Below are 230,686 nucleotides of genomic sequence, written 5' to 3' on the forward strand. Positions count from 1 at the left end.
CTATCAGCTTCATCATAGTCAGACTTAGCATCTAGCCCTTTTTTAACTCCGTAACCACCAGCTATAATAGCTGCACCTGCTAAAAATAAAGGTAATGGCATAGTTATTCCTCCATGAACATAACTGAGTCGTTCACCAAATCGAGTTGACGTCTAACCCAATTTTCCAACTCATTTAAATTAGCTTCATTTATGTTTAGTACTGAAGCTATTTCATTGATAAAAACCTTTTCTTCTTGACCGTAATCACCATCAGCGTGAGCTAGTCCAATAAGCTCAAGTAACATCGAGACTTTGGCTTTTTTACTGTCAAAGACATCTTTGATTTCGCTTAGATTGAAGATTTCTAATTCAGATACATCTTCAGTACACTGAGATTTAATAAAGCTAATCAATTCTTCTTCGCTCTGATCTATGACACCATCAGAGATCATTAAATCATTTGCTAACTTAAGAAGTATTTCTTGCTGAGCTTTATTGAGGTTTTGTATAAACATCGAATTATTCCTTTATAAATTATGATGTTTTCAGGCATGAATAAGCCCACCATTAAAATTAATTAATAACTATGGATAAGGGCAAAACACTGAAAATGTTGATTTGTAAGCTAATACACTTTTAAAACGAGCAGGTTGCTCTGCAGTTATTACATTTTTAGGGGGTATAAATAAAGTGTTCATCAATGAACATCCTTGTAAAATCCTTTTTCTAAACTCAGTCTATGTCGCGATAAAAATTATGTCTAGCAATAAATTACAAACCGTGTGCCAACTAACATCATTTAAATTTCGAGAAACAACTGTTGTTTAGCTAAATGAGTTATGTCTATTAACCTACCTTCGATAGATGCTTTGTAAACGATACAGATAAAGACCCTAGAGATGCTTTGTCTATATGGTCGCTCCACCAATTCATTAGCTCTCTCCGTTTTTCTATATATTCAGCTCTATTATAAGCAGAACGAACCTGGTTTTTATCTACATGTGCCAGTGCGGCTTCTATTATATCGGGATTAAACTCATGCTCGTTTAATGTTGTACTTCCAAGCGAACGTAAGCCATGGCTTACTAAACGGCCCTCAAACCCCATGCGTTTTAGAGCCATATTAGCTGTCTCATTGTTGATATGAGTTCTCGGGTTTCTGTCTGACGGAAAAACAAAGTCTCGATGCCCTGAAATTGGTTTTATAGCTTCTAATAACTCTATAGCTTGCTTTGATAGAGGAATGGCATGCTCTCTGCGCTTTTTCATACGTTCAGCTGGAATAATCCAAAGTTTATTCTCAAAATCAACTTCATCCCAACGAGTACCTGCCGCTTCACCTGGGCGGGTAAGAGTATGTAACTGCCATTCAATCAAAAAACGAGTTACTCGTTTAATTGACGCCGTTGCAAGCGTTTGCATCAATTCAGGCAGCTCTTCTGGTTTTAACGAAGGCATGTTTTGCTTTTGTGGCTTTTTAAATGTTTCTTTTATTCCAGCAAGGGGATTCGCTTGAATATAACCACTATTAACTGCATAGGTCATCACTTGGTTTAATCGTTGGCTCAAACGCTTAACTGTTTCTAGAGTACCTTTAGCCTCTATAGGCCTTAAAATTTTTATGACTTGTGGTGCATTAATTTTGCCAATTGGATATTTACCAATAACCGGCAGTATATGGTTATTTAACGATCGCCAAATATCTTCACCATGGGCTTTGGTAAAATCTGGCTTTTTCACTTCAAACCACTCTAAAGCTACTTTATTGAGTGTTAACTCTTCCTCTGCTCGTTTGTGAGCAAGGGTTGCATCTCGGCATTCTTTAGGATCAGTGCCTAAAGCAACTAGTTCTCGAGCTTCCTGCGCGAGCTTCCTAGCATTAACAATAGAAATATCAGGGTACTTACCAAGCCCCATGTTAATACGCTTACTTTTAATAATTGGATGATAATAATTAAAGTTCCACGTTTTAGCGCCTGTACTGCGCACCCTTAATTGCAGCCCATTACCATCAGAAAGAACATAGTCTTTTTCTTTTGGTTTGGACTTTTTAATTTCAGTATCAGTAAGTTGCTTTACACTTCTTGCCATTAGGTCACACTTTAACTATTTATAGTATACCTGAGTATGGCACATTTTAGCTGGGATACCAGAAGGTATACTAAAACTCTGCGCTTGGATGGGATGCCATAGGACCCGAAAAGACGCTAACATATTGATTTAACTTTACTGAAGGCACAAAAAAAGACGTCATGAGACGTCTTAATATTAAATAATGGCGGTGAGGGAGGGATTCGAACCCTCGTTAGGGATTAACCTAAACACACTTTCCAGGCGTGCGCCTTCAGCCACTCAGCCACCTCACCGCAGGCGTTAATGTATAACGCGGCGTAATAGTATGAAATCACGCCCTGTGGTGCAAGGTGTTTTTCCCTTTTGCCTGTTAACTGCCTAGTAAACAAACAAAAAAGGCCGCTGATAGCAGTATCAGCGGCCTTATCTTTATAACTTAGTTTAGCGTTGTAGTGACGCTGAGAAATCGAGCATACGATTAAGCGACTTGAGTGCGCCTTCACGAAGGTCCATATCTACAAACACTTCCTTGCCAGTTGCATCTAATAACGCTTCCTCAATCGCTTTGAGGCCGTTCATTGCCATCCACGGGCAGTGCGCGCAACTCTTACACGTTGCGCCTTCACCTGCAGTTGGTGCGGCAACAAATTCTTTATCAGGACAAAGCTGCTGCATTTTATAAAAAATGCCGCGATCGGTGGCAACAATAAACTTTTGATTAGCCATTGTTTGCGCTGCTTTGATCAATTGACTAGTTGACCCTACCGCATCCGCTAACGCAACAATCTCTGCTGGTGATTCTGGGTGTACTAATACGCCCGCATCTGGATACAGCGCTTTCATGTCTTTTAACGCTTTGGTTTTAAACTCGTCATGCACGATACATGCGCCATTCCACATGATCATGTCGGCGCCGGTATTCTTTTGAATATAGGCACCTAAGTGTTTGTCTGGGCCCCAAATGATTTTTTCGCCCATTTCATCAAGATGCTCAACAATCTCAAGCGCACACGATGAGGTTACGATCCAATCTGCGCGTGCTTTAACAGCAGTCGAGGTATTGGCATACACAACCACTTTACGATCAGGGTGCTGATCACAAAATGCTGAGAACTCTTCAATTGGGCAACCAATATCAAGCGAACAGGTTGCTTCAAGCGTTGGCATAACCACGGTTTTGTTCGGGGTTAATATTTTAGCTGTTTCACCCATAAAACGTACGCCCGCGACAATGATCATGTCAGCATCGTGCTTTGCGCCAAAGCGTGCCATTTCTAACGAGTCGGCAACGCAGCCGCCTGTTTCTTCAGCAAGCGCTTGAATTTCAGGATCAGTGTAATAATGGGCAACCAATACGGCATTTTTATCAATCAATAATTGTTTGATACGTGCTTTGTATTGCGCTTGCTCATCATTATTCAATGGAGCTGGTTTAGGAGGAAAGATATAACCTTCAGGCATAATAGTTTGAGCTAAACTCATTTCTCGACCACTTAATCTACAGTGCAATTATGGGGCGAATTATACGAGAATATAAAACTAAATAACAGTAGTGTGCATAAATACCAATCGACTTAAATATTAAACCATCCTAGCGGGCTAAATAAAGCGTTAGCTGCGTTAGTCACTTAACACGATTGATACATTACCAATTTGATTAACGTATTTATATTTTAGCTATTAGCTAATTGACTATGAAGAGTGAGAATTTCGAATATCAGGAGAGTAAGGTTTAACAAAACAAACGGTTAGATTTAATCTAATGCAAAGATACCAAAATGGTGGGTCATGATGGACTTGAACCATCGACCAATGGATTAAAAGTCCACTGCTCTACCAACTGAGCTAATGACCCGCTCTGGTGCTTATGAAAGCTGCGTAAATCCGCCGATTAAACCATTCGTTATTACTTGAATAAAGAATGGTGGGTCATGATGGACTTGAACCATCGACCAATGGATTAAAAGTCCACTGCTCTACCAACTGAGCTAATGACCCGCTCTAGTGCTTATAAAAGCGTTGCGTAAATCCGCCGATTGAAACCATTCATTACTCGAATAAAGAATGGTGGGTCATGATGGACTTGAACCATCGACCAATGGATTAAAAGTCCACTGCTCTACCAACTGAGCTAATGACCCGCTCTAGTGCTTATAAAAGCGTTGCGTAAATCCGCCGATTGAAACCATTCATTACTCGAATAAAGAATGGTGGGTCATGATGGACTTGAACCATCGACCAATGGATTAAAAGTCCACTGCTCTACCAACTGAGCTAATGACCCGCTCTAGTGCTTATAAAAGCGTTGCGTAAATCCGCCGATTGAAACCATTCATTACTCGAATAAAGAATGGTGGGTCATGATGGACTTGAACCATCGACCAATGGATTAAAAGTCCACTGCTCTACCAACTGAGCTAATGACCCGCTCTGGTGCTTACAACACGCTGCGTAAATCCGCCGATTAAACCATTCGTTATTACTTGAATAAAGAATGGTGGGTCATGATGGACTTGAACCATCGACCAATGGATTAAAAGTCCACTGCTCTACCAACTGAGCTAATGACCCGCTCTGGTGCTTATGAAAGCTGCGTAAATCCGCCGATTGAAACCATTCATTACTTGAATAAAGAATGGTGGGTCATGATGGACTTGAACCATCGACCAATGGATTAAAAGTCCACTGCTCTACCAACTGAGCTAATGACCCGCTCTGGTGCTTATAAAAGCGTTGCGTAAATCCGCCGATTGAAACCATTCATTACTTGATAAAGAATGGTGGGTCATGATGGACTTGAACCATCGACCAATGGATTAAAAGTCCACTGCTCTACCAACTGAGCTAATGACCCGCTCTGGTGTACCTAAGTACTTACGTAAATCCGTCGATAAAAGACCATTCAATTGTTAACATAAAGCCAAATAAAGAATGGTGGGTCATGATGGACTTGAACCATCGACCAATGGATTAAAAGTCCACTGCTCTACCAACTGAGCTAATGACCCGCTCTTTTTGCCGCAATTTGAGTGGTTGAACCATTCGTTTGCTGCGGGCGCTTATAATACTTATTTAAAAAATGAGTGCAACAGAAAATGTCTCTTTTTTTAAGTTTTTATGTCTAGTTGACCAATTTTAGACCGCTTATGACAAAAAGCAGTCTAATCAAGCTGATTCTACATTTTTGCAATGCGATCAGTGGCCAATTTTGCAGCAGTTGTACTTGGGTATTGATTGATCAAATCATTAAAGGTTTTTAACGCTTGTTCAGCTAAACCTTGTTCTTGTAACAAGGTACCCAGTTTTAACATTGCATCAGGGCGCTTATTTGAATTTGGAAATTCATTTACCACAACTTTAAAGTGATCCGACGCTTTCACGGGGTCATTTTTAATCGTTAGCAATTGCCCCAACCAATAATGAGCGTTCGATGCATACACAGAGTTTGGATACGTGGTTAAGAACGTTTGAAACTCTGGAATGGCCTGATCATAGCGCTTGTCTTTCATTATTAATGCCACTGCGCGCTCGTAAGCTTCATTCTCAGACAAGTCTGAACTAATAGCTTGTTGTGCAACAGGCTCAGCATACTGAGCAGCGCTTGATGCACTAGGCTGCGAATAAGCTTGGCTAACGCGATTTTCAATTTCTTGATAAAGCTCGCGCTGACGTTGTAGCACTTTTTCGAGTTTGTAGGTTTGTTCTTCGGTGATCCCGCGAACTTGACTCACTTCATCTTGCAGCCTATTTAACTGTTGCTGTAACTCAACTTGCAGTAAGTTGCGCGACTGCATCATGCTCTCAAGGGCAGCAAGGCGTTTTTCGATACTTGATTGTGAACTCGCAGCTTCTGAAACAGGAGCGGGAGCAGCCCAAATTTGGGTGCTCCCGCTCAATATCATGGCTGCCAAAATAATTTTCGGCTTCATAATGTCTCTAATCTTAGTAAACTAGTACCGCACGGCGGTTTTTAGCGAAAGCAGATTCAGTGCGTGATTTAACCATTGGCTTCTCTTCACCATAGCTCACTACTGACATTTGGCTTGCTGAAACACCTAAGCTTTGTAGGTATTTTTCAACTGCTTGGCCACGGTGCTCACCCAGTGCAATATTGTACTCAGGTGTGCCACGCTCATCGGCATGACCTTCAATTAATACTTTAACTGATGGGTTTTTAACTAAAAACTCAGCGTGTGCACGAAGTAATTCGCCGTACTGACCTTGAATAACCGCAGCGTCAAAACCAAAGTAAATAACTTGCTCTTGACGCAATTCGTCGTACTTCTGACGAAGCTCTTCTTGTGCTTGTTGCTCTGGTGTTAATGTTGTAACTTCAACTGCATCATTATCTGTTGTTTGCTCAACAGTTGCTTGATTTGATTGATTTGCTGCACCTTCATCGATATCCGAAGATGAGCTACAAGCTGCTAGTGTCATAACTGGCACAGCAATTAGCAGGCCTTTAAGTATTTTATTAAGTTGCATTTAGTAGATTCCTATATTGAGTAAACCAGCAAATATTACTGTAAATAAGGCGACCACGCGGGTGCCTTTACTTGTCCATTTAGCACAGGTAACCGTGCTTTAAAGCGACCGTCCATTGATACTAGCGCTAGTACCTGCTTATTATTATGAAGCGTGCTATAAATGATCATCGAGCCGTTTGGCGCTATGCTCGGTGATTCATCTAGGCGCGTTCGTGTTAATACTTGGAATGCGCCTGTAGCCAGCTCTTTCTTAGCGAGATGGTACTGCCCGTTGGTACGGTTAACCATCACTAATTCTTTGCCGTCAGGGGTAATTGAACCTGCAAGATTCATATCACCATCAAAGGTCATGCGTTGTGACCTACCTGTTTGTAAATTTAACTTATAAATCTGAGCATTACCACCCCTTTCAGAGGTAAACACGATATCCTGACCATTCGGATGCCATGACGGCTCAGTATCTATACTACGGTGGTTAGTTAAACGAGTTTCCTTACGTGTTGCTAAGTCTAGCATATACACTTCTGTTGCACCGTTTCTGTCTTTTGACAATACTAACAATAATTTTTTACCGTCTGGCGAAAATTGTGGCGCGCCATTAATACCCTGATGGCTAGTGATAAGCTCACGCTTACCAGTATATAAGTCTTGGATATAAATTTGGCTTTGACGATTTTCAAAGGTCACATACGCAAGCTTAGTTCCATCTGGTGACCATGCTGGTGACATAAGTGGTTCTTGTGAACGCAATAAAACCTGTTCATTAAACCCATCGTAATCAGCGACTACTAGCTGATAAGGCTTTGGTTCATCATCACGCACTATTACATAAGCAATTTTAGTTAAAAATGCGCCACGTTCACCGGTGAGTTTTTCATAAATAACATCACTGATGCGATGTGCATATCGTCTAAAACCAGTATCACTGATCACACTTTCGCGCGCTTCTTGGATATGATCTTGGTTTTTAATTAGTTTACCGTTGCTCATCATTTGCGTTTCACCACCAGTGATTTGACCGCGAATAACATCAACCAACTCATAACGAACTAAGTAACGGCCATCAGTTTGCTGCTCAACTTCACCCACTAAAATAGCTTCAACGCCTTTATTTACCCATGCAGCATAGTCTACGTCTGCATCTTTGCTAGGTAACTGCGGCATTTCATTAACGCCGATTGGTTTGAATTTACCGCTGCGCATTAAATCTGCTGCAATCACATCACTAAGCTTTTGTGGGATTGGCCCCACACCTTTATATTTAAATGGCACGATCGCAATTGGTCGCGCGCCATCAATGCCTTCGGTTATGACTATTTCAAGTGCTGCATTAGCAACACTGGTAAAGCCTAAAACGAAAATTAAACAAACTGTTTTCAACTTGTTGAACATACCATTCCTTTAAAATTGTGGCTTAATTGTTAAGTTAATATTTTTTAATTGCTCAAACACATCTTTATCTTTAGAAACCGGCAGTGTATCAGCCATACGAACCGCTCTAAGTGCCGCTTCACATACTAACTTATCTCCGCCTAAAGATTGCACCTGCGTTACCAAGCCATTAAAACCTAGACGTATATTGACACGACATTGTTGATTTTTCATTTTTTCATCAATTAATAAATTTTGCTGAATACGCGCCATTATTAATGCTTTGTATTTATCAACCTCAGTGCCTACCTGCTGTTGGCGAACTTTATTGCGTGCAGCTTGCTCTGAAGCTAGCTGCTCTTGCAGCATTTGTTCTTGCAATGCTTTTTGACGCGCTTCTTCCGCGGCTTCTGCACGCTTTTTAGCGGCTAATTCTTCACGTTTGCGCTCGTCTGCAGCTTTCTTTAAAGCCTCTTCTTCCGCTTTACGTTTTTCAGCCGCAGCTTTAGCAGCGAGTTCTGCTTGCTCTTTTTGCTTTTCAGCTTGCTGTGCTTTTTCACGTTCTTTTTGTTCAATTTCACGGGCTTTTTTAGCCTGTGCTTGGGCTTGTGCTGTTTCTTTCTCTTTCGCGCGACGCTCTTGCTCTAGCTTTTTAATGCGGCGGTCTTCTGCTTCACGTTGTTTACGTGCATCTGACGCACGACGCTCTAAATCCCGAATACGTTTATCTTCAGCACGTTTTTTGTCATCTTCTTTACGTTTTAACTCAGCAATTTTTTGTTCAACCATTTTTTGGTCAACAGTCACCGCTGAAACCGCATTTTCTGCCTCTGGCATGGCAGTATTTAACGTCACTTCCATCACTGTTGGCGAAGATGTGTGAAAATTTGCTGTACCAACCAACACGCCAATAATCGCAAGGTGCAACAACACTGATTTTATTATTGAAGCACGCATATTAACCTTTACTTCCTTCAAATGATTCAGTCATTAATCCCACCGAAGGCACACCCGCATTTTTCAAAAAGTCCATCAGTAACAATACTTCTTGGTACGATACTTTGCCTGAACCTTTGATCATCACTGGGGTTTCTGGGTTTTTCATTAGTTGCAATTTGATCACAGCTGCAACATCTAATGCTTCGATTGGCTCTTCAGGATCAGTACCAATACTGACATAGTACTTACCTTGTGCGTCGATAGAAGCAATAATTGGCGGCGTATCTTTTGTATCAACTAAATCTGATTCTTCCATTTTTGGTAAATCAACTTTAACACCATGTGTGATCAACGGCGCTGTCGCCATAAAGATGATCAACAATACCAACATTACATCTATATAAGGAACTACGTTAATCTCTGCAACAGGACGACGTTTCTTACGCTGATACATTCGCTTTTGCCTCTATTTGTGTAGCTGCTTGACGGTGTAAAATATTTGCAAACTCTTCCATAAAGTTAATGTAGTGTGATTCCAGCTTTTCAACTTTATTAGCAAAACGGTTATAGGCGATTACCGCTGGAATTGCTGCAAATAGACCCATTGCTGTTGCAATCAAGGCTTCTGCGATACCAGGTGCAACCATCTGTAATGTAGCTTGTTTTACTTCACCAAGCGCTATAAAGGCGTTCATGATCCCCCAAACAGTACCAAATAAGCCGATATAAGGACTAATAGAGCCAACGGTTGCTAAAAACGATAAACTCGATTCTAGTTTTTCAATTTCACGAGATAAAGCCACACGCATTGAACGATGTGTACCTTCCATAACAATACTCGCACTTTGAAACGACGTTTTTTTATGACGGGCAAATTCTTTAAAGCCAGCAATAAATAATGCTTCTATACCGCTTGAGTTACCACTGCGTGATGAAATTTCGTTGTAAAGTTTACTTAAATCAATACCAGACCAAAATTTTTGTTCAAAGCGCTTAGCATTTGTTAACGCCTCAGAAATCGCTTTCTTACGTTGAAAAATAATTGCCCATGACATAACTGACATAGCTACCAGCGCCAGCATTACCAACTGCACAAGAAAACTTGCTTCTAGAATTAAATCTAAAAAATTAAGCCCTGAACCCACATTAAACTCCTAATAAGATTTCTTGTAAAAATACCATTTCTTTTTACGCTAGGTATCTGACCAAAGGGTTGGCCAAAAGTTGCAACTAGTGTATCGATTCAGATCCTTGCTGACAACGCTATTGCTGTGAATTAGCAACAAAAAACGTTGAAAAGCAGGTCTGCAGCTTTTTTGTTAAGCTAAAAAACCAAGACACTTAAATCTCTATTCATAGCGGCTTATGTCAACATTATCGCCCAGTGCGTATTTATAAACAAAAACCATGTAAAACACCTTGTTTATTCACAATCAATGCATAACCAAGCAAAAGCAACATTTTAAACTACAGACAGGACAGTTTAACTAATCTGTTTAAAAACCAACCACACAAATAAAATTTCATAAATTCAACAAACTAATAACTTGTTGTGAATTTTATGAACAAAAAAAATACAATCATAAAAGCCTAGCTATTAGTTTTTTTAATCTGAAAATTAAATTTTTCTAGTTTGAACAAAAAACAACAATTGCGTATTATTCCCCCATACCGAGCTAGCGCAGTAATGAATACTTCATTAAGCCCAGTTCTTTGCAATATGATTCTGATTTTTCGTATTGCTAAGCTTAAAGTCCTCTTGATAAAACTCGAAGAATTTAAGCTGTGTTCCCTGGATTACTTCCTTCAACTTGTTGTTTGCCCGCATTCTTATGCGGGCTTTTTTTTGCCTAAAAATAAAGTAAAGCACCGCGATATGGGGCATACAATATCGTTTACAAACTTAACAGCATGTGAATTATAATAGCTAAACGCTTAGGTAGATAGGCGCTAAGTGGTTAAAAAAGAACTGTTGAGTTATTTGCAGAGGATAATTTGCAGCCATATTTGAGTATATAGCTGCAAAAAAATATACTTTATTGTTGTTTGGGTAACAAACCAAAGTGATGGTAGGCGTTATCAGAGACAATACGCCCGCGAGGAGTACGCTGGATAAAGCCTTGTTGAATTAAATAAGGCTCAATCACATCTTCAATCGTTTCTTTTTCTTCACCAATAGCAGCTGCAAGATTATCTAAACCAACCGGGCCACCCATAAATTTTTCTATGATTGCAAGCAAGTATTTACGGTCCATGTAATCAAAACCGCTTTTATCTACATCAATCATGTTAAGTGCCAGCTCTGCCACTTCGGCATTAACAGTACCATCTGATTTAACTTGCGTATAATCTCGCACTCGGCGCAATAAGCGATTTGCAATACGTGGAGTACCACGAGAGCGTTTAGCTATTTCAACGGCGCCATCATCACACATTTGTAAATTTAAATAATGCGCTGAGCGCCCTACTATGGTTGACAGATCAGCAACAGAGTAAAACTCTAAACGCTGCACAATACCAAAACGATCTCTAAGTGGTGACGTTAATGACCCTGCGCGGGTGGTTGCCCCAATTAGCGTAAAAGCCGGTAAATCGAGCTTAATCGAACGCGCAGCGGGGCCTTCTCCAATCATTAAATCGAGTTGGTAATCTTCCATTGCTGGATATAAGATTTCTTCTACTTGCGGGCTTAACCTGTGTATTTCGTCAATAAACAGTACATCACCTTCTTCAAGGTTAGTTAGCAGTGCCGCTAAGTCCCCTGCTTTTTCAAGCACTGGACCTGATGTGGTCTTGATACTTACATTTAGCTCGTTCGCGACAATATTGGCTAATGTGGTTTTACCCAAACCCGGCGGGCCAAATATTAATAGATGATCAAGTGCTTCACCGCGGGTGCGCGCCGCTTCTATAAATATTTCCATCTGTTGTTTAACATGGGGCTGACCGGTGTAATCGGCTAATAGTTTTGGTCTAATCGCACGATCAACAACATCTTCATTACTTTGCTCCGTCGCATCAATTAAACGATCCGCTTCAATCATGGTTTACTCACAACATTGATTTTAAAGATTCTTTTATAAGAACCTCTGTAGACATATCAGGCTTGGCCACTGATTTTACTGTTTTTTGTGCTTGCGCCAATTTATAACCTAACGACACCAACGCAGAGACAGCATCGTCCGCAGCATTATTTGCGATCAATGCGTCTGAGGCAGGCTCAATAACGGCATTATCACTAAATGGTGTGAATAAGTCATTACCCCAATCTTTTAATCGGTCTTTCATTTCTAGCACTAAACGCTCAGCGGTTTTTTTACCCACTCCCGGTAGTTTAACTAAACTGGTGGCATCTTCATTATTAACGCAGCTAACAAATTGCTTAGCCGACATCCCAGATAAGATAGCTAATCCGAGTTTAGGCCCTACACCATTGGCTTTGAGTAATTCTCTAAATAATGCCCGTTCAGTTTTATTATTAAAACCAAACAATAACTGTGCGTCTTCTCTTACCACAAAGTGCGTATATACAATGGCCTGTTCACCAATATTTGGCAAATCATAAAAGCAGGTCATTGGCATATTTACTTCATAGCCAACCCCACTTACTTCAAGCAAGATTTCAGGCGGTTGTTTTTCGACTAAAATGCCATTTAAGCGACCTATCATGTTATTTCCTTAATCGTCCTCTAACGGTTTTACTGGCACTGCCCGCTAGTTTTATTAAATTTTGATCTGAATGCGCATGGCATATTGCAATTGCGAGTGCATCGGCAGCATCCGCCTGTGGTGTGCCCGGTAATTTTAAAATATTTTTAACCATGTGCTGTACTTGTGTTTTATCTGCGCCACCGTTGCCAACTACAGCTTGTTTTATTTGCCGGGCGGAATATTCAAAAACAGGAATATCTGCCATTGCCGCACCAACAATTGCCGCGCCACGGGCTTGGCCTAGTTTTAATGCTGAATCGGGATTATGCGCCATAAACACTTTTTCAATGGCAAAATGATCGGGAGAGAATTGTTCGATTAGTTGACTGATCCCTTGGTAAATCATTTTTAATCGAATAGGAAACTCGTGATCGGCTAATTTAATACAGCCACTGCCTAAATAAGTAAATTTAGCCCCTTGATGGGTAATCACCCCATAACCCGTTAATCGTGAGCCAGGATCAATCCCTAAAATAATAGCCAATACTTGCCCAATCAGTGTAAATAGTTAATTGCAGTAATAATGCCAGAGCACTGTATAAATTACCAGTGCATTATTAGCATAAAAAAGCCCGTAACAACGGGCTTAGTTAATTATTAGAATTTTACGCTAAAGAGCGCAGCAATCCTTGGGTATTTTTGCGCATGGTTCTGGCTATCATAAAGTAACCGAGTGATGCCACAAACACGCCACCGACAATTGGCCCAATCAGCCAAATATGTGGGTGCAGCTTACCTGCTAAGTCAAACATCTCACGTTGCACTATTAATAACGCCACATCGCTGACCAGCGCAGCAACAAAACCCGCAGCGCTGCCAAGCAATAAAAATTCATACAAGGTCGCATTTTTTATTAATCGCCCTTTGGCACCTAAAGTACGCAATATCACAATTTCTTGCATCCGCTCGCCCAAGCTTGCTTGCACTTGGGAAATCAATACTAAGCCACCACACATCACCACTATCGCTAGTACAAAGCCAATAGCTAATGACACTTGCGAAATAGTCGAGCGAATTTGTTTTACAAAGCTCTCAACATCTATGGCATTAATGGTTGGGTAACTGCGTAATAACTGGCTAAAGTCGCGTTTTTGCTCATCATTAATTCGTACCGATGAAATATAAGTCGCCGGAAAATCAGCTAAAACATCAGGGCTTAAAATAATAAAGAAGTTAGGTTTTAAAGTTGCCCAATTCACTTTACGAACACTGGTAATTTTGGCATCAAACGATTGCGCACCAATTAAAAAGGTCAAGGTATCGCCCAGTTTTACATCTAAGCGTTCGAGCATTGACTCTTCCACTGACGCTTCAGCGGTCGCATTATCGCCAAACCACTCGCCAGCAATGATCTCATTTTGTGCAGGCGCTTGCTCAAGCCAAGTAAGGTTCAGCTCACGACCAATACCAGAGCGGGCTTCTTCGTCTTTCTTTTCATTATCTTGCAACGACACTTCACGGGCAACCAGCTCACCGTTTACCGCATTGACACGACCACGAACTGTCGGATAAAAATCAGACACTTGAATATTCTTTTGTTCTAAAAACGCATTAACATCGGGTAATTCAGTTTCTGTAATATTCACCAAAAAGGCATTTGGCGCATCACTTGGTAATTGCGATTGCCAATCAGCGATCATATCGTTTTTAAGTACCACTAAAAATAACAACAATTTTATAGCAAGTGAAAAGCTGATCAACTGCACCGCATTAGCATTAGCCCGTTTTTGAATAGAGGCAATCGCAAGCGACCAACTGCTACCAGGGCGCAGCCCTAACTTACGCCCGCCACCAAAGATGATTCGTGATAGCAAAAATAGTATGGCAATTAAAACCAGCGTTGAAACAAATAAAATAGCGGTGATTTTTAAGTTATTACTAAATAACCACATGAGTAAAAATACCGTCACAGCCGACATGCCTAAATGCACTTTACTCACCAACAGCTTATCGCCCAAATTACGGCGTAATACTCTAAGTGGCGGAATATCAAATAAATCTAATAACGGCTTGATTGAAAACATCACCGCACAAATCACACCGGTGCAGATCGCTACAAACCACGGTTTTAAACCCGCAGCAGGCAAAGTGTTATTCATTGATTTTGCCAAATAGCCAGTGGCAATTTCTTGTAAACCGTAACCAATGGCTAAGCCTAGGATCACCGATAAACCACATACCAATGATAAATGCAGTAAGTAAATTTTACGGATCATTGCGCGGCTGCCACCTAACGTTTTCATCATCGCAACGGGATCATACTGGCGTTCACAATAGCGTTTAGCAGAGACAGCAATTGCCACGGCAGCTAAAATAATCCCCAATAAACCAGCCAGTAATAAAAAGCTTTCGGCACGGTTTAAACTATTAGCTATCGGCGATTGTCGGTCTTTTACGCCATACCACTGCTGATTTTCTTTCATTTGAGGTTTTAGCCACGCATAAAAATCGCTGATCTCGCTCTCATCACCAGCATACAATTGACGGTAAAAAACACGGCTGCCAGGTTGAATAACTTCGGTTTTTGCTACATCTTGGTTATTTAAAAGTACACGGCGACTACTCGAAAAAATATTAAATGGTGCATCTGGCTCTTCAACCAGTACTTTTTCGATATGAAATTGCGCAGCACCGAGTTCAACCGTATCACCCACTTTGACATTTAATGCATAAAATACCGATTCACTAAACCACACATTACCAACCGATGGCCCCTGCGTGGCAACTTCAACCTCACCGGTTAAGCTACTTTTAACTTTTAATTCGCCCTTAAGTGGGTAATGATCCGATACCGCTTTAACTGAACTCAATTGCATTTCGTCATTAGCAAACAGCATAGTATCAAAGTAAGTGAGCTGTGCGGTTTCTAAGTTGTATTCGCTTGCTTTTGTTAAATACTCATCTGGTAATTCATGGTTACTTGCCAGCACGCGATCCGCGGCAATAAAGGCACTGCTTTTTTGCGCGATGCTTTGCCCTATACGATCCGTTACCATAGAAAGTGTTAAAACCGTTAATACCGCAAGCGATATTGCCGCACAGATCACCGTAAGTTCACCACGGCGAAACTCACGGCTAAATAATTTTAATGCTAATTTAGCCCACATTCGCCACAGCCTCATTGGTATTTTTAACTAATTGCCCCGCTTCAATTTGCAAAACGTGCTGACATTTCGCAGCCAGTGCTTCATCGTGCGTCACTAGTACTAATGTAGTGCCGTGCAGCTTATTAAGGTCAAATAACAGTGATTCTATTAACTTACCGTTTTTGCTATCAAGGTTAGCAGATGGCTCATCCGCGAATAATATTTTGGGCGTGCCAATAAATGCGCGGGCAATGGCAACACGTTGTTGCTCACCGCCAGAGAGCTGCGATGGGTAATGCTCAACACGATGACTCAAACCAACTTTTTCTAGTAGTTCAAGTGCCTGCTGCTTGGCATTTGATTCACCAGCAAGCTCGGCAGGTAGCATCACATTTTCAAGTGCCGTTAAACTTTGTACCAACATAAAGGATTGAAATACAAAACCGACTTTGGCGGCTCTGAGTGCTGCTCGGGCTTCTTCATCAAGTTCATGCAGTGGCTCACCATCTAAATAAATTGAGCCTTGAGTCGATTGGTCCAACCCTGCTAGTAAACTTAGTAAAGTTGACTTACCAGAACCAGACGTGCCAACCACAGCCACTGAGTCCCCAGACTTGACATTAAAGGTGATGTCGCTGAGGATGGGCAAATCCCCTTCAAGGGTAGTAACCGTTTTTGAAAGACCTTTAACCTGAATGATATTTAATTGAGATAGCGCTGACATATGATGAATTCAATCCTACGTTTTATATTCGTTTTACTATTAGTAATCAAACCACTTAGTGCGGCAGCTGACAACACAATTTTAATTTTAGGAGACAGTTTAAGTGCCGCCTACGGTTTAAAACAAGAACAAGGCTGGGTTAAATTGTTACAAGATAAATACGATACTGAGCAAGCACCAGTACAACTGATCAACGCCAGTATCAGTGGTGAAACCACCGGTGGTGCACTGCGCCGGTTAGATAGCCTGCTCAATGAATTTCAACCTAGCCATGTACTTATTGAGCTTGGTGGTAACGACGGCCTACGTGGCTTCCCTATTAAACGACTGAAAGAAAATCTAGCCAGTTTAGTAAGCAAGAGCAAACAAGCTGATGCCAAAGTGGCGATTATGGAAATACACATTCCGCCTAACTACGGGCCACGTTATACCGGACAATTTACCGCAAGTTTCGCCACCATTGCTGATGAAACCAACAGCCATTTAATGCCGTTTTTTGTGCTTGATATCGCATCTGATAAAAGCCTAATGCAAAACGACAACATACACCCTAACAAAACTGCTCAACCTATACTACGAGATACCATGTATAAATCGATCAATGACTGGATAAATAACTAAAAACCCATCTAAAATTTTTTATTTCACTCAGTACGTTTAATAAATGTTCAAATAAACAAAAGCTTATTGATTTTTGAAAAAATATACGTACTATTGCTTGCAACGTCGGTATGTAGCGCAGCTTGGTAGCGCACTGTCATGGGGTGGCAGGGGTCGAGAGTTCGAATCTCTCCATACCGACCAATTAATTCCTCTTTATTTCAACTCGTTATAAATTAAACTCTCTTCTTTATCGCACAATTAAATTAGTATTTTTAAATATATGTCGCACATTTATCGCACGATACTTGCCTTAAATTATTTTATAATTTTAAGGTATAAAAGGGGGGGATATATAGGAAGACAGCTAATGGCACCCTTCTAAACCGTCTTTATCATTATTTTAAAAAATAAACACATTTAACTTGTCTCCATGTTTTTCAAATTGTAATTTTAATCTAAAAGTACATTAGAGAATGTTATGCACATCAATCAAAAAAGAAAAACCACTTCACACTTATTATTTGATGAAATTATTTGTGCAATTGTGTTTGGCTCAATACCCTGTCTTTTAGTACTACAATTTTCAGGTGTAGAAGGCCTAGTTAGCTTTTTCGAAGGGATTACTCCCCCTGACTATCTAATATACTACTTTCTTCTACTGACTATTTTGCATAGTGTTGTTTGGGCTATTTCTAAATACAGCTTGTCTTTATCCGATTCTACTAGAACGTTTAAATACAGATTACATGCACTTTCATATCAAGTTGGTTTTAATCTAGTAGGTTTTTATCGAGCTATAGCAGGTTCACTCCCTTTCATTGCAATACCTATATTAATTTATGATTCGACAAGAGATAGCACCCTTAAAGCTATATTTATGCTTTTATTTTCAATTGCTAGTTTACTAGTCGCCTACTGGCTAACATATTGGCAGCAAAAGACCGCACCAAGAATTAAAGAGTTTTGATTTATGCTTAAGCGAACAAAAAGTTTGAAACTTAAGGCAACAACTAACTTGAAAAATGCCGGACACCTGTGAATTGGAAATTAAAAGAAGATAGGCAGCTTTGAGTGGTTGAACTCACAGCACTTAGCTGAACTTCGCCAAAGAGCTACAAGCAAACATTGAGTTAATCGATTTTAATAATTAGCTTTTAACTAAATTTAAATAAACTTTAAAGCTGGTAGTTTGATTATTTGAACTGACCTCTATATCTCCACCGTTTGCTTGCGCTAGAGCTTTAACTATTGCAAGCCCTAAACCTGCTCCGTCGCTGTGTCGTTGCCGCGACTTATCAGGTCGATAAAAGCGGTCAAATAAATAAGGTAAATGCTCAGAAGGTATTCTCTCCCCTGTATTAATCACTGAAATGCATATTTTTTCAGCGGTGGTCATTTCACTGTTTACAGTGATTGATGAGCCTTTTGGGGCGTATCTAATTGCATTGGATAGTAAGTTTGATAATAATTGGCGAAAGTGTAATTTGTCACAATAAAAACAAAGGTTTTGACCTTTTTTATTAAATGCAATCAATGAGTCTTCAGCCAATGCGTCAAAATACTCAAATAACACTTCAATTTCATCATGGCTTTTTAGAGTGTTTTGAACGGGTTTAATTAGCCCATTTTGAGTTTTTGCGAGCCAAAGCATATCACTAACCATTTTAGTTAATCGCTCAAGTTCTTCTAAGTTAGAAAACAATAATTCTTGATACTCTTCCAACTGCCTTTTTTTAGATAATCCAACCTGTGTTTGAGTAATTATATTTGTTAGTGGAGTTCGTAGTTCATGAGCAATATCACTAGAAAAATTTGATAAGCGAATAAATTCACCCTGGAGCCTGTCGAGCATTGAGTTAAACGACTGCACCATATTAACAAGCTCAATAGGCACTTTATTTTCATCGAGCCTTACATCCATTTTATTAGTTTGGATATCGTGTATTTTCTGACTTAAACCTCGTAAAGGGTTTAATCCTTGATGTATAGCAAACCAAGCCACCAATAAAATGAGTACCGCTGAGCCAAACATAATGGCCCAAAGGCTTTGCTGAAATTGATTGAGAAAGTGTAAATGAAAGCTCATGTCTATCGCTGTAGTAATTTTGTATTGCTGTTGCCCAGTACTTAAATTACTCACCAGAGCTCGGTAGGTGTGGGTATCATTTTGCCATGAGGTAATGTTGTTACGGTTAAAGCCAGTTGAAGCCTTAGCACTCATTACAAAATCACTAAAATCTCGTTCAGAGCTTTGAAAAATGAGATCTCCTTTTGCGGTATTTACCTGATAGTAAACACCGTGATGACCCGCTACAGCGTTAGATAATTCATTTTTAAGTTTCAGGTTTGATTTATAGTGTTGTGTTAAAACTAATTCAATAGATTGATTAATAACATGCAGTTCACTACTATCTTGCTGGAAAAAATGATGTTTTATCGAACTATTTATTAAGGTGGCAACTAAAGTTAAGCACGCAATAACGGTTACAGCCACAAACAACACAACACGCATCGTAAGTGATAAAGGCCGTGACTTAATAGCCATCAGTTTCAACCTCTAATTTATAGCCCATACCACGAACTGTATGAATTAATTTAACAGTAAAGTCATCATCAACTTTTGCTCTTAGCCTACGAATGGCAACATCAATCACATTGGTGTCGCTATCAAAATTCATATCCCATACTTGAGAAGCAATTAACGAACGTGGCAGTACTTCACCTTCGCGCCGTAACAATAGTTCAAGTAAGCTAAACTCTTTATTACTCAATAAAATACGCTTGCCTGCACGTTGTATTTTTCGCTTTGGAATATCCATTTCTAAATCAGCAACGATCAGTATATCGTCAACTGTTTGTACTGCACCACGGCGAATAAGAGTGCGTACTCTTGCTAAAACTTCAGCAAAAGCAAAAGGCTTTATTAAATAGTCATCAGCACCAAGTTCGAGCCCCTTTACTCTATCGTCTATGCTATCGCGAGCAGATAAAAATAGTACTGGGGTTTTGTTATCTGCTTCACGTAGCGACTGTAAAATTTTCCAACCGGATACGTCAGGTAACATGACATCAAGTATTATTACATCAAATAATTCGGTCATTGCTAGGTGATGGCCGTCAAGACCATTGCGCGCCAAAGAAACCTGAAAACCAGCTTCACTTAGTCCCTGTTTTAAATAATCTCCCGTTTTTGCTTCATCTTCAACAACTAATAAGCGCATACAATTCCTTCATTAAAGTCCTAACAACTACCTCTGCAAATATTATGCAGTATCTGTCACTACAGCAACATGACACCAAGATTACAACTTTGTAATGTTCGCGTCATGTTGAAGACAGGTCTATTTTCTATACTCAATACATATTCTGCTATGAAGGAGTAAGGAAATGGGGTTTAAAAAGTCATCACAACAGGTTAGCACACCACGAAGACGATTTGTTCAAGGCTTAATTGCAGGAGGTGTACTTGCTGCTTTTCCGAGTGTATTACATGCTGCATCATCTTTAGTAGCAGGAACAATAACAGGCACTGTACCCGAACTTAGCGGCGAAGTAATTGATCTGGTTATAGATGAATCGCCGGTTAACTTTACTGGCGTAGTACGTATGGCGACAACTATCAATGGATCTATACCCGCTCCTACCTTGCGCCTCAAAGAAGGCGATGACGTTACTATTAGAGTAACAAATAAGTTATCAGTACCGAGTTCAATTCATTGGCATGGCATTATTTTACCGTATCAAATGGATGGCGTACCAGGTATCAGCTTTAAAGGCATTATGCCGGGCGAAACCTTTGTTTATAAATTTAAACTGCAACAAAGCGGTACATATTGGTATCACTCACATAGTGGCTTTCAAGAAATGACAGGCATGTACGGTGCATTAATTATTGAACCGCGAGAAAACGATATTATTAGTGCAGATAACGAGCATGTTATTCAATTATCTGATTGGACTGATGATGACCCAATGGCGCTGTTCCGTAAATTAAAAGTACAGAGTGATGTATTTAACTTCAATCAACCCACTGTCCCAGAGTTTTTCGATGACGTTTCAAGCAGCAGTATTTCAAATGCTCTACAGCGCCGAAAAATGTGGAATCAGATGCGAATGAATCCTACAGATTTAGCTGATTTATCTGCATCAGCAATGACTTTTTTAATGAACGGTAGTACTCCAATGGCAAACTGGCGTGGATTATTTAAAGTCGGTGAAAAGCTTAGGTTAAGGTTTATTAATGGCTCTAGTAATAGCTTTTTTGACGTGCGTATCCCCGAGTTAAAACTAACGGTTGTACAAGCAGATGGGCAAAACGTTGAACCAGTGACAGTTGATGAATTTAGATTCGGCCCTGGTGAAACCTACGACGTAATTGTTGAGCCTAAAAATGATGCCTATACGATTTTTGCTCAAAGTATGGATCGCTCTGGTTACGCAAAAGGAACTTTATCAAGCTCGCCTAATATTGATGCGCCAGTACCTGCACTTGACCCTGTTGAATGGTTAACGATGACCGATATGATGGGCAATATGACCCACGGCGGTGAGCACTCTGCAATGGCTGGTATGGCAGGCATGTCAGGTATGAACTCTAAAGAAATGGATCATAGCGCTATGGACCACGGTGCAATGGCAATGGATCATAGCAAACATGGTATGTCTGAAAACCCATTAGCGGTTGCCAGCTCTAAAGTGCGTCATGCAAAAACGGAGTATGGAGCTTCAGTTGATATGCGCGTTGATATGCCTAGAACAAATCTTGATGATCCTGGTATTGGTTTACGTAAAAATGGTCGTCGTGTTTTAACACTTGCAGATTTACACTCACTTGAAGGGATCACTAACCAGCAACAGCCAGAAGCTGAAATTGAGCTGCATTTAACCGGAAACATGGAGCGTTATAGCTGGTCATTTGATGGCTTAGAATTTGGTAAAAGCACGCCAGTGCATATGAAGCATAACCAACGTTTAAGAGTTATTTTACAAAACGATACCATGATGACACACCCTATGCATTTGCATGGTATGTGGAGTGATTTAGAAAACGAGCAAGGTGATGTGCAAGTACGACGTCATACGATTCCTGTTCAACCCGCACAAAGAATCAGCTTTTTAACCACCCCTCATGATGTAGGTCGCTGGGCTTGGCATTGCCATTTATTATTCCATATGGATGCCGGTATGTTTAGAGAGGTAGTCGTATCATGAAACAATTAAAACTATCTAAATCATTCGGTTTATTAATGTTAACTGGGGCTTCATTAATTAGTTTCCCTTTATTAGCGCAAAGTGAAATGGCACAAATGAATAGCGCTAAGATGCAACCACAAGGAGGAAGTGCACCTAAAGATGCAAGAGACCCCCATGCTTACTCTGCGGGAACAACTTTAACAGAAGGCCCATATGCGCTTGAGGGCAATGAACGATTAACACTCGCTGATGAGCATCCATTTTATGCATTACTAGGCGATCGTCTTGAATATAACGAGCAAGCAAACGCAGGTGTATTTGACTTACAAGCATGGTACGGCACTACCTTTGATCGATTGGTAATTAAAACCGAGGGTGATTTCAGCGAAGGAAGTATTGAAGAAAACCAAACCGATATTTTATGGGGTCACGCCGTATCAGCATATTGGGATACTCAAGCAGGTGTTCGTCTTGATTACAATAAAGAAGGTGAAAATCGGCAATGGTTGGCTTTTGGCTTACAAGGTTTAGCCCCTTATTGGTTTGAACTTGATATGACAGCATACGTAGGTGAGCGAGGCAATACCGCATTTACGTTAGAGGCAGAGTACGAACTATTACTCACGCAAAAGCTAATTATACAACCGCGAGCCGAAATTACACTTTATGGCAAAAACGATAAACAAAACGAACTTGGAAGTGGCCTATCAAGCAGCGCGATTGGCTTTAGGGTTCGTTATGAATTTACACGCCAGTTTGCGCCCTATATTGGCGTTGAATGGAGCAATAAATTTGGCAATACCGCCGACTATGCCACATCAAGTGGACAAAGTAGCAACAACACCGCATTTGTTGCGGGTATTAAATTTTGGTTTTAATCATTTTAAATAAGAGGTAATTATGAAGTTTTTTAATTCTGCAGTAGCTATTTTAGGTTTAGTACTTACATTTTCCGCATCAGCGCATATATCACTCAAGCAATCAACACCTGCGCAAGAAGCCATGTTAATGAAAAGCCCAGAGCAATTTTCGTTAACTTTTGGTGGTGAAGTAAGGCTAGCAAAAGTCATCATCAAAGATGAAAAAAATAAAACAATAAACTTTGATTTCAAACCAAGCTCTACCCCAAGCACAGACTTTAGTTGGTCATTGCCGAGCTTAGTCCAAGGGACTTACACGGTTAAATGGACAGCACTGGGTGGTGATGGACATAAAATGACCGACACGTTTAGATTTATGGTACACAAAAGTGAATCGCATAAGATGATGCAAGAACAATCTAATACCCACAGCAAACATAATCATTAAGTAGCAACATAATGCAATTAAGTGAATGGTCAGTACTCTTACTATTATTAAAACTAGCAAGCTATATCGCAATTGCAGGGCTTGCGGGCACTTTATTAATGCGCTTTATGTGTGGCAACAGCAATGTTGCAGGGCATCACTTAATTAGCTTTTATCAGTTCTTAAAACGTTGGCAAATTACGTGTGTAGTTACAGGTAGTATTGCTGCACTTTTACAAGTACCAATAGAAGCTGGAGCAATGGCTGAATCAGGCTTTATGGGAATGTTTGACCCCTTTATGCTTGAAATTGTTTGGCAATCAGTCATAGGTGACCAAGCAACGTTTAGAATACCAGCGCTTATTATTGCTCTAATTAGCGCATGTATGTGGAGTGTGGAATCAGATGATAACGTAGCAGGTTATAAAAACGGTGCCGTTATACTAATCATGCTTGGGTTTATCGCTTATAGCTTCACTTTTACTGGGCACAGTGCAAATGAAAATGGGTTAGTGAAAAGTATTTTAACCTTTCACCTTATTGCCATTGCGAGCTGGTTAGGGTCATTGTGGCCGCTTTACAAAAGCTGCACTTTACTACCTACCAGTGAAGTAAAGCGGTTAATGCATTACTTTGGTCAACTCGCTATTGTTATTGTATTTGTACTACTTATTTCGGGCTTAACTCTGCTCCTGCAGTACCTAGAGTCATTTTCTGCATTGTTTACATCAAATTATGGGCAACTAATTTTATTAAAGCTGTTACTCGTCTGCGCGATGCTGTTACTAGGTGCATGGCATAAGCTTTTTTTAGTCCCGCAAATCACTCAACAACACCATATAAGTATATTAAAACGCTCGATCATTGTTGAAATATTAATTGCCCTATTTGTACTTATTACAACAAGTGTATTGACAACACTTGTTGGTCCGCCTATTTAACGATTAATAAAAAAGGAAAATGTATGTTAATTAAATCCTCTAATTTAAAAATTTTATTGCTACTAATTTTTAGCGCTGTTAGTTCTTTTGCTGTGAACGCACACACCCATGAAGAGCACACAAAAAAAGGCTGGGTCTTTGTTAATGTTGATAGCGAAGCTGCAAAGGCAGTTAGCTTATTTCATGCATCCCTAAAACAAGGCGATGCCAAAGGTGCCCGTAAATTACTGGCCGACGATGTCGTCATTTTTGAAGGCGGAATTGTTGAGCGTTCTGCAGATGAATACGCGAACCATCATATGATAGCGGATATGAAATTCTTAAGTGCAGTTGATAGTGAACTGCTAGAGCATCAAGTTCACACAAATGGAGACATAGCTTACTCAATTTCAAGAAGTAAAACTCAAGGAAAGTATAAAGGGACACGGCAAGATCATTATAAATTGAACTTATAGAATATGTAGTGATCAGATCAAGGCATAATAATCACCTTGGTCACGTAAAATATGAGCGCTACTTTTCTGAAACACTTTAATTCAATTACCGATCCTCGCATTGAACGCTGTAAAAAGCATGAGCTTATCGATATTCTCCTTTTAGCCATTAGTGCAGTAATCTCCGGTGCACAAGGATGGGAGGATATTGAAGACTTTGGGCATCTAAAACTTGATTGGTTAAAAAGATATGGCGCTTTCAACGCGGGTATTCCAAGACACGACACCATAGCCCGTGTCATTTGTCGGTTAAAATCAGATGAAATAGAGCATGCATTTCAATCTTGGATATCTTCACTTATTGAAACCACGGGTGCTGATATTATTGCTATGGATGGAAAAACTGCACGTCGTTCATTTACAACCAAAGATAGAAAAAGTGCTTTACATACCGTCAGTGCATGGAGCTGCCAACACCAGTTAGTTTTAGGGCAAACAGCCGTTGATAGCAAAACAAATGAAATCACAGCCATACCTGAGTTACTCACCATGCTAGATATTGAAAATAGCATCATTACACTTGATGCTATGGGCTGCCAGCAAGAAATAGCGAAACAAATAATTAAACAAAAAGCTGATTATATCCTAGCGCTCAAAGGTAACCATTCAGGTATGCAGAGTGAATTAGAAGCTTGGTGGCACAAGAGTGAGCGCGAAGGATTGACCAATAGCAACTATGATAAACATACCGAAATAAGCTCAGGGCATGGGCGCATTGAAACAAGGGTTTGTCAGCAATTGCTTATTGATAAAAGCTGGTTAGATAAAATCTACCAATGGTCTGGCTTAAAGAGTGTTATTCAAGTAACCGCTGAGGTTCACGATAAATCATCAGGTACAGACACGATAGAAACGCGTTGGTATATTAGTTCGTTAGCGTTAGGTGCGGAGCAAGCACTTAATGCGGTACGAAGCCACTGGCAGGTTGAAAGTATGCATTGGATGTTGGATATGAACTTTAGGGAAGATGAATCAAGAATCCGTAAGAAGCAAGGACCCCTTGTTTTTAACGTAATGAGAAAAATAGCCATGGCGTTATTTAAACAAGATACAACTAAAACAGCCAGTATGGCGAGAAAAAAGAAAATGGCAGGGCTAGACGATGATTATCGCTCAACCCTGTTAGAATCTGGGATTAAAATGCGCTAGCCGTGTATAAAGGGAAAGATATTAAGTCTACGGGAATGGAATCAATCACATTAAAAAACACCGATAAAGGTTGGAAAATCACTCATATTCACTGGTCTAATTAAGGAGTTAACAATGCGAGTAATCTACATTACCTCAGCGTTTTTTTTATCATTAACTATGTCATTTTCGGCAATGAGTATCGAAAAACAGCATAAAACATCAATAATCTATGAAAATTCAGAAAAACCTGAAATTGAGCTTACCGTTTATAAAAGTAAAAATTGTGGATGTTGTAATAAGTGGATTGCTCATTTGAGTGAAAACAATATTCAAACAAAAGCAATTAACGTTAATGACATGGGGTCGATTAAATCTCAGTATCAAATAAAACCTAATATGCGCTCATGCCATACAGCCGTGTCAGCCGATGGATTTGTATTTGAAGGTCATGTTCCCGCTAAACATATAAAACAGTTTTTATCTGGGCAACACGCTCCGCACATTACAGGCTTAAGTGTACCAGCCATGCCTATTGGCACTCCCGGAATGGAAATGGAGGGTATATTTCACAAATATAATATTGAACTACTCACTGACAACTCAAATGAAGAAACCTACAGATACATAAGTAAATCCAGCGAGCAATTTTAGCCTAACGGCATAATTCTTGAGTTAATTGTTAAATACCCATTTTACACAACAGGAAACACTGATTTGTGAGCTTGATAGTGTAAAGATTACTCATATGTAAAAACAAAATACAAAACTTTTAAGAATCAATACAATGTCACACTATTCAAAATTTTTTTTAATGATAGCAACATCTACAATAACCATGTTTGTATTGATGTATTTGAACACCTACCAACTTAGTCATGTTTATTTTAGTGAAACTCGTACTTATATGGCGCTTTATATGGGAGCCACGATGGCAGTGATAATGCTACTTTTCATGCTCAATATGTATAAAGATAAAAAGAAAAATATAACAGTACTCATTGCTAGTGTTGCCGTATTTGCAGGAAGTTTATTTTTAGTTCGCTCACAAGCGACTGTTGATGATAGCTCATGGATGTCGGCGATGATCCCACATCATTCAATTGCCATACTCACCAGTGACAGGGCAAAAATCAAAGATAAACGCGTTCAAAAGCTAGCTACAAATATAGTTGAAGCCCAAGAGCGAGAAATAAAAGAAATGCAATGGCTCCTAAAAGATATAGAGCAAAACGGCATTGCACAAACCAATGCTCAAGCACAATTAAGAGCTGTTCCAGATTTCAATTCAAATAAATAAACCGCATAACATAAGGAGTAAAGCATGAGTAAATCAGCCCAACTTTTTAGAATGGCAACAGATGAGCATATTTGTCCGTTTGGTTTAAAATCAAAAGACCTACTAGAGCGAGAGGGATATACAGTTGATGATCAGCTTTTAACTTCTCGAGAGCAAACAGATGAATTTAAAAAACAACACAGTGTAGAAACTACACCTCAAGCATTTATTGATAATAAACGTATAGGTGGCTACGACGATTTACGTGATTACTTTAATAAGCCACAAGCAGCCCAAGAAGGTACAACTTACACGCCCGTGATTGCGATTTTTTCGGTTAGTTTTTTGCTTAGTGTGGCATTTAGTTTTGCATCGGATAATAGCTTATTATCAATGCAAACCGCTGAACTGTTCGTAGCCCTAACAATGGCAGTGTTAGCAATACAAAAGCTTCAAGACTTATTTAGCTTTACTAATTCATTTATAACCTATGACTTAGTCGCTATGAAAGTAGTCAGGTACGCTTATGTTTACCCATTTTTAGAAGCATTTGTTGGCATTGGAATGATAGCCGGATTACCAGCCTATATTATTGCCCCTATTTCATTATTCATAGGTGGGGTTGGTGCTGTTTCAGTGATAAAAGCAGTCTATATAGATAAACGAGAGTTAAAATGTGCGTGTGTAGGCGGTGACAGTAACGTACCACTAGGGTTTATCTCTCTAACAGAAAACTTATTTATGATAGCTGCCGGTATTTGGATGTTTGTTAGGTAAATAACAGCTTTAATTTAAAAATATGATGACGAGCTTATTTATAGCACGAACCAGACTCAGTAGTTGAGTCTGGTTCTGCCTGAACTTAAAACGCCATCAATTTGCTCTGGCTTCTCTAAGGTATCTTGAAGTTACAATGAGACTAAAGTTTTTTATTAATTGCATGATTTAAAAAAGCACTAGCCCTCTAACTTTATTAAATAGATCTAATCTAAATTTGATTCCAGGATTCTTTTGGCAATAAATTTTGTGAAATTTTTTCTAGTCCGCTTAGAGCGATTAACGGTCATTGAAAAAGTTAAATTTATTCCTGCTTGTTTGAGTAGGGGCCTAATTTTGTCCGATAACATTATTAACCGCCGTTTTGGTGCAAAATAACGAGCTTAATTTTTAGCTGTTTTAATTACCTGTTTACAAAGGTAATTATTAGTGAAATTATCAATGGTATGTAATATACGCCGTTTTGGTATGTTATAAACCACCACAATGGTGTTCAATAAGCTGTTATATTGCTCTGTAAGGTCAAGTGTTGAATAAGAAAGAATGCAAGGAAAGCGGTATTTTATATGCGGTATTCACTACCGTTTTGTTGTATTTCTTTTTTAAAATTACACTAACTTTCTCTATGGTGTTAGATAGGAACTCCACTTGTCTAAGCTCTATTTGGAGTAACTCTGATACTGTAATAACACCTTTTTCAGCATTTTTGATTGTGGCGATATTGAGCTGTATTTGGTTTTTTTATTGCGGCATAAAGTACAAACAAAAAGTAGGTAAATCTGTATATTTATTATTAGCCGTTGGAGCTGTGTTCTATTACTTTTGGTTCAAAGGGTTTTACGGTTTTTGGCATCTAATGAGCTACGAGCAAAAAGAAATTACATTACAAAGTTTTTTTGAAAAAACAGGTGGTACAGAAAGGTTAAAGTTGTATGGTAATGGGCGTAGCCAAAATGTATTGTGTAAGTCGCAATATAACAAAGCAAATTAAAAGTGTGGACAAAAAACAGTTGGCTTTGTTCGTACCTCACAAATTATAGCCAACTATTTTTAGCCGTTTATTTGCGGCGTTATGAGTCAGGAATCTAGAATGAAGAAGCTCGCATTGCTTTTGCTTATGCTTTTGCCAATATGCTTACCTGTATTAGGTGTAGATGATGAATTCTTCTTGAAAGAAAGAGATGATCAAACCGTTATCAAAGCCTTTGAAAAGGCTAAACAGCATATCGACTTATTTTTAAACGCCTTGGAAGAAAGAAGTACAGAAAATTCCAGGTATGAGCACTATGGGGTATATCTCAAATTTATTGAGGGAGAAGTCGTTGAATATTTGTGGTTGGGTGATGTGCAGAAAAACGAAAATTTTTACATTGGCGTAATTATCAGCGAACCTCGACTATTAAAAGAAACCAAAAATGGAAAAACTATAGGGTTTCACGCTTCAGATATTTATGATTGGCAGGTTACCGAGAAGAAAACAGGTAAGTCATTGGGCGCTTTTTTAATTTGCGCTACATCTGACACTGAGTATCTAAATAGTAGTAGCTTTGCCTGTAATCTGTGAAACTCATAATCGGGTAGCCGGAGGTCTCTAACCTCCAGCCCCCACACCACCCATCATGCGGGTCCGCAATGGGCGGTTCATCTCCCGTAATGAATATTGATCCAAATATCTCTCAATGACACTAAACCTTGTGAAACTAAGTAGTTATTGCCTAGCGCAATGTTAATTCCCTAAGGGATCCCCAGAAATAATCATTAAGTTTCAATTACATCACTCACATCCATATTTTTCCAATCGAGTTGCACTACCACCTGTACGAAATAGGCTAGTCCTGCCAAATAATCTCGCCGTCGCAGTTTAATGGACTGTTTTTTGAAGTATCGCAGCCCAACAAATGCCCATGACACTACTCGTCTTTTTTTGGTTGAATTAGCTTGAAAAGCGCCTGTCTTTCCTGCTTTGTCTATCACTGCACCCAGCATCATTGAGAACCAATGAGCCAGTGTGGCAAGCAGCAACAGTATGTCTAATCGATAGAGTTTGTTTGTCCTGTGCAGATCTGAGCCTAAGCCGAACCTAACACTTTTTTGATCTCGAAATCCTGCTTCTATCTGCATTCTCATACCATATAATTTGAGTACTTTTTCGAGAAAGTGGTGCCTCTTTGGAAGAGAAGAAACGAGTAGCCAAGGCTCCTTATAACCACGTTTTTTATCTCTTTTTAATAACTTATGTCCCTTGCCAACCAGCACTGCATGAGTTTGATATTTTGCACTTTTGGTCAACTCGGTCGCGCCAAGATACTGGCTCTTACGTTGATTGCTCTTGAATAGTGACTGGCATGGAACAAACTCATCGCTGCCCTGCGTTTTCAAATGTGCCGTACCTCGAACACGGCTAATATAATGCCAGCCATTGTTTCGCACGGCTTTGAGCCAAGGAACTTTAAAGCCCGCATCCGTCACAATTACGGGCCGGCAGTCACCCGGCAAAATCAGTTTGAGCATCTTTAAGAACCGTTTTTGAACTTTTGGGCAATGATACTGAAAACTGAATGCACTTTCCTGATACAGGGTCAAAGAACGACCTTCACTGGCAATGCTGGCACGCAGAATACAGTATTTGGTTTGTGTATCTGCATGACTCCAATCAACCAAAATGACGGGATGCTTTTCAGTGACCACAAAACGGCTTAAGCGAACATAAACCGATGTCGACTCACGCAAAAGCTCGTGGTTATTGAGTAGTCGATCAATACGTTTAATATCATGTTTTTCAGTTGTTTTTGAATCCAAATTGCGACCAATAGATGTCAAGGTGCATTGCTGACAGTGCAAAAGAGATTTAACGGCAGCGACTAGAGTATTAAATCTGGCTTTATGAATAGAGTTAGGGGTGACAGCGCGGAGCATATTGTGCAAAATAGTAGACGCATTCATGGTGTTTAGTTCTGTTGTTTTTAAGCGATTCATAAGATCACAAAACACCATGAATGTTCCCTCACTACCCATATTTTTTAACACTATTAGTTCATTGATATATAAAGGCTAATTTTGGGGATACTTTAGGTTAATTCCTTTTGTTTTTGAGCTTCGACAAGGGCCTTCGCTTCCAAGCGCCTACTTTTGGTACTGGTGATACCGCATGCTTTGGCCAGTCGCTCACTGACCTCCAATTTCATTAAACTGCGCTATACATCATTATAAATAGCGCCATCGCCGCCCGTAGTAAATTCTTTATCCTTAAGCGTACCCAATGATCTAAATCCACAGTTAGCTGATAGGCGTTGGTTATTAGGTAGTAATGTCCTTAGCCGCGCAAATACTTTTGGGTCTAGAATCTGTATTACTCTTAAGCGCAGCGTCTCTTAATCTCTTTGTGAATAATTCACTAAATTTTTTTTGCACAAAGAGAAGGGAATGAGAAGTAAATGAGGGAAACTTAGCGCTTAGTATTGGCATGCTTACATAACCGACAATCTAACACGAATATTACTAAGCGATTGAATTAAATAGCAACTCAGCTAAGGTTAAACCATCAATAACAATAAATTAAAAACGAGTTATTCTACAGGCTCGTTGCTGGCTGTCCCCTTATGGCACAAAGCGGTCGGGGAAACTAGTCCAGAAAGTTCTAAGCTGTATTGCCACTGTTGCATATTTTGCTGTTTAATTTCAATCTAAGTGCCCTGTCACATTATGTTATCCAATATCTTTTAACTGTTCTTAAACTAAGATTGGTAATAAGTGCAACAGCCTGTTGAGTTGGTTTGTTGCCCGTTTCTTTGGTTATTTTTTTAACAGCTTTTTTAGCAAGCTGCTGCGAATTACTTCGCTTTTTAACCGCAGTGTCTGTAGCTGCTTTTTTCTGCCTCTCCTTAATTTCATCGCATGATAACTTCACTTTTGACTTAATATTTAAATATTCAGGGCAATAGCCGAACAAGTCTTCCAGGTAATCAGCTAGAGTCTCTTTTCTGTACTTGTAGTGTGTTGTTTTTGCCAGCAACTGCCGAATTAAACCACGAGTAATAACTGTTAACTTAGGTTAAAAAACTTTCTCTTTAATTTCGATATGACAATCAATACGATTAACCTTAAATAGCCTGAACTCGGGATAATGACCCTGCTATAACACTTCCGCAAGCCTTGCTAATGGCCGCTATCAACAGCAGTCAAAGAATACTTGCCCCTTTTGAGGGCTATCAGTTAAAAGTTTTCATTCAAGATAAAAACGCCGTGCTATTACTGTGTGAGGATGACGTGTTACTTATTGAAGATGCCGGTTGTACTGCGCAATCTGATATCCAACATTGGCAATCAACTGATCAGCAAGCCTGTGAAACAACTTTAGATACAAATCAAGTGTGTACAGTTAACTGAGCCAAATCTATTTGGCTGCCCAGTGCGTAATAGCTAAGCGTTTACGCACTGTTGCGGTGGCTTTACTGCAATGATTTTAATATGTTCTGCACCACAGCTGTTAGCCGTTGCGGGTAAACTTGAGTTAGTGACACTGAATTACATTGCTGGAATGCTATAAATTTAATGATTGCGTCGCCAAAGGCAGTGATTACGCGTGTAATATCCAATTCATTAGCATCTAAATGCAACGATTTGATCTCTAAATGGGCTGTTTTGCGATGGACTTTGCAATCCATACGACCAATAAATACATCACCAAACAATAGCGGTAAGCAAAAGTAGCCATATTGGCGTTTTGCCTCAGGAACATAACATTCTAGTTGGTAGTTAAACTGAAAAAGTGACTTTAAGCGCTCTCGCTGGATCACGCTATTGTCGAAAGGTGAAAGAATTTTTAGCTGCTCACTGACACGAACTCGAGGCTGCTCAAATGCTCCTGTTGGCAAAAAGTACGATTCCCCATTACTAAATTGCAGTTGTTCTAACAGGCCTTGCTGTGATCGGGTATTTACGAGTGTTTTGATTGCTTCTTTTAACTTGGTATTACGTCGTAAATAAGTTAATCCTTTTATTGAAACAAGCCCATGACACCGCAATTGTTGCTCTAAAATATGCGCTGCAAATTCCGCTAAACTTGGCATCTGTAAATTAACGTCCGCTGGTAGCACGCGCTCTGTGAGTTCATACACTTTTTCGAAGCCTTCACGGCTGCTCACCATTAAGTCCCCTTCCATATACAACTGTTCAAGCGCTTTTTTAGCCGGCTTCCAATCCCACCAACCATTACTTTTGCTCTTATTGCTTTTAATATCTCGCGAACGTAACGGGCCATCAATACGAATGCGTGTAAGCAGTTCATTCATCAGCTTGCGATCGCTGTTTTTATACCAGTGCGTTTGCCCGCTTTTTATTGCATGTTTATAGAGCAAAGAAAAACGAAAGTCTGCGATGGGCAAAAAAGCCGCTGCATGCGCCCAATACTCAAAGATGGCTTTGTTTTCTAACATACTTGCTAGCATATCAGGCGAGTAATTAGGAACTCTTGAATACAAACTATGGTGATGCGCCCGCTGCACAACTGAAATACTATCAAGTTGTACATAGCCGATATGGCTAATGGCTTTGTTTGCCCCCGTTAGCCCATCACCAAAAGGGCTATTTTTCAATAGCCCTTGAGCCGCAAGCGCTATACGACGTAAACGGATAAAGTCTTCTGAACTGTTAATTTGAATCATGAACGTTCATTTTAATTTAAACTCGTTATTATTTTTGCATCGCACACCAGAGAGTTTTCAAGCTTCGCGAGCATTTTTACTGTTGCACCATTCACTAAACATAAATTAGGTGCGACATGTCCGATATCAGCGTCGATAATAACCGGAAATAAGCATTCGCCAAGGGATAACTCAAGTGCTTGGTAATAATCACTTTGTTGCTCTGGGTTATTACTTGCGCCGTTTCTGCCAATAATTAGGCCATTTATATCACTAAAAATACCACTCAATTTCAGCGCAATTAAAAACCGCGTTAATGCATTGGCATTAAGCTCGGCATTTTCTAAGTATAAAACCAGCCCATGCGGCGCAAATTGCTTTTTAAATTCATTCAGCGCTACAAAGGGTGATGGCAGTAATAAACCAAGGGTGTCTAAGCAGCCGCCAAATAACCGCCCAGATAGCTCTACTTCGCGGCTATCTTTGACGTTTAAACAACGCCATTGGCTCGGTTGCGTGAGTGAAAATAGCGCATCAGGTACTTTGGCATAATTAATTGCATCAGCTTGATAACACGGCGCGGGTGTTTGCGTAAATTCACTACCCGCTTCGAGCTCAAGCGTTTTAAATACTTGTAAGCAGTGAGTATCTTGCTCGTTTGGATGCAGCTGCATTAAGTTGGTACAATGTAATGTTGCCCAGCCGCAACGTGCGGTTAATACACAAGCAAGCGTGCTAACGTCTGAAAAGCCAACGAGCCATTTCGGGCGAGCTTGTTTAATTGCATTAAAATCCAGGTATGGCAGCACTTCCATTGCAAGTTCCCCACCCCAAGGCGGCATAATTGCCGCAATGCTATCATCAACTAAAAAAGCCATCAGCTCATCGGCGCGTTGTTTTGCAGGGCTGCTTTGTTGCCTTAAACATTCGCCCTCCACTACTTGGTAACCACGGCGTGTTAAACCGCTAAGTACGCGCTCAAGGCGTGTCTGGAAGGCGCTATCAACACCGGATGAAAAGGCACAAATGGCGATTTTATCGCCGTTTTTTAATGCATCGGGAAAAGTAATGGCTGTCATCAACATCTACAAATTATCAATACGTTAGCTTAACGTACCCAATTTATTAAAGAATGTCGAGGTTGTTTGAGGCATAAAAAAACCGATGCTGGCATCGGTTTTTAAAAGCGTGAAAATGAGTAAAGTAATTAAATGTACTGCACTTCAATAACTTCGTATTCAACATCACCATTTGGCGTTTTAATGATCACAGCATCGTCTGCTTGTTTACCAATTAAACCGCGAGCGATTGGTGAGTTAACCGAAATACGGTGGTTTTTAATATCCGCTTCATCATCACCAACAATTTGGTAGGTTACTTCAGCATCGGTTTCAACATTTACAATTGTTACCGTAGTGCCAAAAATAACTTTACCGGTGTTTGGTAATTTAGTTACATCAATAATTTGTACATTTGAAAGCTTGGCTTCAATTTCTTGAATTCGGCCTTCACAAAAACCCTGTTGCTCACGCGCAGCATGATATTCAGCGTTTTCTTTTAAGTCACCGTGTTCACGTGCATCAGCTATATCTGCAACGATTTTTGGACGGGTAACTGTTTTTAATTCGTTAAGCTCTTTGCGCAGTAAATCAGCGCCACGAACTGTCATCGGAATTGATTGCATACTTTTCTCACTTAATCCCAAGGCCGCACATAACGGCCTTGGCACATTTCCTTAGTTCAATCTCAGGTGTAGTTCTTGAACTGACGTTACTTTGCTACGGTCGTCTGCTTGGTTAGCAGTACAGTTAGCAAATGCCGCATTAAGCGTCGTCGTATAGTTAGTCTTGTGTTGCAATGCACCACGACGTAACACCTTCGAATCTTCGATCGCTTGGCGACCTTCGGTGGTATTAACGATATAGCTATACTCGCCATTTTTGATTCTATCAAGAATATGCGGGCGACCTTCAAATACTTTGTTTACACGGCGTACCGCAATTCCAGCATCTTCAAGGGCTGCAGCTGTGCCACCTGTTGCATCTAGTTCAAAACCAAGATCAGTCATGGTTTTAGCTAGTTCAACAATACGTGGTTTATCGCTATTACGCACAGATAGTAACGCGCGGCCACCGCGTGGTAAAGTGTTGCTTGCACCTAATTGTGCTTTTGCAAAGGCTTCAGCGAATGTATCGCCTACACCCATTACTTCACCGGTTGAGCGCATTTCAGGGCCACGGATTGGATCCACGCCTTGGAACTTAGCAAACGGAAGTACCACTTCTTTCACGCTGTAGTAAGGAGGAATTACTTCTTTAGTAATGCCTTGACTTGCAAGCGATTGACCCGCCATACAGCGCGCCGCTACTTTAGCAAGTGCTACACCGGTTGCTTTTGATACAAACGGTACAGTACGCGCAGCGCGTGGGTTTACTTCGATTAAGTACACTTTGCCATCTTTAACAGCAAACTGAGTATTCATCAAACCAACTACGCCAAGCTCAAGTGCCATGTCAGTTACTTGCTTACGCATTACGTCTTGCACTTCTTGTGATAACGAATGTGCTGGTAATGAACAGGCAGAGTCACCAGAGTGAACACCGGCTTGCTCGATGTGTTCCATGATACCGCCGATGATCACTTGCTCGCCGTCGCATATTGCGTCAACGTCAACTTCAATCGCGTTATCTAAGAAACGGTCAAGTAATACTGGCGCTTCATTTGATGCTGATACTGCTTCGGTCATGTAACGACGTAAGTCTTGCTCGTCATAAACAATTTCCATTGCGCGACCACCTAGTACATACGACGGACGTACAACCAGTGGGAAACCGATTTCAGCTGATTTTAAAATCGCTTCTTCAGTTGATGTTACCGTTGCATTTTCAGGCTGAAGCAGGTTTAAACGCTCAACAAGTTGTTGGAAACGCTCACGGTCTTCTGCGCGATCAATGGCATCCGGTGAAGTACCAATGACTGGCACGCCGTTAGCTTCAAGTTCACGAGCAAGTTTCAGTGGTGTTTGACCACCGTACTGCACGATAACGCCTTTTGGCTTTTCAACACGTACGATTTCAAGTACGTCTTCAAGGGTAATTGGCTCGAAGTATAAACGGTCTGATGTATCGTAGTCAGTAGACACTGTCTCAGGGTTACAGTTAACCATGATAGTCTCGTAACCGTCTTCACGCAGTGCAAGCGCTGCGTGTACACAACAGTAATCAAATTCAATACCTTGGCCGATACGGTTAGGACCGCCACCGATAACCATGATTTTGTCACGATCTGATGGATTTGCTTCACATTCTTCATCGTAAGATGAGTACATGTAAGCGGTGTCTGAACTAAATTCAGCGGCGCAGGTATCAACGCGCTTGTAAACAGGCACGATGTTTAATTGGTGACGCTTTTTACGAATTTCAGCTTCAGAAACACCGGCAATTTCAGCGATACGCGGGTCAGCAAAACCTTTACGCTTTAATTTACGTAAGAAGTCTGCGTTTAAACCAGCCATGCCAACATCGCTAATTTTCGCTTCATCTTTTAAGATGTCTTCGATTTGAACAAGGTACCAAGGGTCAATCTTAGTTAGTTCAAAAACATCATCAACGCTCATACCATGGCGCATTGCGTCTGCAATGTACCAAATACGCTCCGCACCTGGTTCACGTAATTCACGGATGATTTTTTCTTTTGCTTTGGGGTCATCAAGTGCCACAATCGGGTTAAAGCCCGTTGCGCCAACTTCAAGGCCACGCAATGCTTTTTGTAGTGACTCTTGTTGATTACGACCAATCGCCATCACTTCGCCCACTGATTTCATTTGCGTGGTTAAACGGTCGTTTGCACCGGCAAATTTTTCAAAGTTAAAGCGAGGAATTTTTGTTACTACGTAATCGATTGACGGCTCAAAAGATGCTGGTGTTTTACCGCCAGTGATATCATTTTGTAGCTCGTCTAACGTGTAACCTACAGCAAGCTTAGCGGCGATTTTAGCAATCGGGAAGCCTGTTGCTTTAGATGCAAGTGCTGATGAACGTGATACACGAGGGTTCATCTCGATGATAACCATACGGCCATCAACTGGATTTACACCAAATTGTACGTTTGAACCACCGGTTTCAACACCAATTTCACGTAGTACTGCCATAGAGGCATTACGCATGATTTGGTATTCTTTGTCGGTTAGGGTTTGTGCTGGCGCCACAGTGATTGAATCCCCTGTGTGCACGCCCATTGGGTCAAAATTTTCAATAGAACAAACGATGATACAGTTGTCTTTTTTGTCGCGAACAACTTCCATCTCATATTCTTTCCAGCCAATTAGTGATTCATCAATCAATAATTCGCTAGTTGGAGAAAGGTCTAAACCGCGTTCACAAATCTCTTCAAACTCTTCTAAGTTATACGCAACACCACCACCGGTGCCGCCCATAGTGAAAGAAGGACGAATGATACATGGCAAGCCAATGCGCGTCATAGTGTCGCGGGCTTCTTCCATTGAGTGAGCAATTTCAGCACGTGGACATTCAAGACCGATGTTTTTCATCGCTTTATCGAAACGTTCACGGTTTTCTGCTTTGTCGATTGCATCTGCGGTTGCGCCAATGAGCTCAACGCCGTGCTTAGCCAATACACCGTGCTTATCAAGTTCTAAGGCACAGTTTAATGCAGTTTGACCACCCATAGTTGGCAGTACTGCATCTGGCTTTTCTTTTTCAATAATCTTTTCAACAACTTCCCAGTGAATTGGTTCGATGTACGTCGCATCGGCCATGTCAGGGTCAGTCATAATTGTTGCAGGGTTTGAGTTAACTAATATAACTCGATAGCCTTCTTCTCTTAGTGCTTTACACGCTTGAGCACCAGAGTAGTCAAATTCACAGGCTTGGCCGATTACAATCGGGCCTGCGCCTAGGATAAGAATGCTTTTTATGTCGGTACGTTTTGGCATTGTTACTCCGGTATAATTAGTTGTTACGTGCTTGCATCAAGTCGATGAAGTGATCAAATAATGGCGCTGCATCGTGCGGACCTGGGCTTGCTTCTGGGTGACCTTGGAAGCTAAACGCCGGCTTATCAGTACGATGAATACCTTGCAAGGTACCGTCGAATAACGATTTATGCGTTGCACGAAGGTTATCCGGTAGCGTTGCTTCATCCGCAGCAAAACCGTGGTTTTGTGCAGTGATCATGACTACATCGCGGTCTAAGTCTTTCACTGGGTGGTTACCACCGTGATGACCAAACTTCATTTTTACTGTTTTAGCACCTGAGGCAAGTGCTAACAATTGGTGACCTAAACAAATACCAAAAATTGGTGTCTCTGTTTCTAAAAAGGTTTTAATTGCTTCAATCGCGTATGTACACGGCTCTGGGTCACCTGGGCCATTTGATAAAAAGATACCATCTGGGTTAAGTGCTAACACGTCGGCTGCCGAGGTTTGTGCAGGAACAACGGTTAATTTACAACCACGGTCTACAAGCATACGTAAAATATTACGTTTTACACCGAAGTCATAAGCGACAACGTGAAATTTCTCATCTTCTGCGTTCAAGGTTTTAAACCCTTCACCCAGTGTCCAGCTTGATTCATTCCACTGGAAATTTTCCTTGGTTGAGACTACTTTTGCTAAATCCATGCCTTTTAAGCCTGGGAAGGCTTGCGCAGCTGCGAGCGCTTTGCTTTCGTCGATATCATCACCTGCAATAATACAGCCGTTTTGAGCGCCTTTATCGCGCAAAATACGAGTCAATTTACGGGTATCGATATCTGCAATACCTAAGATATTGCGTTGTTTTAAGTAATCATCTAACGATTGCTCGTTACGAAAATTACTTGCTAGCAGTGGCAAATCACGGATCACAAGGCCTTTCGCCCAAATGTGACTCGCTTCTTCGTCTTCGCTGTTAGTACCCGTATTACCGATATGTGGGTACGTCAAAGTTACGATTTGTTCCGCGTATGAAGGGTCGGTCAGGATTTCCTGATAACCAGTCATAGACGTATTGAATACTACTTCGCCGACTGACATGCCGTCAGCGCCGATTGCAGTACCGCGAAACACTGTGCCGTCTTCTAGAACTAACAGAGCGGATTTAGTCAAGTTAACCTCCTAACAGTAAAAAACGGGAGTAAAGTCATTTGCTTTACTACCCGTTTATAGCGATTGGAAACACGCAATTATGAATTTTTGGCAAATTGGCGCTATTCTATAGTAATTTCGTATTTAGGTCTAACCCTATTTCAACAATTACTAAAAATAAGCGCTATTAGCTAAAAAAACCACCAAAGCGCCAAAAAGGCAAGAAAACTACTTCAAGTCAAGCACATCTTGCATATCATAAAGTCCTACAGGCTTATTTTTCAACCAGCCTGCAGCTCTTACTGCGCCTAACGCAAAGGTCATTCGAGAACTTGCTTTATGAGTTAATTCAAGCCTTTCGCCAGAAGTTGCGAAATATGCGGTGTGTTCACCAACTATGTCGCCGCCTCTGAGCACCGAATAACCGATTTCATTTTGCGATTTTTCTGTTTCTACTTTGCTACGGTCAAACACCGCAACTTCATCGTGATCCCAGCCTTTTGCCTGTGCAATAGCTTCACCAATGGCTAAAGCTGTACCCGATGGCGCATCAATTTTATGACGGTGATGCGCTTCAAAAATTTCAATATCTAAATCATCACCAAACTTAGTGGCGGCAGTTTGTACTAAATTCAACAGCAGATTTACACCAACACTGTAATTACGCGCAAACACAATAGGAATTTGCTTAGCAGCCGTTTGTAATGCCTGCATATCGTCGTCATTTAAGCCCGTTGTACCAATGACCATGGGGATCTTTTGTGCCACAGCTGTTTTTAGATGCTCACGCATGCCTGCTGGCAATGTAAAATCAATCAATACGTCAATGTTCTCTACGCTGCGCTCATCACTGAAATTAACAGTCGGAGGGGCTGCACTATTCAATTGATTAACAGCAATATTTAATAAAGGTGAACTACTACGTACATAGGCTGCACCGAGCTCGGCATGATTATTCTTATGTGCGGCTTCAACTAGTGCTAACCCCATTCTTCCGTTCGCGCCAAATACGCCAATTCGATTCATTTTAATTAACCTTTGCTTTTATGTTGGCTAGATTTTATCTAAAACTCATGTAATAGTCAGGTACGCCTTTTAAAATAATAATAACAGATACCCATAGACTTTAGCCATCTATACATTTAAACTTCTTTCTTTGCGCCGATTTGGTCTTTGGCTTGCGGGCGCTGTTGAGTTACTTATCACTTTGATAAGCACACAACTAAATGCTGCTAAAAGAAGGATGTTTTTGCTGCACTAGTTGTCTATGAGTTATCTAACGAGGAATATGATGCAGCCATCATTTAATAAAACTAATGCAAAGTTATCTTTGCTGCCGCTACTTACGTTTGTCGCCTTATTTTTAGGCGCGGGTTTATACCTGCAATCTCAAGGGGTTGATTACGCTTTTTATCAGCTCCCTGCCCCAGTTGCGATTTTACCGGCGATCATGCTGGCGTTTATCCTTAATAAAAACACCATTAATCACAGTGTAGAAACCTTTATAAAAGGTGCTGGTCACAATAACATCATTACCATGTGTTTAATTTACTTACTTGCAGGTGCTTTCTCCGCCGTTGCCGGCGCTACAGGGGGTGTTGACGCTGTTGTAAATGCCGGTTTATCACTTATTCCTCCTGCTTTGCTGCTACCGGGTTTATTTTTAATTGCTGCAGTTGTATCAACCGCCATGGGTACCTCAATGGGGACTATCGGGGCCATCGGCCCGATTGCTTATGCGGTATCAATTAAAACAGGCATTGATCCTGCGTTGATGGCAGGTACGATTGTGTCTGGCGCCATGTTTGGTGATAACTTATCAATTATTTCTGATACCACTATTGCTGCAACCCGAACACAGGGCTGCGAAATGAAAGATAAATTCCGTGAGAATTTAAAAATCGCCTTGCCAGCAGCGGTGCTGACTATTGCTTTATTATTCTTTTTAACCCCAGCAGCGCAAGCGGTAGAAACCAAAGATTACGATATTCTATTAGTACTGCCTTATGCCTTTATTTTAGTGCTGGCGGTAATGGGCTTTAATGTATTTGTGGTGCTGTTCAGCGGTATAATATTTGCGGCACTGATGGGCTTTACTGGCAGCTATGAAGGCGCCAGCTTTGTAAAAGACATTTACAAAGGCTTTACTGATATGCAGGAAATCTTTTTACTGTCGATGTTTATCGGCGGCTTGTCTGAGTTTATCCGTATTAACGGCGGCTTAGATTACATAGCGCAAAAGATTCAAGCGATCACTAAAGTCATTGCCAAGTGGCACAGAAAAGTGGCCGATCAGCTCGGTATTGCCGCATTAGTAATGACCAGTAACTTGTGCATTGCCAATAATACCGTGTCTATCATCGTTGCAGGCCCTATTGCCAAAAAGCTAGCTGACGACGGTGAGATCAGTGGCAAGCGCTCTGCTAGCCTATTGGATATATTTGCCTGTGTTACTCAAGGTTCATTGCCTTATGGCGCGCAAGCGCTGTTACTGGGCGCGACATTTAAAATTAGCCCGTGGCAAGTGTCTACTTCATCGTACTACTGTTTTATATTAGCGTTTACTGCAATTGCGGTGATCTGCTTACGTCGTAATAAAGCATAATTTATTAAGCAGATACGCTAACTTTGCGCGTATCTGCTATAATCTTGTCTTGAACTAGAGCATGTTGCACCTTTAGGATTAAAGTTTAATTAGTCATAAAGTGAAGCATGTTTAGATAACAACCTTAGATTTGAGATAAGACATTGAAAAAAACCGTCATCTTCGCTGCCATTTGTTTGGCAAGCACCTCTAGCCAAGCGGCTAACTGGAGCAACACAGCATTACACCTTAACAATGGTGACTTTAAAAACCCATTCACAGGACAAGAATCAAACACTACTATCGCATCACTGCAACATGCATCAGCCTATGATTATGGCGATAACTTCTTCTTTATTGACTATATTAATGACGCCACTGATGACGGTTATCAAGATAAAGATTTTTACGGTGAATGGTATTCAACATTCAGCCTGTCGAAAATTTCAGGCACGGATATGTCTTATGGAGCCATTGCTGATATCGGCCTCACCGCGGGGTTTAACGCTGCCGGTGATTCAAAGGTATTAAAATATTTACCCGGTGTAAAAGTAAACTGGCAAGCGCCTGGTTTTACCTTTCTATCAACGTTAGTGACGGCCTATATTGATGATAACGATGGCGTGGCACGAGGTGGCGCACCGATTGAAACAAATAGTTGGATGCTAGATGTAGCATGGGGTTACCCGTTTTCGATTGGATCGCAAAAATTTAACGTAACGGGTCACGTTGAGTATATTGCTGAACGTGAAAATGAATTTGGTGAAGACGTAAAAGCGTGGATCTTAGCGCAACCTATTATTACTTGGGATTTAGGTCACGCCATCAGTATGAAAGAAAATACCCTGCTACTAGGCCTTGAGTGGCAATACTGGCATAACAAGCTAGGCACTGACACCACTGAGTCGGTACCGCAGTTTCACGTCGAGTGGACGTTTTAACGAGTTAGCGAGTTAGCGAGTTAGCGAGTTAGCGAGTTAGCGAGTTAGCGAGTTAGCGAGAATAATAAAGCGTAATATCAATTGTATTGCGCTTTTTTTATTACTTACCATCAACATTGATCACGTTAGCTTTATTTCATAAACACCTAAACGTTGCTGCTTATTAGCAAGAAAGTGTGATATCTCTTGATGATAATATTTGAACTTCGCACCGGCGCGCTGCACCACTTTGATACTGGCTAAGTTTCCCTCTAAACAACAAAACTCAATCGCTTTTGCGTGACGATTATTTTTTAAGTATGGCACCAGTTTTAAAAGCACTTGAGTCATGACTCCTTGCCCGCGTGCAAAATCAGCTAACCAATAACCACATTCAGCAACGTTTCTGTCTGGATCAATGTACTTAATACCAAATACACCACTTAAGCGCTCCTGAGTATATATCGCAAACCACTGAGCGCCCGCTTTATTGCTGTGTAGTCGCTCAGCTATATACTGCTTAGTAGTATTAACATCTATTATGCCATCAACCCAAGGTAAAAATTGACTCAGATTTTCCCTACTCTCGACGATAACTGAATAAAGTTCCTCAGCAAAACTAATAGCTAATGGCTTTAACGTTATTGAGTCTGAAATCACTAACTCCATTTAATCAACCTCAGCGACTTTTGCTAAACGCATATGTATCAGCGGAAACTGGTTTCCTTGACCATCTAATTCTGAGCGCCCTATTTGCTCAAACCCTTTACTTAAATAAAAACCATAGGCTTTGGGATTTTGCTCGTTAACATCAACATGCGTTGCCGCTACATTATCAATCGCGTAATTAATTAATAAAGTGCCCACCCCCTTCGCAAAGAAACTCGGCTTAACAAACAGCATTTCAATATTGCCGTTAGCAACGCCGATAAACCCGGCTATTTTATCATCGCGATTTTTACAGCAATATAATGTCACAGCATCAAAGTAATGCTCCAAAATCAATGATTTTAGTTCATTAATATAGTGTTGGCTTAAAAAATCGTGGGTTTGCGAAACAGCGTCTTGCCAAATTTCGATTAGCGTTGAATAGTCTTTTTTCTCGGCGGATGCAATATACATAATAAGTCCCTTTTAATATTGAAATCACAGTTGACGTACTAAAGTAAGCAAAAAGCAGCGAAACCGCTGCTTTTTCTAGTACTGACTGTATAGAATCTAACTTAGCGCTAAATAAAACGTTTAATAATAAAGTCGACTTTGACACGCTTTGCTTGGCCTAACAGCTTTTTAACTGCCGGCGGATAGTCATCCATGGTTTCTAAATCTTCTGCGCCATTTAAGCGGCGACAATGTTTTAATATTTCAGCTCTTTCGTTATCAATATCAGACATTAAGCTTTGCTCTGGGTCTTCTAATAAAATACCGTTTTCAATATCTAAACCCCATGCGCGCGGATTTAAATTATGACCACTTAATAAATGGTATTTGCGATCAGAACAAATGCCTTTTAAATGAAACGAATTAGATTCGTGCTGCCACAAATAAACATTTAAATTACCATTGTTGATATGGCGTTTTTGCGATTTTAAAAACTTATGCAAAATCGTTTCATATAGATACGGCAAAGCGCCAATTTTACTAAACGGCTCACTTGGCGGCAGGTAAAAATCATTGGCGGTTTTATCACCCACAACAATTGTTACTTGCTTGCCTTGTTTTAGTAAGCGTCGCAATGAGCGCATTAACGGTGCAGGGAAATTAAAGTATGGGGTGTAAAGTACTAATTCTTGCTCTGTGGTATCAAATAATGATTTGATCACCCTGTTGAGCTCATTACTACGACGCCCTAGCCCCAAAAATAACCTGACACCTAACGCTTGCTGATTCTGCACATTACTGTGTGCATAGCCCGCTTGTTTTAAAGTACGCATCAATTGTTTTTGCACAACTTTAATATCATTAAACTTTGTTAGCGGCCGCATATCAATACGCGGTACGGCCTCTGAGCTCAACAGTTCTTGCTCAATAAAGTTAATAATAGAATCACACAGCGCAGCCTGCTTGACCAAGAAGTAGCGGTCTAGTCGGTAGCGGTCTTGATACTGTAAATACACATTGTTTAAGCTGGCGCCGCTATAAAGCAGCGTGTCATCAATTACAAAGCCTTTTAAATGCAATACACCAAATAGTTCTTTGGCTTTTACTGGTACACCAAATATTTGTACATTGGATTGATACTTTTCTTGGTATTCACAATATAAGCTAGCGTTTCCGTCTGACTTTGCAGCACCAATTAAACCGCGTTGAGCACGATGAAAGTCAACCAACACTTTAACCTCTAACGCTGGATTTGCTACTGACGCCAAATGTAACGCTTCGAGCACTTCGCGCCCAGCTTCATCATCCTGTAGATAAAGCGTGGTTATATAAATGCGTGTTTTAGCCTGCGCAATTAGTGTTAATAAATGTGTGCGATATTCTTGTGCATTGGTTAAGACGTTAACGTCTTTTGAAGTCAACCCGTACGCGGGTTTTTCCTGCCAAAATAACATAGTTGCCTATTCACTTAGGTCACCCTTTTACAGGGTCACAAATCAAAATTAGTTAAAACATATCAAAAAAACACAGTTTGGTCATGAATTAACGTCATGCGCTTCGTTAATACTGAATTAATAGCTCAGATATCATACAAATCGTACACTTATCGCAATTCTAGTACACAATATTTGACAGCTTTGCGATTTAGAAAAAAAAATAATCGCCGCTTTTATTTACTTCCCCCTTGTTTCTCTTAAAATCGAGCGCATTAATACGCTATTGAAACGTTTAGGATAGAAATAACATGAGTGAAGTAAAACATTGTAAGTTACTAATTTTAGGATCTGGCCCTGCAGGTTACACCGCAGCAGTCTACGCAGCGCGTGCAAACTTAAACCCGGTATTGATCACCGGTATGCAACAAGGCGGTCAACTTACAACCACAACCGAAGTTGAAAACTGGCCGGGCGATGCTCATGGTTTAACAGGTCCTGCATTAATGGATCGTATGAAAGAGCATGCCGAGCGCTTTGAAACTGAAATTGTATTTGACCACATTCATACTGTTGATGTATCTAAACGTCCATTTACATTAACTGGCGATCAAGGCACATATACGTGTGATGCATTGATCATCGCAACGGGCGCTTCAGCTAAATACTTAGGTCTTGAGTCTGAAACTAACTTCCAAGGCCGAGGCGTATCAGCCTGTGCTACTTGTGATGGCTTTTTCTACAAAGGTCAAAAAGTAGCGGTTGTTGGCGGTGGTAATACCGCTGTTGAAGAAGCACTTTATTTATCAAATATTGCTGAAGAAGTTCACGTAATTCACCGTCGTGATAGTTTCCGCAGTGAAAAAATCCTCGCGGATCGCTTAGCTGAAAAAGCGGCAAACGGTAATGTAGTACTGCATTACAACCGCACGCTTGATGAAGTGCTTGGTGACCAAATGGGCGTTACCGGCATTCGTATTAAAGATGCAAATTCAGACGCCACTGAAGAACTTGATTTAGCTGGTGTATTTATTGCCATTGGCCATAAACCAAATACCGACATGTTTGTAGGCCAACTTGAGATGAAAGACGGCTACTTAGTGGTTGAGTCAGGCCTTCACGGTAACGCAACACAAACGAGTGTGCCAGGTGTATTTGCTGCAGGTGATGTGTCTGATCATATCTACCGTCAAGCAATCACTTCTGCGGGTACTGGCTGTATGGCTGCATTAGACGCTGAACGCTTTTTAGATAATCTATAAGCTTTCGTTTATTTGTTGTTTTAAGGGCTGAATTTTCAGCCCTTTTTTGTGCCCCAAAATTAGTTAAACGATACAAACCACATTCACCGTGCTTATAGTGAGAATTCATTATATATATACAATTAATGGCTTAGGTGCGATAGGATCTAAGGCCGTGCAATGAATATCGTCAAAGTATAGTAAGTAAAACTAGCTATAATTATAGCTGGGCACCAAAGCTTTATTCATTTAGGCATTACTAGATACTGTAAAATCAGTTAAAATGCTTAACTTCATATCAAGTAAAATACCGAGAGTTTTCTATGAGTTTGTATACAAAATATATGGAAGAAATCCAAACCCGTAAAACGGAGCTTGGATTAAACCCACAACCAATCGATAGCGCTGAGCTAGTATCAGAAATCATTAATCAAATTAAAGATACTAATAACGAGCATCGTCAAGATTCACTGCATTTCTTTATCTACAACACACTACCGGGAACAACCAGTGCTGCGGGCGTTAAAGCACAGTTTCTAAAAGAAATCATTCTTGGTGAAGAACAAGTTGCAGAGATCACTCCAGAATTCGCATTTGAGTTACTTTCACACATGAAAGGCGGCCCATCAATTGAAATGCTAATTGATTTAGCATTTGCTGATGACGCAGCAATCGCAGCACAAGCGGCTGAAGTACTTAAGACTCAAGTATTCTTATACGATGCAGATATGGCGCGCATAAAAGCGGCATACGAAGCAGGCAACGCGATTGCAAAAGAGTTATTAGAAAGTTTCGCAAAAGCTGAATTTTTTACAAAATTACCTGACATCGAAGAAAAAATCGATGTAGTAACCTACATTGCTGGTGAAGGTGATATTTCTACTGACTTACTTTCTCCAGGTAACCAAGCGCACTCGCGTGCTGACCGTGAATTACATGGTAAGTGCATGATCACTGAAGAAGCACAACAAGAAATTGTTGAACTTCAAAAGAAACACCCTAACGCTAAAGTCATGCTTATTGCTGAAAAAGGCACCATGGGCGTTGGTTCATCTCGTATGTCGGGTGTGAATAACGTTGCACTTTGGGCTGGTAAACAAGCAAGTCCATACGTTCCTTTCATCAACATTGCTCCTGTTGTTGCAGGTACTAATGGTATCGCACCAATCTTCTTAACAACGGTTGATGTAACCGGCGGTATCGGTCTTGACCTTAAAAACTGGGTTAAGAAAGTCGATGCAGACGGCAATACAGTCACTGATGAAAATGGCGATGCTGTGCTTGAAGAAGCTTATTCAGTTGCCACTGGTACTGTGTTAACAATCAATACAAAAGAGAAAAAGCTTTATAACGGCGATAAAGAATTGGTTGATATTTCATCAGCATTCACACCACAAAAAGTTGAATTTATGCGAGCTGGTGGTTCTTACGCCGTTGTATTTGGTAAAAAACTACAAACGTTTGCTGCTGAAACACTGGGTATTGACACTCCGCTTGTATATGCACCTTCAAAAGAAATTTCACATGCAGGACAAGGTTTAACAGCGGTTGAAAAAATCTTTAACCGTAATGCGGTAGGTGTACTATCAGATACGCCACTTCACGCAGGTTCAAATGTGCGCGTTAAAGTGAACATCGTTGGCTCGCAAGATACAACCGGTCCAATGACGGCGCAAGAATTAGAAGCAATGGCTGCTTCAACAATTTCACCACTTGTTGATGGTGCATATCAGTCTGGTTGTCACACTGCATCAGTATGGGATAGCAAAGCACAAGCTAATATTCCTAAACTAATGGCGTTTATGAATAAGTTTGGTCTTATCACTGCACGTGACCCGAAAGGCGTTTACCATGCAATGACAGACGTTATCCACAAAGTATTGAACGACATTACCATTGACGACCGCGCAATCATCATCGGTGGTGACTCGCATACTCGTATGTCGAAAGGTGTTGCCTTTGGTGCCGACTCAGGTACTGTTGCGGTTGCACTTGCTACTGGTGAATCAGCTATGCCAATTCCTGATTCTGTTAAAGTAACGTTTAAAGGCAGCATGGCTAAGCACATGGATTTCCGCGACGTTGTACATGCAACGCAAGCGCAAATGCTGAAGCAATTTGGTGGCGAAAACGTTTTCCAAGGCCGTATCATTGAAGTACACATTGGTACGCTTATGGCTGACCAAGCGTTTACCTTCACGGACTGGACTGCAGAAATGAAAGCGAAAGCTTCAATCTGTATTTCAAACGACGAAACGCTGATCAAGTCAATTGAGCTGGCTAAGAGCCGTATCCAGATCATGATCAACAAAGGTATGGATAACGAAGCGCAAACGTTGCAAGGTCTAATCGATTTAGCTGACAAACGTATTGCTGGTATCCAATCTGGTGAAGAGCCAGCACTTTCTCCAGATGACAACGCTAAATACCACGCAGAAGTAGTGGTTGATTTAGACCAAATCGTTGAGCCAATGATTGCCGATCCAGACGTAAATAACGACGATGTTTCTAAGCGTTATACTCACGATGTGATCCGCCCTGTTTCTTTTTACAACGACAAGCCTGTTGATTTAGGTTTTGTTGGTTCGTGTATGGTTCACAAAGGCGATATGAAAATTATTGCTCACATGCTACGTAACCTTGAGCAGAAAAACGGTTCTATCTCATTCAAAGCGCCACTTGTTGTTGCTCCACCAACATATAACATTGTTGATGAGCTTAAAGCTGAAGGCGATTGGGATATTCTTGCTAAATACGCTGGCTTTGAATTTGATGATGAAAAACCAAAAACAGCTGCACGTACTAAGTATGAAAATATCTTATACCTAGAACGCCCTGGTTGTAACCTATGTATGGGTAACCAAGAGAAAGCAGAACCTGGTGACACTGTAATCGCAACGTCAACACGTCTGTTCCAAGGCCGTGTAGTAGCCGATACAGCTGAGAAAAAAGGTGAGTCACTACTAGGTTCAACGCCGCTTGTAGTGCTTTCTACTGTGCTTGGTCGCTTCCCGACTATCGAAGAGTACAAGTCAGCGGTTGAAGGCATTGACCTTACATCGTTTACACCTGTTGAAGAAGCGATGACAACTAAGTTTAACGCTGGACAAGCAGTACCAGTAAAAGTTGTTAGTTAATTCGACAAGTTAACACTTATTAAAGCGCGTTTTTAACGCGCTTTTTTTTGCCTAGCGAAAATATGGCGCTAAAATGTAATTCCTTCCAATAATTTGTTGTTTATGAATTTAAAGCAACAGGTTACACTTTCTCTTGATCATTCAGTTATTCAATCGGTGCTATGACTAAACAACTTTATCAACTCTCTAAAAACCACTTTGCTTTTCCTGATCCCACCCACGCATTAGATGATCCAGATGGTTTACTTGCTATAGGCGGTTGCTTATCCATAACGCGCTTAAAAAACGCGTATGGGCAAGGGATTTTCCCTTGGTTTAGTGAATATGAGCCAATTATGTGGTGGTCGCCCAGTGAGCGAGGCATTATAGAACTGGATGAATTTCATGTCAGCCGAAGCCTGCGTAAACATTTAAAAAAACATCCTGTTAAAGTGACCATCAATACTGCGTTCACTGAGGTCATTGCTGCCTGTCGTCAGCAACGCTTAGCAACCGATGGTACTTGGATCACCAAAAAAATGCTCAATGCCTATAAGGATGCACATAAATCAGGCCTTGCTCATAGTGTAGAAGTTTGGTCAGACAATAAACTGGTCGGTGGTTTATACGGCATTATGCAACATGGTGTATTTTGTGGCGAATCAATGTTTCACCATCAAGCAAACTGTTCAAAATTAGCCATGTGGGCACTGGTTAATTGGTTAAAACGCCATCAAGCGCATTTTATAGACTGTCAGCTTGAAAACCCTTATTTAGTTACTTTAGGCGAAAAAGTACTACCACGCTCAGAATTTTTAACTAAGCTTAAAGCAGCAGAAGATTTTATTATTCCGGCAACAATGTGGCAACCTCAGGAGCTTATCGCTATTTATGACTGAACACTTACCTGCCCGTTTAGGATTAAGCCAACAATTTGATTGCAGCTACCTAGCTGATCGACAAGAGCAACTGTTAGTGATTTTAGATCACAGTTGTTATACCCCGAGTAAATTTGAAGCGTTACTGGCTTTGGGGTTTCGTCGCAGTGGTGACCAAATCTACCGACCTCACTGCCCCGCTTGCAGCGCATGTAAGTCTGTGCGTGTATTAGCTAAAGCATTTTTACCGACAAAATCGCAAAAACGTAAACTTAATAAAGCAAAAAATACCTTTACCGTGAAATACTCAGATCAACAACACCCCGAATACTTCCCGTTGTACAGTAAATACATTACCGAGCGTCATCAAGATGGCTCGATGTTCCCACCCGAGCAAAATCAGTTCAACAGTTTTATATTTTGTCATTGGTTACCTATCACTTTTATTGAGTTATGGGATCAAGAAAAATTGGTTGCCGTAGCGGTAACTGATTGTATGCACAACGCTGTTTCTGCTATTTACACATTTTTTGACCCTGACTACGAGCACTACAGTGTGGGCACTATTATGATTTTAGAGCAGCTCAAATTTGCCAAACAATACGATAAAGAATTTGTCTATTTAGGCTATCAAATAGATGAATGTGCAAAAATGCGTTACAAAACCCAATTTTTACCTGCTCAAAATAGGGTTGCAGACCAGTGGCTGGCTATTTAATTTGCAAAAATGCCTACTGCGGCTTTACTTATTGGTGTATTTTCGGCAGAATCTGCATCGTTTAACTATTAAAGAGGTGTTACGCTAAACATGGCGAAAGAAGACGTAATCGAAATGCAAGGGACGGTCCTTGATACTTTACCAAATACAATGTTCCGAGTTGAGCTTGAAAATGGTCACGTGGTTGTGGCTCACATTTCAGGTAAAATGCGTAAAAACTATATCCGCATTCTAACCGGCGATAAAGTTACCGTAGAAATGACCCCATACGATTTATCAAAAGGTCGCATCGTATTCCGTGCTCGCTAAGTTAGTGCGTTAACGAAATATCAAGTTTTTAGCTAAGTTGTCTGAGTAACTTAGTTACTTTCTGCACTAGCTTGAAGCGTTTATTAAATGTAATTGAAGGCAGTTGCTGACCATTACATTTAATAAACAAAAAGCCCAGCAATTGCTGGGCTTTTTGTTTTCTATTTAACGCTGCGATTATGCAGGTGTTAAATTCGTTTCATAATCAAAACGTAATTTTTTATCTTTGACAGACACTTTAACTGTGCCGCCATCGATAAGTTCACCGAATAAAATCTCGTTTGCTAACGGCTTTTTCAATTGCTCTTGGATCACGCGGCCCATTGGTCGTGCACCCATTGCTTTATCGTAGCCTTTATCTGCCAACCATTCCCGAGCCTTGTTAGTCAGCTCCAAGTTAACCGATTTTTTATCCAATTGCGCTTGTAACTCAACAATAAATTTATCAACAACCAGTAACGTGACATCACGATCAAGGTGGTTAAACCAAATGATGTTATCTAGGCGGTTTCTAAACTCTGGCGAAAATACTTTATTAATTTCACTCATCGCATCATGGGAGTGATCTTGATCAGTGAAACCAATCGACTTACGAACAGTCTCTTGAACACCGGCATTAGTGGTCATCACCACTACCACGTTTCTAAAGTCCGCTTTACGGCCGTTATTATCGGTCAGCGTGCCATGATCCATCACTTGCAGTAAGATATTGTAGATATCTGAGTGGGCTTTCTCAATCTCATCCAGTAATACAACTGAATGTGGATTTTTAATCACAGCCTCAGTTAACAAACCACCTTGTTCAAAACCAACATAGCCTGGAGGCGCACCAATTAAACGGCTCACTGCGTGGCGCTCAACGTACTCAGACATATCAAAACGAATAAACTCAACACCCATACATTTTGCAAGCTGTTTGGTCACCTCTGTTTTACCGACACCGGTTGGCCCTGCAAATAAGAACGAACCGACTGGTTTGTCTTCATTTGATAAGCCTGAGCGCGATAAGCGAATGGCCGAGGTTAGTGCATCGATTGATTGATCTTGGCCAAATACCAACATCTTCAAGTTACGATCAAGATTTTTAAGGGTCTCTTTATCGCTCGATGACACACTTTGCTGCGGAATACGCGCCATTTTTGCCACGATCAATTCGATATCTGCCACACCGATGGTTTTTTTACGTTTTGAAATCGGTTGAAGTCGTTGACTGGCACCCGCTTCGTCAATCACATCAATCGCTTTATCCGGTAAATGACGCTCGTTAATATACTTAGCACTGAGCTCCGCAGCCGCTTTTAGCGCTTTTTGCGTATAACGAATACCATGGTGCTCTTCGTAACGCTCTTTTAAGCCATTAAGAATTTTGGTGGTATCTGCCACACTGGGTTCAAGCACATCAATTTTTTGAAAACGACGAACTAAGGCACGGTCTTTTTCAAAGATATTTTTGTACTCGTTATAGGTAGTTGAACCCATACAACGTAACTTGCCACTTGATAATAGTGGTTTAAGTAAGTTAGAGGCATCCATAACGCCACCAGAGGCCGCTCCGGCACCAATTATGGTATGGATCTCATCAATAAATAAAATCGCGCCTGGTTTCGCCTGAAGCTCTTTTAGTAAGGCTTTAAAGCGTTTTTCAAAATCGCCACGGTACTTAGTGCCTGCAAGCAACGCGCCCATGTCTAACGAGTACACTACAGCATCGGCAATCACATCGGGGACTTGTTCATGCACAATACGATACGCTAAGCCTTCAGCAATGGCGGTTTTACCCACCCCTGCTTCGCCAACTAATAACGGATTATTCTTTTTACGCCGACACAATACTTGCACCGTACGCTCAACTTCACTATCACGGCCCACCAATGGGTCGATATTCCCTTCACGGGCGAGCACATTCAAATTAGAGGTAAAGTTTTCTAATTTACTTGGCTCTTCACCTTGTACAGCTTGTGCTTCTTCGTGAATGTCATCAGCATCTTCACCACCGATGTCATCATCCGCTTTAGAAATACCATGAGAAATAAAATTCACGATGTCTAAACGAGAAACATCGCTTTTCTTCAGTAAATACACCGCTTGGCTTTCTTGCTCAGAAAAAATCGCCACCAAGACATTAACACCTGTTACTTCATTTTTGCCCGATGATTGCACATGAAATACAGCACGTTGTAATACTCGCTGAAAACCAAGTGTTGGTTGTGTTTCGCGCTCTTCTTCTAAATCAGGAATGACTGGAGTCGTTTCATTTATAAATTCTGATAACTCAGCTTTCAGTGCTGACATATCAATCCCGCAGGCATGCAGCGCTTCTCCAGCCGATGGGTTGTCTAGTAGCGCAAGTAATAAGTGCTCTACAGTCATAAATTCATGGCGACGTGTACGCGCTTCACGAAACGCTGCGTTTAAAGTTAGTTCTAAATCTTTGTTTAGCATTAGCAACCCCTTACTGAGATAAAATATATATACCGTTGTGATGGGTATTTTGATCACCCTACCTTGGTATTATTCCTGCTCACAACTACATAGCAGTGGATGCTCGTTATCCCGTGCATAACGGTTAACTTGTTCAACTTTGGTATACGCTACATCGGCGCTATAAACGCCACATATCGCACGACCATTTTGATGAACTTGCAGCATCACATCTGTTGCTCTATCGCTATCCATATTAAAAAACGTCGTTAGTACTTCTATCACAAAGTCCATAGGCGTGTAATCATCATTATTTAAAATGACCTTGTATTTTCGCGGTGGTTGCAGTTTTTGCTTCTCACTATCGCGAACTGTGTCTATAACACCTGAATCTTTCATGCCACTCATAATTAAATATAGTCTTGTCTTTGGAACTCAAGCAAACTTGAATAAAAAAATAAATTAAATGTTAAAAAATAGTTTAAAACACTTGACTGACTGGTGAAATAAACTACAGTCAGTTGTAGATTGATTAAACCTTAGTCAGTCTATCAAACTATACGGTTTAGAATAACTAAATTAGTCAACTTATAGAAGGATGTAGAAGTATGGCTTGTGGTAAAGTCAAATGGTTCAATAATGCCAAAGGTTTTGGTTTCATCGTAGAAGACGGCTGCGAGAATGATATATTCGCCCATTACTCAACGATTGTGATGGACGGTTATAAAACACTTAAAGCTGGTCAAGATGTAACATTCGAATTGCAGCAAGGCCCAAAAGGCATGCACGCGACTAACATAGCTCCTAATGATGATTTAGTGTAGTTGTTTTAGAAGTTCGACTAAAGCGAGCGACCTGTAAAGATCCTCGCTTAATTCCTTTTTATTTTTTTGCATTTCATTTAAATAGCTCCCTTTATGTCACAATCAATTTATTGTTCAGTATGAACAAAAACTGTTCTTCCTCTTGAAATTCTTTTTTAATACCCCAATGTTATATTTGTTATTAGCCCTTTTGGGTCAAGCTTGTTACACTCTTTGTGCTTAAAATTAGCTAACTACGGCCCTTTAAGCGGTAAAAATTAGGCTAATGGCTAATTTACTTAGCCTGCAAATAACATAAAATTTATTACAGTTCGTCAGGTGTGATTATTGAATCAACAGTATTAACACCTAACAGACTGATCATTGCCACCTCATGCACTCATGATGGCGATGATATTCTTTGCATTGTTGAATATGGCTCTTAATGCCTACTATCTAGGAATGATGATGACATCAAAAATTATCTACACTAAAACAGACGAAGCTCCGGCACTAGCAACTTACTCTTTGCTGCCGATCATCCAAGCATACACCAATGCCGCTGGCGTTGAAGTTGAAACACGTGACATCTCTTTAGCTGGCCGTGTTATTGCTAACTTCCCAGAGTATTTAACCGAAGAGCAACGTATTGGTGATGCCCTTGCAGAATTAGGCGAGCTGGCTAAAACACCTGAAGCAAACATCATTAAATTGCCAAATATCAGCGCGTCAGTACCACAGTTACGTGCCGTGATTAAAGAATTACAAGCAAAAGGTTATGCACTACCAGAATACCCAGCAGAGCCTAAGACAGACGAAGAAAAAGCAATTAAAGCCACTTACGACAAAATCAAAGGTAGTGCTGTAAACCCAGTATTACGTGAAGGTAACTCTGACCGTCGTGCACCTGGCTCTGTGAAAGAATATGCACGTAATAACCCACACTCAATGGGTGCGTGGAGCAAAGATTCTGCTTCAAACGTTGCCAGCATGAGCGAAGGTGATTTCTTTGGCTCAGAGCAATCAGTGACGCTTGATGCTGCTACTGATGTACGTATCGAGCACGTTGCTGCAAACGGTGATGTTTCTGTACTTAAAGCAAGCACACCACTACTAGCTGGTGAAGTGATTGATGCATCTTCAATCAGTGTTACTAAACTACAAGCTTTCTTAGCCGCTGAAATTGAAGCAGCTAAAGAAAAAGGCATTTTGTTTTCATTACACATGAAAGCAACCATGATGAAAGTATCTGATCCAATCATCTTCGGTCATGCTGTTAAAGTATTCTATCAAGATGTTTTTGCTAAACACGGTGAATTATTCGCAGAGCTAGGTGTTGATGTAAATAATGGTCTTGGTGATGTTTACGCTAAGATTCAAACTTTAGATGACGCTAAACGCGCTGAAATCGAAGCTGATATCGACGCGGTATATGCAACACGCCCTGCTATTGCAATGGTTGATTCAGATCGTGGTATCACTAACTTACACGTACCAAGTGATGTGATCATCGACGCATCAATGCCTGCTGCAATTCGTTCAAGCGGTCAAATGTGGAACAGTGAAGGTAAATTACAAGATACTAGCTTTGTCATTCCTGACCGTTGTTACTCAGGTGTTTACCAAGCGACTATCGACTTCTGTAAAGAACACGGTGCATTTGATCCAACAACAATGGGTAGCGTACCTAACGTTGGCTTAATGGCACAAAAAGCTGAAGAATATGGTTCACACGATAAAACATTTGAAGCACCAGCAAACGGCGTGATCCGTGTTGTTGATAGCGTAGATAACGTATTATTACAGCACAGTGTTGAGCAAGGCGATATCTGGCGTATGTGTCAGGTTAAAGATGCACCAATCCAAGATTGGGTTAAATTAGCAGTGAACCGTGCACGCGCGACTGGCAACCCTGCTGTTTTCTGGCTTGACGAAAACCGTGCCCACGATGCACAGTTAATCAAAAAAGTGAATGCGTATTTACCAAACCACGATACAGATGGTCTTGATATCCAAATTTTAGCACCGCTTGAGGCAACACTGTTCTCACTTGCGCGTATTAAAGAAGGTAAAGACACGATTTCGGTAACAGGTAACGTATTACGTGATTACCTAACTGACTTATTCCCAATTCTTGAGCTTGGTACCAGTGCGAAAATGCTATCAATCGTACCGCTTATGAATGGCGGTGGTTTATTCGAAACTGGTGCTGGTGGTTCAGCGCCTAAGCACGTACAACAATTCGAAAAAGAAAACCATTTACGTTGGGATTCACTAGGTGAGTTTTTAGCACTAGCAGCTTCTTTAGAACACCTAGCTGTTAATACTGGTAACAACAAAGCACAAGTGCTTGCTGATACGCTTGATAAAGCAACCGGTACTTTCCTTACTGAAAACAAATCACCTTCACGTAAAGTGAAAGAGATTGATAACCGTGGCTCTCACTTCTTCTTATCTTTATTTTGGGCTCAAGAGCTTGCTAAGCAAAACGATGACAGTGAACTAAAAGCACAATTCACTCAAATCGCCAGCGATTTAGAAAGCAACAAAGATAAAATCGTTAGCGAGCTTAATGATGCGCAAGGTCCAGCTGTTAACATTGGTGGTTACTTCCAACCTAATGATGATGCAGCATTCAAAGCAATGCGTCCTAGCACTACATTTAACGATATTTTAGCTAAACTAGTTTAACTATCGCTTTAAATTTAAAAGGCGCTCACTGAGCGCCTTTTTTGTGTCTGGGATAAAAACAGGACTGTGCCTATTGCGCAGAATATCAATACTTTTTAATAAGACCTAAATTCGGATAATAAGTGCAATTTCTCAGATTAGATGGCCAGCTGTTATAATTCGGCCATTTTCTCGCCAAAGGAAATTGCTTTAATGAAATATAAACAGCTGACACAAGAAGAAAGATACCAGATTTACGCGTTAATAAAAGCAGGAAATAACCAAAAGCAGATAGCTGAAGAACTAACTCGTTCACCGTCATCTATTTCTAGAGAGCTAAAACGCAATAAAGGACTTAAAGGCTATCGGCCTAACCAAGCCAATAACTTTGCTGAACAAAGACGTAAGTCATCTTTCAAAGCAAGTAAGTTAACAGAGGACGTCACTCACTGGATTAATAAATTGTTGCATGACGGACTTTCCCCTGAGCAAGTGGCAGGCCGCTTAGCTTTAGAGAAACAGGTCGTTTTACATCATGAAACAATTTATCAATATATTTACAGAGACAAGGCTCGTGGTGGCAAGCTACATAAGACACTCACTCGTGCATGTAAAAAGTATAAAAAACGCTATGGAAGCTATGATAAACGTGGACAGATAGTTAATCGAGTCAGCATTGATGAACGCCCAAGTATTGTGGATTCAAAGTCTAGGATTGGTGATTGGGAGGGCGATACAGTGATAGGTAAAGGGCGTAAAAATGCGCTTGTCACAATGGTTGAACGTAAAACGTTATATACAGTCGTTCACAGAATTGAAAGCAAGCATGCGAAAATAACAGCCGATGCGCTGATCACGTGTATGACACCATATAAAGGTAAGGTTATTACCGTGACGTTAGATAATGGAAAAGAGTTTGCTCACCATGAGCATGTTGCACAAAAATTAGAAGCTGATGTGTATTTCGCTCATCCCTATTCATCATGGGAGCGGGGCATAAATGAGAATACCAACGGCTTACTTAGACGCTTCTTCCCCAAGGGAACTGACTTTATGGCGCTAAGTGAAGCAGAGATACAGGCGGCAGTTGATAAGCTCAACCATCGGCCAAGAAAAACAAGAGGGTATAAAACCCCTCATGAATTATTTACGGGGCAATCAGAAGTTCTGGTGGCTGCATAATGATTGCACTTAATACTTGAATTCAAGAGAGATAAAGTGTACTATCATTTGAAAAAATAACTTAGCTTGTCACATGTTGGTTGCTCTGTTGAATTCCCCCCTCATTTACTTCTCATTTTTTCTCTTTGTGTAATAAGATTTTAAGTGAATTATTCACAAAGAGGATAAGTGGCGCTTCGCTTAAAGAGCTACGGCATAAAGTTTTAAATTAATATTTGCTGCAAATGGGACGCGGGATTACAGTACCCAAAATATACCAAGCAATAAAATATGATTGGTATAAAAAAGCCGCTACAGCGGCTTTTTATAAACTCACTAGAGACTACTTAGTATATGCGCGCGGCATATCTGAGTCAGTAGTATAACGTTTGCGGAGTTTATCTTGGCGTGCTTCGGTTGAAACCTCTTCGCCGTTAATAAACATTTTAGTTACGTGACTAGTAAAATCAAACGGGTCATCATTCCACAACACTAAGTCAGCGGCTTTACCTACCGCCACACTGCCGGCATTGATACCAAATACATCGGCAACATTTGCTGTAATTGCTTTTAACGCGCCCTCTTGCGTCATGCCATAAGATACAGCATTCCCTGCATCAAAACGTAACTGGTAAACATTATGGCTGGCATCACCGGCAATTGATAGCAACACCTTCACGCCTGCTTTTTCAAGCTTGCCAGCATTGTCTAAACTCGCATGCAGCGAATCAAAACTACCAGGTAAGCTTTCCATTGCGCTGACAATCACAGGGACATTAGCTTGTGCTAACTGCTCTTTCACAACCACTGCATCTTGTGCACCTGCAATCACTAAATTAAGTGAAAACTGCTGCTTAAGTTTAATGAGCTCAATGATGTCAGATGCACGTGAGGCTGTAACTAGCAAAGGCATTTCACCCGCTAACACTTTGGTGAGCACGGTCTCTTCAGTACTTGGGCTGGCAGCGTCCTTTTTATCTTTCTTGTTACTGTTTTGTTGATGTGCAGTAAGCTTATCAACAAGGTTTTTCAGTGACATAGCACGAGAGCCTTTACTGTTCTCGCCTAAATGCACCACCAGCGCAACTTGCGTTTGTTTTACGCTGTCAAACTCGCCACTTAAATCAACAACGCTGGCAAGGCCCGCAAAAATACTGTCGCCGCCATGTGGGGTGATCACATCGCGGGTAATACCGCCTTTGCGTGCGTATGGGATCAAGCTTGAGTGAGCATTAAAGGCTAGGCTTGGATCAAAGTCGATCCCCGCTTTATCATCACCACCATCGCGAGAGCCTGCAACAGCGCCCACTTCAACTAAGCCTAATTGATTCATGGTGCCGATAAAGCCTGCTGTCACAATTTGGCCTTTAGCGTCTATAATCGTATCCGCTGCAACTTTCTCAGGGTTGATGGCAGTAATTTTGCCCTCATCCATAATAATGCTCGCACCTTGTAATATGCCTTGCTCTGTCGAGGTGTGTACTGTGGCATTAATAATTGCGATTGATTGTGCATCAACCGTTGTACTTGCTAATAAACCGGCAGCAACTAGCGAGAGCGAAAATGAATGTGTTAATTTTGTCATCCTAGTTACTCCTTATTTTTGACCTAACATAAAATCGCTTTGGGCTTGGAATGTATCATCATAACGATCATACACTTTGGCGCCATCTACAAATACTTGTTCAGCTTTTGCGTAAACACTGAATGGGCTTTGATTCCAAATGACCACATCGCCTTGTTTACCTGCTTCGAGTGAACCTGTTTTGTCAGCAATACCTAAAGCTTTTGCAGCATTTGAAGTGATCCATTTTATTGCATGCTGTTCAGAAATATTAAAACCATTATCGTTGGCGCGGTACATCACTTTGCCCGCTTCTTGGTTTAAGCGCTGGATCGTAGTATCAGAATCTGAATGAACAATTGCACATGAGTTTTTCACTGCATCAACAATCGCTACGTTTTCTTGCACCATATCGTAGGCTTCCATTTTAAAGCCCCACCAATCTGGCCAAAGTGCAGCACACGAACCATTATCTGCTAGTAAGTCAGCGATTTTGTATGCTTCTATACCGTGATGGAAAGTCCCTGCGTGATAGCCAAACTCTTTTGACAGGTCAATCATCATTGCCATTTCTTCGGCTTTATAGCAATGATTGTGGATCATTACTTCGCCTTCTAATACGCCACGTAATGTGTCGTACTTAATATCACGATGTGGTACTTCAGGATTTTTACCCGCGGCATAATCAGCGTCGTACTTATCCCATTCACGCTTATATTCTGCAGCGCCAATCCAAGCAGTACGATAGCCGGCCATATTACCCATACGCGTTGATGGTAATACACCTTTACGACCATAAACACGTTTTGGGTTTTCACCACAGGCCATTTTTAAGCCATAAGGCGCATCAGGAAATTTCATACCTTGCATGGTATGCGCGGGTACATTTTTTAACGTTACACCACGACCGCCAAATAAGTTAGCTGAACCGGGTAAAATCTGTAATGACGTAATACCGCCTTCACGCGCGCGGTTAAAACCTGGATCTTGTGGCCAGATTGAATGTTCAACCCATACTTCAGCAGTGTTCGGGCTGGTCATTTCATTGCCATCTTGGTGAGATTCAACTGACGGACTTGGATAAGCACCCAAATGTGAATGTACGTCGATTAATCCGGGGGTTACCCATTTGCCTTGCGCGTCTATGGTAAGCTCAGCTTGTGCAGTAAGGTCTTTACCCACTTGTTGCACTTTACCATCCACCAGCAGTACGTCAGCTTCTTCTAAACGCTCGCCACTACCCGTTAAAACAGTTGCGTTAGTGATCAACGTTGTTGTTGATTTAAGTGCTTTGTAGGTACTTGGGTATGGGTTTTTATTAATTGTTACTTTTTCGTCTTGTGGGCCATTATCTTGGCAACCCGCTAACGCGACGCCAAGAGCAACAACCAACAATGATGGAGCAAATTTTTGCATCATGTTAATCCCTGTTATTTTTTTGTTACTGTATATAAATACATTCTATAAAGCTAAAAAATAAGCCAAATCTGCATTTATACGAGATGAATGTAATTTACCATGTTATTTTTTAATATAATTGTTATATAGCTGCTCTAGTGCAGCTTCGGTAGTTAAACTGGGATCTTTAGTAATAAAATGCTTAACTGTGCGCGTCACAAAATCTGAATTTTGCTTGTGCAATTTTGAAAAGTCTTTAATTAAACAATTGCCGTCTTTCGCTGCTGTTACTTTATCGTGACGATGACGATATTGACTCAGCGCTTTATTAAAATCACCTTGGTAATCTTCTACGAGTATTTTGTAAAAATCACTTTTTTGAACTTTTAATGCACTAATACAATAGTTTAATGCTTCTTTAAAATCAGTAAAAATGACGCCTTCAACATCAAACTCCGCGGTTTTTTCACGTACTGTTACTTTCGCTTCTTCTGTAGCATAACTAAAACCACTAAATGCTAAACGCTCTGCCGCTTCTTTACCTAATATCATGCCTGCTTTGATACTGTGTGCAAACTCATCACTCATATCACTCAGTTCATTCTCGTGCCACATGTTGTAAACGCGTAATGGTTTTGCGTATTTCGTACCCAGCTTGGTTTTTAATTTGGTAAAGCGTTCGTCAATGGTCATTAAGCGCTCATTATGTAATATTGCATGGCACTCATAACAGGCTGGAATACTTATAAACTCAGCTTCTTCACCTAAATCAATAATGCTTTGTAGCATATGTAATGGCGGGCAATGATCGCGCTCCGTTGCTTCACAGCCACAATAAAAGCAACGATTAAAATTATGCTGTTCACAGGCGTAAGCTTGCTGATAATAACTCGCCAATGTTTTACTCACAGAGTCTCCTAATAGACTGGTATTTTTATAATCAAGGCGATCATAACAGGGTTAAAAAATATGTCAGCCCTACAGTGTTACAAAGTGCATTTACTCTAAAGTAAATAGCATGTAAAACCAATGAAAATAGATTGAAAAACAACCAAAATCAATAAAAAAAGTAAAAATAAACATCGTTAAATATGTCAAAATACACATATAAATTAATTTACAATCAGTATGTTACAATTATTTATACACATTCACATACAGTGTTACATCTTGTCGATTTTCATTTACAGCATTAATTAAAAATATGGCCAATAATACATTCGTCAACAGGACAACTTACCCAAACCACTGGAGAATGATGATGAATACTTTAACGACGACACTTTGCACAACGTTACTTTTAGGCACTGCAGCATTAACTACCACCAATACAACAGCAGCTGAATTTGTCGCGGCAGATAACAGCCCTGGCACACGAGTTTGTATGGCCGTGGTATCAAATAGACCAATCCAACTTTATTTAACTATGAAAGAGTTGCGTATTAATAAAAACATCACAGCCGAAAAGCTACAGTGTAATAATATGAACATGACCCAATTTGCTGGTACTTACGGTTTTAATAAAACTGCAAAGTATTTAGGTCTTGAAACAGCTACTGGCACATCAATTCAAGACTTAGCTAAGTTAAACCAGCAAACATTTTTGGTTGTTGCAGGTTCAAAATAGCATGCTAACAATGCACTTAATTTAAGCTGGCGAGTAGTTGGTCAGCTTAAATTAGCTACCTAAAAAATTAAATGATTGCTGCCACAAGGCCAAATAAACCACCAAACACACCACCCCATACGACAAGCCAACCTAAATGTTCTCTGATCATGGTTTGTATAATGTCCTTCACCATTTTCGGGGTCAGTTCATCTAACCTATCATCGACAAGGCCTGATACGGTTGTAAACAATGAATCACTAGCTAGACTCGTTTGGCTAAGCTTGGTATTAACCAAGGTTTTAAATTCGTCAGTTTGGCTCATGGTTATTAATGAACTACGCATTTTTTCTATAAAAGATTCACGCATTGGCTCTACCGCAGCGCTGCCACCAAACATGGTTAACATACTGCCAAATTGAGAGTGCTCGATAACATCTAAAAGCGTGTCGAATGCGGGGTTCAAATCCACTTCATTGATCACTGGTTGCAAATCAATATCCATGGTTTTATTGCCAAGTAGCTGTGATATTTTTTGCTCTGAAAAAAACTCCGTTAAAATAAGGTTTTTAATCGCGACTTTAAATCCTGCAAATTTCAGTTGGATCACACCCGAGCCATATAAAAACGGGACTTTTTCAAATAACATATGCACCGCGAGTAAGTTGGTCACCGCACCAGAAAGTGCAAATAAGCCGATTGACAGCACAATTGCTTGGTTAAATAAAAAACCAGTAATCACGAAAATTCCCGCAATCACATTCGTAATAAGGCTTTTATTCATTGTTCCTCCAGTTGGGTTATCGTATAACGCTGAGCATGCAGTTTTAAAATATGAATTTTACTCTCAAGAGTTTGTTTATTTAACTACTTTTTGCCATAGTTTAATTATCTGTATAAAAGGTGAGCAATGCTATGTGGAATACGGTTAACGAACAAATCAGCCAAGCTATGCATTTTGACTTTAAGCACACCAGTAAATGCCAACTGCAAAGTCCAAATAGTGATAAACTATTTCAAATAAGCGATGGTATTCATCAATACTTTGTTAAGGTCGCGCATCGTAATGACCTTGAGCGATTTGAAAACGAAGCCCACAATTTAAAGCTACTCACCCAAGAGAGCTTATTTATGGTGCCAGATTGTATCACTACTGGCTCTAGTATTGAGTTTTCATTTATTGTATTAGAATGGCTTGAACTAGATCCGCAGCCCCATACCAATTGGCATATTATGGGTAGCCACCTTGCCAGCTTACACTTAAAACATCGCCAAGCCATGTTTGGTTTTGATCACGATAACTTTATTGGCCCGACCGCTCAACCCAATCGCTGGCATAAAAAATGGAATATATTTTTTGCCGAAGAGCGCATTGGCTGGCAGCTGCAATTACTGCATGAAAAAGGCATTGAATTGGTCGATAAAGATTACTTTGTAGCTTTAATAAAAAACATGTTACACAGTCATAATGTGCAGCCATCGTTATTACACGGTGATTTTTGGCGTGGCAATATGGGCTTTATTCACAGCGTGCCAAGTATTTTTGATCCCAGTTGCTATTATGGTGATCGGGAAGTCGATATTGCTATGAGCGAACTATTTGCCCCGCTTCCAGATGCCTTCTACATTGCTTATAATAAACACTATCCGCTTAGCCAAGGCTATGAACAACGTAAATTAATTTACCAGCTCTACCCGATTTTAAATCACGCTAACATTTTTGCTGGCCACTATCTTACTGAAGCTAAACAACAAATAGAACTGCTACTGAAATAAGGCCATTTTTATTGTCAAATTGATGTCATAAATAGCTAAAGCAGACTATATTTAGGTAGCGCCTAACATTATACAAACCCAGTAATCGCGGGCGTTGTGTACAACTATGTGGAGCATAACAATTTATCCGACCCATAAATAGTCATGCTTTATTAGCTCTGCTTTGTAAGGTTGGATCATTTATGCAAAATCATCTCTCACAACGGATCAGCTGCCCACACTGTGGCCACCATATTCACATTACCCTAGATGCCAGAGATTACTTTGAAGACTGTAGCGCATGCTGTAACCCAATCCATTTTAATATGCATATTGACTATGCAAATAGTAAGGTTGAGTTACATATAGACAGCGATGATGAGCAGATATTCTAGCTAAAGATTACTGTGATGACTGTTGGCGTAAGTAATTTTCGACAGTATTAATAATGGTATAGGTTTGTTGATCAACCTCAATATTTAGCTCATCACCGAGTGATGCCTGACCAATATTGGTGATTGCTAACGTTTCTGGGATCAAATGTAACCAGAAACCTGACTCGTCAACTTCACCTACTGTTAAGCTGGCTCCATTAACACTGACAAACCCTTTATACAGCACATACTTTTGCCATTTAGTTGGTAGGCTTAGCTGTATTTTACAATTACCGTCTGTGTGAATAATATTTTTGACCTGCGCGACGCAGTGAATATGACCAGAGACGATATGCCCACCTAGCTCAGTACCAAATGTCATCGAGCGCTCAAAGTTAACGGTGCTGCCAGAGGTAAGCTTGCCTAAATTAGTCAATTGTAATGTTTCATCAATCACATCAAAATAAACCTCAGCTAAAGCTTGCTCGGTTGTATGCTGAACTTTAACAACCGTTAAACAGCAACCATTTATGGCAATACTGGCACCTAACTCTACTTTAGCAATGTATTGTGGTGCGACAGCAAGCACTAAACGCATCACACTGTGTTGATAATTATTTGAAATCACCGTTGCTTGTGTTTGCACAATTCCTGTAAACATAACTTAAACCGCCTTCTAAAACATGGATGTATTTTTACGCTTTAGTATACATTAGCACTGTAATGAATAGCCTCAACTCACCGCTATAATTTTTTATTCTACGCTTTATCGATTACAATAGTGGCCTCTTCGGTTTACGTAGCAAGTGATATGACTTTTTGTAGTTGGGAAGCCAAACGGCTAGTTTCTCTGGCAATTCCCGTTTTTTTAGCACAAGTAACTCTCGTTTTAATGTCAGTGGTTGACACCATCATGGCCGGGCAAGTCAGTCCGACCGATTTAGCAGCTCTGTCAATTGCAACAGGTGTTTGGAATCCAGCAATGCTTGCTCTGCAAGGTATCTTATTAGCCCTGACCGGCATTATCGCGCAATTTTCTGGTGCAAACGATAAAGCAGGTATCAGCCATTATTTTCAACAAGGCTTATATCTTGCGGGCGTATTAAGTGTGTTCGGCTTATCCATCGCCTACTTTGCCGACGTTATTATTTTAAAGCTTGATACCAGTCCTGCTATTGCCAATATGGCCTATGACTACATTCACTTTGTAAAGTGGGGGGTCATTGGCTTTTTAGTGTTCAGTGTATATCGCAATATCACCGAAGGCATGGGGATGACCAAGCCGGCTTTTTATATCAGCTTAATTGGCTTAGCGGTCAATATCCCTGCAAATTACATATTTATTTATGGCAAGCTAGGTATGCCAGCACTAGGCGGTGCGGGCTGTGGGATTGCCACGGCTTTGGTTTTCAGCGCAATGGCTATTGCACAAGTCATTTACTGCCAATTGAGTAAAAAAGTGGATGCCAAAACCCTGTTGGCCAACTTTAAAGCGCCGCAACTCAATACTATGTGGACCATTACTAAAATCGGCATTCCTATTTCTCTAGCGACTTTTTTTGAAGTCACTTTATTTGCCTGTATCCCATTATTTATTGCGCATTTAGGTGCCGTTGCGGTGGCCGGCCATCAGATTGCTGCCAGTGTTACAACCTTACTGTTTATGATGCCATTGAGCTTATCTATTGCGATCAGTATTCGGATTGGTAATTTATACGGCCAGCATCATTTTGAGCAATTAAAAAAAGCAATTTCAACAAGTTATATTCTTGCTATGATCATTGCGGCACTACTTGCGGCTATCACCTTCTTTGGTCGTGATATCATCAGCCAACTTTATACCGATGATGCTCAAGTCATCGCACTGGCAACATCCATTATGATCTTAGCCTGTATTTATCAACTCCCTGATGCTCTACAAGTAGCCGCCAACGGTATTTTAAGGGGTTTAAAACATACCGCTCCCATATCCTATATTACCTTTATATCTTACTGGTTAATTGGTTTTTCATTGGGGTTTGTTTTAGCACGTACCGATTTGATTGTGCCAGCGATGGGACCACATGGCTTTTGGGTAGGTATTATTGTTGGTTTAAGTGTTGCTGCTATTTTATTAATGCTAACCGTTGCAAATAGATTCAAACATGAACCACTTAAAAGCGCTTAATATAACTAACAGCAAAGGCAAGCAAAACAAACGATTTGCTTGCCTTGCTACTTTCTTAATGTATTTACTATTAAGTGCCTGTAGCGATAGAGCAACGGATATTAATGATCAGTATCAACAGCGACTCGCCACGGCACTTGATAAACCATTTCCAGAGACAGCAAAACTCACTAATCTTAAGTTAGCCCCTATTAGCAATAATGATGAGTCAATACAGTCACAACAATTAAGCATAATACAGCTAGCGCAACTATCTCATTGTAAACTTAATACCCTGATAGCAGAGCATAATAGTCAACTGGGAAAAGTTGCCACCGCAGCCGGTCAACTAGCTTATCAAATCCAGTTTATTCAACTGGCCCCCAGCTGCTTAGATAAATTAAGCCCTGAATCAAAAAGCTATCACGCAATAAAGCGGGAACTAGCCAACAAAAAACAGCAGCTATTAAAGCAGTTCAACCACTTACTTTATAAGGATCCAGAGTTAAAACGTACTTGGCAACTCACCAGCTATGCACTTGATACAAACTTAGCTGGCCTTGTAGAAACAGAGATTGCCCTGCAAAACTTGCTGACGTTAAAGCAGCAAATAATACAACAGCAATACGCACAAATAGATAGCAAAGCACTCTACCCGCTGCTATCGGTGCTACGCCAGTTTAACTTTAATCAAGCTTTGATAAGCGCCGTGCGTCAACAAACATACTTTAATCAAAGTACCAGTCGCTATTTAGCAAGCATTGAGCTTAATGAACTATGTAACCCACTAAAAAATAAACGCCAAGCGCAAATAGTCAGTAACGTATTTAAAAAGTATTACTTAGCACAATTACAACCCTATCAAGCACAGCTATCAGGCGCTTTAGAGCGATTGATGCCGCTATATCAACAGCTTTGGCTCGGTACGACTATAAATCAACCTAGGCTTGCTGCACTGCTTGAGCAAAATCAGCCAAATAACTTGCTCACTGCATTCAAAGATTCAGCAAAAACGCACGTCACTTGGTGGCAAACGTTTTATAAAACGTGTGAAATCAGCCCAATATGAATAAAAAAACGGCAAACAAACCAAAAATGCATAAACGAGCTTGATTCACTCAGGCGCACGCTATATATTAGCGTCCGTTGTTAAGTAATTAACACAACTTAAATTTATGATACGACCGTAGCTCAGTTGGTTAGAGCACTACCTTGACATGGTAGGGGTCGGTGGTTCGAATCCACTCGGTCGTACCAAATTTAAGTAAAAAATTAAATAAAAGTACCATCGAAGGAAAAAGCACTACCTACTCTTGATCACCCGGTCCAAAGGTCAGTGGTTCGAATCCACTCGGTCGTACCAAATTTATTCAAAATCATAAGAATAAATTATATTTAAGAACTCACTATTGTACGACTGTAGCTCAGTTGGTTAGAGCACTACCTTGACATGGTAGGGGTCGGTGGTTCGAATCCACTCAGTCGTACCAATCCTAAATATAAAACCTAAAGAAAAAGCACTACCTACTCTTGATCACCCGGTCCAAAGGTCAGTGGTTCGAATCCACTCAGTCGTACCAATTAATGAATAAAAAAACATTAAGAAGAAAGAGCACTACCCACTCTTGATCACCCGGTCCAAAGGTCGGTGGTTCGAATCCACTCAGTCGTACCAATCCTAAATATAAAAACCTAAAGAAAAAGCACTACCTACTCTTGATCACCCGGTCCAAAGGTCGGTGGTTCGAATCCACTCAGTCGTACCAATTAATGAATAAAAAAACATTAAGAAGAAAGAGCACTACCCACTCTTGATCACCCGGTCCAAAGGTCGGTGGTTCGAATCCACTCAGTCGTACCAATCCTAAATATAAAACCTAAAGAAAAAGCACTACCTACTCTTGATCACCCGGTCCAAAGGTCAGTGGTTCGAATCCACTCAGTCGTACCAATTAATGAATAAAAAAACATTAAGAAGAAAGAGCACTACCCACTCTTGATCACCCGGTCCAAAGGTCGGTGGTTCGAATCCACTCAGTCGTACCAATCCTAAATATAAAACCTAAAGAAAAAGCACTACCTACTCTTGATCACCCGGTCCAAAGGTCAGTGGTTCGAATCCACTCAGTCGTACCAATCCTAAATATAAAAACCTAAAGAAAAAGCACTACCTACTCTTGATCACCCGCTCCAAAGATTAATAGTTCAAATCATCGCTGTAGTTAATTATTAGCAATAGGCTTTTATGTTGCGACAGAATTAACAGCAAGGAAGTTGCACTGTTAATGTGCCTTTACTGCACCATCGTAACACATTCAATAAAGCTCACACCTCTCATAAAAAACAATTATTAATAAAAACAATTGGATAAAAACATGGCAATGATATTGCTTAGTTAGGTATATAAAAATAAAACTGCTTTTGCAGTAATGGCAACGAAGCCCGCACACACTAACCGAACGGTTTACTGTGGCGGGCTTTTTTATTGCCAAAATTTAAACCGTCAGCATGAAGGAAAAAACAAATGCCACAGAAAATTCTCGTTATTGGCAATGGCATGGTGGGGCACCATTTTGTTGAGCAAATGCGTGGTAGCGATCAGCATGCGCAGATCACGGTATTGTGTGGTGAAGCAAATCTTGCCTACGATCGGGTCTATTTATCAAGTGTGTTTAATGGTAAAACCGCTGCTGATCTAGCGTTAACGACACATGAAAACTACCAAAAACTCAATATTACTGTGCATACAAGTCAGTGGGTTGAGCATATTGACGCTACGCAAAAGCAGCTCACCACTGCTAATGGCACAATCTATGACTATGATAAATTAGTGTTAGCAACCGGCTCGTACCCTTTCGTACCACCCATTAAAGGCAATGATCAATCCCACTGCTTAGTCTATCGCACCCTAGAAGACTTAGAACAAATAAAAAAGTGTGCGAATGATAGTAAGGTAGGCGTTGTAATTGGTGGTGGTTTACTGGGCTTAGAAGCTGCGAACGCATTAAAACAACTCGGTTTAAATACCCATGTTGTCGAGTTTGCGCCACAGTTAATGGCGGTTCAACTTGATCAGCAAGGAGGGAAATTACTCAGAAATAAAATCGAAAACTTAGGTGTTAGCGTGCACACAGGTAAAGCAACTAGTGAGATAGTTGCTGGTGAGCAGTGTCGTTACCGCTTAAATTTTGCTGATGGTAGCCACTTAGAGACCGATTTAGTGTTGTTCTCAGCAGGTATTCGCCCATACGATACCCTAGGGAATAAAGCGGGGCTTACTTTAGGTGAGCGCGGTGGAATCGTGATCAATAACGCATGCCAAACGTCTAATAAAGATATTTTTGCGATTGGTGAATGCGCATTATGGGATAAAAAATTATTTGGTTTAGTCGCCCCTGGCTACAATATGGCACGGGTTGCAGCAAGTCAGTTGTCAGGTGGCGACCTTCAATTTAACGGCGCCGATATGAGCACCAAGCTTAAGTTATTAGGTGTTGAAGTAGGATCTATTGGCGATGCGCATGGAGCGACAGCCAATGCGAAGGAACTGATATATCAAGATCCAATTCGTGATTGCTATAAAAAAATCGTCCTCAACGAAAGCGGTGATAAGTTACTGGGCGCAGTGTTGGTTGGTGACACCAGCGACTATGACACACTGCTCCAGTATATGCTCAATGATATGGCGTTGCCCGAGCATCCTGAATGCCTGATTTTACCAGACAGCGCAGGCGGCGCGCCAACACTGTCAAGCAGTGCCCTACCCGATACAGCCACTATCTGCTCATGCCACAACGTCTGTAAAAGTGACATTATCAGCGCTATCGATAATGGCGCAAACGAACTTGGCGCAGTAAAAACCTGCACTAAAGCCAGCACCGGTTGTGGCGGCTGTACCGCATTACTTAAATCAGTGGTCGATGCTGAACTTGCCGAGCGTGGCGTTGAGGTAAATAACCATCTATGTGAACACTTCGCTTATTCTCGCCAAGAACTATTACACCTTGTTAAAGTAGAGAAAATCAAAACATTCGCTGAGCTGCTTAAAAGTCATGGTGAAGGCCATGGTTGTGAGATATGTAAACCGGCTGTGGGTTCAATTTTAGCTTCAACATGGAATGACTATATCCTGAGTGAGCAACATGTCAGCCTACAAGATACCAATGACAACTACTTAGCTAATATGCAAAAAGATGGTTCATATTCCGTGGTACCGCGTATTGCCGGTGGCGAGGTGACCGCTGAGAAGCTGATTGTACTGGGTGAAGTCGCCAAAGAATTTAATCTATATTGTAAAGTGACTGGCGGCCAACGCATTGATTTATTTGGCGCACGTCTTGAGCAACTGCCTGTTATTTGGCAAAAGCTGATAGCCGCAGGGTTTGAAACCGGCCACGCTTATGGAAAATCATTACGTACCGTTAAGTCTTGCGTTGGCAGCACATGGTGTCGTTATGGCGTTCAAGACAGTGTTGGTCAAGCCATTGCTATTGAAGATCGATACAAAGGCTTACGCTCCCCGCATAAAATAAAAATGGCCGTGTCAGGATGTACCCGTGAATGCGCTGAGGCGCAAAGTAAAGATATCGGCATTATTGCAACCGAAAGTGGTTGGAACCTGTATGTCTGCGGTAATGGTGGCATGCGTCCACGTCACGCAGACTTATTTGCAACTGACTTAGACACCACCACTTTAATCACCTATATCGACCGTATTTTAATGTTTTACGTTAATACTGCTGACAAGCTACAACGTACCTCGGTATGGCTTGAGAATCTTGAAGGCGGCTTAGAATATTTACGCCAAGTCGTGATTGATGACAGCTTAGGTATTTGTGCAGAGCTTGAACAACAAATGGCGCATATCACTAGCACCTACGCATGTGAGTGGCTGCGCACCATTGAAGATCCAAATGCAGTTAAGCGCTTCCGTCAATTTGTGAATAGCCCAGATACTGATGAAAACATTGTATTTGTACAGGAGCGAAATCAAATTCGCCCCGCGACTGAAGCTGAAAAAAGTGCCCTTAAATACGCACAGCAGCGCCCTATCGCAGTAACAGAAATTACACAGGAGCAAGAAGATGTCTTGGTATAAAATTGGTACATTAAATGATCTCGTTTTAAATAGTGGGATCTGCGCACAAGTTAATAATCAACAAGTTGCCGTGTTCTATGTTCCTAACGATAAACAGTCCGTATTTGCTATTAGTAACTTTGACCCAATCGGCAAAGCAAATGTGTTAGCCAGAGGGATTGTCGGCTCACTGCAAGCACAGTTAGTTGTCGCTTCGCCATTGTATAAACAGCATTTTTGCCTAAAAACCGGTCAATGCTTAGAAGCAGAAACAATTCGCGTACCTGTCTATAAAGCAAAAGTAGAACACGATCAGGTTTTTATTAGTAGCCAGCCAGTACTAGCAGCTAGCTCGGTCAGTTAAAAAGTGAGATAACTATGAGCGTATTTTCATATTTTTCAAGCATAGAGAATAACTGGCTTGATAACATTTTTACTCGATACGGTACTGGCCAAAGCCGCAATAATAAAACCGGTCAAGTGTATCTGATCGGCGCAGGCCCAGGCGATCCAGAACTTATTACAGTAAAAGCACAGCGTATATTAAACAGCGCAGATGTGGTTTTATATGATTGGCTGGTGGCAGATGAACTCATTACCTCACTACCAGCCAGCTGTAAACGCGTATTTGTTGGTAAACGCGCTGGCAAACACTCAATGACGCAACCGCAAATTTGCCAACAACTCGTTAAGTTTGCTCAGCAAGGCCTTACCGTGGTGCGTTTAAAAGGCGGTGATCCGAGTATTTTTGCACGTATTTGTGAAGAAGCTGAAGCACTCCAACAAGCTGCGATAAAGTTCGCCATTATACCCGGTGTAACAACCGCATGCGCCACGTCCGCTTATACCGGTATTCCACTCACTAAACGCCATGTAGCAGCAAGTATTACCTTTATGACGGCTCAATTTAGCGACCCTAAAAAGCAGCCTGACTGGCATAAATATCGTCACATGCCTAATGGTGATAATTCCACACTGGTGGTTTATATGGGATTAAATAGATTAGAGCAGTTGGTGTCGGGGCTGGTTTCGGTCGGTTGGCCGAAAAATACCCCCATCGCCCTGATTGAACAAGCCACCACCTTAGAGCAACGTGTTAATACATCAACCTTGGATAAAGTATCTAAAATCCCCTCATCAGAGGCGATACATGGCCCTACGCTGATTATTATCGGTGAGGTTATCAATCATACGATGCCAATTAGCCCCGAGTTATTAAATGTCACAGCCTATGGCGTTTAACGCCTATTAAAACAAATCATACGCGCGCTTGCTCTCACCTACAGGAGAAAAAAACTGAGCAAGCGCACTTTAAGCATCTTAGCAGTGCACTGCATGCACCAAAATACACCACTGCAGGCTATCCACTTGACTTGCAATAATTCACAAACGCTCACTTTGCTATCAAGTCACTGTAATTTAATGAATTTAATTTTATCTTTAATAAATTTGTGATTTATTTTTAACTGGAATGAAGGTTGCAGAGTTAGCATAAATAACAACACAAAAATAACTATCTATGGCTCACAATAATTCGCTCACTAAAAAATTTCTATTAGCCGCTAAATACGAAGAGATCCATGCGTTAGAACAATTACAAAAAAGTTGTTACAACCTGATTAAACTCGGCCAGTTTGTGCATCAACTACAAAAAGAGCGTGCGATGAGTAATATTTACCTCGCCTCAAACAGAACGCTTTTTGAACAGCAACTACAACAGCAAATAAAACATTCTGATGTGTTACAACAAGCCTTGTTTGAATCTCTGGCGCAAACTTATTTATGTACAAAACCAGGCGTTGGTAATAGCCGCTTATATAATTTAATAACTATCAGCCTACAATCCCTAGATACACTTTATTCATTACGTGAAAAGGTAGCCAAACAAGCACTCAATGCGAGTCAATCTACGCAGTCTTTTACGCAAATTATTACCAGTTTATTAAATGTATTTTTAGAAACCGCTGATGGTGCCAGTGATCCTGTGATCACCCGTCTGTTAGTTGCTTATTTTAACTTTATGCAAGGCAAAGAATACGCAGGGCAAGAACGTGCATGTGGTGCAATGGCTTTTGCCAGTAATAAGTTTGATAGCGAACAAAAAGCATTGTTAAGCCATTTTCAACACAACCAACAAACCAGCTTTGAATTTTTTAGCCAATATGCCGATGAGCAACTCATAGCAAGCTACAAGCTACTGTTACGGGATGAGTCAAACCAAGAAATAGACAAATTACGCGCTATGCTGCAGCAATTAGAGCCAAACAATAACCCAGAATTATCACAGCTAAGTGAAGTTTGGTTTGACGTAGCAACTGCCCGAATCGATATTATGCATCACATTGAGCAGCAAATTTCTAAGCGTTTGATAGCTGTTGCAAAAGAGCAAATTGTTGCAGCAAAACAAAGTTTAGACACTCATCAAGGCACACTGGCTATAATTACTAAAGACAGTCCTGATTTTAGTATATCAACCACCGCGACCCTTTTATCTGCAGAGCTAAATGGCTATACCAACACCAATATTGCCGCCGAAAAACTCGCTGCAAATAAAACCATGTATGATTTGATAGCCGAGCAAAGTCAGCATATAAAACTGATAAATAATGCGCTCAGTGAAGCTAGAAATGTCATTAATGAGCAAAAAATCATTAACCAAGCTAAGTTTATTTTGATTGAACAATTAAAGTTAACCGAAGCCCAAGCACATAAAAAGTTACAAAAACAAGCAATGGATAACCACATCAGTTTACATAAAGTAGCAGAGCAAATAATTATGTTGGTAGATTAACTATGATCTAAAACATTGAACACTGGCTGTTGCTAGAGGTATATGTTTTTGCTGATACATCCAGTGTACAAAAGTTGGGCTAAACTTTATCGCGCAATAAATGATTAACTATTTGAATATGCAATAAGCACAATTATTATCACGTAGAAACTAACTCCTAGAGCCGAGTTGCTATTTTGGGTCAATCTTCCATCCATTTTTGCTGGGCCTGTAAATCACTGGCTTTAAATTCAACCCACTGTGATGAATGGCTAAAATGTTCTTTTTTCCAAAATGTGGCTTGGGTTTTTAAGTAATCCATAATAAATTGCACACCATCAAAGGCACTTTGCCGGTGTTTGGCACTCACGCCAACAAAAACAATTTGCTCGCCAAGGGGCAGATAACCAATCCGATGATAGATGCTAATTCGGCCCAACTGCCAACGCTTTTGAGCTTGCTCTGCAATGCTTAACAGTAGTTGCTCGGTCATTTGTGGGTAATGTTCAAGCTCCAGTGCGACCACATTATCACCCTGACTGAATTCTCTCACTAAACCTGTAAAAGTAACCACTGCGCCTTGCTGCACATTACCTATTTGCAGTGCATCATGCAGTACTGCAATGTCAAAATCATCATGGCTGATGGTTATTTCAATACTCATTAGCCACCTGTTACGGGTGGGAAAAAAGCTACTTCATCACCCCCTTTAACAATCGCTTGCTGTTGCGCTATTTGCTGATTCACTGCCGCTATCAGTAAGTCATTATTAAGCGCTGCTTGCCAACTAGGCTGTAAGCTAATCAAATGCGATTTTAATTGTTTAATTGAAAGCGGTTGCTTAATAGCTATAGTATAGTTTGCACACTGTAAACGCTCTTTAAGTTGGCCAAAAAACAATAGCTTTACTTGCTCAGCGTCGTTGCCAGTCACCATGTTTACCTCCTGATTTTTTTATCACCCGAATAGAGTGAATTTCCATATCCGGATCAGCGGCTTTGCACATATCAAATAATGTCAGTGCGGCAACTGATACTGCGCTAAGCGCTTCCATTTCAACTCCAGTTTTGCCTGAGAGTTTACATAAGCTGGTTATTTTTATAATGCAGTTTTGCTCGTCTAGCTCAAAATCAACGGCCACTTTGGTCAACGCCAACGGATGGCACAGCGGGATAAGATCAGCGCATTTCTTTGCTGCTTGAATACCCGCAATACGTGCAACCCCGATGACATCACCTTTTTTATTCTCATTGGCCACTACCTGTGAAAAAGCTTCTTTCGACATCGATATCATCCCTTGCGCAATCGCTTCTCGGGTGGTGATTTGTTTTAGTGAAACATCAACCATATTCGCTTGGCCGTGTTCATCAATATGACTTAACATGTTTAACCCCTAGTTGCACAGCGACTGCCAACACTAATATGTGGCACAAAATTACATGGCTTAAATGTTGCGCTTAATTGCTGCTCAATAATGCCCGTCCACGCAGTTTTGCACGCTCCCGTTGAACCTGGCATGCAAAAAATAACGGTGTTGTTTGCAAGTCCCGCAAGCGCCCGAGATTGAATGGTCGAGCTGCCAATTTCACTGTATGAAATATGTCTAAATAGCTCGCCAAATCCGTCGACCGTTTTATCAAATAACGGCAGCATTGCTTCAGGCGTTGAGTCTCGCTCAGTAAACCCTGTGCCACCAGTCACTAAAATGGCTTGAATAGTTTCATCTGCAATCCATTGCGAGGCAATTGCCCGCATTTGATATACATCATCTTTAACGATTTTTTTATCAAGCAATTGATGCCCAGCATCTTGTAAAGCTTGCACTAGATAATGTCCTGAAGTATCAGTATTTTCATTGCGAGTATCACTGACGGTTAAAACCGCAATATTGACCACGCTGTTATCTGTTGTATTAGCCATAATTTTATTACTTCTTTTTAATAAATTAATTGATTCAATTCTTTAATACCGTGCGCCTTACATAATTGGTTGTATTGCACTGGGGTATTAATATTACTAAATGCGTCGGTTTGTGCGCTTTCAAGCGACTCACCTTGGCATGTTTTTATAAACTGTTTAATCGATAAGTTACTGTCAGTTACACTGAGCACAGAAAATAAATAGTCCTGTGTCACTTGATTATTTTTAATGTAAATGGGTAATGGAAAGTCACTAAAATGCACTAAATTCATGGTTTCAGTGTGCATTTTATGCTGATAAAAATTAACTAAGCGTGTTAATAACGCGCCATTGAGTAATGGCATATCAATCGCCACGACCAGTAAATCGTTCTTAGTGTGTTTGAGGGCGCTATAAATTCCCCCAAGAGGCCCTTTATTTGGATATATATCAGCTAGATAATTTGGGCAACCGTTACGACTGATCAAAACATCGAGCACCCCAACACTGTGCAATAAATCAACACTGTGTTGTTGCAAGGTTTTATCGCCAAACAGCAGCTCAGCCTTATTGGTTTTCATGCGTGAAGATTTACCACCAGCGAGCACTAACCCAGTCACAGCCATTGCTCTATCCCCCTAACATCGCTAAATGTTTGGTTGCGCCCGTTAAGCGCTTATCAAGCTCGTGACTAATGGTTTTGTTACTCATTGCGCTGCGGATCAGTTTAATCGTTTGCTCAGCCGCGTTTTCAGTGGTGCCACTATTTAATGCACTGCGTAAGTCGATACCTTGATCAGCAAATAAACATAAATGTAATTTACCCAGCGCAGAAACACGCAAACGATTACAGCTTTGGCAGAAATCTTTGCTGTAAGGCATTATCAAGCCAATACGGCCTTGATAATCGGGATGCCAAAATTCTTGCGCAGGACCATTCAACGTGCCCTTTACGACTTGTAACCAGCCTGCTGCTAGCAAACTATCTTTAACGCCTTGGCCACTTAAATGATTTTGTTCAAAAAATTGCGTGCCATTACCGGTTTCCATCAATTCAATAAAGCGCACTGTTACTCTCTGGTGCTTTATCCAAGCAAGGTAATCTTTTAGCTGGTTATGATTAAATGCTTTAGCTAATACGGCATTGACTTTAATGCGCTTAATGCCTATCTGCTGAGCTCGTGCAATGCCGTTTAAAATATGTTGTAGCTTGTCGTGGCCAGTTATTAGTTGAAACATTTTCGGATCTAAGCTGTCGATACTGACATTAATGGCATCAAGTCCAGCGGCTTTATATTCATCAACATTATTTAATAAGTTAAAACCGTTGGTTGTGAGCGCGACTTCGCTAATTCCGCTAGTCGCTTTACAGCGTTTAATGATCTCTGGCAAATCTTTACGTAGGCATGGCTCGCCGCCCGTTAAGCGAATTTTTTTAGTGCCTAGCTTGGCAAAAGCACTCACTACAGTGGTAATTTCTGCTTGTGTCAAGAACTCACGCGGCGTATCACACTGATAACCATTCGGTAAGCAATAACTACAACTAAAATTACAGACATCGGTGATCGAGAGTCTTAAATAATTAAAGCGACGTCCAAATTTATCTTCAAGTTGATAGTTGTCTTCACGCATAAATTGTTCTACTTATTATTTTTATATACATCTGCTTTGGCATAACAACTACACCGTGACCAGCACATCAATTTGCTGCCCTTGAGCAATCACAGCATGGCGCTTAATGAGCTGACTTAATTCAGTTTTACATGATCCACAATTAGTCCCGCACTGTAACTGCAAGCCCAGTTCATCAACCCGGTGAGTCCCCGCTTTTATGGCATCAACAATTGGCTTTTCTCTGACTTTAAAGCAGCTACAAATTTGTCGCCCTTGGCTAAACTCTTCGTCAGGTGTGGCCGTTAATAATGACTGCAGTTGTGCAAAGTTCAGTGCCGATTGGCTAAACAAGTGATTGTTCCACTCAATTGATGTGGTTACTTGCTCATTCGTTACCATCGCCACAAACACTAATCGACCATTGGCAATACATTGAATACGTTGCGTAGCGCCTTCATAAAAACCTGACCACTGCCCTTTTATGCCACTGCTTTGTTGGCACCAGTAAAGTGCATCTGCGATAACATCGTTAAATGCGAGCTGATATTGGCTGCAATTACTGGCATTAACTTTTAACCAATAATCACTTTGCGCCGTTAGATCAGCCTGGCAGTTACTTTGCTTATTAACAAATACATCCATATATTGGCTAAACTCTACCGGTTGCAGCTTTATGGCCGTAAACTTCGTTTCTGGTTGACCTGAAATAGGATCAGCAATGGACGAATATAATTTGCCAACATTAGGTGATGAGGCAAATTGCTGATTCCAATGGATCGGCATAAAACATTCACCCGCTCTGAGTGAGTCGGTAATTTTGGCATTCGCTATTACTTCGCCCACCTTTGACTGCGCTCGAACTAAATCATCATTGTTGATGCCAAGCCGACTAGCATCCTTCGGATGAAGCTCAATATAAGGACGCGTAATATGGGTTGAAAGCGTTGCAGATTTGCCCGTACGAGTCATGGTATGCCATTGGTCGCGAATACGCCCAGAATTCATCACTAACGGATATTCACTTGAGGTAACTTGCTTAGGGAGTTGCGGCGTAATGGCAATAAAACGCGCTTTTTTATTCGTTGTGCTGAATTGATTTTGGCTGAACACTTGCCCGTGTTGGTAGTTATCGCCTTTAATACAGGGCCATTGGATAGGCCTCAAGGCATTATATTCGCGACTGCTCATGCCCGCTAAAGCAGATAAATTAAGCTGTCGTGACCCGTTATTCTCAAAGCTTGTTAATCGCGCCCACTCATCAAAAATTTCACTTGGCTGGGTAAAATCAAATCCACTGAAACCCATTTTTTTTGCGACATCACAGAGTATTTGCCAATCGTTTTTTGCGCCAGCGAACGGCGCGATAATTGCTCTTTGGCGAGAAATACGGCGCTCTGAATTGGTCACGGTGCCTTCTTTTTCTCCCCAACCAGTGCTGGGTAGTTTGACATGGGCATAATCAAGGGTGTCGTTACTTGCCACGCAATCCGATACCACCACCAGTTCACAGGCTTTCAGTGCTTCAGCTATTGCATCGGTATTTGGTAGGCTAACCATCGGATTGGTCGCCATGATCCACACCGCTTTGATTTTACCAGCGCGGATCGCATCAAACATATCCAGCGCTTTCGCTCCTGCTTGAGTGGCGATAGTCGGTGATTGCCAAAAACGCTTTACTAATGATTGATGCTGCTCATTTTCAATGTCTAAGTGCGCAGCAAGCTGATTTGCCAACCCACCCACTTCGCGTCCGCCCATGGCATTGGGTTGACCTGTGATAGAAAACGGCCCAGAGCCCGTTTTTAATAACTTCCCTGACGCTAAATGGGCATTAATAATCGCATTACATTTATCAACCCCTGACGATGATTGATTAATGCCCATTGAGTAAAAGCTAATGGCTGAGGCGCTAGTGGCAAACTCGCTATAAAATTGGCTAACTTCGTGGCGACTTAGTTCACAATAGCTGGCAACCTCATCTATCGTCCATGACTGCGTTGCTGCTAATGCAGTTGCAAAATCATCGGTGTGCTTTGCAATAAAATCATCATCAAGCAGTTGGTTATCCGCTAAGTAACGTAATAAACCGTTATACAGTGCGGCATCTGTGCCTGGCTTTAGTTGTAAAAACCTATCGGCCAGCTCTGCGCTATCGGTGTGTCTTGGATCGATAACCACCACTTTCATGGTTGGGTTCATGCGCTTTGCTCGTGCGATGCGCTGATATAACACAGGATGTGTCCATGCCGCATTAGAGCCGATTAAAATAAGCAGTTCAGTGTGCTCTAAGTCTTCATAATCACAAGGCACTACATCTTCACCAAAAGCGCGTTTATAACCCGCCACCGCAGAAGACATACACAAGCGTGAATTGGTATCAATATTGGCCGAACCAATATAACCTTTCATGAATTTATTGGCGATGTAATAATCTTCGGTTAACAACTGCCCAGAAACATAAAAAGCCACCGCATCTGGGCCGTGCTCGGCAATTATTTTGCTGAATTCACTCGCCACGTAATCACTCGCCTCAGACCAGTTTACTTGTTTATTGTTAATTTCTGGTGCGCTAAGGCGATTCTCGTTGCTAATTGTATCTAATAAATGGGTGCCTTTTACGCATAACCGGCCGTAGTTTGCCGGATGCTCAGGCATCCCTTCTAGCTGTGTCGGTTGATTGCCCGCTAAGGCAACATCAACGCCACAGCCTACACCACAATACGCACATGTTGTTTGAATTAAACTCTCTTTTAAAGTGGTCATGGCGCTCTCTTATGCAAGTTCGGTTACGGGGATCAATGCGCTATCACTGAGTCGCTTAGGCTCTGCTTGAGTGACGGCTAAGCTGTGTTCGGTTACACAGTGTTCGATAATGCAATTTACTCGGCTTTCGCAGCTGCCACAGCCAGTGCAGGCTTTAGTGACTGTTTGTACACCCACTAAATCGATGGCGCCGGCTAACACGGCTTGTTCAATCGTGTGTTTAGTTACTTGGTGACAACTGCAGATCATTGCTTCAGCAGGTAAATCAGCAATTGAAATCGTATCTGCTGTCGGGGCCAGCGGGAAAATAAGTGATTCAGGGGCAACACTAAGTGCCAAATCGTTCAAGTGATATTGCAGTAAGTTGTCATAATCGCTGGTATCACCAACCAATACTGCACCAATCAAACGGGTACCGGCTGGATCAGTGACTATTTTTTTGTAAACACCGCTGAGTTGATCATCAAAAACATAACTACGAGCATCCTGCGTCCGCCCATGAGCGTCACCAATTGAGCCTACTTCAACGCCCATTAGTTTTAATTTGGTGCTCATATCAGCACCAGTAAATGCACAATCACTATGACTAGACAAAATATGTTTAGCAGCAATTTTCGCCATAGCGTAACCCGGTGCCACTAAACCAAAGATAAAGTTACTCCACAGCGCACATTCGCCAATAGCATAAATATTTTGATCTGATGTTTGGCAATGATCATTAATAACAATGCCACCACGCTCACCAACAGCTAAATCAAATTCTCGGGCTAAATTATCATAGGGACGGATACCCGCTGAAAATAAAATAAGATCGGTTTCTAGCGTTTCACCACCTTTAAAGCACATTTTGTAGCGACAGCTATCTCCATCGACAATTTCTTCTGTGGCCATCGAGGTATGAACCTGCACACCTAATGCGCTAATTTTATCTTTCAGTAATCGCCCGCCGCCGCCATCAACTTGCACGCCCATTAATTGCGGGGCAAACTCTACAACATGAGTTTCAAGACCCAACTGCTTCAGCGCATTCGCCGCTTCTAAACCGAGCAAACCACCACCAATCACCACCCCCACTTTACTGCTGCTGGCAGAGTGTTTAATCGCATTTAAATCAGCAATGGTGCGATACACTAAGCAATGTTCACGGTCTTTGCCTGGGATTGGCGGTACGAAAGGAAATGAGCCAGTTGCCAGTACCAGCTTGTCATAATCAAAGATTGCGCCTTCACTGGTCGTTACTTGCTGCTTTTCCCGGTTTATATGAGTGACTTTTGCATTGGTGTAAAAACGCACTTGCCAATCCGCATATATTTGCTCGTTTGTTAGCGCAAGGTCATCGGCTGTTTTGCCAGCAAAAAATTCTGATAAATGCACTCTATCGTAAGCTAAACGCTCTTCACCACTGAGTACTGTCACTTCAGCATCTGAACTAGGGTTTATAAGGCTGGTAATTTGCTCCACGAAATGATGCCCAACCATTCCATTACCGACGACAACGACTCGTTGTTTGTGGTTCATCAGTTCACCCTACTTGCTATATATTTATTGTTATTAGCAATTAAAGCAAGGGCCATACCAAACATTTAAATTCAATATATACAAGAACTTAAATTTTAAATAAATATTAAAAGCTAGGTACAGCACCACGACGATCCATTGCTTGCACCACAGTGATACTGCGTTGTTATTTAATGATAAGCACCGTGAGTAAGCAAAGGAATAAACAAATAGCGATCACTTGCCATACCATCACGGGATTACGCTGATAAAAACCAGGTTTATCTATTGGCGTGATACTCAGCTGTGAGTTTGGGGTATTGAGATCGTTAATAAACTCTGAAAATGAACTATAGCGATGCTCAGGCTTTACCGCTGTGGCTTTCATTAACGTTTGGTCAAACCAAAATGGGATATCACTACGATAGTCACGAATACTGCGATAATGCCAAAGAGTACTACCTGAAGGTGCTTGTTGAGCAGAAGATAACGATTTATACGGTAACTGCCCAGATAATAGCTCGTAGATAATCACTGCAAGTGAAAACAAGTCACTTTTAAAATCGGCGTTTAAAGTAACCAGTGTTTCTGGCGCTGTGTAACCAAGCGTACCTTGCGGACACTCATCCACTATTTGATTAATATCATCATGCATAGCGGCAATTTTTACGGTGCCGTAATCAATCAAGGTGACTTTACCATGCGCATCAATCATGACGTTATCTGGTTTTAAATCACGATGTACCATGTCAAGGCGCTGAAAAGCTCGCAAAGCTTGGACGATTTGCAAAGCGATATTACGCACTTGGCTCAATTGTGGATCGGGCGTGTCTGCTAGCCACTGTCTTAGAGTTTGGCCATCCATATATTCACAAATATGATATAAAAAATCACTGTCATCGGCAGTATTAAGGACTTTCATAACATTGGGATGGTTAATACGCTGGCCAACCCACCCTTCCCGCATAAATCCTTGCAAGTAATGAAGGTCGTCTGCGAAGTTTATCGAGGGCGTTTTTAATACTACCGGTGCGGCATACTCGTTACTTTGCACTAAGTAAATATGTGATCGCGTACTGGCGTATATTTGCCGAAGTACTGTGTACTGATCAAGTTGCTGACCAACCTGCAATACCGCTGGGATTTTACGTTTAGTGAGATCACGGTATCGTTCATCTAAACATTTTTTGGGGATCTGCTGCACTTTTACCAGTAAACAACTCACATTGTCATCACTGCCTTGGGCAATCGCGCGCTGCGTGATAGCTTTAGCCGCAGCTTCAAGATCATTATGACTATTAATACACTCAATAATCTGTGTTTGAGTGACAAAATCGTGCACACCATCACAGCTCAATACATAAATATCATGCTGTTTTATTTCAAACTGATAAACATCAACTTCTTGGTGTAACTCTGCCCCTAAGGCCTTGGTTAAATGTTGATTAACTTTATGATCACGGGTTAATTGAGTGAGTTCACCATCGCGTAATTGCGCAACACGCGTATCACCCAAATGGAAAATAAAGCCACTGGTTGATTTTAAAATCAGTGCAGTAAACGTAGTCATCCAGTGAGCTTGACGGTGCATTTGTTGACTATTAGTCGGTGTTTGCGAATAAAGCCACAAATTTAAACTCGCCAGCACTTTTGATACTGATTTTTTTACCGACCAACTAGGCTCGGTAGCTAAATATTCATTAATAAAGTGACTGACCGCTAAATTAGCCGCTTCTTTGGCGAATTTAGCGCTTGAACAGCCATCCGCAATACACGCAACAATACCTTTGTAATCACGGTCATGACCTTTGGTATGCAGGGCTGCAAAAGCGTCTTGATTATCGGCTTTATTGCCTGGCGCTGAATGACCACCAAATGACACCTGTAGCTCATTTTTAGCATGCATATTTGCAGTGCGTTTATTAACTTGGCTGCTCGCTTTGGCGGTTTCAGCTATCATCTAATTTGCCTTAAGTAACAGAAATTAATTCAACCGAGCCGTCTTCATTCACTTCTGTGATATGGCCCTTCGGTTCTTGCATAAACATTAACGCTATCAGTCCCACTAACGCACTGCCTGCGATAACAAAAAAGAAGGTTTGATAATCAACCATTGATAATACCGTTAAATACACCACCGCCCCTACGTTACCATAAGCCCCTGTCATACCGGCAATTTGCCCAGTTAAGCGACGCTTAATAAGTGGCACCGCCGCAAAAACAGCGCCTTCACCGGCTTGCACAAAGAACGAGCACGCCATTGCAGCCACAACCGCTAACCAAAGCGGCCAACTTGCATCAACTAGCCCCATAACAAAATAACCTACTGCTAGACCCATGGTTAGCACGATTAAGGTAATTCTACGTCCGAGTTTATCAGAGATCCAACCACCACCTGGGCGCGATGCGAGATTCATAAAAGCATACGCAGAGGCGAGTAATCCGGCATAAACCATATCCAGACCAAAAACCTCACTAAAAAATAACGGCAACATAGAAATAACCGCCAACTCTGAGCCAAACGTTGTAAAATATAAAATATTCAACACCGCTACTTGTTTAAACTCATAACGCTGTGACTCTGGGACAGGATGCTTAAAAATAGCTTTATTGATATCGTAGGTTTTATATACTTCATAAACATAAAGTGAAATAAGAACAACATATACGCCTAGCACAAAGTTAGCTGATATAAGATTGGCACCACTTGGCGAAAGTTTCCAACTTAGTAATGCCAATGCCGCATACATAGGAATTTTCATGATCAACAGTAAGACAAAATCGCCTTTACTGGTTACTTCCATTGCGCCAATTTTTTTCGGTTTAAAATAGGTTGCCCCTTTTGGGGTATCGCTGACATTAAAAAACCAAATAAGACCAAATAGGATGCTAATAACCCCGGTTACAGCAATCGCATAACGCCAGCCATCTTCGCCACCAAATAACAGCGCAATCGCAGGCAGTGACATTGCAGCGGCAGCTGAACCAAAGTTACCCCAACCACCATAAATACCTTCGGCTATGCCAAGTTCATTAGCAGGAAACCATTCACTAACCATGCGAATGCCGACCACAAAGCCAGCTCCTATAAAACCCAGCGCAAAACGGGCAATTGCAGCTTGTTCAAAGGTCGTAGCCGCAGCAAACATAAAACACGGAATACTACAGCTAATAAGTAATGCCGAATAAACAATGCGCGGGCCATATTTATCGGTGAGCATACCCACCACCACCCGTGCTGGTATCGTTAATGCGACATTCAAAATCAATAAGGTTTTAACTTCACTCATACTGATACCCAATGAACTGGCTATTGCACCTAACATCGGTGCATGATTAAACCAGACAAAGAATGACACGAAAAAAACCATCCAACTAAGATGGAGCACTTTCATCTTGCCCCGAAATGATAATAAATTGAATCCTGTAGTTTGCTGCATACGACACGCTCCTGACGCTATTTTTATTAGAATAAAATCTTAAAATACTTTTAATACTATTTTTTAGTTCTAAGTAAGTTAAAAGCAGGTAAGGGCGAGCAAATTATGAGCCACATAATTATTTTCAATTATTTCAATATGGTAGGGATTTAAAATTATCTAAAGCAGGCCTGTTGCACTATTAAGGGAATGTTAATGTGCTGTATCGGTGCAAAATAGCGTACTAAATTGCATGCAGTTGTGCATACAAGGTTTGTCCTGTCGTTATCGCCAACTGCTGCCATGCCAGCGGGTTGAGACTACACAATAATGTTTGCCCATCAACATCAAGATACAGTAGCGCTTCATGCTGCTGCAGCTGACAACCCACAAACGTACAGTGCAGAGTATTGATGCAGCTGCTATTTTTTTCAGGCGCTGTGCTAACACTGATGTCATTTGCGTTTATACAAATTTTATAGTTGTTTCGATCATCAAACTGATTGATATAAAGTACTTGTTGGCTTTGGCTAAGCGTGACTTTTGTTAAGTTATACTCAGGTAATGGGCTCGGTTGTTGAAAATTAATAAAGCTAAAATGTGTAGTGCCCTGTTCATTATTTATATGTTGGCTAATAACCTCGGTATCGCCAAATCGAATTATTTTTCCTCGGCTTAATTGCAGTAGTTTATCAGCGCAATAACTAAGCTCTTTCAGAGAGTGACTGACAATAATAAAGGTAATCTTTTTATTTTTTGCTAAGTATTTAATTGCCGAGAGTAACCGCTGTTTTTTTTGCCAATCTAGTGCAGAAAAAGGCTCATCTAACAAAATAATATTTTGGCCAAGCAATAAAGTTCTAGCAAAAACAATTCGTTGCTGCTCTCCACCGGATAAGCTGCCAACCTCACGGTTTAGCAAGTCTGCAACACCTAGTAACGAGACAATCTCGTCGATCATTAATTGATTATTATTTTTAGGGCGATGCTTATAGGCAAAATTTAAATTCCCCAGCACATTTAAATGAGGGAACAACGGGCACGCTTGCAACTGTAAACAAATACCCCGCTTATCTGGTGAAAGCGTTGCTAAATTTAGCTGGTTATTAATAATAGACTGCCCAGTACTAATACCACTAATTGCAGCTAATAAACTCGATTTTCCTGCACCAGATGGACCATAAACACCAACAATAATGCCCTGTTCAACTGCAAACTCTACATCTAAAACAAAGTTTTCAAGTGGCTGATTAATATTAACTTGTAGCATTAGCGCCTCTAAAGCCAAGGTTTGATCTATTAAACTTAAACAGTAAAACTAGGCAGATAAATGAAATTGCAAATAAAATCAGTGATAACTCATGGGCGGCTTGATAGTTAAGTGCTTCAACGTGATCATATAAAGCAATTGAAACGACTTGGGTTTCACCAGGTATATTGCCGCCGATCATAAGCACTAAACCAAACTCGCCAAGTGTATGGGCAAACCCCAGCGAAAAAGCACTTAAAATTGTACTTTTAAGTAACGGGATCAATAAATAGAAAAACCGCTTTGTCGCACTAAAACCAAGCGCAATCGCCGCGCTGTTATATTGACTATTTACTTGGCTAAAACCAACCAATAAAGGTTGCATAACAAAAGGCAGTGAGTAAATGAGTGAGCCAAGCACAATCCCTGAAAAGCTAAAAGCTAACTGATGACCCGTCAGGCTTTGCCAAAACTCCCCTAAAATTGTATTAGGTGAAAAAGCCACCAGCAAATAAAAGCCAAGCAATGTTGGCGGTAAAACTAAAGGTAGCGCAATAACCGCTTCGAAATAGGGTTTCAAGCGACCTTTATAGTTTGACAGCAACCAAGCGATTGGAAAGCAAATTATCAACAATAATAAAGACGTAATAATCGCTAATTTCACAGTCAAAAATAATGCTGTAAAGTCAGTATCTAGCATTGGCTACAGGCCTTTTGATAGCCGAGTTCTGTGATCTCACTTTGCACTGCGGGGGAGAGTAAATAACTCAGTACCTTATTAGCGGCAGCTAAATTGTCAGTTGATTTTAACACCACAACTTGTTGCGTTATGGCTGGGTACTGCTGATAAGGGAGCTGCGTATATGCTAAATATTTATCATTAGCGTGTTGCTGATACGCAGCTTTTAAACTAGCCAAAGCAACAATGCCCTGCCCCGCATTGCCGCTGTCTACAAACTGAAATGCCTGCGTAATATTATGCGCCAATACAAATGATAAGTTGGTTTTAAGATAACGGTCGTTATAATATTTTGCAGCTTCGCCATAAGGTGAAGAGCGAGGATTAGCTATCGCTATATAAGAGTTTGACGAATTTAATTCAGGTTGCCAAAGTGCCAATACTCCCGTTGCATAAGTATGAATACTCTCCTTAATAATTAGGTCTTGTTGCTTTAGTAATGCCGGCCTTTTAGCATCTGCTGAAAGAAACATATCAAAAGGCGCACCATGAATTATTTGCGAATACAATACACCACTTGCGCCAGCTGACAGGGTTATTTCAATTTCATCAGCAAAAGGGGCTTTATTTAAAAGTTGCTCTAAAGGGGCTTTAAAGTTACTGGCAACCGCAATATGCAGGTTTTCTGTTGCCGATACGCTATTAATATTGAGTAATAACACAAACCAAAAATAGTAACAGACTCTATTGTAAAGCATTGACATTATGAGTATTGTTTTAATTATCTAATGAATAAGAAGAATCAATATATATGAATGACTGCTTTAATGCATCCGCTTTATTATCGGTTGAAGACGCGATTGAAAATATCTTATCGACAATAAAACCCATTGCACAACATGAACAGATCAGTCTGTTCAATTCTTTAGATAGGGTTTTAGCCAAAGAGCTAGTCTCCAACATAAATGTGCCTATTCATGATAACTCTGCAATGGATGGCTACGCTATTTGTTATCAATCGTCAGCTAATAGCTATCAACTTATCGGAACCGTGCTTGCTGGCGAATACTTTGAGCAGCCGTTACGCCCAGGCGAGTGCGTTAGAATTATGACCGGTGCCCCCATACCTAAAGGCTGTGACGCAGTTATTATGCAAGAAAATGCCACTAAAGTAGGCAATCACGTCACTATAAATCAAAAAATCAAAATGGCCGATAACATCCGCCGCGCCGGTGAAGACATCACCAAAGGTGAAACCGTTTTAACCATTGGCCATAAGCTAACCCCAGTTGACCTAGGTTTACTTGCCTCGCTGGGCATTGAGCAATTAACAGTTTATAAAAAATTAACCGTCGCTGTATTTTCAACTGGTGATGAGTTAACGCTGCCTGGCCAGCCATTAAAAGCCGGTGCAATTTATGAAAGCAATCGCCCGGTACTTATTTCATCACTGCAAAAGCTTGCGTTTGACGTTATTGACTTAGGGATCATTAAAGATACTAAAACAGCGATAAAAGACGCATTTTTAAAAGCTGACCAAGCTGCTGATGTTATCATTAGTTCTGGTGGGGTCTCTGTTGGTGATGCTGATTATACTAAGGAAGTGCTGAACGATATTGGTGAGATCGGATTTTGGAAAATAGCCATGAAGCCAGGTAAACCTTTTGCGTTTGGTAAACTTCCTAACAGCTATTTTTTTGGTTTACCCGGCAACCCAGTCTCTGCAATGGTGACTTTTATGCAACTGGTATGCCCTGCACTTAATTACCTTTCAGCCCAACCTCGCGCAAAACAAACAAATAAACTCACTGCTATTACCACCACCGCAATTAAAAAACGCCCTGGACGCACTGATCTTCAAAGAGCGATTGCAACGATTGATAACGAAGGCTTTTACACGGTAAGCGCGCTGCCTTATCAAGGTTCTGGCGTGCTGACATCGATGAGTAAGGCAAACTGCTTTATCGTCCTCCCAGCGGATTCAGCAAATGTAGCTGAAGGCTCGCGGGTAGAAATTGAAATGTTTAAATAGATTGGCATTAGCAATTCATTCTTTTTATTAACTTTAGTTATCGTCTTTTTTAAGTTGTTAAATGTACATATGCGACTAAGCTGTAAGGATAATTACAAAAACTTATCAAATAAATGAGAAAGTACTTACTCTTTTTATTTTTGTTCAGTGGGTGCGGCTATGCGGATATTTTGTTTCCTGAGTATTTTATTGATGCTGAAGTTATGTCAGAAAATAGGCAAGGTAAAGCACGTAACGACTTAATGGCTTTATCCACGGAGATACCCGGTGGCAGCTTGTCACTGATCGGGCTAAGCGGCAGAGAATCAAACTATGACGGCAGTTTAGAGTCAATAAAAGGTCAAACTCTTGGTGTCGTTCGCTCGTATAAAAACACTCCAGAACTCGACAAACTGATTAACTCAAAACAAATTAGTACCATTGTTGCTAACAATGAGTTCCAGCAAATTCATTTACTCATGAACCTGCGGGTTGATTTGATTGTAGCTGATTTTGACGTGTTAATTGCAAGTATTGAAAAGTCTCAGCTCTTCGAAACAGAAAAACAGCAAATGAAAAATGCACTGGTGGCATTGTCCCCTGCACTTGCTTACAAGCCTTTATATTACTCGGTAAGTAAAGCAAACCAACAGTGGCAGGAAATTTTAGCCGATCTCAATAACGAGATAAATAAAATGAAAGAGCAAGGTGAACTTTTAAGCTATATTGAAGAAAAGAAACACCAGTGTAGCCGCAAATAACTGGGCGCTTAAATGTTCGCAAATAAGCGCCTTTATATTGTTAAAACAATGACTCAAATGTGCCATCAGGGAATAAAATACCCGGTACACCTCTTACCGCTGTTACATCTGCGATTTGCGTGTCGCCAAAATATAATCCGCCACTGTAATTACGGCCTTTTTGTTTAACGTCTAACCAACGCCCTTGCGCACCTTTGATCACTGCGTTGATATTATTTCCTAGCGCACATTTTATCCACAGTCCGGCACCCGCACTACACCTTCCATAAGTACCCGGGCGCTGCGGCTCATACTGGCTTTTGTAACCTGCCAATCACCATCAATCAGCTGTGCTTCTGCGCCAACTTTTAGCGTGCCAGAAGGATGACCAAAGTTCACTTCGTTTAGTTGACCGCCACCCGCAGCCAAGTTCACTAAAGTGCCATTGATAGCCGCTGCGGTACCAATTGCCACTGCGGCAGTGCCCATCATGGCATGATGCAGCTTACCCATCGACATAGCGCGAACCAGTAGATCAAAACTGTCTTGGCTGATCGCTTTGCCACTTGATGAGGTATAGCTCGTAGGTTTACTGACAAAAGCCACTTTTGGTGTATGTTGACGAGCTGCCGCTTCACTAATATGACCGATCAAGCCCATTTTTACGGCACCATGCGCACGAATAGACTCAAGCTTAGCTAACGCTTGTTCGTCATTATTTATATCATCTTGCAGCTCAGTGCCGGTGTAACCAATATCCTGCGCATTAACGAAAATGGTAGGAATGCCGGCGTTGATCATGGTCGCTTTTAGTACGCCAAACTCCGGCACTTCAAGCTCGTCAACAATATTGCCTGTAGGAAATAACGCGCCATCACCATCGGCAGGATCGATAAACTCAAGTTTTACCTCAGCGGCTGGAAATGTCACGCCGTCGAGTTCAAAGTCGCCAGTTTCTTGGACTTCTCCATTAGTTATAGGCACATGCACTAAAATACTTTTTTTGATATTTGCTTGCCAAACTCGCACAACCGCAACGCCATTTGCAGGAATACGACCAGCATCAACCAGACCATTACTAATTGCAAAGGCACCTACCGCAGAGGTTAAATTACCGCAGTTCCCGCTCCAATCAACAAACGCTTTATCAATAGCAACTTGGCCAAATAAGTAATCAACATCGTGATCAGCTTGCTCACTTTTACTTAAAATAACGGTTTTACTGGTGCTCGAAGTCGCCCCGCCCATACCATCAGTTTGTTTGCCATACGGATCTGGACTGCCAATCACACGTAATAACAAGTTATCGCGCGCAGAGCCCGCCACTTGGGCGGCCTCTGGCAAATCAGTTAAATTAAAAAACACCCCTTTACTGGTGCCACCGCGCATATAGGTGGCAGGCACTTTAATTTGTGGTTTAAATGTCATTAGGGTTCCTTAAGCGCTTTGCGTGGCTTCTAAAAAGTCTTGCGCAAAGCGTTGTAATACACCCCCTGCGGCATAGATAGATAATTCTTCTTGGGTATCGATTCGGCATTTAGTTGGTACCGTAAGTACTTCGCCATCGACTCGCGTGATGATTAAATTAACGTTTCCACCTGGAGTAAGCTCGCCTGCTACGTCGTAACTTTCACTGCCATCAAGCTTGAGTGTTTTACGGGTAGTGCCCGCTGTAAATTCCAGCGGTAATACCCCCATACCAATTAAGTTAGTACGGTGAATGCGTTCGAAGCCCTCTGCAGCAATCACTTGCACCCCCGCTAAACGCACGCCTTTGGCCGCCCAATCTCGTGATGAACCTTGGCCATAATCGGCACCGGCAACAATAATTAATGGCTGTTTACGTTGCATATAAGTTTCGATTGCTTCCCACATCCGAGTAACTGTGCCCTCTGGCTCAATTCGCGTATACGAGCCCTGTTTTACCTCGCCATTTTCAATCGCCATTTCATTGAATAGTTTAGGGTTAGCAAATGTTGCGCGCTGCGCAGTTAAATGGTCGCCACGGTGCGTGGCATAGGAATTAAAGTCTTCTTCTGGCACACCCATATGTGTTAAGTACTCACCTGCTGCGCTGTCGGCCATAATTGCATTCGAGGGCGATAAATGGTCCGTTGTTATGTTATCGCCAAGCACCGCTAATGCACGCATGCCTTTCATGGTGCGCTCACCAGCAAGCGCCCCTTCCCAATATGGTGGGCGACGAATATACGTACTTTGTGGGCGCCAATCGTAAAGTGGGTCGTTATCTTCACCGTAATCAACGGTTAAATTAAACATCGGCTCGTAAACCTTCTTATACTGCTCAGGTTTTACGCTTTGTTTAATAACCGCATCGATTTCTTCATCCGACGGCCAAATATCTTTTAGCGTAACATCGTTACCTTGCTGATCTTTACCCAGCACGTCTTTTTCAATATCAAAACGAATAGTTCCTGCAATGGCATAGGCAACTACTAATGGCGGAGACGCTAAAAATGCTTGCTTAGCGTACGGGTGAATACGGCCATCAAAATTACGATTACCCGAAAGCACTGCCGTGGCGTATAAATCACGATCTATCACTTCTTGTTGAATAACGGGATCCAGCGCGCCACTCATACCATTACAAGTGGTGCAGGCAAAGCCAACAATACCAAAACCAAGTTGCTCTAGTTCTGACAGTAATTTGGCATCTTCAAGATACGATTGCACTGTTTTTGAACCCGGTGCTAATGAGGTTTTAACCCATGGCTTGCGAGTTAAGCCCTTAGCGTTAGCATTACGCGCAATAAGACCAGCTGCAATGACGTTACGTGGATTACTAGTATTTGTACAACTAGTGATAGCAGCAATAATACACGCGCCGTCCGGCATTAAACCTGCTTCATTTTCAACCACCCCAGAGATCCCCTGCGCTGCCAAGTCACTGGTTGCAACACGACGATGCGGATTTGACGGTCCAGCAATGTTGCGGCCAACGCTTGATAGATCAAATTTTAATACCCGATCATACTGCGCTGTTTTTAAACTATCACTCCACAGACCGGTGGTTTTTGCGTAGTTTTCAACGAGCGCAATTTGCTGTTCTTCACGCCCTGTAAGGCGTAAGTAATCAATGGTCATCTGGTCGATATAAAACATCGCGGCAGTGGCACCAAATTCTGGGGTCATGTTTGAAATTGTGGCACGATCACCTAAAGTCAGTGCATCAGCCCCTTCACCATAAAATTCTAAATAGCTTGATACTACACGCTGGCCACGTAAAAACTCGGTGATCGCAAGCACAATATCTGTTGCCGTAATACCAGGCTGGCGCTTACCACTGAGTTCAACACCGATGATATCAGGCAAACGCATATAAGAGGCGCGGCCAAGCATCACGCTTTCGGCTTCAAGACCGCCCACACCAACTGCAATCACACCTAACGCATCAACATGCGGTGTGTGGCTATCAGTACCGACTAAGGTATCAGGAAAAGCAATGCCATCGCGGTTTTGGATCACCGGCGACATTTTCTCAAGGTTGATTTGATGCATAATGCCGTTACCCGGTGGGATCACATCAATATTTTTAAACGCAGTTTTGGTCCAATTAATAAAGTGGAAACGGTCATCGTTGCGTCTATCTTCAATAGCGCGGTTTTTTTCAAAAGCATCAGGATCAAACCCTGCGTATTCAACGGCTAATGAGTGATCAACAATCAGCTGTGTTGGTACCACAGGGTTAACTTTGGCCGGATCGCCGCCTTTGGCAGCAATGGCATCGCGCAGGCCAGCTAAATCAACTAAAGCGGTTTGCCCTAAAATATCGTGGCAGACGACCCGCGCTGGGTACCATGGGAAATCTAAGTCTTGCTTGCGCTCTATAATTTGTTTGAGCGCATCATTGAGCATATCGGGGTCGCAGCGACGTACTAAATTCTCGGCTAATACACGGGATGTATAAGGCAGTGTTGCGTATGCGCCCGGTTTGATAGCATCAACCGCGGCTTGGGTGTCAAAATAATCGACGTTGTTATTTGGTAACGGTTTTCGGTATTGGCTGTTATTAATAATAGTCATGGTAAGACTCGCTAAATTGGGTGACGGTGGCTGCACACAGGTAGCGTGGTTAAGGAAAGTTTGAGAAAAACTGTCAGCTCAAGGCTATGTGCAAAAAACGGTGGGCTCATATGCGCCCACCCTGTGTCTTAACGTGATTCAATCGGCGTATAGCTGCGTGCTTCCGGCCCGGTGTAATCAGCACTTGGACGAATAATGCGGTTGTTAGCACGTTGCTCTTTTACATGCGCAGTCCAACCGGTCACTCGGCTCATCACAAAAATAGGGGTAAATAATTTCGTTGGAATCCCCATAAAGTGATATGCCGAAGCATGGAAAAAATCGGCATTACAGAATAATTTTTTCTCACGCCACATAATTTCTTCACAGCGTACTGACACGGGATAAAGTACATCATCACCTACTTCTGCCGCGAGTTTTTCTGACCATTTTTTAATGATCACGTTACGCGGATCGGATTCACGGTAAATGGCATGGCCAAAGCCCATAATTTTATCTTTACGCTCTAACATACCCATGATTTCTTGCTCAGCATGATCGGCATCTTTAAAACCTTCAATCATGTCCATGGCAGCTTCATTTGCGCCGCCATGCAGTGGCCCACGTAAAGTACCAATAGCACCGGTTACACATGAGTGAATATCAGATAATGTTGATGCGCACACACGACCAGTAAAAGTTGAAGCATTAAACTCATGCTCTGCATAGAGAATAAGCGATACATTCATTACTTGTGCAAATAATTCAGACGGTGCTTTATCATGTAATAACGTTAAAAAGTGCGCACCAACTGAATCATCATCAGTTTGCGTTTCAATACGCACGCCATCATGAGTAAAGCGATACCAGTAACAAATAATACTTGGGAATACCGCAACCATACGATCAATGGCATCATTCGCTTGACTAAAATCATGCTCCATTTCAAGGTTGCCTAGCATAGAGCAACCAGTACGCATCACATCCATTGGATGCGCGTCTTTTGGAATATTCTCAAGCACTGTTTTCAATGCGGCTGGTAAACCACGTAGACTTTTTAGTTTTGCTTTATATTCTGCAAGTTCGGCTGCTGTGGGGAGTTCACCACGTGAAAGTAAAAATGACACTTCTTCAAACTGTGCTTTCTCAGCAAGTTCTGCAATATCATAACCGCAGTAAGTTAAACCCGAGCCCGTTTGCCCTACTGTACATAATGCTGTTTGACCGGCAACTTGACCACGTAAACCTGCGCCACCTAATGCTTTATCAACCATCTCTGTTCTCCTTAAATATTGTTATTATTGCGATTATTTATTTGCTGAAAAAAGGCTATCAAGGGTGTTTTCATAGCTGTGATAGTCTAAAAAGTCATACAGTTCAGCACGTGTTTGCATGTTTTCAATTTGGCTTTGTTGTGAGCCTTCATTTAAAATGGCTGAATACACATTTAATGCCGCTTTATTCATCGCTCTAAACGCACTTAACGGGTAAAGCACCAGTTGCACACCCACATCACTTAACTGCTCTTTGGTATAAATTGGCGTTTGCCCAAACTCTGTAATGTTGGCCAAAACAGGTACGCTAAGCGCTTTGGTAAATGCTTGATAATCAGCAAGGTCGTGTACGGCTTCTGCAAATATCGCATCGGCACCGGCTTCAACGCAGGCAGCAGCACGGTCAATCGCGGCATTTAAACCTTCTTTTTGAAACGCATCAGTACGCGCCATAATGTAAAAATCGCTATCCGTTTTTGCATCAACCGCCGCTTTAATACGATCAACCATTTCCGCTTGCGAGACTATTTCTTTATTAGGACGATGGCCACAACGCTTTTGTGCTACTTGATCTTCAATATGAAACCCTGCAGCCCCCGCTTTAGTCATTTCTTTTACTGTACGGGCAATATTAAACGCCCCGCCCCAACCGGTATCGGCATCCACTAACAGTGGCAAGTCACTGGCACCAGTAATACGGCGAATATCTTCCAGCACATTATCAAGACTAGTCATACCGAGATCCGGCATACCGAATGAGGCATTCGCCACTCCCGCACCTGATAAGTAAATAGCTTGATGGCCCATTTTTTCAGCCATCATCGCAGTGTATGCGTTGATTGTGCCCACCACTTGCAGTGGATGATTATTGGCAATCGCCTGTTTGAACTTTGATCCTGCTGACATTGCTGTCTCCTTTGAACGGGGTTGCTCTATAACAACTTGTATTTTTTAATGGTTTAATATGACGTTTTTACTGCTCTGCGCGCTCATTTTGCGCGGCATGTAAGTTAAATTTTGTTTGTATGTTGGCTTGCGATGCACTGATATGGCGCTTCATTAATAACTCAGCCAGCTCACCATCGTGATTTTCAATCGCATTGATAATCGCTAAATGCTCATCAAACGCTTTTGATACGCGCGGCCCAACCATGCCCATTTGCACCCGATACATACGAATTAACTGATAAAGCCCGTTACTCAATAAATGAATAAGGTGGTCATTTTTACTGCCTTTAATAATCCGGTAATGAAAATCTAAATCGCCCGCTTCTTGGTAGTAAGACTCACCTTCTTTGACTCGCTGAGTTTGTAAATGCTGATTAAGTAATTGTTTTAAACTTTGCACTTCATCGGGTGCCATATTGTCGGCAGCTAAACGACAGGCTAAGCCTTCAAGGGCGCTGCGTACTTGGTATACTTCGATTAACCGCTCAGCGGTCAAGGCAACAACCCGACATCCTACATTGGCTTTTCGCTCAACCAAGTAACAACTTTCAAGGCGGTTTAATGCTTCGCGTAATGTGGCACGGCTTACGCCATAACGCTTTGCCAGCTCCGGCTCAGAAATTTTGCTACCTTGCTCAATGCTACCCTCAACTATCTCACGGCGCATATCTACAAACACTTGATCTGAGGCTGTGGTAATGAGTGTTTCGCTAAAAGCATCTTGGGTCATTAATCACTTCTTTAAGATTGTCGACAATTCGTATTGACACTATGGTAGTTCGTGCTAACAGAGTCAAGCCTAATTCAGCAGAAAAATCACAAAAACACAATTATTGTCGACATAACTTAAATTTATAATGGTTAACTTGGCCGTTAAATACCGTAAACCAAGAAAACTGTCGACATAGCAAGCACTATTAAAATCTCTACTCAGGCGCTGCTCTTGTGCGTTAAAAGTGCTAAAATGCGCTTTTATTTTTATCTGTGAGCTTAGTCTTGGACGCCAACACGTATATTCCCCAGCATTTTATCGATGACGTAAACACCTATATACCTGAGCACTTGGATCTTGCTGATTTTATTAGTGCCTGTCGCAGGCCACTGCGTAAATCAATTCGTGTCAATACCTTAAAAATGTCGGTTGCTGAATTTAAACGTATTGCTGAACAAAAAGGCTGGCAGTTAACACCTGTGCCTTGGTGCGAAGAAGGTTTTTGGTTAGAGCGCCCAGCAGAGGAAGAACAAGCGCTGGCACTGGGTAATACCGATTTACATTTAAGTGGGGCTATGTATGTGCAAGAAGCAAGCTCCATGTTGCCACCTATGGCACTAAAAGAGTCATTAGCCCAGGCACAGCATGTACTTGATATGGCCTCGGCGCCAGGTTCTAAAACCTCACAGCTCGCTGCACTAATGGATAACCAAGGCGTACTGGTTGCCAATGAATTATCGTCATCACGGTTAAAAGTACTCAGTGCCACCTTAAAACGCATGGGGGTGGGTAATTGTGCCTTATCGCATTTTGATGGAGTGATTTTTGGCGACTACATGTTTGAATGCTTTGACAGTATTTTACTCGACGCCCCCTGCTCAGGCGAAGGTACCGTGCGCAAAGACGCAGATGCGTTAAAAAACTGGTCAATCGAATCAAATATTGATATCGCAAAAGTACAAAAGGATCTGATCAAAAGTGCCTTTTATGCATTAAAACCAGGTGGCACGTTAGTCTATTCAACCTGCACATTGACACCGCTTGAAAACCAACAAGTGTGTGAGTACCTTTTAAATGAGTTTCCTGAGCAATTGGCCGTGCAACCCTTAGATAACTTATTTGCAGGTGCTGAGCGTGCCACAACAGCTGAGGGTTATTTACATGTTTGGCCGCAAACATTCGACAGTGAAGGGTTTTTTATTGCTAAATTTAAAAAGCTTGCCAGCTGCGACAACCCCAATCAAAAAATTAAAAAAGGTGCATTTCCGTTTCAGCCGTTTGACAAAAAGCCCAGCCAGGCTTTTTACGCTGAATTAAAAAAGCAATTTGGCATCACGGCGCTGAGCGGTTCGTTAATGCAACGGGATAAAGAGCTGTGGTTGTTTCCAGAAGAGTTTGCTGCCATTGAAAATAAAATAAAGTACGCGCGTTTAGGGATCCAGCTTGGCATGCTCCATAAAAATGGCGTACGGCTAAATCACGAATTTGCCACTGTGTTTGGCGATCGTTGTAAACTTAATACCTTCGCACTGACTGATCAGCAAGCTAATGATTATTTTCAAGGCAAAGATATTCGCTTAGATAAACCCACCAACGCCTTAGGTGAAGTAGTTTTAACCTTATGTGGCTGCCCTATCGGGCTGGGTAAATGGCAAAAAAATAAAATTAAAAATTCCCTACCGCGGGATCTGGTACAAAATAATCAGTTAATAACTTGGTGAGAATAAGCTGTGCATAAGCTGCCTACAAATGATGGATAAAATTCATACTGCTCGGGAAATTTTGACGCAAATAGCTGTTTTATAAACAGTATAAAATTTCATCAATTATTGGGCATTTTTACATCTGTTAACTACACTTAATAATACTTTCTACTTCTCCCTTAATGAATTTAGAAGGTGTTTTTAAAGTTAGCGCAGGCTCACTAGAGCCATCCCCTAAGCCCAGAACAATGCGGATTCGTTCTGGGCGTTTTTTTGCCATTATCTAATAGTCGTAATTTATGATAATCAATTGCTTTTACACTCATTTATTGTTTCTATAATGCGTAAAAACAATAACGATGACCTGCTATGCTTAAACAACTTTCAATCATTACAATGGCTGCACTATTTGTCAGTAACGCAAGCTTTGCTAAAGATTCCAGCCTATACCTTGGTTTCCAGTATCCAGGTAAAGCACATAATGCGATCAGCATTACGTTTGATGATGCCCGCCACAGTCAGGTTGATGTGGGCACTGCAATTTTGGACAAACACCAAGTTAAAGCCACTTTTTATGTTTCCCCTTTTAACGTTAAAGAACGTCTAACTAAATGGCAAGACGCTGTAAAATCGGGCCATGAAATTGCAAACCATACCAGCAGTCATGTCTGTACTGGTAACTTTGAATGGTTACGTAAGCAAAACCTATCACTGGAAGAAACCACCCTAGCTTGGCTTGAAAATGATATTCTCACATAAAAGAGCAACTCTGCGTCACACGCGCGCTTTTGCCTACCCTTGCGGTAACACCTTTGTTGGCCGCGGGATTAATACTAAAAGTTATGTGCCAATTATTGCCAAGCATTTTGATAGTGGCCGCACTTGGTTAGATGAATCTGCAAATAACCCAAATTTTACCGATTTTGCACAGTTAACCGGGCTAAGAATTGACGGCTTGAGCTTTGCTGAGATCATCACTATGTTAGAACAACTTCGCGAAAATAATGCTTGGTTAATTTTAGCAGGCCATGAGATTGGTAAAGGAGATCAATACACCACAGATGCTAAAGTGCTCGAGCAGTTGCTTGTGTATCTACAAGACCCTGACAATGGATACTGGATTGATACCGTCAGTAATGTGGGTGATTACGTTAAAGCTAACCGTAAAAAATAACTTAATTATCGTTTAAATCAAACTCTGTGGTGCGGCTATCAGCATGAATAAGTTGATAGCGTGCCAACTTACCAGCTTTTAGATCAATCAAACTGATTGCTGCATCACTCACTAAATACTTTTGTCCATCGCCCTTCGTTTGATGTTTATCAACCTCCATGTGCCAACGCTTAGTAAAAAAGTTTAGCGGACTTTTCGGGGCATATAAAATCGAGTCGAGCTTATCAAGAATATTAATTAATTTACGAGGAAACTCGTTTTTGATGCCACTGGCAGTGAGCTGCCAAATGCGGTTTGAGTGTTTGCCAAAGCGTTTTTGTACTGAAAAACAAAATGAGTAATGGACATCGCCGGATAAAATCAGTGTTTCTTTTGGGGTATCATCGCGACGAAAAGTATCGAGTAATTTTTTTGCCGAACCTTCGTGAGCCATCCAGTTTTCTACATCGACCAGCAAAGGCTGGCCACACATATTAAATAACGCTTGGATAGCTTCTATTGATTTCACCCCGAATACTGGCGCAGGCGACACTATGATCACTTGCTCATGGGTTAGCAGACTATTTTCAAGCTCAGTGAGGCGTTCCCAATCCAGTAAGCCAGATGGCTCATTAAAATTTTGTTCATTACGCCAACGGTGCGTACGTGTATCCAGTACCACCACTTTAGGCACTGTATTGAGCTCATAGTGCCAATGATTAAAGTCCAATACGGTTTTATCAAATGTATTAAAGTGCCATTGCTGTTGACTGCTTAAACAGGCTTTAAAGTCATCAACTAATGCTGCTGTTTTAACCCCGGCGTCATTACCAAAACCTTGCATCAACCAATAGCTGATCAAACCATTATTAACAATACGCCGACTCACCGGATGTTGGTAAATTACTTGTTCCCAGCCTGCGGTTAAATTCCAATCATCGGTAACATCATGATCGTCAAACATCATCAATGTTGATACATTAGCAAATAATCGCTGTACCTCGTATAACCCTTCACTAAATTCAGTTAATGCCTGTTTTTCACTCTCAAACAGTTGTTGGCATTTAGCTGTTTTAGCCTGATAACTAATTGACTCTAAATCAATCAACGACCAAGCAATGGGGCTGAAATTAAGCAAGTACAGCGCGATAAATTCTTCAAATGAGACTAAGTGATTGACTGCTTTTAAACTAGAAAAATGCGGTTCATCTTTTTTTAACCAATACCCGACACCAATTTTGCTGCGCTGTTGCCATGGAACTTTAGGCAAAAATAGATGACGTTGATAAAGTTGCTCTGAGAGCTGCTCTGGCAGTGCAATATCCAGAGGCTGCTCTTTGTAAATGCCCAGTAATTCAATCAGCCGATATATGGCAATTAACATCGCGCCTGCAACATCATCGGCATACACTTGATCGCCCGACAACAGTAAAATATCAGCACCGGCTTTACCTTGCGTGCGCTGCGCTGCTTGCCAACGCTGTGCTGCAACTAGGCTATCTTGCGCTGGGTGATGCGGATTACGACACGAGCCGTGAAATATCTGCTCAAGTGTTTGCGGGATCACAAACTCTGGGGTTGCCTTGCCATCATAACAAAAATGGCTGAGATCAACTTGCTGCTTATCGTTATATAAGCGATAGCTAAGCAATTCATCCGTCGGTAGATTTTCATTAATCGATTTTAATACAATGAAATGCAAAAACAGTTTACTACCAAGCGCGATGCAGTGCTGTTCACTATAGGTATCAAAGTTATCCAGCTCAATGCGGTATTGTGAAGGGGTGCTAGTAGCAAATTGAAAACACACCCCTTTTGTATCAGCACGGCGCACCATCGGCCCCATTAATAGTTCTGGGAGTGATGCTGTACTCATACGCTAATTAGCCTTTAGCTGCTAAATTAAATAACGAATAAAAATTCGCAGTCGTCGCCTCGGCCAGCTCTTTATAACTAATCCCTTTTAGTTCGGCGATATAATAGGCAACATCTTGCACATAGGCTGGCTGATTGGTTTTACCACGATAAGGTACCGGCGCTAAATACGGTGAATCCGTTTCAATTAACAGCCTATCAAGGGGGATTTTCTTAACCACGTCTTTTAGTTCAACAGCATTTTTAAAAGTAACGATACCTGAAATAGAAATATAAAAACCTAAGTCAATGGCCTTTTTTGCCATCGCCCAATCTTCTGTAAAACAATGAAGCACACCACCGCAGTTTTCAGCGTTATGCTCACGCATTAAATTGATGGTATCTTCGCGGGCATCGCGAGTATGAATGATCAACGGCTTTTGTAACTCGTTAGCCACCTCAATATGGCCGACAAAACTGGCTTGCTGCACTGCATGGGTGTCTTTTGCATAATAATAATCAAGCCCCGTTTCACCGATAGCCACTACTTTTTCATGGCTGGCTAAATCAATTAAGCGTTGTTTATCAAGTGCGTCTTTTTGATCCAGCGGATGAACGCCACATGATGCAGAGACATCACTGTAGCCGTTAATTTTTTCCAGCATACTTGGGAATTGATCAAGAGTTACGCTCACACATAAAAAGTGCTCTACTTGCTTTGCTCTGGCATTATCAAGTACTTGGTCTAAGTTTAAATCGAGTTTATCAAAATCGAGACGGTCTAAATGGCAATGAGAATCTACAATCACGGTACTGCTTACTACATGGTATAAGTTGGATTACCAGAGTTTAACATAGTCCCTAGTAGTTTTTCGATCTTCGCATTCAGGTTTGTTTTATCATCAATAAAACTGATCCCGATACCTGGTGGGTTTGAGCTCTGTGCACCTTGCGGAGTGATCCAAGCAACTTTGCCTGTAATCACATCATCTTCAAGCGCATCAGGCAAAGTAACTTTGAGTGCGAGCGAATGCCCCATTTCATAACGCATATTAGTACGCACAAATAAGCCACCTGTTTTTAAATACGGCATATAACAGCGGTATAACTCATCTAAATCATCTATATCGACTAATAATTCTTGCACAATCAATCCTACTTAATGCTGTTACGTAAACGGTACCCTAAACGCGAAACTGCCAATGGCAGATTCAGTCCGAGTATCTCAGTGGTATTTTGCACAAACTCGGCTAATGCGTTTTGTGCATTTTGGTACGAGTCAAAATCCATCCCAGTGAGCAGTTGTTGTTTTAATTGCTCGCTTAAAAATAAGTTAAATACGCGAACACGTTCATTATCTTTACTAATAATATCGACTAACGCACTGAAATTATGGCCTTGTTTTAACTCAGTTGCAAATTTATAAAGTTGATCAATTACCTCAAGCTGCTCTTCCTGTTGCCAACGAGCAACTAGTAACGGCTGATGGCTAAACAAGTTTAACCATGGATAAGCAGGTACGTTTAATTGAGCAATCCACTGCATCGCAACATGACTATCTTGGACTTTCACTTCACTAAGCGCACAGCGACTTAAAATAGTGGCAGGTAATTGTGCAGTCGCATTGGTAGTTAATAATAAAAACCGTTGTGGGCTTGGCTCTTCTAAAGTCTTTAATAGTGCATTCGCAGCCGCTGTGGTCATTTTATGACAATCATTGATCACCACGACTTTATTCGCATTTTGCGCCGCAGATTGATGCATGAAGTCACTGACATTACGGATATCGTCAACCCCAATACTTTGTCCATCGGCTTGTACAGTATATTTATCAGGATGAGTAGCTGCTTGATTTAACTGGCAGCTTTTACAGTGTCCGCACGCCACTAAATTTTGCGCTGAAGCACACAGCAATGCATTGGCCAGTTGTTCAACTAAGGCGCGTTTACCCACACCTTGTTGGCCATTAAATAATTGCCCATGATGAAAGCGCCCAGCATTAAAGCTAGTATTTAGTTGCTGATGAACATCGTCAAGCCAAGGATAAATCATATTAAGGGTTACTTTTTACGAATTGCTCAAGCACTGCGATGATGTCTTGGTGGACTTGCTCCATACTCTGCCCTGCATTAACTGTTTTAATACGCTCATCATTATTGGCAATTTCTAAATAGCGCGCTCTGGTTCGCTCAAAGAAGCTTAATGCTTGCTTTTCGATTCTATCAAGTTCACCACGGCCTTTAGCACGGGCAAGGCCTTCTGCGGGGTCAATATCTAAATAAATTGTCAGATCAGGTTTTAAACCTTTTAATACAATATCGCCAAGAGCAGCTAACGTGCTTGCAGCAATTTCTCTACCGCCACCTTGATAAGCTTGTGATGAAAGATCGTGGCGATCTCCTAATACCCACTGCCCTTGTGCAAGCGCAGGGCGAATTACATTATGCAATAGTTGCGAGCGAGCAGCATACATTAGTAATAGCTCTGTTTCGCTGGCAATGTCTTCATCGTGGCTGTTTTTAACGATAGTACGCAGCGCTTCAGCAATCGGGGTGCCGCCAGGCTCACGCACATTAACAAAGTCAATATTGTGTTGTGCTAAAAATTGTTGGCAAATAGCAATTGCCGTTGATTTTCCAGCACCTTCAAGGCCTTCAATCACAATAAATTTTGCTGCTGTCATGATCTCTCTTTATAGTTTTAAATTCTTTAATCTAATTTACTTAACTGCTTTTGATAACGTAAATAATCTTGTACTGCTTTATTATGTTCTTTTAAGGTTTTCGAAAACTGATGGCTGCCATCACCTTTTGCAACAAAATACACATAGTCAGATTCAGGGGGATTAACAGCCGCTAAAATTGCCGCTTTTGATGGCATGGCAATCGGTGTTGGCGGTAAACCATTTATTCTGTATGTGTTATACGGCGTATAAGTTGTTAAATCTTTACGTTTAATGTCACCATCGAAATCTTCGCCTAAACCATAAATAACGGTAGGATCAGTTTGTAAACGCATATTAGCGTTTAAGCGATTACTAAATACTGACGCAATCAATGGTCGTTCACTAGCAAGGCCGGTTTCTTTTTCAATAATTGACGCTAAGATCAACGCCTGATATTGGTTTTCATACGGTAATACGTCTGCTCTTTGCGACCACGCATCATCAAGTACGCTCTGCATTTTTTGATAGGCACGCTTTAATACACTACTGGCAGAATCATTGGCATGATAATGATAGGTGTCAGGAAACAACCAGCCCTCTAAATGCTGTTCAACACCGGTAATTTGCACGCCAAGCTCCGTTGCCTGTAGATTTTGCTGCAGATGTGGGGCTAATTTTATATTGCTCAGCACATCACGCAAGGTTTGACCTTCAATAATAGTGAAACTAAAGCTCACTTGTTGGCCTTGATTAATACGACGAATATTATCAAGTACAGTGCCCTCATCAAGCTGATATAAACCTGCTTTTAAATCGGTCAAGCTAGGATCAAGCTTGGCAAGGACTTGATAACGAAAACACCCTTCTAGCCACTTTTTAGCCAGCCACTGTTGGCATAGTTGATTAAACCCCGTGCCTTTTTTAACTTCAAAGAACGTACTCGCTGGGGCAGTGAGTGTACTGTTGATAGTGCTTTGTAATTGCTGATAACCAATGCCTGTGACCAGCAACGCTAACAACACAATAGAGATAATCACTCTTAACACGCAGACTCCTTGGCTAATAAACCATGCAATAGTTTTAAACTCGTTGTTAAATCAAACTCAGTATCAGCAATGGCGATGACAGGCACAATTGCCATTAAACTGTTACACAGATACACCGCATCCATTTGCAGTAATTCGGGCAAGGTAATATCAATAAATTCAATCTCCAACTTACCACACAGTGATTGCAGATAAACCCCTTTGATACCACAGTTTTGTAAATTTGGGCTGACAACACGGCCATTGTCAATGGCAAAAATATTCGCAGCAGAGGCTTCAATCACATTATTCTGGTAATCGCAGACCAACACATCATCACATGTTTGCGCCTCCATCGCGCGTTTGATCATCACTTGCTCTAAGCGGTTTAAGGTTTTTAAACCCGCAAGTAACGGCTGTGAAGCGAGCTTTATAGGACTGACCGCAAGTTTAACCCCCTGCAGTGCTTGCTGATTATAATGCGCCGGAAAAGCTAACTGCGATAACAAAATAGTGGTCTGCGGTTGTTCAGGCAATGCATACCCTCGTCCGCCTTCACCACGAGTGACAACTATTTTTAACACACCAAGAGAGACTGATTGGATATAATCGTTAACGGCTTGCGTTAATGCAGTGATATCAAGCGCATCAAAACCCAACCGTGCGGCACACTCTTCTAAGCGTGCACAATGTAACGGCCAGTGTTCAACCTCGCCATTGTGCACTTTTGCGGTCGTAAAAAAACCATCGCCATAATTTAGGCCGCGGTCTTTATTACTAACGGTGCTCGTTGCATCTGTAAATATAATTGTTTGCATCGGTTTTTGTTTTTTTTGCATATAAAAAAGCCCAGTCACAACTGGGCTATTATTTTGTCTCGTTGTTAAAAAAGATTATACCTTTTTAAATAGCAACGAGCCATTAGTACCACCAAAACCAAACGAGTTACATAATGCGTAATCAAGTTTCGCATCACGAGCGGTGTGTGGAACATAGTCCAGATCACAACCTTCGTCAGGATTATCAAGGTTAATTGTTGGCGTTACCTTTTGTTCTTGTAATGACAAAATCGTGATTATTGATTCAACAGAACCTGCTGCCCCCAATAAGTGACCCATCATTGATTTAGATGAACTCACCATCACATCTTTTGCGGCATTACCAAAGATTGCTTTAACCGCTGAGGTTTCAGCTTTATCACCGGCGTTGGTTGATGTACCGTGAGCGTTGATATAACCCACTTGTTCAGCATTTACACCCGCATCATTGAGCGCATTTTCCATCGCAAGTGCGGCACCGGCACCATCTTCAGGCGGTGACGTCATGTGATACGCATCACCACTCATACCAAAACCAACTAACTCAGCGTAGATTTTAGCACCGCGAGCTTTGGCATGTTCATACTCTTCAAGTACGATCACACCTGCGCCATCTGCTAGTACAAAACCATCACGGTCTTTGTCCCATGGACGAGACGCTGCTTGTGGGTCATCGTTACGGGTTGATAAAGCACGAGCGGCATTAAAACCACCCATACCAATCGGTGTCGATGCTTTTTCAGCGCCACCGGCAACCATAGCATCTGCATCGCCATAGGCAATCATACGCGCCGCATGGCCGATATTGTGCAAACCTGTAGTACAAGCTGTCACAATTGAAATATTTGGACCACGAAGACCGTGCATAATCGATAAATGACCTGAGATCATATTGATAATGGTCGACGGCACGTAAAAAGGAGAAAGCTTACGTGGGCCACTGTTTAATAGTTTTATGTGGTTCTCTTCAATCAAAGTTAAACCACCAATGCCTGAACCCACAGCAACACCAACGCGCGGTGCGTTTTGCTCTGTGATCTCAAGGCCAGAATCTTGTAATGCCTGCACACCCGCTGCTATGCCATATTGGATAAACAAATCCATTTTTTTAGCATCTTTAGGTGACATATAGTTAGATGCATCAAAATCATTCAGCAAGCCTGCGAATTTGGTGCCAAAACTTGAAGTATCGAAATGCGTGATAGTCTGAATACCACTTTTGCCATTTAACAAGCCTTGCCAGGTTGATTCAACATCGTTACCTAGCGGTGTCAACATTCCTAAGCCAGTTACGACGACTCGACGTTTAGCCACGGGTTGCCTCCAATAAGGGAATTATTATTTTAGGTGGGTGTGTACTAAATTAATTAGTATCATATTATGGATAGATTAAGGGCAGCGAATGCTGCCCTTAATTTGCGATTGATTACTCAGCGTGAGCTGTTACGTAATCGATTGCAGCTTGTACTGTAGTGATCTTTTCAGCTTCTTCATCTGGGATCTCAGTGTCAAACTCTTCTTCAAGAGCCATTACTAATTCAACAGTATCAAGTGAATCGGCGCCTAAGTCATCAACGAAAGAAGCTTCATGCTTTACTTCTTCTTCTTTAACACCTAGTTGCTCAATGATGATTTTCTTTACGCGTTCTTGGATGTCGCTCATTCTTCTTTCCTTTATTAAAAACGCCAATGCGTTATTTTCAGATTGCGGCGTAGTTTACGGCGCATAATTCTGTGATTCAAGGATTTGCTGATAAATATTTATCTGGTCAAACCTCTTGAGGGTTATTTGTGTCTTTTATCGCTTATTTTCAATGCGAATTCAAGTATGTTTAAAGCAAGATCACAAAAAATTCAACATTTTTCGACAAACTTATTAAAAACAAAAAAGGAACAAAGTTCCTATACCATATACATAGCACCGTTTACATGCAGGGTTTCACCCGACACATACGCGGCTGCATCAGATGCTAAATAGCATACGGCTGCGGCAATTTCATCCGGTTGACCTAAACGCCCAACGGGCACATTAGCAAGCGTAGCTGCTTTTTGCTCATCTGTAAGCTCATCGGTCATATCTGTTTGGATAAAACCAGGCGCTACTACGTTCACAGTAATGCCACGAGAGGCAACTTCACGTGCCAGTGACTTAGAAAAACCAATTACGCCCGCTTTAGCTGCTGCATAGTTAGCTTGCCCTGCATTGCCCATTGTACCAACAACTGAACCGATATTAATAATACGGCCATTTTTCTTTTTCATCATCGGGCGTAACACAGCCTTCGATAAACGGAAAATAGAGCTTAAATTCGTATCAATAATATCATCCCATTCAGCGTCTTTCATGCGCATAAGTAAATTATCACGGGTAATACCGGCATTATTTACTAATACATCAATATCACCTAAATCCGCTTTTATCGCTGCAAGTGTCGCCTCAATCGATGCAGGATCAGTTACGTTAAGCGCATAACCTTTACCATTCTCAGCTAAATACTCACTGATATTTGCAGCGCCTGACTCGCTTGTTGCCGTACCGGCTACTTTAGCACCTTGCGCCACCAGCATAGTTGCGATTGCTTTACCAATACCGCGACTTGCACCAGTAATAAGGACAACCTTGCCCTCTAATGAAAATAAATTTGCCATTGTTTCCTACTCTTATTTTGCTGCATCAATGCTGGCTTGATCATTTACCGAGCCACACACCATTGCTTTATCAATACGTTTAGCAAGGCCAGTTAGCACTTTACCTGGGCCAAACTCGTAGCTTTGCGTAATACCTTGTGCCACCAATGCTTGTACTGTTTCAGTCCAACGTACTGGGCTGTATAATTGACGAACCAAAGCATCTTTAATTGCATCCGCTGAATTTGCAGCAGTTACATCAACATTATTAATTACATCACACTTAGGTGTACTAAATGTTAAAGCGGCTAAATCAGCAGCTAATTTTTCTGCCGCTGGTTTCATTAACTCACAATGTGAAGGCACGCTTACCGATAAAGGCAATGCACGCTTTGCACCGGCTTCTTTACACGCTTCTGATGCTCTGTCTACTGCGGCTTTATGTCCTGCGATCACAACTTGACCTGGAGAATTATAATTTACTGGTGCAACAACTTCGCCCTGTGCTGAAGCGTCGCATGCAGCTTTGATCTCGTCATCACCTAAACCAATGATTGCAGCCATAGAGCCAATGCCTGCAGGCACAGCTTCTTGCATGTATAAACCACGGTTTTCTACCAGCTTTACTGCTTGAGATAAGCTTAGTACATCTGCACAAACCAGCGCTGAATATTCGCCTAGACTATGACCTGCCATCGTTACATCTGCATCTGGATTTGCAGCAAGCCATTGGCGGTAAATTGCAACTGATGCTGTTAATAATGCCGGTTGCGTTCGATGGGTTTGATTTAATTCTTGTTCTGGACCATTAAGTACTAATGCAGCCAAATCATAACCAAGTGCTTCTGATGCTTCTGCAAACGTTGCTTTAACAACGTCAGATTGCTCTAAAAGCTCACTTAACATACCCACTGACTGGGAACCCTGACCTGGAAAAACAAGTGCAATTTTTTGTGCCATACTTTGCTCTTTTAATTAAACAAATAAATAAATGTTTAAGTACACATCTGACAAAGTTATTAATCGTCAGTTGCGACTTTTTTAGTTGAATGTGTTTGCTCGAAGATAGCTGCTATTTTTTCAGGAAGTTGACGTTCTACTTCCCTGACAGCTTCATCGATAGCAGCATGAAATGCTTTAGCTGAGGCATTTCCATGGCTTTTTACGACAATACCGCGCAATCCTACCAGAGAAGCGCCGTTATACTGGTCGGGGTTCACCCGTTTATAGAGTTTTTTTATGACTGGCTGTAACATAAACGCCAAACATTTATAGAAAAAATGCTTCTGCAGGGCTTTGCTAAGCTTAAACATAATAAGTTTGGCAATGCCTTCGCAGGTTTTTAACGCCACATTACCGACAAACCCTTCGCAGACGATCACATCTGACTTACCAGTGAAAATATCGCTGCCTTCACTGTAACCAATATAATTGAGATGCTCACATTGCTGCATTAGTTGCGCAGCTTGTTTGATATCTTCATGGCCTTTAATGTCTTCTGAGCCAATATTTAATAAGCTTACTTTCGGATTATCGCAACCCAGCGCTTGTCCGGCCACCACGGAACCCATAATGCCAAATTGATATAAGGTTTGCGCATCACAATGCACGTTAGCACCTAAATCAAGTAAGTAAACCGGGTTTTTTCGCTCGGTTGGCACCGCCGATATTAATGCAGGGCGTTTTACGCCTGGCAGCATTTTCAATACGTAATGGGCCATGAACAACAATGCACCGGTATTTCCGGCACTCACGCACGCTTGTGCTTCGCCTGATTTAACTAAATCAAGGGCAACGCGCATGGAAGAATCTTTTTTTGATCGCACAGCAGTAGACGGCTCACAGCCATTTGTTACAACTTCACTGCAATGACGAATAATGAGACGAGGATGAGAAAGAGAATCGAGGGACTCGAGTTCTTTAGATATTACTTTTTCATTGCCACATAAGATGAGTCTTAAGTTGGCATTGGCATTTACCGCGTTAACGGCTGCGGGGAGAGATGAACGGGGGCCATAATCGCCCCCCATCATATCTAACGCAATGGTTAGATTGGTCAGCATAAAAGCAATCTCTTATTTAGAAATTACTTGAACGCCTTTGTAGTAACCATCTGCAGTCACGTGATGACGACGATGAGTCTCACCAGATGTTTGGTCTACAGTTAAAGTTGGACCACTGATCGCATCGTGTGAACGGCGCATGCCGCGTCTTGCACGAGACTTTTTGCTCTTTTGTACAGCCATAGTCTTCTCCTAAGAATCTTTCTTAAGTTGTTTCAAAATATCAAATGGATTTGGTTTATCCTCTTCCGCTTTTAATACACCAAAGCTGGCAGGCTTTGCTGAATAACTGCATGAAGCTTCGTTGTGGGTAGCTACTAATGGCACTGCTAAAATTAGTTCGTCTTCGATTAAATCGAACACGTTAATTTCACCATTTTCATCAACTGCTACTTCATCGTAGTCTTCTGGAAAATTATCTAACTCTGTATCCTCAGCTACTGGGGAATAAACAAAGTCTTGAACCAAATCCAACCCTAAATCACCATTACAACGTTGACAAGTGACAGTTACGTGTGTGGACAAATTGCCTCTAATCACAGCGAAACCTTGCTCATCGTTTTTGCAATGAATTGTTACCGCTATTTCACCTACTTCTTCCTGCACAACTTCCCGTAAACGGACAAGTTTTTCAAGCGGGACAATGCCGTCATACTTTAAACGGTGTTGCGCTGCTTTGCCTGGATGAAGAGTGATGGGAATTTTCACCTTTTGCATAGGGGCTGCATCATATAGATAGTTACTTGGTTAGTCAAAGTAAAAAACCATTTTTAGCTGGTTTTTCGCGATTCATTCCTTTGTTTTGCCGACGGATCTGATTTATCCTAACTCAATCTGATTTTCATTAGGAAAGCCATCCATGCAGCACCCACTTATTTTAGCCTCAAGTTCACCCTTTCGTCAGTCTTTATTGCAAAAATTTAATCTACCTTTTAGCACTTTTTCACCTGATGTTGACGAAACAGCAGATCCAGAAGAAACCCCACCAGCGCTTGTAGCACGTCTCAGTGAGCTTAAAGCCCGTGCCGCTGTGCAACATTTTAGCCAAGGTTTAGTGATCGGCTCTGATCAAGTCGCGGTGTTCAACCAGCAAATTTTAGGTAAACCGCACAATAAAGAAAATGCCATAAAGCAACTTAGTTTATTTAGTGGCAATACCGTGACATTTTTAACTGGCTTATGTGTGTATGACATTCAAAGCAATCAAACAAAAACCCTTGTTGAGCCGTTTAATGTCACCTTTAGAACACTCTCACAGGGGCAAATAAGTGCCTATTGCGATGCAGAGCAACCTTACAATTGCGCGGGTAGCTTTAAAAGTGAAGGCCTTGGTATTTGTTTATTTGAAAAGCTCAGCGGCGATGACCCTAACAGCTTAATCGGCTTACCACTTATCAAACTCAACCAGTTATTGGCTGAGTTTGGCTTAGATGTACTTAATCAACAAGCTCAGCTGCGTTAGTTAACAGCCCATGTAATTGTTGATACGAGTCAACCGTTGCAATAGGCGCAAACCCGCTAAGTTGTAGCGCGTTATGCACCCCCATTGTTACACCCAAGCGGTCAAGGTTGGCCGCTTTAGCCATTGCCATATCTATTTTAGTGTCACCAATCATTAGCGCATCTGCATGGCTAACATTAAGCTCTAAAAGTAATTGCAACAACATGTCAGGAGCGGGTTTTGATAACGCATCATCACTGGTGCGCGTTGCGACAAAATACTTTCTAAGCTTGGTTTCGTCTAACAAACGTTCTAACCCTGCCCTGCCTTTACCTGTTGCCACCGCTAATAGTGTGCCCTGCGCGTGCAACGCAGCTAAGGTCTGTTCAACATCTGCAAAAAGCGGTGTTGGCGTTACATCTAAGTGTTTATATTGGTGTTTATAGCCTGCAATTAACTCGCTATGAAGCGTTTTATGCTCAGTAAACAACGTTGCCACCGCACACTCTAATGACAACCCAATAATATTTTTTTATTGCCTCATCACTTGGCGGTGCTACGCCACACGCTAAGGCCGATTGGTGCATACAGTTAACAATTTTAGGCACTGAATCCATCACAGTGCCATCCCAATCAAATATTACTAATTTATACGATTTCACGATTTAGCAGCGCGTAATGTTTTAATACAATTAACTAAAGCTTTATCCAGTGGCGCTTCTACGCGCATGGTGGTTTCATTTTTTGGATGATAGAAACTCAAGTCATGAGCGTGTAAAAATAAGCGACTCAAACCAATGTTACGCATTGCAGCATCAAACGCTTGGTTGCCGTATTTATCATCACACGCAATTGCATGACCACGGCACTGAGTATGAACACGAATTTGGTGCGTACGACCAGTAACCGGTGATGCTTGTACCAATGAGCATTCATCAAAACGCTCAAGCACTTTAAAGCGGGTATGAGATGGCTTACCTTCGGTGTTATTAACACGCACAATGCGCTCACCTGATTGTAAGGTGTTTTTTAACAGCCCTTCGGTGACGTTTTTATCTTTTGAATCCCATTGTCCGTCAACCAATGCCCAGTAATTTTTTTCCATGGTTTTTTCACGTAATTGTTCGTGTAAGCTGGTTAACACTGACCGGCGTTTCGCAATCAACAAACAGCCAGAGGTGTCACGGTCTAAACGGTGCACTAACTCTAAACTACGCTCTTCAGGGCGCAGTACGCGTAATGCTTCAATTAAGCCATAGCTTAAGCCACTGCCGCCATGAACCGCCATACCTGACGGTTTATTAATGACCATTAGGTATTTATCTTCAAATAAAATAGCGTCTTCAAGCTTGGTGACTACATCAAGGTTTTTTGGCACAAACTCTTCACGCTCAGCCACTTTAATTGGCGGAATGCGCACTATGTCATCTAGTTGCAATTTATACACAGGTTTGATGCGTTTTTTATTAACACGCACCTCACCTTTGCGAAGAATTCGATATACAGCGCTTTTAGGCACCCCTTTTAAATGGGTAATAAGAAAGTTATCAATCCGTTGACCTAAATGGTCTTCGGTAATCGTGACGAAAGATACTTGTAAGCCGGTTTTTTCTGACATTGCCTAATCACTGATTTAAGTAAAATAATTTTAGTTGCTAACACAGTTATAATAGTGGGATAATCACCGACGCAAATATGTATTTGCAAATAACAACGGTGCTTTTTAACACATTAAAACATTCGTGATGCACATTCTGGGTAATTGATCATACAGATCCGAGATAAGTTTTCCAAAGCTTTTATACATACCCAGTTTACACGTGCGTTCAAGTAACTCCGATGCGTGTAATATATCGCCAGTTAAGTTTGAGCATGAAGTGTTATTTAATGTTGATGAAAAAAGCAATTTGAACAGATAATTTGTCTGATAGTGACGGCGTACGATACGCCGTTCAGCAGATGTACTGTAAAACACCTAAGTTAATTTAATAAATGGTCGACTCTGGACAGAACTCGAATACGTCACTGTAAAAAAACAGCCGATAGTTTTGGCACCATAATAGAATTTAATAACGTGACAACACGTTATTGTCAGCCAGCACCATAAAGATACTTAGTGTACGAATACAGTACCAAGCTCCCCACAGATCCAGTCGTGAGACTGTACAAAAAGAAGCGATGGAGCAACTGAACAGGCGAAAAGTTTCGTCATGTCAGCGACATAACACAGTAGAGTAACAATATGAAACGTATGCTAATCAATGCGACGCAGCAAGAAGAAATGCGCGTAGCACTGGTTGATGGCCAGCGCCTGTATGATTTAGATATCGAAAGCCCGGGTCACGAACAAAAAAAAGCCAATATTTATAAAGGCAAAATCACACGTATCGAACCGTCATTAGAAGCAGCCTTTGTTGATTATGGTGCTGATCGTCACGGATTCCTTCCTTTAAAAGAAATCGCCCGTACTTACTTCCCACAAGGTTATACTTTCCATGGTCGCCCGAATATTCGTGACGTGATCAAAGAAGGTCAAGAAGTGATTGTCCAAGTTGACAAAGAAGAACGTGGCCAAAAAGGCGCGGCGCTTACCACTTTTATCAGTGTTGCCGGTAGCTACCTTGTTTTAATGCCTAATAACCCACGTGCAGGCGGGATCTCTCGTCGTATCGAAGGTGATGAGCGTACAGAACTTAAAGAAGCATTAAGCCGTTTAGAACTGCCTAAAGGCATGGGTTTAATCGTACGTACTGCCGGTGTTGGTAAATCGTTTGAAGAACTAAACTACGATTTAAAAGCACTATTAGTACATTGGGATGCCATTCAACAAGCATCAGACAGCGGTAAAGCCCCCTTTTTGATTCACCAAGAAAGTAACGTAATTTTCCGCGCTATCCGCGATTATTTACGTCGTGATATCGGTGAAATTCTGATTGATAAAGCCCGTGTATTTGAAGAAGCAAAAGCGCACATTGAGCGTTTTCGTCCTGACTTCATGAGCCGTGTAAAACTTTACCAAGGTGAAGTACCGCTGTTCACGCATTATCAAATCGAAAGCCAAATTGAATCTGCATTCCAACGTGAAGTGCGCTTGCCTTCTGGTGGTTCAATTGTAATCGACCCAACTGAAGCGTTAACCTCTATCGATATCAACTCATCTAAAGCCACTAAAGGCGGCGATATCGAAGAAACAGCACTGAATACCAACTTAGAAGCTGCAGACGAAATTGCTCGCCAATTACGTTTACGCGACTTAGGTGGCTTAATCGTTATCGACTTTATTGATATGACGCCACCGCGCCATCAACGTGAAGTAGAAAACCGCTTAAAAGATGCGGTTCGCCCTGATCGTGCTCGTGTACAAATTGGCAAAATTTCACGTTTTGGTTTACTTGAAATGTCACGTCAGCGCCTACGTCCTTCACTTGGTGAAGCAAGCCAAGGCCCATGCCCACGTTGTAGCGGCCAAGGCACAATTCGTTCAAACGAATCGATTGCATTATCAATCCTACGTTTAATCGAAGAAGAAGCGATTAAAGACAATACCTCACAGGTTAATGCACAAGTGCCTGTTGCAGTGGCTTCATACCTGTTAAATGAGCAACGTCGTAGCGTACACCGTATTGAAAAACGTCACAGCTGTGATGTGGTGATCATTCCTAATAAACATATGGATACACCACACTATGAAGTGATGCGTTTGCGTAAAGATGAAACCATTGAAGCGGCAAGCTACGAGCAGATCACTGCGCCAGAGCCTGAAGTGTATGAAACATCAAAAACACCTACGGTTGCAGTACGTGAAGAGCCGGTGCTAAAAGGCGTTGTAATGCCTTCAACACCAGCGCCACAACAAGCTCAAGTAACACCAGCAGCGCCACAAAGTGCTGCAGCACAGCCGCAAGTAAGCTTGTTCACTGCTATTGGTAATTGGTTTAAGGCTTTATTTGCAACACCTGCTGAGCAGACTGAAAGCAAACAACAGCAACAAAAACCAGCGAGCGAATCTCGCAATAATCAACGTCGTAATAACGAGGGTGATACGCGTCGTCGTAATAACCAACGTCGTCGTAATAATAATTCGCGCGGCAAACCACAAAATGAGCGTACCGAGCGCGTAGCTGAAGAAACACCAGCAGCTACAACAGCAAATAACGAGCAACAGGAAAGAAACGAAAATCGCAATAAGCGTCGTCGTAATCCTAACTCTCGTAAACGCAACGACACGCGAAACGATGACAGCAAAGTTGTAGCAGAGAAAACAGAAGCAAAAGCTGACGTTAAAGACACTGCAGCAGCTAAAGATGTCGCTGTTGAAGCAACTGAGCAAAAGCCTAAAGTACGTCGTCAACGCCGTAACTTACGTAAAAAAGTTCGCTTGCAAGATGAAAACGCCCAACAAGCAGTTGCAACAAACAATGACGCTGAACAGCAAGCTACGCCAGTTGTTGATGAAAAACCAGCTAAGCCAGCTGTAACACAACGCGAAGAAGTGAAAGCAGCTGCTGAAACTGCGCCTGTAGATGCACCTGAGCAAAAAGTTGCACAATCAGCAACTCCTAGTGAGCAAGTGGCACCTAGCGAGCAAGACGCTGTACAAACTGATGAAGAGCAAGGCCAAACACGTACACGTTCACGCCGCTCACCACGTCATTTACGTGCAGCAGGCCAACGCCGTCGTCGCCCTGAAGGTGAAGAAGCTACGCCAACACAAGGTACGCAACCGCCAGCGTTTATTCCTGTGGCCGACCAAGCCGCTGCTGAATATGAAGCCGAGTTAAAAGCGAAGCAAGATGCGCAAACAGCTGAAGCTGTAGAAACACCAGCAGCTAAAGAGCCTACTCAAGAAGTAGTTGCAGAAGCACCTGTTGTTGAACCTTCTCCAGAAGTAGTTGCAGAAGCACCTGTTGTTGAACCTACTCCAGAAGTAGTTGCAGAAGCACCTGTTGTTGAACCTACTCCAGAAGTAGTTGCAGAAGCACCTGTTGAACCTACTCCAGAAGTAGTTGAAGAAGCACCTGTTGTTGAAGCTACTCCAGAAGTAGTTGAAGAAGCACCTGTTGTTGAAGCTACTCCAGAAGTAGTTGCAGAAGCACCTGTTGTTGAACCTACTCCAGAAGTAGTTGCAGAAACGCCTGTTGTTGCTGAACCTGCTCCAGAAGTCGTTGAACAAGCACCTGTTGTTGAAGATACTCCAGAAGTAGTTGAAGAAACGCCTGTTGTTGCTGAACCTACTCCAGAAGTAGTTGAAGCTGCACCAATGGCAGAGACTAAGCCTACTACAAAACCTGTCGCGCACACTAAAACAGTGATCACCTCAGGTAAAGCAAGTGCACCAATGGCACAACCTACTGCCGTTGCAGATAGTGAAGTTGCCCACATGCCTAAAGCGATGGCACACGACAAACGTGAAGCTATTCCTGATAGTGGCTTACGTGCCGGCTCTATCAAGCCAGCTGGTCGTGCAAATGCCGCAATGACTAAAACTATGAGTGTTGATTAACACCTTTGGTTTAGCTTAAAAGCACAGTAAAAAGCCGCGCTAATGAAAATTAACGCGGCTTTTTTAATAGCAATCACAGGCTTAGGGAATTCCATCTAGCTTATTTATCAACAATTTTTAAGGAGCTATTATTCAGGTTATATTAGTTTTCCGAAGTGAAAATTTCCAAAATTTAAAACCAATAATCTTTTTACACCACTCTTCAAAAAGGTAGCTGTGTCCTTAAGGTGATCATTTTAACTTTATGAATTTTAATCTAAAACAAACCTACAATCGCAAGTAAGCAAACAAAAAAAGCGCGGTGTGAACACCACACGCTTTCAACTAACTCAAATCTGCTTAAAACTTACCGCTTATGGCTTAAAGCTGACGGCTAAAGCTCTAGTCTTCACTTTCCATAAACCGTTGTAGTTGGTCTTTAAGATTAGGTGGTATGCCTTTAATGACTAAGGTATCAGTGGCTTCGTTGTACATTACCCGTTCGCCTAGATGTTTGCGTTCAAAGCTGATGCTCACGCCGCCGCCAAGGCCGGAGAATTTAACCATGCTAGTGACGGTTTTTTTATCAACTGGGAATGACTCTTCTAAATCATAGCTTTGCTCTTTGCAAAAGCTTTCGAACGGGTTGTCGTCGCCTTTGGTGAGCGTTGCGGATAATTCACTAACGTTGGCATCTTCGCCGGTGGTGACGCAGTCATTACAGTAATCAAACACTTGCTTACGTAGGTCGTCTTTTTCTGATTTATCGAATTGTTGCTCTGATAAATAATCTTCCACGGCATTAAGCATCACTTGGCTTTGCTGTTTTGGATCAATCCCTTCTTCACATCCTAAAAAGTCTAAGAAGAAGTCGGCGACTTTGCGCCCTGCTCGGCCTTTTATAAAGGAGATATAGCGATTGTCTTCTGCTTGCGTATCCCAACCGGTTAAATCGATGCGGGCCGCCAGTTGCATGCGCGAAATATCTAAATGACGCGACGACGCTAAATCAAGATCAGAAGTAATTGAGTAATGCTCTTTGATGTTGATCATAGCAATCAGCATGTAGTCAGTGGCTACATATTGGTAATGACAAAAAATTAAATAACCGGTTTCGTTAAACGCGTATTTATTTAACTCTTCTTTTAAAACCGTGGTAGCTTGCTCGGTCATGTGCCAAAAACCAAGTTCGTGATTACGGTAGCTTTGCATCGCTGAGGCAACCACAGAGTTTTTATCACCACTGAAAGCACAAAACCCTTTACCTGGTTTGCCGTTGTATGCGTGATGAAGTTGCTCGATGAATACGGCAACTTTTTCATTCACTGCCATTTCGTCATTGCGCAAATGAATTTGCGTATCGTCGTCTTTTTTGTCTACATAATGAACGACTAACTTTTTAACATCTATTGCCATCTTTGTTTTTCACGCCTCTGGTGTTAAAATGTGAGAATATAACTCTTTTATTGAACCAACTGATGCCAATCTTATCAAAATATTCTAATGATGAAGTAGAACAAATCGTCGATCAGCTCATTGATGTGTTAACTAAGCACAATGCGCCGGTTGATTTAAGTCTTATGTGTTTAGGAAATTCTATCACGCATATCTTAAAAGAGCATGTACCAACAGGGAAAAGACAAGCGGTTGCAGACAATTTTGCTAAAGCACTTGCGCAATCGGTTAAATAGACTTTATGAATTTATCGCAGCACAATCAATTTTCGTCTAAAGCAAGTCAATTATTAAGTTGGGGGCATTGGTTCACATTCGCCAATATCGGCTTAGTGTTGCTTATAAGTTTAAGCTACTTATTTGCTGACTCTCCGCCAACTAGCTTTATGGGTATTCTTTATATGCTAGTGACTTGGCTTAGCCACACTAGTTTTATTACCTTTATTGCTTTTGTGCTGACGGTATTTCCGCTGAGTTTGATATTTCCTTATCCGCGACATATTCGCGGTATGGCGGCGATCCTCGCCACCTGTGGAGCATCTTTACTGACTCTCGATGCCTATGTCTATTTTAACTTAGGGTATCACTTAAGTAGCTCTGCACTACCTGAAATTATCAGTTTATTGTGGCACCGGTTAACTAGTTCCCCAGCCCTAACCACCTTACTTGCTGGCGGTATTGTCATGCTCATTTTTGCATTTCAATTACTCGCAAGTAACTATACATGGCACCATTTAGCGCGTTTAAAACAGTATAAGTTTGCCCGTTATGCCAGTTCGTTTTTATTAGTGTGTTTTGCACTGAGCCACAGTATTCATATTTGGGCTGATGCTAATTTAAAATTTGATATCACCAAGCAAGATAATGTATTACCGCTGTCTTACCCAACAACGGCTAAAAGTTTGTTGGCAAAAAATGATTTATTAGACATCGAAAGTTATAAGCAAGCTCACAATGTGAAACTTAATACACAAAACATGAATTACCTTGCCCCGGCTCCCCTTGCTCGGTGCGATAACTTTAGTGCTGCAACTATTGATATTTTAGTGTTTAACACTGATGAGGCATTAACAAGTTTTGCTGAACAACATACTAATTTGCATAAAACAGAGCGCTTTTTACAACCGAGTGCTCATCAAGATGCTTTATTTAGCTTAATTTACGGTTTACCTGCGTATTACAAACCAGCATTAATGACAGAGCAAACATTGCCTGTTTGGCAAAGTAATCGTCGCAGTATGAGTATCAATGGCTTTGCTGATTACGACTACATTAATAACGATACAGCCAACAATGCAGCCATTCGTATTATAGAGGCTGATGAAAATACCACGCTTCGTGCAGATGTTACGCAAGTATTTGCATTTAGTTTAGCCAGTACTGAGCAAGGTATTGTTTCAGCCTCGTCATTATATAGCACTGATAAAAAAGTAACCCGGATTGAAGGTTTGATCCAACCAAGTGATTTAATTGCTACCAGTGTCGGGCAATATCTAGGCTGTAAAACTATCGCCCAACAAACGATGTTAGGCGTTAATTTATATGGCAAAAAAGATGATATGGGGGTTAACTATTCGCAAGGCGTTTTTATTGCTTATAAGAAAGACCGTATCACGTTAATTGATTCCGACGGTAATTATAAGAATATTTCTGCTGCACAGGGATTTTCTATCGAGCAAGGTTTAGATATTCCATTTTTAGTGCAGAGTATTAAAAAACTAAAAACCTTTACCCAATAACGCCACTGGCGATTTGCCCTAGTTAGGTTATAGTTTTATATTCAACTATGACCTAACTAGGGAAGGCTGTGTAATGAAACTGTGTGCTCTGTACGTTATTTTTATCAGTTTGCTCCTCGTTGCTGAGCCGGCTGCTTGCGCCGATAAATATTACAAATGCGTTACCGACAAAGGCACTACATTTAGCCAGTTTCCTTGTGGCGGTCAAGCCACAGAGCATAAATTGACCGTATCACCAAATGTTACGCCCTCCAGTGGTAATCATGTCAAACTTCTTAATTCACTTGAACGTGAACAAATTGTTCGCAATCTCAATGCTGAAATTCGTAGCGTAAAACACAAGCTAGCCATTCTAAGCCGCGACCGTGATCGTGCTGAATATATGCAGCAACAACGGCTTAATCGTTTAATGAGTGATGATGAGAGAAAAAGCCTTACAAAAGATATAAAAAAACAAATAAAAGTACTTAATAAAACCTATGCCAAAAATACTAAAGCCGTTAACAAGCAACTCTCCGAATTAGAAAAAAAACTAAAACATTATGATTAAGCTATTGGGTTTTACCAATATTTAGCATACTCTTAACAATTGTAGAGTATATGCTCTATCGTCATTTTGGAGTACCCGTTCATGCAGCCACAAAACATTGCCGAGCTAATTTTAAATGGCTTTAAAAAACATTATAAATTATTTCAGCAGATCACTGCACAAGCCCCTCTCGCATTTGCCAAGCGAGACTGGGCAAAAATGCATGATATTAGCCGCCTGCGAATAACCTATTATGATGAACGGGTAAACGAAACAACCCAGCAATTGCAACAGCACGCCAAGCAACTTGATGAGTCTTTGTGGTTACAAACAAAACAGACCTATCAGCATTTTTTAACCTTTCACCCACAGGCAGAATTGGCTGAAACGTTTTATAATTCAGTATTTTGTCGGTTGTTTCATCGGCGTTATTTTAATAATGATTTTATTTTTGTTAAAGCCACCTTAGCCGATGCGCCTGCGCTTCCTGTTGAAGCCGAATACCGTAGTTATTTTCCTGTTGTAGACGGCTTAAAACCAACAATTCGTAAAATGATTAATCAGTTTGACTTTAAAGCCGATTTTGTGAATTTAGAGCGCGATATACGACTGCTTGTAAAAGCGTTTTACAAACAAGCGCCCGATACACACCACCGTGCATGGCAAATGCGTTTTGATATTTTGCAAACACCTTTTTATCGTAATAAAGCCGCGTATATTGTTGGTCGTGTAGTGTCGCAAAGTGGCGTGCAACCCTTTATTATTGCCGTATTACATCATCAAGATGAAGGTCTTTATTTAGATGCGCTACTGACTAACTCATCACAAATGCGGGTTATTTTTGGTTTTGCCCGCGCCTATTTTATGGTTGAAACTCATGCACCTTCAGCTTTAGTGCGATTCTTAAATCAACTAATGCCCAACAAAACCTTAGCCGAGCTTTACAATGCCATCGGTTTTCATAAACAGGGCAAAACAGAATTCTATCGTGAGTTTTTAACCCATTTACAACGCTCTACTGATGACTTTGTGATTGCCCCTGGCACACCTGGTATGGTGATGATGGTATTTACCCTGCCTTCTTTTGATTATGTGTTTAAAATAATTAAAGATAAGTTTGGTGAGAGCAAACCGTTTGGTCGCGATACAGTACTTAAACGCTACCAATTAGTAAAAAGCCACGACCGTGTTGGCCGTATGGCCGATACTATAGAGTATTCTAACGTCGTATTCCCACTCGCACGTTTTAACGCTACATTACTTGCGCAGCTTAAGGAAACCATTGGCTCATCGATGATCATTGAAGGAGACTTATTGATCATCAAACATATGTATATTGAACGACGGATGACACCGCTCAATTTATACTTAGAGAACGCCAACTACGAGGATGCTGCCGTTGCAATAACAGAATACGGCCAAGCCCTTAAAGAGATGATCGCGGTTAATATATTTCCTGGCGACATGCTGCTTAAAAACTTTGGCGTGAGTAAACATAAGCGCATTATTTTTTACGATTATGATGAAGTGCAATATTTAACAGATATGAACTTCAGAGCGCTGCCTAAAGCAAAAAGCTATGACGACTACTTAACCAATGAGCAAAGCTACTCTGTAGCACCACAGGATGTATTTCCTGAACAATTATGCACTTTTGTAATGCCTAACCAGCGTTATAAGGAAATTTTTACTCAGGCACATCCTGAGTTACTCGATGTAATATTTTGGCAGCAAGCACAACAAAATGTAAGAAAAGGCATTGTTAGTCATATATACCCCTATCCGGCAGCACAGCGATTTATCCACCAGTGGTAAACGAAAGGACACACAATGAATATCAGTAAAATAGATTTAAACTTACTCGTTTATCTCGATACCTTATTACGCGAATGCAATGTTACTCGCGCCGCACATCAACTCAGTATTACACAACCGGCCATGAGTAATGGTTTAAAGCGTTTACGTAATTTATTTAATGATCCAATTTTGGTGCGAACAAGCGACGGAATGGTGCCAACCGAGCGAGCAATTGAATTACAGCCGGTGATCCGCGGTATATTAATGACCCTAGAAGAAACCCTTGCGCCTAATCGCGAGTTTGAAGCTGGTCAAAGTAAGCGAGTATTTCGTATTATGGCCAGCGATTATGCCGCCAGCACGTTAGCGCCTAAACTATTAAGTAAGCTTCATGCAGAAGCGCCCGATACCACTTTAGATATCCTAACTCCTAGTGACGTAACCTTTCATGATGTTGAAAATGGCAAAGTTGATATGGCGATTAACCGCTTTGAAAATTTACCGCAATCGTTCCATCATAAGCGAATTTGGAAAGACAGCTTTTGCTGCTTACTCAAAGCCGACAATCCAATAATCGAAAACTTCAGCTTAGATAGTTATTTAAAAGCCCGTCACATTTGGGTCAGTAAAACAGGTTTTGGGGTAGGTGTTGGCATGGATCCCAAAGATGTGCAAAAGCTAGGCTGGGTAGATGAAGCCCTCGCCCACTTTGGCAAACACCGTAACATTGCTACTTTCACCCGTAATTACCATGTTGCTATTCACTTAGCGAAAGAACAAAATTTAGTTGCGACGTTACCTTCAAAAGCAGCAAACATTTATTTAGACGATGCCGGTTTAAAAATACTTGAGCCACCTTTTCCTATTCCGCCATTTGAACTCGATATGATCTGGAGCCCATTATTACACCGTGACGCAAGTCATATTTGGTTACGGCAGAAAGTGGCTGAAGTAGCCGATGAGTTAAAATAACACTCTTACAAAGTCTGTGTAAAATTTGCTTACTGAGTTTAGCTTAGTAAGCAACCTCCCCCTCAAAAATATATTTTAACCATTAAAATACAACTGGTTATATAAAACCCTCACACTGGAACATAGCTTGCTTTAGTTAATATGAATTTCATTAAACTTAAAGAGGTCATAATTATGAATACCCATCAAGGACAAGACGTTAATCATATCACTGACATTATCCAAGTAATGAACAGCGGCATCGACTTTTATGAAAAAGCCCAAGAGAAAGTCAAAGATCCAGCAATTGGCGCACTTTTTCAACGTATGATAGATGCGCGCAAAGTGAGTGTTGAAAACCTTCAACCCTATGCAATCAATGAGCAAGGAGAACGCGAAGATGGCTCATCATTTGCTGTTGAAGCTCGCCGAGCCTACACTGCACTGATCACTAAATTTAGCTCAGATAACGATCAAACATATGTTAAAGAGCTTGAAGAAGTGGAAGATAAAACACTCTCAGAAATCAAAACAGCGATGAAAAAACCACAGCCCCATGACTGTGAAGCTGCACTGGCTAAAGTATTATTAACCATGCAAAGCTGCCATACCGAGATGAGCCGTATGCAAAAGCATTGATCACTATGCTTAAATCAAAGCCCAGCCAGATGCTGGGCTTTTTTATATCCATAACTATAGTCAAATGATTTTTATAACAAAATAATGCAAAAAATTAATAAAAATAGAATATTTATTTAACCACGGCATAAATTTTATCGTCTAGGCTTATTAATAGGTACCTACTACACCGCTGTGGCGCCGCAGCATTTTATCAAAAAAATAAGGTTCCATTATGAGAAATAAACAACATGTACAACAAGATAACGCAGATGTAGATATGACCCCGATGCTTGATATCGTGTTCATATTATTAATTTTCTTTATAGTTACAACATCGTTTGTAAAACCCGTTGCCATCGAGTTACAACGACCTTTAGATAAACCTAATATTGATAAACTAACTAAAAGCGCGCATTTTAGTATCGACCAAAATAATGCCGTACATTTTGGCGAACGGTTAATTGCGTTAGACCAAGTAGCCACTAACCTCGCCATGTTTGCAGCGAAGTATAAAATATCCGCAGTGCAAATTTCAGCGAACGAAAACAGTACCCATCAAACGTTGATGACAGTAATGAACAACATTAAAGGTTATGAAAACTACCCAATCACTCTAAAATCACTCTAAAATCACTCTAAAACAAAAAAAGGGCCTAACGGCCCTTTAAAGCTAAATAACGTAGGAGAAGTTATTTTAGAATCGGTATTCAGCACCTACATAATAGTAAGCACCGTTAAAGCCAAATGGCGCAGAGCGACGTGAATACTCAAATACCCCAGTAGAACTTACAATGGTATTACCTGCAGCATCCACTATAGTGCCTGCGCGTGAATTACCAATGGTGTTTTTATCTGGGTATACGTCAAATAAGTTGTTAGCACCAATATTCAGTGACAGATTATCAGTAACAAAGTAGTTCACTTTAACATCAGTTAGGATCTCAGCCCCGTAGGTTTGGCGACCACCGTCTTCAACTGTGTATTCACCGTAACGGTTAAGGGATAAGTTCACCGTCCAATCTTCTAAACGATATAGCGCACTTAAGTTAACTCTGTCTTGTGGTTGCCACTCTTCGATGATTGAGGTTTCTTGCGAAGAAAATACATCTTCAACAGGAATTGTCTCAAGGCCGCTGCCTTGTGGGGTAAATAAATCCACGACATCGGTTTCAGTAAAGTTAGCTGCTAAGGTAAAATCAAGCGTGCCGCCTAACCCTTCAGTATTCCAGGTTGCAACAAAATCAATACCTTGCGTTTCAGTGTCGGCCCCATTTAAGAAAAACTGCCCAGCACCTGCACCTGAGCTAACCAGCGCAGCATCTAAGGTGTCTGATAAGCCTTTGCCTAAACGATTACTGATCACAATGCGGTCATCAATATCAATTGAGTAGTAATCTAACGTCACATTAATGTTATCAGTCACGTTATATACAATACCCATACTTAGATTTTGTGATTTCTCTTCTTTGAGTTTTGGAATACCAATACTTTGTGCAAGCGTACTGTCGTTTCTAAACGTACCAACTTCTTCAGCCACTAAAGTCCCATTAGGACCAACCACAAATTGGGTGCTTATATTATTAAAATATAACTGCTGCATCGAAGGTGCTCTAAAGCCGGTACTCACCGCACCACGTAACGATACGTCATCAGTCACAGACCAGTTACCAGCTAACTTAAAGTTTACCGTGTCGCCAAACCCTTTGTAGTTATCATAGCGAAGCGCGCCTGAAATAATAACATCATCAATAATATAGGTTTCAGCATCTAAGTAAAAAGAGATCACATCGCGAGATTCATCCACCGATGACGCTGGTGCAGAGCCACCAAAACCTTGCGTACCACCAGCGGCATTTTCGCTGCCAATGCCACCACTCATACCATCATAAATGTTAACGCCGTTGTTGGTATCGTAATCACGGTATGCGTATTCACTGCCTTCTAAAATACGGTATTCATCAGTACGTAATTCCGCGCCCATAGCAAGCGAGAAATCATCATAATCTTGCGTAAAATCAAGGTTAATGGTTTGCAGTGATAACTCCATGCCATAGGCATACGCTTGGCGAGGAATTGTGGCGCGAATGTCGTCAGCACTTAAACCTTGATCATAACGTAATAGATTAGCGTATGAGCCATTGATAGTGTCACTGGTGGTGTAATCGATGCTGTTTTCACCATAGGTGTATGACAAATCAAGGCTTGAGCTGTTATCAAACTCTTTTTTAAAGCCAAAGTTATAAGAAACATCATCAATGGTGGTATTAATTTTTGGTAAGAATCCCATTGGGATCACAGCATCACCGTCTTGTAATACTGGGTTACCGCCGCCATTGGCATTTTCACGGAAAAACGCGGCTGACTCATTATCTCGAGTTGAGTAAGTAATAAAACCATATAACTCGCCACCTGCTAGTTCATATCCCGAATTCACAGTTAAAGCAAATTGTTGCGAGTCTGCATCGCCAATTCTAAATGTATCACGTGGTGCAGTCAGCTCACGAGGATCGCCCGCTAATAGCGTACCATCAGAAAGCTCTGTACAGCCATAAAATTGGCAAGAGCCATGTAAACCTGCGCGATTTGTTGGCGCACGGTCGCGGTAATTGATTGTGGTATTTAAATAACCGTCATCACCTAACGCAAAGCCTTTATTAAAATCAACAGTAACGGTTTCGCCATCACCTTCAGAATATTGACCATAATTAACCGCGGCTTTCCCACCTTCATCAGCGTCTTTTAAAACAATGTTGATAACGCCCGCAATCGCATCCGAGCCATATTGCGCAGCCGCACCATCACGTAGCACTTCGATACGCTTGATTGCAGCAGCTGGGATCGCATTCATATCTGTACCTGCAGTACCACGCCCTACAGATGTGTTGATATGGATAATACTGGCTTGGTGACGGCGCTTACCATTAATAAGTACTAAGGTTTGATCGGGACCTAACCCACGCAACGTAGCTGGACGCAGTGCATCGGTGCCATCACTGATCGCTGAGCTTGAAAAGTTAAAAGAAGGTGCAATAGCTTGTAGCATACGACCCACTTCTGTTTGCCCGGTATTTTCCAGTGCTTCTGCACTTAAAATATCAACAGGCACAGGTAAATCTTCAACTGACCGCCCTGCTACGCGGCTACCGACGATGGCAATTTTTTCAATGTTTTCCTGCGCGGCTTGTTCTTGTGCGTTTGCCACTTGACTGTTAGTTGCCATTAAAAGTGGTAAAACAGCGGCACTGACCCCTGAAAGCTTTCTCATGTTGTTATCATTCCTATTGATTTGTTTGAGTTTTATACTCAGTAAACCATTTTGATCAACAACCGCATCGAGTTCAGTCTGTTTTAGCATATTGCTAAGCGCTTCTAACTGAGTGTAATAACCATACACTGATTGAGCTTGGTATTGCTTGGCTAAATCAAACGAAAAAACCACCGTTTGTTCTGTTTGTTTGGCAAATTCAATCAGTGCTAGGTCTGCTCGCTGCGCTTTTATGTCAAATTGTATCATTTGTGATTCAGCCGCTGCACTTTGTACATTAAAACTTAATGCAAGCGGTGCGACGGCTAAACAGCCACAAAGTGAATACGTTTGGTTACTGCGCAACTTATATAAACAGTTGAGAAAGAATAATCCGCTATGTAATTTTATCTTTTTATTAATTATTTTATTACTTTTTGCTTTTACCATTGTAACTTCTGACACTTTTAATCAAAGAGTAAGCCAAAAAGATCAGCTATTATCGGACTGTTTTAGACTCACAATATGCTCACCTAACCGTTCATGCTCAATGGCTAAATTTAATCGTAAACTATCAAGCAACCCGACAATATCCCCAGCCTTAAAAACACCCGCTACCTTTAGTGAAGCTAAACTAGGATCTGCTAATTCAAAGCGTGTTGCGGTATAACGACTCACTTCTTGTAAAGCGTCGCTAAGCGGTTCACCATTAAAAATTAACATCCCTTGTTGCCATGCTAAATCGCGTTGTACATCGTCTTGCGTCAAACGCGTAATTGGTTTTGTTATACTTTCTTTTATCAATGCTTTTTCACCAGAGATGACAATACTGGCATTAATATTTTTAACTTTTGCGGTATCGTTACTGGCGTTTTGCAATTGTACAAAATCATCCGCATTTACAGCGACAGAAGGGTCAGTGATCATTACTTTACCTTCTGTGACTACTAATTCTAAATCAGATGCCGCATTACGTTGTACATTAAATACTGTGCCTAACGCTGTGAATGACTTATCTCCTGCCATCACAGTAAAAGGGCGAGCGGCATCTTTGGCAACGTTAAAACGTCCTTCACCACGACTTAAAATTAATTGGCGACGGTTATTTGTATACGCCACTTCTAATAAACTATTAGTATTAAGTTGCACTATTGTACTGTCAGGTAATACAAACGTGGCTTGCTCACCCACTTTAGTACGATAAATCTTGCTGTATTTTGCTTGTTCATGAGGTGCACTTGGCCAATGCTCAATAGCAATAAACATAAAGCTGGCAATCAGTAAGGCTGCAAATACACTTGCCGCAATAGAGAAATTAGCTGTTCTTTGCACAGGCTTGTTTATGCCATGCTTATTGGGGAATAAACTGCTTAGCTCATTTAATACGCTCAATTCGTCCCATATTTGGGCTAATTCGAATACCGCATCTTGATGGGCTTTATTTTCTTGCACCCAAAGCTGAAACTCGTGGCGCTCTTGCGCTGATAAGCCTCGATCCATGGCACTGATCCAACGACTCGCTTTTGCTTGAATGGCGTCTTTAGACGAAAACTGATGAATATTAGTCATTTTCCCACCCTCCTGGCAGGTTTGATTGTGTGATTGTGCTGCTCATCCAACTGTTCATGCTGCTGCATATAGTGCATCGACTGTAACAAACCTTTAGCGATATGTTTTTCAACCGTACTTTCACTTAACTTCATATGCGCTGCAATTTCTTTTTGGCTCATGCAATACACTTTCTTTAATATAAAACATTTTCGTACTGGCTGACTTAATTGCTCAGTGGCACGACAAAATAATAAGAAACGCTCTTTTGAGGTTACTTCATCCTCTAATTGCATTGATTTCAACAACTGTTGATAATCATCCGAGGTGTCTAATGAGTCACAATGTTGATTATCCCATTTTGCAATATGATTAAGCGCTAAATGCTTAGCGGTTTTTAACATATAGCTACGAGCATACTTAATATCTTGTTTTAAATCAGCCTGATAGCTTTTAACAAAAGTTTCTTGTACGATATCTTCTACATCATCTGGTTGTACAATACGCGAAACAAATCGACGTAACTGCGAAGACAATTCTAGAAATGTAGTGGATAATGCAAGCTTTCGCGTCATTACTGACTGTACCTTTGTTATTATTATTACGCTAAGAGTACGAGTTTTGACGACAATTACAAGCGCGATTGTTAATTTTGTGGTTATTAGCGCTGTTTCACTCACAAAACACTTACACTATTTTCTTTTTAAGCTGTAGGTAGGTTAAATAACGACTTCATAAACTCATAAAAGACTTCCGTTTTTCGTGTGGGTAAACTGTTTTGCGGTTTTAAAAACCAAACTGGCGCATCATTATCAGCTAATACCCCTGGTAACACTTCGATTAACTGCCCAGTCGCCAACTCTTCAGAAATCGCTAATTTAGATTTAATTGCAATACCATGACCTGCAATAGCTGCTTGAGTCATATTATCTGAATTTGAAATAGTAAAACGCGTTTTCGCATTAAAGTTAACCAAGGTTTGATTATCAGCTTTTAATTTTAGCTGGCGCTGCCAAGGTAAACATACCCAATAATGTTGTGCTAACTCAGCTAGGTTATTCGGCATACCGTATTTTGCTACGTAGCTTGGCGCAACACATAAAATACGATAATTATTCACGACCTTACGAGAAAGCAGTGCTGAGTCATTCAGTTTACCTACGCGAATAGCCACATCCTGTGCATCATCGACTACATTGACAAAATTATCTGAAATCAAAAAATCTAATTTTAAATCAGGATATTGCTCCTCAAACGCAATCAGTTTAGGCATCACGTATTTTGAAAACAGCCAAGGTACTATGGTGCCCATGTCGGCGTTTACTAACATAGAATACAGCCGCGGACCAGAAAGCCTGAACCGTTATAACAACCTGCCAGCGGTTAAATTGCTCGGTAACGCCGCACCGGGTTACAGCTCTGGTCAAGCAATTGCTGAGGTAGAGCGTATTGCGAAAGCCGTCTTACCACCGGATATGACTTATGATTGGACCGGCTCTGCGTATCAAGAAAAGCGCAGCTCAGGCACCACAGGCATTGCCTTAGGCCTTGCGGTGATCATGGTATTTTTGATCCTTGCAGCACTTTACGAGCGTTGGTCTTTACCATTATCGGTGATGTTGGCCCTGCCATTTGGTACCTTTGGCGCGTTGGTGTCAATCTGGTTAGTCGGCATGACCAATGATGTCTACTTCCAAATCGGCTTAGTGACTTTACTTGGCTTAGCCAGTAAGAACGCCATCTTGATTGTTGAATACGCCTTGATGAAACACCAGCAAGGTTGGAGCGCAAGCGCTGCAGCACTTGAAGCTGCCCGCCTACGGTTTAGACCAATTATTATGACCTCGTTGGCGTTTATTTTAGGTGTAGTGCCTTTGGTTATCAGTTCTGGCGCCGGTGCTGGCGCACGTCATAGTGTTGGTACTGGGGTTATGGGCGGGATGATGGCTGCAACATTCCTAGCAGTATTTTTTGTGCCTCTGTTCTTTTACTGGCTGACAGAGCGTAAATTAACAGAGCAACGCTCCCGTGCAGATTTAGCGGATGAAATCGCAGCTCACCATAAACGAGAGCATGTCGATACTCAAGAAGGTAATGTTTAATTACTTACAACAAAAATATAAGGGCAAACAGTAGTTTGCCCTTTTTTATGGCAACTTGATAACTAGCAATTTTATGTTGTCAGCGCTACTATATTAATTCGTGCGTCGAGGAGCCTAATTATGAACAGTGAAAAATTAACCGAGTTTGAGCAGTACTTTCAAATAGATGAAAGTAACCGAGTCAATTTATTTGCCGTAGATGATAACAAGGTGCCGACAACGTTAGCGCAATTAGAAGCCGATATTCCCCCGTTATTTAAACTCGCCAATGAAGTGAGTGAACTCGAACAAAGCTCTCTCAGACCACTGCGTAACTTAGGTGATGTGGCACAAGAACTCGCGGTGTTTTTACAAGCACAATCGCGCAAAATTGACTTGATAATGAGCCATATTTTAGCTTCAGAACAACCTGAAGATAACGCTATGTATTGTGATAGCTACGGCGGTGGCGGTGTAAAATTAACCGATACAAAAGCTTACTCAATTGGCCAAGCATTTCGCACAAAACTGTTTTTACAACACGAAGCGTCTGCAATTTATTGTTATACCGAAGTGGTGGCTGTTAATAAAATTGACGATGAACATTACCAATACACCTTACTATTTAAAGCTATTCGCGACACTGATCAAGAACTTGTCGTGCGTGCCAGTTTGCATGCACAAACTCGACAGCTTAAGAAGCGCCAACAACAGCAAGCTGATGAACAATCTTTTGAACAATTGAAAACCGACGAAGAAACACCGACAAAGCCTGAACAATAACCATGAAAAAGCTGACATATGCGGCTGAAATGCTAAACTAGCCACACCTTTGTTTGTTTATTAAATTCATGAACTTTAGACTATTACCCGAATGGGCTGAGCAAGACGCTGTTATGCTCACTTGGCCTCACCAAGCCACTGATTGGTGCGACAACTTAACCGCTGTAGAGCCGGTCTATGTGCAACTATGTCAACACATCTGCGACGTTCAGCAATTAGTGATCATCGCTCATGATGAAGCATTAAAAACCTACATAAGCCAGTTGTTAACTCAAAATAAAGTTGATTTAAGCCGTGTGCATTTTGTGGTGACACCGTGTAACGATACATGGGCCCGCGATCATGGGCCACTGACCTGTGCTGCATTAGAAGATAGCAAGCAACTAAAAATCGTTGATTTTACCTTTAATGGCTGGGGTAATAAATTTACCAGTGATTTAGATAACCAGATCAATGCAGTACTGGTTGAGCAACTTGCCGATCCTGCTAATCAATATCAAGCCCTCAACTTAGTGTTAGAAGGCGGTGGCGTTGAGATTGATCAACACGGTGTATTATTGACCACCAGTGAATGTTTACTCAATCCAAATCGTAATCCTGATCTAAGCCAGCAAGACATTGAACAGTGCCTGCGTGACCACCTTGGCGCAAGCGACTTTTTATGGGTTGATCACGGCTATTTAGCCGGTGACGATACCGATAGTCATATCGACACTTTAGTGCGCTTTGCTCCCAACGATACCTTAGTGTATGTAAAATGTGATGACAAAAGTGATGAGCACTTCAGTGCTCTCAATGCTATGGAAAAACAGTTACAAGGTTTTAAAACAACTACAGGTAAACCATATACCTTAATTGCTTTACCTTGGCCTAAAGCCGTCTTTAATGATGATGGCGACAGATTACCTGCTACCTACGCAAACTATTTAATCATCAATGGTGCAGTGCTAGTCCCAACTTATGCGGATGAGAACGATAGTTTAGCGCTTGCGCAAATTCAGTTAGCATACCCTGAACATCAAATTATAGGCGTTAACTGCCTACCTATTATTCATCAATTTGGTAGTTTACACTGCATTACTATGCAATTACCCCGTGGATTTTTAGCTGGAGCATCATTATGAGCAGCCCTGCAAATTTAACCGTTGCCTTAGTGCAGCAAAGTAACACTGATAATGCCGAGCAAAACATGGCGAAATCAATTGCCGGTATTCGCGATGCGGCAAGCCAAGGTGCGCAACTTGTGGTGTTACAAGAGTTACATCGCAGCCTTTACTTTTGCCAAACCGAAGACGTGGATGTATTTGATTTAGCGGAAACCATCCCAGGACCAAGTAGTGATGTACTTGGTGAATTAGCGAAAGAGTTAGGCATTGTTATTGTCGCCTCGTTATTTGAAAAACGTGCCACAGGCCTGTATCACAATACTGCGGTAGTACTTGAAAAAGACGGCACTATTGCTGGTAAATACCGTAAAATGCATATCCCTGACGATCCAGGTTTTTATGAAAAATTTTACTTCACACCAGGTGATTTGGGTTTTGAACCTATTCAGACCTCGGTAGGCAAACTGGGTGTACTGGTTTGTTGGGATCAATGGTTTCCAGAAGCTGCACGTCTTATGGCGATGGCGGGTGCTGAATTATTAATTTACCCAACTGCTATTGGTTGGGATCCCCGAGATGATGAAGGTGAGCAAACTCGCCAAAAAGATGCCTGGGTGATTTCACAACGTGCGCACGCAGTTGCCAATGGTGTACCTGTTATTAGCTGTAATCGTGTTGGTCATGAAAGTGATCCAAGTGGTCAAAGTGACGGTATTCAATTTTGGGGGAACTCATTTATTGCCGGTCCCCAAGGTGAGCTGCTAGCAGAAGCGAATAACACTGATGAGCAATTGTTACTGGTTGAACTTGATCAAAAGCGCTCTGAAAATGTTAGACGAATTTGGCCGTATTTACGCGACCGTCGTATTGATCATTACCAAGATTTAACCAAAATATATCGCGATTAAGAATAAATTAGCGCCTCTGTTGAGGCGCATTAAAGGAGTAGTAAATGGCGTTTGCGCAATGGGCAGCCTTGCCTTGGGTAAAATCTCAAAAAGATAAAATTCAATGGGGGCAATTAACCGGCAGTGGCTTAAGTATTGCCATTGCTCAAGGGGTGAAACAACAAGCTGGCTTAGTGCTGATCGTTACTCCTGATACCCCGAGTGCGCTGCGCTTAGAAACCGAGTTAGAGTGCTTATTGCCAGATCATCCAGTGATGATTTTTCCTGACTGGGAAACACTGCCATACGATCACTTCTCACCACACCAAGATATTATTTCATCACGTTTAGCCACTTTAAATACGCTAAAAAAAGAACAACAAAGTGTATTGATTGTACCTGTATCAACCCTGATGTTACGCACCGCCCCGGCTTCGTTTATTTATGGCTCAACCATTAATTTTAAAGTTGGCGATATTCTTGATACTCATCAACTTCGTGATAACTTAGAGCAAGCGGGCTACTTACACGTACAACAAGTGATGGAGCATGGTGAGTACGCTATTCGCGGCTCAATTGTTGATTTATACCCTATGGGTAGCCCACACCCATTTAGGCTTGATTTCCTTGATGACGAGCTCGACACCATTCGTTTATTTGATGTTGAGAGTCAACGCTCAGATGAAAAAGTCGACAAAATTGAATTACTGCCTGCGCATGAGTTCCCTACCAACGAAGCGGATATTGAGCGCTTTAGGATCAACTACCGCGAAAAATTTGGCGCCAGCTCGTCGCAAGACTCCGTATATATGCAAGTAACCAAAGGCAATTGGCCGGCAGGTATCGAATATTACATGCCACTGTTTTTTGACCAGTTAGCCACTATCTTTGATTACCTACCAGAGCACGCTACAGTAATGCAATTAGGTGACTTAGAAGATGCCGCTGAGCATTTTTGGCATGATGTGAATGTTCGCTATGAGAACCGCCGCGTTGATCCACTGCGTCCATTGCTTGAACCGGTTGCACTGTACCAGCCTATAAATGAACTATTTTCTAATTTAGGCAATTTTGCCCGCATTCGCCTCTCGCAAGCAAAGCTGCCTACCAAAGCAGGCAATAAAAACTTAACCACCAGTGAATTACCTACTATTCGCATTGATCATAAACTGCATGAACCGTATCAAGCTTTTATAAATTATGTCGCAGCTCAAAAGAAACAAAAAGGCCGAATTTTATTATCGGTTGAATCCGATGGCCGCCGTGAATCACTGCTCGCCATACTTAAACCCAGTGGTCTAAAATTTAAAGAATACCCTACCTTTGACCAGTTTGTGCAAAGCAGCAGTGATGTTGGCTTAATTGTCAGCCCGCTGGAGCAAAGTGTGGTGCTTGGCAGTAAACCAGCGTTATCTATTATTACCGAACAAGAACTACTCGGCATTAAAGTATCGCAGCGACGTCGTCGCAAGCATAAATACGAAGCCAGCCAAGATGCGTTAATTCGTAACCTGGCTGAGCTAAAAGTTGGCCAACCGATTGTCCATCTTGATCATGGTGTTGGCCGTTACCAAGGCTTGCAAACAATTGATGCCGCAGGCCTGATCACCGAATTTGTCACTATCACCTACGCCAATGAGGCTAAATTGTACGTGCCTGTTTCTGCACTGCATATGTTGAGCCGCTACTCCGGAGGGGAAGAAGCCAGTGCCCCGCTACATAAACTAGGCTCTGACGCGTGGGAAAAAGCGAAAAAACGCGCCGCTGAGAAAGTCCGTGATGTGGCGGCTGAATTACTTGATATCTATGCGCAGCGTCAAGCAAAACCAGGAAATGCCTTTAAACTTGACGGAGCCGCTTATCGGGTATTTAGTGATGGTTTTCCATTTGAAGAAACCGACGACCAGCGCAACGCCATCGAAGCCGTACTCGGTGATATGCAAAGTAAACAAGCCATGGACCGACTGGTCTGTGGTGATGTTGGCTTTGGTAAAACAGAAGTGGCAATGCGCGCCGCCTTTGTTGCCGTTAACGATAACAAACAGGTCGCAGTATTAGTACCTACCACGTTACTTGCGCAACAACACTTTGAAAACTTTAAAGACCGCTTTGCCGATTTACCCATCGAAGTAGGTATGCTATCTCGCTTTAATTCACCCAAAGAGCAAAAAGACACACTTGAAAAAATGGCCAAAGGCACCTTAGATATTGTTATTGGTACACATAAGCTGATCCAAGCCGATATTATATTTAAAGATCTTGGCTTACTGATTGTTGACGAAGAGCATCGCTTTGGGGTTCGCCAAAAAGAAAAAATCAAATCCTTGCGTGCAGATGTCGATATATTAACCCTTACCGCAACACCTATCCCGCGTACTTTAAACATGGCGATGAGTGGCATGCGCGACTTATCCATCATCGCCACACCGCCTGCAAAGCGGTTAGCTGTGAAGACTTTTGTTCGCCAGCGTGATGCTGACTTGATCAGAGAAGCCGTTCTTCGTGAAATTAAACGCGGCGGCCAAGTTTACTTTTTACATAACAATGTTGAAACCATTGACCGAGTTGCTGAAGAAATTAGCGAATGGGTGCCAGAAGCAAGTGTTGCTTCTGCTCATGGGCAAATGCGCGAGCGCGATTTAGAACAATTGATGAGTGAATTTTATCATCAAAAATATAACGTACTCGTATGTACCACCATCATCGAAACGGGTATTGATATCCCAACGGCGAATACCATTATTATGGATAGAGCCGACAAACTCGGGTTAGCACAATTACACCAACTTCGCGGCCGTGTTGGCCGTAGCCACCACCAAGCCTATGCTTACTTATTAACGGGTAATCCAAAAGCACTCTCAAAAGATGCGGTTAAACGCCTTGAAGCGATTGAATCATTGGAAGATTTAGGCGCTGGTTTTGCACTAGCGACCCATGATCTAGAAATTCGTGGCGCTGGTGAATTATTGGGTGACGACCAATCAGGACAAATGCAAACCATCGGCTTTAGTTTATACATGGAAATGCTAGAGCAAGCGGTGAAATCCTTACGTGAAGGTAAAGAACCCACCCTTGAAAACTTACTCCATCAACAAAGTGAAGTCGATTTAAAACTCGCAGCATTATTACCCGATGACTATATTCACGATGTTAATGCGCGATTGGGAATTTACAAACGGGTTGCTAGCTGTGCTAATCTTGATGACATGGATGAATTACAAGTTGAACTCATTGATCGCTTTGGCTTATTACCTGATGCCACTAAAAACTTATTTAGTTTGCAGCAGCTGAAACTTAAAGCCAGCGAATTAGGCATCAAAAAAATTGAAGCAAATCCAAAGGGGGGCTATTTTGAGTTTAGCCAACATACTAAGGTTAACCCTAGCTTCATTATAGGTTTGATACAAAGTGCGCCTAAGGTGTACAAAATGGATGGTGCAAATAAGTTGCGCTTTGCGATCAATGAGGCCAATGCCCGTGAACGCTTAAAAATGGTCACTGCAATGATTGCAGATTTCGAAAAAAAGGTTAGCCATTAAATGTTGCTTAAAAAATCTCTGATCCTATTGTGCTGTGTATTTAGCAGTACAGCATTTGCCGAACGCTGGTTTGAAGTAGAAGTACTTATTTTCAAACAGCGCCCTGCTCCCTATTTACAAGAAGATTTTAGTTTAGAGCGAGAGCCTATCAAAGCAAAGCGAAGCCTCGATTTACTTACACCGCTTTATAGTGAGCAAGCCAAACAGGATTGTATTAATGGTGATAGTCGCTTTAATTCACAATCATTAACTGACTCAGTAATTGGTGCGTCTCGCTCTAATTTATGCGATGACAGTATTGATTACTTGCATAGTTACTCTGAATTGCCACTAAGTCCATTAGCGCCTGCTAAAGACGATATGCAGCAAACCTATTTACTTGCTCCCGAGCAGCTACAATTTAAATCACAGCAACAACAGTTAGTGCGTAAAGGTCTAACACCGCTATTACACACTGGCTGGCGTTTTGAAGGTGCGAGCCAATCACGCTCTGAGCACATTAAACTATTTGGCGGTAAATTATTACGCGCCCCCGTGGTTGCCACCCCATCGCAATACCCGAGTAATGACTTTATAAGTCTAGTTAGTCCTGAGCAAAACTTGGCTCCCGTGATTGAGCAAGAAGCCGATCAATGGGAGCTAGACGGTAGCTTTAATATTTACTTACGTCATTACTTATTTATTAACGCCAGTTTCGATGTTAATGAAAGACAAGTCACCGGTGAAATTCAACACGCTCGATTTTCACAATTCAAACGGGTTATAAGTGGTGATATTCATTATTTTGATCACCCTAAAATGGGCATGATTGTACAAATTAGAAAATTCAAACACTAAAATAAAGGAAGATAAGCAAATGAAAAAGCTTTTAATCATTGCGGCGGCACTTAGCCTTGCAGCCTGTTCAAAAGTAAGTTTAGAGAATTACGAAAAAATTGAAATTGGCATGGACAAAACCGACGTTGAAGCTATATTGGGCAGCGCTGATAGTTGTGTTGAAAAAACCTTACATACTAATTGCACCTGGGGTGACGAAACTAAAAACATCGAAATCACCTTAGTGTCCGGCAAAGTCTCTTTATACAGTAAAAATGGTTTAGAAAAATAGACTAATCCAGCTCAGTCAGTGATTAAATCACTGCCTGAGCTAGTCCCAATGCTACCACCAATAAACCGGATAATGACGCTTAGGGTTACGAGACAAATTATTAACTAACAACCCCACTAATAACATAATGCTTGCACCTAACAGTACAGGGCTAATTACATAATAATAACCAAGTTGTTGGATACTGTCGCCACCTATCACTGCAATCAATGCTGTAGCACCACCAGGCGGGTGCAAGGTACGAGTTAAATGCATGACTGCTATTGATACTGAAACCGCAAGCGCACAAGCTAACATTAAGTCTGCACTTAAAAATTTCGCAACTGTAACCCCCACTATGGCACTAAAAACATGACCTCCAATAAGGTTACGAGGCTGAGAGAATTCAGCTAATGGTGCACCATAGATAAGCACCGCTGTGGCACCAAATGAGCCAATTAAAAATAAATTAGTTAACGGATCAAACTGAATACTTTTGCTAATCATAGCAACCAAGTAAATGCCTAAGAAAGAACCAAGTAAAGACCATAGAATTTTTCTCATCGGTTTACGTGGTGGGCATTGACTAGTTGCGGTCATTCTAGAGATAAGTAGACGCATTACGCTCCCATTAAAGCAGGATAAAGAGGGAGATAATACCTGAAGGGCCCTGAAAATCGACCACAATATTTATTCCATTTCGCTATAAATAAGTTCTATATTAACTATTTTACTTCTATTTAAAGTGATCTTATAACGCTGGTATTTTATTTCCTCATCATTTTGATAAGTTAGCACCATATTTATTTGATATCGTCGCTCTACACTCTGTTTAGATATTTTATTATTATCAATATGATATAGCTTACCTTCGCCTTTTTTTAAGTTCCGCGCAAATGCCGCTAAACTAAACTGTAAGTTCTGCTGAAGGCTGTCGTAACCGGGTAGAAACTCTTTAGCACTGACCCGTATTTCACTGGCAAAGTGTAACCACTGCGCGGCTTGCTTGTTCTGCTGACGTCGTTTAGAAAATATTTTTCGCACATCTTCTGGAATATGCTTAAAGCGAGTATATTCAAGCCATATATATTGTGTCGCTATTTTGTCTTTGGTAACACTATTGCGAAATTGAAAACGCCATTTTGGCCGCCCTTTTACAATCGCGCGCCAAATGACTCGGGTGATATCTTCTTTGAAGATTTCTCGCATGCCATATATAGCACCTAAAATAATCACCAAGGTCGCTGTCACTTCTGTAAAAGTGATACGCGCATTTAATACCACCACCATCACAAATGCCATAATAATTGCAGTTACAGTGCCTTTAACTAGGCGTTTTAAATAACTATTAAGATGACGAGTGGTACGATTGAGCACTACCCCATGCTCAATCAAACGTTGTAATAAACTCATTTTATTAGTGAGCCGATTGGCATCTATCAGCGTCGATTCTGAGTTATATTGCTGCTCATTACGATAGTTTTGCTCTGATCTGCAAAAGTTCATCAGATCAGTGCGCTCTTTGGCATAATCACTACTGCGCGGCCCTTCATCAAGCAACTTTAAAAATGATTGCTCGATATGCCAACTTAAATAGTTGTCAGCATTGGTGTAAAACGAAATCAGCTTTTCATCATCAGGAGTATAACGTCTTAATTTTTTTAATAAGCTAATACTCTGCTCGCACAACTCTGTGGCGCGTTGATAAAATTCAGCGTGATCTTCAATTTTTTGCGTGTCTTTAATATCGGTATCAATCGCTAAGCGAACTTGGTAACAATAGAGATTGAGATTTTGTCGGTAATCTTGCTGCTCGCCTTTGTTTTTACTTACAAAGCGACTGCGCACTAACGGTAAGTGAATATTATTGGCGTTATAGGCTAAATGCGATTTAAAGTGATGATTAAAATATGCTTCTTCGGTTAACGTTTGCGGGTTAATACCCATTTCATTCGGGATGGAAAAATACAGGTCAATACGCTGCTCAGAGCGTGGGCTCAGTTCTGGTTCAATAATAAAGGATAGATTTTCATCCTGTTTTAACAATCAACTCTCCTAAAAAATATAGATACTTTTAGTTTACTGTGACACCTGTATTTGTTCAATAAAAAAGGCCTAGTAAACTAGGCCTTAGATAGAATCAATGTTATTTACTGATTAAAGTTTAACATTCACACCAGCAAAGAAACGACGACCTAATACATCATATGTGAACGGATCAGTATTTGAATCGTAGTTACCTGAGTAATAAGGTGGTTGTTTATCAAATAAGTTATTTACACCAGCTGAAACACTCACGATATCATTTATCATATATGAGCCACTTATATCATGGTATACAATAGATGGAGTCGTTGGTGCAATACATTCACCTGGTTCATTACGACATGTAAAGCTATCCATTCCGGCAATATAACGGGCTTCATACGTTGCATCCCAGCTATCACTGCTTGCTGTAAGGTGGAAATTTGACTTAAGATCTGCATAACCACCGCTACCATTTGTAACGTAGCCTTGGTAATCTATCACTGCACCAGTGTCTACTACATACTCGTCTAAATATGTTGTATCTAAGCCTGCTTTCCAAGCTACACCCAATGCATCAAATGAATACGCTAAGTTTAAATCAATACCTGATGTTTTTTCAGAACCGATATTACGTAACTGGTTATTAAATACTATACGGCCATCTGGGCGTATAAACGCACCGGTATTTTCACACAGTGTAGTACCTGTGCCGCTAGGATTAATACATTGATCAACAACGAATTGACTAGTGTAAGTACTGATCGCATTTTCAATTTCAATATCGTAGTAATCTACTGTCATTGAAAAGCCGCTAATCCACTCAGGCTCATACACGATACCGAATGTTAATGTATCAGCTTCTTCTGGAGTTAGAGCTGTATTACCACCAACAGTAACTTCAGCTTGATCGTCTGCGCCAGGGTAAGTTACACCATCATAAGATATTGCTTTACCTGAATACAACTCATCAACAGTAGGGGCACGGAAAGCCGTTGAACGCACAGCACGCATCATTAGCTCGTCTGTTGCTCTCCAAGTTAAACCTAACTTCCAAGTATTATCTGAACCAAATGTGCTGTAATCAAAAGCACGAATTGCCGCACTTAATTCAACACTTTGCGCTAGAGGTGCATCTGCTAATAATGGAATTGCAAATTCCACATAAGCTTCATCAACATCAAAGCCGCCACTTGTTGGATCGATACGAGGATCATTACCTAGACCTTGCGCAGCAATTGAGTCAGGATCTTGCCATGCTTTTTCTTGACGATGCTCTACGCCAGCAGCAAATGCAGCATAACCTGCAGGTAGTTCAAACATCTCACCAGAAAGCGAACCTGCGACGATAAATAACTGGCTACCACCTGATTCTTGTTCTTTGTAAATATAAGGATTTACATTTGCTTGAGCCCAATCAGCTTCATTTAAAGGATTAAATGTGCCAGCATCTACGGCCGCTTTTAACGCCGAAACATTGTGAAGATTGCTGGTTTTACTTACTGAATCGTTACGGCCAAAGTTTGCAGAAAGATCCCAAGAGTAATCATTAATTACACCTTCAGCACCAACAACTATGCGCACGGTATCTACAGTTTGAGTGTAGTTACGAGTACCACTTTCGCTCATACGACGACGGTAGCTTATTGGGTCACCTGCAGCGTAGTTGGTTGGCGTTGTAACATAATCACCATTTGCATCTTCTACAAACGCATTATTAACAACTTGACGTTTATCATACGTTTGGCCTAATAGGCTATTGCCCATAGTGCTTGGATCATAGTTAAATGCAAAGTTAATTGGTTGTGGAGCTAGCTGCTGCTCTGACCAACGTTTAGTATAAGTGAATTCACTGAAGAAACTTGTATCGTCAGAAAGTTCATACGTACCAAGACCCGTAATATTTAAACGATTCATTGGTGTATATAAATAGCTACTTTTTGAGTAGTTGTATGCATCAGCTGCTGTTGTGTAGCGGTGTAAAGTACCGCCTAGTCCACTTAAACCACTGTCGTTAGCAACACCCGTTTTCTCTAATTCACCATCTTTATTTAAGATATCAGCCGTAACATTACTTTGAATGTGTCCACCTTCGCTAAATGAAGAACCACCACAATATAGGCCATTTGCGCCTTCTAGTAGTGGGCAGCTTGAGAAGTCACGGTCACTTTGGCTTGCTTGGCCACGATTAGTGTACTGAGCACCAAAAACAATGTTACCTTTATCAAAAGAAGTACCAACTGTAAAATCAATTGAATTTTCAGTTGCATCATGCTTTGAAGTCATTGCAGTGTTTACATTTAAATCTAAACCTTCAAAGTCATTTTTAAGGATGATGTTTACAACACCTGCCACAGCATCAGTACCGTAAACAGCAGAAGCACCATCTTTAAGTACTTCAATTTGCTTGATCATTGATACTGGAATAGTGTTTAAATCAACGGTAGACGCTGCACCAGTACCTGAGTTGATCATACGGCGACCATTAACAAGCACTAAAGTACGTTGAGAACCTAAACCACGAAGGTTAATCGATGCGTTACCGCCAGATCCATTATTAACACCCGGGTTTGTCATTGCGCCGCCTGTAGCGGTCATCTTTTGTAATACACTATCGATGCTTGTTGCACCCATTGCTTTAATATCATCGGCGCCAATTAATGTTACTGGGCTAGCGGTTTCCATATCTGAACGCTTAATGCGAGAACCCGTTACTTGAATTTTTTCGATAGTTTGCGCAGCATTTTCTGCTGCAGCTACTTGCATCGTTGAAAACATAGGAATAGCTGTGACAACAGCTAAGCCAATCATAGATTTTTTCATGTGAAACCCTACTTGTTGGAAAAATACCTTGCTCAGGTAGTGCTCGTTATTATTAGAATCACGAGTCAACGGAGGGCAACTTAGGTAGGTTTAACTGAATGAAAACTGAATGAAAGATCAATAATTAACATAGCAATAATCACAAAACACCAAATAGGTACAAAGGTTAATGAATGTTTCATTGTTAACGACTTAATACCTTTAAAATTCATATGCATAACTTGAATTTAGAACATTAAAAACACGTATGAAATCAAACCGACTGAGTTTGTAATTTTATGTAACTGATGCAAACAAATACCTAAATTAGAAAATTTTACAACTTAATCACATCATTTTAGTATAACTGCAAAACTGAGTAATAAATGCTAACCATAGTTATGCAATAATTTTGCGTATTTAAGCTAATTACCCCCTTATCTATAGGTGTATATATATATTTAGTGCTGTTCATTGCAGCTTAAGATATAAATGAGGTTGCTTTATGCAGTAGGAAAATTAACTGTAAATTATAAGGAGATGTACTTTCACAAGCATAGGATAGTGCGAATTAACGTTCAATTTGATTTAACTGTCATAAAATAGTCATTGAAAAATGGCTATAACGTGCAAGGTATAGTTGATTGTGAGCGGATGTGGGAGGTATTGGGAAGTATAAAGCTATGATCAATAAAAATCTTAAAGTAGCTATTAATAAGTCACATCAAAGTAATACAACACATGCTCAGCGTGTCCCTGCTGATTGTTAAGCTCTAGGACTAATTTCCAGGTCATGTTTCGCTCTGAGCAAATGCCGACCATAGTGTGTGCAACAAGCAAACCATCACGAGCTTCGAACAAAACGGGAATAAAGCCCATATACATAGTAACACCTTCAAGCTTTGCGCTTTGCACTGTATAACCACTCGGTAAAGACAAATAAATTTCAAAAGGCGTTTCTGGGGTTATTTTTTGCTCAGCCAACCAAATTTTTACTTGGTTATTATATTGGCATAATTGATTCGGTTGGCAACTTGCAGCTTGAGCCTGCTCTTCTATACTTATCGTTTGTGAATCACATGCAATTAAAAGCTTTAATGCGCTTAAAAACACGATTAAAAATTTAATTGGCATAGCGTTCCTTGGATAAAATAAAGTCGGATACTAATCAGCGAACTGTTAAAATACAACCGCTGAGCAGAATTATTACGCAAAAGTACAAAAAGTGTCTCAAAAATAGTCAACTCAATGAGAAAAATTGATTGATGTCATAATTTTATGCAATTGACCTATCTTTTTTAGGCCAAAAATTTTATCATTTCCCCGCAAAAATAAGGGTTTCTCGAGTTTGTTTTCTGAAGCAGTCAAGGCATTGAGGGTTTTTGATAACATACTTGTGAAAAAATAGTAGGCCCCACTTTAACAAAGTGGGTAATTCATTTCTAAACGCATATATTGCAGCGGAAGCCAGAAAATGAGCCAAACAGTAGCATCACAAACTGAGTACAACTATAAGGTTGTACGCCAATTCGCTATTATGACAGTGATTTGGGGCATCGTTGGCATGAGTATTGGGGTTCTGATTGCTGCCCAATTAGCTTGGCCAGCACTTAACTTTGATACACCATGGTTAACATACTCTCGACTTCGTCCGTTACACACGAACGCAGTTATTTTCGCATTTGGTACCAGTGCACTTTTTGCGACGTCGTATTACGTCGTACAACGTACCTGTCAAACGCGCCTTCTTTCCGACAAATTAGCCGCCTTTACATTTTGGGGCTGGCAGTTAGTTATCGTACTTGCGGTTATCACTCTACCTTTAGGTATAACAAGTTCAAAAGAATATGCTGAGCTTGAGTGGCCAATCGATATTCTAATCGCTATTGTCTGGGTTACCTATGCAGTTGTATTTATGGGCACTATTGCTAAACGTAAAGTGTCTCATATTTATGTTGCTAACTGGTTCTATGCTGGCTTTATTATTACTGTTGCAGTACTTCATATTGTTAACAGCATGGCAGTACCAGTATCACTGACTAAATCATATTCAATCTACGCCGGTGCTGTAGATGCAATGGTTCAGTGGTGGTATGGTCATAATGCTGTTGGCTTCTTATTAACGGCTGGTTTCTTAGGTATGATGTATTACTTTGTACCAAAACAAGCAGGTCGCCCTGTTTACTCTTACCGTTTATCAGTTGTTCACTTTTGGGCGCTTATCTCGCTTTATATCTGGGCTGGTCCTCACCACTTGCACTACACGGCACTGCCAGATTGGACACAAAGCTTAGGCATGGTTATGTCTATTATCCTATTCGTTCCATCTTGGGGTGGCATGATCAACGGTATCATGACGTTATCAGGTGCATGGCACAAACTACGTACTGATCCAGTGCTGCGTTTCTTAGTTGTTTCATTATCTTTCTATGGTATGTCTACCTTTGAGGGACCGATGATGGCAATTAAATCTGTAAACGCATTGTCTCACTACACTGATTGGACCGTTGGTCACGTTCACTCAGGTGCGCTTGGTTGGGTTGCGATGATTTCAATTGGTGCAATTTACCACCTTATCCCTGCATTATTCTCGCAAGGTCGTATGTACAACGTAAAACTCGTTAATACACACTTCTGGTTACATACCGTAGGTGTTGTACTTTACATAGTTGCAATGTGGATCTCAGGTGTTATGCAAGGTCTAATGTGGCGCGCGGTTAACGCTGACGGTACATTAATGTATAGCTTCGTACAGTCGCTACAAGCATCACATCCGTTTTATGTAATGCGCTTCTTAGGTGGTGTGTTCATCGTCGTTGGTATGCTAGTTATGGCTTATAACGTTTACCGTACAATTGCAGCGAAGAATGATTCGCTAAAATTAGACGCGCAAGCACAATTAGCATAACGGAGTGAGATAATGAGCAATAAAAATTCACAAAACAAACATGAAATAGTCGAAAAGAATATCGGCCTTATGGCTATTTTGACTGTTTTTGCTATCAGCTTTGGTGCATTGGTTGAGATCACTCCGTTAATGTTCCAAGACGATACAACAAAGCCTGTAGATGGTTTACGCCCACTAAACGCGCTTGAAATGGAAGGTCGTGATATCTATGTACGTGAAGGCTGTTCTAACTGCCATTCACAGATGATCCGCCCTTTTCGTGATGAAGTTGAACGTTACGGTCATTACTCGGTCGCCGGTGAGTCAGTATGGGATCACCCTTTCTTATGGGGTTCTAAGCGTACTGGTCCTGATCTTGCCCGTGTTGGTAAACGATACTCGGACGACTGGCATTACGCTCACTTAGTTGACCCACGCGCTGTGGTTCCTGAGTCAAACATGCCAGGCTTTCCTTGGTTAGCAGAGAATCGCGTTGATACTAGCCTTACTCTGAAAAAGCTTAAAATTTTCCGTGATACATTTGCTATTAATCCAGAAAACCCAGCACACCCAGGTTTAGGATATGGTAGCGATGAAGAACTAATCGCTGACGTTGCTAAAGTTGATGCAATGAATGAGGGTAAAGGTGCAACAGAAATGCAAGCCCTTATCGCTTATTTGCAACAACTTGGCACACACTTGAAGTAATTAATTATGGATTACGGAACATACAGAGGCATTTTAACTCTGGTAATTTTAGTACTATTTATTGTCATTGTTGTGTGGGCGTACAGCAAACGTAGTAAAACACGTTTTAAAGATGCTGCTAATGCCATTTTTGAAGATGAAAAAACACATAGCGATACAATCTCTAACGAGGAAAAGGGGTCTGAGAAATGACTAGCTTTTGGAGTATATGGGTTATCGTATTAACCCTATCGTGTCTTTTCATTTTGTTTGGTTTACTCGTGTGGAATTTAAAAAACTACGCTGGTGTACCTGAAGGTGAAAGCTGCGGACATGAATATGATGGAATTGAAGAGCTAAATAATCCACTACCAAAGTGGTGGACTTACATGTTCTTTGCAACATTCGCATGGTCAGTTTATTACTTAGCCGCATTCCCAGGTTTAGGTAACTGGGAAGGTTTAGGTAAATGGACCAGTTCTAATCAAGGTATTACTTCTTTAGCAGAATCTAAACAAGCTGTTGAAGACGCGCAAGCCGATGGCCGCTTTGTTAAGCTCGATGCGGAATACCGTGCAGCAGATGAACGTTTTGGCCCTATTTTTGATGCTTTTGCACAGCAAGATGTTGAAACGCTTGCTAAAGATGAAAAAGCGCTTGAAATTGGTCAACGTTTGTTCGCACAAAACTGTTCGCAATGTCATGGCTCAGATGCACGTGGTGGTCAAGGCTTTCCTAACCTAACTGATAAAGATTGGTTATACGGCGGTACGCCTGACAAGATCAAAGAAACCTTATTACACGGTCGTATTGCAGCAATGCCACCTTGGGGTGCTGCATTAGGTGAGCAAGGCGTTAAAGAAATGACCGCTCATGTACTAAGCTTGTCTGGCCGTACAGTCAACCAAAAAGACGCAAGCGCCGGTGCAGCTAAGTTTGCCATGTGTGCCGCGTGTCATGGTGCAGATGGTAAAGGGTCAGTTGCTCATAACCTACCGTTTGGTGCTCCTGACTTAACGGATAACATCTGGCTCTATGGTGGCTCACAACGCGCTGTTGAAGAAACTATCATTAATGGCCGTGCCGGTGTAATGCCAGCATGGAAAGACATTTTAGGTGAAGAAAAAATCCACCTATTAACGGCTTATGTATATAGTTTATCGCAAGATAATTAATTAAAACGTTAATGAAATGTTTATAAATTAATCTTTTAATTTAATAGATTAATTAAGATCAAAAAAGCCTCCATCTGGAGGCTTTTTTTTAGTCTTTTCAATTTAAATCCTATAAAATGCGCTTATCGTAAACAAATTAAGTGTATTTATGACTGCTACTCCTTGGTATAAAAATTTCTGGCCTTGGTTCTTAATCTTTTTTCCGCTAGTTGCCATTATTGGTTGTATTTCTTTATTTATCACAGCAATCGGCAATGGCCCTGATATGGTTGTTGATGATTACTATAAAAAAGGTAAAGCGATTAACTTAGAATTAAGTAAGTTCGATAAAGCTAAAGCGTTATATTTACACGGTGAATTGCATGTTGATAGCGACAAAGTAAGCTTTAAATTCAATAAAGGTGATACCAGTAATATTCACTCGCTAAAGCTGTCTTTTTATCATCGCACAATTCAGGATCATGATTTTAGTACCCATTTAACACCTAATGCGAATGGTGAATTTACTGCGATTATCAAACCATTTATTAATGGCACTTATACTGTATTTATTGAGCCAACCGACGGTAGTTGGAAGCTCAAAGAGAACATCACTTTGCCAAGTGGGCAAAGTATTGCCATAAGCCCTGAATATAAGTAGCCGCCCTATCATGTCAAAGCATTGCTTTCATTGCCTTGAAAGTGTACCTAGCGGCTTTACCGCTAGCGTAGTGATCGACGGAAGCGCACAGCCAATGTGCTGTATTGGCTGTGAAACTGTCGCTGAAACAATTGTCGCCCAAGGCATGACCGATTATTATAAATTCAGAACTGTAACCGCTGGTAAAGTTGAGCAGCTTGTCCCTGCGCAGCTTGAGCTTATCAAAAGTTACGATAATGAAGATATTCAAGATGAGTTTATCGCCACAAACGCTGATGTAAGTGAAGTGCTCCTTACTGTTGAGGGCATCACCTGCGCTGCGTGCGCATGGCTCATTGAAAAACAACTGCTGAATATGCCAGCAGTAAAACGCGTAGATGTAAACACATCAACCAACCGTGCAATGATCCAGTGGCATAAAGCGCTCTTGCCACTGAGCGACATAATCAAATCATTACATGAAATTGGTTACAAGGCATACCCGTTTCAAGCCGATCTTGAAGCAAGCCAAAAACAATTGGTTGCCAAAGCCTACATACGCAGACTAGGTGTAGCTGGTTTAATGACCATGCAAGTGATGATGTTCGCATTTGCCATGTATTTTGGTATGTTCTCTGGTATGGAAGATAACTTTGAACAGTATTTTCGCTGGATCAGTCTAATACTTGCCTCACCGGTTATTCTTTACAGCGCGATGCCCTTTTTAACCAACGCAATTAATGGTTTAAAAGCAAAACAACTTAATATGGATTTACCCGTTTCATTGGCTATTTTTGGCGCATATGCCGCCAGTAGCTATGCAACCGTTATGGCCGTTGGCGAGGTCTATTTCGAATCGATTTGTATGTTTACTTTTTTACTATTACTAGGTAAATATTTAGAGTTTCGTGCCCGCCTTAAAGCCAGCGAATTTACTGCTAACTTGCAAAAACTTCTCCCACTTACAGCTCGTAAATTAGATGCTGACGGCCAAGAACGTATTATTGCAGCTAAAAAGCTGCAACTTGATGATCGAGTCTTAATTAAAGCTGGTGAAACCATTCCTGCAGATGGCATTATCTGTGCGGGCAGTACCACGGTTGACGAGTCAATGATGACTGGTGAACATTTGCCTGTAAATAAATACATTGACCATCAAGTTTTTGCAGGAACGGTCAATCATGATGGCGTGATTGAAATTCACATCAACAAAATTGGCCAAAACACACTTTTAAATCAGATAATAAAACTACAGCACAACGCACTTGCCACTCGTCCAAAGTTAGTAGAAATTACTGATAAAGTTGCACAATGGTTTGTAGCTTGTTTACTAATATTTGCTTCTATCACTGCTATAGGCTGGTACCAGGTCGACCCTGAACATGCATTTTGGATCACCATTGCAGTGCTTGTAGCAACCTGCCCTTGTGCACTAAGTTTAGCTATTCCAACCGCACTTACCTGCGCTGTGGCAACCTTGACTCGTAAAGGAATACTCATTAAGCAATCACATGTCCTCGAAACTCTGCCGCAATTAACCCGCGTTGCATTTGATAAAACCGGCACGTTAACGCAAGGACGGTTTACACTCGATGCCGTTGATTTATTATCAGGCTCTCTATCTAAAAAGCAAATTTTAGCTTTAGCAGCTCAGCTCGAAAGCTACTCTGAGCACCCTATCGCCACAGCCTTTACTGAGTTTACCTCGGGACAACGTCATTTAACCAACATTAAAATTCATCCGGGTCTTGGCATCACCGGTGAAGATGACACTCATCATTATGCAATAGGTAAAAGCGGCTGGTTTAACAGTAAAAAAGGGAATGCCCAAGCCACTTTTTATATTGATCAACAACCAGTTGCTAACTTTTATTTTGTAGATGAAGTAAAAAGCAATGCAGCACAATTAATCACCTCTTTACAACAGCAAGGCTTAAGCTGTCATATGCTAACGGGGGATGCCTCTACTGCTGGCCAACAAATTGCTAAAAAGCTCAAACTTGATAGTTATAAAGTCGGCTGCTTGCCTGAAGATAAACAAAGTGAAGTACAACGCTGGTCCAGCCAAGGTGAGATTGTTGCAATGGTCGGCGATGGTGTGAACGACAGCCCTGTTTTTAACAGTGCACATTTATCTATTGCAATGGAAACTGGTGCCGATATTTCCAAAAATACCGCCGATGTGGTATTACTCAATAGTGATTTAGCCGCTATCGAGCATTTATTAACGGTATCGAAAAAAACACGCCGAATAATAAAACAAAATTTAGCACTGTCATTACTCTATAATGGCTCAATCTTACCGCTTGCGGCACTAGGTCTTGTGGCGCCTTGGATGGCGGTCATTGGGATGTCGGCAAGTTCCATTATTGTGATCAGTAACTCACTGAGGTTATTAAAGTTATGAGTATCATTTATATCCTAGTCCCCATTGCTATTTTATTTGTATTGATTGCAATTGGGGTGTTCTTTTGGGCTGTTCGCGGTGAGCAGTTTTCTGATTTGAACAAGCAAGGTCACAGTATTTTGTTTGAAGACGATAAAGAGCAGCACAAAAAAAGCAATGATTGATCCGTTATTCGTCAGCGCATTCATTATGGGGTTGATTGGCAGTGGTCACTGTATCGCGATGTGTGGCGGTATTGCCAGCTCCTTACAATTAGCCACTGATAAAACCCGTCCCTTACAGTACTCTATTGCGTATAACGTCGGACGCGCTGGTAGTTATATGTTAGCGGGAGCACTGGTTGCTGGGATCAGCAGCCATTTTGCCACACAAAGTCATTGGGTCGCGTTAACGTTAGCATTATTAAGTGGCCTATTTATGATCTTAGTTGGCTTGTACATCATGCGTTTAGGCGTAAGCTTACAATGGCTTGAGTCGCTAGGAAAAACCTTAGTGTGGCAGCACTTAGTGAAGCTAAACCGCTTTATAATGCCAATCAACTCAGTACCTAAAGCAATTGCTTATGGCGCATTATGGGGCTGGTTGCCATGTGGTTTAGTCTATTCAGCGCTAACGTGGGCTATGACTAGTAAAACAGCCTCTGATGGCGCTTTGGTCATGTTATTTTTTGCTCTTGGTACATTTCCGGCCATGTTTAGTATAGGCATGGGCGCACAAATATTACATAAAGTATTAAACCACCCATGGGCGCGCATAGCATTGGGCAGTATGCTTATTTGGTATGGGGTTTACTTACTTATTATTGCAACTGATCGGCTGCTGCATTAATCTTAGCAGATTAATGTGACATCATTTTATGGACTGAACTAATGGATTTATCACACAACACAGCTAAAAACAATTGCACTATCAGCTGCAACGACTGCAGTATTAGCCAATTATGTTTGCCCTTCACCCTCAATGGTCAAGAAATGGATAAACTCGATGAAATCATCGAGCGTAAAAAGCCATTACATAAAGGTGATTTCCTGTTTGAGTCGGGTGCGCCATTAAACGCTATTTTTGCAGTTCGTTCTGGTTCATTTAAATCATACACTCTCTCTGAACAAGGTGACGAGCAAATCACTGGCTTTCACTTAGCAGGTGATTTAATTGGTTTTGATGCAATAAATAAGATGACTCATCAAAGCTTTTCTCAAGCACTTGAAACATCAATGGTGTGTGAAATCCCATTTGACACATTAGATGAATTGTCTGGCAAATTACCCAAGCTACGCCAACAAATTATGCGTTTGATGAGCAGTGAAATTAACAATGATCAAGAAATGTTACTGTCACTGAATAAGAAATCCGCTGAAGAACGTTTAGCCAGTTTTATTTTTAATTTATCTAATCGCTTTGGTGAGCGTGGCTTTTCCCGTAAAGAATTTCGCTTTACCATGACGCGTGGTGAAATTGGTAATTACCTTGGCTTAACAGTTGAAACAATTAGTCGTTTATTAAGTCGCTTTCAAAAAGCGAATTTAATAAAAGTCGAAGGTAAATTTATTACTATTTTAGATAGTGACGGTTTATCTGCCGCCGCGGCCATTCACCCAAAATAACTTGATCTAGCGCAACATCTGCTTTGCTGTTACTTTAACTACTGATGAAATACGTTACACTGTAAGTATTATCTAGACATAGAATGTAGTTAAAGGAGCAGCTTATGAACAGTATCAAACAGATCCTCGCTATTATCGATCCAACTGCTGACTCGCAGCATGGTTTATCCCGCTCTATTGAACTTGCTAAAAAATCCGGTGCCAGTATCACCGCTTTCATGAGCATTTATGATTTTTCCTATGAAATGACCACAATGCTCTCTGGTGATGAGCGTGAAGCAATGCGTAACGCCGTCGTGAAAGACCGTCAATTATGGCTTGATGACATTTTGGCACTATACCCAGAGATCAAAATTCAAAGTCAAGTAGTGTGGCACAATCGTGCCTACGAGGCGATCATCGATACCGTCATCAACAATCAGTTTGATTTAGTCGTCAAAGGCACCCACCAGCACGACACTCTGAAATCAGTCATTTTTACGCCAACAGACTGGCACTTAATTCGCAAATGTCCAGCGCCTGTCTTGTTAGTCAAAGATCAAGCATGGCCTGCACAAGGAAATATATTAGCGGCTGTTAATGCCGTTAGTGAGAACCAACAACACCTTGATTTAAATCATCGTATTATTAAAGACGCGCAGTTTTTATGTGAACTTGCCAACGCCAGTTTAAGTCTGGTCAACGCCTACCCTGCAACACCGGTAAATATTGCAATTGAAATTCCAGAGTTTAATCCGAGTGTTTACAATGAATCGGTTAAAAAACACCATATTGAATCAACCCAAGAGTTAGCCGCGAAACATAAAATTAGTCAGCAAAACTGTGTTATTGAAGAGGGGCTACCGGAGGATGTGATACCGGATGTCGCTAAACGCCTTAACAGTGAACTTGTTGTCATTGGTACCGTTGGCCGTACCGGCTTAAGCGCTGCATTAGTGGGGAACACTGCTGAGCATGTTATCGACAGTTTAGACTGCGATGTATTAGCACTAAAACCCGATGGCTACGTCAGTCCACTTGCGAAAAACTAAATAAGCTTTGTTGATTAGATTTTTCAGCATATAATACGCCCCTTTATTTTACGCATAGTATTCAAGGGGCCGTAATGTCGCATTCTGTTCAAGCCAAAGCTCAATTTAACTTCAATAAGTTACAAAAGCGCTTACGTCGCCAAACTGGTCAAGCAGTGATGGACTTCAATATGATTGAAGAAGGCGATCGCATCATGGTCTGCTTATCCGGTGGCAAAGACAGTTATACTCTATTAGATATGCTGCAACATTTACAACGTGTTGCCCCCATCAAGTTTGAGCTTTTTGCTGTTAACCTAGATCAAAAACAACCTGGCTTTCCTGAGCATGTGTTACCTGAATATTTAGACACACAGAATATTGAATACAAAATTGTCGAAGAAGATACCTACAGTATTGTTACCGATATCATCCCTGAAGGTAAAACCACTTGTTCGCTCTGTTCACGATTACGTCGCGGCATTCTATACCGTACCGCAAATGAAATGGGTGCAACCAAAATTGCCTTAGGCCATCATCGTGACGATATGATTGAAACACTGTTCCTAAACATGTTTTACGGTGGCAAACTAAAAAGCATGCCCGCTAAATTAATGAGTGATAACGGTGAGCACATGGTCATTCGTCCATTAGCTTACTGTAAAGAAACTGATATTGCGCAATACGCTATTAGTCAAGCCTACCCTATCATTCCGTGTAACCTGTGTGGCTCACAAGAAAATTTACAGCGAAAACATACCAAAGCGATGCTTGCTCAGTGGGATATTGACCACCCAGGTCGTATTGAGAGTATTTTTACAGCAATGCAAAATGTGGTGCCATCACACTTAGCAGATAATGAATTGTTTGATTTCGCCAACTTAACAACCGGTGCAGTGATAGATGGTGGTGATATTGCGCTTGATAAACCAGATATCCCAAAACAACCTGTGCTTAGCGACGATGAAATAGCTGAAGTAGTGACGATTAATTTAAGTTAACAAATTAACTTATACAATAAAATGCCGCGACTATCGCGGCATTTTTGTTTTATTGTCAGTTACGGCATATCCATTAACGCTTGACTCTGTTCATCAATTTTAATGTGATAGTTCTCATGTCTTAAACCCAGTAGTTGCGGTAACGTTGCAGCAATACAAATTGATGACAAAGTACCCACCACGATCCCCACAAATAAAGCGATCGCAAAGCCCTGTAATGGCGCACCTGCCAATAACCAAACGCTTGCGACCGTCGCAAGTGTAGTTCCAGAGGTGATCAAAGTACGGGTCAAGGTGCTTTTAATCGATTCGTCTATCACTGTATTGACACTGGCTTGTTGTTTTTTAGTATCTAAACGTAGTAGCTCACGCACTCTGTCACCAACAATAATTGAATCATTCAAGGAATAACCAATAATTGCTAACAAACTCGCTAACACCGTTAAGTTAAAATCAAGCTGAAGCCATGCAAATAAACCAACCACAACAATCACGTCATGCATTAAAGCAATAACAGCACCCAATGCTAAACGCCATTCAAACCGCAAGGCTAAGTAAATCATCACAGCAATCATTGCCGCAAATAATGCTAAGCACCCTTGCTCAAATAACTCATCCCCCACTTGTGAGCCTAGATAAGAAGATGACACAACGTCAGCACCTAGCGTTTCATCTTGCGTAAGTGCAGATAACCAATCAGAATTATTCGCTTGCTCTGCTTCTCTTAGCTGAAAATGTTGGCTAGATTGTGCACTCAAGATAAAATGACCAGCATGATAGTCACTAATTTTAGCGGCTAGTTCAACCTTACTGATCGGCACTGAGGTAGTAAACTCGGTTAAATATCCGCCAGTAAAATCAAGGCCAAAATTTAATCCTTTGGTAGCAATCCCTATGACAGAGAAAGCCACTAATAAAATAGACAATACCAAGCCTGATAAACGTAACCGCGTTGCTGTGCTCATTTTCTCAGTTGCTTTATTCATGCGGTTACTCCTCGTTTATTTGCCAATTTTAAGTACAACGTTTGGCTCAATGCCTTCGATACATAAACACCGGTAAACACACTGGTTATCAGTCCCAAAGCAAGCGTAATTGCAAAACCTTTAATTGGCCCATAACCAATACCGTATAAAATAATAGCGGTGATCATAGTGGTAATATTGGCATCAAATATAGTGCTGAAAGCTTGTTGATAGCCCTGCTCTATTGCTTGATATGGCGCGCGACCTTTACGTCGCTCCTCTTTGATACGTTCGAAAATAATAACATTGGTATCAACAGCCATACCAATCGTCAGTACCAAACCTGCTATTCCTGGCAAAGTGAGGACCACACCAGGCAACAGCGACATTAACCCAACCAAAGCGGTCAAATTCAGTAATAAGGCAATATTCGCCACTAAGCCTAAACGGCGATACCACAAAGCCATAAACGCTAATGTGATCCCCATACCTAACATTAAAGCAGCTAAGCCATTATTAATATTATCGGCCCCTAAGCTTGGCCCAATGGTTTGCTCTTGCACTATGATTACCGGCGCAGTTAGTGACCCTGCACGCAATAATAGCGCTAAATCTTGCGCCGCTTGCGGACTTTGCATATTAGTAATACTAAATTGACTGCTCAAGTGTTGGGCAATATTAGCCACATTGATCACTTCACTTTTTTTAACCACATTCCCTTGGCTATTTTTGTAATACTCAGAATACACCGTGGCCATTGGTTTACCGATATTACGTTTTGAGAACGCCGACATGGCTTCGCCACCTTGGCTATCAAGACTGAGCTGTACTAATGGTTTACCCCACTCATCCCGCCCTGAGTGAGCATTATTAATGTGTTGGCCTGAAAAAATAGCGATTGGATCTAGGTTGATTGTTCCGCCATTTTGCAGCGTAAACGCTTTACCGCCATATTCTTTGAGTTGATAAAAATCAAGTGATGCCGTTGCACCAATGATCCGTTTTGCTTCACTAGGATCTTGTACTCCGGGCAATTCAATCCGAATACGTTGCTTACCTTGGCGCTGGGTTACCGCTTCCGTGATACCTAATTCTTCAATACGGCCACGCAGAGTCGTCAAGGTTTGGCTCATCAGTTCTTTATCAAATTCGCTGCTGCCGTGTTCACTAAAACTAAATGCCACTGTTGTTAATTTACCTTGCGAATGCTCAGTCGCGCTTAAACGTTCAAAACGCGTTAATACCTGCGCTTGTACTGCAAGCAGTTCATCTTTAGCAGCTGGTAATGCATGTAATTCGAACCCCTGTGCATTTTGCTGTAGACGAACTCCTCTGGCTTTCTCATCACGAATTATCGTTTTTGTTTGCTCATAAGCACTATTAAGTTGCTCTTGTTGTGCTTTAACTAAATCAACATCCAATACAAACAGCACGCCACCATTAAGATCTAACCCCAGCTTTATAGGCGCAAGCCCTAGATTTTGTAGCCAGTCAGGACTTGTCTGATGAGTCACTATTTTTACATTCAGCTGGGTAAACTCATTTTTTAATGCTTGTTGAGCTGCAGCGCTTTTGGTGGGCTCCTGTAATAACACATTTAATGAAGATAGCGATTGAGACGCTTGCATAGATTGCTCAACACTAAAACCGTGTTGATTTAAAAAATCAATGACATTTTTTTGCGTATCAATTGCTAATAACTCAGCGTGTGATGGCTGTTGCGGTGTAACATGCAACCACGATTTTGCAGGATATAAATTTGGTAAGGCACTGATAGCCAATAATATCAGCGCTACAAGCATCGCCATATAGCTTATTTTAAAACGCTGCAACAGCGGTTTTTTTGATGATTTTTTTAACATACTTCTTCCTTAAGCCTAGCAAAGCATAGGCTTCACGCCAGATAGGCGCAGTTATTTACTGCTTTAGCGAAATCACTAAAACACCGAAAAATTAACTGGAAGAATTAACTGTGGTAGGTAAGGACTGCCCGATACTGCAAATTAGCGTCTTTCCACCCACTCAAACGTGACTTTTTCCCATCATAAGACACAAACCAAGGTAATCGTGTTGGTGGTTCAAGAGGTTGCAAAAAGAGTTGCCGCGCGAGGCTTGGCACAAAAAACTCAAATATAGCCGCATAATTTGGCTCTACTTGACTATGATACAAAAATAATGAGGAGTTGCTTGCCGTTAAACGTGGCTGCAATGATTCAAAACCAGCACCTTGCGGTTGTTGATCTGCAGCTAACATAGCGACTTGTTTACTCACAGATAAGTGAGTCGATACAGGTGTATGAATGACTTTTGAATTTAAATCAATTAACTGCGAAAAAACCTCAGCTCCAACCAATACGCTCGACTGTGACTGAATCGTCTGCTTGCTACTAGCAGCCGTTGCCTGCACACTAAAAAGTGCAGCAAACATCAGTAATACGGTAAGGACTAAGCGAAAGCGAATCATTTTATTATCAAAAAAGTGAACTAACTTATTAATGAGGCTGAATCATACTATTTCAATAGCTAATTTACGATAAAAAAAAGCCGCAAGCTTATTACCTGCGGCTAAACAAGCACGGATTTAAATTAATCAACTGTCAATGATGACATGTCAATCACATAGCGGTGAGATAAATCGCCTTCTTTTAGGCGCTCAAACGCTTGATTAATTCCATCCATTTTAATCATTTCAACTTCTGGGAGAATATTATGCAGCGCACAAAAATCGAGGATTTCTTGTGTTTGCGCAATACCACCAATTAACGAGCCCGCGACGCGACGACGACCCAATAATAATGGCACTGAATTTGACTCTGCCATTTCACCCACTTGGCCAACCAACACTTGCGTACCATCAATATCTAAAAGCGGTAAGTATGGCGTAAAGTCATGCTTAACTGGAATGGTATTAATGATTACATCAAGTTGATTACTATAATCTCGCATCGCCTTTTCATCTTTAGAAACCAAAAAGTTTTCCGCGCCGTATTCAAATGCTTGATCTTTCTTATCTGCACTTCGACTTATAGCCGTCACACGAGCTCCCATTGCCGCAGCTATCTTAATCGCCATATGACCTAAACCACCTAACCCTATAACACCCACTCGACTTCCAGGTCCAACATTAAAAGTACGAAGCGGTGAATACGTTGTAATACCCGCACAGAGAATTGGCGCACACGCGGCTGTATCTAAAGAATCTGGTACATTTAAAACAAACTCTTCACGAACCACTATGTGTTTTGCATAACCACCTTTGGTTGCCTCGCCCGTCACTCTGTCTTTTCCTGAGTAGGTACCAACCATCCCTTCTCTGCAAAACTGTTCTTCACCTTTATGGCATTGATCGCAATTTAAACAACTGTCTACCATACAGCCGACGGCAACTGTGTCACCTATTTTATATTTACTTACTCCCTTACCGACTTCAATCACGCGACCAACAATTTCATGACCAGGTAAAATTGGGTAACTAGTGCCGCCCCAATCATTATTGACTGTATGAAGATCTGAGTGACAAACACCGCAATATAATATTTCAATCGCAACATCTACATCGCGTAAATCGCGTCTTTCAAAATGGAATGGCTCTAATGGCGTATTAGCTTGGTGTGCTGCGTATCCGATAGTTTTCATCTGCTTTCCCTTCTGTGTTAAAAACTGAGTTTAATTAACCACTGTAAAACATTGTCTTAAGCTGCCTAAACTGTACTATGTGCTGTTACTAGTATAGCCCTAGATACACACTGTTAAAGTTTATACTCTAGGCTACTAAAAAAAGTTTAATACAGACTTAATAGAGTTAGAGAAAATATGCGCGGTATGGGTAAACAAGAAGCAATAAAACATCATGATGCCATGAACTTAAAACAAAGTGTTAAAACACTTTGGCCATATTTAATGGTATTTAAAGGTCGGGTCTTATTAGCCGTACTTGCACTTATTGCCGCAAAAGGTGCAACCTTGCTGATGCCCTGGGCACTGAAAGAAATTATTGATGCCGTTGATGGCAATCTCCAGACAATATTGATCGTCCCGGTCGCGCTGTTACTTTTATATGGGGGACTGCGCTTTGCTGGAGTGTTTTTTGGCGAACTACGTGATGCTTTATTTGGCCGGGTAACAGAGCATGCCATGCGCCATATTGGCCTAAAAGTATTTAAACATTTGCATGCACTTGAGCTGAGCTTTCATTTAGATAGACAAACTGGCGGCATTAGCCGTGATATTGAACGCGGTACCCAAGGTTTAAGTTTTTTAATGCGCTTTTTAATGTTTAATATTATCCCAACGTTATTTGAAATTTTAATTGTCGCAGTCATATTCGCTACGCTTTTTTCGCCTTGGTTTGCCTTGGTCACGCTTATTGCTGTGATTCTTTATATCGCCTTTACGGTTATTGTCACGCAATGGCGTAATCGCTTCATTCGTGAAGCAAATCAAGCTGACAACAACAGCAATAGCCGTGCAATTGACAGCTTACTAAACTACGAAACCGTTAAATATTTTAATAATGAAATGTATGAAGCTAACAGTTACGATTCATTTTTAGCCACCTGGGAGCAAGCACGACTAAAAAATCGGCTATCTTTATTAGCACTCAACTCCGGTCAAGCCTTGATCATTGCCACAGCGATCACCGCATTAATGTGGTTAGCGACCTTAGATGTCGTCTCCGGTGAACTCAGCATTGGTGAACTGGTGATGATCAACGCTTACATGATCCAGCTATTTTTGCCGCTTAACTTTTTAGGCTTTGTGTATCGAGAAATTCGCCGCGCCCTCACTGATCTGGAAAATATGCTTGGTCTATTAACCCGCAAGCCACTCATTACAGATAAAGAAAATGCGCAGCAGCTCACTATACAAAACGCGAATATAGAATTTAAAAACGTTAATTTTGGCTATCACAGCTCGCGGGCTATTCTCAAACAACTGAGCTTTACCATTAAAGCCGGTAGCAAAGTAGCCGTTGTAGGTGCCAGTGGTGCCGGTAAAAGCACCCTAGCCCGCTTGTTATATCGTTTTTATGATATTAACAGTGGGGCAATTTGTATTGACGGCCAAGATATACGCAATATCACTTTACACAGCTTGCGCCAAGCAATTGCCATTGTCCCTCAAGACACCGTGCTTTTTAATACCAGCATACGGGAAAATATTGCCTATGGTCGCCCTGACGCAACCGCCGCAGAAATTGATCACGCGATTGAAATGGCCCATTTAACCCCTTTTATTAGCAGTCTTGATAAAGGCGATCAAACCCTTGTTGGTGAACGCGGCTTAAAAGTCTCTGGTGGTGAAAAACAGCGTATTGCCATCGCTCGCGCTATCTTGAAAAAGTCACCTATTTTAATTTTTGATGAAGCAACCTCTGCACTCGACTCTCACTCCGAGCAGGCAATTTTAAACGCCATGCGCGAAGTTGCCAATAACCATACCAGCCTTGTGATTGCGCACCGCTTATCAACCATTACCGATGCCGATACTATCCTTGTTATGCAAGCCGGAGAGCTTGTTGAACAAGGTAGCCATACGCAACTTTTAGCCTTAGATGGCGAATATGCACGGATGTGGCAGTTACAACAAACGCAAGCAAAAAATTGATAACTATCGCGTACTCCGTTACTTTAATTGTTAACACAGCTTTATCGGGTGGTTAGGTTATTCACCTCAAAAAGTTTGTCTCGCTTTGCGTTATCTATAACAATCAAAGTGAGAATTATAAAAACGTATGATAAAAATAACATTCAGGGTAATCCAATGAAAAAAACACTGATTGCAGCCACACTCGCTGCCACATTTTTAGCAGGCTGTTCAAAGCCTGAAACAACCGAAACAACCGCACCTAAAACAGCCGTTGAAGCAACAACTGCACCCGCAGAAAAACCTGAGCTAGGTAGCTTTGGCGTAGATTTAACGGCCCGTAATGAAGCAGTAAAACCCGGCGATGACTTTTTTATGTACGCCAGTGGTACTTGGTATGATAACTACGTGATGCCAGCTGACAAAACCCGCTATGGTGCATTTTCTGGATTAGCTGAGCGCAGTGAAGAGCGCGTTAAAGAAATTATTGAAGAAATTGCTGCACGTGATGATTTAAATGCAGAAGAGCAACTGATTGCTGATTTTTACAACGCCTACATGGACACCGAAACACTCAATAAGCTAGGTGTAGCACCGATCAAACCATTATTGACTGAGATCAATGACGTGTCATCAACCGATGACCTCACTAAATTGTTTGGTCAAGCCTGGCTTAACGGTGTTAATTCACCGATTGGCGGCGGCATGTGGTTTAATCGCCTTGACCCCAATAAATATGAAATGTCTTTAGGCGCAGGGGGGTTAGGTTTACCCGATCGTTCATACTACCTTGAAGATTCAGAGCGCTTTGAAAAAACCCGTAACGCATACGTTGCACATATCGCTCAAATGCTTGAACTAGCAGGTGTAGACAACACCACTAAACGTGCACAAGCAATTTTAGCCCTTGAGACTAAAATTGCACAAGGTCATTGGCCTCGCGAAAAACGCCGTAACCGCGACCTAACCTTAAACCAAATTAAACGCAGTGAATTAAACAGCACTTACCCAGGTTTTAACTGGGATCTATACTTTGCGCAAACAGGTTATAAAGTACCGCAGCTCAACGTTTCTCAGCCTGAGCCGATCAAAGCAATGATTGAGCTTATCAATCAAGAAGACCTAGCAGTTTGGAAAGACTACTTAACCTATCACGCACTAAGCTCTAATGCAGAGCTACTCTCTGAAGATGTATTTAATACTAATTTCGCGTTTTACGGTAAAGAGCTTAATGGTCAACAAGAGCCACGCCCTCGTTGGAAGCGTGCAATTAGCCAAATGTCGAGCACCGATTCATTGGGTTTCGCGATTGGTAAAGTGTATGTAGCACGCTACTTCCCTGAATCATCAAAACAACAAATGTCAGAATTGGTTGAAAACCTGCGCACCGCGCTTGGTGAACGTATTGATAATCTAGATTGGATGGGCGCTGAAACTAAAGTCAACGCCCGTGCTAAATTAGCCGCGTTTGTGCCAAAAATTGGCTACCCAGATGTATGGCAATCATTTGATGGTTTAACAATTAGCAAAAACGATTTGATGGCTAATATTAGAAATACCCGCGAATTCTTCCAAGCCGACAGTGTTGCTAAAGAGCTTGAAAAAACAGATCGCAACCGATGGGGTATGACACCACAGCGCGTTAATGCTTACTACAACAGTTCGTTTAACGAAATTGTGTTTCCTGCCGCTATTTTACAACCACCGTTTTTCGATCCTAATGCAGATGCAGCTGTAAACTACGGCGGTATAGGTGCAGTAATAGGTCATGAAATGGGTCACGGTTTTGATGACCAAGGTTCTAAATCAGATGCCAACGGTGTACAGCGCAACTGGTGGACTGACTCAGATCGCGCTGCCTTTGATGCTAAAGCCGGCCAACTTGCTGAGCAATACAGTAAATATGAACCAATTGAAGGTAACTTCGTTAATGGCCGTAATAGCTTAGGCGAAAACATCGGTGATGTAGGTGGCTTATCTATGGCTTATCATGCTTATAAGCTAAGCCTAAATGACAAAGAAGCCCCTATTATTGATGGCCTGACTGGCGATCAACGCTTCTTCTTAGCATGGGCACAAGTGTGGAAAGAAAAACGCACTGAACAAAGTATGCTAAATCAGCTGCGCGGCGGCACCCATGCGCCAGGTCGTTTTAGAGCGCAAGCACCACGTAACCACGATGCCTGGTACAAAGCATTCAATGTTCAACCAGGTGACGCTTTGTATCTACCAGAAGATCAACGCGTACGAATTTGGTAATAGCCCTATACATCCCGATTTAAAATATAACCCGCAACTGCGGGTTATATTTTTTGCGCTACTTGCTCACTCAAAACAACTTTAATCCCACTGAATTCTGTATTTCCAAGCGACTTGGGTATAGAATACGGCACTACAAAATTTACACTTTTAAAAATATTTAAGGCGAAACGCAGATGGGAAGAGCTTACCAAAACAAAAAAGATTCAATGGCTAAAACTGCGGGTGCTAAAACTAAAGTTTACTCAAAGTACGGTAAAGAAATTTATATTTGCGCTAAAAATGGCGGTGTTGATCCTGATGGAAACCTATCACTACGTCGCTTAATTGAGCGTGCAAAGAAAGACCAAGTACCTGCACACGTTATTGACCGCGCAATCGATAAAGCCAAAGGCGGCGGTGGTGAAGATTATTCAGCAACACGTTACGAAGGCTATGGCCCTGGTAACTGTATGATTATTGTTGATTGCTTAACCGATAACAACAAACGTACCTTTGCGGATGTTCGTGTTTGTTTTACCAAAGCAAATGCTAAAATTGGTGCGCAAAACTCGGTCTCTCATTTATTTGATCACCTTGCAATTTTTGTATTTGATGGTGACGATGACGAAGCGGTACTCGAAGCCCTAATGATGGCTGACGTAGATGTAACTGACGTAGAAGTAGAAGCAGGTAAAGTAACCGTATTTGCACCACACACTGAATACAACAACACCCGTACCGCACTTGAGGAAATGGGTATCACTGAATTCGATGAAGATTTGATCTCATTTGTGCCACAAATTGCAGCCCCTATTGCAGGCGAAGACGTTGAAGTGATGGAACGCTTTTTAGCCATGCTAGAAGATTGTGACGACGTACAAAACGTGTACCATAACGCACAGTTTTAATTGTATTTATTAATACTTGAAAAAGGCCAACTCGATTGGCCTTTTTAATTTTTAAAACATAAAAAAACGGAATTGAATTTTGAATACCCTTGAACAGCTTCGCAGTGGCCAATTAATCGGGGCGAAACGCCTACAACTTGTTGAACATCTCAGCACCTTTCCTGACGAAATTTTTACCCTGGCAGATACCCTTGAAGTACTCGATTTATCAAATAATAACTTATCTGATTTGCCCGACGAATTTGCCTGTTTAACAAAGTTAAAGCGGGTGTTTTTATCATTCAATCAGTTTGTGCATATTCCACCTGTATTAGCAAAATGCCCCGCCCTTATTATGATTGCTTTTAAAGGCAATCAAATCAGCAAATTTGCCGAGCATTGTTTACCCATCACAACACAATGGTTGATCTTAACCGACAACCAACTTGAACAATTGCCAGAGTCCTTCGGTGAGCTTACCCAACTGCGTAAACTGGCCCTTGCTGGTAACCAGCTCACAACATTGCCAAACAGCATGCAGCAGTGCCAAGCGCTTGAACTCGTGCGTTTATCTGCAAATAACTTAACTCATATTGATGATTGGTTGTTTGAGTTACCAAAGCTCAGCTGGCTGGCCTTTGCGGGCAATGACTTTAATAGAGCACAGAGCTTACATAATGTAGCATTAGCGAAAGTACAACTCGGTGAATTTTCTCTTATTGAGCAAATTGGTGAAGGTGCCTCAGGGATTATTCATTTAGCGAACTGGCAAGGGCAAGAAGTAGCGTTAAAACTTTTTAAAGGCGCGATCACCAGTGATGGTTATCCGCTTGATGAAGTAAACTGCTGCTTGCAAGCAGGCGTTCATAGTAACCTTATCAAGGTACTTGCTTACATCGATAACCCAGCCCAACTTGGCCTTGTAATGGAGCTTATTAACAAAGACTATCAGAATCTTGGCTTACCGCCATCACTTGAAACCTGCACTCGCGATACCTTTGCCGAGCATACCCAGTTTACTGCTCAGGCCATTAAACACATTGCTAAGCAGATGGTGAGCACCCTTGCCCACTTACATGCCAATAATGTCAGTCATGGCGATGTATATGCACACAACACCATGATAAACAATGCATGCACAGTTCTGTTTGGTGACTTTGGTGCAGCGACAAACTTAGACTCACTGACTGACTATCAGCGCCTGCAAATGCAACGCATTGAAGTTAGAGCAATAGGCTGTTTAATTGATGATTTATTGAGTGTGTGCGCTGATGATACCAGCGATAAAACACAGTTAATAACACTTGCGCGCCAGTGTATGAATGCAAATATAACACAACGTCCCACGTTTGCTAGTTTAAAGCACGACCTTACCCTTTAGGTCGTACTTTGGGCTAAAGCCCAACCTACAACTAAACACCGAGCCAACTGTAGGTCGTGATTTATCACGAAAATGGGACTTAAAATAAGCTACTTTTGTTTTTTAAACGGAAATAGTTGCTGCTTTAACATACCCGTTGGTACGTAGTCTCCCACTACGCCGTAGGCTTCAGGCCACTCTTTTTGGCCTTTAACAGCAGTGCCAAATACGTAATCTAAAAATGAGAAATGCGCAGCATAGTTTCGGTCAATGGCGGCTTTATCTGATGAATGATGCCAATGATGAAACTGCGGCGTCACTAATAAATACTTCAACCAGCCAAATCTCACCTGTACATTGGCATGGTTAAATACCGCCTGAAAACCCACGATGATCACATATAAGCTGATCACTTGCTGCGAAAAGCCCAATACAAAAATAGGTGTTAACACTAAGCTACGCGTAACTAATATTTCTAAAATATGCTGGCGCGATCCAGCTAACCAGTCCATTTCTTTGGCACTGTGGTGTATGCCATGAAAACGCCATAAAAAAGGCACCTCATGGTAAGCCCGATGCACAAAATACTGCATCAAATCAGCCACTAAAATAATTAACAGCACTTGCAAAATAAACGGCAATTGATTGATATAGCCTTGTACGGTGCTCGATACCGCCCAACCAAAACCATAGTGTACAAAATGATTGGTTACTAACAGCACAAAGCCAATAATCAAATGGTTAACGAAAAAGTGGTTTAAATCACCGCGCCATTCACTGCGTAATATTTTTTGCTGTTTGCGGTGCGGTAACAGCTTTTCAATGAGGATAAATATCAAGGTTGAGCCTAATAAATCTAAGATAAACCAGTCTAAGCCGATATAAGGCGTGTTATCGGCAAAGTCATTGACCTCAACATTTGGGCCACCAAATACAATAGCAAGCACAATAAAAAACCATGCCGTCGCACCTAAGCGTTTATTTTTATTACGCACAAAGTTAAGTAACCCCAAACTACCTGCTAATAACAATGCAGCAAACATCAGTTGCCGTAAAAACTCGACGCTATAATTTTGTCTTAATTCTGGGGTGGTAAGGTACTCTGGGAAATGAAAAGCAAGTACACCTAAACAAGACAGTATGGCTAAAAAGCAGGCAATATAACCGCTAATATTTCCTTCACCAATTTGCAAGTGATTGGTGCGAAATACGCGACGGGGTAAATGACTAAGCATTGAATTATCCTTTTTCAATTTTTCGCTAGAATAGCATATTCATTACTAAATGCTAAAAACCCTAAGATTATTTTCCCTTGCAAATCGAAACTACTCTTTAATTCCTACCCTTCGGATATTTTGTACAAAAAGTAGAGCCATTGTTTTAAAATTGAATTTGGCTATTGACCCAACATGCATTATTAAGTACCATTTTTATCTTAAATTTTTAAAGGAATAAAAATGTCTTCATCATTTTCTATTAATAATCTTCCATACGATTTACCAAACAACTTAAATGAGCAACTCAGAATACTGTCAAATATAATTAAAATACCTTTCTCCTTAGTCAAAGATGGTGGTCAAAATGAAGTTGAAGCTATATGTGGTGCAATTCTTTATAGGCACTTAGATCGCCATCAAAAAATAGAAGCAATGACTTTAATTAGGTCCGTACCAAATGGGCGTTAAAAGCGAAGCTAATATCAATAGCTGTTGAGCCTACATTCGTTAATAAAGATTGGGGCATATGGTCTTTTACAACTGAAGAACTTATAGCTGATCAGTATTTTCATAGCCAAGTTGATAACTTTGCATCATATATTGGTGTTGGCGCCTCAGCTTTAAGTGGGAAGGATTTATTAACAAAGCTTTGGAGTAATAGAAAAGTGACCAAAGGTGGAGTCGTTACTCTCGTCATTTGGGGTACTGTATTATTTAATAAATCAGAGTTATCAAAAGTAAATAATGAAATTCAACGTCGAAGTTCAATCAGAACAATAACTATTCAACCTTAATTATGAAAGTTTTTACTGTTCACATACTCTTAACACTTTGTATAACCTTATTGATGCTTCTAGGGTGGAACTTTACAATGAATAAGCTCCAAGAAGACATTGTATTTTTTAGTTCGTTAGTGGTTATTTTTATTTACTTAAATTATCTGTCTTGTTTAAAGGCAGAAGAGAAAAATCCAGTAAAATGAATGTAAGAATCCTAATAGCTTTATTTCTTAGCATTTTTTATCTCGATAATGTATATGCTAAATGCAATTACACATCTCACAAAGCACCTTTATATTCTGAACAAATAACTTCAGAAAATACATCCTATAATTTGAGCATTTGGCTATTAAGAGAAAATAGGCTTTTGGAAAGTGATATTGATCTTAGTAATAAGCCAGTATCAATCTACAAAAGCATCTTAAATTCATATCAAAAAAACACGTTAGAGGATATGCTTTTTTATCAGACTGAAGTTATGACTGATATAAAAACATTACATGGACACCAAAGGATAATAAAAGCGGTATTTCAGCAAAGCGATACTTTCGATTTATTTTTAATCGAAATCAATAGCAACTTGAATAATTATTTTTTGAAAACAATTATATCGACAAATATCGAACCTGCGAATACATCAAAAGTTATAAAAGAGTTAACCAAAATTTCAGCACAAATTAAAAATGTTTGCGATAATAAAAATGAATAAACTCGTTAATTTACTTATCTATCTATTTATATTTATTGCTATGACCTATCACTGGCTTTCATCTTCAGCTGATACTAGGCAAGCTATGTTTTATGGACTCGTAAGTGTATTTCCAGTTTTAGTATGTCGAATTCTTTTTAAGTTATGGAAAAAATAGCCTTATAGATTTTTTAGGGTTGAGAATTCCCCCCTCCTAGCTCACATTTCAATTAACTGAAAACAAAAAAGCCGCGATAGTCGCGGCTTTGTTGGATAAAGCTAAACTTTTACATGCTTAATTATAAATACTGACCGAGTGTCTTAACTTGGTCTAACAAGCGGTTTGAGAAACCCCATTCGTTATCATACCAAGCCATTACTTTAACAAGTTTGCCATTAGCTTTAGTTTGCGTGCCATCAAAGATTGACGACGCTGGGTTATGATTGAAGTCGATAGAAACAAGCGGTAGCTCGTTGTATTCTAAGATTTCTTTCATTGAGCCAACTGATGCAGCTTTCATTATTTCGTTGATTTCTTCAGTTGTTGTATCACGCTTAGTGATAAAGGTAAAATCAACTAACGATACGTTAATTGTCGGTACACGCACTGACATACCGTCAAGTTTACCCGCAAGCTCTGGTAATACTAAACCAACGGCTGCTGCAGCACCTGTTTTAGTTGGGATCATAGACTGTGTTGCACTACGCGCACGGTATAGATCTGGGTGATACACATCTGACAAGTTTTGGTCATTTGTGTAAGCATGAATAGTCGTCATGCTACCTTGCTCGATACCAACTGTATCGTTAATTGCCTTTGCAATTGGGGCTAAACAGTTAGTCGTACATGACGCATTTGAAATAATGTTACTGTCTGCATTGATCACGCCGTCATTTACGCCATGTACAACCGTTGCATCTAAATCAGTACCAGGGGCTGATACGATTACTTTTTTCGCGCCTGCTGTAATGTGCTTAGCTGCATCTTCGCGCTTTGTGAAAAAACCCGTACATTCTAAAACGATATCAACGTTTAATGCTTTCCATGGTAGGTTAGCAGGATCACGCTCTTGGGTAAGAGTAATAACGTCGTCACCAATCAACATAGTGTTATCAGCAAGCGTTACTTTATGAGAAAATTGACCATGCACTGAATCATATTGTGTTAAATGAGCATTAACATTAGCGGGTGCTAAATCGTTAATTGCCACAATTTTGATCTCGTTATTTTGTGCAGACTCATAAAGCGCGCGTAATACATTGCGACCGATACGGCCATAGCCATTAATTGCTACATTAATCATTTAAAAACTCCCCTTAATTATTTAATTTCACTTGCTTGGCGAGCAAGCGCTTCAATGGCTTGCCAGTCTTTGTTTTCAATCAATTTTTTATCGAGCATCCAAGTACCACCAACACAGATCACATTACTCAGTGCTAAGTAGCTCGGTGCAGTTGCTAAGCTAATACCGCCAGTTGGACAAAACGTAACCTGCGGTAATGGCCCGCCTATCGATTTAAGCATTGCAGTGCCACCCGCAGCTTCGGCTGGGAAGAACTTTAAAAACTTAAAACCATGACTTGCTAACTTCATCACTTCACTAGGCGTCGCGGCACCTGGTAAAAATGGAATATCAGTCTCTTTAGCAAGAGCTAACAGCTCATCATTTACACCTGGGCTGACCATAAAGTCAGCACCTGCCGCAACCGAAGCCTCAAAGCTTGCTTTATCAACAACGGTACCTGTGCCTACATAAGCCTCTGGTACTTCGGCTTTCATTAGTTTTACGGCTGCTGCAGCAATTGGCGTGCGCAGTGTAATTTCTAACGCTTTTAAGCCACCGTTATAAAGTGCTCTTGCAAGCGGCGCGGCATCTTCTAAATTATCAATCACCACCACTGGCACGACCGGTGCCGATGCTAAGATTTTTTCTATGCTCATTGTATGTCCTCATTACCCTGTGAATGGCTAATTATTATTCTATTCCAAACGCACTAGCGCCTAAGTCTGCGCTACTAACAATGTTTCTAAATCCGGTGAACAACTCACGGCCTGTGCCAAACGTTAAGCTAGGTACGCTAAGTTGTAATTCACGCTTTGCTAATTCTTCATCACTTACGTGTAATTTTAAAATACCTGCTGGCGCATCAAGCGTAACTAAATCACCTTCATGGATTTTAGCGATAATGCCACCTTCAACCGCCTCTGGCGCTAAGTGAATTGCTGCAGGTACTTTACCTGAAGCGCCTGACATACGACCGTCAGTCACAATGGCGACTTTAAAACCTTCATCTTGTAAGGTTGCCATCACTGGCGTTAGCTTATGTAACTCAGGCATGCCTTTGGCTTTCGGGCCTTGCTCTTTTAGTACCGCAATGAAATCTTGGTTTAACTCACCACGTGTATACGCTTCTTGCAATGCACTTTGTGAACTAAATACTTTTGCAGGTGCTGTTACCACTTGGTGTTCGATTGCAACAGCTGACACTTTGATCACTGCCTTACCTAAATTACCTGTAAGTAACTGTAAGCCGCCTTGCTTGCTGAATGGATTATCTATTGGACGAAGTACTTCTTCATCTAATGACTTTTCAGGACACGGCACCCACTTAACTTTACTTGGGCCGTTTGAATCAGTGATGATCAAGTTATTATCAGTATCTAAACGAGGCTCTTGGGTATATGCTTCAAGACCTTCACCAACAATAGTTTTAACGTCATTATGTAAGAAACCAGCACCAACCAGTTGCTTCATTAAAAAGCCCATACCACCAGCTGCTTGGAAATGATTAACATCTGCCGAGCCGTTAGGGTAAATACGTGTAAGTAATGGCACCACTTCTGATAAATCCGACATGTCTTTCCACGTCAGCTCAATACCTGCTGCTTTAGCAATAGCAACCAAGTGGATAGCATGGTTAGTAGAGCCACCCGTTGAAAGTAAACCAACTAAACCATTAATAATGGTTTTTTCAGTTACGACATCTGCTAAACAATTCGCATCTTTACTTTGGATCAGCTGTTTAAGCATGGTTTCTACCGCATTACCGGTTAAACCATCACGTAACTCAGTGTATGGGTTAATAAACGAGCTACCAGGAAGGTGTAAGCCCATTATTTCCATAAGCATTTGGTTTGAGTTTGCAGTACCGTAAAAAGTACAGGTACCGGCACTGTGATAAGACGCACTTTCAGCCTCTAAAAGTTCCTCACGGCTTACTAAACCTTGGGCAAACTTTTGACGAACTCGCGCTTTTTCTTTATTAGGAATACCTGATTGCATTGGCCCTGCTGGTAAAAACGCAACCGGTAAATGACCAAATGATAATGCGCCAATTAATAAACCAGGGACAATTTTGTCACACACGCCTAAACAGAATACGCCATCAAACACATCGTGTGATAACGAAATTGCCGTAGACATAGCAATAACATCTCGAGAAAAAAGCGATAATTCCATGCCATCACGGCCTTGGGTAACACCATCACACATCGCTGGTACACCACCGGCTACTTGGGCCGTGGCATCATATTTAGTAGCAATGTCTTTAATTAAATCTGGATAATCTTTGTAAGGCACGTGCGCAGATAGCATATCGTTGTATGAATTGATAATTGCTAAATTTGGCTGCTCATCAGCTTTTAAACGTGCTTTATCATCGCTGCTGCAGGCAGCCATTACGTGGGCAATATTACCGCAACCTAAACCAGAACGAACTCTTGTTTGTTTTTTTGCATGATTCATGCGTTCTAAATAGGCTTGGCGAGTAGCTTTACTGCGTTCGATAACGCGTTCGGTGACTTCTTGAATACGAGGATGCAACATAAAATTCGACTCATCTCTATGGTTAGAGGATAAAGGCTCAGTGGCAAGTGCATACTCCACGAATGAACTTGCACTGAGCATCTTTGATTTACCCGTTCAAAGGTATACGTTGCCAAGTTGTCTCTCACAATCAACCTGACACCGGTGTCACTGTATTAACGCACGACTGTGACACCGGTGTCAACCTTATCCTATAAATTTAGTTTAATTATTTTAAATGACCAAATAATGACCACAATTAATTTTTAAAGTGTTCGTGTATTTTTACCGATGAGCTGTTTTTGCTAGAACTAAAACAGCGTCGATAAACATAATGTAAGCAATTGATATTAAACGGATATTTTAAAGATCATAGATAATGAAAGTGTATTGCGGCAGTTAAACAAATGACCACTGCGTAGCTAAAAATAAATTTGCCTATTCAATCAAGCTAACGAACATATTAGCAAAGTTTATTAAATTATTTACTGAGGAAACTAAGCGCTGAAAAAAGAGCAAAAAAATGCCCGAGTAAGCGTCACTCAAACTCGGGCAACTGTGAAAAAAGGTTTATTCACACATGAAGGCTATTTAACTTGTGCGGTGGACTCACGAGTGATCAAACGCGCTTCAAGCGTCACTTGGTATGGCTGCTCTTGTGGAACGCCAATATGCTCAATAAGTTTATTAACCGCTTGCTGAGTCATCTCCTCAACGGGCTGTGCAATCGTTGTCAGGCCAGGCCAAATATGGCGTGCAATTGGGGCGTTATCAAAACCCGCAATCGAAATATCATCGGGTACTTTTAATTGGCGCTGTGTTGCCAATTTAAGCACCGCAGCGGCCATGTAATCGTTTGATGCAAAAACCGCAGTTGGCCGTGGTGTTAAATCTAAAATGCTACGCGCACTGTCTACACCCGAGTGATAACTAAAGTTACCCTCTTCAACCAAGCGTTCATTAAACTCTATTCCATGGGTGCTCAATGCACGGCGGTAACCTTTAAAACGTTGTTCAGTGGCACTGTGATCAGGGTGACCTTTAATGAAAGCAATGGCCTTATGACCCAAGTTAATTAAGTGCTCAGTGATCTCAAAAGCCCCTTGCTCATCGTTACTACGAACTGAAATCGAATCATCTTCAAGTACAGCAGATGCAACACGTGCGTAAGGAATTTTTTTACTTTTAAGAAAATCAACCAACACCTGAAAATCAGAAAACGGCGGTGTTAATACCAAGCCATCAAGGCGAGAAGATTGAAGTAAATGTTCGATGTTACTGATCAACGCATCGCCACGTAAATCACACGGATGTATCAACAAGTTGTAGTTGTTTTCTTGGCACGCTGCAAGCGCACCAGTTTGTACCCGTGTGATATAACTTTTACTCGGGTTATCGTAAATACAACCAATAATAAAGCTACGATTCTGTGCCAAACCACGCGCAATAGGGTTAGGTGTGTAATCGAGCTCTTTAAATACTTTGAGCACTTTTTCACGGGTTGCATCGCTCACATTAGGCTCATTATTCAAAACACGTGAAACGGTTTTTTTAGACACCCCGGCATAACTTGCAACACTATTTATAGTAACTTTCTTCATCCAACCTTCCCAATAACATCCCTATGAGCGATGTATTATGATTGCTCATTGACGTGCAAACAGGCCGCAGCACCAATAAGTGGAATATTATCTTGTGTGACGAGCGTCACGGGTATTTGGCTCACATATTGCGACATGATCCCTTTAGCACTAAAACGCTCAACAAAACGACCCGCAAGTAAACGAGCTTGCATTCGCGGTAAAATACCGCCACCAATATACATGCCACCCAGCGCACCAAAGGCCAGCGCGAGATCCCCTGCTACACTGCCAATCCAATCACAAAATTGGTTTAAGGTCGCATCGCAAATCTCACATTCACCACTATTGGCTAATTCGCTAATTTGCGCAGCCGTTAAATTTTTTGCATCTACGCCTTTTACAGCAGCCATTGCTTGATACAAATGCGCAATACCAGGCCCTGAAAACACAGTTTCTACCGATACATGCGGTAATTGCTTACGTAACTGAGTGATCAATTGAGTATCTAGGTCATTCACTGACGCCAGAGTAATATGCCCGGCTTCGCAGCTCAAAACTGCACTAGCTTGTGTTGTACGTACTAAACACGCTGCACCAAAACCTGTGCCTGGGCCCATTACTGCAATATTTGCATCAGTATCGGCTTGTCCGGCTTTAACTGCAATGTTTTGTTGCGGATCTAAATATGGCGCCGCATAGGCAAAGGCGGCAAAATCGTTGATCACTTCAAGTTGTGCTAAATCAAATTCAGCTTTTACTTCTGCAACGCTAAAATGCCAACCTAAATTAGTCAAATGTACTTGGCCAGCTTTTATTGGTCCTGCTACGGCTAAACACGCGCGACGAGGTTGAATATGGCTAACTTGCGACAAATAATGCGTTAATGCACCTTGCAACGAACCAAAGTTGGCGCTTGGAAAGGTAATATTGTGCTCAATAACGAATTGTTTTTTTTCTAAGTTAAAGGCAGTAATTAACGCAAAACGGGCATTCGTGCCGCCGATGTCGGCCACTAAGATAGGATCGAATTGTGAATTTGGCTTGGAGTTCATCGTGTTTTCTCTTTTGTCTAAGCGGTTTAGATACTTAGCTATAACCGAGCTTATTATTGTAATTTCAATGGTCTTGCCATCGCCATGAGATAAACTTTGAGCTATCACCCCAAAGCAGTTACTCTAGTATAAAAAAATGCTGCCCAACTAAATGGGCAGCCAATACGTTTTGACAACAAAATGATAAAACGTCGACATTATGACACCGGTGTCAGGGTTGAATCAATAAAAATTTTAGATTACTGATAAATAGCTTGTAAAAATCAACAAATAAACGAGAATGGCACGAGTTATTTGCAGTTTATTTACTTAAAGCAGTTAGGTTGTGTATGAAAGGTAAAGCTACATCGTTTGACATTGCCCACTATGCAGGGGTATCACAGTCTACTGTTTCGCGCGCATTGCGTAACAGTCCATTGGTTAATGAAGAAACCCGCAAACGTGTTTTTGAAGTAGCCAAACAACTTAATTATAAAGTTGATAAAAACGCCAGTAACTTACGAACTCAACAAAGTAGTACATTGGCTTTGTTATTGTTTGAAGATCCAACAGCCGATGAATCACAAATAAACCCATTCTTCTTGGCCATGCTTGGCAGTATTACCCGTGCATGTGCTGCACAAGGTTATGACTTGCTTGTATCTTTTCAATCAACCAGTGCCGATTGGCAAGCGGATTACGAAGACAGCCACCGTGCTGATGGTATTATTTTATTAGGTTATGGCGATTACATTGATTTTCAGCCTAAGTTTAATACCTTACTTGAACAAAACACCAAATTTGTATGCTGGGGAGCAACGGTAGATAATCGTGCCGACTTAACAATTAGCTGTGATAACTATGGCGGCGGTCAACTTGCAGCTACGCATTTAATTGCTCAAAACCGGACAGCCTGCGCGTTTATTGGTGATGCATCTGATCATAGCCCTGAATTTTTTGCCCGTTTTAATGGTTTTAAAGACGAGTTACGACAACATGCAATTACGTTAAGTAAGCGAAAAATAGCAAATGCGATTTCGACTGAAGAGTCTGGTTATCATGCCACACGTTCACTTATTGCTAACAATATTACTTTTAATGCCCTTTTCGCTGCTAGCGATCTCATTGCTATAGGTGCAATACGCGCCTTAAAAGAAGCCAATATTAACGTGCCAAAAGATGTCGCTGTGATAGGTTTTGATAATATTTCTATTGCCAGCTACGTAAATCCGCCACTCACAACCATAGAGCAAAACACCACAATTGCAGGACAAATGCTAGTTGAAAACTTACTAAAACTAATTCGTGGTGAACAAGTACAAAGCACCCTACTAACACCGCGACTAATTGCACGAGGTTCCAGCTAATTACTTTATTTACGGTCTTTTGTCCTTATTGTTTTTATAATTACACGCGAGGTAAACGCGTTATTAACAGCCAGTTCACACACTAATTTCGCATTAGTTATTTTTATCTGAAAATGAACATTTTTAGTATAATTTCTCACTCGTCTTTTTATTAATTTCTCTCTACAATCGCACTTTTATTTTGGCTCTTAAAAATTCAAGTGAATATCTTATGCTATTAACTATTGTCTATATTATTGGTATTACAGCCGAAGCCATGACCGGTGCGCTTAGCGCTGGGCGCAGAAACATGGATTGGTTTGGGGTTATGTTAGTAGCCAGTGCTACAGCAATTGGTGGTGGTAGCGTACGCGATATTTTACTTGGCAATTACCCTTTAACTTGGGTAAAACATCCAGAATATTTATTGATCACCTGCGTTGCCGGTATTATTACAACTTGGCTAGCTAAATGGGTGGTTAAATTTAAAGGCATTTTTATGCGTTTAGATGCCTTAGGGCTTGCCGCATTTAGTATTATTGGCTGCCAAGTGGGGCTCAATATGGGTTTGCACTATGGTATTTGTGTAGTTGCAGCTATTGTTACCGGCGTATTTGGTGGGTTACTACGTGATTTAATTTGTCGCCAAGCGCCGCTGGTATTACATCATGAGCTTTACGCCAGCGTAGCGCTGATTGTAGCTTGTTTATATCTAGCACTACACCACTACAACATTGATGACAACATCAGCGTTATTACAAGCCTAGTTATAGGGTATTTAATACGCATGGCATCGGTACGCTTTAAATGGCGCTTACCTACGTTTAGTTTATTAGAACCCGCTAATTTGAAAAATGAACAGTAAAGGCAGTCGTTAATTAACCCCAGCCTTAAGCTTTTCAATAGCCCAATTACTTTTTGGGCTATTGAAACAGCCACAAAAGATATTATTTTCAAAATAATGATGGAGTAATAAAGATTGTAATAAACTTTTACCACTTGATGTTGCCCAATATAAACCAATAGCAGAGGGGAAGTTTATTAAAGTGATCACACCGACCAACAATGAAAATGCAATATCGGGTTTTACAATGCTCGCAATCCACGCAAACTTACTATTAAACACGATTTTTTGAAGATCTTAAAACGTAACAAACCAAACAAACCCTGACCAGCCATATTAAACACACTCTTTTCATCAATAAATTTAATGTTGTGCTTTTTATAAAAGCGCCATTGTAGATTTAGCTATTGGACTGGGTTGATCTTTATACTTGTTTTTTATTTCAGCAAGCTCAGGCTTTAATACAACTATCGCCTTTTTATTACAAACGGTTTTGGCCATCCTTAACAAATTAATGGGCATTAAAACTAAGCGACCAGTTTGATGTATTAAAAGTAAACACCTCGACATATTATGTTGAGAAGTTTATTAATGTCCATTATCGCGCTGATGGATCTTTTTTAATAATATTTACTAAATTAGGCTATTTTTTATCATAATAAAGACATTAAACGTTTCTTACTTATGAGCTATATAGAATTCTAAAGCTGAGCAAAAAACCTCAAGTAAGCGAAAAGTGGGACTAGTTTAACTCTCGCTCACTTCTTACAGACTAATATTCGCACAACAAATTCAAGTGAATTATTCACTGCAGTGAAGATTAACGAGTTTTGTATTAAGATCGCTCTCTACCCTAAAGTTGAAGCCCAAACGACAAACCCACAAACAACGTGCTCAGCACAGAAAAATACCGATATGTCACTTTATTTCTGTGGCCATCGACAATGATAAAACCCAATAAAACAACGGCAGACAGTACAACATCAAGTAAATACGCTAATAGTATTTGTCACCACGTCATTAACAAGAAACCAAGATCTAAGCCACTTGCAACCACTAAAGGAACAAAACCGCCATAGAGTAGTAAAATGCCTAATAAAGTAAGAACCAGATAAAACCTAACCATTTCACCATCCTTGCAAGTATTTTTAGTAATCCCTAATCAATCTGTAGAATAACTCGTTTTAAATTTATTTTTATTATTGTATCAACCATAGCCGAGTTCCTATTTTGATTCAATCGTTTAGTGATTAACTGCTTCTGTAGGGTTTGTGTGGTTTGGTATTTTTTAATATGAAGCAAATAATGACGACTCCAAACTACCGAGTGAAATCAGGGGAGCCCATTAACTATCAAAGATATGGCATAAATTATTATGCCTTTCAAAATCCCCCATCATAACAACTCTATTGCAAAACTCTTTAAAATAGTTAAAGTGTTGTTCCGTTTTTTTATTACCCCCCCCCTGATTAGCAATGAGGCTTATAATAAATGAAAAAAATATGTGTATTACTTATTTTACTCATCGCCAGTGTCGCTAAAGCCGATGACATTAGTCAATATAAGTTTTATGCAACAAACAACTACAGGGATGATCAGCAAGCGGAGTTTGCCGCTTATATAAAAAATGGCGATCCTTGTATTCATGTTAAAAACCTAACAACCAATAAAGAAGCCCGCTTTTGTCAGATCACCAAAGGCATTAATTTAGCTGATGATCCTAACATCTTCCCTTTTGAAATGCATTTCTCAGCTGAGCGATTATATTTCTTTGTTGCTGCCTATTGGGCTGATCAAGCTTGTACTATAGAACTGTCAGATATGACGATTAGTTGTGAGCTAAAAAACAAACCCAAAAAGGAAGAAGATGTTAAAGCAGAGCACCAAAAAGCTGTAAAAAAGAATGAGGTTGTCATCCCTCCAGCTGTTAAACATATAGAGTTTGGCAATGTAAAAGAAGCAGACGGTCAGTTTCGTCTTATTCTTAATAATTCTGAAATGAACCCATGTTTTACCATTGAGCATTACACTACATCCCTATTTGATGGCCCAACAAACATTAAACATGTTTGTAGTGCCATAAATAAAACTGACGACTCAATCATTGATCTTATAGGAAAAGACGGCAACTGGTGGTTTGAAAACTTTAATTGGCAAGATAATAACTTAGTATTTGAAATAAATGCTATGGTGGGTAATTATAAGTGTGAATTAGCATTACCATTTACCGAGCAATCTGAAGCCTTATGTGTAAGATAAATCACATATTTGTGTAGTATTGTAATCGTCACTCGAAGGTTATTGGTTATTTTTATCAGTTTAGAGCTCATTTTGAGTCCCATTAAGCCCAGCTTTTTATTTTCTGCTTACCAAATGTGCCCGTGTAACTCAAAAGTTGGGCGCACAATTCACTTAACCTATTTAAAGTTTTTAACATTAAAAAATGTACCACTACAATGTCTTTTATTGTACTTTATTTTCAAATGGTTGCTTCCCATTCCAACCAATCAAAATCATGTTCGAGCATTTCCATATTAAAATCTAAAAATGTTGATCCTTCATTTAATAAGAACTGTCTGCGCTCATCATTTCTCATATAAGCAGTCCAGTATGGCAAGTAATTGGGATTATCAATACCAAAAATCAGTTCAAAATCCACTATATTTTCCTGCATTTCATCAAGCATTTTATTAGTTAGCCTAGGCATTTTACACCTTCAATACGAAAACCATTTTAGACACAACAAGCAGATAGAAGTAGATAGGTTTGTTAATTTATAATTTTTCCGCCGACGAGACCTAAAATATTAGTAATTCCTATGGCGAAAGAACAGTCCCTATATGTTGTTAGTTTTAAGAAGATGACCTCTTTCTTGTAACTTAACGTTAATCGATAAGCTTAGTTATCTTAAGAAGCAAAGCCATTTAATTTTAATGTCTTTTCAAATTCTACAGCTCTTTTTACATCATTAATTGATACTTCATAGAAATTATCGGAATTAAAATTAAACTCAATTGTAAGGTCGGTAGTTCCTATATGCACACAAGTTTTATAGCCAAAACATTTACATTGGGTAGTATACTCAATCCATTTTTTTGTACCATTTAATACTATTGGCGGTGGGCACCATTGTTTAGGTTCTTCATTATGGATTGTATGACGAACGCCTAACCGTTCTAAGTAATTTAGCAACTTAACTTCATTTTCTGCTTCAATAATAGCATTAAGTTCAAAACGGTCGTTATAGTGCCCACCTTTGGGACTTTTAATTTTAAAAATGTTACACTTTTTAAGCTCAGTTTTAAATTCTTGAGAGTACATCATGATCTCATTAACCCTATTATTTATGAAGAAGTTTTAGATAAATACAGCTCAAAAAATCAGTTTCCTCAGCTAGTTAAGAAATAAAGGCTACATAAATGAAACTAACGAACCTGAGATGACTCGTTTAAATTTATTTTACTGTTGAATTACCATAATCGAATTAATATTTTGATTCAATTGTTTAGTGATTTCTATTTTGTTCGTTATGATCGTAATTAAGGATTTTTTGTGGAGCGAAGAACGCAGTGGTTTTACTTTCGCTTTCATACAATCACTTGATTGTATTAAAGAACCCCCAGTTGCTAGTGTCTACCTCATTACTCTCATCGAAGCATTCAGATGTAATTAGAATCGTATTTCCATCAGGGTCAAAGAACCTTGCTACATAACCACTTGGCTGACCCCAAACCATCTCAAATTTTACGCCTACTGAAATTAGGCTTTCGCAATAGGATAAAAAGTTAGTTTTTATTTCATAGCCAAAATAGCTCAATCCGCTAGGGTTTCCGTTTGCATTTAATAGCCATATTCCGGCATTATCATTTTCAGGAAAGGTTAGAACACAGTCCAGCTCCTTAAATTTCAGGATATTAAAATAAAAGTTAAATAGTCGATCATAATCATCAGTAAATAAATATACGGCAACCATTAGGTAGTCTCTTTTTTTGAAAGTCCGGCTCGGATTCTAAACTTATGCTTAATGGCTTGTAATGTTGAGATACTAAATAACACGCTCACAACTATCTAACATCTTTACTGGTAATTGATTTTCAACTAGAAAATTGTAAAAACGTAGATCTTCAATTAAGTCAGGAGAAGCTAATTCAAAATCTTGATATCGATGATTTTTAAAGCGGAATCTTACAGTGTGTTCAAACCTTTTAGTCTGCACATATAAAATTTCATTGATCTCGGCAGTACTTATACGTGCACCCAATACAATCAAAACATCACCATCAATTGCTACAGCCACTGACTTTTTTGGCTTTGACATAACGTATTCACTTACTAAGGATAATACACAAAACAAGGCGATATACCCAAGCTGCGTTAAAAACGCGGCTTTTGAGATTTCAACTAGATAGTAAGCAAACATGCCACAGAATAACGTTCTAGTGACAAAACTATGAAACAGCTTAACACTAGCTAACTTGCTTTGTTGTAATAAAACTTTCATAACTCCCTTTCCCAAAATAGTATTTCAAACATATAGACATTAGAATATGTATTGACACCAATCGTAGTGACTTAACGCAGTGGTATCTGCACATTTATGAATTGGTGTCACGTTTAGCGTTTATTGTCCTTGTGACAAAACATGCATACCAAAATATATTAAGCTGATTTTTTCAACCATAAAAGATGAAGTAGGATATGGATAACACTAAAAAATAGTGGTCCTCCAATTATAAATAACTTATACCAGCTTAAACTTAAGCTAACAATTTCCCCTTGATAATTGCAGCTCAACCAATACACATAGAGCAAGGAAACTACGCCTAAAATTAAAAATATTAATCTTTTCTTTAGTGCTATATTCACCCCCCAACTTAAAGAAGTCAGAGCTAAATACCCCAAAAAACCGCCAACCAGTGGTAACAACCATTGCACAGTAAAACTAAGTGGTACAAAGAAAATAGTGACAATACTTGTTACGAAATAAAGCCCACCAATAATCATCAGAAAGGTAGCTGGTAACCAAGCGAACACAATTGTTAGTCCAATAAGTAGATTTCTTAGGAACATATTTTAACAGCCCAGTAAGTTTATAATTTTGCACTGAGGGGTAATCTTGGTGTCGTCGCTATCCAGCTAAGTTTATTAGCCAACGTGCTATCTGGTTTCATTGAATCACCACAAGAAGCATCGCTAAGAGAGTTCATTAAGACATTTATTATATTTTTTGCGCTATAAAATGGGGGACGTCAATTTTTTCACCGCCATTTATAAAGTGAGAGTCAAAAGCGTATGCCATTTTTTCCAAAGGCGCATCATAGTAACCTTTAGTGCGGATTTCTGTTATGTAACGTTCCATAAAGGCAATTGCGCCTAGAATCTCCCACTGCGCAACATGAACAAGTTCATGAAAATGTAGACGTAAATTAGATGCTAAATGAGGAACAACGTAGTAAGTGTTTTTATATGTAATTCCATTTACATTCATATCGATGAAGTCACCTAACCCAAGGTGTCGTAACTCTGGAAAATGAGGCTTTGGGATTTCATCAACAATTACAAAATACGCCTGTTGTAAAAATTCCAAAGAATAAAAGCCTTTAAACTCGTCAAAAAATGTAGAGCAAGCGACCCTTTGTTCTTTGTGCTTAAGGTTTGTCTGATCAATCCATTGTTCAATTTGCTGTAACATTCCATATTCCATAAACATATGACGAGTTCAGATAGTTACTCGCTATTTGCGGTTATTCACAAACAATAGCCTAGTTCCTACTTCGATTCAATTGTTTAGTGATTTTCGAATTTGATACATGGTGCTTTTAAAAAAACAATGAATTATGGATAACATGAAAGCTGGAGAGCTGCAGCTACCCGATTAGCTTTATTTGAGTGCATTTAACTCAGCTTTAAGGCTTTTTAATTTGATGAAATGTGCCTGTCCTATTTTTCTTTCGCACCAAACTACGCAGTTTAATGAAATTGGGTGTTAGCGAACGACTCGCCATAGCCTGTGGTATCACCAGCACCAAAAGTAGGCGCTTGGAAGCGAAGGCCCTTGTAGAAGCTCAAAAACAAAAGGAATTAACATTGCGCTAGGCAATAACTACTTAGCTTCACAAGGTTTAGCGTCATTGAGAGGTATTTGGATCAATATTCATTACGGGAGATGAACCGCCCATTGCACTTCCTGTTAATAAAAAAGTGCATGATGGGTGGTGTGGGGGCTGGAGGTTAGAGACCTCCGGCTACCCGATTGGCCATTTACACTCATTTTACGAAACTTACTTATTTGAAAAAATTTGCGTATTAAAAACGTTCTATTTCGTTCATCAATCCGTCCCAGAAAGAGTATTCAAATTTAAGTTCTAGAGGAATTATATAGGAAACATGCTTTTCTTTACCGTTTACTATTATTTTGAAACTTACCTTTTCAATGATTTTTTGGGGCATTTTATCTGCATAATGGAGAACAAATATTCCATTGCAACCAACATTTCCAACACATTTTGACAATGTAGATTCAATTTTTATTGGTTTATATAAATCGCCTTTTTCAGAGTAATGCTCAAGCCGTACAGAAGGCACTACAAGCTCTACACCTGTTCGAGGGTGCAACACAAAATCTAACCGTGATTTTCGTGTAGTAGATTCAGGTGTACCATATTGACTATTATAGACATCGTTTAAATGTGTGATTTCAATCATGTCAGAATATATATTCTCTGGATTCACTTTGTAGAGATTACTATAAAATTCATACTCTTCAGGGGATTTACCATACAAATCATATATTATTGGAGAATCATTTTTTTTCACAGCGTAATTATAATGATCACAGCCAGTGATAAAAATGGAGAATATTAATATAAAAATTACACGTAACATCATTCAACTCTTAGAATTATAAATGGATGGCTAACGAGGCTGTAGAATAACTCGTTTTTAATTTATTTTTATTGATGCATTAACCATAGCTGAGTTCCTATTTTGATTCAATTAGTTACTTCGATTTTAAGTAAAATATAAAAGAGGATTTGCTGTTGCTTTAATTAGCGTTTTGGAAGGTCTCACAGGTGTTTGAGTGGATTATTTGAGGTGATAAGGGCTTACGCTAATTAATGCATCGTGTTTCTCAGCTTTTCTAGATTATGAACAAGGCAATACAACTGCCATTGCGCATTCACTTTCGTTTGTCCACGTAAGGTCTGTTTGTTCATGCCTTTGTTAACTGTAATATTCCGCTGTTTATTTAAAGAAAAGCAGGCTCTATACAGCCAAGTCGTTTGCTGTACTGTCGTCGCCCCATCGGGCTGTCTATTTTGACTTTGATTATTATAGCTAACGGTGGATTTAGATCTCTGGATCCGCCGTAGGATAAAAATGTGCTACTGGCGACAATGGCGCTATTTATAAGGAATAGCACGCACTAAAGTACGCAGTTTAATGAAATTGGGTGTTAGCGAACGACTCGCCATAGCCTGTGGTATCACCAGTAAAGGCCCTTGTAGAAGCTCAAAAACAAAAGGTATTAACATTGCGCTAGGCAATAACTACTTAGCTTCACAAGGTTTAGTGTCATTGAGGGATATTTGGATCAACATTCATTACGGGAGATGAACCGCCCATTGCGGACCCGCATGATGGGTGGTGTGGGGGCTGGAGGTTAGAGACCTCCGGCTACCCGATTATATTTTTTGTTCTCCAATGCTAAATAACAGTTCGTTAATAAGCATATTTAGCTTCAGCCTTACTCGCTAATTGACTACGCAAATTATCTTGATATGAAAAAGCATCAAAACCATCATCAAATGCTTTGGCATTTGGCCCATACGAACTATCTAAAAGTCCCTTTATATCAATAATGTCTTTAAAGTTTTCTTGAGTAACATCATATTTCCCCCAATATTTTCCTTTCCCATCATAACCACGGTCATATTCTTGACCTTTTATTAGAATGTCAGGTAATTCTTTAGCTAAATTAACGATATCTTCGTTAGCATTCAATTTACCTTCAAGGTAGTTTTTTTCATCTTCAGTAATATTACCTGAAACAACTAATTTATCGTTACTATCAACAGAAAATTCCCACTCTTTTTTAGCTAACGATGGAGAAGATATTTCTAACTCATTCATGAAATCTTCATATTTAGGTCGAAGTTGATTTAACTTATGTGGTAATTCACCAAATGATATTGTATTAGTCATTTTATCCAAAAGCTCTGATTCAGATTTATGTGCTGTAATACTTAGCGGTCTATCATAAGTGCTTTGGTTTTGTGGGATATGCTCATCTTTATGATAAATATCATCAGCAAATGTTTGTGCTTGCTGCTTATTCATTGTTTCATTTGAGTGGATATCAGTTAATTTACCCGAATCAACAGGAGCTGATTTATTTTTAAGCTGTGTTGTTGCGGTATCTGTTAAAACATCATGAGTTATTTTCATATTAAATTCCCTTTCCTATGAAAGATATATTATTAATAAGATCTTTATCGGCCTATAACATTAAAACTTAATTGATTTTATCAATACACTTTTTAGTTAACGCCTATGTATCGAAAAAATATAACACCTCGATAAGAGGCTAGCTAATAGTTGGCTAAAATTGTTGAGGAACGAAACACCAGCCAACTGTTAGATGTCCTTTTCCTTCATCGACTTGTTAGGTATACATTACACTCCGTACTCAGATAGGTACAATTTAATACCGAGATTTCCCATAATACTCATAGCTTTAGGAGATAATATTGCACCACCGCCACAAGCATTTTCTCGAATAGAAAAGCCAACGTCAGCAATATAGTTTGAAGGAGTTAAATTTAGAGGATTTTCTAACAACCAACTTTCAAGCTCTTGGATCTGAACAGGCAGATCCCAATGCTCTTTTGCTAAGTGAGCTAGCTTCTCATTAGATTGTTCAACTTTGATATAAATTGGCACTCAACTTCCTTGTATACCTAACGCCAGGCTCACGCGCCGGTTTGGAGCCGCGAAGCGGCGGAAAATCGGTCGCTGTGCAGCCGATTGTTAAGTTCTTTTGGCTAGTAGCCAGCCAATCAGGCCGGCGTTAATTACCAAATCAGCCACCCGTGAAATATCCCATACAGCTACTCTTGGATCTTCAATGCTCAGTTTCCCGAGATCGCCCGAAAAGGTGTGGAAAACAAAATACATCTCATCATACTGATGATACTGATTGAATATCTCTTGATAGCTTTCGATCTGGTTGGCTGTCGTGGTGGATTTTACTTGAACGAACGCTCGCTTCTGTGTAACCGGTGAAAACACATCAAGGTCGATATCCTTTTCCGTCTTTCCTAGCACTGAAATACGCTGCCATCCAGACTGAGAAAAGATAAGATCGACGAGCAGTTCGAAATCATTCCACCAGAGACCCTTGATCAAACTTTCAACATTATGCTTCAGGGCCGCCAAAGCATCTTTCGTTGACTGAATCTCAGGCTGGGTCTCACCGTCTATCTTTCTTTGAAGGTATTCCGGCAGTTCAATACCGCAAATGGTTCCGCGAAATCCTTGGACCTTCGTTATTCTTCCGTCGATATTCTCTATCGAAAGCGGTGCGCCATTTTTGTCTTCACAACTCCAAGAGCCGACTACTTTTCGAATCCGACTTCCATCTTCTAGCTGATGAACATTTTCGTAGGCATGGCACCAATACAGCTTTCTCTTGTAGAAGGTTATCCAGATATCTGATTCTTTGAGCTCGTAAAAATCACGAATTTGGTTCAAATCCCTGGCCGCTGCACCGCGATTCCCACTCCGAGCCTTTAGCCAATAGTCAAAGACAGAATCCCATTCTCCACTTAGAGATTCTTGGTGGTACGGACTTTCATATCCGAGCCGGAGAGTCTGCTCCTGCTCAATACAAGAACTCTCCCATTTTCCACCGTTTCCGAGTTTTATATACCTGATTTTCACATCACATCCAGAACTTAACAATTTTATAGTGCGCTCGTCGCGTATATTTCTACCAACGTTACGCTAATATATTTATTAATTACTTTTTAACAAATAACTTAACTCATTACCAGCTATAATTTTTTCTTGGTACTAAATATAATAAGAAAGAAGAAAGTGCGCTCGGCGCGCATTTTCTTGAATATAGGAGCAAAACAACTAAGCTGTATATAAACACAGTATTCTTATTGGTGAAAATATGAAAACGCGTTCCCCATTTTTAAATTATATCGCTGATTATATGTTAGTGCGTCAGTATTCATTACGTACCGTGGACACGTACCTGAGGTGGATTGCATCTTATATTCATTTTCATAATAAGCGCCACCCCGCCTCAATGGGAGACAATGAAGTCGAACGCTATCTAGAACACTTAGTGTTAAAGCAAAATGTTGCACCACGAACGCAAGCCACAGCACTTAATTCATTGTCATTTTTATACAAGCACATAATAAAAAGTGAACTATCGTTAAACTTAAATTTTGCCCGCAGTAAAAAACAAGCAAAACTGCCTGTCGTAATGACGCCAGAAGAAGTTAAGCTGCTTATGACTCATTTAAATAAGCGCTATTATCTTATTGCAGGCCTTATGTATGGTAGCGGTTTAAGAGTAATGGAAGCGGTGCAGTTAAGGGTGAAAGATATTGATTTTGATTATAAATGCATTCAAGTATGGAATGGAAAAGGTAATAAACACCGTATTGTAACGCTAGCCACAGAGCTAATTCCTATGCTGAGAAATCAAATTTTGCACGTTGATGACTATTTAAAACTTGATTTAAAGAATACCGATTATGCTGGCGTATGGATGCCATATGCTTTAACAAAAAAATATCCTTGCGCCTCAAAATCACTTGCGTGGCAGTATTTATTTCCCTCTCATATATTAAGTACAGATCCTCAAAGTGGTGAAATAAGACGACATCATTTTCATCACTCGTGTATAAGAAAAGAAGTAAAGAAAGCCGTTCAAAAATCGGGATTAACAAAAACTATAACACCGCATACCTTGCGTCATTCATTTGCAACGCATCTATTGCAAAGTGGCGCCGATATCAGAACAGTTCAAGCTCAGCTTGGCCATTCTGATGTCAAAACAACACAAATATATACTCATGTTTTACAACAAGGCGCGAACGGGGTAATTAGCCCACTAAGTAAAATATTATAAAGTATGAATTTAAAAGACTTTTATCTAATCTAATAAGCTTTAAAAATGCGCTATAAGTTTGAGGTAATGCAATTATAATACATTCACCAAAAGGGGCTTACGTATGTTAGCCCCAATGGGTGAATTTTATTTACAGTGTATTGTTTAGTAACAACAAACCATAAGCTGCGAGTTGTTCGCCATTGAGGTCGTGTTGCCAACTGGCGGTTAAACCGTCACGAGCGATGTTAGCAATAGTTTGTGGGTTAGCCGTTAAATTAAGCACGAACACACTTTTACTGCCATTTAACTCGCGGGTTATTTCAACTAGGCCGTTGTTGTGTTGAGTTAACGCATAACTGCCTTTAATGCCAAGCTCTGGGCGCTGTTTTTTCTGCGCGATTAATAATTTATATAGCTGCCAAATAGAGTCTGGCTGTGCTTGCTGGGCGGCTACGCTGCGATCTGCTGCTGCAAGTTGCTCGGTTAAAAATGCTGGCCACCAGCTGGCAAAATCATCACCAAACAAGTCACTTTGTTCAACCCAACTGTTTTTAGCTGTGGTAAAGCCTGCTTGATTGCTGTTATTCCATTGCATTGGCGCGCGTTTATAAACGTCGTGACCTGTGCCACCTTGTGTTAAGCCAATTTCTTCACCGTAGTAAATATAAGGGGTGCCCGGTGAGCTAAATAACATGGCGGCGGCAAGCTTTGCCTTGTCGTCATGCTCTGCTAGCTGATAAGCCACTCGCTCTTGGTCGTGATTGGTTAAAAACGGCGCAAAAAAGTCAAGTGGTGCGCTCGAGTCAATACGCTGTTGTAAGTTTTGTTTTAACACATTGGCATCAACCGTATTTTTTTGCTGGTTAGACTGCATAGTGCCAAATTGCGCTTCGCCACTGGCGTCAGGCTTTAATAAGCCAAGGATTTTATAGCCCACTTCAAAGTCAAAACCTTGATCGAGCCCTTTGCCATCGCCGTAATATTTTGCTGCAACAGGAATATCGGCCCATGCTTCACCGACTAAGTACGCGTCTGGATCAACACTTTTTACATACTGATTAAAGTGCTGCCAGTAAGCAATGGTTTCATCGGTGTCGGCTTGCGCATTGCCGCCGCTTTCCATGGCAAAGCGTACTGCGTCTAATCTAAAGCCTGCTACGCCTTTATCGAGCCAAAACTTGGCCATTTTTTCCATTTCGGCAATTACGTCGGGGTGGCGTAAATTTAAATCAGGTTGGCTGGCACCAAATGCGCCATAGTAATATTGCTGACGGGTTTCACTCCAATGCCATACCGCATCTGGCTTGTCGTTATCGCTCCATGCGTGGCCCCAGCCACTGCCCGCTTTTGGCAAGTCGTCACGCCACACAAAGTAGTCACTGTAAGGGCGCTCGCCGTTTGCAGAGCGTTTAAACCATGGGTGCTCACTTGAAATATGGTTAATCACTAAATCAAGTATCACCTTCATGCCTTTGTCGTCAGCGGCTTGTATAAAGGCTTCAAATTCTGCCATGCTACCGTAGTCGCTTTCTACTTGGTAAAACTCAGTAAAGTCGTAACCATGGTAAGATGGCGCTTCAAACATGGGGGTCAACCATAAAGCATTGACACCGAGCTCTTGTAAATACGGCAATTTTTTGGTCATGCCGTTAAAATCGCCATGGCCATCACCGTCGCTGTCATAAAAGCTGCGTGGCCAAATTTGATAAAATATCGCACTTTGCCACCATGGCGTGGCGTGTTGTTCGGCACTGATTTGCGCCGTAGCGGCTGTATTAGTATTTTGTGTGTTAGTTGTAGGTGCGCTCTGGCAGCCCGTTAACATTAAAGCGAGGGCCAACGCACTCAAGGTAAAGGTTTTCATTGCATCTCCGTTATTATTTTAATAAATGCACCTAGCCGTATGTGACTACGGCTAGTCATTTGCTAGAAAAGGTTATTGCAGTGCGTGTTCAACCACGGGGTAATGATCCCACACTTGCTTGTCGTGTAATGAACGAAGTAGTTTGATGTATTCAGCATGGGTCCACGCCAGTGGTGTGGCTGAGTTGGTGCCCTCGCCAAGCTTATATCCTGCTTTGTTAACCCCTACGCCATCCCATACTTGCTCTGGTAGCATAAACCCTTGGTTAGCAAATGTTTCCATACCTTTTACATAGGTGTTTTTGATGGCGTTTTGCTTAGTGGCATCGAAGCTATTTGTGGCATTAGCGGCGGCAATTTCATAATGACCTCGCTCGCCGGTAAAAAACGGCCATACTCGCCCACGTTGCCCTGGGGTTTTTATGCCGCCTTCAGCGTAGTTTGCGCCCGTTACTTCGTCTTCACCGTAACCGTCGTTACCATAGCGGCGATAGCCTGAGAAAGTGCCTGAGCCGTCGGCAAACTCAAATGTGTAATGCACTTGCAAGTTATCTTCTAAGCTTTGATCATCATACTCAGGTAAGGTTTTAACAATGCTAGGGGCAAGTGCATCGCGTACGCCATAACGTACTAGCTCTAAAAAGCCGCCGTCGAGAATTTGCTTTTTATTAAAGCCTTCACGGCCATTATTGGCACTAATTTTAGTGTTTGAATTGGCGTCTTTATCTTGGCCAATACGAATGAAATATTCGCCGTCGCTTGCTGTTGAGTCAAGGTTGCCTTGGGTTGTAAACATGGTGTTTTCAATGTCGGCATTATAGCTTTTTGCGGTTGCAAGGTAGCGCTTAACATTGGCCTCATCACCCGCTAGTTTGGCAATGTCGGCGGCGGTAATTAAACCCGCTATAACCGCTGCGCTGGTTGACGGTGAATAACCCTCTTGCTCTTCCCAGCGCTCTTGTTGTGTGGCCGGTGGCGTTATTTGTGTGTCGTTCCACAAAATTTTAGCAAGGCCGCCGTCCACTAAAAAATCAGCTGCGGGTTTTAACATACGCCCATACCAATCTATGAGCTCGCCATCAGTTAATACACCTGCTTGGTGAAGCTTCCACGCTAGCATAATCGGCATCGCGGTTTGATCAAGCTGCACGCCTACCCACTCAAGTTCGCCATCAACATGCGTTTTTTGTAAAAACCAGCCTGTATCACCTTGGTTACCTGGGGTATTTGGGTTGACTTGCACTTTATCTAAATATTCGAATGCGGTTTTTGCAGTGTGGGTATCGCCCATGGCCATAAATGCCATCGCCACTTGGTAAAAGTCACGTACCCATACGGCTTTATAACCGGTAGAGCCTGTTTTAGCCGACACCGTTTCGCCCCATGGGTTTGAAAGCGACGCGATTAACGCACCGGCATGGGTTTTATCTTCTTGCGCTTTTAGCACCATGGCACTGGTGTATAACAACTTGCCATTGTCGGTAGTATCATCAACAAGGCTTGCAAGAGGTGCCAAACTGCTAAGGTAATCTTGCCAACCAATGGCATCGCCTTTACCATTGTAGTTATCAAGTACCGTTTGATAACCACGGGCTAAACTTGCTTGGCCTTCTTTAAAGCTGGCTTGCTCGCTTTTGCCAAAGCTAAGGGTTAAATCAAACTGACTATTTTTGCCAATTTCACCCAGCTCTGCCAATAAACTAACATTACCTGATTGATCACCGGTATTTTTATAAACACTGCTAAGCTGCTGGGTTGTTTTAAGGTCGCTTAAACCATCACTCACACCTGTAAAACCAACACTAGTTTGTTTAAAAGGTTGTGCGCTTTGTAACGATAAATAATTATCATCTTGCCAAGCAACAAGGCCTTGCTCTGTTACTTTTGCAAAATCATCTAGGCCATTATTGTCAATGTATGGGTTAACATTAACAAAGGCTTTTACGCCTTCAAGCTCGGTATTAAAAATACTGCGTACAAATAACGTTTGCCCATCTGGATCGGTGAATATGTGTTTTTCGAGGCTAAAGCGCCCTTGCTTATCTTTGCTTGTTACTTTGTAAGCAAGCGATAATGGCCGCCCTGCTTGGTCTTTGTATAAGTAATCAATGCTTACGTCTAAATCATCCGCTTCTGTGACTGTAAAGTCTTTACCCACCACTATAAATTGCATGTCTTTAATTTGTGCTTGGTGAATTAAACCAAACATGGTTTCGGTGATCATGCCTTTGGCAATCGAAAACCATACTTTTGATACAGGGCCTGTTGCGGCATTGTCGCTATAAGCCCCCTGTTGGTATTGCTCAAATGACGTACCAATTCCTGTTTTACCTGAGTATGCCCAAAATGGCTCTGCACCTGGTGCCCCCGGTGCGCTTAGTTGCTCGGTAACTTGCGTATTATTAATCGCTTGCTCTGAGCTACATGCCGTTAGCCCAAGCATAAATAAAGTTGCGGTAATGATGTTGTATTTTTTCATGTTTAACCCTTAATTCTTTTTTATTAGTCATTAACTGTGCAAAGCAAGTCGCTATTGCGTATGTTTAACGCGCAATACCGCAACTGCTGCAAGTATCCACGACACTGCGCCCAGTACTAATGCGTAAATAGGTTGGTTTTCAAAAAAGTGACGTAAAATGAGGCCCAGTACACTGGCTGCGAGTAATTGTGGGATCACGATAAAAAAGTTAAATATTCCCATATACACGCCCATTTTTTTACTCGGTACTGATGAGCTCAACATGGCATAAGGCAGCGATAAAATAGACGCCCACGCAAAGCCCACGCCGATCATCGGCCAGATCAATAAGCTTGGATCTTTTATAAAAATAAAACTCGCTAGGCCTAAGGCACCTAATACTAGGTTGATGGCATGTGCTAACTTTAAGCCTAAACGCTTTACGATGATCGGAATACATAACGCAGCCAATGCTGCAAAGCCGTTATAGGCTGCAAATAAAATACCCACCCAATCAGCGCCATCATTATAAGCAAGGGAGCTGGTATCACTGCTGCCATAATGAAAGCTGGTTACTGCTGAAGTGGTATAAATCCACATTGCAAATAAGGTAAACCAACTAAAGAACTGCACCCAAGCAAGCTGTTTCATGGCCTCTGGCATGATAAATACATCATTTAATACTTGGTAAAAGCCATTTTGTGTTTTGTTTTGTCGTTGTAATTGCCCAGCAATAAATTGGATTATACCAAAACAGGTGAGGCCAGCGGCCAGTAAATAAAGTTCTTTCTCAAGTGAAAGACTTAGCACCAACACTAAAATAGCTAAGCCCAGTAACGTAAAGACTATGGCACCTTTATTGAAATTAACAGGTTTGTTGGCAGTGCTTGTTGTTGCTTGTTCAACATGATCATTAAACGCTTCAAGCTGCTCTGGTGAGTATTCTTTTGTGGTAAACACGGTCCAAAATACCGCAACAATTAACACTACAGCACCAAAGTAAAATGAGAACTTCACTGAATCAGGAATTTGCCCAACTGGCGCAGTGTTAGAAATATCAAACCAGTTTGTCATCATCCAAGGTAACGCCGAGGCCACCACTGAGCTAACACCTATAAAAAAGCTTTGCATGGCGTAACCTGTGGCGCGTTGCTTCGTTGGCAGGTTGTCACTCACTAATGCTCTAAATGGTTCCATTGTGACATTGATAGAAGCATCCATAATCCACAACATGCCCGCTGCAATCCATAAAGTAGGTGAATTAGGCATAATAAACAGCGCGAGCGTGGTTAAAATTGCGCCATAAAAAAAGAACGGGCGACGACGGCCTAGTTTGCACCATGTTTTGTCGCTCCAGTAACCAATAATAGGTTGTACAATTAAACCTGTTAGTGGTGCTGCAATCCATAAAATTGGAATGTCATCAATATTTGCACCTAAGGTTTGAAAAATACGGCTGACATTACCGTTTTGTAATGCAAAACCAAATTGAATGCCTAAAAAGCCAAAGCACATGTTCCATATTTGCCAAAAGCTTAGGTTAGGTTTGTTATTATTCATTATGTGCTCCAGTGGTCAATACTGCACTGCTAAGCGCATTTAACGTTAAACTGATTTTTACTTGCTCAGGTGTGATTGTTAACACGGCAGTTTGATTGGCTTCGAGCAGATCAAGTAATTGCTGCTCTGCCTGTTTGTAGTTTGCTAATGTGTTAAGTGGAATATCAATACTTACCGTATTTTTTTGCTCGGCAAAGTTGCTCACCACCCAAATGTGTTGTTGACCAATACTGCGGCTAAACGCGGCAACTTGGTCGCTACCTGTCACCGTTAACGGGTGCATGTCACCGGTAACAACCGCAGGATGTTTACTCAACGCCATAACCGCTTTGTAATATTTACGTAACTGACTTTGCTCGGCAGTTAATGCGCCGCCATCAAACTTGCCGTTGTTCATCCACGCTTGATGCGCTGGCACGCCAATATAATCAAAAATACTGGTGCGAGTTGGTTTGCCAAAACCAGCCTCTTCAGAGCCATCTTCACCTACATCTTGGCCAAAATATAACAGTGTTGGCGAGCGGCTAATAAGGTTTGATACTACCAATGCGGGTTTGCCCTTTTCACTGCTACCTGCAAAATCGGGGCTGGCAATGCGTTGTTCGTCATGGTTTTCTAGAAAATGCAGCATGTGCTGTTCAATATCTGCCACTTGTTGCTGTGCTGCAAAAATGCTACTCGCGGCTTGAGTGCCTTGCATCACGGCTTTTAGGGTGTCGTAAAAGCCCACTTTATCGTACAAGTAGTCCATTTTGCCTTGCTGGATATACGGGCGATATAAATCTGGGTTGTATACTTCGGCTAGTAAAAATGCCTCTGGGTTGTGCATCTTGATAGATGAATTTAAAAAGCTCCAAAACTCCACGGGCACCATTTCAGCCATATCATAGCGAAAACCATCTACGCCTTTATCGAGCCAATACAAGGCGATATCACGAAATTTATACCAGCTGTTTGGCAACTCTTTATCTTGCCAAAATTCAAAGTGCGCGCGTAAATCTTGATTGGCATAATCGCTTGGTAACGTTGGAAAGTCGTAGCTACCATCGGGTTTTACGCCGTAGTTAACTTTAACCGTTTCGTACCAATCGTTAATATCAGGCTTAGCAGCTCGGGCACCGTTACCAGTCCATTTTGCAGGTGTTTCATCAAATAAGTTATCGGCAAGTGGGTGGGTATTACCGCCCAGTACTTGGTAATTTTCACTGGTTGGTACTTGAAATGACTGCCCAGTAACGTAGTAAAAGTTATTATCGCGGGCATACTCTACGCTGGTATCGTCTTGCTCACCAAAATCTTTCACACCAGCAGGTTTAGCAGTAGATTGATAATGACGCGCCACATGATTTGGCACAATATCAATCACCACTTTCATACCGTGTTGGTGGGTGCGCTCAATCAATGCCGCAAATTCTTCAAGGCGGCGCTCTGGATTGATGGCTAAATCTGGGTTTACATCGTAATAATCTTTAATAGCATAAGGAGAGCCTGCGCGCCCTTTCACTACATCTGGATCATCTTGGCTAATTCCATATTGGCTGTAATCGCCTACCAGCGCGTGGTGAAGCACGCCGGTATACCAAATATGGGTGGTACCAAGTTCTTTAATGCCACTTAAAGCAGCATCATTAAAGTCACTAAATGTGCCTACGCCATTTTGCTCTTTGGTTCCCCATGGCACGTTGGCTGTTTGGGTATTACCAAATAAACGGGTGAATACTTGGTAAACCACCGGCTTTGAATGTTCGTTAACTTGTTCAGCTACTTTTTTGTCGGCACTGGGGGTTGTGGGCTCACCTGAGCAGCTCGATAACAATAAGCTACTAGCTAATACCCATGAGCCATATTTAAATGTACTAATTGTGGTTTTGTTTGTTGTCATAATGTTCTTACTTAGATCTGACGTTTTAATGGATTGTCATTTAAACGTCATTTTTATTATAAATTTAATACTAAAGTGAACAGCCACTGACTGACAGTGGCTGCATACGTATTCACCTAGGTATTTACTCAATTATTAATACCGTTGCACTCTTAGGCGCTAAAGTCACTGTATCAATTAGGCTAATTGCTTGGTTAGTAAAAAGGTTTATGGCCTGTTTATGTTGCCCAATAACCTCTTGCATATATGCTAATGACCAGCTTTTTGCTGCGCTATTTTTATTTAAAAACACCAGTACCGTTTGCTGATCACTGATCCGCGCATAGCTGTATATACCTGCTTTAGGGCTAAAGTGAGTCAGCTTTCCATGAGCAATGGCTGGGCTTTGCTTTCTAAAATTAAGTAAAGTGGTAATGGCTTGCTGCATATCACGCTGCTCATCTGATAAGCCCTGCCCTGTAAACGCATTACTTGGTTGGCCTTTAAAGCCACCGGGGAAATCAATGCGAATATCACCGTGATCATTACTGCCCGTGTTATCAAGCAATACTTCGGTGCCATAATACATTTGTGCTATACCACGGGTGGTTAGCAACATCGCCATCGCCATTTTAGTTTTATCAAGATCTTGTTCTAATTCTGTAAACACGCGGCTCATGTCGTGATTATCGGCAAACACCAATAAGTTATCAGGATTTGGGTATAAAAAGTCATTGGCGATTGATTGATACACTTTTACCCAGCCAGTATTCCAGCTTTCATCTTCATTAAGTGCTTGAATAAGTGCTTCTTGTAATGAAAAATCCATCACGCTTGGCAGACTTGAGGTGTAACCATCGTTATTAACTTTGCCCGCTTGCCAATATGAGGCAATGGCTGGGTTTGAGGTCCACTCTTCACCAACAATATTAAATTGCGGGTATTCAGTCATGATTGCTTTGGTCCAATTGGCTAAAAAGGTTTTGTCTGAATATGAGTAGGTATCAACGCGAATACCGCTTAAGTCGGCGTATTCAATCCACCAAATAGCATTTTGAATTAAGTAAGTTGCAAGTAATGGTTGGCGCTGGTTTAGATCTGGCATTGTGGCAACAAACCAACCATCACTAAACTGGCGTTTATCGAACTCGCTGGCATGTGGATCTTGTATAGTTTGTCGTGCATGGCTTGTTGCATGCTTGCCGTTTGCAAAGTCACCGTTGAAATTGATCCAATCGGCTGTGGGTTTATCTGTCATCCATTCATGCTCAGAGCCAAAGTGATTCAGCACTAGGTCCATCACCATACCGATACCGTGTTGTTTCGCTTTAGCTGATAGCTCACGGTACAGTTCATTTGAGCCCATGCGCGGGTCGATAGTGTAAAAATCGGTGATCGCATAACCGTGGTAAGAATAGCTAGGCATATCATTTTCAAGTGGCGGTGTTAGCCAAAGCTGAGTCACTCCTAGTTTTTGTAAGTAAGGCAGTGCATCAATGATCCCTTGAATATCCCCACCATGACGCCCACCTCGCTCCTGAGGATTGGCAGCCTCTAACATGCCTTGAATGGTATCATTACTGTTGTCGCCATTGGCAAAGCGGTCAGGGTTAATTAAATAAATGGTGTCGCTGCTATTAAAGCCTTTACGTTGGCTGCTATTTTTTTCCCGCGCAAGTAACGGGTATTCAAAACGCTCACCTGATTTACTCTTAAAAATTAAACTCGCAGGCTTGGCATCTGGGTTGATTGTCAGGTTTAAAAAAGCGTAATTTGGATTATCGGTGTGCGTAATGCTGGTAAGCTCAACACCAGCATGTGATTCAAGTTGCCATTGCTGCTTAGCAACATTTGGCTCATGCAGCATAATTTGTAATTGCTTGCTTTGCATACCAACCCACCAGTTTTGTGGTGATGCAGTTATTGCATTGACGTTTAAACACATACCAAAAAGCGTGCTTAGTAAAAAAGTGTGCATGAGTGATTTCATATTAATTATTTTTCATCCTCGCTAAAAATTCACTGTGTGTCGGCAAGTGATTTACAGTGCCGTTGATAAGCGTTTTTAAATTCGTAAATAACTCGGCGAGTTGTTCATCACTCAGTGCATCTGCGAGTGGATGATAATCATGTGCCTCAAGCCCTTGACCTATCATGACTTGTTGCCACGCCACTTCGGCAAAAAGCTCATCATCTTCTCTAATTAATTTACCTGTTTGCTTAAATAAATCGATTTTGTTTTGCAGCGATATAGGAATATCCATTTGTTTACACTGACGCCAAAATCCGCTGTCATCACGCTCGGTCAGTTTATAATGCAGAATAATAAAATCTCTTATTCGCTCAACTTCGGTTTTGCTTTGTTTATTAAAGGTATCGATTAAAACAGGTTTGATCCCTTGGTGGGGAAATAATTTAATTAACCGAATTGCAGCGGTTTGTATTAAGTGAATACTGGTTGATTCTAACGGCTCTAAAAAACCGCTTGATAAGCCAATAGCCACTACATTTTTGTGCCATTGTTTAAGCCTTCGTCCAGTTTTAAAACGAATCACTCTAGGCTCTGTAATTGGTTCACCGGGAATATTATCAAGGAGTTGTTGTTTAGCTTGCTCATCAGTAATATGACGACTTGAAAATACTAAACCATTACCAACACGGTGTTGCAACGGGATTTGCCACTGCCAACCCGCATCGTGAGCAATTGAGCGCGTATAAGGCGCTGGCTCTGTAGTGGTTTTAGTTTGTAAGGCAATAGCACTGTCGCAAGGTAACCAATGTGACCAATCATCAAACCCAGTATTTAAGGTCTTTTCGATTAGCAGTGCGCTTAGCCCTGTGCAATCTATAAATAAATCGCCTGAAATTATTTGCCCATCTAACAGCTCAAGTGCCTTTACAAAACCGCTCTCTGGGCATTGCTTAACATTCGCAATTTTACCCTCAATACGTTTAACACCGCGTGATATAGTCAGCTCTTTTAAAAATTCCACGTACAAAGTAGCGTCAAAATGATAAGCGTAATTTAAACCACTAAGCTGGGTATTAGGAATATGTTTTAAAGGGGCAAATTTATGCTGTTTGGCCGCTTGGTAATTAAGTGAAAAATCCCAAAAGTCAGCATTAGTGCCCTGTTGCTTGGCCCTCAACCAATAATGATAAAACTCACAAAACGGGAGATCTTTGCCTATCTCACCAAAAGCATGCATGTAGCTGTGTTGTGGTGCTCGCCAGTTTTCAAACTCGATCCCCAATTTAATGGTCGCTTGAGTTGCTTTAATAAACTCACTCTCAGGTATATCTAATGCAGCATTAAGGTGAAGAATCGGCGGAATGCTCGCTTCACCCACTCCCACAGTACCAATTTGGTCAGATTCAATCAGGGTAATATTAACTATTTTACCTAGCACTTTATTTAGTAAGGCTGCGGTTATCCAACCCGCAGTGCCACCACCAGCTATTACCACGCCTTTTATTTGTTTATTCTGCATAGCCCCTGCTCCACTTGCTTTTAGTTAAGTGTAGTCGATATAAAAAAGCCCTTGTAAAACAAATCACAAGGGCTAAATATCTTAACTAAATTTCAGTTAAAGCTTGTAGCTGAAACCAAGGATAAAGTTACGTCCATAATCTTGATAATCACGAACTTGCAAAGCGTTATCACCACTTAATGTTGTAAATGGTTCTTCAGTGATATTTTGTACTTGGAAGGTTACGCTTAAGCCATCTAAGCTCTCAACACCCGCTTCGCCAAAATCATAGCCAACTTGTACGTCCCAAATTGTTTCACCTAAGATGTTTACTTGCTGTGTTTCATAACCTGCGTTGTAAATATCACCTTTAAAGTCGCTGCGTTTACGCATGCTAGTACGTGCTTGGAAGCCATAGTTTTCATAATAAAAAGTTAAACTTTCTATTTTGTCTGATAGACCAGGTAGCTCATATTCGTTGCCGTTTTGATCTTCAACATCTTGTTCAATTCCAGTATGGCTGGCAATTAAACCAAAGCCTTCTAGTGAGTCGCTAAAGACATTAAATGGTAGAGCAAGAGACAATTCATAACCCCAAAGGTCTCCACCACCGCCATTCACTTTACCTGATGCAGTACCACTACTATTATCTGGTATCTCACCCGTTGAAGGGTCAGCAACCCCTGACATATCAACTTCGTATACGCCATCAAATATCCATTGACTTAAGTCTTTATAAAATACAGCTGCTGAGAAGTAGCCTTCTGCACTAAAGTAGTTTTCATAAGTCAAATCAAAACCCGTTGCTTCTTTTGGTTCAAGTGTAGGGTTACCACCCGATACTGACCAATAGTTGCCATTCTCATCAGGACGCTCTGAATTATAGCTCGCATTAACAGAAGCATTCATTTCATCTAGGCGGGCTCGTGAGATAGTTTTAGCGGCACCAAAACGCACAGTTTGATTTTCATCTAGCACTAAAGATAAATTAAGACTAGGTAAAACATGACTATAATCATGAGACACATTGTTAGGAACGGCCTCAACTAGATCAGTCGCTTCGTTCGGCACGGCGGCAAAGCCTTGCGAAGATTGCTCAGTTCTAACATAGCGAACACCAAAGTTACCTGTTAGTGGTAGTTCACCTACTTCAGCATTAATATCAGCTTGTACAAAAAACGCCGTGACTTTTTCTTGCACTGTGTATGATTGCGTCGTGTGTTTTATATTCGTTAAACTTTCTTGGATTGAGCTATAATATCCATCGTCAACTAGTGCACGGGTATCATAGGCGATCATATCACCCATACCGATAAAATCTAAACTAGCAGTTCCGAGACGGTATTGCTCTGGAACGACAAGCATACCTGGGTTATCTAATGAGAAGTCACTTAATGTTAAGTAGTACCCCTCAGACTTTTTGCTCTTCTCGCGGTCGCGATATGACATACCAAAACTAACTTTGCTTAAGTAATCGTTTTCTAATAGCTTACTTGCCGCTAGCTTTAAAGTATGTAGTTCATCATTAACCTCAGGGGCATTAATAAAGCCATCTTGGGCTGTATCTAGATAACGTGTGCCTGACAAACCGTATTTATCGTTCAGTGCTTTACTCTCTCCCCAAGTTAATGGGCCACCTAATTGAATTAAGCCATAATCGCTGTAATCGAGTTCATGTGAGAACTGCGCACCAGTGTTACCACCGTCAAACGCATAACCTATGTTGTCAGGATCACCATTAATATCTCCACGGCCAGTACCTGAATAGCTTTGTAAGCTCCAATCCTTTCGCTCTACTTCAGAGCGGCTCGCATCAAACTCAACTGACCAGTCATCACTGATATCATATTTAGTATTAAAACCAAATTGCGTTAATTCAGCATCACGTTCTTCAACATCATTACGAACTACTACACGTTGACCTTGTGTTACCGCGCTGGTGATAAACCCACTTTCAGCATCTACGACCGCTGAGCTTGGATCGATTGTTCCTTGGCCCCAAGCAAATGGTACTTCAATACCGCGAAGGATTTTTTCATCTGTAAAATCAACATACAGTGCATCAAACGTCATGTTTAAGCGATCTGTTGGTGCGGCTTCGATAACAAGCATTGCTGAATCACGTTCAAGTGTTGATGAACGTACAAAAGGTTTAGCGCCGCCTAAGATTGAATAATTCTGTCCATCAACGTCGAATTCAGGGTATCCCCAAGAATTCCAGCGTTTTTCTTGGTTAGGTGAGCTCATAGTATTGTAAGCAAATGCAACACCTATAGTGTCATCTGCAAACTGATCAATGTATGAAACCGTGCCACGAAAGCCTTTGTCATCAGCATCTGGGTTTAGCTTATCAAAACCTGACTGCTCTAACTGACCATTAAACATGATCACGCGCTCACCTTTACTTAAAGGTTTTACGGTTTGCATGTCGATAACACCTGCAATACCTTCTGCGTCTAAGCTTGCGTTTGGTGTTTTATATACGGTTACACCGCTCATTATTTCAGATGGGTAAAGGTCAAACTCAACACCACGATTGTCCCCAATCGATACCTGCTCACGACCATTAAAGGTTGTTGCACTTTCGTTTTCACTAAAACCACGAACGCTTACACGACTGGCACGGCCATCTAGGCGCTGCGCTGTTAAACCAGGAAGACGTGCAATTGACTCAGCAATTGACGAATCTGGTAATTTACCAATATCTTCTGCGGAAATAGATTCAACCACTTCTGATGAAAAACGTTTTGTATTGATTGACTCAACGACGCTGCCACGGAAACCTTTAACTTCGATGACTTCTACGTCACTCTTGGTGGTTGGTTGCTCTTCTTGTGCGTGTGAAGCGAAACTGCTAATACCTGCTGTAGCAAGTGCAATTGTTAATATACTTGGTTTGAACATAGACATGATATTTTCCCGTTACCCATATTGTTATACCAACAGAATAAGATGCGAGTGATAGTGCGCAGTTATTAGTTAGCTAATTTTGTTGTCAGGATGAATATTAACGCCTGCCTTATTTTATTAACAACTCCATGCATACGTATTCAGGTTAGTGCAAAACCAACAACCTTAACAAATAATTCACAAAAATAATGGCAACACCTTGTTTTTATAGGTATAAAGATGGGGCAGTTGAGCATTCTATTTTATAAAAGAAATATTCACTGCTTCGAGTTCCTTTAATGCGGTAATTTACAGTTTAAGACCTTAATTATTAGTGTATTCACACTTTACATGCGCGTTTCAGTCGCATCTTTTTTCAAATGCTAATTGGTAAGACCATTAATGGCGCTGCACCATAACGCTACAGAACCCATAGAATATGCACCAAGTTGGATTTACTACTTTGTTAATGATACGAAAACGAGAATTGGTAAACATTCATTTGCCGAACACATACCTTTGTTAATAGGTTTTTATGAGACTGTTTTCCTTGTCAAAGCGATCTATTTAGCATGCATACGTATGTATCCTTTTTACAGTATCAAGCCCTTCACGTATGCTTTTTAAAAAATAACGTAGTTCGTTTTAATCGAACTGATAACAAGATTACGAACACACCATTTCTAAACAGCAATAATTGCTAGGGTAAAATGGGCAGTGTTGTCACGATGGAGAAAAAAATGGCTCAACAGCAGTGGTATAAAGGGGCAGTGATTTATCAGGTTTATCCGCGCAGTTTTCAAGATACCAACGGTGACGGCATCGGTGATTTAAAAGGGATCATCAGCCGGATAGACTATATTAAAAGTCTGGGTGTTGATGCTATTTGGATCTCACCATTTTTTAAATCGCCAATGAAAGACTTTGGCTATGATATCAGCGATTATCGTGACGTAGACCCTCTTTTTGGTGATCTTAATGACTTTGACGAACTTATTGCTCAAGCTCATCAACGTGATATTAAAATCATTATTGACCAAGTATTGAGCCACACATCAGACCAACATCAATGGTTTTTAGATAGCCGTGAAGACAAAACTAACGACAGATCTGATTGGTATGTTTGGGCTGATGCAAAACCAGATGGCACCCAGCCAAACAACTGGCTTTCTATTTTTGGTGGCCCAGCTTGGCAGTGGGAGCCGCGTCGTGGTCAATATTATTTGCACAACTTTTTTACTGAACAACCGGATCTTAACTTCCACAATCCAGATGTACGCCAAGCCGTATTGGATAACGTTGAATTTTGGCTGAAAAAAGGTGTAGATGGCTTTCGATTAGATGCGATTAACTTTTGCTATCACGATGCACAGCTTCGCGACAACCCAGCAAAACCGCCAGAAAAACGCCAAGGCCGTGGTTTTAGCGAAGATAATCCGTATGCATTTCAGTATCACCATTACAATAATACCCAACCTGAAAATATCAGCTTTATGCAAGATATTCGCACCCTGTTAGACAAGTATCCAGGTACCGTGTCTTTGGGTGAAATATCATCAGAAGACTCACTTGCTACTATGGCTGAATACACCGCCGGTGGCGATAAACTGCATATGGGTTACAGTTTTGAGCTACTAACCAATGATTACAGCAGTGAGTATATTCGCACAACAGTTAAAACACTGGAAGAACGTATGACTGAAGGTTGGCCTTGTTGGGCGTTTAGCAACCATGATGTAGAACGTGTGGCTAGTCGTTGGAGTAACAATGGCGAAGTAAACCCTGCGCAATGTAAAATGCTCAGCGCTTTGCTTGCATCACTGCGCGGTAGTGTGTGTATGTACCAAGGTGAAGAATTAGGCTTAGGTGAAGCAAGTGTGGCGTTTGAAGATTTACAAGACCCGTACGGTATTACCTTTTGGCCAAACTTTAAAGGCCGTGATGGCTGTCGTACACCAATGCCTTGGCATAATAACGACTGCGAACAAGCAGGGTTTTCAACTGTAAAGCCCTGGTTACCTGTTGATGAGAACCACAAGCTGAAAGCTGTTAATGAGCAAGATAGCGATCGTGATTCAATTTTAAATGCCTTCCGTCACTTTATGGCATGGCGAAAAGAACAAGCAATTTTGCTTGAAGGTGATATCGAATTTATTAACACGCCAGAGCCATTGCTTGCCTTCTATCGCCACTTTGCAGGACAAACAATGTTATGTGTATTTAACTTAGCACAGAAATCGGCAAGCCTCGATATTCAGCACACTAACATTACGCCTCATGAAGAGCTTCAGCACCACGTTGGTACTGTTGAAGAGCACACCCTCACCCTGCCCGGTTTTGGTTGTTTTTACGCAGCAGTTAGTTAATATTTTTTAGTAATATAAAAAGAATTTGCAGGATTGTAATTTCCTTTTCGAAAAGAGTAATCGGTCATAATCTATATTGTGGCCGATTTTTTTGGTTCTTTATACGACTATAAACAAGATTCACTTAACATTAATGCAATTCATACAAAATATAGTACACGTGCAAACTTTGTTAAAAATATTAACCAAACAGAAGTTCTTCTCTAAAAGCATCATAATAAGCTCTCACAAACTTACTTCCTATTGAATCCTTGTTTTTCGTATGCTGTTAAACAATGCCCCTAACGACGCGTCTAAATAGTGCCATATGTTGCGCACTTAGTGGCTCATCTATTTGACAGGTATCTTCTTTAAATACGACATTGAGTATCCAGTGTTGCTGATTTTATGTCAGCCAATGCTGTCTTATTGCTTTACTCATCAATATATTGTCTGTCAACGATGTTAGGTATTAATATGTATCTATACTCATTCTATTCACCTTCGTTCGCTCTCGCTGCACCGCAACTATTGTCCTAGCTAACCTGAGCTTCGGATAAGAAATTACTAATTTAAAGGAACTAAATGCTCGTTCCATGATCCGATCATTCGACCAAGAGTGATTAGAACAAAAAGGAACGAGCATGAACAAGTTAGTTGAAACGTACTGTGATGTCGATGATTTTTCAAAGTTATTTTTCCCAAGCTGGCAGCGTATATTGCTCGAAAATGGTGAAATTAAACGTCGAAGAGTATGCCGCTTATCTCCGTCAGAGGTGATGACTATTATCATCCATTTTCACCAGTCACATTACAGAGATTTCAAAAACTACTATCTTCACTATGTTTGCCGTCAACTTAAAGCCTATTTTCCAGAGTTGCTGAGTTACACAAGGTTTCTCGCGCTTATGCCTAGTGTGGTGGTTCCGATGTGCAGTTACCTCACATCAAAACTTGGCAAGCCCACAGGTATACAATTTGTTGACTCCACTAAAATAGAAGTGTGTCACATCATCAGAGCTAAAAGAAATAAAGTGTTTGAAGGCGTTGCTCATCATGGAAAAGGCACTATGGGTTGGTCATATGGATTCAAACTACACTTAATAATTAATCATTTAGGTGAGATTGTGGCGCTAAAGCTCACAACGGGCAATGTGGATGATCGAGAGCCTGTTTCTGATATGGCGGACTCTATCTTCGGAAAACTCTATGGCGACAAAGGTTATATCAGCAAAGCACTCTCTGGTGAGTTACTAGAAAAAGGTGTCGAGTTAATCACGACGGTTCGAAAGAATATGAAGAAAAAATTTATTTCATTGTGGGACAGGGCTTTATTGAAAAAACGATTTATAATCGAAACGGTGAATGATCAATTGAAAAACATTTCTTACATTGAACACTCTAGACACCGCAGTATGCATGGCTTTATGCTAAATTTACTTGGTGGATTAATTGCCTATTGCCTAAAAGAGGAAAAGCCGTCATTAGATTTAACATCGCAAGAACTTGAAATTTTAGAGAGTAATAATCTAATGTTGGCTTAACCAGATCTCAGGTTATTTAACATTTGATTCTCTCTGGCCATATTTATATATGATTTTATTAGTTTTAATTGCTAAATAAGGAAAAGTACTGTCCAAAAAAGTACAAGTACCCAATTGAGCTAATTAATACCAATATCGGGAACAGTCAAAGATCAACACTTTTTTAACCTTGAAGCTATTTGCTTTACAATTAATACAAAAGAAAACATAACTAAAATCAATTATAACCACCTGTTTTCATGAATTATTCATCAAATAGCTGGCGTTGAAAAAACACGTAACTAAAATAATACTGTTTATAGAGTGAGCAAGTTATGAAATGCTCGAAAATATCAATATACAATATCGATAAAATTTGGGAAGGTAGAACGAAGCTAGATTCATCACGTAATCAAAATTTTTTATTTCAATTTAAACTTAAATTTACAAATTCCTTAGGGCTGTTTAGTGATTTGTATTTAACTTTTTCCTTATTTATTAGAAGTCATATCAGCCACTATAAACCTAACGAAAAAATAACATTAATTATATTTTTAACCTGAAGAGTTTCCTAAAACACAATAAAAAACCAAACTCCATAATTTTAATACTCAACTACTTAACAGCCTTGATTACCCAGCATAAAATACCTATTTCTAATTCGATAACATCAAACTCAAGTGAAGTCCAATTATTGCCTACAAAGGTCTTGATATTCTCCACGTTGAAGTTTGACCACGAAGCAGAAAATTGATCTTGTAAACGCATTTGAAAAGCATCAAGTTTTTCTCGAAAATTCTCGACCCTAACTGTATCAGTTCGTCGCCAATCCATAATAATGGGCAGGAGTTCCTTTACGAGTAAATTATACCAATCTAATTCATTCTCAGAAGAACATTTACTTTGTTGCAGTTTCACTGTTTGTAATAAATTAGCATTTTTTTCTTTAAACTGAATTTGCTGTATTGATGTTAGTTGAGCTTTATTATCTATACTTTGGCAAAAATCGCCGAAGTCTTGCAATTGTGCCAATAAGCCACCTGGCTGATTTAAAGAATTAAGCACTTTCAACCCAATTTGGCAATCTGCAGAAATAAATGAGTCTTGATGATGTACTAACGCAATAAACTCACCATTATGTTTTAAGACCTTATTTACCGCTAAAAGAGCGGCGGCGGGCTCTGCATACTCAAAACCAAATTGACTTATAACACTACCAATTTGAACGTTTTCAAACGCTAAGGTTTCAGAGGGCATATTGCCATAAAAATGTATTTTTTCGAGGTGTTTGTAATTAGGATCTGAGGGGCCATGTTGAGATAATTGTGCTATGTTTGCCGTGTCTGATGCATAAACATCAAAACTTGCATTAAATTGCTGCGCTAAAACAGCCAATCCACCATTCCCGGTAGCTAGGTCTAAAATTGTAGTTGATTCTGGTAGTGATTTAAAAATAGTTTGCCAAAAACTGGCGACAATGCCTTTATAACCTTGGCTATGCTCCCCTTCTGCAAAACTATTAAGTGATTTGGTCCTTGACCAGTATGAATTCCAATGTTGCATTTTTTACCCATAAAAAAAGGTGGGTTTTAAAGTAACTGATGATTTAACGATTTTTCTTTTAATCCTGCGGAAAATATACTCGCCTCAAGACCAAAGCTTTTATACTTTTGAGCATTTTGCTCAACCAATTCTTTTACGTGCGCCAACACCAATATTTTTTGTTTAGCAATACGCGCAAGTTCAGCTATCACCAAACTTTTACCCGCACCTGTAGGCAGCACAATGACAGCAGGATCATTGGTTTTTCTAAAGTGTAAAACGGTACGTTCAACCGCTTCGCTCTGGTAGGGTCTAAGGGTGTAGGTCATCAGAACTTCATAAAATCTATGGAACTAAGATAGTACCAAAAAAGCTACAGTACAGAATAGTACTAATGTAATGGGTTATTTTCAGAAATGTGTAAATATATAAAAGGAATAATGTATATCTATAAAAAGCCAAGTAATGTTGGCCCTTGTATATTGAATTAATTAGAAACGAATGTTTGAACGCCTGTAAGTCTTTTAGGCACCACTCAATATTAGCGATAAATATCGAAAACTTAGGCAACATCCTTAGCCATAATATCATTTCGTAATGATTAGTTTGACATTTTTAGTTTTGAAGCCTACCAAGTATATCTAGATTTTTTAGGTTGAATATACTTATACATTCTTGTCTCCCAACTTTATGAGAAAGTGTTTACAAAACAACAGGAAAACCAATAATATTAGAAAATATATTGCGTCTAGTGCTGATACACTTCTAACCACTTAGTAATATAAAAATAAGCAAACATAGATAACTACGGCTAAATTTAGCCGTAGTTATCAAGCATAAGTTAGCTATTAAAACTTAAACTTAAAGCCAGCAAAATATAACCTTCCTACTTGACTGTATAAGTTGCTATTATAAGTTAAATCAGATTTCAAAATAGGATCTTTATCTGCAACATTATTTACACCAGCTGTAAGCTCTAAATTCCATGGAGTAACATAAGTGTAGTTAATATCAACAATGTTATAAGAGCTTAAATCACCAGCAGCAGTGAATATTGTGCCTGTTTCATCTGCTTCAGTCTTTTCTGCTGTAGAGGCTATATGGTTAAAGTTAACGTTAAACATATGAGATTCAATATCCCAAGTTAAACCTAAACTAACACGGCGTTCAGGAAGACCTGCACGGCCAATTTTATCGACATTAGCATATCCGATGATGTCAGGCTCTTCATAACTTAGTACTTCAGACCATGCAAAGTTCGAACGTAGCTGGCCTGCTTCACCTAAGTCAAAGACACCATTCAATTTAAAGTCTAAGCCATCTGTTGAAAAACCTGGTATGTTTGCCATAGGAGCTGTAACTAGCAATGAACGACCTGTAGGGTTGCCTCCACGGTCAACGGCAACCTGATCATAACCGGCCGCATTATCACTTGGATTTTCTGGGTCGCCAAGAAGTCCTGCCAGCTCTAGATCAAAAACATCTTGAGCTGATAAAGAACTGATCTGATCTGTAATTTCGATATTGTAGTAGTCTAAAGAAATATCTATATTATCAGTAACATTATAAACAACACCTAGATTTATGCTTTCTGACTCTTCAGGTTGAAGCGATTCAGTACCAATATAGTACGTTGTATGTTGAGCTTCTCGACAATCACCTCTTGAAGTACCTGCTGCATTACAAAGAGTAACATCTTTTGCGTAAGCTGCTGACTCAGAAGGAGCTTTGTATAAATCTTCTAAAGTAGGTGCTCTGAAGCCTTTACCCCATGAAGCACGGAGTACTAACTCATCTAGAGGCTGGTATTTGATTGAGGCCTTAGGTACAAAAGAAGAACCAACATCACTGAAATCGTCATAACGTGCAGCAAAGTTTAACTCTATCTTGTCTGATACTGGAACTAATAACTCAGCAAAAACTGCACTTTCTGTTCTGTCACCAGAAGCAGAACCACCGGCAGTTCCTATGATATTTTTAGCTTCATTTTGTGCTTCAGCTTGGTCATAATAGTCAGTTTCACGGTAGCTGGCACCAATATATAAACCTAAATCTCCAGCTGGTAAGCTTGCTAGATCGTTAAAGCTAACACCTGCAGTTAATTCGCGAAGAGTGCTTCCTGAACGACGATTACTGTTAGCTGCAAAACTAGCTAATTGCTCAGTATAAGCGCTCTGATCTGGGTCTCGAGGATCCCAACCATCCAAGATTGCATTTTCAACACTAGGACGATGAACATAACCTTGTCCCCACTCATTCATATCGTAACGATTGTAGTGAGCATCTACATGCCAATCTAATAGCTCATGCATACCATTTAGAGAAGCACTCCAATCCGACATGTTACTTACTTGCCAAGTATCGCGAGCACCGATTGAGTCAAAACGATAATAGCCACGGTCACCTTTGTTTACAGCCGTGAGGCCTTTATTAGTATCTTCTGCCATATCGATTGGGAATGCAAACCAACCAGCAGCAGGTGCAAAGCGACCGAAGCTTTCGTTACGTGAGTTCAATGAACGGAAATTGAATAATATGTCGTCATTAACATCATAGTCGAAGTTAACAAATACTGAATCGCGTTTTGTAGAGGCAGCATCTGCTGCAAGAGCTGTGTAATCGTAGTGACAGCCGTCATCTGCTGGATAATCAGGAGCATCGTTGTGGTACTTAAAAGCTTCTCCATAAGCAGAACAATCACCAGTTGTTACCATTGGATTAAACTCAAAAGTAGCCATATCTAAAATATTTCTACCGTACCAACTCTGCCCAGTAGTACCAGCATAAGTACCTGAGCCATCATCTGTCGAACGTGAGAACCAACGGTCACGTTGAAAAATTATATCTCTCTCGTCGTGCTCATAGCTGAATACTAGATTCGAATTCTCTGATTTTATACCTGTAATGATAGAGAAAGACCCTTCATCACCACCGCCATCGCGGCTGGGGTTACCCATGCGGCCTTGAACTTGAACACCTTCAAAGTCTTTCCTAAGGATAATATTCACTACCCCGGCAATAGCATCAGAACCATACACTGCAGAAGCACCATCTCCCATAACCTCGATTCTTTCAACTGCAGCAAAAGGGATAGTATTAAGATCTGCAGCACCACCACCCATTACTGGAGAACCAGGCATTTTTTTACCATTGATTAGCACTAAAGTACGTGAAGAACCTAAACCTCTTAGATTAACAGTTGCTTGGCTTTGTGCTGTATTACCTGAAGATGGTTGTATTGAACCAAATGAGTTGAAAGTAGAGCGATTCAGAACATCCGCAACACTCAGTTGACCTGAGTTATCTAGCGTCATTCTATCTAAGACAACTACAGGGTTAGCACCTTCCAAATCTGTACGCTTAATGCGTGAACCTGTTACTTGGATTCTCTCAACTTGCTCTGCGCCTTCTTCTGCGGCAAATGAACTTGCTGAAAACGCAGCTGTTGATGCTGCACCAAAAGCGATCGCTAAGCGAACTGCTTTTGAAACTTTATTATTTAACATTTGATTCTCCCTGGACCACTATATTGTGGATTATTTTTATATAAATTATCGCAAGCAACAAACACACTTTGTTACTGCTATTGGATATTAAACAAAAAAAACCACTCTTGCCAAGTTTTGTTTACCTATTTTTAAACAAAAACACAAAATAAATGATAAAAATGTAAAAAAAGACTCGATACGAACAAAAAACAAACAAACCATACAAAAGCAAAGTAAATTAAAGTTAAAATAGTATCTGGAACTTTTAAAAAAGGTTTTTTTGTTTCACATTTATATAACCATTTGTCAAATCTAAGGCATTGAATATCATTTCAGCGATTGGTGTAAGTTGCTTTTCGATGTAAACGCTGTAGTCAAATTGATACTCAGTCGCGGTAGTTTTTTCTATAAATAACTCTGGGCCTGATTTTGTATACACATACTCAACAATCTGCCCTTTGTTGATCACAAACTCAGGATGTAGGGCTTGATATTTTTTTACTGCTTGTACTTGCGGCGGGATATTTTTTTGATAATCAATTAAATGTTGGCCGAGCCTTTTTCTATACACGAGCTTATCGTCAAATTCACCTGCGTATAAACGAGTAATATAACTTTCAATAATGGGCGTTAACATTTCTACGCTGAAGTTATCTAGGAATAAGGTAGTAAATAATTCGGTTTGAAATTCATGGGCAAGCTGGGTCCAGTCACTGCGCGCAGTTTCCATCCCTTTGAAAATTAATTGCTTTTCACCATCTTTTTGCACTTGACCAACATAACGCTTTTTTGAACCGGTGGTTTTGCCACGGATAGTTGGCATAAAGAATGGGCTATAAAGTGTTTCAAATTCTATTTCTAAATAACTTTGTGTCGCGAAGCGCTGTTTTATTGTTTGCTGCCACTTTTTATTGATCGTATTAGCTAATTGCTTGCCGATTTCTTTACAACTTGCGGCATCTAGATCGTCGGGTAAACTTACGAATGTGGAATCGGTATCGCCATAAATAACACTGTATCCAAGTTCTTCAATCCATTGACGCGTGGTTTGCATAATCTCATGACCACGTAGTGTAATAGAGCTTGATAAACGTGGATCATAAAAGCGACATCCTTTAGATCCTAACACCCCATATAAACTGTTCATGATGATTTTTATAGCTTGCGACAGCATGGGTTGATCAGTGTTTTTTGCGTGCTGCCTTGATGAGGCTAACTTTTTTATTAAATTAGGAAGGTGATGCTCAGTGCGGGAAAAAAATGCGTCTTTAAAACCGGCTATCGCGTTATCTGGATCTGCTAAGCCGCGAATTAGCCCAAGCGGATCAATACAAAACGTTTGCATAATTGATGGATACAAGCTTTTAAAATCCAGTACGATGACATTTTTATACAGCCCAGGAATTGACTCCATCACAAATCCACCAGGACTTTCAAACGATAAACCATGATCGCCTAAGTTTGGCGCAACGTAGCCACTGCGATGTAATAACGGTAAATATAAGTTAGTAAATGCCGCTACAGAGCCGCCCATTCGTTCCAGCTCAAGCCCTGTTAATTGCGTACGAACTATCGCAAACTCGATTAATTTCAACTGTGCAAAAATACGATTCACGAGCACACAGTCTTGGCGGTTATAAGCGGCGAGTGATAGCTTGTCCTCATTAAATTGACGAATAATTTCACTCAAGCGATTATCACTTTGGATCAGTTTTTTTTCACCAAGCACTTTATGGCTCACATTCGCCAGAGAAAAACTATTAAAATGGTAAGTGGCATTTTTTAGTGTATCAATACCATCAATCACACAGCGCCCTGGTAGAGTTAAACGAGTAAAATGTCCTTCGCGTATCTGAAGTTGTCCATGGCCGCGGCCCAGCAATAATTTAACCCCCAGCGCTTCAGCGCGGCGATTTAGTACTGAAAAATCAAACTCAATGACATTCCAACCAATAATGATGTCAGGATCGACTTGCTGTACCAACTGTTGTAATTGCGTGAGTAAATCAATTTCATCAAGGCACCAATAAATGCGTTGCTCGCTCTGTTCAGGTTCACCAATCATTAGTACGCTGTCAATTCCCTCACCTACTAAGCCAACAGAAAACAACACCCCCTCTCCACTGCATTCGATATCTAATGACACCGCTTTAAACTGTGGAGTATATGGATCGGCGGCTTTTAACTGAGCATTATCGATTTGAATATACCCTGCTTGCTGAGTGACATCACCGGTGACCCACACCCCACCACGAATAAAACGTTCCATTAAAAAACGGTCACTGTGGCGTATATCACCTTCATACACTGTGATTTGATTATCGATAGATTGGCTCTCAAACACCTGCCGAGCTTGATATAGTGCTTGCGAGCTGGAGAAATAACACGCAATACATTGTTCGCCGCCAAAATGTTGCATTGGGACAGGTTTAAATTCAGCGGTAAGATTTTGTTGACGAAGCAATTGTTCAGCTAGGGCATGCTGTTTTTCTGGAATAAAAAAAACCGCCTGCTGATTTGGCACTAACACTTTTATCGGTCCGTGATCTGAGCTCAACCAATAACAGAGGGTGATCCCGCTATGGCGGCTATACTTATCAGCAGCATATTGTTGCCTTGAAAGTATAAAGCCTTGATAGATTGCTTGTGTCAATGTTCGATCCCAATTAATATACAGCACTGTAATTATATACATACTTTAGGTTATTCACCCATGCTTTCTGATACATTAAAAACGACGATAAGAAAAATTCATAAGCATGTGGCCGATAACCTGAGTGATTATCGCCCTCGCAGCAGCCAAAACTATCTAGTAGCAGAAATCGCCAAAACGCTGGCTGGCGAATACCATAAAAAACAACGTATTTGCGTTATTGAAGCAGGCACTGGTACGGGAAAATCGCTGGCTTATTGTTTAGGGGCATTACCACTGGCGCTTGCGCAAAAAAAGAAGTTAATTATTTCAACCGCTACGGTAGCCTTGCAAGAACAATTAATAAGTAAAGAATTGCCCTTTTTTAAAAAACATTCAGGCCTTGATTTCAAATTTGATTTAGTAAAAGGTCGCCAACGTTATATTTGCGCGCACAAGCTACATAATGCAGTCAATGGCGATAGCCAAACACAAATGGAGTTTATGCCAACACTCTCATCGCCACTAAGCGTGATGGAAACTAAATGTTTGCAACAGCTCTACGATGCTTACACTAATAAAAAATGGCAAGGCGATCGAGACAGCTGGGCTGATACCATTCCGGATCGCGTTTGGGGACTCATTGCTTGTGATAAACATGCTTGCCAACGGCAAATGAAAGCACATCAAACCTGTCCATTTCAGCTTGCTCGCCAACGCTTAATGCAAATGGATGTATTAGTGATTAATCATTCATTATTATTGGCTGATCTTGACCTAGGTGGCGGGAAAATTTTACCCGAGCCAGATAATAGTATCTACGTTATTGATGAAGCTCATCACCTTGCTCATATTACGCGTGACTTTTCATCTGCCGCAGCCACCATTAAAGGCACCATTGATTGGCTTGATAAACTCACTAAATTTAGTGGCAAAATGGCCAAAGTATTAGTCGGTCAAAAAGCCATTGGGCAAAACTTTAAGCTTTGTGACAGTATTAATGATACCAATAAAGACTTAAAAGTTGTTCGCGATATTTTGGATAATGCCGATTTTAACTATTCAAAAGACGATACATACCGATTCGAGCATGGTGAAATACCTGAATCGTTGCACACTAAAGCCAAAGATATCAGCGAAGCCACCCTCGATGCCCTGCGCTGCTTAAATAAAATGCACGATACCTTAGTACAAGATGTCAGTGATGGCGATATCAAACCGTATGTTGCCGATCCTATATTAGGCGAAAGCGGTCATTACATTAATCGTTTAGAGCAACTAAACAAACTGTGGTACAGCTATGCCACCAAGGGGGAAGGCACACCACATGCGCGTTGGATAAAGCGTTTAGAATACAAAAATCATCACGACCATCTACTCAGCGATTGCCCTATTGAAGTTGGCTACTATTTAAAAGATAAACTGTGGCGACAATGCGCAGGCGCGGTTTTATGCTCAGCAACCCTGACTGCGCTTGGTTCATTTGATCATTTTGCTTACGAAAGCGGCCTGACTAAAGAAGAAGGTGTAAAATACTTGAAAGTGCCTTCTCCGTTTGATTACCCTAATCAAGCCACCTTGCATATACCCACCTCACACATCGAGCCGACGGATAAAGAGTTTAGCGATCATCTGGCCAAAGTATTGCCGGATCACTTAAATACACAACACGCTAATTTAGTGTTGTTTGCATCTTACTGGCAAATGGATCATGTAGTAAAAGCCTTGCGCGCTAAAAACCTCGATATTTTAGTGCAAGGTGAAATGTCGCGTGAAGCACTATTAAAGCAACACACAAAGAATATAGATGCGGGCAAAGGCAGTATTTTATTTGGCACCCAAAGCTTATCCGAAGGGCTAGATTTACCCGGTAAATACCTTGAGAACTTAGTGATCACTAAAATCCCATTCGCGGTGCCCACCTCCCCCATTGAAGAGGCACAAGCAGAGTTTGTACAAAGCAAAGGCGGCAATCCATTTTTATCTATCACAGTGCCTGATGCGGCCAAGAAATTAGTGCAAAGCTGTGGTAGACTGCTGCGTAAAGAAAACGATCAAGGCCGTATTACTATCCTCGATCGCCGTTTAATAACCAAGCGATATGGCAAAGCCATGCTGGACACATTACCACCCTTTAAAAGACAAATAGATTATTAATGTTTGAACTTGCACTAGACCCAACAACCTGGGCACTTCTTTGCGTGGTGGCACTTGCCGCTGGTTTTATAGACGCCGTGGCCGGTGGCGGCGGTATGTTAACTGTGCCCGCGCTTTTAACCGCTGGATTGCCGCCACATTTAACACTGGGCACCAATAAACTCGCCGCGAGTTTTGGCTCACTCACTGCAAGTGTGACTTACTTTCGTAAGCAACTATTTAATCCACGATTTTGGGCCGCTTCTATCATGGCAACCGCCATTGGCGCGTTAATTGGCACACTAATTGTTGATTACCTTAGTATCGGATTTTTAAACAAGCTATTACCCATCGTGATTATTTTAGTCGCTTGTTATAGTTTGTTTGGCAATTTAAGCACGGTAGAGCACGATGATCTTCCACCATTGAATAAAGCAACTAAAATAAAACAATGGTTGCAAGGCTTAAGCTTAGGCTTTTTTGATGGCTTAGCGGGCCCTGGCACCGGCACTTTTTGGACTGCATCAAATAGCTTACTGTATAAAATGAGTTTACTGCTAAACTGTGGTTTAGCCCGTTCAATGAATTTTGTGTCAAATTTTGTATCTCTTATAACGTTTGTTGCGCTTGGTCATGTTAACTTTTTACTCGGCATCACTATGGGCTTCTTTTTGATGTTTGGAGCCTGGCTTGGCGCTCATTCAGCAATTCGGTTTGGCAGTAAGTTTATTCGCCCGGTATTCAATACTGTGGTGATAATTTTAGCGCTAAAACTAATTTACGAGGCTTATTTATAAAATGCGAACAGCTTCTTTTGATAAGCTTTGCCAACAAGTTGCAACCCTAAAGCAGCATGCTGAGCAATTTGATAAAGCCAAGTTATTTGCTAAAAACCGTTATATGCAAGCGCAACCCAGTTTATTTGACCGTGGTGTGTTTACGACTAAAAGTATGAAGCTCGTAGATTACGTGCTCGAAATTGAAGACGAAGTTAATAGCCTTCCACCACTGGAGCGTCGTCATGCTCATAACTATGCTTTAGAGCGGATAGGTAATCAGGTACAAGCCGTATTTAATGTTATAAAATCTACGCCGATTTGGGAAAAAGAAAATAAAAGCACTTACAAAGCCCGCAGTAAAACATTCAATAAATCGGCACCTTACCAACAAGCCGTAAAACAAATCATGCAACCCGCTCATGAGCTGTATGACGAACTTAAACAAAATCACGAATTTGAGCGCCGCTTAGTGCTGATGGTTGAAGAATGTAAACTTAGAATGCAAAACGTAGGCCCTGTAAAAGCCAAAGCTATCAATCTTGAGATCTTAGCCCTACACGGGCGCCTTGGACGTTGTCGCAAAGCTATATCGGCTACAGAAGAAAAAATTCAGCAAGTCGAAAAACAACAGTTGCGCTAAGCTGAAGTGGATTGTTCGATTTATCTCTATACCTAGTATAAACTTAAATTAACGTGACCTTTTAACAGTGAATAAACAAGTGCGATTACATGACGACATCCACAACTATTATGAAAAAATAGTGATTGAAGAAATCATTAAACGACAACTTGAAAAAAGCTATAACGAAGACGTAATGGCTGATTTTTGTTGCACTGTACTCAATCTGCTGCCAGCACGCTATATTCGTTATGATGTTGATATGGAATTTTATTTACCACAAGTTGAGCGCATCCAGATGCAAGAGCGCGTTAACACAGCAATTGACGTTGCGATCAGCCAAATCGCAAAAAAGAAGAACTTAGATGACTAAAGACCTTGAACAAGCACCGATTCATATAAAACTTGCCGTTGACTTGATTATGCTTTTGGAGCAACACGAAGTTGCTCCAAATGATGTGCTAAATGCGCTGGAAATTATTAAAACTGATTATGAGCAAAAACGTGACCAGCTTATCAGTACTGAGCAATTAACTTAAACCCGATATTACTCATCATCAAAAATCGCTACATAAGTAGCCTGACTATTCGATTTGCTCGCACGATACATACCACTGGTATTAAACGGTAAGCTGATATTGCCTTTATTATCTACAATAATCACACCACCGGTGCCACCTATCGGCTTGAGCACATCGTTAATTACCTCATCGCCAGCTTGAACAATGGTTTTATTTTGATATTTAACCCGTGCACAAATATCAGCAGCGACATTATAACGAATGAAATACTCACCGTGGCCAGTGGCAGACACTGCACATGACTCATTTTCAGCAAAGGTGCCAGCACCAATCACGGGGGCATCACCAATGCGACCAAAACGTTTCGCCGTCATACCACCGGTTGATGTGCCTGCAGCCAAGTTACCGTTTTTATCAAGCGCAACAGCACCCACCGTGCCCATTTTATAATTAACCGGTAACGCCTGATGTGCAGCCTGATAATCTTTACTGGTCGCTTTGGCTTTGTCTAATTTTTCTTTGGCTTTTAGCAAGGCTTTATAGCGGTTTTCTGTATCAAATAAGTTATTTTCGACCAGTGGAACGCCCTGCTCTTTAGCAAACTCTTCAGCACCTTGGCCGCTGAGCATCACATGCACAGATTCTTCCATTACGAGTCGTGCTAAATTAATTGGGTTCTCTATGTGTTTAACCCCAGCTACAGCACCGGCTTGACGATCGCGACCATCCATAATCGAGGCATCCAATTCATGGCTACCATCGTAAGTATAAACAGCGCCACGGCCGGCATTAAAATACGGGGAGTTTTCCAGCACATTGATTGCGGCTGTCACTGCATCAAGGCTCTCACCACCTTGTTCAAGTACTTTGTAGCCAGTTTCAACAGCTTCTTTTAATTTTGCGCGATAAGCCTGGTTTTGCTCTGGAGTAAAGCGGCTTTTTTCAATCGTGCCGGCGCCACCATGGATTGCAATAGCGAATGGGCTAGACGATTGCGCACTCAATGCAGACGTACTTAGGGTTATACACGCAGCGCTTATAAGCGCAGTAAACAGTGACTTGTTCATACCGGTAACTTGTGTTGGATGTAAGTACCTCCAATGTGAATAAACTTACGTAAAATTACAACCCTAACCAGATAAAAGACACAAAAAAAGCGCCCAAAGGCGCTTTTTTGATAGGTCGTTTAAATTACGCTTGTTGCGCTTTTAAACGAGCTAAACGTGCTACTTGATGAGTAGACGTTAAGAATGAGTAAATCGGTGCTAAGTAACCACGCTTACGAAGGTCTAAGAACTCTTCATCGCTTAACTCGTTAAGTTTTTTCTCATCGATAAGGTAAATACCGTTAATATCTTTTTTCTCGCCTTTAATATCAACAGTTAATGTTTGAGCTACTAAAAGCTCTTTATCAGCAAGGTACTTAGTAAACGCTTCTGTTACATGAGAAAACTCAATGAATGACACTAAAGCTTCTTTACGACGCTTTAAATAATCAGTTTCTTCACCGTTTTCGAATAACGCATTACCTTCAGCTTCACCTACTAATGGGCTTGCTTCATCAATTACGATACCGTATTGATCTTCTTGTGGGTGCTTAACTAAACCAAGTGGGTAGCGAGTCGTTGCCATAGGTGCAAACGCTGCAGTCCATTTACCATCTTGTACAAAAAGGTTCTCGCCTGGCTCTAAACCAAACATTGCTACCGCTTGAAATTGACCTGTTTCGTTATTTTTAACGAAAGACATAGGGAACTCATTTGCTACACGCGCAAACTCATGTGCAACAACTGGCACTAAGTGTTGAGTTTTTAAAAATTCTACATTGATGCCATTTTGAATTTTAGTGTTGGCATGCTTTTCATTGTGTAAAGGCTGTACTTGTTGCTCCGCCATGTTACTGCTCCGTTATTTATTAATTTATATTTTTGCTGTTAGTGCCCTAAGGCTAAAGGTTTTGACGGCAAAAAGGAAGTGAAAACTTTGTGACAATTTGTACGTTGGACTTTTTTAAAATGAACTGCTGTTAATCATCGGTTGTTCATCATCAGCCCAAAACTTACGTATAGCAGTTTAATGCATTTATCCTATTCTAGATTTGTCGATAAGTCGCTGAAATTGACCTAAAGAAATTAACTGAGAATAAATAGCCTCAAGCATTCCACTTTTCTGTAATTCAAGTAATTCTTCATCACTTAATGTATTTAATAAGTCACGATCCACAGAAAATAAACCTGAGATTTGTTTTTTATCACCATCACCTAAATCAAACTTGAAGTTTTGCTCGACAAGCAAACCTAACTCACCTAAAGTATCCCCAAAATTAGCCTTTATATATCAATGAACTAATAGTGTTAAAAAATATGGGTAGTGAGGGAACATTCATGGTGTTTTGTGATCTTATGAATCGCTTAAAAACAACAGAACTAAACACCATGAATGCGTCTACTATTTTGCACAATATGCTCCGCGCTGTCACCCCTAACTCTATTCATAAAGCCAGATTTAATACTCTAGTCGCTGCCGTTAAATCTCTTTTGCACTGTCAGCAATGCACCTTGACATCTATTGGTCGCAATTTGGATTCAAAAACAACTGAAAAACATGATATTAAGCGTATTGATCGACTACTCAATAACCACGAGCTTTTGCGTGAGTCGACATCGGTTTATGTTCGCTTAAGCCGTTTTGTGGTCACTGAAAAGCATCCCGTCATATTGGTTGATTGGAGTCATGCAGATACACAAACCAAATACTGTATTCTGCGTGCTAGCATCACGGCAAGATCATTATAAATTGAACTTATAGAATATGTAGTGATCAGATCAAGGCATAATAATCACCTTGGTCACGTAAAATATGAGCGCTACTTTTCTGAAACACTTTAATTCAATTACCGATCCTCGCATTGAACGCTGTAAAAAGCATGAGCTTATCGATATTCTCCTTTTAGCCATTAGTGCAGTAATCTCCGGTGCACAAGGATGGGAGGATATTGAAGACTTTGGGCATCTAAAACTTGATTGGTTAAAAAGATATGGCGCTTTCAACGCGGGTATTCCAAGACACGACACCATAGCCCGTGTCATTTGTCGGTTAAAATCAGATGAAATAGAGCATGCATTTCAATCTTGGATATCTTCACTTATTGAAACCACGGGTGCTGATATTATTGCTATGGATGGAAAAACTGCACGTCGTTCATTTACAACCAAAGATAGAAAAAGTGCTTTACATACCGTCAGTGCATGGAGCTGCCAACACCAGTTAGTTTTAGGGCAAACAGCCGTTGATAGCAAAACAAATGAAATCACAGCCATACCTGAGTTACTCACCATGCTAGATATTGAAAATAGCATCATTACACTTGATGCTATGGGCTGCCAGCAAGAAATAGCGAAACAAATAATTAAACAAAAAGCTGATTATATCCTAGCGCTCAAAGGTAACCATTCAGGTATGCAGAGTGAATTAGAAGCTTGGTGGCACAAGAGTGAGCGCGAAGGATTGACCAATAGCAACTATGATAAACATACCGAAATAAGCTCAGGGCATGGGCGCATTGAAACAAGGGTTTGTCAGCAATTGCTTATTGATAAAAGCTGGTTAGATAAAATCTACCAATGGTCTGGCTTAAAGAGTGTTATTCAAGTAACCGCTGAGGTTCACGATAAATCATCAGGTACAGACACGATAGAAACGCGTTGGTATATTAGTTCGTTAGCGTTAGGTGCGGAGCAAGCACTTAATGCGGTACGAAGCCACTGGCAGGTTGAAAGTATGCATTGGATGTTGGATATGAACTTTAGGGAAGATGAATCAAGAATCCGTAAGAAGCAAGGACCCCTTGTTTTTAACGTAATGAGAAAAATAGCCATGGCGTTATTTAAACAAGATACAACTAAAACAGCCAGTATGGCGAGAAAAAAGAAAATGGCAGGGCTAGACGATGATTATCGCTCAACCCTGTTAGAATCTGGGATTAAAATGCGCTAGCCGTGGCTAGCATTGTCAGTGAAGGTCGCTCTTTGACCTTATACCAGGAAAGTGCATTCAGCTTTCAATATCATTGCCCAAAAGTACAAAAACGGTTCTTAAAGATGCTCAAACTGATCTTGCCGAGTGATTGCCGCCCCGTCATTGTGACGGATGCGGGCTTTAAAGTTCCCTGGCTCAAAGCCGTGCGGAACAATAGCTGGCATTATATCAGCCGGGTTCGAGGTACGGCACACTTGAAAACGCAGGACAGCGATGAGTTTATTCCATGCCAGTCACTATTCAAGAACAATCAACGTAAGAGCCGGTATCTTGGCGCGACCGAGCTGACCAAAAGTGCAAAATATCAAACGCATGCAGTGTTGGTTGGCAAGGGACATAAGTTATTAAAAAGAGATAAAGAACGCGGTTATAAAGAGCCTTGGCTACTCGTTTCTTCACTTCCAAAAAGGCACCATTTTCTCGAAAAAGTGCTCAAGCTATATGGTATGAGAATGCAGATAGAGGCAGGGTTTCGAGATCAAAAAAGTGTTAGATTCGGCTTAGGCTCAGATCTGCACAGAACGAACAAACTCAATCGATTAGACATACTTTTACTGCTCGCAACTCTGGTTCATTGGTTCTCAATGATGCTGGGGGCAGTGATAGACAAAGCAGGAAAGACAGGCGCTTTTCAAGCTAATTCAACCAAAAAAAGACGAGTAGTGTCATGGGCATTTGTTGGGCTGCGATACTTCAAAAAACAGTCCATAAAACTGCGACGGCGAGATTATTTGGAAGGGCTAGCCTATTTCGTACAGGTGGTAGTGAAACTCGATTGGAAAAATATGGATGTGAGTGATGTAATTGAAACTTAATGATTATTTCTGGGGATCCCTTAGCATGCTACTTATGTCTACCTTTATTTCATGTGTATTCTATTTATCCTGACTAACTATCGAGTAAGTCTATGATGACAAGCTCTAGATGGTTAAATATTTAAGTCGATTGATATATGGCTGCCGTTTTTCACATAAACAAACGTATGCAACTTATGCTATGGAATTAGACTATTTTGACGCAATCAAAAATGCAGGCTTATAGCCTGCATTTTGCTGTTTTGAGCAATTAAATAATTAAGGTGCCCAATACACTTCAATATTTATTGTTGGATGATTTAATACTGCACGTAGTGGCATATCGTTTACATCACCACCTGCTTTTGCTGCTTTATAAACAGCAAGTTTTTCTTCACCACTGATCAACAACTTTACAACTTTAGATTGCGCAATTGCAGCTAAGGTTAAAGTCATACGCTCTGTGATACTACCTGTTACATCGCTTTCAATCGCATTAATTGCACACACTAAATCTGAAGTTGTTAATCCAAACTCAAGACCATTTGCGTGAGGAAATAATGAAGCAGTATGGCCATCAGGCCCCATGCCTAAAATAGTCACATCAAATGGGCGCTTTAATTGTTGAAAAGCGGCTTCACATTCTGCACTACCCTGCTCGGCCGTTGCTGCACTATTTTTCATGGTTATGAAGTTCGCAGCTGCACCATGATTTTGTAGTAATGTGCTTTTAATAAACGCTTCATTGCTTTTTTCATGTTCAGCATCAACCCAACGTTCGTCAACCATTGCAACATCGATTTTAGCCCAATCTAATGCGAGGTTAGACAAATGTTTATAAGCTGGCGCTGGCGATGAACCGCCAGATACCATAAGTACAGCACGTCCATCAGCCTCAATGCCGCTGACTAAACTTTGTTCAAGCGTCGCTGATAATTCTGCCGTTAATGCATCTTTAGAATCAAAAAATTTTTCTACTATAGTTGCCATGTTTATGCCTTATCGCCCGTGTTAAACCAAACATGATTATTTTCAGCTAGCAATTCGTCAGCGTCATCAGGTCCCCAGCTACCAGCACGGTATAAAGCAGGTTTACCTTTTTCTTGCCAACGTTCAATAATTGGGTCAATCCATTTCCATGCTTGACGTACTTCATCACGGTGAATAAACAATGATGGATTATTTGCCGCTGCATCAAGCATTAAACGCTTATACGCGTCTGAGTGAAAACCATTACTATAAGCTTGTGAAAGCTCAATATTCATTGTCACTGGCTCTAACTGCATCTCAAGATTATCTAGGCGTTTAGACATTAAAGTTAATTGAATTGTCTCTTCTGGTTGCAGACGAATAACTAAGCGATTTGGTTCAATTTTACCAACGTTATCATCGTAGACGTTGTGAGATACTTTTTTGTATTCAACCACAATTTCAGCGCAGCGTTTTGCCATGCGTTTACCTGTGCGCAGGTAAAATGGCACACCCGCCCAACGCCAGTTATCAATATGCGCACGAATAGCTACAAAGGTTTCTGTTTTACTTGAACCTTCGTTTAACTCCTCTAAATAACCAGGTACTATTTTACCCGCTAAATCGCCAGGGACATATTGACCGCGAATGATATTTTCATCAACATCTGTTGCAACCAGCGGACGTAATGATTCTAATACTTTTAACTTTTCAGTGCGTATGCTGTTTGCATTAAGCTTATTTGGCGATTCCATCGCTACTAAGCATAATAATTGCAATAAATGGTTTTGCACCATGTCACGTAAAGCACCGGCTTTATCGTAAAAACCAGCACGGCTTTCAAGGCCAACGGTTTCCGATAAGCTAATTTGGATATTATCAATTGACTTAGCATCCCACATATTTTCAAATAATGAATTTGAAAAACGCAGTGCCATTAAGTTTTGCACCGTTTCTTTACCTAGGTAATGATCGATACGGAAAATTTGCTCTTCGCTAAAGTATTCAGCGATTTTTGCATTGATCTCTTCAGCCGAACTACCACAATAACCAATGGGTTTTTCTACAACGACACGTGATGTAGGGGTGATCAAACCTTTCGTTGATAGTATTTCACAGCAACTGCCATAAACAGCAGGTGGCAGTGATAAATAAAACACGCGCGATTTATCTGTATCGTGCTCATCAAGGATAGTTTTTAATTTATCCCAATCATCATCAGCTTCGGTAACGTTAGTGACTACTGGTACTAAACACGCTGAAAATGCTTTCCAATCTTTAGCGTTAAACTCACCTTTACTTAAAAACTCTTTTAATGCTTGGTGAGCTGTTTCTACGTATTCCGCACGTTTACTTTCTTCACGAACCGTCGGTAAAATACGTGAACCTTGTGGAAGGTTGCCTTCTTGATATGCGCGATACATTGCAGGTAATAATTTGCGTAATGCAAGATCACCACCGCCCCCAAAAATTACAATATCAAAAGGATTTAGCATAATTTACTCTCTACGTTTGCTATGCCCGGTTGTCGACTATCTGCTATTGATAGTACAGGCATACATTCTTATTGTTTAGATGATGTCAGCTTTTTGGCATCGTGCTCGAGAAAAAGCCTGTTGAATTCGCTTGTTTTTATTGCTGAATATTGATCCAGCTGTACTCATATTAAACTGGTAATTAAATGAGTCTTAGGGGCTCTGTATATCCTCTCACAAATATACAGGCCCTAAGAACTCCAGCGCTACCCGTTCAAAGGTATTTGGTTGCACAGCACACTTGATTGTACTGTGCGAATTTTTTACTGTTCGCGACGTTGTTTATAATAGCTCATTAAGCCATTTGTCGAGCTATCATGCGGATGAGTTACACTGTCATCCAATAACTCAGCTTCAATTTTTGACGCTAAGCCTTTACCAAGTTCTACACCCCATTGATCAAATGAACAGATCTCTAAGATGATACCTTGGCAGAAAATTTTATGTTCATACAAGGCAATTAAGCGACCCACTGTTTTTGCATCAACCGTATCTAACAGCATTGATGTCGTTGGACGATTACCCTGATGAATTTTATGGTTCAACAATTCTGCAATTTCAGCTTCAGATTTACCTTTAGCAGTTAAATCAGCACGTACTTGCTGTGCATCGACACCCATCATCATCGCTTCAGTTTGCGCAAAGAAGTTCGATAATAAAATATCATGATGCCCACCAACATTAACTTGCGGTTTAATTGACGCAATAAAATCAGCTGGAACAACAACGTTACCTTGATGTAAACACTGATAAAAGGCGTGTTGACCATTAATACCTGTCATACCCCAGATAATTGGCACTGTGGTATACGGCACACTATTACCCGCAAAGTTTACATGCTTACCATTACTTTCCATTTCACCTTGCTGCAAATAAGCTGGCAACATGTGTAATGCTTGATCGTAAGGTAAGATTGCTTGTGAATCGAAACCTAAAAAGCTGGTATTCCACACACTTAGCAACGCCATCAACAGTGGAATATTCTGTTGATATTCAGCAGTTTTAAAGTGTTCATCAACTTCAAATGCACCTTCAAGGATAGCCTCAAACGCTTCAAAGCCTAAGTACAATGCAATTGGTAATCCTATCGCACTCCATAATGAAAAGCGACCGCCTACCCAATCCCACATAGTGAATACGTTTTCATCTGCAATACCAAACGCTGCTGTTTTTTCTAAATTAGTGCTCACTGCAACAAAGTGTTTAGCAATCGCTTGGTTGTCATTGGCTGACTCTAAAAACCATGCAACCGCTGTTTTAGCATTGCTCATGGTTTCAGATGTAGTAAAGGTTTTTGATGAAATCACAAACAAGGTCGTTTCTGGGTCAATTTCTTTTAATACTGACGCAATCTGTACACCATCTACATTTGAGACGTAATGCACGTTAAGAGTATCGTCTGCGAAGCTTTTTAGTGCTTCCGTGGCCATTTGCGGACCTAAGTTCGAGCCACCAACACCAATGCTCACCACATCTTTAACTGTTTTACCGGTATAACCTAACCATTGCCCGCTGCGTACTTTTTCAACGAACAATTTAATCTTTTGCAATTCAGCATTAACCACCGAACTTACATTCTCGCCATCTACAACTAATGATGAGGCACTGCGATTGCGCAGTGCAGTATGCAGCACCGCTCTATCTTCGGTGATATTGATTTTTTCACCGCTAAACATTTTGTCACGCCAAGCGGTGATATCGCACTCTTGTGCTAAAGAAATCAACTGTGCGAGCACACTGCTATCAATCAGTTGTTTTGAATAATCAAATAAAACACCAGGGATTTGAGTCGAAAATTGCTCGAATCGTGTGCTGTCATTGGCAAATAAATCTTTAAGATGAGTTTCCTTCATCTTATTCGCACTTTTTTGTAATGCTTGCCAACTAGCTAACTGTGAACGACAACTCATTTTTTAACATCCCCTTAAACTTGCAACAAACTGATTTATAGCTATTTTTATATAAATAAAGTGAATTGATAGCGTATTAACCTACAAACGAGGTTAACGATAAGTTAAAATGACAACGCTATCAATAAGCTACTTTTATATTTTATAGTTCAGATAATAACGCACTTTTGCTCATTTGACACCGGTATCATAAAAATTATCTCAATTATTTTACTGCTAATTTAACTGAACATTAGATACACTAACTGGTCTTGATGAAGAATTAATGAATAGTACTTTGCTAAGTCTACTCTGGAGGACTCATCACAGGCACAAGACAACACTAAAACTATAACCTAAAAGTAACTCTATGAAAGTAACTATAAATGATGTAGCGAAACTCGCAGGAGTTTCAATGAAAACAGTTTCTCGGGTGATTAATAAAGAACCCTCTGTTCGTAAAAAAACTTACGATATAGTCATGGAAGCTGTCAATGAATTGAATTATCAACCTAACCTTGCGGCGCGTAATCTAGCCGGTACATCATCATTTACTGTCGGTTTAGTTTATGACAACCCCAATGCGTATTATGTGATTGATATGCAAAATGGTGTGTTATCTCGCTGTAAAGACGAAGGCTATGAATTGGTGATCCATCCATGTACATACACTGATGCAAACATGGAAGCAGATTTTATCACTATGATAAAGCGCTCACGTCTAGCCGGACTTGTGCTTACTCCGCCGTTATCAGAGCAAAGCAGCATCACTAATTTGTTGGATGAATTAAACATTCACTACGTGCGAGTGCTCTCAGGACGACCAACTGATGATGATCAAGATACCTGTATTTATGTAAACGATTATAAAGCGGCGTACGAGATCACCACTCACTTATTAACACATGGCCATGAAAATATAGGTTTTATTTGTGGTGATAAAGAGCATAAATCAACATCAGAGCGTCTGGAAGGATATAAAGCAGCACTGGCAGATCATAATACTCAATTTAACAGTGAATTTATTTATGACGGTAAATACTCTTTTGAGTCAGGTGTTGAAGGCGCAAAAGCATTATTAGCCAATGACAACAAACTGGCGATCACTGCAATTTTAGGGGGCAATGATGAAATGGCCGCAGGCGCTTTATTTGCGTCACGTTTAATGGGGATTGCGATTCCTGAGCAATTATCTATTACTGGCTTTGAGGATTCGCC

201 protein-coding genes, 13 tRNA genes and 7 pseudogenes (2 of these 221 only partly in view) are annotated in these 230,686 nt (G+C 40.8%); 91 read left to right on the top strand and 130 right to left on the bottom strand.

What is annotated here, in order from left to right:
- The 25 genes from NDQ71_RS03740 to NDQ71_RS03860 all read right to left on the bottom strand — a co-directional run.
- Window positions 1-101, bottom strand: the start of a protein-coding gene (locus tag NDQ71_RS03740) for a hypothetical protein (RefSeq protein ID WP_301562284.1). Its footprint begins 1,396 nt before the window's first position; the window shows 101 of its 1,497 coding nt (coding positions 1-101); it begins with the start codon at window positions 99-101; the stop codon falls past the left edge of the window.
- Between the two features lie 2 nt (window positions 102-103).
- On the bottom strand, window positions 104-496 hold the full coding sequence (locus NDQ71_RS03745; RefSeq protein WP_301562285.1) for a TerB family tellurite resistance protein: 393 nt from the start codon (window positions 494-496) through the stop codon (window positions 104-106).
- Between the two features lie 331 nt (window positions 497-827).
- The gene (locus NDQ71_RS03750; RefSeq protein WP_301562286.1) at window positions 828-2,072 is read right to left on the bottom strand and encodes an integrase domain-containing protein; all 1,245 of its coding nucleotides are present in this window, start codon (window positions 2,070-2,072) and stop codon (window positions 828-830) included.
- A gap of 185 nt (window positions 2,073-2,257) precedes the next feature.
- Window positions 2,258-2,347: transfer RNA gene (locus NDQ71_RS03755), tRNA-Ser, on the bottom strand.
- A 148-nt stretch (window positions 2,348-2,495) separates the two neighbouring features.
- Window positions 2,496-3,536: a quinolinate synthase NadA gene (gene nadA, locus NDQ71_RS03760; RefSeq protein ID WP_064666937.1), complete on the bottom strand. Its 1,041-nt coding sequence runs from the start codon at window positions 3,534-3,536 to the stop codon at window positions 2,496-2,498.
- Between the two features lie 297 nt (window positions 3,537-3,833).
- Window positions 3,834-3,909: transfer RNA gene (locus tag NDQ71_RS03765), tRNA-Lys, on the bottom strand.
- 67 nt (window positions 3,910-3,976) lie between these two features.
- Window positions 3,977-4,052, bottom strand: a tRNA-Lys gene (locus NDQ71_RS03770).
- 67 nt (window positions 4,053-4,119) lie between these two features.
- Window positions 4,120-4,195, bottom strand: a tRNA-Lys gene (locus tag NDQ71_RS03775).
- A gap of 67 nt (window positions 4,196-4,262) precedes the next feature.
- Window positions 4,263-4,338 (bottom strand) — tRNA-Lys (locus NDQ71_RS03780).
- Between the two features lie 67 nt (window positions 4,339-4,405).
- A tRNA-Lys gene (locus NDQ71_RS03785) sits at window positions 4,406-4,481 on the bottom strand.
- A gap of 68 nt (window positions 4,482-4,549) precedes the next feature.
- A tRNA-Lys gene (locus NDQ71_RS03790) sits at window positions 4,550-4,625 on the bottom strand.
- A 65-nt stretch (window positions 4,626-4,690) separates the two neighbouring features.
- Window positions 4,691-4,766: transfer RNA gene (locus NDQ71_RS03795), tRNA-Lys, on the bottom strand.
- A gap of 66 nt (window positions 4,767-4,832) precedes the next feature.
- Window positions 4,833-4,908, bottom strand: a tRNA-Lys gene (locus NDQ71_RS03800).
- A gap of 78 nt (window positions 4,909-4,986) precedes the next feature.
- A tRNA-Lys gene (locus NDQ71_RS03805) sits at window positions 4,987-5,062 on the bottom strand.
- Window positions 5,063-5,230: 168 nt separating this feature from the next.
- Entirely contained in the window at window positions 5,231-5,983 is a 753-nt protein-coding gene (gene ybgF, locus NDQ71_RS03810; protein WP_064666938.1) for a tol-pal system protein YbgF, read from the bottom strand.
- A 13-nt stretch (window positions 5,984-5,996) separates the two neighbouring features.
- On the bottom strand, window positions 5,997-6,539 hold the full coding sequence (pal, locus tag NDQ71_RS03815) for a peptidoglycan-associated lipoprotein Pal (protein WP_192540511.1): 543 nt from the start codon (window positions 6,537-6,539) through the stop codon (window positions 5,997-5,999).
- Between the two features lie 35 nt (window positions 6,540-6,574).
- Window positions 6,575-7,933 carry a Tol-Pal system beta propeller repeat protein TolB gene (gene tolB, locus NDQ71_RS03820; RefSeq protein WP_192540510.1) on the bottom strand — a complete coding sequence of 453 codons (1,359 nt, stop codon included), beginning with the start codon at window positions 7,931-7,933 and terminating at the stop codon, window positions 6,575-6,577.
- A 9-nt stretch (window positions 7,934-7,942) separates the two neighbouring features.
- Window positions 7,943-8,869 (bottom strand): cell envelope integrity protein TolA, encoded by a 927-nt coding sequence (tolA, locus tag NDQ71_RS03825; RefSeq protein ID WP_192540509.1) that lies wholly within the window; start codon window positions 8,867-8,869, stop codon window positions 7,943-7,945.
- A gap of 1 nt (window position 8,870) precedes the next feature.
- Window positions 8,871-9,305 (bottom strand): protein TolR, encoded by a 435-nt coding sequence (gene tolR / locus NDQ71_RS03830; protein ID WP_192540508.1) that lies wholly within the window; start codon window positions 9,303-9,305, stop codon window positions 8,871-8,873.
- Window positions 9,292-9,996, bottom strand: coding sequence for a protein TolQ (tolQ, locus tag NDQ71_RS03835; protein WP_064666943.1), 705 nt, complete (start codon window positions 9,994-9,996; stop codon window positions 9,292-9,294). Before tolQ ends, tolR begins: the two co-directional genes overlap by 14 nt.
- Before the next feature lie 891 nt (window positions 9,997-10,887).
- Window positions 10,888-11,895 carry a Holliday junction branch migration DNA helicase RuvB gene (ruvB, locus tag NDQ71_RS03840; RefSeq protein WP_192540507.1) on the bottom strand — a complete coding sequence of 336 codons (1,008 nt, stop codon included), beginning with the start codon at window positions 11,893-11,895 and terminating at the stop codon, window positions 10,888-10,890.
- A 7-nt stretch (window positions 11,896-11,902) separates the two neighbouring features.
- Window positions 11,903-12,520 carry a Holliday junction branch migration protein RuvA gene (gene ruvA, locus NDQ71_RS03845; RefSeq protein ID WP_064666946.1) on the bottom strand — a complete coding sequence of 206 codons (618 nt, stop codon included), beginning with the start codon at window positions 12,518-12,520 and terminating at the stop codon, window positions 11,903-11,905.
- Between the two features lies 1 nt (window position 12,521).
- Window positions 12,522-13,046, bottom strand: coding sequence for a crossover junction endodeoxyribonuclease RuvC (gene ruvC, locus NDQ71_RS03850; protein WP_064666947.1), 525 nt, complete (start codon window positions 13,044-13,046; stop codon window positions 12,522-12,524).
- Between the two features lie 121 nt (window positions 13,047-13,167).
- Window positions 13,168-15,669 carry an ABC transporter permease gene (locus tag NDQ71_RS03855; protein ID WP_301562287.1) on the bottom strand — a complete coding sequence of 834 codons (2,502 nt, stop codon included), beginning with the start codon at window positions 15,667-15,669 and terminating at the stop codon, window positions 13,168-13,170.
- The gene (locus tag NDQ71_RS03860) at window positions 15,659-16,372 is read right to left on the bottom strand and encodes an ABC transporter ATP-binding protein (RefSeq protein ID WP_192540505.1); all 714 of its coding nucleotides are present in this window, start codon (window positions 16,370-16,372) and stop codon (window positions 15,659-15,661) included. The genes NDQ71_RS03855 and NDQ71_RS03860 overlap by 11 nt, the downstream gene beginning before the upstream one ends.
- Between NDQ71_RS03860 and NDQ71_RS03865 the strand changes: the two genes are divergently transcribed.
- The 3 genes from NDQ71_RS03865 (at window position 16,373) to NDQ71_RS03875 (ending at window position 17,942) form a co-directional block, all read left to right on the top strand.
- Window positions 16,373-16,993: an arylesterase gene (locus NDQ71_RS03865; RefSeq protein WP_301562288.1), complete on the top strand. Its 621-nt coding sequence runs from the start codon at window positions 16,373-16,375 to the stop codon at window positions 16,991-16,993.
- A 106-nt stretch (window positions 16,994-17,099) separates the two neighbouring features.
- Window positions 17,100-17,176, top strand: a tRNA-Pro gene (locus NDQ71_RS03870).
- 277 nt (window positions 17,177-17,453) lie between these two features.
- Entirely contained in the window at window positions 17,454-17,942 is a 489-nt protein-coding gene (locus NDQ71_RS03875; protein ID WP_024594351.1) for a hypothetical protein, read from the top strand.
- 180 nt (window positions 17,943-18,122) lie between these two features.
- On the opposite strand, the gene NDQ71_RS03880 is transcribed toward NDQ71_RS03875, so the two are convergent.
- Both NDQ71_RS03880 and NDQ71_RS03885 read right to left on the bottom strand, forming a co-directional pair.
- Window positions 18,123-19,520: a heavy metal sensor histidine kinase gene (locus NDQ71_RS03880; protein ID WP_024594350.1), complete on the bottom strand. Its 1,398-nt coding sequence runs from the start codon at window positions 19,518-19,520 to the stop codon at window positions 18,123-18,125.
- The gene (locus NDQ71_RS03885; RefSeq protein WP_002963239.1) at window positions 19,510-20,196 is read right to left on the bottom strand and encodes a heavy metal response regulator transcription factor; all 687 of its coding nucleotides are present in this window, start codon (window positions 20,194-20,196) and stop codon (window positions 19,510-19,512) included. The genes NDQ71_RS03880 and NDQ71_RS03885 overlap by 11 nt, the downstream gene beginning before the upstream one ends.
- Before the next feature lie 166 nt (window positions 20,197-20,362).
- On the opposite strand from NDQ71_RS03885, the gene NDQ71_RS03890 reads away from it, so the two are divergent.
- From NDQ71_RS03890 to NDQ71_RS03945, 12 genes and pseudogenes are all read left to right on the top strand, one after another.
- On the top strand, window positions 20,363-22,186 hold the full coding sequence (locus NDQ71_RS03890; protein ID WP_301562289.1) for a copper resistance system multicopper oxidase: 1,824 nt from the start codon (window positions 20,363-20,365) through the stop codon (window positions 22,184-22,186).
- The gene (locus NDQ71_RS03895; protein WP_165744864.1) at window positions 22,183-23,046 is read left to right on the top strand and encodes a copper resistance protein B; all 864 of its coding nucleotides are present in this window, start codon (window positions 22,183-22,185) and stop codon (window positions 23,044-23,046) included. Before NDQ71_RS03890 ends, NDQ71_RS03895 begins: the two co-directional genes overlap by 4 nt.
- 22 nt (window positions 23,047-23,068) lie before the next feature.
- On the top strand, window positions 23,069-23,476 hold the full coding sequence (locus tag NDQ71_RS03900; protein ID WP_301562290.1) for a copper resistance CopC family protein: 408 nt from the start codon (window positions 23,069-23,071) through the stop codon (window positions 23,474-23,476).
- 11 nt (window positions 23,477-23,487) lie between these two features.
- Window positions 23,488-24,396 (top strand): copper resistance D family protein, encoded by a 909-nt coding sequence (locus NDQ71_RS03905; protein ID WP_301562291.1) that lies wholly within the window; start codon window positions 23,488-23,490, stop codon window positions 24,394-24,396.
- Between the two features lie 23 nt (window positions 24,397-24,419).
- On the top strand, window positions 24,420-24,851 hold the full coding sequence (locus NDQ71_RS03910) for a nuclear transport factor 2 family protein (protein WP_301562292.1): 432 nt from the start codon (window positions 24,420-24,422) through the stop codon (window positions 24,849-24,851).
- 51 nt (window positions 24,852-24,902) lie between these two features.
- Window positions 24,903-26,039 (top strand): ISAs1 family transposase, encoded by a 1,137-nt coding sequence (locus tag NDQ71_RS03915; RefSeq protein ID WP_024602346.1) that lies wholly within the window; start codon window positions 24,903-24,905, stop codon window positions 26,037-26,039.
- Between the two features lie 5 nt (window positions 26,040-26,044).
- Window positions 26,045-26,143 (top strand): annotated as a pseudogene (locus tag NDQ71_RS03920) (DUF4440 domain-containing protein); the annotation flags it as partial.
- A 10-nt stretch (window positions 26,144-26,153) separates the two neighbouring features.
- Window positions 26,154-26,672: a DUF411 domain-containing protein gene (locus tag NDQ71_RS03925; RefSeq protein ID WP_024591412.1), complete on the top strand. Its 519-nt coding sequence runs from the start codon at window positions 26,154-26,156 to the stop codon at window positions 26,670-26,672.
- Window positions 26,673-26,805: 133 nt separating this feature from the next.
- Window positions 26,806-27,318, top strand: coding sequence for a DUF305 domain-containing protein (locus NDQ71_RS03930; protein WP_192540501.1), 513 nt, complete (start codon window positions 26,806-26,808; stop codon window positions 27,316-27,318).
- 24 nt (window positions 27,319-27,342) lie between these two features.
- Entirely contained in the window at window positions 27,343-28,074 is a 732-nt protein-coding gene (locus NDQ71_RS03935) for a MauE/DoxX family redox-associated membrane protein (RefSeq protein WP_002963060.1), read from the top strand.
- 529 nt (window positions 28,075-28,603) lie between these two features.
- Entirely contained in the window at window positions 28,604-29,065 is a 462-nt protein-coding gene (locus tag NDQ71_RS03940; protein ID WP_157586705.1) for a hypothetical protein, read from the top strand.
- A gap of 99 nt (window positions 29,066-29,164) precedes the next feature.
- Window positions 29,165-29,638: a DUF2314 domain-containing protein gene (locus NDQ71_RS03945; protein ID WP_192540500.1), complete on the top strand. Its 474-nt coding sequence runs from the start codon at window positions 29,165-29,167 to the stop codon at window positions 29,636-29,638.
- A gap of 194 nt (window positions 29,639-29,832) precedes the next feature.
- On the opposite strand, the gene NDQ71_RS03950 is transcribed toward NDQ71_RS03945, so the two are convergent.
- Window positions 29,833-31,050, bottom strand: a complete 1,218-nt coding sequence (locus NDQ71_RS03950; protein WP_301562640.1) for an IS4 family transposase — start codon at window positions 31,048-31,050, stop codon at window positions 29,833-29,835.
- Between the two features lie 724 nt (window positions 31,051-31,774).
- Entirely contained in the window at window positions 31,775-32,086 is a 312-nt protein-coding gene (locus NDQ71_RS03955) for a hypothetical protein (protein ID WP_192542124.1), read from the bottom strand.
- Window positions 32,087-32,232: 146 nt separating this feature from the next.
- Between NDQ71_RS03955 and NDQ71_RS03960 the strand changes: the two genes are divergently transcribed.
- Window positions 32,233-32,460, top strand: a complete 228-nt coding sequence (locus tag NDQ71_RS03960; protein WP_192542125.1) for a hypothetical protein — start codon at window positions 32,233-32,235, stop codon at window positions 32,458-32,460.
- Between the two features lie 62 nt (window positions 32,461-32,522).
- On the opposite strand, the gene NDQ71_RS03965 is transcribed toward NDQ71_RS03960, so the two are convergent.
- From NDQ71_RS03965 to dapB, 6 genes are all read right to left on the bottom strand, one after another.
- Window positions 32,523-33,737, bottom strand: a complete 1,215-nt coding sequence (locus tag NDQ71_RS03965; RefSeq protein ID WP_192542126.1) for a winged helix-turn-helix domain-containing protein — start codon at window positions 33,735-33,737, stop codon at window positions 32,523-32,525.
- Window positions 33,738-33,748: 11 nt separating this feature from the next.
- A complete protein-coding gene (locus tag NDQ71_RS03970; protein ID WP_301562293.1) occupies window positions 33,749-34,795 on the bottom strand; it encodes a S66 peptidase family protein in 1,047 nt (348 codons plus the stop codon).
- Between the two features lie 128 nt (window positions 34,796-34,923).
- Window positions 34,924-35,400, bottom strand: coding sequence for a transcription elongation factor GreA (gene greA / locus NDQ71_RS03975; protein ID WP_064667004.1), 477 nt, complete (start codon window positions 35,398-35,400; stop codon window positions 34,924-34,926).
- Between the two features lie 51 nt (window positions 35,401-35,451).
- Entirely contained in the window at window positions 35,452-38,670 is a 3,219-nt protein-coding gene (gene carB, locus NDQ71_RS03980) for a carbamoyl-phosphate synthase large subunit (protein WP_301562294.1), read from the bottom strand.
- A 16-nt stretch (window positions 38,671-38,686) separates the two neighbouring features.
- Window positions 38,687-39,823 carry a glutamine-hydrolyzing carbamoyl-phosphate synthase small subunit gene (carA, locus tag NDQ71_RS03985; RefSeq protein ID WP_064667006.1) on the bottom strand — a complete coding sequence of 379 codons (1,137 nt, stop codon included), beginning with the start codon at window positions 39,821-39,823 and terminating at the stop codon, window positions 38,687-38,689.
- A 207-nt stretch (window positions 39,824-40,030) separates the two neighbouring features.
- Window positions 40,031-40,828: a 4-hydroxy-tetrahydrodipicolinate reductase gene (gene dapB, locus NDQ71_RS03990; RefSeq protein ID WP_192542130.1), complete on the bottom strand. Its 798-nt coding sequence runs from the start codon at window positions 40,826-40,828 to the stop codon at window positions 40,031-40,033.
- Window positions 40,829-41,093: 265 nt separating this feature from the next.
- Between dapB and NDQ71_RS03995 the strand changes: the two genes are divergently transcribed.
- Window positions 41,094-42,407, top strand: coding sequence for a Na+/H+ antiporter NhaC family protein (locus NDQ71_RS03995; protein WP_192542147.1), 1,314 nt, complete (start codon window positions 41,094-41,096; stop codon window positions 42,405-42,407).
- A 143-nt stretch (window positions 42,408-42,550) separates the two neighbouring features.
- Window positions 42,551-43,327, top strand: coding sequence for a nucleoside-binding protein (locus NDQ71_RS04000; RefSeq protein WP_192542131.1), 777 nt, complete (start codon window positions 42,551-42,553; stop codon window positions 43,325-43,327).
- Window positions 43,328-43,447: 120 nt separating this feature from the next.
- Here NDQ71_RS04000 and NDQ71_RS04005 read toward each other — a convergent pair whose 3' ends face one another.
- The 3 genes from NDQ71_RS04005 to pssA form a co-directional block, all read right to left on the bottom strand.
- Entirely contained in the window at window positions 43,448-43,975 is a 528-nt protein-coding gene (locus NDQ71_RS04005) for a GNAT family N-acetyltransferase (protein ID WP_301562295.1), read from the bottom strand.
- Window positions 43,976-44,428: a GNAT family N-acetyltransferase gene (locus NDQ71_RS04010; RefSeq protein ID WP_192542133.1), complete on the bottom strand. Its 453-nt coding sequence runs from the start codon at window positions 44,426-44,428 to the stop codon at window positions 43,976-43,978.
- Between the two features lie 107 nt (window positions 44,429-44,535).
- The gene (gene pssA, locus NDQ71_RS04015; RefSeq protein WP_192542134.1) at window positions 44,536-45,861 is read right to left on the bottom strand and encodes a CDP-diacylglycerol--serine O-phosphatidyltransferase; all 1,326 of its coding nucleotides are present in this window, start codon (window positions 45,859-45,861) and stop codon (window positions 44,536-44,538) included.
- Between the two features lie 290 nt (window positions 45,862-46,151).
- On the opposite strand from pssA, the gene trxB reads away from it, so the two are divergent.
- The 5 genes from trxB (at window position 46,152) to infA (ending at window position 52,102) form a co-directional block, all read left to right on the top strand.
- Window positions 46,152-47,102, top strand: a complete 951-nt coding sequence (trxB, locus tag NDQ71_RS04020) for a thioredoxin-disulfide reductase (protein ID WP_064667012.1) — start codon at window positions 46,152-46,154, stop codon at window positions 47,100-47,102.
- Between the two features lie 302 nt (window positions 47,103-47,404).
- Window positions 47,405-50,218: a bifunctional aconitate hydratase 2/2-methylisocitrate dehydratase gene (locus tag NDQ71_RS04025; RefSeq protein WP_192542135.1), complete on the top strand. Its 2,814-nt coding sequence runs from the start codon at window positions 47,405-47,407 to the stop codon at window positions 50,216-50,218.
- Between the two features lie 161 nt (window positions 50,219-50,379).
- Complete coding sequence (aat, locus tag NDQ71_RS04030; RefSeq protein ID WP_192542136.1) at window positions 50,380-51,096, top strand: leucyl/phenylalanyl-tRNA--protein transferase; 717 nt, start codon at window positions 50,380-50,382, stop codon at window positions 51,094-51,096.
- Complete coding sequence (locus NDQ71_RS04035; RefSeq protein WP_064667015.1) at window positions 51,089-51,793, top strand: arginyltransferase; 705 nt, start codon at window positions 51,089-51,091, stop codon at window positions 51,791-51,793. Before aat ends, NDQ71_RS04035 begins: the two co-directional genes overlap by 8 nt.
- A 90-nt stretch (window positions 51,794-51,883) precedes the next feature.
- Window positions 51,884-52,102 carry a translation initiation factor IF-1 gene (gene infA, locus NDQ71_RS04040; protein ID WP_002962494.1) on the top strand — a complete coding sequence of 73 codons (219 nt, stop codon included), beginning with the start codon at window positions 51,884-51,886 and terminating at the stop codon, window positions 52,100-52,102.
- A gap of 177 nt (window positions 52,103-52,279) precedes the next feature.
- On the opposite strand, the gene clpA is transcribed toward infA, so the two are convergent.
- Together clpA and clpS are read right to left on the bottom strand one after the other, a co-directional pair.
- Window positions 52,280-54,544 carry an ATP-dependent Clp protease ATP-binding subunit ClpA gene (gene clpA, locus NDQ71_RS04045; RefSeq protein ID WP_064667016.1) on the bottom strand — a complete coding sequence of 755 codons (2,265 nt, stop codon included), beginning with the start codon at window positions 54,542-54,544 and terminating at the stop codon, window positions 52,280-52,282.
- A 69-nt stretch (window positions 54,545-54,613) separates the two neighbouring features.
- On the bottom strand, window positions 54,614-54,922 hold the full coding sequence (clpS, locus tag NDQ71_RS04050) for an ATP-dependent Clp protease adapter ClpS (RefSeq protein ID WP_192542137.1): 309 nt from the start codon (window positions 54,920-54,922) through the stop codon (window positions 54,614-54,616).
- 209 nt (window positions 54,923-55,131) lie between these two features.
- Between clpS and cspD the strand changes: the two genes are divergently transcribed.
- The 3 genes from cspD to NDQ71_RS04065 all read left to right on the top strand — a co-directional run bounded on the left by cspD (window position 55,132) and on the right by NDQ71_RS04065 (window position 59,178).
- Window positions 55,132-55,347, top strand: coding sequence for a cold shock domain-containing protein CspD (gene cspD / locus NDQ71_RS04055; RefSeq protein WP_064667018.1), 216 nt, complete (start codon window positions 55,132-55,134; stop codon window positions 55,345-55,347).
- Window positions 55,348-55,794: 447 nt separating this feature from the next.
- Window positions 55,795-58,017, top strand: a complete 2,223-nt coding sequence (locus NDQ71_RS04060) for an NADP-dependent isocitrate dehydrogenase (protein WP_064667019.1) — start codon at window positions 55,795-55,797, stop codon at window positions 58,015-58,017.
- A gap of 192 nt (window positions 58,018-58,209) precedes the next feature.
- The gene (locus NDQ71_RS04065; RefSeq protein ID WP_086959932.1) at window positions 58,210-59,178 is read left to right on the top strand and encodes an IS30 family transposase; all 969 of its coding nucleotides are present in this window, start codon (window positions 58,210-58,212) and stop codon (window positions 59,176-59,178) included.
- Between the two features lie 322 nt (window positions 59,179-59,500).
- Here NDQ71_RS04065 and NDQ71_RS04070 read toward each other — a convergent pair whose 3' ends face one another.
- The 3 genes from NDQ71_RS04070 to NDQ71_RS04080 form a co-directional block, all read right to left on the bottom strand.
- Window positions 59,501-60,742, bottom strand: coding sequence for an amidohydrolase family protein (locus NDQ71_RS04070; RefSeq protein ID WP_301562296.1), 1,242 nt, complete (start codon window positions 60,740-60,742; stop codon window positions 59,501-59,503).
- 12 nt (window positions 60,743-60,754) lie between these two features.
- The gene (locus tag NDQ71_RS04075; RefSeq protein WP_192542148.1) at window positions 60,755-62,137 is read right to left on the bottom strand and encodes an amidohydrolase; all 1,383 of its coding nucleotides are present in this window, start codon (window positions 62,135-62,137) and stop codon (window positions 60,755-60,757) included.
- A gap of 105 nt (window positions 62,138-62,242) precedes the next feature.
- Entirely contained in the window at window positions 62,243-63,028 is a 786-nt protein-coding gene (locus NDQ71_RS04080) for a hypothetical protein (RefSeq protein WP_283710616.1), read from the bottom strand.
- A 295-nt stretch (window positions 63,029-63,323) separates the two neighbouring features.
- On the opposite strand from NDQ71_RS04080, the gene NDQ71_RS04085 reads away from it, so the two are divergent.
- Complete coding sequence (locus NDQ71_RS04085; protein WP_301562297.1) at window positions 63,324-63,746, top strand: DUF3718 domain-containing protein; 423 nt, start codon at window positions 63,324-63,326, stop codon at window positions 63,744-63,746.
- 67 nt (window positions 63,747-63,813) lie between these two features.
- Here the strand turns inward: NDQ71_RS04085 and NDQ71_RS04090 are convergent, their stop codons facing one another.
- On the bottom strand, window positions 63,814-64,509 hold the full coding sequence (locus tag NDQ71_RS04090) for a DUF445 domain-containing protein (RefSeq protein ID WP_192542140.1): 696 nt from the start codon (window positions 64,507-64,509) through the stop codon (window positions 63,814-63,816).
- Window positions 64,510-64,640: 131 nt separating this feature from the next.
- On the opposite strand from NDQ71_RS04090, the gene NDQ71_RS04095 reads away from it, so the two are divergent.
- Both NDQ71_RS04095 and NDQ71_RS04100 read left to right on the top strand, forming a co-directional pair.
- Window positions 64,641-65,501, top strand: coding sequence for a fructosamine kinase family protein (locus NDQ71_RS04095; RefSeq protein WP_064667024.1), 861 nt, complete (start codon window positions 64,641-64,643; stop codon window positions 65,499-65,501).
- 182 nt (window positions 65,502-65,683) lie between these two features.
- Window positions 65,684-65,875, top strand: coding sequence for a CPXCG motif-containing cysteine-rich protein (locus tag NDQ71_RS04100; RefSeq protein ID WP_301562298.1), 192 nt, complete (start codon window positions 65,684-65,686; stop codon window positions 65,873-65,875).
- 7 nt (window positions 65,876-65,882) lie between these two features.
- Here the strand turns inward: NDQ71_RS04100 and NDQ71_RS04105 are convergent, their stop codons facing one another.
- On the bottom strand, window positions 65,883-66,515 hold the full coding sequence (locus tag NDQ71_RS04105) for a riboflavin synthase (protein ID WP_064667025.1): 633 nt from the start codon (window positions 66,513-66,515) through the stop codon (window positions 65,883-65,885).
- A gap of 150 nt (window positions 66,516-66,665) precedes the next feature.
- On the opposite strand from NDQ71_RS04105, the gene NDQ71_RS04110 reads away from it, so the two are divergent.
- The 8 genes from NDQ71_RS04110 (at window position 66,666) to NDQ71_RS04145 (ending at window position 75,868) form a co-directional block, all read left to right on the top strand.
- Complete coding sequence (locus NDQ71_RS04110; protein WP_301562299.1) at window positions 66,666-68,021, top strand: MATE family efflux transporter; 1,356 nt, start codon at window positions 66,666-66,668, stop codon at window positions 68,019-68,021.
- Entirely contained in the window at window positions 67,999-69,069 is a 1,071-nt protein-coding gene (locus NDQ71_RS04115) for a DUF3080 family protein (protein WP_283710614.1), read from the top strand. Before NDQ71_RS04110 ends, NDQ71_RS04115 begins: the two co-directional genes overlap by 23 nt.
- A gap of 111 nt (window positions 69,070-69,180) precedes the next feature.
- A tRNA-Val gene (locus NDQ71_RS04120) sits at window positions 69,181-69,257 on the top strand.
- 156 nt (window positions 69,258-69,413) lie between these two features.
- Window positions 69,414-69,490: transfer RNA gene (locus tag NDQ71_RS04125), tRNA-Val, on the top strand.
- A gap of 1,034 nt (window positions 69,491-70,524) precedes the next feature.
- Window positions 70,525-73,098 carry a nitrite reductase large subunit NirB gene (gene nirB, locus NDQ71_RS04130; RefSeq protein ID WP_192542144.1) on the top strand — a complete coding sequence of 858 codons (2,574 nt, stop codon included), beginning with the start codon at window positions 70,525-70,527 and terminating at the stop codon, window positions 73,096-73,098.
- On the top strand, window positions 73,085-73,441 hold the full coding sequence (nirD, locus tag NDQ71_RS04135; RefSeq protein ID WP_192542145.1) for a nitrite reductase small subunit NirD: 357 nt from the start codon (window positions 73,085-73,087) through the stop codon (window positions 73,439-73,441). The genes nirB and nirD overlap by 14 nt, the downstream gene beginning before the upstream one ends.
- A 14-nt stretch (window positions 73,442-73,455) precedes the next feature.
- Complete coding sequence (gene cobA / locus NDQ71_RS04140) at window positions 73,456-74,319, top strand: uroporphyrinogen-III C-methyltransferase (RefSeq protein WP_301562300.1); 864 nt, start codon at window positions 73,456-73,458, stop codon at window positions 74,317-74,319.
- 277 nt (window positions 74,320-74,596) lie between these two features.
- Window positions 74,597-75,868 (top strand): nitrate- and nitrite sensing domain-containing protein, encoded by a 1,272-nt coding sequence (locus tag NDQ71_RS04145; RefSeq protein WP_301562301.1) that lies wholly within the window; start codon window positions 74,597-74,599, stop codon window positions 75,866-75,868.
- Between the two features lie 181 nt (window positions 75,869-76,049).
- Here NDQ71_RS04145 and NDQ71_RS04150 read toward each other — a convergent pair whose 3' ends face one another.
- The 13 genes from NDQ71_RS04150 to modA form a co-directional block, all read right to left on the bottom strand.
- Window positions 76,050-76,511 carry a molybdenum cofactor biosynthesis protein MoaE gene (locus NDQ71_RS04150; RefSeq protein ID WP_192542122.1) on the bottom strand — a complete coding sequence of 154 codons (462 nt, stop codon included), beginning with the start codon at window positions 76,509-76,511 and terminating at the stop codon, window positions 76,050-76,052.
- Window positions 76,511-76,783 carry a molybdopterin converting factor subunit 1 gene (moaD, locus tag NDQ71_RS04155; protein WP_192542121.1) on the bottom strand — a complete coding sequence of 91 codons (273 nt, stop codon included), beginning with the start codon at window positions 76,781-76,783 and terminating at the stop codon, window positions 76,511-76,513. The genes NDQ71_RS04150 and moaD overlap by 1 nt, the downstream gene beginning before the upstream one ends.
- The gene (moaC, locus tag NDQ71_RS04160; protein WP_192542120.1) at window positions 76,761-77,231 is read right to left on the bottom strand and encodes a cyclic pyranopterin monophosphate synthase MoaC; all 471 of its coding nucleotides are present in this window, start codon (window positions 77,229-77,231) and stop codon (window positions 76,761-76,763) included. The genes moaD and moaC overlap by 23 nt, the downstream gene beginning before the upstream one ends.
- 2 nt (window positions 77,232-77,233) lie before the next feature.
- Entirely contained in the window at window positions 77,234-77,767 is a 534-nt protein-coding gene (gene moaB / locus NDQ71_RS04165; protein WP_064667036.1) for a molybdenum cofactor biosynthesis protein B, read from the bottom strand.
- 17 nt (window positions 77,768-77,784) lie between these two features.
- Window positions 77,785-78,372 (bottom strand): molybdenum cofactor guanylyltransferase, encoded by a 588-nt coding sequence (locus NDQ71_RS04170; protein WP_192542118.1) that lies wholly within the window; start codon window positions 78,370-78,372, stop codon window positions 77,785-77,787.
- A gap of 4 nt (window positions 78,373-78,376) precedes the next feature.
- Window positions 78,377-79,378, bottom strand: coding sequence for a GTP 3',8-cyclase MoaA (moaA, locus tag NDQ71_RS04175; RefSeq protein WP_192542117.1), 1,002 nt, complete (start codon window positions 79,376-79,378; stop codon window positions 78,377-78,379).
- 48 nt (window positions 79,379-79,426) lie between these two features.
- Window positions 79,427-82,123 (bottom strand): nitrate reductase, encoded by a 2,697-nt coding sequence (locus NDQ71_RS04180; protein WP_301562302.1) that lies wholly within the window; start codon window positions 82,121-82,123, stop codon window positions 79,427-79,429.
- Between the two features lie 9 nt (window positions 82,124-82,132).
- Window positions 82,133-83,641, bottom strand: a complete 1,509-nt coding sequence (locus NDQ71_RS04185; RefSeq protein ID WP_301562303.1) for an FAD-dependent oxidoreductase — start codon at window positions 83,639-83,641, stop codon at window positions 82,133-82,135.
- A 166-nt stretch (window positions 83,642-83,807) separates the two neighbouring features.
- Complete coding sequence (locus NDQ71_RS04190) at window positions 83,808-85,526, bottom strand: protein kinase (protein ID WP_367318011.1); 1,719 nt, start codon at window positions 85,524-85,526, stop codon at window positions 83,808-83,810.
- 64 nt (window positions 85,527-85,590) lie between these two features.
- Window positions 85,591-87,060: a NarK family nitrate/nitrite MFS transporter gene (locus tag NDQ71_RS04195; protein ID WP_301562305.1), complete on the bottom strand. Its 1,470-nt coding sequence runs from the start codon at window positions 87,058-87,060 to the stop codon at window positions 85,591-85,593.
- 223 nt (window positions 87,061-87,283) lie between these two features.
- Window positions 87,284-88,309, bottom strand: coding sequence for an ATP-binding cassette domain-containing protein (locus tag NDQ71_RS04200; protein WP_301562306.1), 1,026 nt, complete (start codon window positions 88,307-88,309; stop codon window positions 87,284-87,286).
- Complete coding sequence (modB, locus tag NDQ71_RS04205) at window positions 88,296-88,988, bottom strand: molybdate ABC transporter permease subunit (protein ID WP_301562307.1); 693 nt, start codon at window positions 88,986-88,988, stop codon at window positions 88,296-88,298. Before modB ends, NDQ71_RS04200 begins: the two co-directional genes overlap by 14 nt.
- Entirely contained in the window at window positions 88,982-89,731 is a 750-nt protein-coding gene (gene modA, locus NDQ71_RS04210) for a molybdate ABC transporter substrate-binding protein (protein WP_064667044.1), read from the bottom strand. Before modA ends, modB begins: the two co-directional genes overlap by 7 nt.
- Window positions 89,732-89,778: 47 nt before the next feature.
- Between modA and glp the strand changes: the two genes are divergently transcribed.
- Together glp and NDQ71_RS04220 are read left to right on the top strand one after the other, a co-directional pair.
- On the top strand, window positions 89,779-90,999 hold the full coding sequence (gene glp, locus NDQ71_RS04215) for a gephyrin-like molybdotransferase Glp (protein ID WP_192542108.1): 1,221 nt from the start codon (window positions 89,779-89,781) through the stop codon (window positions 90,997-90,999).
- Window positions 91,000-91,202: 203 nt separating this feature from the next.
- Window positions 91,203-91,739 (top strand): transporter substrate-binding domain-containing protein, encoded by a 537-nt coding sequence (locus tag NDQ71_RS04220; protein ID WP_301562308.1) that lies wholly within the window; start codon window positions 91,203-91,205, stop codon window positions 91,737-91,739.
- 40 nt (window positions 91,740-91,779) lie between these two features.
- Here NDQ71_RS04220 and NDQ71_RS04225 read toward each other — a convergent pair whose 3' ends face one another.
- The 6 genes from NDQ71_RS04225 to NDQ71_RS04250 form a co-directional block, all read right to left on the bottom strand.
- Complete coding sequence (locus NDQ71_RS04225; RefSeq protein WP_192542123.1) at window positions 91,780-91,941, bottom strand: hypothetical protein; 162 nt, start codon at window positions 91,939-91,941, stop codon at window positions 91,780-91,782.
- Between the two features lie 29 nt (window positions 91,942-91,970).
- Entirely contained in the window at window positions 91,971-93,146 is a 1,176-nt protein-coding gene (prpF, locus tag NDQ71_RS04230; protein WP_192542106.1) for a 2-methylaconitate cis-trans isomerase PrpF, read from the bottom strand.
- Between the two features lie 9 nt (window positions 93,147-93,155).
- Entirely contained in the window at window positions 93,156-95,762 is a 2,607-nt protein-coding gene (acnD, locus tag NDQ71_RS04235) for a Fe/S-dependent 2-methylisocitrate dehydratase AcnD (RefSeq protein WP_301562309.1), read from the bottom strand.
- Window positions 95,763-95,890: 128 nt separating this feature from the next.
- Window positions 95,891-97,015 (bottom strand): 2-methylcitrate synthase, encoded by a 1,125-nt coding sequence (gene prpC, locus NDQ71_RS04240; RefSeq protein WP_192542104.1) that lies wholly within the window; start codon window positions 97,013-97,015, stop codon window positions 95,891-95,893.
- A 33-nt stretch (window positions 97,016-97,048) separates the two neighbouring features.
- Window positions 97,049-97,921: a methylisocitrate lyase gene (gene prpB, locus NDQ71_RS04245; protein ID WP_064667053.1), complete on the bottom strand. Its 873-nt coding sequence runs from the start codon at window positions 97,919-97,921 to the stop codon at window positions 97,049-97,051.
- Between the two features lie 67 nt (window positions 97,922-97,988).
- Window positions 97,989-98,693, bottom strand: coding sequence for a GntR family transcriptional regulator (locus tag NDQ71_RS04250; protein ID WP_192542103.1), 705 nt, complete (start codon window positions 98,691-98,693; stop codon window positions 97,989-97,991).
- A 266-nt stretch (window positions 98,694-98,959) separates the two neighbouring features.
- Here NDQ71_RS04250 and rsmF point away from each other — a divergent pair, with 266 nt between their 5' ends.
- The 3 genes from rsmF (at window position 98,960) to NDQ71_RS04265 (ending at window position 101,552) form a co-directional block, all read left to right on the top strand.
- Window positions 98,960-100,396: a 16S rRNA (cytosine(1407)-C(5))-methyltransferase RsmF gene (gene rsmF / locus NDQ71_RS04255; protein WP_192542102.1), complete on the top strand. Its 1,437-nt coding sequence runs from the start codon at window positions 98,960-98,962 to the stop codon at window positions 100,394-100,396.
- 351 nt (window positions 100,397-100,747) lie between these two features.
- On the top strand, window positions 100,748-101,137 hold the full coding sequence (locus NDQ71_RS04260) for a polysaccharide deacetylase family protein (RefSeq protein WP_225736659.1): 390 nt from the start codon (window positions 100,748-100,750) through the stop codon (window positions 101,135-101,137).
- The gene (locus tag NDQ71_RS04265; protein ID WP_225736658.1) at window positions 101,121-101,552 is read left to right on the top strand and encodes a hypothetical protein; all 432 of its coding nucleotides are present in this window, start codon (window positions 101,121-101,123) and stop codon (window positions 101,550-101,552) included. Before NDQ71_RS04260 ends, NDQ71_RS04265 begins: the two co-directional genes overlap by 17 nt.
- Window position 101,553: 1 nt before the next feature.
- Here NDQ71_RS04265 and NDQ71_RS04270 read toward each other — a convergent pair whose 3' ends face one another.
- From NDQ71_RS04270 to yceD, 14 genes are all read right to left on the bottom strand, one after another.
- The gene (locus NDQ71_RS04270) at window positions 101,554-103,407 is read right to left on the bottom strand and encodes a metallophosphatase (RefSeq protein ID WP_301562310.1); all 1,854 of its coding nucleotides are present in this window, start codon (window positions 103,405-103,407) and stop codon (window positions 101,554-101,556) included.
- A 7-nt stretch (window positions 103,408-103,414) separates the two neighbouring features.
- Window positions 103,415-104,194 carry a TatD family hydrolase gene (locus tag NDQ71_RS04275; RefSeq protein ID WP_301562311.1) on the bottom strand — a complete coding sequence of 260 codons (780 nt, stop codon included), beginning with the start codon at window positions 104,192-104,194 and terminating at the stop codon, window positions 103,415-103,417.
- A gap of 11 nt (window positions 104,195-104,205) precedes the next feature.
- Complete coding sequence (locus tag NDQ71_RS04280) at window positions 104,206-104,532, bottom strand: PilZ domain-containing protein (RefSeq protein ID WP_016707434.1); 327 nt, start codon at window positions 104,530-104,532, stop codon at window positions 104,206-104,208.
- Window positions 104,533-104,540: 8 nt separating this feature from the next.
- A complete protein-coding gene (gene holB, locus NDQ71_RS04285; RefSeq protein ID WP_301562312.1) occupies window positions 104,541-105,437 on the bottom strand; it encodes a DNA polymerase III subunit delta' in 897 nt (298 codons plus the stop codon).
- A 1-nt stretch (window position 105,438) separates the two neighbouring features.
- On the bottom strand, window positions 105,439-106,068 hold the full coding sequence (gene tmk, locus NDQ71_RS04290; RefSeq protein WP_301562313.1) for a dTMP kinase: 630 nt from the start codon (window positions 106,066-106,068) through the stop codon (window positions 105,439-105,441).
- A 26-nt stretch (window positions 106,069-106,094) separates the two neighbouring features.
- The gene (mltG, locus tag NDQ71_RS04295) at window positions 106,095-107,096 is read right to left on the bottom strand and encodes an endolytic transglycosylase MltG (protein WP_301562314.1); all 1,002 of its coding nucleotides are present in this window, start codon (window positions 107,094-107,096) and stop codon (window positions 106,095-106,097) included.
- On the bottom strand, window positions 107,090-107,893 hold the full coding sequence (pabC, locus tag NDQ71_RS04300) for an aminodeoxychorismate lyase (protein ID WP_301562649.1): 804 nt from the start codon (window positions 107,891-107,893) through the stop codon (window positions 107,090-107,092). Before pabC ends, mltG begins: the two co-directional genes overlap by 7 nt.
- A gap of 75 nt (window positions 107,894-107,968) precedes the next feature.
- Window positions 107,969-109,207 (bottom strand): beta-ketoacyl-ACP synthase II, encoded by a 1,239-nt coding sequence (gene fabF, locus NDQ71_RS04305; protein ID WP_064667064.1) that lies wholly within the window; start codon window positions 109,205-109,207, stop codon window positions 107,969-107,971.
- Between the two features lie 112 nt (window positions 109,208-109,319).
- Window positions 109,320-109,556, bottom strand: coding sequence for an acyl carrier protein (gene acpP / locus NDQ71_RS04310; protein ID WP_016707440.1), 237 nt, complete (start codon window positions 109,554-109,556; stop codon window positions 109,320-109,322).
- Window positions 109,557-109,795: 239 nt separating this feature from the next.
- Entirely contained in the window at window positions 109,796-110,542 is a 747-nt protein-coding gene (gene fabG / locus NDQ71_RS04315; protein ID WP_192542095.1) for a 3-oxoacyl-ACP reductase FabG, read from the bottom strand.
- A gap of 12 nt (window positions 110,543-110,554) precedes the next feature.
- Window positions 110,555-111,481 carry an ACP S-malonyltransferase gene (gene fabD / locus NDQ71_RS04320; RefSeq protein WP_301562315.1) on the bottom strand — a complete coding sequence of 309 codons (927 nt, stop codon included), beginning with the start codon at window positions 111,479-111,481 and terminating at the stop codon, window positions 110,555-110,557.
- Between the two features lie 59 nt (window positions 111,482-111,540).
- On the bottom strand, window positions 111,541-112,584 hold the full coding sequence (plsX, locus tag NDQ71_RS04325) for a phosphate acyltransferase PlsX (RefSeq protein WP_301562316.1): 1,044 nt from the start codon (window positions 112,582-112,584) through the stop codon (window positions 111,541-111,543).
- Window positions 112,585-112,596: 12 nt separating this feature from the next.
- Entirely contained in the window at window positions 112,597-112,767 is a 171-nt protein-coding gene (rpmF, locus tag NDQ71_RS04330) for a 50S ribosomal protein L32 (protein ID WP_002962381.1), read from the bottom strand.
- Window positions 112,768-112,776: 9 nt separating this feature from the next.
- Window positions 112,777-113,301, bottom strand: coding sequence for a 23S rRNA accumulation protein YceD (gene yceD / locus NDQ71_RS04335; protein WP_301562317.1), 525 nt, complete (start codon window positions 113,299-113,301; stop codon window positions 112,777-112,779).
- 142 nt (window positions 113,302-113,443) lie between these two features.
- Between yceD and NDQ71_RS04340 the strand changes: the two genes are divergently transcribed.
- Window positions 113,444-114,046, top strand: a complete 603-nt coding sequence (locus tag NDQ71_RS04340) for a nucleoside triphosphate pyrophosphatase (protein ID WP_192542091.1) — start codon at window positions 113,444-113,446, stop codon at window positions 114,044-114,046.
- Here the strand turns inward: NDQ71_RS04340 and NDQ71_RS04345 are convergent.
- Together NDQ71_RS04345 and rluC are read right to left on the bottom strand one after the other, a co-directional pair.
- Window positions 114,021-114,642: pseudogene (locus NDQ71_RS04345) on the bottom strand (HAD-IA family hydrolase). The gene NDQ71_RS04340 and the pseudogene NDQ71_RS04345 sit on opposite strands and share 26 nt — an antisense overlap.
- 41 nt (window positions 114,643-114,683) lie before the next feature.
- Window positions 114,684-115,643 (bottom strand): 23S rRNA pseudouridine(955/2504/2580) synthase RluC, encoded by a 960-nt coding sequence (gene rluC, locus NDQ71_RS04350; RefSeq protein ID WP_192542090.1) that lies wholly within the window; start codon window positions 115,641-115,643, stop codon window positions 114,684-114,686.
- Between the two features lie 624 nt (window positions 115,644-116,267).
- Between rluC and rne the strand changes: the two genes are divergently transcribed.
- Window positions 116,268-119,528 (top strand): ribonuclease E, encoded by a 3,261-nt coding sequence (gene rne / locus NDQ71_RS04355; RefSeq protein WP_301562318.1) that lies wholly within the window; start codon window positions 116,268-116,270, stop codon window positions 119,526-119,528.
- A 381-nt stretch (window positions 119,529-119,909) separates the two neighbouring features.
- On the opposite strand, the gene yejK is transcribed toward rne, so the two are convergent.
- Window positions 119,910-120,923 carry a nucleoid-associated protein YejK gene (yejK, locus tag NDQ71_RS04360; RefSeq protein ID WP_064667073.1) on the bottom strand — a complete coding sequence of 338 codons (1,014 nt, stop codon included), beginning with the start codon at window positions 120,921-120,923 and terminating at the stop codon, window positions 119,910-119,912.
- 62 nt (window positions 120,924-120,985) lie between these two features.
- On the opposite strand from yejK, the gene NDQ71_RS04365 reads away from it, so the two are divergent.
- From NDQ71_RS04365 to NDQ71_RS04395, 7 genes are all read left to right on the top strand, one after another.
- Window positions 120,986-121,198, top strand: a complete 213-nt coding sequence (locus NDQ71_RS04365; RefSeq protein ID WP_016707302.1) for a DUF1414 domain-containing protein — start codon at window positions 120,986-120,988, stop codon at window positions 121,196-121,198.
- Window positions 121,199-121,203: 5 nt separating this feature from the next.
- On the top strand, window positions 121,204-122,700 hold the full coding sequence (locus tag NDQ71_RS04370; protein ID WP_064667074.1) for a DUF3413 domain-containing protein: 1,497 nt from the start codon (window positions 121,204-121,206) through the stop codon (window positions 122,698-122,700).
- A gap of 73 nt (window positions 122,701-122,773) precedes the next feature.
- Window positions 122,774-123,250, top strand: a complete 477-nt coding sequence (locus NDQ71_RS04375; protein WP_192541402.1) for a DUF4124 domain-containing protein — start codon at window positions 122,774-122,776, stop codon at window positions 123,248-123,250.
- An 81-nt stretch (window positions 123,251-123,331) separates the two neighbouring features.
- A complete protein-coding gene (aceK, locus tag NDQ71_RS04380) occupies window positions 123,332-125,044 on the top strand; it encodes a bifunctional isocitrate dehydrogenase kinase/phosphatase (RefSeq protein ID WP_301562319.1) in 1,713 nt (570 codons plus the stop codon).
- Between the two features lie 15 nt (window positions 125,045-125,059).
- Entirely contained in the window at window positions 125,060-125,998 is a 939-nt protein-coding gene (locus NDQ71_RS04385) for a LysR family transcriptional regulator (RefSeq protein WP_301562320.1), read from the top strand.
- A 174-nt stretch (window positions 125,999-126,172) separates the two neighbouring features.
- On the top strand, window positions 126,173-126,616 hold the full coding sequence (locus NDQ71_RS04390; protein WP_301562321.1) for a PA2169 family four-helix-bundle protein: 444 nt from the start codon (window positions 126,173-126,175) through the stop codon (window positions 126,614-126,616).
- Window positions 126,617-126,830: 214 nt separating this feature from the next.
- Window positions 126,831-127,226 carry a biopolymer transporter ExbD gene (locus tag NDQ71_RS04395; protein ID WP_301562322.1) on the top strand — a complete coding sequence of 132 codons (396 nt, stop codon included), beginning with the start codon at window positions 126,831-126,833 and terminating at the stop codon, window positions 127,224-127,226.
- Window positions 127,227-127,292: 66 nt separating this feature from the next.
- On the opposite strand, the gene NDQ71_RS04400 is transcribed toward NDQ71_RS04395, so the two are convergent.
- From NDQ71_RS04400 to NDQ71_RS04415, 4 genes and pseudogenes are all read right to left on the bottom strand, one after another.
- Window positions 127,293-130,292, bottom strand: a complete 3,000-nt coding sequence (locus NDQ71_RS04400; protein WP_301562323.1) for a TonB-dependent siderophore receptor — start codon at window positions 130,290-130,292, stop codon at window positions 127,293-127,295.
- A gap of 42 nt (window positions 130,293-130,334) precedes the next feature.
- Entirely contained in the window at window positions 130,335-131,411 is a 1,077-nt protein-coding gene (locus NDQ71_RS04405) for a FecR family protein (protein ID WP_192541398.1), read from the bottom strand.
- On the bottom strand, window positions 131,408-131,965 hold the full coding sequence (locus NDQ71_RS04410) for an RNA polymerase sigma factor (RefSeq protein WP_192541397.1): 558 nt from the start codon (window positions 131,963-131,965) through the stop codon (window positions 131,408-131,410). The genes NDQ71_RS04405 and NDQ71_RS04410 overlap by 4 nt, the downstream gene beginning before the upstream one ends.
- Window positions 131,966-132,093: 128 nt before the next feature.
- Window positions 132,094-132,687: pseudogene (locus NDQ71_RS04415) on the bottom strand (substrate binding domain-containing protein); the annotation flags it as partial.
- Between NDQ71_RS04415 and NDQ71_RS04420 the strand changes: the two are divergent.
- The 7 genes and pseudogenes from NDQ71_RS04420 to NDQ71_RS04450 form a co-directional block, all read left to right on the top strand.
- A pseudogene (locus NDQ71_RS04420) lies at window positions 132,674-133,492 on the top strand (efflux RND transporter permease subunit); the annotation flags it as partial. The pseudogenes NDQ71_RS04415 and NDQ71_RS04420 overlap by 14 nt on opposite strands.
- A gap of 120 nt (window positions 133,493-133,612) precedes the next feature.
- Window positions 133,613-134,254 carry a hypothetical protein gene (locus tag NDQ71_RS04425; protein ID WP_064667088.1) on the top strand — a complete coding sequence of 214 codons (642 nt, stop codon included), beginning with the start codon at window positions 133,613-133,615 and terminating at the stop codon, window positions 134,252-134,254.
- 68 nt (window positions 134,255-134,322) lie between these two features.
- Window positions 134,323-135,378, top strand: coding sequence for an agmatine/peptidylarginine deiminase (locus tag NDQ71_RS04430; RefSeq protein WP_192541396.1), 1,056 nt, complete (start codon window positions 134,323-134,325; stop codon window positions 135,376-135,378).
- Window positions 135,375-136,268, top strand: coding sequence for a carbon-nitrogen hydrolase (locus tag NDQ71_RS04435; RefSeq protein WP_192541395.1), 894 nt, complete (start codon window positions 135,375-135,377; stop codon window positions 136,266-136,268). The genes NDQ71_RS04430 and NDQ71_RS04435 overlap by 4 nt, the downstream gene beginning before the upstream one ends.
- A 44-nt stretch (window positions 136,269-136,312) precedes the next feature.
- The gene (gene mfd, locus NDQ71_RS04440) at window positions 136,313-139,786 is read left to right on the top strand and encodes a transcription-repair coupling factor (protein WP_192541394.1); all 3,474 of its coding nucleotides are present in this window, start codon (window positions 136,313-136,315) and stop codon (window positions 139,784-139,786) included.
- Window positions 139,787-140,623, top strand: a complete 837-nt coding sequence (locus NDQ71_RS04445; RefSeq protein ID WP_192541393.1) for a CsiV family protein — start codon at window positions 139,787-139,789, stop codon at window positions 140,621-140,623.
- 19 nt (window positions 140,624-140,642) lie between these two features.
- The gene (locus NDQ71_RS04450; protein WP_192541392.1) at window positions 140,643-140,894 is read left to right on the top strand and encodes a DUF3862 domain-containing protein; all 252 of its coding nucleotides are present in this window, start codon (window positions 140,643-140,645) and stop codon (window positions 140,892-140,894) included.
- A gap of 51 nt (window positions 140,895-140,945) precedes the next feature.
- Here NDQ71_RS04450 and NDQ71_RS04455 read toward each other — a convergent pair whose 3' ends face one another.
- The 4 genes from NDQ71_RS04455 to NDQ71_RS04470 all read right to left on the bottom strand — a co-directional run bounded on the left by NDQ71_RS04455 (window position 140,946) and on the right by NDQ71_RS04470 (window position 146,834).
- Window positions 140,946-141,494, bottom strand: a complete 549-nt coding sequence (locus NDQ71_RS04455) for an HPP family protein (protein WP_192541391.1) — start codon at window positions 141,492-141,494, stop codon at window positions 140,946-140,948.
- A gap of 69 nt (window positions 141,495-141,563) precedes the next feature.
- Complete coding sequence (locus NDQ71_RS04460) at window positions 141,564-142,919, bottom strand: hypothetical protein (RefSeq protein WP_192541390.1); 1,356 nt, start codon at window positions 142,917-142,919, stop codon at window positions 141,564-141,566.
- Window positions 142,920-143,030: 111 nt separating this feature from the next.
- Entirely contained in the window at window positions 143,031-145,721 is a 2,691-nt protein-coding gene (locus NDQ71_RS04465) for a TonB-dependent receptor (protein WP_192541389.1), read from the bottom strand.
- A 690-nt stretch (window positions 145,722-146,411) separates the two neighbouring features.
- Window positions 146,412-146,834: a hypothetical protein gene (locus tag NDQ71_RS04470; protein WP_192541388.1), complete on the bottom strand. Its 423-nt coding sequence runs from the start codon at window positions 146,832-146,834 to the stop codon at window positions 146,412-146,414.
- 340 nt (window positions 146,835-147,174) lie between these two features.
- Here NDQ71_RS04470 and ccoN point away from each other — a divergent pair, with 340 nt between their 5' ends.
- From ccoN to ttcA, 11 genes are all read left to right on the top strand, one after another.
- Window positions 147,175-148,608 (top strand): cytochrome-c oxidase, cbb3-type subunit I, encoded by a 1,434-nt coding sequence (gene ccoN / locus NDQ71_RS04475; RefSeq protein ID WP_192541387.1) that lies wholly within the window; start codon window positions 147,175-147,177, stop codon window positions 148,606-148,608.
- A gap of 12 nt (window positions 148,609-148,620) precedes the next feature.
- Window positions 148,621-149,295, top strand: coding sequence for a cytochrome-c oxidase, cbb3-type subunit II (gene ccoO / locus NDQ71_RS04480; RefSeq protein ID WP_192541386.1), 675 nt, complete (start codon window positions 148,621-148,623; stop codon window positions 149,293-149,295).
- Between the two features lie 6 nt (window positions 149,296-149,301).
- Window positions 149,302-149,487: a cbb3-type cytochrome c oxidase subunit 3 gene (locus NDQ71_RS04485; protein WP_192541385.1), complete on the top strand. Its 186-nt coding sequence runs from the start codon at window positions 149,302-149,304 to the stop codon at window positions 149,485-149,487.
- Window positions 149,484-150,449, top strand: coding sequence for a cytochrome-c oxidase, cbb3-type subunit III (gene ccoP, locus NDQ71_RS04490; protein ID WP_301562325.1), 966 nt, complete (start codon window positions 149,484-149,486; stop codon window positions 150,447-150,449). Before NDQ71_RS04485 ends, ccoP begins: the two co-directional genes overlap by 4 nt.
- A gap of 148 nt (window positions 150,450-150,597) precedes the next feature.
- Window positions 150,598-151,089: a FixH family protein gene (locus NDQ71_RS04495; RefSeq protein WP_192541383.1), complete on the top strand. Its 492-nt coding sequence runs from the start codon at window positions 150,598-150,600 to the stop codon at window positions 151,087-151,089.
- A gap of 10 nt (window positions 151,090-151,099) precedes the next feature.
- On the top strand, window positions 151,100-153,475 hold the full coding sequence (locus tag NDQ71_RS04500) for a heavy metal translocating P-type ATPase (protein ID WP_192541382.1): 2,376 nt from the start codon (window positions 151,100-151,102) through the stop codon (window positions 153,473-153,475).
- On the top strand, window positions 153,472-153,639 hold the full coding sequence (ccoS, locus tag NDQ71_RS04505; protein WP_145233504.1) for a cbb3-type cytochrome oxidase assembly protein CcoS: 168 nt from the start codon (window positions 153,472-153,474) through the stop codon (window positions 153,637-153,639). Before NDQ71_RS04500 ends, ccoS begins: the two co-directional genes overlap by 4 nt.
- Complete coding sequence (locus NDQ71_RS04510) at window positions 153,632-154,303, top strand: sulfite exporter TauE/SafE family protein (RefSeq protein ID WP_192541381.1); 672 nt, start codon at window positions 153,632-153,634, stop codon at window positions 154,301-154,303. The genes ccoS and NDQ71_RS04510 overlap by 8 nt, the downstream gene beginning before the upstream one ends.
- A gap of 41 nt (window positions 154,304-154,344) precedes the next feature.
- Window positions 154,345-155,079: an FNR family transcription factor gene (locus NDQ71_RS04515; RefSeq protein ID WP_192541380.1), complete on the top strand. Its 735-nt coding sequence runs from the start codon at window positions 154,345-154,347 to the stop codon at window positions 155,077-155,079.
- Window positions 155,080-155,183: 104 nt separating this feature from the next.
- Entirely contained in the window at window positions 155,184-156,110 is a 927-nt protein-coding gene (gene uspE, locus NDQ71_RS04520; RefSeq protein ID WP_192541379.1) for a universal stress protein UspE, read from the top strand.
- A 74-nt stretch (window positions 156,111-156,184) separates the two neighbouring features.
- Window positions 156,185-157,090, top strand: a complete 906-nt coding sequence (gene ttcA, locus NDQ71_RS04525) for a tRNA 2-thiocytidine(32) synthetase TtcA (protein WP_192541378.1) — start codon at window positions 156,185-156,187, stop codon at window positions 157,088-157,090.
- A gap of 59 nt (window positions 157,091-157,149) precedes the next feature.
- On the opposite strand, the gene secF is transcribed toward ttcA, so the two are convergent.
- The 4 genes from secF to NDQ71_RS04545 all read right to left on the bottom strand — a co-directional run bounded on the left by secF (window position 157,150) and on the right by NDQ71_RS04545 (window position 161,691).
- Complete coding sequence (gene secF, locus NDQ71_RS04530) at window positions 157,150-158,076, bottom strand: protein translocase subunit SecF (RefSeq protein ID WP_192541377.1); 927 nt, start codon at window positions 158,074-158,076, stop codon at window positions 157,150-157,152.
- Window positions 158,073-159,917, bottom strand: coding sequence for a protein translocase subunit SecD (gene secD / locus NDQ71_RS04535; RefSeq protein ID WP_192541376.1), 1,845 nt, complete (start codon window positions 159,915-159,917; stop codon window positions 158,073-158,075). The genes secF and secD overlap by 4 nt, the downstream gene beginning before the upstream one ends.
- A 104-nt stretch (window positions 159,918-160,021) precedes the next feature.
- Window positions 160,022-160,519, bottom strand: coding sequence for a hypothetical protein (locus tag NDQ71_RS04540; protein ID WP_064667115.1), 498 nt, complete (start codon window positions 160,517-160,519; stop codon window positions 160,022-160,024).
- Window positions 160,520-160,641: 122 nt separating this feature from the next.
- Window positions 160,642-161,691 carry an NAD(P)-dependent alcohol dehydrogenase gene (locus tag NDQ71_RS04545; RefSeq protein WP_192541375.1) on the bottom strand — a complete coding sequence of 350 codons (1,050 nt, stop codon included), beginning with the start codon at window positions 161,689-161,691 and terminating at the stop codon, window positions 160,642-160,644.
- 177 nt (window positions 161,692-161,868) lie between these two features.
- Here NDQ71_RS04545 and NDQ71_RS04550 point away from each other — a divergent pair, with 177 nt between their 5' ends.
- The 4 genes from NDQ71_RS04550 to NDQ71_RS04565 all read left to right on the top strand — a co-directional run bounded on the left by NDQ71_RS04550 (window position 161,869) and on the right by NDQ71_RS04565 (window position 168,150).
- Window positions 161,869-163,662, top strand: a complete 1,794-nt coding sequence (locus tag NDQ71_RS04550) for an ABC transporter ATP-binding protein/permease (protein ID WP_225736555.1) — start codon at window positions 161,869-161,871, stop codon at window positions 163,660-163,662.
- Window positions 163,663-163,818: 156 nt separating this feature from the next.
- A complete protein-coding gene (locus tag NDQ71_RS04555; protein WP_192541374.1) occupies window positions 163,819-165,900 on the top strand; it encodes a M13 family metallopeptidase in 2,082 nt (693 codons plus the stop codon).
- A gap of 176 nt (window positions 165,901-166,076) precedes the next feature.
- Window positions 166,077-166,790 carry a YebC/PmpR family DNA-binding transcriptional regulator gene (locus tag NDQ71_RS04560; protein WP_064667118.1) on the top strand — a complete coding sequence of 238 codons (714 nt, stop codon included), beginning with the start codon at window positions 166,077-166,079 and terminating at the stop codon, window positions 166,788-166,790.
- A 79-nt stretch (window positions 166,791-166,869) separates the two neighbouring features.
- Window positions 166,870-168,150 carry a leucine-rich repeat-containing protein kinase family protein gene (locus tag NDQ71_RS04565; protein WP_192541373.1) on the top strand — a complete coding sequence of 427 codons (1,281 nt, stop codon included), beginning with the start codon at window positions 166,870-166,872 and terminating at the stop codon, window positions 168,148-168,150.
- Window positions 168,151-168,239: 89 nt separating this feature from the next.
- Here NDQ71_RS04565 and NDQ71_RS04570 read toward each other — a convergent pair whose 3' ends face one another.
- Window positions 168,240-169,364 (bottom strand): sterol desaturase family protein, encoded by a 1,125-nt coding sequence (locus tag NDQ71_RS04570; RefSeq protein WP_192541372.1) that lies wholly within the window; start codon window positions 169,362-169,364, stop codon window positions 168,240-168,242.
- A 222-nt stretch (window positions 169,365-169,586) separates the two neighbouring features.
- Between NDQ71_RS04570 and NDQ71_RS04575 the strand changes: the two genes are divergently transcribed.
- Window positions 169,587-169,814, top strand: a complete 228-nt coding sequence (locus NDQ71_RS04575) for a hypothetical protein (RefSeq protein ID WP_192541371.1) — start codon at window positions 169,587-169,589, stop codon at window positions 169,812-169,814.
- Window positions 169,815-170,291: 477 nt separating this feature from the next.
- Complete coding sequence (locus NDQ71_RS04580) at window positions 170,292-170,834, top strand: hypothetical protein (protein WP_301562326.1); 543 nt, start codon at window positions 170,292-170,294, stop codon at window positions 170,832-170,834.
- 278 nt (window positions 170,835-171,112) lie between these two features.
- Here the strand turns inward: NDQ71_RS04580 and gap are convergent, their stop codons facing one another.
- The 5 genes from gap to glk form a co-directional block, all read right to left on the bottom strand.
- Window positions 171,113-172,117, bottom strand: coding sequence for a type I glyceraldehyde-3-phosphate dehydrogenase (gap, locus tag NDQ71_RS04585; RefSeq protein ID WP_192541369.1), 1,005 nt, complete (start codon window positions 172,115-172,117; stop codon window positions 171,113-171,115).
- Window positions 172,118-172,134: 17 nt separating this feature from the next.
- On the bottom strand, window positions 172,135-172,755 hold the full coding sequence (eda, locus tag NDQ71_RS04590) for a bifunctional 4-hydroxy-2-oxoglutarate aldolase/2-dehydro-3-deoxy-phosphogluconate aldolase (protein ID WP_064667122.1): 621 nt from the start codon (window positions 172,753-172,755) through the stop codon (window positions 172,135-172,137).
- Window positions 172,756-172,789: 34 nt separating this feature from the next.
- Complete coding sequence (gene edd / locus NDQ71_RS04595) at window positions 172,790-174,640, bottom strand: phosphogluconate dehydratase (RefSeq protein ID WP_301562650.1); 1,851 nt, start codon at window positions 174,638-174,640, stop codon at window positions 172,790-172,792.
- A gap of 566 nt (window positions 174,641-175,206) precedes the next feature.
- Window positions 175,207-176,220 carry a LacI family DNA-binding transcriptional regulator gene (locus NDQ71_RS04600; RefSeq protein WP_301562327.1) on the bottom strand — a complete coding sequence of 338 codons (1,014 nt, stop codon included), beginning with the start codon at window positions 176,218-176,220 and terminating at the stop codon, window positions 175,207-175,209.
- A gap of 35 nt (window positions 176,221-176,255) precedes the next feature.
- Window positions 176,256-177,254 (bottom strand): glucokinase, encoded by a 999-nt coding sequence (gene glk / locus NDQ71_RS04605; protein ID WP_301562328.1) that lies wholly within the window; start codon window positions 177,252-177,254, stop codon window positions 176,256-176,258.
- 329 nt (window positions 177,255-177,583) lie between these two features.
- Between glk and NDQ71_RS04610 the strand changes: the two genes are divergently transcribed.
- Both NDQ71_RS04610 and NDQ71_RS04615 read left to right on the top strand, forming a co-directional pair.
- Window positions 177,584-178,600 carry a LacI family DNA-binding transcriptional regulator gene (locus NDQ71_RS04610; RefSeq protein WP_301562329.1) on the top strand — a complete coding sequence of 339 codons (1,017 nt, stop codon included), beginning with the start codon at window positions 177,584-177,586 and terminating at the stop codon, window positions 178,598-178,600.
- A gap of 211 nt (window positions 178,601-178,811) precedes the next feature.
- Window positions 178,812-179,444 (top strand): trimeric intracellular cation channel family protein, encoded by a 633-nt coding sequence (locus tag NDQ71_RS04615; RefSeq protein ID WP_301562330.1) that lies wholly within the window; start codon window positions 178,812-178,814, stop codon window positions 179,442-179,444.
- A gap of 9 nt (window positions 179,445-179,453) precedes the next feature.
- On the opposite strand, the gene NDQ71_RS04620 is transcribed toward NDQ71_RS04615, so the two are convergent.
- Window positions 179,454-179,705, bottom strand: coding sequence for a hypothetical protein (locus NDQ71_RS04620; protein ID WP_301562331.1), 252 nt, complete (start codon window positions 179,703-179,705; stop codon window positions 179,454-179,456).
- Between the two features lie 571 nt (window positions 179,706-180,276).
- On the bottom strand, window positions 180,277-180,429 hold the full coding sequence (locus NDQ71_RS24375) for a DUF2834 domain-containing protein (RefSeq protein ID WP_367318012.1): 153 nt from the start codon (window positions 180,427-180,429) through the stop codon (window positions 180,277-180,279).
- Between the two features lie 485 nt (window positions 180,430-180,914).
- On the opposite strand from NDQ71_RS24375, the gene NDQ71_RS04625 reads away from it, so the two are divergent.
- A complete protein-coding gene (locus NDQ71_RS04625; RefSeq protein ID WP_301562332.1) occupies window positions 180,915-181,682 on the top strand; it encodes a hypothetical protein in 768 nt (255 codons plus the stop codon).
- A 220-nt stretch (window positions 181,683-181,902) separates the two neighbouring features.
- Here NDQ71_RS04625 and NDQ71_RS04630 read toward each other — a convergent pair whose 3' ends face one another.
- From NDQ71_RS04630 to NDQ71_RS24380, 8 genes are all read right to left on the bottom strand, one after another.
- Window positions 181,903-182,130, bottom strand: a complete 228-nt coding sequence (locus tag NDQ71_RS04630) for a hypothetical protein (RefSeq protein WP_301562333.1) — start codon at window positions 182,128-182,130, stop codon at window positions 181,903-181,905.
- Between the two features lie 200 nt (window positions 182,131-182,330).
- Window positions 182,331-182,747: a hypothetical protein gene (locus NDQ71_RS04635; protein ID WP_301562334.1), complete on the bottom strand. Its 417-nt coding sequence runs from the start codon at window positions 182,745-182,747 to the stop codon at window positions 182,331-182,333.
- A 271-nt stretch (window positions 182,748-183,018) separates the two neighbouring features.
- Complete coding sequence (locus NDQ71_RS04640; protein ID WP_301562335.1) at window positions 183,019-183,396, bottom strand: VOC family protein; 378 nt, start codon at window positions 183,394-183,396, stop codon at window positions 183,019-183,021.
- A 72-nt stretch (window positions 183,397-183,468) separates the two neighbouring features.
- Window positions 183,469-183,924, bottom strand: a complete 456-nt coding sequence (locus NDQ71_RS04645) for a hypothetical protein (protein WP_301562336.1) — start codon at window positions 183,922-183,924, stop codon at window positions 183,469-183,471.
- Window positions 183,925-184,082: 158 nt separating this feature from the next.
- Entirely contained in the window at window positions 184,083-184,457 is a 375-nt protein-coding gene (locus NDQ71_RS04650) for a hypothetical protein (RefSeq protein WP_301562337.1), read from the bottom strand.
- A 184-nt stretch (window positions 184,458-184,641) separates the two neighbouring features.
- Window positions 184,642-185,115 carry a hypothetical protein gene (locus NDQ71_RS04655; protein ID WP_301562338.1) on the bottom strand — a complete coding sequence of 158 codons (474 nt, stop codon included), beginning with the start codon at window positions 185,113-185,115 and terminating at the stop codon, window positions 184,642-184,644.
- Between the two features lie 614 nt (window positions 185,116-185,729).
- Entirely contained in the window at window positions 185,730-186,311 is a 582-nt protein-coding gene (locus NDQ71_RS04660) for a hypothetical protein (protein ID WP_301562339.1), read from the bottom strand.
- Between the two features lie 227 nt (window positions 186,312-186,538).
- Window positions 186,539-186,640 carry a transposase gene (locus tag NDQ71_RS24380; protein WP_367318006.1) on the bottom strand — a complete coding sequence of 34 codons (102 nt, stop codon included), beginning with the start codon at window positions 186,638-186,640 and terminating at the stop codon, window positions 186,539-186,541.
- A 127-nt stretch (window positions 186,641-186,767) separates the two neighbouring features.
- Here NDQ71_RS24380 and NDQ71_RS04665 point away from each other — a divergent pair.
- Window positions 186,768-187,040: pseudogene (locus NDQ71_RS04665) on the top strand (group II intron reverse transcriptase/maturase); the annotation flags it as partial.
- Between the two features lie 105 nt (window positions 187,041-187,145).
- Here NDQ71_RS04665 and NDQ71_RS04670 read toward each other — a convergent pair.
- From NDQ71_RS04670 to NDQ71_RS04680, 3 genes are all read right to left on the bottom strand, one after another.
- Window positions 187,146-187,871 (bottom strand): hypothetical protein, encoded by a 726-nt coding sequence (locus NDQ71_RS04670; RefSeq protein WP_192543262.1) that lies wholly within the window; start codon window positions 187,869-187,871, stop codon window positions 187,146-187,148.
- 228 nt (window positions 187,872-188,099) lie between these two features.
- Window positions 188,100-188,366, bottom strand: coding sequence for a hypothetical protein (locus tag NDQ71_RS04675; protein ID WP_301562340.1), 267 nt, complete (start codon window positions 188,364-188,366; stop codon window positions 188,100-188,102).
- Between the two features lie 87 nt (window positions 188,367-188,453).
- Window positions 188,454-189,365, bottom strand: coding sequence for a restriction endonuclease (locus tag NDQ71_RS04680; protein WP_301562341.1), 912 nt, complete (start codon window positions 189,363-189,365; stop codon window positions 188,454-188,456).
- Window positions 189,366-189,603: 238 nt separating this feature from the next.
- Between NDQ71_RS04680 and NDQ71_RS04685 the strand changes: the two genes are divergently transcribed.
- Window positions 189,604-190,575 (top strand): integron integrase, encoded by a 972-nt coding sequence (locus NDQ71_RS04685; RefSeq protein WP_301562342.1) that lies wholly within the window; start codon window positions 189,604-189,606, stop codon window positions 190,573-190,575.
- Window positions 190,576-190,705: 130 nt separating this feature from the next.
- Here the strand turns inward: NDQ71_RS04685 and NDQ71_RS04690 are convergent, their stop codons facing one another.
- The 7 genes from NDQ71_RS04690 to NDQ71_RS04720 form a co-directional block, all read right to left on the bottom strand.
- Window positions 190,706-192,421 carry an alpha-amylase family glycosyl hydrolase gene (locus NDQ71_RS04690; protein WP_301562343.1) on the bottom strand — a complete coding sequence of 572 codons (1,716 nt, stop codon included), beginning with the start codon at window positions 192,419-192,421 and terminating at the stop codon, window positions 190,706-190,708.
- A gap of 72 nt (window positions 192,422-192,493) precedes the next feature.
- Window positions 192,494-194,899: a glycoside hydrolase family 15 protein gene (locus NDQ71_RS04695; RefSeq protein WP_301562344.1), complete on the bottom strand. Its 2,406-nt coding sequence runs from the start codon at window positions 194,897-194,899 to the stop codon at window positions 192,494-192,496.
- A gap of 51 nt (window positions 194,900-194,950) precedes the next feature.
- A complete protein-coding gene (locus NDQ71_RS04700) occupies window positions 194,951-196,438 on the bottom strand; it encodes an MFS transporter (RefSeq protein ID WP_301562345.1) in 1,488 nt (495 codons plus the stop codon).
- Window positions 196,431-198,320 carry an alpha-amylase family protein gene (locus NDQ71_RS04705; RefSeq protein ID WP_301562346.1) on the bottom strand — a complete coding sequence of 630 codons (1,890 nt, stop codon included), beginning with the start codon at window positions 198,318-198,320 and terminating at the stop codon, window positions 196,431-196,433. The genes NDQ71_RS04700 and NDQ71_RS04705 overlap by 8 nt, the downstream gene beginning before the upstream one ends.
- 124 nt (window positions 198,321-198,444) lie before the next feature.
- Window positions 198,445-200,244 (bottom strand): glycoside hydrolase family 13 protein, encoded by a 1,800-nt coding sequence (locus tag NDQ71_RS04710; protein WP_301562651.1) that lies wholly within the window; start codon window positions 200,242-200,244, stop codon window positions 198,445-198,447.
- Between the two features lie 46 nt (window positions 200,245-200,290).
- On the bottom strand, window positions 200,291-201,790 hold the full coding sequence (locus tag NDQ71_RS04715; protein WP_301562347.1) for a tryptophan halogenase family protein: 1,500 nt from the start codon (window positions 201,788-201,790) through the stop codon (window positions 200,291-200,293).
- A 96-nt stretch (window positions 201,791-201,886) separates the two neighbouring features.
- Window positions 201,887-204,679, bottom strand: a complete 2,793-nt coding sequence (locus tag NDQ71_RS04720) for a TonB-dependent receptor (RefSeq protein ID WP_301562348.1) — start codon at window positions 204,677-204,679, stop codon at window positions 201,887-201,889.
- A 719-nt stretch (window positions 204,680-205,398) separates the two neighbouring features.
- On the opposite strand from NDQ71_RS04720, the gene NDQ71_RS04725 reads away from it, so the two are divergent.
- A complete protein-coding gene (locus NDQ71_RS04725; RefSeq protein WP_301562349.1) occupies window positions 205,399-207,024 on the top strand; it encodes an alpha-glucosidase family protein in 1,626 nt (541 codons plus the stop codon).
- A 181-nt stretch (window positions 207,025-207,205) separates the two neighbouring features.
- Here NDQ71_RS04725 and NDQ71_RS04730 read toward each other — a convergent pair.
- Window positions 207,206-207,583, bottom strand: a pseudogene (locus NDQ71_RS04730) (ISAs1 family transposase); the annotation flags it as partial.
- A gap of 64 nt (window positions 207,584-207,647) precedes the next feature.
- Between NDQ71_RS04730 and NDQ71_RS04735 the strand changes: the two are divergent.
- A complete protein-coding gene (locus NDQ71_RS04735) occupies window positions 207,648-208,547 on the top strand; it encodes an IS982 family transposase (protein ID WP_301562350.1) in 900 nt (299 codons plus the stop codon).
- 594 nt (window positions 208,548-209,141) lie between these two features.
- Here the strand turns inward: NDQ71_RS04735 and NDQ71_RS04740 are convergent.
- From NDQ71_RS04740 to NDQ71_RS04755, 4 genes and pseudogenes are all read right to left on the bottom strand, one after another.
- A complete protein-coding gene (locus NDQ71_RS04740; protein WP_301562351.1) occupies window positions 209,142-210,089 on the bottom strand; it encodes a class I SAM-dependent methyltransferase in 948 nt (315 codons plus the stop codon).
- A gap of 32 nt (window positions 210,090-210,121) precedes the next feature.
- Window positions 210,122-210,397: pseudogene (locus tag NDQ71_RS04745) on the bottom strand (DEAD/DEAH box helicase); the annotation flags it as partial.
- A 519-nt stretch (window positions 210,398-210,916) separates the two neighbouring features.
- Window positions 210,917-213,574 carry a TonB-dependent siderophore receptor gene (locus tag NDQ71_RS04750; protein ID WP_301562352.1) on the bottom strand — a complete coding sequence of 886 codons (2,658 nt, stop codon included), beginning with the start codon at window positions 213,572-213,574 and terminating at the stop codon, window positions 210,917-210,919.
- A 247-nt stretch (window positions 213,575-213,821) separates the two neighbouring features.
- On the bottom strand, window positions 213,822-216,209 hold the full coding sequence (locus tag NDQ71_RS04755) for a DNA polymerase II (RefSeq protein ID WP_301562353.1): 2,388 nt from the start codon (window positions 216,207-216,209) through the stop codon (window positions 213,822-213,824).
- A gap of 60 nt (window positions 216,210-216,269) precedes the next feature.
- Between NDQ71_RS04755 and dinG the strand changes: the two genes are divergently transcribed.
- The 5 genes from dinG to NDQ71_RS04780 all read left to right on the top strand — a co-directional run bounded on the left by dinG (window position 216,270) and on the right by NDQ71_RS04780 (window position 220,261).
- Window positions 216,270-218,345 (top strand): ATP-dependent DNA helicase DinG, encoded by a 2,076-nt coding sequence (dinG, locus tag NDQ71_RS04760; RefSeq protein WP_192542898.1) that lies wholly within the window; start codon window positions 216,270-216,272, stop codon window positions 218,343-218,345.
- On the top strand, window positions 218,345-219,121 hold the full coding sequence (locus NDQ71_RS04765; protein WP_301562354.1) for a TSUP family transporter: 777 nt from the start codon (window positions 218,345-218,347) through the stop codon (window positions 219,119-219,121). The genes dinG and NDQ71_RS04765 overlap by 1 nt, the downstream gene beginning before the upstream one ends.
- Before the next feature lies 1 nt (window position 219,122).
- Window positions 219,123-219,743: a primosomal replication protein gene (locus NDQ71_RS04770; RefSeq protein WP_283710521.1), complete on the top strand. Its 621-nt coding sequence runs from the start codon at window positions 219,123-219,125 to the stop codon at window positions 219,741-219,743.
- Window positions 219,744-219,822: 79 nt separating this feature from the next.
- On the top strand, window positions 219,823-220,095 hold the full coding sequence (locus NDQ71_RS04775; protein WP_301562652.1) for a late competence development ComFB family protein: 273 nt from the start codon (window positions 219,823-219,825) through the stop codon (window positions 220,093-220,095).
- A complete protein-coding gene (locus NDQ71_RS04780; protein ID WP_283710520.1) occupies window positions 220,088-220,261 on the top strand; it encodes a DUF2496 domain-containing protein in 174 nt (57 codons plus the stop codon). The genes NDQ71_RS04775 and NDQ71_RS04780 overlap by 8 nt, the downstream gene beginning before the upstream one ends.
- A gap of 8 nt (window positions 220,262-220,269) precedes the next feature.
- Here NDQ71_RS04780 and NDQ71_RS04785 read toward each other — a convergent pair whose 3' ends face one another.
- The 3 genes from NDQ71_RS04785 to NDQ71_RS04795 form a co-directional block, all read right to left on the bottom strand.
- Window positions 220,270-221,310 (bottom strand): isoaspartyl peptidase/L-asparaginase family protein, encoded by a 1,041-nt coding sequence (locus NDQ71_RS04785; RefSeq protein ID WP_283710519.1) that lies wholly within the window; start codon window positions 221,308-221,310, stop codon window positions 220,270-220,272.
- A gap of 124 nt (window positions 221,311-221,434) precedes the next feature.
- Entirely contained in the window at window positions 221,435-222,139 is a 705-nt protein-coding gene (locus tag NDQ71_RS04790) for a SapC family protein (protein ID WP_064667460.1), read from the bottom strand.
- A gap of 186 nt (window positions 222,140-222,325) precedes the next feature.
- Entirely contained in the window at window positions 222,326-222,577 is a 252-nt protein-coding gene (locus NDQ71_RS04795; RefSeq protein WP_301562653.1) for a SapC family protein, read from the bottom strand.
- A 29-nt stretch (window positions 222,578-222,606) separates the two neighbouring features.
- On the opposite strand from NDQ71_RS04795, the gene NDQ71_RS04800 reads away from it, so the two are divergent.
- From NDQ71_RS04800 to NDQ71_RS04810, 3 genes are all read left to right on the top strand, one after another.
- Complete coding sequence (locus NDQ71_RS04800; protein WP_301562355.1) at window positions 222,607-223,038, top strand: hypothetical protein; 432 nt, start codon at window positions 222,607-222,609, stop codon at window positions 223,036-223,038.
- A gap of 64 nt (window positions 223,039-223,102) precedes the next feature.
- On the top strand, window positions 223,103-224,239 hold the full coding sequence (locus tag NDQ71_RS04805) for an ISAs1 family transposase (RefSeq protein ID WP_024602346.1): 1,137 nt from the start codon (window positions 223,103-223,105) through the stop codon (window positions 224,237-224,239).
- A 2-nt stretch (window positions 224,240-224,241) separates the two neighbouring features.
- Window positions 224,242-225,096 carry an IS4 family transposase gene (locus tag NDQ71_RS04810; protein WP_301562356.1) on the top strand — a complete coding sequence of 285 codons (855 nt, stop codon included), beginning with the start codon at window positions 224,242-224,244 and terminating at the stop codon, window positions 225,094-225,096.
- A 258-nt stretch (window positions 225,097-225,354) separates the two neighbouring features.
- On the opposite strand, the gene pgl is transcribed toward NDQ71_RS04810, so the two are convergent.
- From pgl to pgi, 3 genes are all read right to left on the bottom strand, one after another.
- The gene (gene pgl, locus NDQ71_RS04815) at window positions 225,355-226,065 is read right to left on the bottom strand and encodes a 6-phosphogluconolactonase (RefSeq protein WP_192540797.1); all 711 of its coding nucleotides are present in this window, start codon (window positions 226,063-226,065) and stop codon (window positions 225,355-225,357) included.
- Between the two features lie 2 nt (window positions 226,066-226,067).
- Complete coding sequence (zwf, locus tag NDQ71_RS04820) at window positions 226,068-227,540, bottom strand: glucose-6-phosphate dehydrogenase (RefSeq protein ID WP_192540796.1); 1,473 nt, start codon at window positions 227,538-227,540, stop codon at window positions 226,068-226,070.
- A gap of 302 nt (window positions 227,541-227,842) precedes the next feature.
- Window positions 227,843-229,489 (bottom strand): glucose-6-phosphate isomerase, encoded by a 1,647-nt coding sequence (pgi, locus tag NDQ71_RS04825; protein WP_301562357.1) that lies wholly within the window; start codon window positions 229,487-229,489, stop codon window positions 227,843-227,845.
- A 349-nt stretch (window positions 229,490-229,838) separates the two neighbouring features.
- Here pgi and NDQ71_RS04830 point away from each other — a divergent pair, with 349 nt between their 5' ends.
- On the top strand, window positions 229,839-230,686 hold the 5' portion of the coding sequence (locus tag NDQ71_RS04830) for a LacI family DNA-binding transcriptional regulator (RefSeq protein ID WP_301562358.1). 181 nt of this gene lie beyond the right edge of the window; only the first 848 of its 1,029 coding nucleotides appear in the window; its start codon is at window positions 229,839-229,841; the stop codon falls past the right edge of the window.

Source organism: Pseudoalteromonas sp. KG3 (assembly GCF_030436385.1).
Taxonomy (GTDB): Bacteria; Pseudomonadota; Gammaproteobacteria; order Enterobacterales; family Alteromonadaceae; genus Pseudoalteromonas; species Pseudoalteromonas prydzensis.

What these genes read in the sequence shown, in the direction of transcription:
- dinG (WP_192542898.1), top strand. Translation starts at nt 216,270, where the DNA reads ATGCTTTCTGATACATTAAAAACGACGATAAGAAAAATTCATAAGCAT.
- moaC (WP_192542120.1), bottom strand. Translation starts at nt 77,231, where the DNA reads ATGTTAAGTCATATTGATGAACACGGCCAAGCGAATATGGTTGATGTT.
- NDQ71_RS04485 (WP_192541385.1), top strand. Translation starts at nt 149,302, where the DNA reads ATGGATTACGGAACATACAGAGGCATTTTAACTCTGGTAATTTTAGTA.
- NDQ71_RS04060 (WP_064667019.1), top strand. Translation starts at nt 55,795, where the DNA reads ATGACATCAAAAATTATCTACACTAAAACAGACGAAGCTCCGGCACTA.
- ttcA (WP_192541378.1), top strand. Translation starts at nt 156,185, where the DNA reads ATGTCGCATTCTGTTCAAGCCAAAGCTCAATTTAACTTCAATAAGTTA.
- ruvA (WP_064666946.1), bottom strand. Translation starts at nt 12,520, where the DNA reads ATGATAGGTCGCTTAAATGGCATTTTAGTCGAAAAACAACCGCCTGAA.
- NDQ71_RS04780 (WP_283710520.1), top strand. Translation starts at nt 220,088, where the DNA reads ATGACTAAAGACCTTGAACAAGCACCGATTCATATAAAACTTGCCGTT.
- pgi (WP_301562357.1), bottom strand. Translation starts at nt 229,489, where the DNA reads ATGAGTTGTCGTTCACAGTTAGCTAGTTGGCAAGCATTACAAAAAAGT.
- NDQ71_RS04220 (WP_301562308.1), top strand. Translation starts at nt 91,203, where the DNA reads ATGTCAGAAAATAGGCAAGGTAAAGCACGTAACGACTTAATGGCTTTA.
- secD (WP_192541376.1), bottom strand. Translation starts at nt 159,917, where the DNA reads ATGTTAAAAAAATCATCAAAAAAACCGCTGTTGCAGCGTTTTAAAATA.
- glk (WP_301562328.1), bottom strand. Translation starts at nt 177,254, where the DNA reads ATGAACTCCAAGCCAAATTCACAATTCGATCCTATCTTAGTGGCCGAC.
- nadA (WP_064666937.1), bottom strand. Translation starts at nt 3,536, where the DNA reads ATGAGTTTAGCTCAAACTATTATGCCTGAAGGTTATATCTTTCCTCCT.
- clpS (WP_192542137.1), bottom strand. Translation starts at nt 54,922, where the DNA reads ATGAAAGATTCAGGTGTTATAGACACAGTTCGCGATAGTGAGAAGCAA.
- fabG (WP_192542095.1), bottom strand. Translation starts at nt 110,542, where the DNA reads ATGGCAAATTTATTTTCATTAGAGGGCAAGGTTGTCCTTATTACTGGT.
- rne (WP_301562318.1), top strand. Translation starts at nt 116,268, where the DNA reads ATGAAACGTATGCTAATCAATGCGACGCAGCAAGAAGAAATGCGCGTA.
- NDQ71_RS04425 (WP_064667088.1), top strand. Translation starts at nt 133,613, where the DNA reads ATGAACAGTGAAAAATTAACCGAGTTTGAGCAGTACTTTCAAATAGAT.
- gap (WP_192541369.1), bottom strand. Translation starts at nt 172,117, where the DNA reads ATGATTAATGTAGCAATTAATGGCTATGGCCGTATCGGTCGCAATGTA.
- NDQ71_RS04540 (WP_064667115.1), bottom strand. Translation starts at nt 160,519, where the DNA reads ATGATTCGCTTTCGCTTAGTCCTTACCGTATTACTGATGTTTGCTGCA.
- NDQ71_RS04765 (WP_301562354.1), top strand. Translation starts at nt 218,345, where the DNA reads ATGTTTGAACTTGCACTAGACCCAACAACCTGGGCACTTCTTTGCGTG.
- tmk (WP_301562313.1), bottom strand. Translation starts at nt 106,068, where the DNA reads ATGACAGCAGCAAAATTTATTGTGATTGAAGGCCTTGAAGGTGCTGGA.
- NDQ71_RS04250 (WP_192542103.1), bottom strand. Translation starts at nt 98,693, where the DNA reads ATGACCCAAGATGCTTTTAGCGAAACACTCATTACCACAGCCTCAGAT.
- NDQ71_RS04410 (WP_192541397.1), bottom strand. Translation starts at nt 131,965, where the DNA reads ATGACGCGAAAGCTTGCATTATCCACTACATTTCTAGAATTGTCTTCG.
- tolB (WP_192540510.1), bottom strand. Translation starts at nt 7,933, where the DNA reads ATGTTCAACAAGTTGAAAACAGTTTGTTTAATTTTCGTTTTAGGCTTT.
- cspD (WP_064667018.1), top strand. Translation starts at nt 55,132, where the DNA reads ATGGCTTGTGGTAAAGTCAAATGGTTCAATAATGCCAAAGGTTTTGGT.
- ccoP (WP_301562325.1), top strand. Translation starts at nt 149,484, where the DNA reads ATGACTAGCTTTTGGAGTATATGGGTTATCGTATTAACCCTATCGTGT.
- NDQ71_RS04065 (WP_086959932.1), top strand. Translation starts at nt 58,210, where the DNA reads ATGAAATATAAACAGCTGACACAAGAAGAAAGATACCAGATTTACGCG.
- NDQ71_RS04690 (WP_301562343.1), bottom strand. Translation starts at nt 192,421, where the DNA reads ATGAAAACCTTTACCTTGAGTGCGTTGGCCCTCGCTTTAATGTTAACG.
- pssA (WP_192542134.1), bottom strand. Translation starts at nt 45,861, where the DNA reads ATGTTATTTTGGCAGGAAAAACCCGCGTACGGGTTGACTTCAAAAGAC.
- nirB (WP_192542144.1), top strand. Translation starts at nt 70,525, where the DNA reads ATGCCACAGAAAATTCTCGTTATTGGCAATGGCATGGTGGGGCACCAT.
- edd (WP_301562650.1), bottom strand. Translation starts at nt 174,640, where the DNA reads ATGTTGCATCCTCGTATTCAAGAAGTCACCGAACGCGTTATCGAACGC.
- NDQ71_RS03880 (WP_024594350.1), bottom strand. Translation starts at nt 19,520, where the DNA reads ATGGCTATTAAGTCACGGCCTTTATCACTTACGATGCGTGTTGTGTTG.
- NDQ71_RS04005 (WP_301562295.1), bottom strand. Translation starts at nt 43,975, where the DNA reads ATGGAGTTAGTGATTTCAGACTCAATAACGTTAAAGCCATTAGCTATT.
- prpC (WP_192542104.1), bottom strand. Translation starts at nt 97,015, where the DNA reads ATGGTTGATAAAGCATTAGGTGGCGCAGGTTTACGTGGTCAAGTTGCC.
- NDQ71_RS04385 (WP_301562320.1), top strand. Translation starts at nt 125,060, where the DNA reads ATGAATATCAGTAAAATAGATTTAAACTTACTCGTTTATCTCGATACC.
- holB (WP_301562312.1), bottom strand. Translation starts at nt 105,437, where the DNA reads ATGATTTATCCTTGGCTTGACGATGTTCATCAGCAACTAAATACTAGC.
- pgl (WP_192540797.1), bottom strand. Translation starts at nt 226,065, where the DNA reads ATGGCAACTATAGTAGAAAAATTTTTTGATTCTAAAGATGCATTAACG.
- plsX (WP_301562316.1), bottom strand. Translation starts at nt 112,584, where the DNA reads ATGCTGACCAATCTAACCATTGCGTTAGATATGATGGGGGGCGATTAT.
- NDQ71_RS04405 (WP_192541398.1), bottom strand. Translation starts at nt 131,411, where the DNA reads ATGACTAATATTCATCAGTTTTCGTCTAAAGACGCCATTCAAGCAAAA.
- NDQ71_RS03890 (WP_301562289.1), top strand. Translation starts at nt 20,363, where the DNA reads ATGGGGTTTAAAAAGTCATCACAACAGGTTAGCACACCACGAAGACGA.
- NDQ71_RS04560 (WP_064667118.1), top strand. Translation starts at nt 166,077, where the DNA reads ATGGGAAGAGCTTACCAAAACAAAAAAGATTCAATGGCTAAAACTGCG.
- infA (WP_002962494.1), top strand. Translation starts at nt 51,884, where the DNA reads ATGGCGAAAGAAGACGTAATCGAAATGCAAGGGACGGTCCTTGATACT.
- NDQ71_RS04075 (WP_192542148.1), bottom strand. Translation starts at nt 62,137, where the DNA reads ATGCAAAAATTTGCTCCATCATTGTTGGTTGTTGCTCTTGGCGTCGCG.
- NDQ71_RS04465 (WP_192541389.1), bottom strand. Translation starts at nt 145,721, where the DNA reads ATGAAAAAATCTATGATTGGCTTAGCTGTTGTCACAGCTATTCCTATG.
- secF (WP_192541377.1), bottom strand. Translation starts at nt 158,076, where the DNA reads ATGAATAAAGCAACTGAGAAAATGAGCACAGCAACGCGGTTACGTTTA.
- NDQ71_RS03875 (WP_024594351.1), top strand. Translation starts at nt 17,454, where the DNA reads ATGCACATCAATCAAAAAAGAAAAACCACTTCACACTTATTATTTGAT.
- NDQ71_RS04600 (WP_301562327.1), bottom strand. Translation starts at nt 176,220, where the DNA reads ATGAAGAAAGTTACTATAAATAGTGTTGCAAGTTATGCCGGGGTGTCT.
- NDQ71_RS04260 (WP_225736659.1), top strand. Translation starts at nt 100,748, where the DNA reads ATGCTTAAACAACTTTCAATCATTACAATGGCTGCACTATTTGTCAGT.
- ruvB (WP_192540507.1), bottom strand. Translation starts at nt 11,895, where the DNA reads ATGATTGAAGCGGATCGTTTAATTGATGCGACGGAGCAAAGTAATGAA.
- NDQ71_RS03910 (WP_301562292.1), top strand. Translation starts at nt 24,420, where the DNA reads ATGTTAATTAAATCCTCTAATTTAAAAATTTTATTGCTACTAATTTTT.
- NDQ71_RS04630 (WP_301562333.1), bottom strand. Translation starts at nt 182,130, where the DNA reads ATGCCTAGGCTAACTAATAAAATGCTTGATGAAATGCAGGAAAATATA.
- modB (WP_301562307.1), bottom strand. Translation starts at nt 88,988, where the DNA reads ATGCTAGATACTGACTTTACAGCATTATTTTTGACTGTGAAATTAGCG.
- NDQ71_RS04105 (WP_064667025.1), bottom strand. Translation starts at nt 66,515, where the DNA reads ATGTTTACAGGAATTGTGCAAACACAAGCAACGGTGATTTCAAATAAT.
- aceK (WP_301562319.1), top strand. Translation starts at nt 123,332, where the DNA reads ATGCAGCCACAAAACATTGCCGAGCTAATTTTAAATGGCTTTAAAAAA.
- NDQ71_RS04800 (WP_301562355.1), top strand. Translation starts at nt 222,607, where the DNA reads ATGGGTAGTGAGGGAACATTCATGGTGTTTTGTGATCTTATGAATCGC.
- NDQ71_RS03930 (WP_192540501.1), top strand. Translation starts at nt 26,806, where the DNA reads ATGTCACACTATTCAAAATTTTTTTTAATGATAGCAACATCTACAATA.
- ybgF (WP_064666938.1), bottom strand. Translation starts at nt 5,983, where the DNA reads ATGAAGCCGAAAATTATTTTGGCAGCCATGATATTGAGCGGGAGCACC.
- NDQ71_RS04700 (WP_301562345.1), bottom strand. Translation starts at nt 196,438, where the DNA reads ATGAATAATAACAAACCTAACCTAAGCTTTTGGCAAATATGGAACATG.
- NDQ71_RS04085 (WP_301562297.1), top strand. Translation starts at nt 63,324, where the DNA reads ATGGCCAATAATACATTCGTCAACAGGACAACTTACCCAAACCACTGG.
- NDQ71_RS04170 (WP_192542118.1), bottom strand. Translation starts at nt 78,372, where the DNA reads ATGGCTGTGACTGGGTTAGTGCTCGCTGGTGGTAAATCTTCACGCATG.
- NDQ71_RS03995 (WP_192542147.1), top strand. Translation starts at nt 41,094, where the DNA reads ATGCAGCCATCATTTAATAAAACTAATGCAAAGTTATCTTTGCTGCCG.
- NDQ71_RS04035 (WP_064667015.1), top strand. Translation starts at nt 51,089, where the DNA reads ATGACTGAACACTTACCTGCCCGTTTAGGATTAAGCCAACAATTTGAT.
- carB (WP_301562294.1), bottom strand. Translation starts at nt 38,670, where the DNA reads ATGCCAAAACGTACCGACATAAAAAGCATTCTTATCCTAGGCGCAGGC.
- aat (WP_192542136.1), top strand. Translation starts at nt 50,380, where the DNA reads ATGACTAAACAACTTTATCAACTCTCTAAAAACCACTTTGCTTTTCCT.
- NDQ71_RS04455 (WP_192541391.1), bottom strand. Translation starts at nt 141,494, where the DNA reads ATGCGTCTACTTATCTCTAGAATGACCGCAACTAGTCAATGCCCACCA.
- ccoO (WP_192541386.1), top strand. Translation starts at nt 148,621, where the DNA reads ATGAGCAATAAAAATTCACAAAACAAACATGAAATAGTCGAAAAGAAT.
- pal (WP_192540511.1), bottom strand. Translation starts at nt 6,539, where the DNA reads ATGCAACTTAATAAAATACTTAAAGGCCTGCTAATTGCTGTGCCAGTT.
- NDQ71_RS03895 (WP_165744864.1), top strand. Translation starts at nt 22,183, where the DNA reads ATGAAACAATTAAAACTATCTAAATCATTCGGTTTATTAATGTTAACT.
- NDQ71_RS03885 (WP_002963239.1), bottom strand. Translation starts at nt 20,196, where the DNA reads ATGCGCTTATTAGTTGTTGAAGATGAAGCAAAAACGGGAGATTATTTA.
- NDQ71_RS04180 (WP_301562302.1), bottom strand. Translation starts at nt 82,123, where the DNA reads ATGACCACTTTAAAAGAGAGTTTAATTCAAACAACATGTGCGTATTGT.
- yceD (WP_301562317.1), bottom strand. Translation starts at nt 113,301, where the DNA reads ATGCAAAAGGTGAAAATTCCCATCACTCTTCATCCAGGCAAAGCAGCG.
- NDQ71_RS04660 (WP_301562339.1), bottom strand. Translation starts at nt 186,311, where the DNA reads ATGATGTTACGTGTAATTTTTATATTAATATTCTCCATTTTTATCACT.
- NDQ71_RS04430 (WP_192541396.1), top strand. Translation starts at nt 134,323, where the DNA reads ATGAACTTTAGACTATTACCCGAATGGGCTGAGCAAGACGCTGTTATG.
- NDQ71_RS03935 (WP_002963060.1), top strand. Translation starts at nt 27,343, where the DNA reads ATGAGTAAATCAGCCCAACTTTTTAGAATGGCAACAGATGAGCATATT.
- NDQ71_RS04095 (WP_064667024.1), top strand. Translation starts at nt 64,641, where the DNA reads ATGTGGAATACGGTTAACGAACAAATCAGCCAAGCTATGCATTTTGAC.
- NDQ71_RS03860 (WP_192540505.1), bottom strand. Translation starts at nt 16,372, where the DNA reads ATGTCAGCGCTATCTCAATTAAATATCATTCAGGTTAAAGGTCTTTCA.
- NDQ71_RS04495 (WP_192541383.1), top strand. Translation starts at nt 150,598, where the DNA reads ATGACTGCTACTCCTTGGTATAAAAATTTCTGGCCTTGGTTCTTAATC.
- moaB (WP_064667036.1), bottom strand. Translation starts at nt 77,767, where the DNA reads ATGGCTAATACAACAGATAACAGCGTGGTCAATATTGCGGTTTTAACC.
- NDQ71_RS04365 (WP_016707302.1), top strand. Translation starts at nt 120,986, where the DNA reads ATGCCAATCTTATCAAAATATTCTAATGATGAAGTAGAACAAATCGTC.
- ccoN (WP_192541387.1), top strand. Translation starts at nt 147,175, where the DNA reads ATGAGCCAAACAGTAGCATCACAAACTGAGTACAACTATAAGGTTGTA.
- pabC (WP_301562649.1), bottom strand. Translation starts at nt 107,893, where the DNA reads ATGCAAACAATTATATTTACAGATGCAACGAGCACCGTTAGTAATAAA.
- NDQ71_RS04435 (WP_192541395.1), top strand. Translation starts at nt 135,375, where the DNA reads ATGAGCAGCCCTGCAAATTTAACCGTTGCCTTAGTGCAGCAAAGTAAC.
- NDQ71_RS04705 (WP_301562346.1), bottom strand. Translation starts at nt 198,320, where the DNA reads ATGACAACAAACAAAACCACAATTAGTACATTTAAATATGGCTCATGG.
- moaD (WP_192542121.1), bottom strand. Translation starts at nt 76,783, where the DNA reads ATGGTGACTGGCAACGACGCTGAGCAAGTAAAGCTATTGTTTTTTGGC.
- NDQ71_RS04100 (WP_301562298.1), top strand. Translation starts at nt 65,684, where the DNA reads ATGCAAAATCATCTCTCACAACGGATCAGCTGCCCACACTGTGGCCAC.
- NDQ71_RS04670 (WP_192543262.1), bottom strand. Translation starts at nt 187,871, where the DNA reads ATGAAAATAACTCATGATGTTTTAACAGATACCGCAACAACACAGCTT.
- NDQ71_RS04390 (WP_301562321.1), top strand. Translation starts at nt 126,173, where the DNA reads ATGAATACCCATCAAGGACAAGACGTTAATCATATCACTGACATTATC.
- acpP (WP_016707440.1), bottom strand. Translation starts at nt 109,556, where the DNA reads ATGAGCGACATCCAAGAACGCGTAAAGAAAATCATCATTGAGCAACTA.
- NDQ71_RS04025 (WP_192542135.1), top strand. Translation starts at nt 47,405, where the DNA reads ATGAGTTTGTATACAAAATATATGGAAGAAATCCAAACCCGTAAAACG.
- NDQ71_RS04645 (WP_301562336.1), bottom strand. Translation starts at nt 183,924, where the DNA reads ATGAAAGTTTTATTACAACAAAGCAAGTTAGCTAGTGTTAAGCTGTTT.
- NDQ71_RS04750 (WP_301562352.1), bottom strand. Translation starts at nt 213,574, where the DNA reads ATGTTAAATAATAAAGTTTCAAAAGCAGTTCGCTTAGCGATCGCTTTT.
- mfd (WP_192541394.1), top strand. Translation starts at nt 136,313, where the DNA reads ATGGCGTTTGCGCAATGGGCAGCCTTGCCTTGGGTAAAATCTCAAAAA.
- NDQ71_RS04710 (WP_301562651.1), bottom strand. Translation starts at nt 200,244, where the DNA reads ATGTGTTTAAACGTCAATGCAATAACTGCATCACCACAAAACTGGTGG.
- rpmF (WP_002962381.1), bottom strand. Translation starts at nt 112,767, where the DNA reads ATGGCTGTACAAAAGAGCAAAAAGTCTCGTGCAAGACGCGGCATGCGC.
- NDQ71_RS04575 (WP_192541371.1), top strand. Translation starts at nt 169,587, where the DNA reads ATGTCTTCATCATTTTCTATTAATAATCTTCCATACGATTTACCAAAC.
- NDQ71_RS03945 (WP_192540500.1), top strand. Translation starts at nt 29,165, where the DNA reads ATGAAGAAGCTCGCATTGCTTTTGCTTATGCTTTTGCCAATATGCTTA.
- NDQ71_RS03750 (WP_301562286.1), bottom strand. Translation starts at nt 2,072, where the DNA reads ATGGCAAGAAGTGTAAAGCAACTTACTGATACTGAAATTAAAAAGTCC.
- acnD (WP_301562309.1), bottom strand. Translation starts at nt 95,762, where the DNA reads ATGACTATTATTAATAACAGCCAATACCGAAAACCGTTACCAAATAAC.
- NDQ71_RS04625 (WP_301562332.1), top strand. Translation starts at nt 180,915, where the DNA reads ATGAAAAAAATATGTGTATTACTTATTTTACTCATCGCCAGTGTCGCT.
- NDQ71_RS04200 (WP_301562306.1), bottom strand. Translation starts at nt 88,309, where the DNA reads ATGCTACAAGTTAATATTAATCAGCCACTTGAAAACTTTGTTTTAGAT.
- NDQ71_RS04500 (WP_192541382.1), top strand. Translation starts at nt 151,100, where the DNA reads ATGTCAAAGCATTGCTTTCATTGCCTTGAAAGTGTACCTAGCGGCTTT.
- fabD (WP_301562315.1), bottom strand. Translation starts at nt 111,481, where the DNA reads ATGGCACAAAAAATTGCACTTGTTTTTCCAGGTCAGGGTTCCCAGTCA.
- NDQ71_RS03855 (WP_301562287.1), bottom strand. Translation starts at nt 15,669, where the DNA reads ATGTGGGCTAAATTAGCATTAAAATTATTTAGCCGTGAGTTTCGCCGT.
- NDQ71_RS04785 (WP_283710519.1), bottom strand. Translation starts at nt 221,310, where the DNA reads ATGAACAAGTCACTGTTTACTGCGCTTATAAGCGCTGCGTGTATAACC.
- NDQ71_RS04740 (WP_301562351.1), bottom strand. Translation starts at nt 210,089, where the DNA reads ATGCAACATTGGAATTCATACTGGTCAAGGACCAAATCACTTAATAGT.
- NDQ71_RS04185 (WP_301562303.1), bottom strand. Translation starts at nt 83,641, where the DNA reads ATGAACCACAAACAACGAGTCGTTGTCGTCGGTAATGGAATGGTTGGG.
- NDQ71_RS03965 (WP_192542126.1), bottom strand. Translation starts at nt 33,737, where the DNA reads ATGATTCAAATTAACAGTTCAGAAGACTTTATCCGTTTACGTCGTATA.
- NDQ71_RS04640 (WP_301562335.1), bottom strand. Translation starts at nt 183,396, where the DNA reads ATGGTTGCCGTATATTTATTTACTGATGATTATGATCGACTATTTAAC.
- NDQ71_RS04715 (WP_301562347.1), bottom strand. Translation starts at nt 201,790, where the DNA reads ATGCAGAATAAACAAATAAAAGGCGTGGTAATAGCTGGTGGTGGCACT.
- glp (WP_192542108.1), top strand. Translation starts at nt 89,779, where the DNA reads ATGAATGACTGCTTTAATGCATCCGCTTTATTATCGGTTGAAGACGCG.
- NDQ71_RS04110 (WP_301562299.1), top strand. Translation starts at nt 66,666, where the DNA reads ATGACTTTTTGTAGTTGGGAAGCCAAACGGCTAGTTTCTCTGGCAATT.
- zwf (WP_192540796.1), bottom strand. Translation starts at nt 227,540, where the DNA reads ATGCTAAATCCTTTTGATATTGTAATTTTTGGGGGCGGTGGTGATCTT.
- NDQ71_RS04695 (WP_301562344.1), bottom strand. Translation starts at nt 194,899, where the DNA reads ATGAAAAAATACAACATCATTACCGCAACTTTATTTATGCTTGGGCTA.
- NDQ71_RS04450 (WP_192541392.1), top strand. Translation starts at nt 140,643, where the DNA reads ATGAAAAAGCTTTTAATCATTGCGGCGGCACTTAGCCTTGCAGCCTGT.
- NDQ71_RS04550 (WP_225736555.1), top strand. Translation starts at nt 161,869, where the DNA reads ATGCGCGGTATGGGTAAACAAGAAGCAATAAAACATCATGATGCCATG.
- prpB (WP_064667053.1), bottom strand. Translation starts at nt 97,921, where the DNA reads ATGTCAGCAGGATCAAAGTTCAAACAGGCGATTGCCAATAATCATCCA.
- NDQ71_RS04070 (WP_301562296.1), bottom strand. Translation starts at nt 60,742, where the DNA reads ATGACAAAATTAACACATTCATTTTCGCTCTCGCTAGTTGCTGCCGGT.
- NDQ71_RS04370 (WP_064667074.1), top strand. Translation starts at nt 121,204, where the DNA reads ATGAATTTATCGCAGCACAATCAATTTTCGTCTAAAGCAAGTCAATTA.
- prpF (WP_192542106.1), bottom strand. Translation starts at nt 93,146, where the DNA reads ATGACATTTAAACCACAAATTAAAGTGCCTGCCACCTATATGCGCGGT.
- NDQ71_RS04570 (WP_192541372.1), bottom strand. Translation starts at nt 169,364, where the DNA reads ATGCTTAGTCATTTACCCCGTCGCGTATTTCGCACCAATCACTTGCAA.
- NDQ71_RS04545 (WP_192541375.1), bottom strand. Translation starts at nt 161,691, where the DNA reads ATGAAAACTATCGGATACGCAGCACACCAAGCTAATACGCCATTAGAG.
- NDQ71_RS04555 (WP_192541374.1), top strand. Translation starts at nt 163,819, where the DNA reads ATGAAAAAAACACTGATTGCAGCCACACTCGCTGCCACATTTTTAGCA.
- NDQ71_RS04265 (WP_225736658.1), top strand. Translation starts at nt 101,121, where the DNA reads ATGATATTCTCACATAAAAGAGCAACTCTGCGTCACACGCGCGCTTTT.
- NDQ71_RS04470 (WP_192541388.1), bottom strand. Translation starts at nt 146,834, where the DNA reads ATGCCAATTAAATTTTTAATCGTGTTTTTAAGCGCATTAAAGCTTTTA.
- greA (WP_064667004.1), bottom strand. Translation starts at nt 35,400, where the DNA reads ATGCAATCAATTCCGATGACAGTTCGTGGCGCTGATTTACTGCGCAAA.
- NDQ71_RS04010 (WP_192542133.1), bottom strand. Translation starts at nt 44,428, where the DNA reads ATGTATATTGCATCCGCCGAGAAAAAAGACTATTCAACGCTAATCGAA.
- NDQ71_RS03745 (WP_301562285.1), bottom strand. Translation starts at nt 496, where the DNA reads ATGTTTATACAAAACCTCAATAAAGCTCAGCAAGAAATACTTCTTAAG.
- modA (WP_064667044.1), bottom strand. Translation starts at nt 89,731, where the DNA reads ATGTCAATGCTTTACAATAGAGTCTGTTACTATTTTTGGTTTGTGTTA.
- NDQ71_RS04115 (WP_283710614.1), top strand. Translation starts at nt 67,999, where the DNA reads ATGAACCACTTAAAAGCGCTTAATATAACTAACAGCAAAGGCAAGCAA.
- uspE (WP_192541379.1), top strand. Translation starts at nt 155,184, where the DNA reads ATGAACAGTATCAAACAGATCCTCGCTATTATCGATCCAACTGCTGAC.
- NDQ71_RS04685 (WP_301562342.1), top strand. Translation starts at nt 189,604, where the DNA reads ATGAAAACGCGTTCCCCATTTTTAAATTATATCGCTGATTATATGTTA.
- NDQ71_RS03970 (WP_301562293.1), bottom strand. Translation starts at nt 34,795, where the DNA reads ATGACAGCCATTACTTTTCCCGATGCATTAAAAAACGGCGATAAAATC.
- nirD (WP_192542145.1), top strand. Translation starts at nt 73,085, where the DNA reads ATGTCTTGGTATAAAATTGGTACATTAAATGATCTCGTTTTAAATAGT.
- NDQ71_RS04655 (WP_301562338.1), bottom strand. Translation starts at nt 185,115, where the DNA reads ATGTTACAGCAAATTGAACAATGGATTGATCAGACAAACCTTAAGCAC.
- ccoS (WP_145233504.1), top strand. Translation starts at nt 153,472, where the DNA reads ATGAGTATCATTTATATCCTAGTCCCCATTGCTATTTTATTTGTATTG.
- NDQ71_RS04445 (WP_192541393.1), top strand. Translation starts at nt 139,787, where the DNA reads ATGTTGCTTAAAAAATCTCTGATCCTATTGTGCTGTGTATTTAGCAGT.
- tolR (WP_192540508.1), bottom strand. Translation starts at nt 9,305, where the DNA reads ATGTATCAGCGTAAGAAACGTCGTCCTGTTGCAGAGATTAACGTAGTT.
- NDQ71_RS04375 (WP_192541402.1), top strand. Translation starts at nt 122,774, where the DNA reads ATGAAACTGTGTGCTCTGTACGTTATTTTTATCAGTTTGCTCCTCGTT.
- NDQ71_RS03900 (WP_301562290.1), top strand. Translation starts at nt 23,069, where the DNA reads ATGAAGTTTTTTAATTCTGCAGTAGCTATTTTAGGTTTAGTACTTACA.
- NDQ71_RS04195 (WP_301562305.1), bottom strand. Translation starts at nt 87,060, where the DNA reads ATGCAGCAAACTACAGGATTCAATTTATTATCATTTCGGGGCAAGATG.
- moaA (WP_192542117.1), bottom strand. Translation starts at nt 79,378, where the DNA reads ATGCGTGAAGACAACTATCAACTTGAAGATAAATTTGGACGTCGCTTT.
- NDQ71_RS04145 (WP_301562301.1), top strand. Translation starts at nt 74,597, where the DNA reads ATGGCTCACAATAATTCGCTCACTAAAAAATTTCTATTAGCCGCTAAA.
- NDQ71_RS04340 (WP_192542091.1), top strand. Translation starts at nt 113,444, where the DNA reads ATGCAGCACCCACTTATTTTAGCCTCAAGTTCACCCTTTCGTCAGTCT.
- NDQ71_RS04610 (WP_301562329.1), top strand. Translation starts at nt 177,584, where the DNA reads ATGAAAGGTAAAGCTACATCGTTTGACATTGCCCACTATGCAGGGGTA.
- trxB (WP_064667012.1), top strand. Translation starts at nt 46,152, where the DNA reads ATGAGTGAAGTAAAACATTGTAAGTTACTAATTTTAGGATCTGGCCCT.
- NDQ71_RS04090 (WP_192542140.1), bottom strand. Translation starts at nt 64,509, where the DNA reads ATGAATAAAAGCCTTATTACGAATGTGATTGCGGGAATTTTCGTGATT.
- NDQ71_RS04270 (WP_301562310.1), bottom strand. Translation starts at nt 103,407, where the DNA reads ATGAGTACAGCATCACTCCCAGAACTATTAATGGGGCCGATGGTGCGC.
- NDQ71_RS04770 (WP_283710521.1), top strand. Translation starts at nt 219,123, where the DNA reads ATGCGAACAGCTTCTTTTGATAAGCTTTGCCAACAAGTTGCAACCCTA.
- NDQ71_RS03865 (WP_301562288.1), top strand. Translation starts at nt 16,373, where the DNA reads ATGATGAATTCAATCCTACGTTTTATATTCGTTTTACTATTAGTAATC.
- NDQ71_RS04790 (WP_064667460.1), bottom strand. Translation starts at nt 222,139, where the DNA reads ATGGCGGAGCAACAAGTACAGCCTTTACACAATGAAAAGCATGCCAAC.
- NDQ71_RS04635 (WP_301562334.1), bottom strand. Translation starts at nt 182,747, where the DNA reads ATGATGTACTCTCAAGAATTTAAAACTGAGCTTAAAAAGTGTAACATT.
- cobA (WP_301562300.1), top strand. Translation starts at nt 73,456, where the DNA reads ATGAGCGTATTTTCATATTTTTCAAGCATAGAGAATAACTGGCTTGAT.
- NDQ71_RS04150 (WP_192542122.1), bottom strand. Translation starts at nt 76,511, where the DNA reads ATGAGTATTGAAATAACCATCAGCCATGATGATTTTGACATTGCAGTA.
- NDQ71_RS04615 (WP_301562330.1), top strand. Translation starts at nt 178,812, where the DNA reads ATGCTATTAACTATTGTCTATATTATTGGTATTACAGCCGAAGCCATG.
- rluC (WP_192542090.1), bottom strand. Translation starts at nt 115,643, where the DNA reads ATGTCAGAAAAAACCGGCTTACAAGTATCTTTCGTCACGATTACCGAA.
- NDQ71_RS04510 (WP_192541381.1), top strand. Translation starts at nt 153,632, where the DNA reads ATGATTGATCCGTTATTCGTCAGCGCATTCATTATGGGGTTGATTGGC.
- eda (WP_064667122.1), bottom strand. Translation starts at nt 172,755, where the DNA reads ATGAGCATAGAAAAAATCTTAGCATCGGCACCGGTCGTGCCAGTGGTG.
- NDQ71_RS03950 (WP_301562640.1), bottom strand. Translation starts at nt 31,050, where the DNA reads ATGAATCGCTTAAAAACAACAGAACTAAACACCATGAATGCGTCTACT.
- NDQ71_RS04515 (WP_192541380.1), top strand. Translation starts at nt 154,345, where the DNA reads ATGGATTTATCACACAACACAGCTAAAAACAATTGCACTATCAGCTGC.
- NDQ71_RS04190 (WP_367318011.1), bottom strand. Translation starts at nt 85,526, where the DNA reads ATGCATGCTAAAAATGAGCTACAGGTGTCATTTGGTGGTCATTCAGCG.
- NDQ71_RS04400 (WP_301562323.1), bottom strand. Translation starts at nt 130,292, where the DNA reads ATGGTAAAAGCAAAAAGTAATAAAATAATTAATAAAAAGATAAAATTA.
- NDQ71_RS24380 (WP_367318006.1), bottom strand. Translation starts at nt 186,640, where the DNA reads ATGAACAAACAGACCTTACGTGGACAAACGAAAGTGAATGCGCAATGG.
- NDQ71_RS03915 (WP_024602346.1), top strand. Translation starts at nt 24,903, where the DNA reads ATGAGCGCTACTTTTCTGAAACACTTTAATTCAATTACCGATCCTCGC.
- NDQ71_RS04805 (WP_024602346.1), top strand. Translation starts at nt 223,103, where the DNA reads ATGAGCGCTACTTTTCTGAAACACTTTAATTCAATTACCGATCCTCGC.
- clpA (WP_064667016.1), bottom strand. Translation starts at nt 54,544, where the DNA reads ATGCTAAACAAAGATTTAGAACTAACTTTAAACGCAGCGTTTCGTGAA.
- dapB (WP_192542130.1), bottom strand. Translation starts at nt 40,828, where the DNA reads ATGAATCGAATTGGCGTATTTGGCGCGAACGGAAGAATGGGGTTAGCA.
- NDQ71_RS04725 (WP_301562349.1), top strand. Translation starts at nt 205,399, where the DNA reads ATGGCTCAACAGCAGTGGTATAAAGGGGCAGTGATTTATCAGGTTTAT.
- NDQ71_RS04395 (WP_301562322.1), top strand. Translation starts at nt 126,831, where the DNA reads ATGAGAAATAAACAACATGTACAACAAGATAACGCAGATGTAGATATG.
- tolA (WP_192540509.1), bottom strand. Translation starts at nt 8,869, where the DNA reads ATGCGTGCTTCAATAATAAAATCAGTGTTGTTGCACCTTGCGATTATT.
- NDQ71_RS04720 (WP_301562348.1), bottom strand. Translation starts at nt 204,679, where the DNA reads ATGTCTATGTTCAAACCAAGTATATTAACAATTGCACTTGCTACAGCA.
- NDQ71_RS03960 (WP_192542125.1), top strand. Translation starts at nt 32,233, where the DNA reads ATGGCCGCTATCAACAGCAGTCAAAGAATACTTGCCCCTTTTGAGGGC.
- NDQ71_RS03905 (WP_301562291.1), top strand. Translation starts at nt 23,488, where the DNA reads ATGCAATTAAGTGAATGGTCAGTACTCTTACTATTATTAAAACTAGCA.
- NDQ71_RS04735 (WP_301562350.1), top strand. Translation starts at nt 207,648, where the DNA reads ATGAACAAGTTAGTTGAAACGTACTGTGATGTCGATGATTTTTCAAAG.
- NDQ71_RS03925 (WP_024591412.1), top strand. Translation starts at nt 26,154, where the DNA reads ATGCGAGTAATCTACATTACCTCAGCGTTTTTTTTATCATTAACTATG.
- yejK (WP_064667073.1), bottom strand. Translation starts at nt 120,923, where the DNA reads ATGGCAATAGATGTTAAAAAGTTAGTCGTTCATTATGTAGACAAAAAA.